The 227061-nt window shown below is 59.6% G+C and carries 218 protein-coding genes, 1 pseudogene and 1 riboswitch (2 of these 220 running past the window's edge); of the genes and pseudogenes, 122 read left to right on the top strand and 97 right to left on the bottom strand.

The window, feature by feature from the left end; all coding sequences use genetic code 11:
* The 11 genes and pseudogenes from JOE39_RS25415 to JOE39_RS25365 form a co-directional block, all read left to right on the top strand.
* Nucleotides 1-734 carry the 3' portion of an ABC transporter permease gene (locus JOE39_RS25415; RefSeq protein ID WP_210078137.1) on the top strand. 376 nt of this gene lie to the left of the window's left edge, so 734 of the gene's 1110 nt are visible here — the last part of the coding sequence; the start codon falls outside the window, past its left edge; the stop codon is at nt 732-734.
* Nucleotides 727-1647, top strand: coding sequence for an ABC transporter permease (locus JOE39_RS25410; RefSeq protein ID WP_003421850.1), 921 nt, complete (start codon nt 727-729; stop codon nt 1645-1647). Before JOE39_RS25415 ends, JOE39_RS25410 begins: the two co-directional genes overlap by 8 nt.
* Before the next feature lie 25 nt (nt 1648-1672).
* A pseudogene (locus tag JOE39_RS25405) lies at nt 1673-2690 on the top strand (formamidase).
* Nucleotides 2691-2694: 4 nt separating this feature from the next.
* On the top strand, nt 2695-3381 hold the full coding sequence (locus JOE39_RS25400; protein ID WP_003421848.1) for an isochorismatase family cysteine hydrolase: 687 nt from the start codon (nt 2695-2697) through the stop codon (nt 3379-3381).
* Nucleotides 3378-4919: an ABC transporter ATP-binding protein gene (locus JOE39_RS25395; protein WP_161948479.1), complete on the top strand. Its 1542-nt coding sequence runs from the start codon at nt 3378-3380 to the stop codon at nt 4917-4919. The genes JOE39_RS25400 and JOE39_RS25395 overlap by 4 nt, the downstream gene beginning before the upstream one ends.
* Complete coding sequence (locus JOE39_RS25390; RefSeq protein ID WP_004402990.1) at nt 4916-5593, top strand: cysteine hydrolase; 678 nt, start codon at nt 4916-4918, stop codon at nt 5591-5593. Before JOE39_RS25395 ends, JOE39_RS25390 begins: the two co-directional genes overlap by 4 nt.
* Entirely contained in the window at nt 5593-5988 is a 396-nt protein-coding gene (hpxZ, locus tag JOE39_RS25385; protein ID WP_004402988.1) for an oxalurate catabolism protein HpxZ, read from the top strand. The genes JOE39_RS25390 and hpxZ overlap by 1 nt, the downstream gene beginning before the upstream one ends.
* Nucleotides 5985-6671, top strand: coding sequence for a GntR family transcriptional regulator (locus JOE39_RS25380; RefSeq protein ID WP_003341908.1), 687 nt, complete (start codon nt 5985-5987; stop codon nt 6669-6671). The genes hpxZ and JOE39_RS25380 overlap by 4 nt, the downstream gene beginning before the upstream one ends.
* 6 nt (nt 6672-6677) lie before the next feature.
* Complete coding sequence (locus JOE39_RS25375) at nt 6678-7166, top strand: NUDIX domain-containing protein (protein ID WP_010424439.1); 489 nt, start codon at nt 6678-6680, stop codon at nt 7164-7166.
* A gap of 476 nt (nt 7167-7642) precedes the next feature.
* Nucleotides 7643-9889 (top strand): EAL domain-containing protein, encoded by a 2247-nt coding sequence (locus JOE39_RS25370; RefSeq protein WP_210078138.1) that lies wholly within the window; start codon nt 7643-7645, stop codon nt 9887-9889.
* A gap of 318 nt (nt 9890-10207) precedes the next feature.
* Entirely contained in the window at nt 10208-11464 is a 1257-nt protein-coding gene (locus JOE39_RS25365; RefSeq protein WP_010424441.1) for a sensor domain-containing diguanylate cyclase, read from the top strand.
* Nucleotides 11465-11550: 86 nt separating this feature from the next.
* On the opposite strand, the gene JOE39_RS25360 is transcribed toward JOE39_RS25365, so the two are convergent.
* Nucleotides 11551-13290: a dipeptidase gene (locus tag JOE39_RS25360; protein WP_004402981.1), complete on the bottom strand. Its 1740-nt coding sequence runs from the start codon at nt 13288-13290 to the stop codon at nt 11551-11553.
* Nucleotides 13291-13422: 132 nt separating this feature from the next.
* On the opposite strand from JOE39_RS25360, the gene JOE39_RS25355 reads away from it, so the two are divergent.
* Nucleotides 13423-14385, top strand: a complete 963-nt coding sequence (locus tag JOE39_RS25355; RefSeq protein WP_210078140.1) for a DUF6508 domain-containing protein — start codon at nt 13423-13425, stop codon at nt 14383-14385.
* A 55-nt stretch (nt 14386-14440) separates the two neighbouring features.
* Here JOE39_RS25355 and JOE39_RS25350 read toward each other — a convergent pair whose 3' ends face one another.
* A complete protein-coding gene (locus JOE39_RS25350; RefSeq protein WP_046266762.1) occupies nt 14441-14878 on the bottom strand; it encodes a GNAT family N-acetyltransferase in 438 nt (145 codons plus the stop codon).
* Between the two features lie 152 nt (nt 14879-15030).
* On the opposite strand from JOE39_RS25350, the gene JOE39_RS25345 reads away from it, so the two are divergent.
* The gene (locus JOE39_RS25345) at nt 15031-15240 is read left to right on the top strand and encodes an HVA1 family protein (protein WP_003320186.1); all 210 of its coding nucleotides are present in this window, start codon (nt 15031-15033) and stop codon (nt 15238-15240) included.
* A gap of 109 nt (nt 15241-15349) precedes the next feature.
* On the opposite strand, the gene sodC is transcribed toward JOE39_RS25345, so the two are convergent.
* The 3 genes from sodC to JOE39_RS25330 form a co-directional block, all read right to left on the bottom strand.
* A complete protein-coding gene (gene sodC / locus JOE39_RS25340) occupies nt 15350-15868 on the bottom strand; it encodes a superoxide dismutase family protein (protein ID WP_010424448.1) in 519 nt (172 codons plus the stop codon).
* A gap of 244 nt (nt 15869-16112) precedes the next feature.
* The gene (locus tag JOE39_RS25335; protein ID WP_046266765.1) at nt 16113-17123 is read right to left on the bottom strand and encodes an NAD(P)-dependent alcohol dehydrogenase; all 1011 of its coding nucleotides are present in this window, start codon (nt 17121-17123) and stop codon (nt 16113-16115) included.
* 63 nt (nt 17124-17186) lie between these two features.
* Nucleotides 17187-17495 carry a winged helix-turn-helix domain-containing protein gene (locus JOE39_RS25330; RefSeq protein ID WP_017277782.1) on the bottom strand — a complete coding sequence of 103 codons (309 nt, stop codon included), beginning with the start codon at nt 17493-17495 and terminating at the stop codon, nt 17187-17189.
* A gap of 146 nt (nt 17496-17641) precedes the next feature.
* Between JOE39_RS25330 and JOE39_RS25325 the strand changes: the two genes are divergently transcribed.
* A complete protein-coding gene (locus tag JOE39_RS25325; RefSeq protein WP_046266766.1) occupies nt 17642-18430 on the top strand; it encodes a transporter substrate-binding domain-containing protein in 789 nt (262 codons plus the stop codon).
* Nucleotides 18431-18547: 117 nt separating this feature from the next.
* Nucleotides 18548-19546, top strand: coding sequence for an ATPase (locus JOE39_RS25320; protein WP_210078142.1), 999 nt, complete (start codon nt 18548-18550; stop codon nt 19544-19546).
* 56 nt (nt 19547-19602) lie between these two features.
* Here JOE39_RS25320 and JOE39_RS25315 read toward each other — a convergent pair whose 3' ends face one another.
* The 10 genes from JOE39_RS25315 to JOE39_RS25270 all read right to left on the bottom strand — a co-directional run bounded on the left by JOE39_RS25315 (nt 19603) and on the right by JOE39_RS25270 (nt 28387).
* A complete protein-coding gene (locus JOE39_RS25315; protein ID WP_003314085.1) occupies nt 19603-20622 on the bottom strand; it encodes a branched-chain amino acid aminotransferase in 1020 nt (339 codons plus the stop codon).
* 149 nt (nt 20623-20771) lie between these two features.
* Nucleotides 20772-21413 carry a CatB-related O-acetyltransferase gene (locus tag JOE39_RS25310; RefSeq protein ID WP_003415305.1) on the bottom strand — a complete coding sequence of 214 codons (642 nt, stop codon included), beginning with the start codon at nt 21411-21413 and terminating at the stop codon, nt 20772-20774.
* 38 nt (nt 21414-21451) lie between these two features.
* Nucleotides 21452-22336 carry a glycosyltransferase family 2 protein gene (locus JOE39_RS25305; RefSeq protein WP_210078144.1) on the bottom strand — a complete coding sequence of 295 codons (885 nt, stop codon included), beginning with the start codon at nt 22334-22336 and terminating at the stop codon, nt 21452-21454.
* A gap of 255 nt (nt 22337-22591) precedes the next feature.
* On the bottom strand, nt 22592-23479 hold the full coding sequence (cyoE, locus tag JOE39_RS25300; protein WP_003314082.1) for a heme o synthase: 888 nt from the start codon (nt 23477-23479) through the stop codon (nt 22592-22594).
* A 10-nt stretch (nt 23480-23489) separates the two neighbouring features.
* Nucleotides 23490-23822: a cytochrome o ubiquinol oxidase subunit IV gene (gene cyoD / locus JOE39_RS25295; protein ID WP_002552345.1), complete on the bottom strand. Its 333-nt coding sequence runs from the start codon at nt 23820-23822 to the stop codon at nt 23490-23492.
* A complete protein-coding gene (locus JOE39_RS25290; protein WP_003421830.1) occupies nt 23822-24454 on the bottom strand; it encodes a cytochrome o ubiquinol oxidase subunit III in 633 nt (210 codons plus the stop codon). Before JOE39_RS25290 ends, cyoD begins: the two co-directional genes overlap by 1 nt.
* Before the next feature lie 3 nt (nt 24455-24457).
* Nucleotides 24458-26470: a cytochrome o ubiquinol oxidase subunit I gene (cyoB, locus tag JOE39_RS25285; RefSeq protein ID WP_210078145.1), complete on the bottom strand. Its 2013-nt coding sequence runs from the start codon at nt 26468-26470 to the stop codon at nt 24458-24460.
* Between the two features lie 3 nt (nt 26471-26473).
* Nucleotides 26474-27415, bottom strand: a complete 942-nt coding sequence (gene cyoA / locus JOE39_RS25280; RefSeq protein WP_025990861.1) for a ubiquinol oxidase subunit II — start codon at nt 27413-27415, stop codon at nt 26474-26476.
* Nucleotides 27416-27425: 10 nt separating this feature from the next.
* Nucleotides 27426-27626 carry a hypothetical protein gene (locus tag JOE39_RS25275; RefSeq protein WP_003314077.1) on the bottom strand — a complete coding sequence of 67 codons (201 nt, stop codon included), beginning with the start codon at nt 27624-27626 and terminating at the stop codon, nt 27426-27428.
* A gap of 251 nt (nt 27627-27877) precedes the next feature.
* Entirely contained in the window at nt 27878-28387 is a 510-nt protein-coding gene (locus tag JOE39_RS25270) for a disulfide bond formation protein B (protein ID WP_003314076.1), read from the bottom strand.
* 608 nt (nt 28388-28995) lie between these two features.
* Here JOE39_RS25270 and JOE39_RS25265 point away from each other — a divergent pair.
* The 3 genes from JOE39_RS25265 (at nt 28996) to JOE39_RS25255 (ending at nt 31292) form a co-directional block, all read left to right on the top strand.
* The gene (locus JOE39_RS25265; RefSeq protein ID WP_003408993.1) at nt 28996-29892 is read left to right on the top strand and encodes a chemotaxis protein; all 897 of its coding nucleotides are present in this window, start codon (nt 28996-28998) and stop codon (nt 29890-29892) included.
* 65 nt (nt 29893-29957) lie between these two features.
* Complete coding sequence (locus JOE39_RS25260; protein WP_074907648.1) at nt 29958-30419, top strand: GNAT family N-acetyltransferase; 462 nt, start codon at nt 29958-29960, stop codon at nt 30417-30419.
* A 117-nt stretch (nt 30420-30536) separates the two neighbouring features.
* Nucleotides 30537-31292: a YkgJ family cysteine cluster protein gene (locus JOE39_RS25255; RefSeq protein WP_074907478.1), complete on the top strand. Its 756-nt coding sequence runs from the start codon at nt 30537-30539 to the stop codon at nt 31290-31292.
* An 18-nt stretch (nt 31293-31310) separates the two neighbouring features.
* Here JOE39_RS25255 and JOE39_RS25250 read toward each other — a convergent pair whose 3' ends face one another.
* From JOE39_RS25250 to JOE39_RS25220, 7 genes are all read right to left on the bottom strand, one after another.
* A complete protein-coding gene (locus tag JOE39_RS25250) occupies nt 31311-31535 on the bottom strand; it encodes a hypothetical protein (RefSeq protein ID WP_003415292.1) in 225 nt (74 codons plus the stop codon).
* Nucleotides 31536-31628: 93 nt separating this feature from the next.
* Entirely contained in the window at nt 31629-32627 is a 999-nt protein-coding gene (locus JOE39_RS25245; RefSeq protein WP_024692442.1) for a fimbrial protein, read from the bottom strand.
* Nucleotide 32628: 1 nt separating this feature from the next.
* Nucleotides 32629-33414 carry a molecular chaperone gene (locus JOE39_RS25240; protein WP_210078147.1) on the bottom strand — a complete coding sequence of 262 codons (786 nt, stop codon included), beginning with the start codon at nt 33412-33414 and terminating at the stop codon, nt 32629-32631.
* The gene (locus JOE39_RS25235) at nt 33411-35873 is read right to left on the bottom strand and encodes a fimbria/pilus outer membrane usher protein (RefSeq protein ID WP_170855861.1); all 2463 of its coding nucleotides are present in this window, start codon (nt 35871-35873) and stop codon (nt 33411-33413) included. Before JOE39_RS25235 ends, JOE39_RS25240 begins: the two co-directional genes overlap by 4 nt.
* A 202-nt stretch (nt 35874-36075) precedes the next feature.
* Nucleotides 36076-36828, bottom strand: a complete 753-nt coding sequence (locus tag JOE39_RS25230; protein ID WP_074907485.1) for a molecular chaperone — start codon at nt 36826-36828, stop codon at nt 36076-36078.
* Between the two features lie 63 nt (nt 36829-36891).
* Nucleotides 36892-37476: a fimbrial protein gene (locus JOE39_RS25225; protein WP_003314067.1), complete on the bottom strand. Its 585-nt coding sequence runs from the start codon at nt 37474-37476 to the stop codon at nt 36892-36894.
* A 330-nt stretch (nt 37477-37806) separates the two neighbouring features.
* The gene (locus JOE39_RS25220; RefSeq protein WP_170855853.1) at nt 37807-38199 is read right to left on the bottom strand and encodes a hypothetical protein; all 393 of its coding nucleotides are present in this window, start codon (nt 38197-38199) and stop codon (nt 37807-37809) included.
* Nucleotides 38200-38479: 280 nt separating this feature from the next.
* Between JOE39_RS25220 and JOE39_RS25215 the strand changes: the two genes are divergently transcribed.
* From JOE39_RS25215 to JOE39_RS25195, 5 genes are all read left to right on the top strand, one after another.
* Complete coding sequence (locus JOE39_RS25215) at nt 38480-39646, top strand: efflux RND transporter periplasmic adaptor subunit (RefSeq protein WP_024662143.1); 1167 nt, start codon at nt 38480-38482, stop codon at nt 39644-39646.
* The gene (locus JOE39_RS25210; protein WP_210078149.1) at nt 39643-42747 is read left to right on the top strand and encodes a multidrug efflux RND transporter permease subunit; all 3105 of its coding nucleotides are present in this window, start codon (nt 39643-39645) and stop codon (nt 42745-42747) included. Before JOE39_RS25215 ends, JOE39_RS25210 begins: the two co-directional genes overlap by 4 nt.
* 10 nt (nt 42748-42757) lie before the next feature.
* Nucleotides 42758-43435 carry a heavy metal response regulator transcription factor gene (locus JOE39_RS25205; protein WP_003314062.1) on the top strand — a complete coding sequence of 226 codons (678 nt, stop codon included), beginning with the start codon at nt 42758-42760 and terminating at the stop codon, nt 43433-43435.
* Nucleotides 43425-44789 (top strand): heavy metal sensor histidine kinase, encoded by a 1365-nt coding sequence (locus JOE39_RS25200; RefSeq protein WP_080289306.1) that lies wholly within the window; start codon nt 43425-43427, stop codon nt 44787-44789. The genes JOE39_RS25205 and JOE39_RS25200 overlap by 11 nt, the downstream gene beginning before the upstream one ends.
* A 205-nt stretch (nt 44790-44994) precedes the next feature.
* Complete coding sequence (locus JOE39_RS25195; RefSeq protein WP_210078151.1) at nt 44995-46524, top strand: sensor domain-containing diguanylate cyclase; 1530 nt, start codon at nt 44995-44997, stop codon at nt 46522-46524.
* Between the two features lie 59 nt (nt 46525-46583).
* On the opposite strand, the gene JOE39_RS25190 is transcribed toward JOE39_RS25195, so the two are convergent.
* The gene (locus JOE39_RS25190) at nt 46584-47066 is read right to left on the bottom strand and encodes a PA2169 family four-helix-bundle protein (RefSeq protein WP_024664469.1); all 483 of its coding nucleotides are present in this window, start codon (nt 47064-47066) and stop codon (nt 46584-46586) included.
* Nucleotides 47067-47284: 218 nt separating this feature from the next.
* Between JOE39_RS25190 and JOE39_RS25185 the strand changes: the two genes are divergently transcribed.
* Nucleotides 47285-47524 (top strand): DUF3820 family protein, encoded by a 240-nt coding sequence (locus tag JOE39_RS25185; protein ID WP_080266311.1) that lies wholly within the window; start codon nt 47285-47287, stop codon nt 47522-47524.
* A 126-nt stretch (nt 47525-47650) separates the two neighbouring features.
* Here JOE39_RS25185 and JOE39_RS25180 read toward each other — a convergent pair whose 3' ends face one another.
* From JOE39_RS25180 to zwf, 3 genes are read right to left on the bottom strand one after another with little or no spacing between them, the layout of a single operon-like run.
* Nucleotides 47651-48325 carry a bifunctional 4-hydroxy-2-oxoglutarate aldolase/2-dehydro-3-deoxy-phosphogluconate aldolase gene (locus JOE39_RS25180; protein ID WP_004402926.1) on the bottom strand — a complete coding sequence of 225 codons (675 nt, stop codon included), beginning with the start codon at nt 48323-48325 and terminating at the stop codon, nt 47651-47653.
* A 36-nt stretch (nt 48326-48361) separates the two neighbouring features.
* A complete protein-coding gene (gene pgl, locus JOE39_RS25175; protein WP_004418955.1) occupies nt 48362-49075 on the bottom strand; it encodes a 6-phosphogluconolactonase in 714 nt (237 codons plus the stop codon).
* Entirely contained in the window at nt 49062-50531 is a 1470-nt protein-coding gene (zwf, locus tag JOE39_RS25170) for a glucose-6-phosphate dehydrogenase (RefSeq protein ID WP_003408964.1), read from the bottom strand. Before zwf ends, pgl begins: the two co-directional genes overlap by 14 nt.
* A 218-nt stretch (nt 50532-50749) precedes the next feature.
* Between zwf and JOE39_RS25165 the strand changes: the two genes are divergently transcribed.
* Nucleotides 50750-51616: a MurR/RpiR family transcriptional regulator gene (locus tag JOE39_RS25165; RefSeq protein ID WP_002552324.1), complete on the top strand. Its 867-nt coding sequence runs from the start codon at nt 50750-50752 to the stop codon at nt 51614-51616.
* A gap of 46 nt (nt 51617-51662) precedes the next feature.
* Here the strand turns inward: JOE39_RS25165 and JOE39_RS25160 are convergent, their stop codons facing one another.
* The 10 genes from JOE39_RS25160 to edd all read right to left on the bottom strand — a co-directional run bounded on the left by JOE39_RS25160 (nt 51663) and on the right by edd (nt 63658).
* A complete protein-coding gene (locus JOE39_RS25160; RefSeq protein ID WP_004402921.1) occupies nt 51663-52538 on the bottom strand; it encodes a D-hexose-6-phosphate mutarotase in 876 nt (291 codons plus the stop codon).
* A 109-nt stretch (nt 52539-52647) separates the two neighbouring features.
* The gene (locus JOE39_RS25155; RefSeq protein ID WP_003314052.1) at nt 52648-54009 is read right to left on the bottom strand and encodes a carbohydrate porin; all 1362 of its coding nucleotides are present in this window, start codon (nt 54007-54009) and stop codon (nt 52648-52650) included.
* A gap of 125 nt (nt 54010-54134) precedes the next feature.
* The gene (locus JOE39_RS25150) at nt 54135-55304 is read right to left on the bottom strand and encodes an ABC transporter ATP-binding protein (protein ID WP_024683276.1); all 1170 of its coding nucleotides are present in this window, start codon (nt 55302-55304) and stop codon (nt 54135-54137) included.
* A gap of 2 nt (nt 55305-55306) precedes the next feature.
* Nucleotides 55307-56152 (bottom strand): carbohydrate ABC transporter permease, encoded by an 846-nt coding sequence (locus JOE39_RS25145; RefSeq protein ID WP_003341827.1) that lies wholly within the window; start codon nt 56150-56152, stop codon nt 55307-55309.
* The gene (locus JOE39_RS25140) at nt 56145-57053 is read right to left on the bottom strand and encodes a sugar ABC transporter permease (RefSeq protein ID WP_003314048.1); all 909 of its coding nucleotides are present in this window, start codon (nt 57051-57053) and stop codon (nt 56145-56147) included. The genes JOE39_RS25145 and JOE39_RS25140 overlap by 8 nt, the downstream gene beginning before the upstream one ends.
* A gap of 104 nt (nt 57054-57157) precedes the next feature.
* Nucleotides 57158-58444, bottom strand: a complete 1287-nt coding sequence (locus JOE39_RS25135) for an ABC transporter substrate-binding protein (protein WP_032658711.1) — start codon at nt 58442-58444, stop codon at nt 57158-57160.
* A 169-nt stretch (nt 58445-58613) separates the two neighbouring features.
* On the bottom strand, nt 58614-60020 hold the full coding sequence (locus JOE39_RS25130; RefSeq protein ID WP_003421804.1) for an ATP-binding protein: 1407 nt from the start codon (nt 60018-60020) through the stop codon (nt 58614-58616).
* A 61-nt stretch (nt 60021-60081) separates the two neighbouring features.
* Nucleotides 60082-60819, bottom strand: coding sequence for a response regulator transcription factor (locus JOE39_RS25125; protein WP_003341820.1), 738 nt, complete (start codon nt 60817-60819; stop codon nt 60082-60084).
* A gap of 50 nt (nt 60820-60869) precedes the next feature.
* Entirely contained in the window at nt 60870-61835 is a 966-nt protein-coding gene (locus tag JOE39_RS25120) for a glucokinase (protein WP_024664474.1), read from the bottom strand.
* Nucleotides 61832-63658: a phosphogluconate dehydratase gene (edd, locus tag JOE39_RS25115; RefSeq protein WP_003314043.1), complete on the bottom strand. Its 1827-nt coding sequence runs from the start codon at nt 63656-63658 to the stop codon at nt 61832-61834. Before edd ends, JOE39_RS25120 begins: the two co-directional genes overlap by 4 nt.
* A gap of 219 nt (nt 63659-63877) precedes the next feature.
* Here edd and gap point away from each other — a divergent pair, with 219 nt between their 5' ends.
* From gap to JOE39_RS25060, 11 genes are all read left to right on the top strand, one after another.
* A complete protein-coding gene (gene gap, locus JOE39_RS25110) occupies nt 63878-64879 on the top strand; it encodes a type I glyceraldehyde-3-phosphate dehydrogenase (RefSeq protein ID WP_003408944.1) in 1002 nt (333 codons plus the stop codon).
* Between the two features lie 101 nt (nt 64880-64980).
* Nucleotides 64981-65439, top strand: a complete 459-nt coding sequence (locus JOE39_RS25105; RefSeq protein ID WP_003314041.1) for a YbaN family protein — start codon at nt 64981-64983, stop codon at nt 65437-65439.
* Between the two features lie 98 nt (nt 65440-65537).
* Nucleotides 65538-65894: a DUF5064 family protein gene (locus JOE39_RS25100; RefSeq protein ID WP_003341799.1), complete on the top strand. Its 357-nt coding sequence runs from the start codon at nt 65538-65540 to the stop codon at nt 65892-65894.
* Between the two features lie 244 nt (nt 65895-66138).
* Nucleotides 66139-67647, top strand: a complete 1509-nt coding sequence (locus tag JOE39_RS25095; protein ID WP_004402903.1) for a sigma-54-dependent transcriptional regulator — start codon at nt 66139-66141, stop codon at nt 67645-67647.
* A gap of 170 nt (nt 67648-67817) precedes the next feature.
* Entirely contained in the window at nt 67818-69548 is a 1731-nt protein-coding gene (locus JOE39_RS25090) for a PAS domain-containing sensor histidine kinase (protein ID WP_032658714.1), read from the top strand.
* Nucleotides 69533-69922 carry a response regulator gene (locus JOE39_RS25085; RefSeq protein WP_003341793.1) on the top strand — a complete coding sequence of 130 codons (390 nt, stop codon included), beginning with the start codon at nt 69533-69535 and terminating at the stop codon, nt 69920-69922. Before JOE39_RS25090 ends, JOE39_RS25085 begins: the two co-directional genes overlap by 16 nt.
* Nucleotides 69923-69931: 9 nt before the next feature.
* Nucleotides 69932-72049 (top strand): EAL domain-containing protein, encoded by a 2118-nt coding sequence (locus tag JOE39_RS25080; RefSeq protein WP_032658717.1) that lies wholly within the window; start codon nt 69932-69934, stop codon nt 72047-72049.
* A gap of 326 nt (nt 72050-72375) precedes the next feature.
* Nucleotides 72376-72759 (top strand): glycine cleavage system protein GcvH, encoded by a 384-nt coding sequence (gcvH, locus tag JOE39_RS25075; RefSeq protein ID WP_003316893.1) that lies wholly within the window; start codon nt 72376-72378, stop codon nt 72757-72759.
* Nucleotides 72760-72769: 10 nt separating this feature from the next.
* Nucleotides 72770-75634 (top strand): aminomethyl-transferring glycine dehydrogenase, encoded by a 2865-nt coding sequence (gene gcvP / locus JOE39_RS25070; protein ID WP_032658719.1) that lies wholly within the window; start codon nt 72770-72772, stop codon nt 75632-75634.
* Nucleotides 75635-75716: 82 nt separating this feature from the next.
* Complete coding sequence (gene gcvT, locus JOE39_RS25065) at nt 75717-76841, top strand: glycine cleavage system aminomethyltransferase GcvT (RefSeq protein ID WP_024662365.1); 1125 nt, start codon at nt 75717-75719, stop codon at nt 76839-76841.
* 410 nt (nt 76842-77251) lie between these two features.
* A complete protein-coding gene (locus tag JOE39_RS25060) occupies nt 77252-77464 on the top strand; it encodes a cold-shock protein (RefSeq protein WP_003316897.1) in 213 nt (70 codons plus the stop codon).
* 139 nt (nt 77465-77603) lie between these two features.
* On the opposite strand, the gene lptG is transcribed toward JOE39_RS25060, so the two are convergent.
* Nucleotides 77604-78665 (bottom strand): LPS export ABC transporter permease LptG, encoded by a 1062-nt coding sequence (gene lptG / locus JOE39_RS25055; protein ID WP_003316898.1) that lies wholly within the window; start codon nt 78663-78665, stop codon nt 77604-77606.
* Nucleotides 78652-79779: an LPS export ABC transporter permease LptF gene (gene lptF / locus JOE39_RS25050; protein ID WP_210078153.1), complete on the bottom strand. Its 1128-nt coding sequence runs from the start codon at nt 79777-79779 to the stop codon at nt 78652-78654. Before lptF ends, lptG begins: the two co-directional genes overlap by 14 nt.
* Before the next feature lie 319 nt (nt 79780-80098).
* Here lptF and JOE39_RS25045 point away from each other — a divergent pair, with 319 nt between their 5' ends.
* Genes JOE39_RS25045 through JOE39_RS25035 form a run of 3 tightly spaced genes read left to right on the top strand, consistent with a single transcriptional unit; the run spans nt 80099 to nt 82517 of the window.
* Nucleotides 80099-81589, top strand: coding sequence for a leucyl aminopeptidase (locus JOE39_RS25045; RefSeq protein ID WP_003316900.1), 1491 nt, complete (start codon nt 80099-80101; stop codon nt 81587-81589).
* 57 nt (nt 81590-81646) lie between these two features.
* Nucleotides 81647-82075, top strand: coding sequence for a DNA polymerase III subunit chi (locus JOE39_RS25040; protein ID WP_002552284.1), 429 nt, complete (start codon nt 81647-81649; stop codon nt 82073-82075).
* Nucleotides 82076-82082: 7 nt separating this feature from the next.
* Complete coding sequence (locus JOE39_RS25035; protein ID WP_032658723.1) at nt 82083-82517, top strand: hypothetical protein; 435 nt, start codon at nt 82083-82085, stop codon at nt 82515-82517.
* Between the two features lie 42 nt (nt 82518-82559).
* Here JOE39_RS25035 and JOE39_RS25030 read toward each other — a convergent pair whose 3' ends face one another.
* Complete coding sequence (locus tag JOE39_RS25030) at nt 82560-83693, bottom strand: RHS repeat-associated core domain-containing protein (protein ID WP_024665709.1); 1134 nt, start codon at nt 83691-83693, stop codon at nt 82560-82562.
* 187 nt (nt 83694-83880) lie between these two features.
* Here JOE39_RS25030 and JOE39_RS25025 point away from each other — a divergent pair, with 187 nt between their 5' ends.
* Both JOE39_RS25025 and rlmF read left to right on the top strand, forming a co-directional pair.
* On the top strand, nt 83881-86727 hold the full coding sequence (locus JOE39_RS25025; RefSeq protein WP_004418998.1) for a valine--tRNA ligase: 2847 nt from the start codon (nt 83881-83883) through the stop codon (nt 86725-86727).
* Between the two features lie 157 nt (nt 86728-86884).
* The gene (rlmF, locus tag JOE39_RS25020; RefSeq protein ID WP_024649685.1) at nt 86885-87871 is read left to right on the top strand and encodes a 23S rRNA (adenine(1618)-N(6))-methyltransferase RlmF; all 987 of its coding nucleotides are present in this window, start codon (nt 86885-86887) and stop codon (nt 87869-87871) included.
* A gap of 188 nt (nt 87872-88059) precedes the next feature.
* On the opposite strand, the gene JOE39_RS25015 is transcribed toward rlmF, so the two are convergent.
* On the bottom strand, nt 88060-88341 hold the full coding sequence (locus JOE39_RS25015) for an HU family DNA-binding protein (RefSeq protein WP_002552279.1): 282 nt from the start codon (nt 88339-88341) through the stop codon (nt 88060-88062).
* A 393-nt stretch (nt 88342-88734) separates the two neighbouring features.
* Here JOE39_RS25015 and yejK point away from each other — a divergent pair, with 393 nt between their 5' ends.
* Together yejK and JOE39_RS25005 are read left to right on the top strand one after the other, a co-directional pair.
* Nucleotides 88735-89736, top strand: coding sequence for a nucleoid-associated protein YejK (yejK, locus tag JOE39_RS25010; RefSeq protein ID WP_024662369.1), 1002 nt, complete (start codon nt 88735-88737; stop codon nt 89734-89736).
* A 5-nt stretch (nt 89737-89741) separates the two neighbouring features.
* A complete protein-coding gene (locus tag JOE39_RS25005) occupies nt 89742-90092 on the top strand; it encodes a glutaredoxin family protein (RefSeq protein ID WP_003316908.1) in 351 nt (116 codons plus the stop codon).
* A gap of 60 nt (nt 90093-90152) precedes the next feature.
* Here JOE39_RS25005 and JOE39_RS25000 read toward each other — a convergent pair whose 3' ends face one another.
* The 4 genes from JOE39_RS25000 to JOE39_RS24985 form a co-directional block, all read right to left on the bottom strand.
* Nucleotides 90153-91085 (bottom strand): glutathione S-transferase family protein, encoded by a 933-nt coding sequence (locus JOE39_RS25000; protein WP_024663946.1) that lies wholly within the window; start codon nt 91083-91085, stop codon nt 90153-90155.
* A gap of 64 nt (nt 91086-91149) precedes the next feature.
* Nucleotides 91150-91491: a GIY-YIG nuclease family protein gene (locus JOE39_RS24995; protein WP_024693829.1), complete on the bottom strand. Its 342-nt coding sequence runs from the start codon at nt 91489-91491 to the stop codon at nt 91150-91152.
* Nucleotides 91484-91975: a nuclear transport factor 2 family protein gene (locus JOE39_RS24990; protein WP_024693830.1), complete on the bottom strand. Its 492-nt coding sequence runs from the start codon at nt 91973-91975 to the stop codon at nt 91484-91486. The genes JOE39_RS24995 and JOE39_RS24990 overlap by 8 nt, the downstream gene beginning before the upstream one ends.
* Before the next feature lie 88 nt (nt 91976-92063).
* The gene (locus JOE39_RS24985) at nt 92064-92507 is read right to left on the bottom strand and encodes a helix-turn-helix domain-containing protein (protein WP_010424553.1); all 444 of its coding nucleotides are present in this window, start codon (nt 92505-92507) and stop codon (nt 92064-92066) included.
* 48 nt (nt 92508-92555) lie between these two features.
* On the opposite strand from JOE39_RS24985, the gene JOE39_RS24980 reads away from it, so the two are divergent.
* Nucleotides 92556-93494 (top strand): aromatic alcohol reductase, encoded by a 939-nt coding sequence (locus JOE39_RS24980; protein WP_024693832.1) that lies wholly within the window; start codon nt 92556-92558, stop codon nt 93492-93494.
* A gap of 42 nt (nt 93495-93536) precedes the next feature.
* On the opposite strand, the gene JOE39_RS24975 is transcribed toward JOE39_RS24980, so the two are convergent.
* The 5 genes from JOE39_RS24975 to JOE39_RS24955 form a co-directional block, all read right to left on the bottom strand.
* Entirely contained in the window at nt 93537-94766 is a 1230-nt protein-coding gene (locus JOE39_RS24975) for a CynX/NimT family MFS transporter (RefSeq protein WP_058445775.1), read from the bottom strand.
* Between the two features lie 167 nt (nt 94767-94933).
* Nucleotides 94934-95698 carry an amino acid ABC transporter ATP-binding protein gene (locus tag JOE39_RS24970; protein ID WP_003408905.1) on the bottom strand — a complete coding sequence of 255 codons (765 nt, stop codon included), beginning with the start codon at nt 95696-95698 and terminating at the stop codon, nt 94934-94936.
* Nucleotides 95699-95708: 10 nt separating this feature from the next.
* On the bottom strand, nt 95709-96806 hold the full coding sequence (locus tag JOE39_RS24965; protein WP_004402865.1) for an amino acid ABC transporter permease: 1098 nt from the start codon (nt 96804-96806) through the stop codon (nt 95709-95711).
* A gap of 10 nt (nt 96807-96816) precedes the next feature.
* Nucleotides 96817-97998 (bottom strand): amino acid ABC transporter permease, encoded by a 1182-nt coding sequence (locus JOE39_RS24960; RefSeq protein ID WP_074996596.1) that lies wholly within the window; start codon nt 97996-97998, stop codon nt 96817-96819.
* Nucleotides 97999-98068: 70 nt separating this feature from the next.
* Nucleotides 98069-99097 (bottom strand): amino acid ABC transporter substrate-binding protein, encoded by a 1029-nt coding sequence (locus JOE39_RS24955; RefSeq protein ID WP_003421775.1) that lies wholly within the window; start codon nt 99095-99097, stop codon nt 98069-98071.
* A gap of 485 nt (nt 99098-99582) precedes the next feature.
* Between JOE39_RS24955 and JOE39_RS24950 the strand changes: the two genes are divergently transcribed.
* Nucleotides 99583-100242 (top strand): alpha/beta hydrolase, encoded by a 660-nt coding sequence (locus tag JOE39_RS24950; RefSeq protein ID WP_010424562.1) that lies wholly within the window; start codon nt 99583-99585, stop codon nt 100240-100242.
* 115 nt (nt 100243-100357) lie between these two features.
* Complete coding sequence (gene rhlB / locus JOE39_RS24945; protein WP_161420632.1) at nt 100358-101815, top strand: ATP-dependent RNA helicase RhlB; 1458 nt, start codon at nt 100358-100360, stop codon at nt 101813-101815.
* Between the two features lie 3 nt (nt 101816-101818).
* Here rhlB and moaE read toward each other — a convergent pair whose 3' ends face one another.
* From moaE to JOE39_RS24920, 5 genes are all read right to left on the bottom strand, one after another.
* On the bottom strand, nt 101819-102268 hold the full coding sequence (gene moaE / locus JOE39_RS24940) for a molybdopterin synthase catalytic subunit MoaE (protein ID WP_003341745.1): 450 nt from the start codon (nt 102266-102268) through the stop codon (nt 101819-101821).
* Nucleotides 102269-102270: 2 nt separating this feature from the next.
* Nucleotides 102271-102516 carry a molybdopterin converting factor subunit 1 gene (gene moaD, locus JOE39_RS24935; protein ID WP_004402852.1) on the bottom strand — a complete coding sequence of 82 codons (246 nt, stop codon included), beginning with the start codon at nt 102514-102516 and terminating at the stop codon, nt 102271-102273.
* Nucleotides 102513-102998, bottom strand: a complete 486-nt coding sequence (gene moaC, locus JOE39_RS24930) for a cyclic pyranopterin monophosphate synthase MoaC (RefSeq protein ID WP_003341741.1) — start codon at nt 102996-102998, stop codon at nt 102513-102515. Before moaC ends, moaD begins: the two co-directional genes overlap by 4 nt.
* A 341-nt stretch (nt 102999-103339) precedes the next feature.
* The gene (locus tag JOE39_RS24925; RefSeq protein WP_003341739.1) at nt 103340-104734 is read right to left on the bottom strand and encodes a PhoH family protein; all 1395 of its coding nucleotides are present in this window, start codon (nt 104732-104734) and stop codon (nt 103340-103342) included.
* A 294-nt stretch (nt 104735-105028) separates the two neighbouring features.
* The gene (locus JOE39_RS24920; protein ID WP_027903001.1) at nt 105029-106207 is read right to left on the bottom strand and encodes a polysaccharide deacetylase family protein; all 1179 of its coding nucleotides are present in this window, start codon (nt 106205-106207) and stop codon (nt 105029-105031) included.
* 202 nt (nt 106208-106409) lie between these two features.
* On the opposite strand from JOE39_RS24920, the gene yaaA reads away from it, so the two are divergent.
* The 16 genes from yaaA (at nt 106410) to JOE39_RS24840 (ending at nt 126511) form a co-directional block, all read left to right on the top strand.
* Nucleotides 106410-107189: a peroxide stress protein YaaA gene (gene yaaA / locus JOE39_RS24915; protein WP_161421187.1), complete on the top strand. Its 780-nt coding sequence runs from the start codon at nt 106410-106412 to the stop codon at nt 107187-107189.
* 815 nt (nt 107190-108004) lie between these two features.
* Nucleotides 108005-109321, top strand: coding sequence for a nucleotide sugar dehydrogenase (locus JOE39_RS24910; RefSeq protein WP_003316933.1), 1317 nt, complete (start codon nt 108005-108007; stop codon nt 109319-109321).
* 97 nt (nt 109322-109418) lie between these two features.
* Complete coding sequence (gene alg8, locus JOE39_RS24905) at nt 109419-110903, top strand: mannuronan synthase (RefSeq protein ID WP_170846032.1); 1485 nt, start codon at nt 109419-109421, stop codon at nt 110901-110903.
* 40 nt (nt 110904-110943) lie between these two features.
* Nucleotides 110944-112116: an alginate biosynthesis protein Alg44 gene (locus tag JOE39_RS24900; protein ID WP_003316934.1), complete on the top strand. Its 1173-nt coding sequence runs from the start codon at nt 110944-110946 to the stop codon at nt 112114-112116.
* A gap of 2 nt (nt 112117-112118) precedes the next feature.
* A complete protein-coding gene (algK, locus tag JOE39_RS24895; RefSeq protein ID WP_004419028.1) occupies nt 112119-113531 on the top strand; it encodes an alginate biosynthesis TPR repeat lipoprotein AlgK in 1413 nt (470 codons plus the stop codon).
* Entirely contained in the window at nt 113528-115012 is a 1485-nt protein-coding gene (locus JOE39_RS24890; protein WP_057445632.1) for an alginate export family protein, read from the top strand. Before algK ends, JOE39_RS24890 begins: the two co-directional genes overlap by 4 nt.
* 26 nt (nt 115013-115038) lie before the next feature.
* The gene (gene algG, locus JOE39_RS24885) at nt 115039-116649 is read left to right on the top strand and encodes a mannuronan 5-epimerase AlgG (protein WP_024649717.1); all 1611 of its coding nucleotides are present in this window, start codon (nt 115039-115041) and stop codon (nt 116647-116649) included.
* Between the two features lie 14 nt (nt 116650-116663).
* Nucleotides 116664-118103, top strand: a complete 1440-nt coding sequence (locus JOE39_RS24880; RefSeq protein WP_003408874.1) for an alginate biosynthesis protein AlgX — start codon at nt 116664-116666, stop codon at nt 118101-118103.
* A gap of 8 nt (nt 118104-118111) precedes the next feature.
* Complete coding sequence (locus tag JOE39_RS24875; RefSeq protein WP_004402835.1) at nt 118112-119248, top strand: mannuronate-specific alginate lyase; 1137 nt, start codon at nt 118112-118114, stop codon at nt 119246-119248.
* Nucleotides 119249-119432: 184 nt separating this feature from the next.
* Nucleotides 119433-120989, top strand: a complete 1557-nt coding sequence (locus tag JOE39_RS24870; RefSeq protein WP_003316941.1) for an MBOAT family protein — start codon at nt 119433-119435, stop codon at nt 120987-120989.
* A gap of 10 nt (nt 120990-120999) precedes the next feature.
* Nucleotides 121000-122175 carry an alginate O-acetyltransferase gene (locus tag JOE39_RS24865; RefSeq protein ID WP_004402830.1) on the top strand — a complete coding sequence of 392 codons (1176 nt, stop codon included), beginning with the start codon at nt 121000-121002 and terminating at the stop codon, nt 122173-122175.
* A gap of 12 nt (nt 122176-122187) precedes the next feature.
* Complete coding sequence (locus tag JOE39_RS24860) at nt 122188-122856, top strand: alginate O-acetyltransferase AlgF (protein WP_003316943.1); 669 nt, start codon at nt 122188-122190, stop codon at nt 122854-122856.
* 118 nt (nt 122857-122974) lie between these two features.
* On the top strand, nt 122975-124426 hold the full coding sequence (locus JOE39_RS24855; protein WP_003415201.1) for a mannose-1-phosphate guanylyltransferase/mannose-6-phosphate isomerase: 1452 nt from the start codon (nt 122975-122977) through the stop codon (nt 124424-124426).
* Between the two features lie 298 nt (nt 124427-124724).
* Nucleotides 124725-125084, top strand: a complete 360-nt coding sequence (locus tag JOE39_RS24850; RefSeq protein WP_004402824.1) for a hypothetical protein — start codon at nt 124725-124727, stop codon at nt 125082-125084.
* Between the two features lie 128 nt (nt 125085-125212).
* The gene (locus JOE39_RS24845) at nt 125213-125677 is read left to right on the top strand and encodes a hypothetical protein (RefSeq protein WP_003415164.1); all 465 of its coding nucleotides are present in this window, start codon (nt 125213-125215) and stop codon (nt 125675-125677) included.
* A gap of 15 nt (nt 125678-125692) precedes the next feature.
* Entirely contained in the window at nt 125693-126511 is an 819-nt protein-coding gene (locus JOE39_RS24840) for an SDR family oxidoreductase (protein WP_004402818.1), read from the top strand.
* A 74-nt stretch (nt 126512-126585) separates the two neighbouring features.
* Here the strand turns inward: JOE39_RS24840 and JOE39_RS24835 are convergent, their stop codons facing one another.
* Genes JOE39_RS24835 through JOE39_RS24820 form a run of 4 tightly spaced genes read right to left on the bottom strand, consistent with a single transcriptional unit; the run spans nt 126586 to nt 131344 of the window.
* Nucleotides 126586-127446 carry an HlyD family secretion protein gene (locus tag JOE39_RS24835; protein ID WP_004402815.1) on the bottom strand — a complete coding sequence of 287 codons (861 nt, stop codon included), beginning with the start codon at nt 127444-127446 and terminating at the stop codon, nt 126586-126588.
* A gap of 25 nt (nt 127447-127471) precedes the next feature.
* Complete coding sequence (locus JOE39_RS24830; protein WP_003316949.1) at nt 127472-127675, bottom strand: DUF1656 domain-containing protein; 204 nt, start codon at nt 127673-127675, stop codon at nt 127472-127474.
* Nucleotides 127662-129851, bottom strand: coding sequence for an FUSC family protein (locus tag JOE39_RS24825; protein WP_004402813.1), 2190 nt, complete (start codon nt 129849-129851; stop codon nt 127662-127664). Before JOE39_RS24825 ends, JOE39_RS24830 begins: the two co-directional genes overlap by 14 nt.
* Nucleotides 129848-131344 carry an efflux transporter outer membrane subunit gene (locus tag JOE39_RS24820; RefSeq protein ID WP_004402812.1) on the bottom strand — a complete coding sequence of 499 codons (1497 nt, stop codon included), beginning with the start codon at nt 131342-131344 and terminating at the stop codon, nt 129848-129850. The genes JOE39_RS24825 and JOE39_RS24820 overlap by 4 nt, the downstream gene beginning before the upstream one ends.
* Before the next feature lie 183 nt (nt 131345-131527).
* Between JOE39_RS24820 and JOE39_RS24815 the strand changes: the two genes are divergently transcribed.
* Together JOE39_RS24815 and JOE39_RS24810 are read left to right on the top strand one after the other, a co-directional pair.
* Nucleotides 131528-132475 (top strand): LysR family transcriptional regulator, encoded by a 948-nt coding sequence (locus JOE39_RS24815; protein ID WP_002552240.1) that lies wholly within the window; start codon nt 131528-131530, stop codon nt 132473-132475.
* An 87-nt stretch (nt 132476-132562) separates the two neighbouring features.
* Nucleotides 132563-133537, top strand: coding sequence for a D-glycerate dehydrogenase (locus JOE39_RS24810; protein WP_003316953.1), 975 nt, complete (start codon nt 132563-132565; stop codon nt 133535-133537).
* Nucleotides 133538-133596: 59 nt separating this feature from the next.
* Here JOE39_RS24810 and JOE39_RS24805 read toward each other — a convergent pair whose 3' ends face one another.
* Complete coding sequence (locus tag JOE39_RS24805) at nt 133597-134499, bottom strand: DMT family transporter (RefSeq protein ID WP_004402805.1); 903 nt, start codon at nt 134497-134499, stop codon at nt 133597-133599.
* 136 nt (nt 134500-134635) lie between these two features.
* Here JOE39_RS24805 and JOE39_RS24800 point away from each other — a divergent pair, with 136 nt between their 5' ends.
* Nucleotides 134636-135511 carry an AraC family transcriptional regulator gene (locus JOE39_RS24800; protein WP_004402803.1) on the top strand — a complete coding sequence of 292 codons (876 nt, stop codon included), beginning with the start codon at nt 134636-134638 and terminating at the stop codon, nt 135509-135511.
* Here JOE39_RS24800 and JOE39_RS24795 read toward each other — a convergent pair.
* Genes JOE39_RS24795 through JOE39_RS24785 form a run of 3 tightly spaced genes read right to left on the bottom strand, consistent with a single transcriptional unit; the run spans nt 135500 to nt 137738 of the window.
* The gene (locus tag JOE39_RS24795) at nt 135500-135832 is read right to left on the bottom strand and encodes a DUF3325 domain-containing protein (RefSeq protein ID WP_004402800.1); all 333 of its coding nucleotides are present in this window, start codon (nt 135830-135832) and stop codon (nt 135500-135502) included. The two genes, JOE39_RS24800 and JOE39_RS24795, sit on opposite strands and share 12 nt — an antisense overlap.
* Complete coding sequence (locus JOE39_RS24790; RefSeq protein WP_210078662.1) at nt 135832-137373, bottom strand: PepSY-associated TM helix domain-containing protein; 1542 nt, start codon at nt 137371-137373, stop codon at nt 135832-135834. The genes JOE39_RS24795 and JOE39_RS24790 overlap by 1 nt, the downstream gene beginning before the upstream one ends.
* 20 nt (nt 137374-137393) lie before the next feature.
* Nucleotides 137394-137738, bottom strand: coding sequence for a DUF3649 domain-containing protein (locus tag JOE39_RS24785; protein WP_210078155.1), 345 nt, complete (start codon nt 137736-137738; stop codon nt 137394-137396).
* Nucleotides 137739-137938: 200 nt separating this feature from the next.
* Here JOE39_RS24785 and JOE39_RS24780 point away from each other — a divergent pair, with 200 nt between their 5' ends.
* The 6 genes from JOE39_RS24780 (at nt 137939) to JOE39_RS24755 (ending at nt 144851) form a co-directional block, all read left to right on the top strand.
* Complete coding sequence (locus tag JOE39_RS24780) at nt 137939-138442, top strand: sigma-70 family RNA polymerase sigma factor (RefSeq protein WP_210078663.1); 504 nt, start codon at nt 137939-137941, stop codon at nt 138440-138442.
* Nucleotides 138439-139416, top strand: coding sequence for a FecR family protein (locus JOE39_RS24775; RefSeq protein ID WP_004402792.1), 978 nt, complete (start codon nt 138439-138441; stop codon nt 139414-139416). Before JOE39_RS24780 ends, JOE39_RS24775 begins: the two co-directional genes overlap by 4 nt.
* Before the next feature lie 609 nt (nt 139417-140025).
* Entirely contained in the window at nt 140026-142374 is a 2349-nt protein-coding gene (gene fecA / locus JOE39_RS24770) for a TonB-dependent Fe(3+) dicitrate receptor FecA (protein WP_032658841.1), read from the top strand.
* Between the two features lie 272 nt (nt 142375-142646).
* Nucleotides 142647-143075, top strand: coding sequence for an HPF/RaiA family ribosome-associated protein (locus tag JOE39_RS24765; RefSeq protein ID WP_002552231.1), 429 nt, complete (start codon nt 142647-142649; stop codon nt 143073-143075).
* An 849-nt stretch (nt 143076-143924) separates the two neighbouring features.
* On the top strand, nt 143925-144257 hold the full coding sequence (locus JOE39_RS24760; RefSeq protein ID WP_137983403.1) for a DUF3509 domain-containing protein: 333 nt from the start codon (nt 143925-143927) through the stop codon (nt 144255-144257).
* A 261-nt stretch (nt 144258-144518) separates the two neighbouring features.
* Complete coding sequence (locus tag JOE39_RS24755; protein ID WP_003316963.1) at nt 144519-144851, top strand: YXWGXW repeat-containing protein; 333 nt, start codon at nt 144519-144521, stop codon at nt 144849-144851.
* Between the two features lie 61 nt (nt 144852-144912).
* Here JOE39_RS24755 and JOE39_RS24750 read toward each other — a convergent pair whose 3' ends face one another.
* Nucleotides 144913-145401 (bottom strand): phosphate-starvation-inducible PsiE family protein, encoded by a 489-nt coding sequence (locus tag JOE39_RS24750; protein ID WP_003316964.1) that lies wholly within the window; start codon nt 145399-145401, stop codon nt 144913-144915.
* 410 nt (nt 145402-145811) lie between these two features.
* On the opposite strand from JOE39_RS24750, the gene JOE39_RS24745 reads away from it, so the two are divergent.
* The 7 genes from JOE39_RS24745 to JOE39_RS24715 all read left to right on the top strand — a co-directional run bounded on the left by JOE39_RS24745 (nt 145812) and on the right by JOE39_RS24715 (nt 156296).
* A complete protein-coding gene (locus JOE39_RS24745) occupies nt 145812-146078 on the top strand; it encodes a YebG family protein (RefSeq protein WP_003341670.1) in 267 nt (88 codons plus the stop codon).
* A gap of 701 nt (nt 146079-146779) precedes the next feature.
* The gene (gene wecB / locus JOE39_RS24740) at nt 146780-148030 is read left to right on the top strand and encodes a UDP-N-acetylglucosamine 2-epimerase (non-hydrolyzing) (RefSeq protein WP_003421747.1); all 1251 of its coding nucleotides are present in this window, start codon (nt 146780-146782) and stop codon (nt 148028-148030) included.
* A gap of 166 nt (nt 148031-148196) precedes the next feature.
* The gene (locus JOE39_RS24735) at nt 148197-150413 is read left to right on the top strand and encodes a cellulose biosynthesis cyclic di-GMP-binding regulatory protein BcsB (RefSeq protein WP_210078157.1); all 2217 of its coding nucleotides are present in this window, start codon (nt 148197-148199) and stop codon (nt 150411-150413) included.
* Nucleotides 150414-150425: 12 nt separating this feature from the next.
* Complete coding sequence (locus JOE39_RS24730) at nt 150426-152546, top strand: glycosyl transferase family protein (protein WP_122219712.1); 2121 nt, start codon at nt 150426-150428, stop codon at nt 152544-152546.
* Nucleotides 152543-154507 carry a tetratricopeptide repeat protein gene (locus tag JOE39_RS24725; protein ID WP_004402780.1) on the top strand — a complete coding sequence of 655 codons (1965 nt, stop codon included), beginning with the start codon at nt 152543-152545 and terminating at the stop codon, nt 154505-154507. Before JOE39_RS24730 ends, JOE39_RS24725 begins: the two co-directional genes overlap by 4 nt.
* A 31-nt stretch (nt 154508-154538) precedes the next feature.
* On the top strand, nt 154539-155411 hold the full coding sequence (locus JOE39_RS24720; RefSeq protein ID WP_210078159.1) for a hypothetical protein: 873 nt from the start codon (nt 154539-154541) through the stop codon (nt 155409-155411).
* Nucleotides 155412-155492: 81 nt separating this feature from the next.
* Entirely contained in the window at nt 155493-156296 is an 804-nt protein-coding gene (locus tag JOE39_RS24715; RefSeq protein WP_122219711.1) for a transglutaminase family protein, read from the top strand.
* A 520-nt stretch (nt 156297-156816) separates the two neighbouring features.
* Here JOE39_RS24715 and JOE39_RS24710 read toward each other — a convergent pair.
* Nucleotides 156817-157728, bottom strand: a complete 912-nt coding sequence (locus JOE39_RS24710; RefSeq protein WP_074907537.1) for an SDR family oxidoreductase — start codon at nt 157726-157728, stop codon at nt 156817-156819.
* Nucleotides 157729-157838: 110 nt separating this feature from the next.
* A complete protein-coding gene (locus tag JOE39_RS24705) occupies nt 157839-158291 on the bottom strand; it encodes a flavodoxin (protein WP_003408755.1) in 453 nt (150 codons plus the stop codon).
* Nucleotides 158292-158498: 207 nt separating this feature from the next.
* On the opposite strand from JOE39_RS24705, the gene JOE39_RS24700 reads away from it, so the two are divergent.
* The 7 genes from JOE39_RS24700 (at nt 158499) to JOE39_RS24670 (ending at nt 162399) form a co-directional block, all read left to right on the top strand.
* Nucleotides 158499-159104 carry a hypothetical protein gene (locus JOE39_RS24700; protein ID WP_003421736.1) on the top strand — a complete coding sequence of 202 codons (606 nt, stop codon included), beginning with the start codon at nt 158499-158501 and terminating at the stop codon, nt 159102-159104.
* 151 nt (nt 159105-159255) lie between these two features.
* The gene (locus tag JOE39_RS24695) at nt 159256-159822 is read left to right on the top strand and encodes an antibiotic biosynthesis monooxygenase (RefSeq protein ID WP_003346204.1); all 567 of its coding nucleotides are present in this window, start codon (nt 159256-159258) and stop codon (nt 159820-159822) included.
* A 233-nt stretch (nt 159823-160055) separates the two neighbouring features.
* Nucleotides 160056-160766, top strand: a complete 711-nt coding sequence (gene folM / locus JOE39_RS24690) for a dihydromonapterin reductase (protein ID WP_004402761.1) — start codon at nt 160056-160058, stop codon at nt 160764-160766.
* 21 nt (nt 160767-160787) lie between these two features.
* Nucleotides 160788-161351 (top strand): GTP cyclohydrolase I FolE, encoded by a 564-nt coding sequence (gene folE / locus JOE39_RS24685; RefSeq protein ID WP_003346200.1) that lies wholly within the window; start codon nt 160788-160790, stop codon nt 161349-161351.
* Entirely contained in the window at nt 161351-161722 is a 372-nt protein-coding gene (gene folX, locus JOE39_RS24680) for a dihydroneopterin triphosphate 2'-epimerase (RefSeq protein WP_003316983.1), read from the top strand. The genes folE and folX overlap by 1 nt, the downstream gene beginning before the upstream one ends.
* 43 nt (nt 161723-161765) lie before the next feature.
* Nucleotides 161766-162065, top strand: coding sequence for a DUF1244 domain-containing protein (locus tag JOE39_RS24675; RefSeq protein ID WP_003346198.1), 300 nt, complete (start codon nt 161766-161768; stop codon nt 162063-162065).
* Nucleotides 162058-162399, top strand: a complete 342-nt coding sequence (locus JOE39_RS24670) for a HopJ type III effector protein (RefSeq protein ID WP_210078161.1) — start codon at nt 162058-162060, stop codon at nt 162397-162399. Before JOE39_RS24675 ends, JOE39_RS24670 begins: the two co-directional genes overlap by 8 nt.
* Before the next feature lie 256 nt (nt 162400-162655).
* Here JOE39_RS24670 and trxB read toward each other — a convergent pair whose 3' ends face one another.
* Nucleotides 162656-163618: a thioredoxin-disulfide reductase gene (gene trxB, locus JOE39_RS24665; protein ID WP_003316986.1), complete on the bottom strand. Its 963-nt coding sequence runs from the start codon at nt 163616-163618 to the stop codon at nt 162656-162658.
* Nucleotides 163619-163993: 375 nt separating this feature from the next.
* Here trxB and cysZ point away from each other — a divergent pair, with 375 nt between their 5' ends.
* The 4 genes from cysZ to JOE39_RS24645 all read left to right on the top strand — a co-directional run bounded on the left by cysZ (nt 163994) and on the right by JOE39_RS24645 (nt 166418).
* A complete protein-coding gene (cysZ, locus tag JOE39_RS24660; protein ID WP_010424709.1) occupies nt 163994-164755 on the top strand; it encodes a sulfate transporter CysZ in 762 nt (253 codons plus the stop codon).
* A 183-nt stretch (nt 164756-164938) separates the two neighbouring features.
* Complete coding sequence (locus JOE39_RS24655) at nt 164939-165283, top strand: hypothetical protein (protein ID WP_122219709.1); 345 nt, start codon at nt 164939-164941, stop codon at nt 165281-165283.
* Nucleotides 165284-165624: 341 nt separating this feature from the next.
* On the top strand, nt 165625-165921 hold the full coding sequence (locus JOE39_RS24650) for a hypothetical protein (protein WP_016567285.1): 297 nt from the start codon (nt 165625-165627) through the stop codon (nt 165919-165921).
* A complete protein-coding gene (locus tag JOE39_RS24645) occupies nt 165918-166418 on the top strand; it encodes a hypothetical protein (RefSeq protein WP_016567284.1) in 501 nt (166 codons plus the stop codon). The genes JOE39_RS24650 and JOE39_RS24645 overlap by 4 nt, the downstream gene beginning before the upstream one ends.
* A 39-nt stretch (nt 166419-166457) precedes the next feature.
* Here JOE39_RS24645 and JOE39_RS24640 read toward each other — a convergent pair whose 3' ends face one another.
* Nucleotides 166458-166880 (bottom strand): flagellar protein FlhE, encoded by a 423-nt coding sequence (locus JOE39_RS24640; protein ID WP_227443038.1) that lies wholly within the window; start codon nt 166878-166880, stop codon nt 166458-166460.
* Between the two features lie 343 nt (nt 166881-167223).
* Here JOE39_RS24640 and JOE39_RS24635 point away from each other — a divergent pair, with 343 nt between their 5' ends.
* On the top strand, nt 167224-168444 hold the full coding sequence (locus JOE39_RS24635) for a glycosyltransferase family 1 protein (RefSeq protein ID WP_004419078.1): 1221 nt from the start codon (nt 167224-167226) through the stop codon (nt 168442-168444).
* Here the strand turns inward: JOE39_RS24635 and JOE39_RS24630 are convergent.
* The 3 genes from JOE39_RS24630 to JOE39_RS24620 all read right to left on the bottom strand — a co-directional run bounded on the left by JOE39_RS24630 (nt 168413) and on the right by JOE39_RS24620 (nt 170779).
* A complete protein-coding gene (locus tag JOE39_RS24630; protein ID WP_016567282.1) occupies nt 168413-169516 on the bottom strand; it encodes an NADH:flavin oxidoreductase in 1104 nt (367 codons plus the stop codon). The genes JOE39_RS24635 and JOE39_RS24630 overlap by 32 nt on opposite strands.
* A 157-nt stretch (nt 169517-169673) precedes the next feature.
* Nucleotides 169674-170162 carry a glutathione peroxidase gene (locus JOE39_RS24625; RefSeq protein ID WP_003316994.1) on the bottom strand — a complete coding sequence of 163 codons (489 nt, stop codon included), beginning with the start codon at nt 170160-170162 and terminating at the stop codon, nt 169674-169676.
* Between the two features lie 131 nt (nt 170163-170293).
* Nucleotides 170294-170779 carry a peptidylprolyl isomerase gene (locus tag JOE39_RS24620; protein WP_003346185.1) on the bottom strand — a complete coding sequence of 162 codons (486 nt, stop codon included), beginning with the start codon at nt 170777-170779 and terminating at the stop codon, nt 170294-170296.
* Nucleotides 170780-170793: 14 nt separating this feature from the next.
* Here JOE39_RS24620 and JOE39_RS24615 point away from each other — a divergent pair, with 14 nt between their 5' ends.
* From JOE39_RS24615 to JOE39_RS24605, 3 genes are all read left to right on the top strand, one after another.
* Complete coding sequence (locus JOE39_RS24615) at nt 170794-171099, top strand: DUF3565 domain-containing protein (RefSeq protein WP_210078163.1); 306 nt, start codon at nt 170794-170796, stop codon at nt 171097-171099.
* Between the two features lie 78 nt (nt 171100-171177).
* A complete protein-coding gene (gene pta / locus JOE39_RS24610; RefSeq protein WP_024683339.1) occupies nt 171178-173268 on the top strand; it encodes a phosphate acetyltransferase in 2091 nt (696 codons plus the stop codon).
* Nucleotides 173269-173331: 63 nt separating this feature from the next.
* A complete protein-coding gene (locus JOE39_RS24605; RefSeq protein ID WP_046719906.1) occupies nt 173332-174237 on the top strand; it encodes an acyltransferase in 906 nt (301 codons plus the stop codon).
* 108 nt (nt 174238-174345) lie between these two features.
* On the opposite strand, the gene JOE39_RS24600 is transcribed toward JOE39_RS24605, so the two are convergent.
* From JOE39_RS24600 to rutR, 6 genes are all read right to left on the bottom strand, one after another.
* Nucleotides 174346-175035 (bottom strand): OmpA family protein, encoded by a 690-nt coding sequence (locus JOE39_RS24600; RefSeq protein WP_003319364.1) that lies wholly within the window; start codon nt 175033-175035, stop codon nt 174346-174348.
* A gap of 113 nt (nt 175036-175148) precedes the next feature.
* Entirely contained in the window at nt 175149-176075 is a 927-nt protein-coding gene (locus tag JOE39_RS24595) for an ABC transporter permease (RefSeq protein ID WP_003316999.1), read from the bottom strand.
* Nucleotides 176075-177184 carry an ABC transporter permease gene (locus JOE39_RS24590; protein WP_024665525.1) on the bottom strand — a complete coding sequence of 370 codons (1110 nt, stop codon included), beginning with the start codon at nt 177182-177184 and terminating at the stop codon, nt 176075-176077. Before JOE39_RS24590 ends, JOE39_RS24595 begins: the two co-directional genes overlap by 1 nt.
* Nucleotides 177177-178688 carry an ABC transporter ATP-binding protein gene (locus tag JOE39_RS24585; protein ID WP_004419090.1) on the bottom strand — a complete coding sequence of 504 codons (1512 nt, stop codon included), beginning with the start codon at nt 178686-178688 and terminating at the stop codon, nt 177177-177179. Before JOE39_RS24585 ends, JOE39_RS24590 begins: the two co-directional genes overlap by 8 nt.
* The gene (locus tag JOE39_RS24580; protein WP_096113256.1) at nt 178685-179776 is read right to left on the bottom strand and encodes a BMP family ABC transporter substrate-binding protein; all 1092 of its coding nucleotides are present in this window, start codon (nt 179774-179776) and stop codon (nt 178685-178687) included. The genes JOE39_RS24585 and JOE39_RS24580 overlap by 4 nt, the downstream gene beginning before the upstream one ends.
* 213 nt (nt 179777-179989) lie before the next feature.
* Complete coding sequence (rutR, locus tag JOE39_RS24575; protein ID WP_024650086.1) at nt 179990-180718, bottom strand: pyrimidine utilization regulatory protein R; 729 nt, start codon at nt 180716-180718, stop codon at nt 179990-179992.
* Nucleotides 180719-181010: 292 nt separating this feature from the next.
* Between rutR and rutA the strand changes: the two genes are divergently transcribed.
* From rutA to JOE39_RS24545, 6 genes are all read left to right on the top strand, one after another.
* Nucleotides 181011-182093, top strand: coding sequence for a pyrimidine utilization protein A (rutA, locus tag JOE39_RS24570; RefSeq protein WP_004419096.1), 1083 nt, complete (start codon nt 181011-181013; stop codon nt 182091-182093).
* Nucleotides 182093-182830, top strand: a complete 738-nt coding sequence (rutB, locus tag JOE39_RS24565; RefSeq protein ID WP_016567277.1) for a pyrimidine utilization protein B — start codon at nt 182093-182095, stop codon at nt 182828-182830. Before rutA ends, rutB begins: the two co-directional genes overlap by 1 nt.
* Nucleotides 182831-182840: 10 nt before the next feature.
* Nucleotides 182841-183224, top strand: a complete 384-nt coding sequence (gene rutC / locus JOE39_RS24560) for a pyrimidine utilization protein C (RefSeq protein ID WP_003317005.1) — start codon at nt 182841-182843, stop codon at nt 183222-183224.
* A 41-nt stretch (nt 183225-183265) separates the two neighbouring features.
* Nucleotides 183266-184045 (top strand): pyrimidine utilization protein D, encoded by a 780-nt coding sequence (rutD, locus tag JOE39_RS24555; RefSeq protein WP_029572518.1) that lies wholly within the window; start codon nt 183266-183268, stop codon nt 184043-184045.
* 13 nt (nt 184046-184058) lie between these two features.
* On the top strand, nt 184059-184595 hold the full coding sequence (gene rutF, locus JOE39_RS24550; RefSeq protein ID WP_003346162.1) for an NADH-dependent FMN reductase RutF: 537 nt from the start codon (nt 184059-184061) through the stop codon (nt 184593-184595).
* 242 nt (nt 184596-184837) lie between these two features.
* Nucleotides 184838-186025, top strand: a complete 1188-nt coding sequence (locus tag JOE39_RS24545) for an HD-GYP domain-containing protein (RefSeq protein ID WP_134943071.1) — start codon at nt 184838-184840, stop codon at nt 186023-186025.
* A 24-nt stretch (nt 186026-186049) separates the two neighbouring features.
* On the opposite strand, the gene JOE39_RS24540 is transcribed toward JOE39_RS24545, so the two are convergent.
* The 5 genes from JOE39_RS24540 to JOE39_RS24520 all read right to left on the bottom strand — a co-directional run bounded on the left by JOE39_RS24540 (nt 186050) and on the right by JOE39_RS24520 (nt 195100).
* Nucleotides 186050-188779, bottom strand: a complete 2730-nt coding sequence (locus JOE39_RS24540; RefSeq protein ID WP_209994983.1) for a LuxR C-terminal-related transcriptional regulator — start codon at nt 188777-188779, stop codon at nt 186050-186052.
* Between the two features lie 209 nt (nt 188780-188988).
* Entirely contained in the window at nt 188989-190353 is a 1365-nt protein-coding gene (locus JOE39_RS24535) for a DUF1329 domain-containing protein (RefSeq protein WP_004402712.1), read from the bottom strand.
* Between the two features lie 28 nt (nt 190354-190381).
* Complete coding sequence (locus JOE39_RS24530) at nt 190382-192319, bottom strand: DUF1302 domain-containing protein (RefSeq protein WP_004406890.1); 1938 nt, start codon at nt 192317-192319, stop codon at nt 190382-190384.
* A gap of 308 nt (nt 192320-192627) precedes the next feature.
* Nucleotides 192628-194310, bottom strand: coding sequence for a fatty acid--CoA ligase (locus JOE39_RS24525; protein ID WP_024661840.1), 1683 nt, complete (start codon nt 194308-194310; stop codon nt 192628-192630).
* Nucleotides 194311-194467: 157 nt separating this feature from the next.
* Nucleotides 194468-195100, bottom strand: a complete 633-nt coding sequence (locus JOE39_RS24520) for a LysE family transporter (RefSeq protein WP_010424771.1) — start codon at nt 195098-195100, stop codon at nt 194468-194470.
* A gap of 234 nt (nt 195101-195334) precedes the next feature.
* Between JOE39_RS24520 and JOE39_RS24515 the strand changes: the two genes are divergently transcribed.
* On the top strand, nt 195335-196333 hold the full coding sequence (locus tag JOE39_RS24515; protein ID WP_003346154.1) for a class I SAM-dependent methyltransferase: 999 nt from the start codon (nt 195335-195337) through the stop codon (nt 196331-196333).
* Nucleotides 196334-196372: 39 nt separating this feature from the next.
* A riboswitch (yybP-ykoY riboswitch) is annotated at nt 196373-196557 on the top strand.
* Nucleotides 196558-196579: 22 nt separating this feature from the next.
* Nucleotides 196580-197164: a TMEM165/GDT1 family protein gene (locus tag JOE39_RS24510; RefSeq protein ID WP_003408669.1), complete on the top strand. Its 585-nt coding sequence runs from the start codon at nt 196580-196582 to the stop codon at nt 197162-197164.
* A 54-nt stretch (nt 197165-197218) separates the two neighbouring features.
* On the opposite strand, the gene JOE39_RS24505 is transcribed toward JOE39_RS24510, so the two are convergent.
* From JOE39_RS24505 to JOE39_RS24490, 4 genes are all read right to left on the bottom strand, one after another.
* Entirely contained in the window at nt 197219-198037 is an 819-nt protein-coding gene (locus JOE39_RS24505; protein WP_003346150.1) for a M48 family metallopeptidase, read from the bottom strand.
* Nucleotides 198038-198220: 183 nt separating this feature from the next.
* The gene (locus tag JOE39_RS24500; protein WP_003365552.1) at nt 198221-198850 is read right to left on the bottom strand and encodes an SOS response-associated peptidase; all 630 of its coding nucleotides are present in this window, start codon (nt 198848-198850) and stop codon (nt 198221-198223) included.
* A gap of 29 nt (nt 198851-198879) precedes the next feature.
* Nucleotides 198880-199140 carry a DUF2007 domain-containing protein gene (locus JOE39_RS24495; RefSeq protein ID WP_003318203.1) on the bottom strand — a complete coding sequence of 87 codons (261 nt, stop codon included), beginning with the start codon at nt 199138-199140 and terminating at the stop codon, nt 198880-198882.
* Nucleotides 199140-199322 carry a CPXCG motif-containing cysteine-rich protein gene (locus JOE39_RS24490; protein ID WP_003318204.1) on the bottom strand — a complete coding sequence of 61 codons (183 nt, stop codon included), beginning with the start codon at nt 199320-199322 and terminating at the stop codon, nt 199140-199142. The genes JOE39_RS24495 and JOE39_RS24490 overlap by 1 nt, the downstream gene beginning before the upstream one ends.
* 106 nt (nt 199323-199428) lie before the next feature.
* Here JOE39_RS24490 and JOE39_RS24485 point away from each other — a divergent pair, with 106 nt between their 5' ends.
* The 3 genes from JOE39_RS24485 to JOE39_RS24480 all read left to right on the top strand — a co-directional run bounded on the left by JOE39_RS24485 (nt 199429) and on the right by JOE39_RS24480 (nt 201097).
* Entirely contained in the window at nt 199429-200592 is a 1164-nt protein-coding gene (locus tag JOE39_RS24485) for a 1-acyl-sn-glycerol-3-phosphate acyltransferase (protein WP_209996823.1), read from the top strand.
* 17 nt (nt 200593-200609) lie between these two features.
* Nucleotides 200610-200732 carry a hypothetical protein gene (locus JOE39_RS26495; protein WP_275086966.1) on the top strand — a complete coding sequence of 41 codons (123 nt, stop codon included), beginning with the start codon at nt 200610-200612 and terminating at the stop codon, nt 200730-200732.
* 158 nt (nt 200733-200890) lie between these two features.
* Entirely contained in the window at nt 200891-201097 is a 207-nt protein-coding gene (locus tag JOE39_RS24480; protein ID WP_003346138.1) for a hypothetical protein, read from the top strand.
* Nucleotides 201098-201163: 66 nt separating this feature from the next.
* Here the strand turns inward: JOE39_RS24480 and JOE39_RS24475 are convergent, their stop codons facing one another.
* Nucleotides 201164-201745 (bottom strand): YajG family lipoprotein, encoded by a 582-nt coding sequence (locus JOE39_RS24475; protein WP_003346137.1) that lies wholly within the window; start codon nt 201743-201745, stop codon nt 201164-201166.
* Nucleotides 201746-201973: 228 nt separating this feature from the next.
* Between JOE39_RS24475 and JOE39_RS24470 the strand changes: the two genes are divergently transcribed.
* On the top strand, nt 201974-202207 hold the full coding sequence (locus JOE39_RS24470) for a hypothetical protein (RefSeq protein WP_003318207.1): 234 nt from the start codon (nt 201974-201976) through the stop codon (nt 202205-202207).
* 721 nt (nt 202208-202928) lie between these two features.
* On the top strand, nt 202929-204437 hold the full coding sequence (mqo, locus tag JOE39_RS24465) for a malate dehydrogenase (quinone) (RefSeq protein WP_003346135.1): 1509 nt from the start codon (nt 202929-202931) through the stop codon (nt 204435-204437).
* An 85-nt stretch (nt 204438-204522) separates the two neighbouring features.
* Here mqo and JOE39_RS24460 read toward each other — a convergent pair whose 3' ends face one another.
* Entirely contained in the window at nt 204523-205419 is an 897-nt protein-coding gene (locus JOE39_RS24460; protein ID WP_183133091.1) for a homocysteine S-methyltransferase family protein, read from the bottom strand.
* A 110-nt stretch (nt 205420-205529) separates the two neighbouring features.
* Here JOE39_RS24460 and JOE39_RS24455 point away from each other — a divergent pair, with 110 nt between their 5' ends.
* Both JOE39_RS24455 and JOE39_RS24450 read left to right on the top strand, forming a co-directional pair.
* Nucleotides 205530-206351: an ABC transporter substrate-binding protein gene (locus JOE39_RS24455; RefSeq protein ID WP_003318210.1), complete on the top strand. Its 822-nt coding sequence runs from the start codon at nt 205530-205532 to the stop codon at nt 206349-206351.
* Nucleotides 206348-207181 (top strand): amino acid ABC transporter permease, encoded by an 834-nt coding sequence (locus JOE39_RS24450; RefSeq protein WP_003318211.1) that lies wholly within the window; start codon nt 206348-206350, stop codon nt 207179-207181. The genes JOE39_RS24455 and JOE39_RS24450 overlap by 4 nt, the downstream gene beginning before the upstream one ends.
* A gap of 299 nt (nt 207182-207480) precedes the next feature.
* On the opposite strand, the gene JOE39_RS24445 is transcribed toward JOE39_RS24450, so the two are convergent.
* From JOE39_RS24445 to JOE39_RS24435, 3 genes are all read right to left on the bottom strand, one after another.
* On the bottom strand, nt 207481-207768 hold the full coding sequence (locus tag JOE39_RS24445) for a PA4642 family protein (protein ID WP_003365576.1): 288 nt from the start codon (nt 207766-207768) through the stop codon (nt 207481-207483).
* Nucleotides 207769-207834: 66 nt separating this feature from the next.
* A complete protein-coding gene (locus JOE39_RS24440) occupies nt 207835-208338 on the bottom strand; it encodes a hypothetical protein (protein WP_003318213.1) in 504 nt (167 codons plus the stop codon).
* A gap of 66 nt (nt 208339-208404) precedes the next feature.
* On the bottom strand, nt 208405-208962 hold the full coding sequence (locus JOE39_RS24435) for a hypoxanthine-guanine phosphoribosyltransferase (protein WP_096113260.1): 558 nt from the start codon (nt 208960-208962) through the stop codon (nt 208405-208407).
* Between the two features lie 207 nt (nt 208963-209169).
* Between JOE39_RS24435 and upp the strand changes: the two genes are divergently transcribed.
* Nucleotides 209170-209808, top strand: coding sequence for a uracil phosphoribosyltransferase (gene upp, locus JOE39_RS24430; protein ID WP_003408662.1), 639 nt, complete (start codon nt 209170-209172; stop codon nt 209806-209808).
* A 4-nt stretch (nt 209809-209812) separates the two neighbouring features.
* Complete coding sequence (locus JOE39_RS24425; RefSeq protein ID WP_011266747.1) at nt 209813-211090, top strand: uracil-xanthine permease family protein; 1278 nt, start codon at nt 209813-209815, stop codon at nt 211088-211090.
* 331 nt (nt 211091-211421) lie between these two features.
* Here JOE39_RS24425 and hemH read toward each other — a convergent pair whose 3' ends face one another.
* On the bottom strand, nt 211422-212444 hold the full coding sequence (gene hemH, locus JOE39_RS24420) for a ferrochelatase (protein ID WP_210078166.1): 1023 nt from the start codon (nt 212442-212444) through the stop codon (nt 211422-211424).
* Between the two features lie 27 nt (nt 212445-212471).
* On the bottom strand, nt 212472-213374 hold the full coding sequence (locus tag JOE39_RS24415) for a TIGR01777 family oxidoreductase (protein WP_096113261.1): 903 nt from the start codon (nt 213372-213374) through the stop codon (nt 212472-212474).
* 289 nt (nt 213375-213663) lie between these two features.
* Between JOE39_RS24415 and JOE39_RS24410 the strand changes: the two genes are divergently transcribed.
* The 12 genes from JOE39_RS24410 (at nt 213664) to JOE39_RS24355 (ending at nt 223618) form a co-directional block, all read left to right on the top strand.
* Entirely contained in the window at nt 213664-214650 is a 987-nt protein-coding gene (locus JOE39_RS24410; RefSeq protein WP_058445668.1) for an FAD-dependent oxidoreductase, read from the top strand.
* Nucleotides 214647-214862, top strand: coding sequence for a TIGR02450 family Trp-rich protein (locus JOE39_RS24405; RefSeq protein ID WP_003318221.1), 216 nt, complete (start codon nt 214647-214649; stop codon nt 214860-214862). Before JOE39_RS24410 ends, JOE39_RS24405 begins: the two co-directional genes overlap by 4 nt.
* 117 nt (nt 214863-214979) lie before the next feature.
* Nucleotides 214980-215942, top strand: a complete 963-nt coding sequence (locus JOE39_RS24400) for a DUF523 and DUF1722 domain-containing protein (protein ID WP_010424802.1) — start codon at nt 214980-214982, stop codon at nt 215940-215942.
* 3 nt (nt 215943-215945) lie between these two features.
* Complete coding sequence (locus JOE39_RS24395) at nt 215946-216848, top strand: MerR family transcriptional regulator (protein WP_003421700.1); 903 nt, start codon at nt 215946-215948, stop codon at nt 216846-216848.
* 9 nt (nt 216849-216857) lie between these two features.
* Complete coding sequence (gene phrB, locus JOE39_RS24390; RefSeq protein ID WP_004402670.1) at nt 216858-218306, top strand: deoxyribodipyrimidine photo-lyase; 1449 nt, start codon at nt 216858-216860, stop codon at nt 218304-218306.
* Complete coding sequence (locus JOE39_RS24385) at nt 218299-218721, top strand: nuclear transport factor 2 family protein (protein WP_210078168.1); 423 nt, start codon at nt 218299-218301, stop codon at nt 218719-218721. Before phrB ends, JOE39_RS24385 begins: the two co-directional genes overlap by 8 nt.
* Nucleotides 218718-219506 (top strand): SDR family NAD(P)-dependent oxidoreductase, encoded by a 789-nt coding sequence (locus tag JOE39_RS24380; RefSeq protein WP_003408650.1) that lies wholly within the window; start codon nt 218718-218720, stop codon nt 219504-219506. Before JOE39_RS24385 ends, JOE39_RS24380 begins: the two co-directional genes overlap by 4 nt.
* Nucleotides 219503-220750: an FAD-dependent oxidoreductase gene (locus JOE39_RS24375; protein WP_210078169.1), complete on the top strand. Its 1248-nt coding sequence runs from the start codon at nt 219503-219505 to the stop codon at nt 220748-220750. Before JOE39_RS24380 ends, JOE39_RS24375 begins: the two co-directional genes overlap by 4 nt.
* On the top strand, nt 220747-221547 hold the full coding sequence (locus JOE39_RS24370; RefSeq protein ID WP_209995010.1) for a DUF1365 domain-containing protein: 801 nt from the start codon (nt 220747-220749) through the stop codon (nt 221545-221547). The genes JOE39_RS24375 and JOE39_RS24370 overlap by 4 nt, the downstream gene beginning before the upstream one ends.
* The gene (locus tag JOE39_RS24365; RefSeq protein ID WP_017277944.1) at nt 221534-222802 is read left to right on the top strand and encodes a cyclopropane-fatty-acyl-phospholipid synthase family protein; all 1269 of its coding nucleotides are present in this window, start codon (nt 221534-221536) and stop codon (nt 222800-222802) included. The genes JOE39_RS24370 and JOE39_RS24365 overlap by 14 nt, the downstream gene beginning before the upstream one ends.
* Nucleotides 222795-223304 carry a DUF2878 domain-containing protein gene (locus JOE39_RS24360; protein ID WP_210078171.1) on the top strand — a complete coding sequence of 170 codons (510 nt, stop codon included), beginning with the start codon at nt 222795-222797 and terminating at the stop codon, nt 223302-223304. Before JOE39_RS24365 ends, JOE39_RS24360 begins: the two co-directional genes overlap by 8 nt.
* Entirely contained in the window at nt 223259-223618 is a 360-nt protein-coding gene (locus JOE39_RS24355; protein ID WP_044311962.1) for a YkgJ family cysteine cluster protein, read from the top strand. The genes JOE39_RS24360 and JOE39_RS24355 overlap by 46 nt, the downstream gene beginning before the upstream one ends.
* 322 nt (nt 223619-223940) lie before the next feature.
* On the opposite strand, the gene JOE39_RS24350 is transcribed toward JOE39_RS24355, so the two are convergent.
* The 5 genes from JOE39_RS24350 to prfA form a co-directional block, all read right to left on the bottom strand.
* Nucleotides 223941-224459 (bottom strand): acyloxyacyl hydrolase, encoded by a 519-nt coding sequence (locus JOE39_RS24350; protein WP_002552154.1) that lies wholly within the window; start codon nt 224457-224459, stop codon nt 223941-223943.
* A gap of 117 nt (nt 224460-224576) precedes the next feature.
* Entirely contained in the window at nt 224577-225392 is an 816-nt protein-coding gene (gene murI / locus JOE39_RS24345; protein WP_003421692.1) for a glutamate racemase, read from the bottom strand.
* Nucleotides 225385-226155 carry a molybdopterin-synthase adenylyltransferase MoeB gene (locus JOE39_RS24340; RefSeq protein WP_183134209.1) on the bottom strand — a complete coding sequence of 257 codons (771 nt, stop codon included), beginning with the start codon at nt 226153-226155 and terminating at the stop codon, nt 225385-225387. The genes murI and JOE39_RS24340 overlap by 8 nt, the downstream gene beginning before the upstream one ends.
* On the bottom strand, nt 226149-226982 hold the full coding sequence (gene prmC / locus JOE39_RS24335; RefSeq protein WP_003415040.1) for a peptide chain release factor N(5)-glutamine methyltransferase: 834 nt from the start codon (nt 226980-226982) through the stop codon (nt 226149-226151). Before prmC ends, JOE39_RS24340 begins: the two co-directional genes overlap by 7 nt.
* A protein-coding gene (gene prfA, locus JOE39_RS24330; protein WP_003408642.1) for a peptide chain release factor 1 crosses the window boundary here: on the bottom strand, nt 226983-227061 show its final stretch. 1004 nt of this gene lie beyond the right edge of the window; 79 of the gene's 1083 nt are visible here — the last part of the coding sequence; the start codon falls outside the window, past its right edge; it ends in the stop codon at nt 226983-226985. It lies immediately after the preceding gene.

The following is a 227061-nucleotide window of genomic DNA, read 5'->3' as shown; positions in this document are numbered from 1 at the left end:
CCGTGGGCGCCCTGTGGATCGGCCTGAGTGGCTGGATGCGCCAGCGGCGCGGGGTCAATGAAACGATCAGCAGCCTGCTGCTTTCGTACATCGCCCTGGCCCTGTTCCGGCAGTTGGTGGAAGGCCCCCTGCGCGACCCGGCAAGCCTGAACAAGCCTTCGACGCCGCCGCTGGACGATGCCTATATGATCGGCACGATCAGCGACAGTTTCGAGGTGCACTGGGGCCTGGTGGCGGGCGTCGTCGCCTGTCTGCTGGCGTATGTGCTGGTGCGCCACAGCGTCAAGGGGTTTGCCCTCGCCGTGGTCGGTGGCAACGTGCGTACTGCGCTGATGATCGGCTTGCCCGTGGACCGGCTGATCATGCTCAGTTGCCTGCTGGGCGGTGCGGCGGCGGGTCTGGCCGGCATGTTCGAGGTCACCGCAGTGCAAGGCAGCGCCAACGCCGCGCTGATCGCAGGCTATGGCACCAGCGGCATCCTCGTGGCCTTCGCCGCTCGCCATCATCCGCTGGCAATTATCGTCTGCGCCATCCTGCTCGGCGGGCTGGAAGCCAGTGGCGGACTGCTGCAGCGACGGCTCGGTCTGCCGGACGCCACCACACTGATTCTTGAAGGTTTGCTGTTCACCAATCTGCTGCTCTGGGAAGCCCTGGGTGGGCGTATCGCCGCCTGGAAGATCAGGCTGACGGCGGCGCCTGCGCCGCTCGACAAGGGAGCACTGCAACATGGCTGATATCGACCTGACTACCTTTCTGCTCGCTCTGCTGGCCGGAGCCATCCGCGTCGGCACACCTTTTCTGTTCGTCAGCCTGGGCGAATGCCTGACCGAAAAGAGCGGCCGGATCAACCTGGGGCTGGAGGGCATTCTGGTGGCTGGCGCCATGTCCGGATATGCCGTCGCATGCCTCAGCGGCTCGGCGTGGCTGGGCGTCGGTGCGGCTGCCGGGGTCGGCGTTCTGCTGGGCCTGCTGCATGGGTTGGCGTGCTCGTTGCCAAGGGTCAACGACATCGCGTTCGGCATCGCGCTGATCCTGCTCGGCACCGGCCTGGCGTTCTTTCTCGGCAAAGCCTTTATCCAGCCACAGGCGCCCATGCTGCCTTCACTGGCGCTGGGCGCCTGGAGCAGCGAAGAACGGGTGCGCTCGGCATTGAACATCAATGTGCTGTTCTTCGTCGGTGCAGCACTGGCGTTCGTTCTGCACTGGGGGCTGCGCACCACGCGCTGGGGGCTGATGCTGCGTCTGGTCGGCGACCATGCCGAAACCGCTCAGGCGCTGGGCTATCGACCGCTCAAGGTACGCATTGTGGCCACTGCGGTCGGCGGCGGGCTGGCCGGTATCGGCGGCGCCTACCTGTCGCTCTACTACCCCGGCAGCTGGAACGAAGGGCTGTCCAGCGGTCAGGGACTGATGGCCGTGGCGCTGGTGATTTTTGCCCGCTGGCGCCCGTTGGCGTGTCTGTGGGCGTCGTTGCTGTTCGGCGCTGCCGGTGCCATCGGCCCGGCCCTGCAAGCGGTCGGTATCAGCAGCGGCTATTACCTGTTTGCCGCAGCACCTTATGCGCTGACGCTGGTGGTGATGTACGCCACCTGTCGCCGTGGTCGCACGTTGAACGGCGCGCCTGGCGAACTCAGCCTGACGCGATGAACTGATCTTTTCGAGGAGGCATTGCATGGCCAGTGGTCTTGGTGGTTTGAACAAGTCGCCCAATGGCGTGGTGATCGGCCTGGCGCAACTGGCGCTGCCCGATCCGCATACGCGCGAGGCGTTGTGGGCGCAGACACAGAAAGTGGTCGGCATGGTTGCCAAGGCGCGACGTAGCAACCCAGGCATGGACCTGATCGTATTTCCCGAATACTCGTTGCACGGCCTGTCGATGAGCACGGCACCAGAGATCATGTGCAGCCTCGACGGCCCGGAAGTGATCGCGCTGCGCGAGGCGTGCAAGGCGCACCGGATATGGGGCTGCTTCTCGATCATGGAAGCCAACCCGCACGGCAACCCGTTCAACAGCGGCCTGATCGTCGATGACCTTGGAGAGATCCGCCTGTACTACCGCAAGCTGCACCCGTGGGTGCCGGTCGAACCGTGGGAGCCGGGCGATCTGGGTATTCCGGTCTGCGACGGACCGCGCGGCAGCAAGCTGGCGCTGATCATCTGCCACGACGGCATGTTCCCGGAAATGGCCCGCGAGTGCGCCTACAAGGGCGCCGACATCATGCTGCGCACTGCGGGTTACACCGCACCGATCCGCCACTCGTGGAAGATCACCAATCAGAGCAACGCCTTTACCAACCTGATGCAGACCGCAAGCGTCTGCATGTGCGGCTCCGATGGCACGTTCGACTCCATGGGCGAAGCGATGTTTGTCGACTTCGACGGCACGATCATGGCTGAAGGGGGTGGCCGGGCCGATGAAATCGTCTGCTGCGAACTGCGCCCCGACCTGGTCCGCGAGGCCCGTGTGCACTGGGGCGTGGAGAACAACATCTATCAATTCGGGCATCGCGGCTATGTGGCGGTCAAGGGCGGCGCACGCGACTGTCCTTACACCTACATGCACGATCTGAGCGCAGGCCAGTACCGTCTGCCGTGGGAAGACGACGTCGTGCATACCGATGGCAGCTCGTGTGGTTTTGCAGCCCCGGAGCGCGACTTCAAACCCCACCCCCAGCAGCTGGAAGGAGTAACGCCATGAGCGAACGTCATATTGCATCGGCGCCCTACCCCTGGCCCTGGAACGGTCAATTGCATGCGCACAACACAGCCTTGATCGTGATCGACATGCAGACCGATTTCTGCGGCGTCGGCGGCTACGTGGACAGCATGGGTTACGACCTGGCACTGACCCGTGCGCCCATCGAGCCGATCAAGGCGCTGCTCGCCGCGATGCGCCCGCTGGGCTTCACCATCATCCATACCCGCGAAGGCCATCGCCCGGACCTCAGTGACTTGCCCGCCAACAAACGCTGGCGCTCGCAGCGCATCGGCGCGGGAATCGGCGACCCAGGTCCGTGCGGCAAGATTCTGGTACGGGGCGAGCCGGGCTGGGAAATCATCGACGAACTGGCACCGCTGCCCGGCGAAATCGTGCTCGACAAGCCCGGCAAAGGCTCCTTCTGCGCCACCGACCTGGAACTGATCCTGCGCACCCGCGGCATCGACAATCTGATCCTGACCGGCATCACCACCGACGTCTGCGTGCACACCACCCTGCGCGAAGCCAATGACCGTGGCTTCGAGTGCCTGCTGCTGGAAGACTGCTGCGGGGCGACCGACCCTGGCAACCATGCGGCGGCCCTGAGCATGGTCAAAATGCAGGGTGGCGTGTTCGGCGCCGTCGGCCATTCCTCAATGCTTCGCGACCTGTTGGGAGCATGAACATGCGCGCCCCGAGCCTTGAGACGATTGGTGCCAGCAAGCATTTCGGTGCGTTTCGCGCACTCGACGAGGTGTCCTTCAAGGTCCGCGCCGGCACTGTTCACGCCCTGCTCGGCGAGAACGGCGCCGGCAAGAGCACACTGGTCAAAGGCATCATCGGCTACAGCCCGCTGCAGTCGGGCAGCATTCTGATCAACAACCGCGAACACGAGATTCGCACGCCGCGCGACTCTCATCAGTTGCAGATCGGCATGGTGTATCAGCACTTTACCGTCGCGCCGGGCCTGAGCGTGGCGGAAAACCTGGTGCTGTCGCGCGGCGATCTGCCGTGGCGTATCGACTGGGCCAGCGAGCACCAGCGCCTGGAAGCGTTCATGGCAAAAATGCCTTTTCGGCTGGACATCCATCGGCCGGTCAGCAGCCTGGCGGCCGGCGAAAAGCAGAAACTGGAAATCCTCAAACAGCTGTATCTGGAGCGTCGACTGGTCATTCTCGACGAACCCACTTCGGTGCTCACGCCGCAGGAAGCCGACGAAGTGCTGGGGCTGATGCAGGCGATGGCACATCGTGGCGAACTGACCGTCCTGATGATCACCCACAAGTTTCGCGAAGTCAGCACCTACGCCGATGACGTCACTGTATTGCGCAAGGGTCGCTGGGTGGGCAGCGCGGCAGTGGCTGACACCACCACGCAACAGATGGCGGCGTGGATGATGGGCGAGGCCCAAGTACGCGGGGTGAGCACCGAGCGCCCGGCGATGGCGCCCCGCCCGCCGCAGTTGCAGGTGGCAGGCCTGGATGTGCCTGGCGACAAAGGCACGCTGGCGGTGAAAAACCTGTCTCTGGCGGTTCACCCGGGTGAGATCGTCGGGGTTGCAGGTATCTCCGGCAACGGTCAGCGCGAACTGACCGAAGCGCTGCTCGGCCAGCGCGCCTTCAGCGCCGGGCAGATAGCGGTCGACGGCCAGCCTTACCACGCGCGGCGTGAACAGATGCAGCGCCTGCGCGTGTTCAGCCTGCCCGAAGAACCCCTGCGCAACGCCTGCATCGGTACATTCAGCGTGGCTGACAACCTGGCCCTGCGCAATTTCGACCAGCCGCCGCTCTGCCGCCAAGGCTGGCGCCTGGATCGTCGCGCAGCAGGTGTCCAGGCACGCAGCCTGATTGAGCAATTTCAGGTATCGCCCAACGACCCGAACCGGCCGATCGGCACCTTGTCCGGAGGCAACGTACAGCGCGCTGTATTGGCCCGTGAACTGACCCACGACGTCGCGGTGCTGATCGTCGCCAACCCGGTATTCGGTCTGGACTTCGCCAGTGTCGCGCTCATTCACCAGCGCCTGATCGACGCTCGCAACAGCGGCACAGCGGTCCTGCTGCTCAGTGAAGACCTTGACGAACTGCTGAGCCTGGCAGACCGTATCGTGGTCATTCACGACGGCGAGCTGGTGTTTGAAACCAGCGCAGCGGACGCCGACCGTACCGAGCTGGGCCGACACATGGCCGGGGCCGAGCATCTCGCGGGGGAACCGGCATGATCAAGGTCAATGCGCGCCCTGACCGCTTCGCCTTCGATACATCCCGTACCGCTGTGGTGATCATCGACATGCAGCGCGATTTCCTCGAACCCGGCGGCTTTGGTGCCGCGCTGGGCAACGATGTCGCACCGTTGCAGGCCATCGTTCCGTCCGTGCAACGCCTGCTGGCGCTGGCCCGCGACGAGGGCATGGCGGTGATCCACACCCGAGAATCGCACCGCCCGGACCTTGCCGATTGCCCGCAAGCCAAACGTGACCATGGCTCGCCGGGCCTGCGCATCGGCGATCCTGGCCCGATGGGACGAATCCTGATTCGCGGCGAACCCGGCAATCAGATTATCGACACCCTGGCGCCGCGCGCTGGCGAGTGGATCATCGACAAACCCGGCAAAGGCATGTTCTTCGCCACCGACCTGCAACAACGGCTGACCGACGCGGGGATCATCCATTTGATCTTTGCCGGCGTCACCACCGAAGTCTGCGTGCAGACCAGCATGCGTGAAGCCAATGACCGGGGTTATCGCTGCCTGCTGATCGAGGACGCAACCGAAAGCTACTTTCCCGCGTTCAAACAGGCCACGCTGGAGATGATCACCGCACAAGGCGGGATTGTCGGCCGGGTTGCCTCATTGACGGACCTGGAGCAGGCGCTGCTGACAAGGAGCACACTTTGATGGACATCAACCTCCCCCACGTGGTCGCTGAAGTGACCCACGCCTTTCACGACTACGAACGCGCCCTGCTGGCCAATGAGCTGAGCATGCTGGATGCGTATTTCTGGAATTCCGAACAGACCGTCCGCTACGGCGTCGCGGAGAACCTGCTGGGCGCGGACACGATCGCTCGCTATCGACGCCAGTGTCAGCCGGTCGGACCGGGACGCACGCTGCTGCGTACCGTGGTGAGCACCTTCGGTGAAGACTTCGCCACGGTCAGTACCGAGTTTCATGATGGCGTCACCCAGCGCCTTGGTCGGCAGATGCAGACCTGGGCGAGACTGGAGGGCGGCTGGAAAGTCGTTGCCGCACATGTCAGCATTGACCTGAGCAGCCTGGAGCCACGCCCTTGAATTCCCCGAACACCACCAACGCGCTGGCTGAAGACGTCTATCGGCGGCTCAAGCAGGAGATTTTCGACTTCTACCTGCTGCCCTACGACCGCTTCACCGAAACCCAACTGGCCGACCGTTATCAGGTCTCGCGAACACCAGTGCGTGACGCGCTCTACCGCCTGCAGCGCGAAGGCTATCTGGATGTCGAGTTCCGGCGTGGCTGGTCAGTCAAGCCTCTGGACTTCAACCAGATCGACCAGCTCTACGACCTGCGCATCGTGCTGGAGTGTGCGGCGGTCGAGCGCATCTGTGCATCGGCCGAAGTGCATCCGGAACTCACTGTTCTGCGCCAACACTGGTTGATCGATCGCGATAGCTGGCAGATAGACATGCAAGTAGTCGCCGACCTCGATGAACAGTTCCATACCCAACTGGTGGCCGCTTCAGGCAACCTGGAAATGGCCCGCATCCACCAGGAAGTGACCGAGCGCATCCGGATCGTGCGCCGTCTGGACTTCTTCAAAAGCGCGCGTATCGAACATACCTACCTCGAACACGCCGCGATCCTCAATGCCCTTCAGGCGCGTAAACGTGACGAAGCATTATTGCTGCTGCGCTCCCATGTAGAGATCAGCAAGCTGGAAGTACGCAAACTGACGATTTCCATGCTCAGTGATGCGCGGCGGCGGTATGAGGCGTGAGGTTTCATGTCAAATTTCCAGGTAGACAAACCATTGCGTGAGCGCAAATCATCGAGGCTGTTAATCGTCAGCCCGTCGATGAGAATACTGCTTTTCAGATTTCAGCACACAAAAGGGGCGTTGGCCGGCAGCAATTATTGGGCAACGCCTGGTGGAGGCGTCGAAGACGGCGAAACTTATGAGGCCGCCGCCATACGTGAATTGCGCGAAGAAACCGGTATCAGGGTCAACTCGGTCGCTGAGCATATTGCCAACAGACGTTTTCCAATGCTGCTCCCTAGTGGTGAGAGCGTACTCGCTGTTGAACGCTATTACGTTGTATATGCAGAGAGCCAGGTACTCTCTCGATCAGAATGGACGCTGCAGGAAACTCAGGTGATGACGGAGCATCGGTGGTGGTCCGCCCATGAACTGAACTCGACGACGGAAATCATCAAACCGGATGATCTAGTCAGAACGCTTGAGAAAGCGGGTGTCTTTAAAGCTGAGCGTTAGGAGCACCGTAACGCTACAAATAGCATGGCTGCGAACGACTCCAACTTCCCCGTACTGGCCATTCATATGAGCAGGCCAACTTCGACTCTCCGTCTGACGCTATCACGCCACAGTAGCGCTAGCACTCCATGCGGATAGATATGATCCCATGCAACCTTTTCAAACCAGCCCTGTCCTAGCCATTAGTACGTAATGGCACTTAACCATCATCTCGTATTCGATGTATTGACACATTACTCCCTACTGCAGATTCGCCGGTGAATGACCGTCTGGCTCGTTATGCAATGGGTCAGTCGTCGCCTCGACCAAACATCGTGAGCAACTTCAAGTCTGTACGTAGTCGCAGCTGAAAACTGCTAAGTCAACCAGGCCATGTCTGCGCGCAGCTGGAAGAGGTCCACAGGAAGGATCCGCCGCTTATGCGCTGCCAAACATGATCCGGGCCACACATGCGCACCACTCAGGAATAGTGATCGATGAACCCACAGGGCTATGAGCACGACCACGTCATACCGACGAATATTGAAGGTGTTGCCAAGGTATTGCAGGCCGCTGCTCACTCCGCCTCGTGCACCGCCGGTTTGCTGATGGTATCCAGCGCAACAGGCTGGGAGCAATTGGTCAGCTCCGGTCAAAGCCTGCCCAAAGCGGATGAGGCATGGTTGAGGATGATCTCGTCGTATGGCGACGTGGTGCTGGTCGGTCAGGACAGCCCGGCGAATACGATGGAAACCAACAGCTCGGGGTCTACGCTGATCTACGTTGCTATCCGTGGCTTCAGGCATGAATTGCTCGGCGCAATGCTGTTGCGCAACAGCGATCAAGCAATGGTGCTGAGCGCTGCGCAACGCTATGCGCTGCAGGCCCAGGCGGCTCATATTCGTACTTACCTGCAACCGGGACGTGATCCCGAAGCCAATAACCCGCTGGTCACCTCGTTCGAACGCCTGCGCTTGCTTGAGTCGGTGGTCATCAACGCCAATGACGCGATTCTTATCACCGAAGCGGAACCCATCGATCTGCCAGGCCCGCGTATCGTCTATTGCAACCCTGCGTTTCTGGCGATCACCGGCTTCACTGAAGAGGAAGTCATAGGTCGCACGCCCCGCATCCTGCAGTGCGAGGAAACCAGTCGGGCAACACTGGACGTCATTCGTGAGGCACTCAGTCACTGGCGGGCGGTTGAGGTCGAACTGCTCAACACCCGCAAGGATGGCAGCAAGTTCTGGGTCGAGTTGAGCATTGTGCCGGTGGCCAACGAAAAAGGCTGGTTCACCCACTGGGTGTCCGTGCAGCGCGATATCACCGAGCGCAAGGAGTCTCAGCAACTGGCTCAGCGAGCCCGTCTGGAGTGGGAGGAAAAGCTTGCGCTACAGAGCCGGCTGGAGGAGCGCGAACGCATTTCCGAAGAGCTGACCTATATCGCTTTTCACGATGAGCTGACCTCACTGTTCAACCGCGCTTACCTGATGAACGAGTTGACCACGGCCTTTGAAATCCGCGACCCCCGATACGAACGGGCAACGGTACTCTTTCTGGACCTGGACGGCTTCAAGGTAGTCAACGACAGCATGGGGCACCTGGCCGGTGACAAGTTGCTCAAGGCGGTCGCGAATCGATTGCAGACCTGCGTTCGCTCTAATGACGTTTTAGCGCGAATCGGCGGCGACGAATTTGCGATCCTGCTGATGGGCAAGGATCAGCCGGAGACTGCCGTAAAGATGGCTGAACGTATCGTCAGTCAATTGCACACGGCAATACAGATCGAAAACCAGGACATTTTCATCTCGTGCAGCATCGGTATCGTCACCGCAGGTGACAGCCATACCAAACCCGAAGAGTTGCTGCGTGACGCCGACGTTGCCATGTACTCCGCAAAAAAACAGGGCAGAGGGCGCTGGAGCATCTTCAACACCTCGATGCGCGAAGCGGCGATCGACACGCTGGTGATTCAGAACGCGCTGCGCCAGGCACTTGAAGACAAGGATTTCCTGGTCTTTTATCAGCCGATCTACAGCGGTAACTGTGAGCACCTGGTCGGGGTCGAGGCGCTGGTCAGGTGGAACCATGCCACCATGGGCATCATTTCTCCCGATGCGTTCATCCCGATTGCCGAAGACCTCGGGATCATTCATGAGCTGGGAGCCTGGGTCATGCATCAGGCCTGTAGCGAAGTGCAGGCCTGGCGCAAGGAGTTCTCTCACCTGGACCTGAGGCTCAACGTCAATGTGTCCGGGAAAGAGCTGAGCCACCCTGGATTCGTCGATCAGGTGACACGGATCATCGCCACCACCGGCCTGCCCGCGGGCCAGCTTCAGATCGAGGTCACCGAATCAGTGTTTCTCTATCAGCCTGACGCGATCGCCGAGGTTCTCCGGCAGATCAGGCAGCTTGGCGTGAGAGTGGCGCTGGATGATTTCGGCACGGGTTACAGCTCGCTCGGCTACATTGACCGTTACCCGATCGATGCCGTGAAGATCGATCGGTCCTTCGTGTCCCGAATGATGACGTATGAGCGCAGCAAAGCCATTGTCAGCAGCATCCTGTCGCTGGGCCGAGCGCTGAATCTGGATATCACGGCGGAAGGCGTGGAGACAGCGGAACAATACAACCTGCTGCGCAAAATGGGCTGCCCTTACTTTCAGGGCTATCTGCTAAACAGGCCGATGCGCTCAGAGGCACTGCTGCACATCATCAAGTCCGCTGCCGAGTGCACGGCCTGATCTACCCCGACGTTGATGGGCCGGAATGACTTCCGGCCATTGCGCAGCCTGAGCGTGAGCATGCTGTCTTGTAATGTGTCTCTACCTGTAAAATCTTGCCAATGACCTGGTAACTGATCCAGGAAGCTCTGCGCAGCGTACTGAATACCGTCGTGATGGGCGTCATGCACCCGTTTATTCATGGCGGTATAGTGCCTGTGCAACCAGTGCTCGGTGCCTGCGGTCCAACTTACTGCATCCATTGTCCAACCGGCATTGCGTCACACATTATCTGATCAGAGCCGCGATCAATTAACGGATCACTCGACAGGAAATCAGATGACCTCATCCAGCCAGCGTCTTGCCTTGCTTGAAGCCGTTGTTGAACAGTCATTCAATGCCGTATTGATCACCGACGCCAATCTGGCCAATGGCGGCCCCTTCATCGTGTACGTCAATCCGGCCTTCTGCTCCATGACCGGCTACACGGCAGAGGCATTGATCGGTGCCTCACCACGGATCCTGCAAGGCCCGGACACCGATCCTCAAGTGATCGAGCGGATGCGCGAATGCCTGAGCGAAAGTCTTTTTTTCGAAGGGTCGACGGTCAATTACCGCGCGGACGGAAGTCCTTACATCGTCGAGTGGAAAATTTCTCCCGTGCGCGACGATGCAGGTACGGTGTGCAACTTTGTCTCTGTGCAGCAGAACATCAGCCCGCGCATCCGCGCCGAGCGTGAGCAACACCTGCTGGCGCAGGCACTGAACGCTGCGCTTGATCCGATTATCATCACCGACTGCAATTCCACCATCGTGTTTGCCAATGAAGCCTTTCAGCAAATCACTGGCTACAGCAGCAGCGAAATCCTCGGCGAAAACCCGCGGATGCTGAGCTCTGGAAAACACGATGAGGCGTTCTATGCGCAATTCAAGGAAGCGCTGAAGAGTGGCGCCCCGCTTCGCACGACCTTCATCAACAAGCGCAAGGACGGCTCGCTGTTCTATGCGGAACACAGCATTTCGCCGCTCTGTAACCTTGAAGGCGCAGTCACCCACTATGTCAGCATCAGCCAGGATGTGACCACACGCCTGGGCCGCGAACAAAAGTTGCTGGAGATTGCTCACAGCGATCCGCTGACCGGGCTGGATAACCGTCGCTCAGCCGAGCATACGCTTGAGCGACAGATCCCGGCGGTGAGTATGTCGGGCAAGCCGTTCAGCCTGATCATCTGCGATATCGATCATTTCAAGGCGGTCAATGACCGGTATGGCCATCCTGCCGGGGACAGCGTAATCACCAGCGTTGCGGCCATCCTCAAACAACGTATCCGCCTGTTGGACGTCGCCGCTCGATGGGGAGGAGAAGAGTTTCTGATCCTGGTGCCCGACAGCTCGTTGAAACAGGCGGCCGAACTCGCGGAGCGCATTCGCAAAAGCGTTGAAAGCCTGGTGATTCCGGAAACCGGATCGGTGACCATTTCTCTGGGCGTTGCAGAACTCGGCGCCGGGGAAACGGCCGCCAGCCTCATTCAGCGTGCAGACAAGGCGCTTTATCAGGCCAAGCGCCTGGGCCGCAACCGGGTGGAATGCGCTTAGACCAAGACTCGGTTTTACTCGTTGCCCGCCTCGTTTGCCTGCGCATTGAACCCGGGCCTGTCATTTCGACAGGCCCGGGCGTCGTGTCAGAGCTTCGGCAGTTGTCCGATACGCCCCATCATCTCAGTGACGATCTGCAGATCCAGCAAGAACTGGCCGGTGGTCTTGAACTCGTTGTCCGTATGACCGGTGTATTTGACTTCGGGTCTCGCCAGGCCGAACTGCACCCCGTTGGGCAATGAATGGACCGACGTAGCGCCAGCCGACGTGCCAAAGGTGTGTTCCATACCGAGATTTTCACTGGCCACAGCGAGCAGCGCCTTGACCCACTCACCCTCTGGGTTGCGGTACATCGGCTCGGCGATGGAATAGTCGAACACTGGCCTGATAGCGGTTTTCGTACTCCAGGCGGCGAGCTTTTCGGCGATTTCGGATTTGAGCTCCTGCGGGGACTTGCCTTTCGGCACACGCAGATTGACCGCTAGTTTGAATGCCTTTTCATCCATTGCGACGTACGTCAAGGATGCTGTGAGAGGCCCCATGAAGTCGTCGGAGAACCCCACGCCCAACTTGCTTCCCAGGTAATCGAGTCCCCAGTTGTCGGCGGCATAGCGAGCAGCATCGGTGATCTGGTTGTGTTTAAGCGCAACCTTGCCCTGCAGACTGTTAATGAAGTCCAGCATCCTCGCGACCGGGTTGACGCCGGACTGGGGTGCCGATGAGTGCGCGGACACGCCGGTCACAGTCAGCTTGACGTCCTTGCCGTCGACCCTGGCATCGACCTCGAAGTCACCGCCATTGCTTTTCACGTACTCGGCACTGACCTGTTGCAAGCTTGCAGCCAGCTCGGCAGGTTTGTCAGTCAGCAGAGTGGCGACCGACTTCGACGGAATCTGATTGGTGGCCATGCCCCCGGTCATTGAAACAATCTCGGCCCCCTCGCCTTCAGCCTCGCGTCGGGCAAAGCTGGCCATGACCGTGCCGTAACCTTTTTCGGCAATCACGACCGGGTAACCGCCATCCAGCGCCAGGTTGTAGGCGGGCGTCGGGTTACGCTCAAAATAGTAAGGGATTGCGTCGCCGGCCGTTTCTTCCGTGGTATCGATCAGCAACTTGAAGTTTCTGGCCAGCGGCAGCTTTTCTTCCTTGATGACTTTCATGGCATAGAGCGCAACCACAATACCGTTCTTGTCGTCCTCGGTGCCGCGTCCATACATGCGATCACCGATCAGCGTCACCTTGAACGGGTCCAGACGAGTGCCGTCAGGCAAGACCCAGTTGTCCGGCGTGACCGGTACAACATCGGCATGCACATGAATGCCAACTACTTCATCACCCGCGCCATCGAGCGAGACTTCATACACACGGTTATCGACGTTGCGAAACTTCAGATTGAAGCCCTCGGCCAGGCGCTTGATCGTGTCGGCGATCTTTATGAACGCCGGGTTTTCATGCTGGGCAACGCCGTCGACACGAACCGTGGGAATAGCCACTAGCTCACGCAGGGTTTCAGTGGCCGCGCTGCCGTACTTCATGCGGGTATACAAACCGAGCAAGCGATGAATGTCGTTTTGTTGCGCTGCGGAAAGTTGCTTGTTGTCGAGAAAGGCACTGATGGCCGAGCCAAAATCGGCAGTTTTAACCACATCAGCACTGGCAAGATTGTTCAGAAACTGCCTGAAATCCTTTACCGATGCATCATTGAATGTCTTGAGGATAACGGCGCTCTGTTGTGCAGTGACAGTGGCGTTTGCCAGACTGGTGAACGACGAGAGACTGGCGAGTATCAAGGTGGAAGCAGCCAGTTTTTTGAGTGACAGGTTCATGGTTGAAGGCATTCCTTGGCAGGCAAAGCGCGAATTTTTCTGATCGTTTGATCAGGAAGCATTTCAACTTACACCAAGAGCAATGATGCGAGAATCCCCTTTTAAATCGAGGCGATGCACTGGAGTGCCCATATGATCAAGCTGCTGATGCGCCTGAAAGCGCGCTTCGACCGAAAGCCCAAGGGGCAGCAGTCTGATCGGTTGCCGCCTGCGCAGCCTGCCGATCAGCAAGAATCCATGTCACGCGTGCAGGAAAATCTGACTTGGCTGCCAGTCTATAGAGAGCCGGAGCCACTGCGTCTGCAGCCACCTGCCTGCCCCCCATTGAGGCAACAGGACGAACCGCTGCGAGCCCGCTACCACGCCTACGTTGCGCAAACGGAACAGGCTGATCCAGCCAGTCAGGACGAGTCATGCCGTGAAACAGGACGGCAGTTGGCCAGAGAGCTGCAGTCAGCGGCAATCGACATCGTTACGTCAAAAGCCGAAAGCTCGCCGGATGTTTATTGGCTGACTCAATCCGCTGCTATTGCTTCGCTGTTTGCCGACGGCGCGCAATCGGACGCGTTTCAACGCTATCAAGAATATGTGCAGCACTACAAAGACCAGCGACTGACGGCCGGGCAAGTATGGGCGTTTGATATTTATGTGGCCGAACATACGCCAAGACAGGTCAGGACATTTCTGCCACATCCCTCAAGCGAAACACGTTTGCCTGATGAACCCTCGCCGGGGGCCGACGATATTGACCAGTTACTCTCCTACCTGCCACTGCTGTACCCAGACGGCGTGGCGATCAAGAGTTATATCATCAAGGAAAACACCTATTGGCCAGACTACTTTCCGGTAGTCGAAGCGTTTTATCGCGCGGTGGCCAAAGACTGCTGGTGTGACATTGATTACCTTAATCATGGCGCGGCGGACATGCTCAATGACGACATCTATATCGCCCAGGCAAACCTCGCTGATATGCAAACGCTGCTGACGTACTGCATCAGAGGCGAGCGTTTTTGCGATGGACACCATGGCGCGATGATTGAAAAAGGCTACGTGCTGAAGATCCTGCGCAGGCTGGCGGTGTTGCGCGAAGATTGAAGTTCGCGGCAAGCAGGCGGTGTGCCGGGCGATGGCAGCGCCCATCGTACTTCTTTCACATGCGCTCCTGTGCACCGAACGACTTCAACAGCGTATGCCGGCTCCAGTAGCCACAGTAGCGTGGAAGGCATGCGATCGGCACATAACCGCAACGCGCGTACCATCTGGCGACATCGTCATCCAGCGTTTCGATCAGAGCGTCAGTACAGCCTCGCTCGATGGCCAACGCTTCAAGCCTGTGCAGGGTCTGCGCCCCGAGCCCTTTTCCGCGCGACCCGGCATCGATCCAGAGGTGACTCACAAACAACCGCTGGAACTCGGTTCGGCCTGTGGCGCCGCCAATCAATAGATCGTTCTCCATGATCATGCAGGCAATAGGATCAGCCATTCCCCCTTTCGCCTCGGACAATGCGCGGCCGTGTTGCAAGACGCCGTCAGCAACAACCCGAGTTTGATCATCAGCAATCTGGGCACCTGTAAGCCACTTCATCATGTCAGCACTTCCTTCTTAACGAACTGCAAATACATGAGCAAGATAAAGGCCAACCACCCGATCAAACACAGTGAATTCTTCCCCCGCCGAACACTCCGAACAGTACCGAGCGAACGCCGCAGATCAGTCGCTCTCCACTCGAGGACATCTCAATGACCACCGCATTCAAAGTTGGCGACGCCGTACACTGGAACTCCGAGGCAGGCCAGGTGCATGGCAAAGTCACCAAAGTACATGTGCAGGACGTGGAGTTCATGGGCAAACATCGGCCCGCTTCAAAGGACGATCCGCAGTACGAAGTGAAAAGCGACAAGACCGGTCATTCGGCGATGCATCATGGGGATGCGCTCAAGCACGCGTGATTGCTCTGCGCCGCGTCGTGGAGAGAACGGTGTAGCGCCCTTCTCACTCACGCGAGAAAGCTGTAACCATTGGCGTGCCTGCATCCGAAACGGATGCAGGCACGCGGCATCAGATCACGCCGCAGGCAGCACGATCACCGCCACCGCCGAGAGGTGCGGGGTGGTCGGAATGGTTGTCGCCGCCGGCGTGAACCATCAGCGCGTGGCCTTTGACTTTCGAGAGTTTCTTCAGGCGTGGGGCAAGCACCGGATAACTCGCAGTGCCGTCAGCAGCCACGTACAGCGCAGGCAGATCGCCTAGATGGCCATCGGCGTAAGGCCCAAGATGCTTGCCGGTCTTGGCCGGGTCAAAGTGACCGCCAGCCGCGAGGGCTGCAACCTTCTTGCCGTCCTTGGTACCCGCTTCGCAACTGCCGTTTTCATGTACATGAAAACCGTGGATGCCTGCAGGCAGCTCTTTCAGATTCGGAGTGAACAGCAAACCGTATTGCGTTTCGCTCACCGTAACGCTGCCGATAGGTTTGGGCGCGCCATCAGCGCTGACCAGATTGATCGGAACGTCCAGCGATGCAGCCTGAACACCGAAAGAGAAAACGCCAAGCAGACCTAGCAAAAGATGAGGTTTCATAATTTCAATGCGTCCCTGATCTGATAATCGAATTGAACGTGGCACCAGGCAGCGCGGAGGCTGCACAGCACGAACGTTTTTCATGCCACAGAGGATGTGACCACAGACCTGCGAACTTGATGCAAGGAAATGAACGGGGGTCGCCGGGGAAAGTAATGCAAAACATCACGACTGGCCTGCCGACACCAAGGTCGGCAGGCCAGCGCTGTTCACCTGTGCTCAGTTAACAGCACAGTGGTGCGGATCAGATATCCAGGCAGATCTTGCCGAAATGCTGATTGGTTTCCTGATAACGGAACGCTTCGACGATGTCGGTCATCGGGAAGGAACGGTCCATGACCGGACGCATGCCGTTGGCATCAATGGCGCGGATCATGTCCTGTTGCTGGGTGCGACTGCCGACCAGCACGCCCTGCATGCGCAGTTGTTTGACCAGCGCCGGGACGAACTCCAGTTGACCGGCAACACCGCTCAGGATGCCGATGACCGAGATGTGGCCAGCGACCCGTGCCGCATTCATGGAGTGCTGCAGGGTCGATGGACCGCCCACATCAATGATGTGATCCACACCACGGCCGCCGGTCAGCTTGCGGGCAGTCTCGCCCCAGTTGCTGTCCTTGCGGTAGTTGATCAGGTGGTCGGCGCCCATGGCTTGCAGACGCTCCAGTTTTTCATCATTCGACGACGTGGCGATAACGGTCGCACCGACCATCTTGGCGAACTGCAACGCGAAAATCGATACACCGCCAGTGCCCTGCACCAGAACGGTATCGCCGGCTTTCAACGCGTCATCGACCATCAGCGCACGCCACGCGGTCAGGCCAGCGGTGGTCAGCGTGGACGCTTCGGCATGGCTGTAGCCCTTTGGCGCAAGGGTGAACGAGGTGGCACGGGCAGTGACCTGCTCGCGGGCATAACCGTCGACGCCATCACCCGGCACCGTGACAAAACCTTCAACCAGTGGCTCGCCGCTGATCCATTCCGGGAAGAACGTGCTGACCACGGAGTCGCCAACCGCGAACTCGCTGACGCCCTCGCCTACTGCGGTGACGACGCCTGCACCATCGGCCATGGGAATGCGTTTTTCCGTCGGTGCCCACATGCCGGTGACGACCGCGAAGTCGTGATAGTTGAGCGAGTTGGCGTGCAGACGCACAGTGATCTCACCGGCTTTAGGTGCAAGCACTTCGCTTTCGCCAACGCTGACCTGATCGTAGCCGCCGCCAGCCTGCACGTAGATGGTTGTATTGCTCATGGTCAATCTCCTATCAATTCAACATTACGCAAAATGACGAAATGTGTAAATAACGCTCAAAGCCTAGAGTTCTTTCTTGAGCCTGTCGGCAAACCGGTCGATGGCCTGCTCATCACGGCGAAAATAGGTCCACTTGCCAATCCTCGTTGCCTGAACCAGCCCGGCACGTTGCAGGATGGCCAGATGCGCAGACGCGGTAGAAGCCGACAGGTTGGCCTTGGCCTGAATGTGCGACACGCACACGCCTATCGCCGGATCACCGTGGTCCTGGGGAGGGAAATGGGCTTGCGGGTTTTTCAGCCACTCCATGATCAACATGCGAGTGTCATTGCCGACCGCTTTGATTTGCTCAAGAATCATGGGGCACAACATTACGCTTTTTTACGAAATGTTCAACCCCTGATTTACCCTCCTCCGGCCAACGGCATGTTTTGATTACAGCTTCACATCGACGTGACAAATGAAGCAATCTGTCGACTCCAATAAAATCGACCGCACCGCTGAGAGCATCCAGACTCATGATGAATCTTAAATACAGCGCCCTGACCGCCCTGCTGCTGGGCATCACAGGCATGGCTCAGGCTCAGGACTACACCTCGCATCTGGACAAGGTGCTGCAAACTGGCCAGTTGGCTGTCTGCACCACTGGCGACTACAAGCCCTATACCCTGCTGCGCGAAGACGGTGAGTACGAAGGCATTGATATCACCATGGCCCGTTCACTGGCCAAGAGCCTGGGGGTGAATGTGCAGTGGGTGCCCACGACGTGGAAAAACCTGATGCCGGACATGGTCGCCGGTAAATGCGACATCGGTATGGGCGGCATCTCGGTGAGTCTGGAACGCCAGAAAAAAGCGTTTTTCAGCAACACGCTGGACGTCGATGGCAAAATCCCGCTGGTGCGCTGCGCCGATCAGGCCCTGTATCAGACTGTCGAGCAGATCAACCAGCCCTCTGTGCGTTTGATCGAACCCGCCGGTGGCACCAATGAAGCCTTCGCTCGCGCTCATCTGCCAAAGGCGTCCCTGGCATTTCACGACAACAAGACCATCTTCCAGGAGCTGCTGGACAAGAAAGCTGACGTGATGATCACCGATGCTTCCGAAGCGCTCTACCAGCAGAAACGCATGCCCGGCCTGTGTGCGGTCAATCCGACCCGGTACATGCAATACGGCGAAAAGGCCTACCTGTTGCCACGCGATGATGTGACCTGGAAAGGCTACGTGGACCAATGGCTGCACCTGAGCAAGGCCACCGGCGAGTATCAGCAAGCGCTGGGAGAATGGCTGGCAGTGCCCGCCGAGTGAGTGTGAAGCGGTCTTGCCGGGTACTGCCTCCGACGTCCTGCTGTGCAATGGTTGCAAGGCGTGTCCGGGTGAAATAGCGTGTTACGGCAACTCTCACTGGAAGGCAGCCAAACGAGCATGAAGCCCAGCAAACCCATCACCCGTGCGTACTGTGTCGAACTGCAGCAGGAGCTGTCGATCGCCGCTGCCCGACGCGAATACTTCTCTCAGGAGCCGCCACGCGCACGCTTCGAGTTTCTCTGCTCGACCGAGGCGTGCAGGACAATGGGGGCGAAGGTTACCGGGGTTCGCTATGACGTGAAGCCACAGGACAACCCGACCTTCGTCGCCGCGCACTTTCGCGCCAACCCGCATTACGACCATCACTCGGGCTGCGAATGGGTGGATGAGCGCGCAGAAGCAGAGGAAGAACCGAACGATCCGGTCGAAGAAACCGATGTACAGACACGCCTGCGCAAGGCCAAACGCAAGCTGGACGACTACATCGATATCTTCGACCCGGTCATCAAAGCGCCGACCAAAGACGCGTCCGGCCCGGAAAAACCCGATGCTGGCGCCCAGCGCCCTGCTGCAACGCTTCCAGTCACAGAACCAGCCAAGCCACCAATTGCTCGCTACAGCGAAACGCGCACCAATAACCTCGAGCGGCTGGTAGACAGCTATCGGCAGGCCAAGGCCGAGCTCTCACTGGAAGACTTCAAGCTTCTGAAGCTGAAAATTCCGGGCCAGGGCGAGGTTTCGTTGCGCTCGTATTTTCGCCATATCAAATACGCGCAATCAGGCGATAACGGCCGGGTGCTGTTCGGAGGCGGTCTGGTCGAGCAGCGGTACGGGTTGGGTTTCAAGTTCAGGTTCTTCGACCGTCTGGACGGCAAACTGGTGACGCTCTACGTATCGCCCGCGCAGATGCAGGCCTATCGCTCCAGCCGCTACATCAGTGAGCTGCTGAGCCATGCGGATGACGTGAAGTTTTTCACGGTGTATGCGCTGGGAACGGTCACACAGAGCCCGTCAGGCAAAAGCTATGGCCTGGAGGTCGACGACTTGCGGCATCTGGCGATCGTGCTGGGGCCGGCGAAGGAGCCGCTTGAGGAAGGGAAAACACCTGAAGCCTGAGCATTGGGTCGAGGATCGTTCCAGCGTTCGACGCTGGAACGATCCGGGTCAGCTCATCAGACCTTGACGATCCAGCCGGCTGGCGCCTCGATGTCACCGGACTGAACGCCGGTCAGCTCCTTGTACAGACGCTGAGTCACAGGACCGACTTCGGTCTGGCTGTAGAACACGTGCAGGTTGTCCTTGTAGGAAATCCCGCCGATCGGAGTAATGACAGCAGCCGTACCGCATGCGCCCGCCTCCTTGAACTCGCCGAGCTGGTCGATGAACACATCCCCCTCTTCGACCGTCAGGCCCAGACGGGATTTCGCCAGTTCGATCAACGACAGGCGGGTGATCCCCGGCAGCACCGATGGCGACTTGGGCGTCAGAAACACATCGTCCTTGGTGATGGCAAAGAAGTTGGCCGAACCCACTTCCTCGATCTTGGAGTGGGTCTGCGGATCGAGATAGATGCAATCTGCAAAGCTGTGCTTCTTGGCTTCGGAACCGGGCATCAGGCTGGCAGCATAGTTACCGCCGACCTTGGCCGCGCCTGTACCGTTGGGCGCAGCGCGGTCGTAGCCGGAGATGACGAAATTGTTCGGCTTCAGGCCACCTTTGAAATAGGCGCCCACCGGAATGCAGAAAATCGAGAAGATGAACTCAGGCGCGGTACGCACACCGATGTTGTCACCCACACCGATGACGAACGGGCGCAGGTACAGCGCGCCGCCGGAACCGTAAGGCGGGATGAAGCGTTCGTTGGCCTTGACCACTTGCTTGCAGGCTTCAATGAACACATCGGTCGGGACATGGGGCATCAACAGGCGGGAGCAGCTGCGCTGCATGCGCTGGGCGTTCTGATCGGGACGGAACAGATTGATCGAGCCATCCTTGCAGCGGTAGGCCTTGAGCCCCTCGAAGCACTGCTGACCATAATGCAGCGCGGTCGACCCTTCGCTGATATGCAGCGTGTTGTCCTCGGTCAGTGAGCCCTGATCCCAGGCACCGTCGCGCCAATGAGAAAGGTAGCGCTTGTCGGTCTTGATGTAATCAAAACCCAGAGTGTCCCAGTTGATGCTTTCTTGACTCATAACGCCCTCTATCATTTTAGCGACTGCCTGGTCGAGTCAGGCCAATGCCTTATTCTGCCAGATCATTCGGGCCATGAGGCTCGAAATAAATGCAAACCGACATGGCATTTCTGAAGCAGGTCCGAACGCACAGGCGCTTTTGCGGCCAGTCAGTTGCCCAATGGCCGTGATGTGGCCTGGCGCTGGCGAACGTATGAGAGGAAGGCGTCCATGTCCGAGCTGCACAAGGTCCGTGCCACGGATTTGACTTCCTCCATGGGCCAGTCCCACCAGGCCGTCTGCAGCAGCAGTTGACGAACATCCTCTTCAAAGCGCCAACGGATGAATTTGCACGGATTACCACCGACAACCGAATAGGGGGCGACATCGCGTACAACCATCGCGCCAGCACCGACGATTGCACCGTGACCGATCGTGACGCCTGACACGATGAGCGCGTTGGCGCAGATCCAGCAGTCACTGCCAATGGTGACATCACCCTTGCTGGGGGAGTAATCCTTGATATCTGCCAATTGCTCGACCATTGCGGGAAATGGATAGGTCGTGATCCAGTCTGTGCGGTGCTCACCACCCAGCAGAATCCTCACCCCTTCAGCAATCGAAGTGTAGGACCCTACGCGCAGCACGGAGTCATCACCAAACTCGACGATATCCGGCGCGCCGTACGTGCCTACACCCACTTCGGCTCGCGGGTATTGCAGTCTGATCTTCTGCGCAAGCCTCTCCAGTTTGTCGAGTTTGCGCAACTGCTTGCGTATTTTTCTGTTTTTTAACAGCTCGATGAATTTCATATCTTCAATCACATGTTTTTTTGACAGCCAGGCCGCGCTTACCGATAGCTCAGGAGCAAACGCTTGCAGCGCCGCAAGGTCGTTCTGTTGATCTGCCTCCACGGGATGGAAAACAACAGACTCCACGCATATCGCTTGTCCGCGACCGCAGCGTATTTCAAGGCCTTGTTGATGGCCTGAGTGCGACCGCTCTGGTATTCGCGATGATCCCGATAAGGCTCGATGCTCTTCAGGTCAGCCTCAAGCAACACCTTGTACTTGCGCGAAAGGTTGTTCGGGTGACGTCGATAGCGCGTGACGATCTCGGGGAGCACATGAATTTCATAGCCCAGATGAGCGATTTTCAGTGTGGCCTGAAAATCCTGCACCCTTATCTGCGGGTCATAGCCGTTCGCATCCTTAATGGCCTTCATGCGGTACAGAGCGACCGGCGCGCCAACGACCACCGCTCCGCGCAATATGTCATCGAACGTCAGCCGCTCGATGTGATCGCGGGACTGACGTTTGATTTCCTTGCCGTCGCCATCCATGTAGCTGACCAGTGCGCCGACACAGCCTACCGCGGGATGATTGTCCAGATACTCGGCGCGAATCCGCACCGATGAGGGAAGCATGATGTCATCCAGATCCGGCGTAGAGAGGTACACGCCTTTGGCGTAACGCAGACCATGGTTGAGGGCAGCACTGACGCCCTGATTGGCCTGGCGATAGAGCTGGAAAGGATAGCGTTGCTGCAGGGACTCCAGCATCGCGATGCTGTTGTCGGTCGAGCCATCATCAACGACGATGACCTCGAAATTCTCGTAGTCCTGAGCAAAAATACTCTGAATCGCGACCTGGAGAAATCGCTCGGCGTTGTAGCAAGGGGCAACGATGGAAACCAAAGCGCTAGGCGTGGGGTTCTGACTTTCTGAAGACATCATGGGTAGCAGCCATAATCATGATCAGCCCTGACGGGCTCGGAAACCGAATATCTGTAACAGGTCGCTTGAAAACGGCACATCATGCGGCAAGCGCTCCTGATTTTCCATGAAAGGTCAAAAACGTCCTGTGAACAGGCATTTATAGCCGCGGAAAAACTGCCGACATGCCCTGTCTTTCATTCAGTGTAGATCGGCACTCAAAAAAAAACCCCGTTCTTCGCAGAACGGGGTTTTCATGTTGCGCATCAAGTGGAATCAGAAAGCGTAAGTCACCAGCAATTCTTTTGTCACCTGAAAGTCGACCGACATCATCACGCTCAAGGCAGTGATGGTGAAGATCGAAAACACGAACAGCTTGCGAGCCCAGACAGTATCGTCAACGGCCTTGTAGCCCTTCCAGGCCATGTACAGCCAGTACATACCCATACCCGCTGCAACAGCCAGGTAGTTGAGGCCCGCATAGCCACCCACGGTCAACATCAGGGTCGCTACGAGGAACGCCAGGATGTAGAGCATGATGTGGCGCTTGGTAACCAGAATGCCGCGCTTGACCGGCAGAACCGGAATCTTCGCAGCACGGTAATCATTGAAGCGGAAGATGGCGATCGCATACGAATGCGGCATCTGCCACAGGCTGAACATCACCAGTAGCGTGAGAGCCGCAAAGTCGAAGCTGTTGCTCACTGCGCAGTAGCCAATCACCGGCGGCATGGCCCCCGAGAGACTGCCCACCAACGTGCCGTGAACGGATCTGCGTTTCAGGTACAGGCTGTAAAGGCCGACGTAGATCACGAACCCGATCACTGCAAACAGTGCGGCCAACGGATTGGCCTCGGTGTACAGCAGGCCAACGCCTGCGATACCGAGCAGGGTTGCGTAGAGCAGCGCCAGTTTCAGAGAAACCAGACCCTGCACCAGAACCCGGTTACGGGTTCTTTCCATTCGCTGATCGATATCGCGATCGATGCAGTTATTGAACACACAACCGGACGCAACGACCAGGGAAGTACCGATGACCGCCGCAAGGAACACGCCGAAATCGATATTTCCCTTGGAAGCCAGAAAAAAGCCACCTGCCACCGAAAGCACGTTACCGAAAATGATCCCCGGCTTGGTGATTTGGATAAAGTGCTTCAGTGACATCTGGTATTCCTCAATGCGCCATCATTTCGCGGTGGACGCTGAAGATGATCCACAGCGACAAGCCGACCAGCAGGACGATAACCATCGTGGTAAAGGCGAAGGCCATCACGTTGTTACGCTGCACGCTTGTGAAGTCCAGATGCAGGAAGTAATGCAGGTGCACCAGAATCTGGATGATCGCGAAGACCAGAACGATCGCGATCGTCATGTCCTTCGGCAGCGAAGGTGACATCACCAGGGCAAACGGAATGGCGGTCAGGATGATCGACAGTACGAAACCGATGATGTACGACTTCACTGAGCCGTGACTATTGTCTTCAGCGGAGTGATGCGAATTTGACATTACAAAGCTCCCATCAGATAGACAACGGTGAACACGCCGATCCAGACAACGTCCAGGAAGTGCCAGAACAGGCTCAGGCAGCTCAGGCGCGTCTTGTTGGTGTTGGTCAGGCCCTTTTTCTGGACCTGGAACATCATGATCGCCATCCAGATCAGGCCGCTGGTCACGTGCACGCCGTGCAGACCTACCAGCGCGAAGAACGCTGACAGGAAGCCGCTGCGGCTAGGACCGAAGCCCTCTTCGATCAGGTGATGGAACTCATAGACTTCCATACCGATAAACGCAGCACCACACAGGAAGGTCAGTGCCAGCCAGCCCAGTACCTGGCTTTTATTGCCCTTGTACAGTGCCAGCATGGCGAAGCCGTAAGTGATACTACTGACCAACAGGAACGCGGTTTCCACAGCCACGAATGGCAGCAGGAAAATGTCCTGGCCCGACGGGCCGCCCGCGACGCTGTTGACCATCACGGCGTACACCGCGAAGAACGAGGCGAACAACACGCAGTCGGTCATCAGGTACAGCCAGAAGCCGTAGACCGTCATGCCACCGCTGTCGTGGTGATCGTCATGCCCATGATCATGGTCGTGACCGTGATCGTGGGCTCCGGAGTTGATTGCAATATTTGACATTGTTTAAACCTGTTCCAGCGAGGACTTGACAGGAGTGTATGCACCGTTGGCCGCCAGGACCTTGTGATGCTCACCTTCAATACGCGCTACATCTTCAGCAGGCACCATGTAGCCCTGGTCGTCACGCATGGCGTGAGCAACGAAGACGGCAATGGTCGCAACCAGGCTTGCGCCTACCAGCCACCAGATGTGCCAGATGAATGCAAAGCCGAAGACCGTCAGCAGCATACCCATGTACAGGCCGGTCGCCGTGTTGTTAGGCATGTGGATCGCCGAGTAGCGGGCAGGAACCTTGTAAGCGGTACCGGCACGTTTCGCATCGGTGAACGGGTCGACGTCGTCAGCTTTTGGCAGCTCGGCAAAGTTGTAGAACGGTGGAGGCGATGAAGTGGACCATTCCAGGGTATGGCCATTCCATGGGTCACCGGTCAGATCGCGGTTGTTGTCGCGGTCACGGATACTCACGAACAGCTGGATCAGCTGCGAAGCGATACCCATGGCGATCAGCACGGCGCCGAACAGCGCGACGTCCAGGTAGATGTTCCACTCTGGCATGTCAGTAGCGTTCAGACGACGGGTCATGCCCAGGAAGCCCAGCGCGTACAGCGGCATGAATGCGACGAAGAAGCCGACGATCCAGAACCAGAACGCTGCCTTGCCCCACTTCTCGTTCAGGGTGAAACCGAACGCTTTAGGGAACCAGAACGCGAAGCCGGCGATGTAACCGAATACCGCACCGCCGATGATGACGTTGTGGAAGTGAGCGATTACGAACAGGCTGTTGTGCAGCACGAAGTCGGCACCCGGGATCGCCAACAGAACGCCGGTCATGCCGCCGATCGAGAAGGTGACCATGAAGCCCAGGGTCCAGAGCACCGGCGCAGTGAAGCGCAGACGGCCCTGATACATGGTGAACAGCCAGTTGAACAGCTTCACCCCCGTCGGGATCGCAATCAGCATCGTCGCCAGACCGAAGAAGGCGTTGACGTTGGCACCCGCACCCATGGTGAAGAAGTGGTGCAGCCAGACCATGAAGCCCAGGATACAGATCGCACCAGAGGCGAAGATCATCGACTTGTGGCCGAACAGACGCTTGCCGGAGAACGTGGAGATGACTTCCGAGAACACGCCGAAGGCCGGCAGGATCAGGATGTACACCTCAGGGTGACCCCACGCCCAGAACAGGTTCACGTACATCATGGGGTTACCGCCCATTTCGTTCGTGAAAATGTGGAAGTCCAGGTAGCGGTCAAGGGTCAGGAACGCCAGGGTAGCGGTCAGGATCGGGAACGAAGCCACGATCAGGATGTTTGCCCAGGTGCAGGTCCAGGTGAAGATCGGCATGTCCATCAGTTTCATGCCAGGGGTACGCATTTTCAGAACGGTCACGAGGAAGTTGACCCCCGTCAGCGTTGTACCTAACCCGGATAACTGTAGCGCCCAGATGTAGTAGTCAACCCCTACGCCAGGACTGTATTGCAACCCGGAAAGAGGTGGATACGCGACCCAGCCGGTCTTGGCGAACTCACCGACACCCAGAGAGATGTTGATCAGCAGCATACCTGCGACCAGCAGCCAGAAGCTCAGGGAGTTCAGGAACGGGAACGCCACGTCGCGAGCGCCGATCTGCAGAGGCAGAACGATGTTCATCAGACCCGTGAAGAACGGCATCGCCATGAAGATGATCATGATCACACCGTGAGCGGTGAAGATCTGGTCATAGTGCTCAGGCGGAAGGAACCCTTCGGAACCGTTCTGGGCCATCGCCAATTGGGTACGCATCATGATCGCGTCGGCAAAACCGCGCAGCAGCATGACCATGGCAACGACGATGTACATCACACCGATTTTCTTGTGGTCGACAGAGGTCAGCCACTCAGACCACAAGTACGTCCACTTGCGGAAATAGGTGATCAACCCGACAACCGCAATGCCGCCGAGCGCGATCATGGCAAGTGTCACCATGACTATGGGCTCGTGGAACGGCACCGCTTCCAGACTTAATTTGCCAAACATCGTTTACTCCTCTGCCCCAGCAGCTGAATTTTTGCCTTTTTCCGCACCAGCCTCACCGGCTACTTCCTTCTCACCAGCAACAACCTTCTTGCCTGGATTCATACCTTCATACTTGTCGATGACGATCTGGAACAGGTTCGGGGTGACCGAGGAAAAGAGTTCGACAGGGTTGCGTTCGCTCGGCTTGATCAACTCGGCGTATTCGGCCGTGCCAAGCTTTTTGGGCGAGCTCTTGACTTCGCTGACCCAGCTGTCGAAATCAGCCTGGCTGGTAGCGATGGCCTTGAACTTCATGCCGGTAAAGCCTGCGCCACTGTAGTTGGCCGAAATACCGTTGAATTCGTGATTCTCGTTGGCAATGAGGTGCAGCTTGGTGTGCATGCCCGCCATCGCGTAGATCTGACCACCCAGACCGGGGATGAAGAACGAGTTCATCACGCTGTCCGAGGTGACCTGGAAGTTGATCGGAGTCTTGGCCGGGAACACGATCTTGTTGACCGTGGCAATGCCGTAGTCCGGGTAGACGAACACCCACTTCCAGTCAACCGAGATCGCCTGGATGGTGATCGGCTTGACGTCCGAATCAAGCGGACGGTAAGGGTCCAGCGAGTGAGTCGAGACGTAAGTGATGTACCCCAGGAAGACCAGCAGCAACATGGGTACGCCCCAGACTGCGATTTCGATCTTGGTGGAGTGAGACCAGTCCGGCGTGTACTTGGCAGCCTTGTTCGATGCGCGATACTTCCAGGCGAAGATCAGGGTCATCAGGATGACCGGGATCACGACAATCAGCATCAGCAGCGTTGCGATTATGATCAGGTTCCGCTGCTCGATACCCACCTGCCCTTTTGGATCGAGCAGAGGTACGCCATCGCATCCACTGAGCAAAAGCATACAGAAAAGGGCCAAGAAGCCAAAAAACCTGGGGTACCTTTTTTTACTCATTTCACGACCTCTAAAAGCAGCTTGCGCGGTGCAGTTGGGTTTCGACCGCCAACACTTCGCCCTGCCAGTGCCGGCTAATTTTTTTGAATTGAACAAGGGCCGCCAGTACGCACAGCGGCGTATCGACAAGTCCGGGTTTAGCTATGGATTCTTGTTTTTTGAGTTGCTGGAACTGCCCAAAACTTCGGGCAGACGCTTTCGACGCGGCCATTATACGCCCTCAGAGGCAAGCGTTGCGCTGCCTGTTCAGAGTGCACAGGGGACGCTCCAAGCCTCAAAATGCTGATCGTTCGGCCAAGCTGAACGACAGCTGACGGGGATTGTAGATACGTAAATTTTTAATGACTATGCCTAATTTTGTAACAGTTATTCTCTATATGCGTAACAATCGCTCTTCAAACGCATCATTACACGCGAAAAAAGCCCCGCATTCACGGGGCATTTTTGCGAAAGCCCCTGTAGTTAGTAAGGGTTGCGGCGGTTGCGGATGATGCACGCCGGTACCAGAACTGCAGTCAGGACAAACGCTGTCAGCGCCCATTGCGCGAGTGACAATCCGAGAACCGGCGGATATGGCGTCGTGCAGAAACCGCTGACCTGAAACCCGGTAGGGAACAGTGTAGCCAATGGCAGGCCATCGACAATCGGCTGCAGCACATCGATGCCGCAGCTGTCGGACGGATGCGCGAGGATCCAGACATGCCGGCCGGCAGCAGCAATGCCGCCAAGGGCGCTGAGGGTGACCAGGGTTTCAAACACCGTAACGCTGCGGCGTCCGGGCATGGCGGCGCCGATGAACGCAAAAATGGCGATAAACAACAGTGCGTAACGCTGCAGGATGCACAGCGGGCACGGCGCTTCGCCCAGGGCGATCTGCATGTACAGGGCGCCGCCGATCAGGGCCAGGCAGATAATGCCCAGCAAAACCAGAAAGCGCTTTTCGCGTCTCAGGTACAACGTGTTGTCGCTCATTCACATACCTTACTGAACTGATGAAAGGGTTGGCCTGCGCCGTGCAGCGTGCGCAGCCTCAACGGGTGGGGACTGCCTGACCGGGCCGAGGCGTGCGCGATGATCATCTGTCTGATTCGGCAACTCAAGCATTGGCCAGCCATACGGACGCATTTGCCGGCCAGGTGGTCTGCATGGCAGCAGATCCACGACCGCCAGGACATTTTTTGCAGGGGCCGGATGCAAGGCCCTTCTATATATAGAAGGGTGCGTCAGTTTGTCGCAGCTCTTCTTCTATATATAGCTGCGGTATTTTGTCGCAGGGCGCCTTTCTGGCAAAGCACTATGGGGTGGGAACCCGCTACACAGGTTGTGGGAATGCAGAGAGCGACAATCTGCCGCCCTCCCCCGGTTTGACTCAACCGAAGCCAGACTGCCACTATCGGCGCATGGGCAGCCAGTTTCTCGGGCACGCCACGGTGCAGTGCAACGACGTCCAATGGCAAGCGAACGGCGCACTCGGCTGTCGGTTAAAAATCCTCAAGCCAGCCCGCCTCGGGTCGATAACCTGTCATAGAAAGTTGTTTGCCGCTACCAGGCGACGAAACACCTACAGCCAGAAGGTTCATATGTCCAAGAACGTCCGAGCAGATTCACTTTCGCTGCTCCTCTTCACGTTGCGCAGCGGCAAGCTGATGGCGATCAACCTGCTCAAGGTCAGCGAGATCATTCCCTGCCCGCCTCTGACCCATCTTCCCGAATCGCATCCACACGTCAAAGGTATCGCGACGTTACGGGGTTCGTCACTGTCGGTTATCGACCTGAGTCGTGCGATCGGCGAGCGACCGCTGGCCGATCCAGACGGTGGCTGCCTGATCGTCACGGATGTCAGCCGCTCGAAGCAGGGCCTGCACGTTCAGGCCGTGAGCAAGATTGTGCATTGCCTGACCACCGATATCCGTCCGCCGCCGTACGGGTCGAGCAGCAAGTCGTTCATCACCGGGGTCACCCAGGTCGATGGCGTGCTGGTGCAGGTACTGGATATCGAGAAAGTTATCCACGGTATCGCCCCTGCGCAGATCGTCGTGCAGTCCACAGAGCTGGCCAAAGAGGATGCGGAACTGCTGAGCAAAGCGCGGATTCTGGTCGTCGATGACAGTCAGGTGGCGCTGCAGCAATCGATCATCACCTTGCGCAATCTCGGTCTCGAATGCCACACGGCGCGCAGTGCCAAAGAGGCCATCGATGTTCTGCTCGATCTGCAGGGTACTGCGCGGCAGATCAACGTGGTGGTGTCCGATATCGAGATGTCAGAGATGGACGGCTACGCCCTGACCCGCACACTTCGGGATACCCCGGACTTCAGTGACCTGTACATCCTGCTGCACACCTCGCTCGACAGCGCGATGAACAGCGAGAAGTCGCAGATCGCCGGGGCCAATGCCGTGCTGACCAAGTTCTCGTCACCTGAGTTGACCAAATGCCTGATCGAGGCCGCACGTACGGTGGTCGCCCAAGGGCTCTGATCCCTGAGCGCACAGCGACACAACGTCCGAACATGACCGATGCATCCGCCGCGCACTACTGGCTGATGCGTCGGGATCTTGCAGTGCCAGTGCCCATCCCGGCCTGGCCGCCTGGCATCCAGCCACATCCCTTTACGCTTGAGCGAGCCGCAGAAGTTCATCGCCTGCTGACCCTGGGTTATGGCAGCGCGGCAGGCTGCGTGGCGGATTATCCGGACTGGCTGGCTGCATTCGAACACGATCCCGAATGCGATCCGTCGTTGTGCTTTCTGGCCATGCGTAACGAAACGGTAGTCGGTGTGATCGTGTGCTGGACCAGCGCATTCATCAGGGACCTGGTGGTGCACCCTGATGTGCGACACAGCGGGATCGGCCACGCCCTGCTCAATCATTTGTTCACCCATCTGCGTACGCGTAATGAAGCATCGGTCGACCTTCACGTCATGGAAAACAACCTGGCGGCGCGGCGGCTTTATGAAAAATCCGCAATGGTCTATCTCAAGCGTTTCGACATCCCTGCAGCCTGAACCCGCGACCCACCCGGCCAACGTCTGGCGCGCAACTTGCTTCCCGAGAGACACCAAGCGAGTGAGTGACCAATTGTTGTCGCTTGCCGCCTACCTGTTGGACGGGTCATCGAGATAATGGACACCAAGTTTTCCTGCGTAGGGTGTGGCGGCTGCTGCACCGACCATCACGTACCGCTGACGCTCGACGAAGCCGCGCAGTGGGCGGCCGATGGCGGCAACGTCATCGTGCTGACCGAGGCATTTCTGAGCAATGGCTACGGGGTTTCCGAGACGCAGCTGACCCATGCCAGCCGTCGCTCGGCCGAGGTCAGCACTGGCAGCACGACAGCCTTTGTGGCGATCACCTTCGCGGCCTACAACGTGGGGCGCTGCCGGAATCTTGACGAGAAGAACCTGTGTCGCATCTACGAGCGCCGGCCACTGGTGTGCCGAATCTATCCGATGGAGATCAACCCGCACATCCCGTTACGCCCGGAGAACAAAGGCTGCCCGCCGGAGTCCTGGGAGCAGGGTCCTGACCTTATCGTCAACGACAGGCTGGTTGATACGCAACTGATAGACCTGATCGAACAGTCGCGTCAGGCCGACCGGGATGAGATAGAGACCAAACAGCTGATTTGCCAGAAGCTCGGCATCCGTACCACCGCCCTCAAGGGCAACGGTTTCGTCGCCTACCTGCCGGACATGGGCGCGTTTGCCGCTGCCATCGAAGAAGTCGCAAATCCAGCGCAGGATGAGCAAGCCCAAGGCTCGAAGTGGGAATTTCACGTCGCCGGCCAGCACGTTCTGGACACCCTGCAACAGGAAGGTGCCGAGGTGACTGACCGGCAGCCGGCTTCTTACCTGTTCATCCCCTTGCAGGCGGCCTGAGCAGGATCACTGAGGCAATCAGCGCTTGCCCATCGACCTGCGGGTGCCAGCTGGCGCGACGCCCGGGGTCTTGTGATGGCCGTGCTTGTTGTTTTTCTGATGCCACGCCGGCTCCTTTTTGGCCTGGGCAAACTCCGAAGGCTTGAACGGAAAGCTGAAAGGCGCAATGACAGCCTTGTTCTCAGTGTCTGCGACGGAGTCGGCTGCGGCGTCTTGAACAGGAGGTTGTTCAGGCGTGGTCATGGTGTCACCAGAAAGTCGAATTGGCCGGGCAAATGCCCGCGGCCGCGCAGCATACATCAATCGCCGCATAACCGCCCGAGCCTCCTGTCGCCGTCATTTGTAGAACAGATCGACCATCACCTCGGCATTGAACGGTCCGGGCCGTGGCATGTTGGTGTTCCACAGCAGTTCGGCATTGAAGTCCGCCCTGGCCGTGTTGGTTTCGCCGAGCAATTCCGCCAGATGGAATGGCTCGTTGTAACGTAGCAGCTGACCGTTGACTGCACTGGTAATGCGTATCCCCAATGAATCATTACCGACGGGGATCAGCAGCTCGCCAGACAGATTGCCTGTCACCGGCCTGAAACGCGCATCGATGCTGAACGGCGAATCACAGCTGCGGCTGGTCAGCAGAGAGAATGTCTGGGTGGCAGTCACTTTGCCAATGGCCACCTGGTGTATCGCAACGTCGCCAAATTCCACGGTTTCCGGGAGCACTTGCAGATCGGCATCGCAGGCCACGAACCTCAGTCCCCGCAGGTTATTGATCACATAACTGAGGCTGCGCCCTGACAGCAGACTCGGGTCTGTCGCGCCGCCCAGCTGAAAAAACCGGTAATCGAGCAAATCACTGGCCACGCCGGAGGACGGTGTAGCGCCGAACTTCTGGATAAATACCGAAAACGCCAGGCTAAAGCGCACTTTCGGGCAGTTTTCGAGCGTGCTCTCACCCTCGCGACACACCGGCACGTAGCTACCGGTACCGACCCGACCACTGCCTTGCAGGTGATCGATGCCCTGCAACGTCATTCCGGCACGAATCCCCTGACCGATCGAACGATTGTCCGGATTCAGGTAGATAAAAACTTCCTCCGCTTCGGACTGCCAGCCCTCTCTGGCGCACTCGACCTGAACAGTCAGAGGTTCGGAACGCCATACCACTTCCCCGTCAGGCATCGACTCCGGGATTGCCACCGTACTGCTCAGATCATCGTGAATTTCGGTTTCGCCCGTCCCTTGAGTGGTACAAACCACTGCGAAGGTGGAAGCCGGCTGCAGTAACAGCAACACGGCAAGGGATCGCAGCCAGCCTCTGGCAGAGAGATGTTTCATATCAGCATTCGTCCTGAATGGAATTGTTTTTCGGCAGTCTGGCGGTATTGGCCGTCTGCCCGGTGAGCTGTGCGCAATGGGTCCGTCGGCCGCCGTAGTCGGTCAGCGCCTGGTATGAAAAACGATGCGTGGCAGAGGGCTCGACACTCGCCGGTACAACCATCGAAATCTGGGCGCCCGGCGCCAACAGCAGATGATCGCCGAGCTGCACACCGTCGATGCGCAGCGCTTGCAGAGCGGCGTGATAGGGCGTCGGGTTACTGACCGTCAGCACCAAGGCGTGCGACGGGTCATGAGTCAGTGTCCACAGCAGCCGCGCGGGGGTGTCGGCCGGATCACCGTCAAGGCCGGGGGGCCGGTAGAACACGTTGATGCGTTGGCGCACGGCGATGTTCAACTGCCCCGCACCGTCCTGGCGTCGGGGTATCTCAAGCACGTAAAGATGCAGCAGCGACTCGTAGTTCTGCGGCATGCCTGTGCCCTGATACAGCACGCGCAAGGCCTGCCTGCCGCCCACTGCCAAGCGTGCAAGTGGTGGTGTGACCACGAATGACAGCGCCTTGCGCAACTCATCCGGGGTGTCGTCGTCATCCGCGGCGTCGCTGAGCCAGGCCTGTACAAGTGCCTCGGACGTGCCGCGATTGCGCACCTCGAGCGTGACTTCGCGATACTGCCCGTCGAAAACCAGCCGCGTTCCACTCAGCGAAACAGCGCCCTGCGCCGCCAGGCCGCTCGTCAACAGCACAGCCGTCAACAGCACCTTGCATGCGCCAGCGAAAGCGCTCATCGGCATATCACCCTGATCCGCTCGTAGGCACGCGACGGATCTCTGGGCGGTAGCGAGAATGTTGCCTGACAGCGCTGATTGGACCAGCGCACCCACAGGCTGCCGGCATCCTGCTCGCTGAGCACCAGCGCCTGGCTGCCGGGATCGACCACTGCCAGCGCCCTGCCCTGCTCATCTTCGACACTGGCGCCCAGCGGCACCTTGCTGCCATCGGTGCGGACCAGTTCGAACTGGACCCGGCGGCCCACATTGGCCTTGAAGCGCACCACCGGTATCGCGCCCCTGCGCGGCACGATCTGGGTGATGGCATTTTCCAGATCGACATCAGCGCCCAGCTGCCGGGTATCCAGGCTGACCCAGTTGGTGCGGTAGGCCTGCGCATAAGGCAGAACCGCATAGCCGTTGCCGGCGGTCTCGACGTTACTGAACGATTTCAAGCGGGCGCCACCGACATCCGGCACCTGAACCAGCGCAAAGGTTTCTCCCAAGGCCTGCCCCAGGTTCACACCACCGGCATGCGCCACCAGCGAACCCGCGGCGGACAGGCTGAATGCATCGTAGTCCTGGCCCTGGCTATAACCGGCCTCGAAACGGCCGAATGCCGTGCTGGTGCTGACCTTGCCGGCACCGAAACTGCCGGAGGTGCTGTCACGTCCAGCCTGTACCGAATAGAACGTGTCGCGGTCGCCCAGCACCTGGCCATTGAGGCCGGCCTGCGCGTTGTACTCGCCGCGGCTGTCGCGCACCGCGTTGAAAGACAATCGCGACGAGCCGGGGCTGGATCCGAGCGGCAGGGTCACGCTCAGAGCAATACGATTGTCGGTGCTGGCGTCACCGCTTCGCCCGAAATCCTCGTTGCGTTCGATGGACAGGCTGTAATTGAGCGAACGCCAGGCGGCGTTATAGGACAGGTAAAGTTGCCGGGTCTTGCCGGGCAGGTTCCAGTAGCGCTGCTCGGACGCCGTCAGGCTCAGCGACGCCGACTGGCCGGGCACTATCTGAGTGATACTGAGTTCCAGCCGATCCCGCGCCAGCCCGGAGGACAACACTCGCCGCTGCGCGCCGCTGTCGCTGACGTGCTGGTTCAGGGTCCGGTATTGCTCGGTCGAATAACGATAACCGGCCACTGCCAGCGTGGTGTCGGTGACGTCCAGCGTATTGGCATAACGCACCCGCAGGCTCTGCCCACTGCGCGCCTGCCGATCCACCTTGCTGACCGAGCGGGTGAGGTCCATCGACACCGCGCCCAGCCCGGTGTTGACCCCGGTGCCTATATTCGCGGCCTGATAATCCTCGGCCAGTTGTGCCCCGGCGAACCCGGTAATCCGTTCGGAAAGACCATAGATCAGAGCTGCGCTGGCAAACGCCGGAGAGGCCTGCCGGTCGTCGTTGTTGTCGACCTGCCCGCCGGCCAGGCTGTAGCGCAACGAGCCTGCGGGAACCATGATCGGCAGCGACGCATAGGCCTGGGTGAAGGTTCGTACGCGCCCGTCGGCTTCGATGACAGACACCGACAAGTCGCCATTGGAGCCACTGGGATAGATATCGGCAATCTCGAAAGGCCCGGGCGACACACTGCCGCTGTAGAGCAGAAAACCGTTCTGGCGAACTTCCACGGTCGCATTGGTTTCGGCAATCCCGCGGATGACCGGGGCATAGGCGCGCTCACTGTCAGATAGCATGCCATCGTCAGAGGCCAGGGCCGCGCCCCTGAAGCGGACACTGTCGAAGACCTGCGAATCGGTAAACGTCTCGCCCAGCGTGAACTGGCTTTTCAGGGTAGTGATGTCGCGCTGCGCGAACGTACGATTACTGCGATAACGCCATGGCCTGTCACTGCCGCCCACCAGAGAGGACTCGTTGCGCAAACGCCAGGCGCCGACGTTCAGGCCGTTTCGCAGCCCTACGTAGTACTGATCCGTTTCCAGGCCCTTGTTACGCCGCCGACTGCCATTGAAGTTGTAATTGATAAAGCCTGCGGTCTCGCCCTGATCCCAAAGCTCCGGCGATACATAACCACGGGCACCGCGCGACATCACCGCTTGCGGCACACTGATCGTCAGTCGCAACGCACCGGGCTGATAGTCGACGCGAGCAAATTCGACACGCGCAGGCAGGTCGAAACAGGCCTGGGCAGATACCTCACCTGACGGCAGACGACTCAAGTCCAGACCAAAGCTTTGTAGCATATCGAGCGACAGGCAGGGCTCGATCAGGCCCGACAGAGGATTTTTCAAAAAGCGGATGTCCCGCCTGCCGCTCAGCTTGCGATTGACGTAGATATCAACCCGGTAAGTACCGGGCAGCACGCTATTGGAGCGCAGAAACTCCTGAAGGTCAGCCGGCTGATCGCTTCCCTGGATAAAAGCCGTATTGAATCTGGCTGCCCCGTCGCTACCCGACGAGGCGGCTGACGCGTTGAGTACAAACATCAACGTCAATCCGAAACCGATACCCAGCGCACAGCGTCGGGGGTGAGGGAGCGCGCACTGGGCAATGGCTCCCTTGTTAACTTCTTTGCGCCATTCCATAGCGGTCTTCACTCTACTTCGGCTGTCGCGCGCGCCGCGCAATCCTTTTACACAGACGCAGGTCTGCCGGGCTGCTTGTCACTGAGGCCCGACGGTTTGAATGGTGAACGCTGACAGTGGATAAGCCAGCTTATCGGGGCGACGCCTTGCCGGCGTTAACCGGTTGTTTATGGGTAAGGGTTGCCTGATAAGGCACTTGTCCGCCGTAGTCATTGAGACTGACGAAACTGAGCAGCAACGGCGCACTTGCCGGGGTGTGCTGTAACGGGATATTCAGACGCTGATGCGGCGCCAGCATCTGACTGTCCAGATGGGCAAGTTCAGTGTCGTGTTGGCGTATGGAAATTCGGAGCATGGAGACATGGTAGGGGCCGGGATTTTCGACCTGTACACCGGTGTCATCGATCCACTGCCAGTTCAGTCTTTCCGGAGCCTGCTGTGGATCACCCTGCAAACCATCAGGCCGGAAGAAGACTTTTATGCGCTGACGTACCGCGATCTGCAGCGTGTTTTCTGCTGCGGTCTGGGGTATTTCCTGAACATTGAGCCACAACACCGACTCACGATCGGTGGGCATGTCGGTACCGGAATGAATGATCCGCAATAGTTGCCTGCCACCCCCGGCCATACGCGTAAGTGCGGGTGTGACAATGAACGGCAAGTTCGGCAGACTTTCGTGAGTGCCGGCCGCCGACACAGGAGATTCAAGCCAGGACTGCAGGAGAATCTCTCCACCGCCACTGTTGTGAACACCCAGACTGACCTCTTTATCAGTGCCCTGGTAAATGACTCGCGTCGTATTCAATACGATGCCCGCCTGAGCAGTGGATGCGCAGAACAACAACGCGGCGAGCATCGTGTAGCGGAAAAAATCGGGAAACATGCTGACGTTCACCTTGACTTCGGTAAAGGACAGAGCGAGCGCTGCCCGCCCTGTCCGACACGATTACTCGTAATCCATCACGAACGGCAGGAAGCCGTCGGCATTACCAGGATTGGTGGGCGTGCCGTTAAGCACATACACCGCGCCAAAATTGATTTCAGCGGTGGCACCGTTGGCGCCATCCTTGATCAGCGTGGTGTCGACGGTTTCGTCACCACTCAGATCCATCAGCACACTGGACGCATTGAGCAGGCCGATACCGACGCCATCTGCCGCACCGGTGGTGCGCAGGAGTTTCGCGTCGTTGTTGTCCAGGCCACTGCCGTTACGGGCAATAAGGCGCATCTTCACCATGTTGTATTGGTCTGCACCTGCACTGCAGTTGACCAGCAACTGGATGGGGGCAGCCGTCTCGAATCGGCTTTCGCTCGATACACCGATATCGGAGAAGGACACGTTGCCCAGGTCGATATTGATTTCGCCAGGGTTGGTCCCCGCACTGACACCCGTGCCCGGCCCCACATCGCAGGAGATATTGGTCAGTGTTCCGTTGAAGACCATTGTGCCGTTGTTCGCCGCACTGGCGGTACCTGCCATGCCAACGCCCATTACGCCCAGAACTGCCAATGTAAGAGAAAGCTTTTTCATGCTAACGACCTTCCTTGTGTTATTTCGTGTGTGCCCGCTATCGGACGGTGAGCACTATAGAGCCAGGTCTATTTCAGTGCTGTCAGCTCGGTAACTTTCACCCCGCAGACAACACAACACGACACGCAGGACAGGTCTGTAGGAATAATTATAAGGTGTGCCGGGCACACTGATAAAAACCCTTTTCCACACAGAAGCGCGCCCTTAATCAGGTACAGACTACCGACGCCTTCACTGTGGCCGAGATTATTTATCGCTCAAACTTAACTGGCACTGGACTGCCACTTGAGAACGTGACAGTCCGGACGAAAAAACACGACAGACCGGTATTTACTGATAGCTCAACGTGACCACCGCAGCGCGCGCCTGCAGGGCTTCTCCGTCGATGACCACGGCGGCAGGCAACACCTGATACTGCGTCAAGAAGGGCATTGCCTGCTCACCACAGACATTACGTTCGGTGCTCACATAAATAGTGACCCCGGGTGCAACTTCCAGCGTTCTCGACTGAACACCGGGCGCCGTCATCTCTGTACTGGAAACCTTGCAACTGCTGTTGACGATACTGCCACGCAACGTTATTGCACCGTCCTTTGCCCATGACACAGCGGGAGCAGTCAGCCACAGCGCCGACAGGATTACGACCCACAAGCGTTTATCAAGGGTCCGTAACTTCCACATCACTTTTCCGTTCATTTTCTGACTGCTCATGGCGTACTCCATTCACTGACTCATACGATAATTTAAGTTGATGAGAGAATGACCTGCCAGAAACCTACTTAGGAAAATGTAGGAAAACTCCTAGGACTTTATAAACATCTGGACAACTATCTCTTCAACATAGGTATCGTCCAATTCCGACTTTTCTTGACTGCACGCCACACCCGCTGGAGGCTTTCTGACAAACCTGACAGCTGAAAGTCATTTTGTTGACCGGGTTTGCAGGCTATAAGGAAGCTGTAAAAAACATTACTTCCGTACCGACACTTGGCGTTTTCTTCATATGCGCAGAAAGACCCTGACCGTCACCGCCGTCGTCCTGGTGATCGCCTGTGCGGCAATTGCCGGCTGGAAACTGACCCGCCCGGCCACACTCCCCAAACATGCCGCTGTCGCTGTGCCCGTCAAAGTGATCACGGTCAGTCTTGAGGACGTGCCGCGTTTCGTCACAGGGATCGGTTCGGTGCTGTCGCTGCAAAGCGTCGTGATCCGCCCTCAGGTGGATGGGGTGCTGACGCGCGTGCTGGTCAAGGAGGGTCAGCAGGTCAAGGCCGGGGACCTGCTGGCAACGCTGGATGACCGCTCTATCCGGGCTGCACTGGAACAGGCGCGTGCCCAGTTGGCGCAGAGCAAGGCTCAGTTGGACGTGGCGCAACTGGACCTCAAGCGCTATCGCCAGCTCACCCAGGAAAATGGCATCTCGCGACAGACATTCGATCAGCAACAGGCATTGGTCAGGCAGCTCGAAGCCACGGCGAAAGGCAACGAAGCGAGCATCAACGCCTCACAAGTGCAGCTGTCTTACACCCAGATTCGCTCGCCGGTGACGGGACGGGTCGGTATTCGCAATGTCGATGAAGGCAACTTCCTGCGCGTCAGCGATGCTGCCGGGCTGTTTTCAGTGACCCAGATCGACCCGATTGCCGTGGAGTTTTCCCTGCCACAGCAGATGTTGCCGACCCTGCAGGGGCTGATTGCCGAGCGCAACGCTGCGACCGTCAAGGCGTATCAGGGCGACGGCGCGGCCAACGGACTGCTTTTGGGTGAAGGTACGCTTTCATTGATCGACAATCAGGTGTCGGCAGGCACCGGTACGATCCGCGCCAAGGCTCAGTTCAAAAACCCCGGAGAGCAACTCTGGCCAGGGCAACTGGTGACCGTGAAGATCCAGACCGGTATCGAACTCAACTCGCTGAAAGTGCCGCCACAAGTGGTGCAGCGCGGTGTTGACCTGCACTTCGTCTATCGGCTCACTGCCGACAACAAGGTGGAAGTCGTACCCGTCAAAGTGCTCTATCAGGACAGCGAACAGACACTGATCAGCGGACCACGTGCTGGCGATGTACTGGTCAGCGACGGCCAGTCGCGGCTACGCCCGGGAGCAACGGTCGAAGTGATCACTGCGCCTGCTGCGGATGTCGCCAGCGCGCAAGCGGAGCCTGCACGATGAACGGCCGGGGCTCGGTGTCGGCGTGGTGCATCGACCACCCGGTGGCCACCTTGTTGTTGACCTTTGCATTGGTCCTGCTGGGGGTCATTGCCTTTCCGCGGCTGCCGATCGCGCCGTTGCCGGAAGCGGAATTCCCGACCATCCAGGTCACAGCGCAGCTGCCCGGCGCCAGCCCCGAGACCATGGCGTCTTCGGTTGCCACGCCACTGGAAGTGCAGTTCAGCGCGATACCGGGCATGACCCAGATGACCTCCAGCAGCGCACTGGGCTCCACCAACCTGACACTGCAATTCACGCTCAACAAAAGCATCGACACTGCGGCGCAGGAAGTCCAGGCCGCCATCAATACCGCAGCCGGACGCTTGCCGGCCGATCTGCCCAACCTGCCGACGTGGCGCAAGGTCAACCCGGCCGACAGCCCGGTGCTGATTCTCAGCGTGAGCTCCAGCCTGATCCCCGGCACCGAGCTGAGCGACGTCACCGAAACCATTCTGGCGCGCCAGCTCAGCCAGATCGAAGGGGTGGGCCAGGTCTTCATCACCGGTCAGCAGCGTCCGGCGATTCGTGTCCAGGCCGCTCCCGAGAAGCTGGCTGCGCTGGGGCTGACTCTGGCGGACATTCGCCAGGCGGTGCAACAGACCAGCCTGAACCTGGCCAAGGGTGCCCTGTACGGCAAGGACAGTATTTCAACCCTGTCTTCCAACGACCAGTTGTTCAAGCCGCAGGACTACGCGCAACTGATCGTTTCCTACAAGAACGGCGCGCCCGTCCAGCTCAAGGATGTGGCTCGGGTGGTCGCGGGCTCGGAAAACGCCTACGTCAAGGCGTGGTCCGGCGATCAGCAAGGCGTCAACATCGCCATCTTCCGCCAGCCGGGCGCCAACATTGTCGACACCGTGGACCGTATCCAGGGTGAACTGCCACGCCTGCAGGAAATGCTCCCGGCCAGCGTCGATGTCTCGGTACTCAACGACCGCACCCGCACCATCCGTGCCTCGCTGCATGAAGTGGAACTGACCCTGATGATCGCGGTGCTGCTGGTGGTCGCAGTCATGGCGCTGTTCCTGCGCCAACTGTCAGCCACCCTGATCGTCAGTGCGGTACTCGGGGTCTCGCTGATTGCCAGCTTTGCGATGATGTACCTGTTCGGCTTCAGCCTGAACAACCTGACACTGGTGGCCATCGTGGTCGCGGTCGGTTTCGTGGTGGATGACGCCATCGTGGTAGTCGAGAACATCCACCGTCATCTCGAAGCCGGCCAGGGTATGCGCGAAGCCGCGATAAAGGGCTCCGGGGAAATCGGCTTTACCGTGGTGTCGATCAGCTTCTCGTTAGTGGCGGCGTTCATTCCACTGTTGTTCATGGGCGGCGTGGTCGGGCGACTGTTCAAGGAATTCGCACTGACCGCAACCGCGACCATTCTTATTTCGGTGGTCGTCTCCCTGACCCTCGCGCCGACCCTGGCCGCGCTGTTCATGCGCGCCCCCACCCATCACCCGCATCAGAAACCGGGATTCGGTGAACGCCTGCTCGCCTCCTACGAGCGTGGCTTGCGCAAGGCCCTGGCCCATCAGCGGCTGATGCTTGGCGTGTTCGGCCTGACCCTGGCGCTGGCAGTGGTCGGTTACATCCTCATACCCAAAGGCTTCTTTCCGGTCCAGGACACCGCTTTTGCACTCGGGACCACCGAGGCCGCTGCCGACATCTCCTACCCAGACATGGTGGAAAAACACCTGGAGCTGGCAAAGATCGTCGGCGCGGACCCTGCCGTGCTGGCGTTCTCGCATTCGGTCGGTGTTTCGGGCAGCAACCAGACCATCGCCAACGGCCGCTTCTGGATCTCGCTCAAACCACGCGCCGAACGCGATGTGTCGGTCAGCGAGTTCATCGACCGCCTGCGCCCCAAACTGGCCAAAGTCCCGGGCATCGTTCTGTATCTGCGCGCCGGGCAGGACATCAACCTCAGTTCCGGGCCGAGCCGCAGTCAGTACCAGTACGTGCTCAAGGGCAACGACGGCGAACTACTCAACACCTGGACACAACGGCTGACTGAAAAGCTGCGCAGCAACCCGGCGTTTCGTGACATGTCCAACGACTTGCAACTGGGCGGCAGCGTCACGCACATCGACATCGACCGCAGTGCTGCCGCGCGCTTCGGCCTGACCACGGCCGATGTCGACCAGGCGCTGTACGACGCGTTCGGCCAGCGGCAGATCAGCGAGTATCAGACGGAGGTCAACCAGTACAAGGTAATCCTTGAACTGGACGCCCAGCAGCGCGGCAAGGCCGAAAGCCTGGCGTACTTCTACCTGCGCTCACCGCTGACCAGCGAAATGGTGCCGCTGTCGGCACTGGCCAAAGTCAGTGCGCCGCGCATGGGGCCGTTATCGATCAGCCATGACGGGATGTTCCCGGCGGCGAACCTGTCATTCAACCTGGCTCCCGGGGTCGCGTTGGGTGATGCTGTGCGCATGCTCGATCAGGCCAAGAACGAAATCGGCATGCCCGCCTCGATCATCGGCAGCTTCCAGGGCGCAGCACAGGCGTTCCAGAGTTCGCTGGCCAACCAGCCCTGGCTGATCCTTGCGGCGCTGGTGGCGGTGTACATCATTCTGGGTGTGCTCTATGAAAGCTTCGTGCACCCGCTGACCATCATCTCTACCCTGCCCTCGGCAGGTATCGGCGCACTTTTGCTGCTGTGGATGATGGGGCAGGACTTCTCGATCATGGCTTTGATCGGCGTGGTGTTGCTGATCGGTATCGTCAAAAAGAACGGTATTCTGCTGGTGGACTTTGCCCTGCAGGCCCAGCGCGAGCAGGGCCTCACCCCCCACGAAGCCATTTATGAGGCCTGCATCACCCGCTTCCGACCGATTATCATGACCACCCTCGCCGCGCTGCTCGGCGCGCTGCCGCTGATGCTCGGTTTCGGCGTCGGTTCCGAGTTGCGTCAGCCGCTGGGCATTGCCGTGGTCGGCGGCCTGCTGGTGAGCCAGATGCTCACGTTGTTCACGACGCCGGTCATTTATCTGCAACTGGAGCGGTTGTTTCATCGACGTCACCCGGCGCCCGACGCACCGGCGCTGGCCCTGCACAAGTGAGAGTCACCCGATGCGCGTGCTGATTATCGAAGACGAAGAGAAAACCGCCGATTACCTGCGTCGGGGCCTGACCGAACAGGGCTATGCCGTGGACGTGGCGCGAGACGGGATCGAAGGCCTGCACCTGGCGCTGGAGAATGACCATGCGATTGTCATTCTCGACGTGATGCTCCCAGGCCTGGATGGTTTTGGTGTGTTGCGTGCGTTGCGTGCGCGCAAACAGACACCCGTGATCATGCTGACCGCGCGCGAGCAGGTCGACGACCGCATTCGCGGCCTGCGCGAAGGCGCGGATGATTACCTGGGCAAACCGTTTTCCTTTCTGGAACTGGTCGCCCGCCTGCAGGCCCTGACCCGGCGCAGCGGTGGCCACGAACCGGTGCAGATCACCATCGCCGACCTGTGGATAGACCTGATCAGCCGCAAGGCGACCCGCGCCGGCCTGCGCCTGGACCTGACCGCCAAGGAGTTTTCGCTGCTCAGCGTGCTGGCCCGGCGTCAGGGCGACATTCTCTCCAAGACGTCCATCGCCGAGATGGTCTGGGACATCAACTTCGACAGCGATACCAATGTGGTCGAAGTCGCGATCAAGCGCTTGCGGGCCAAGCTCGATGGCCCTCACGAGCACAAGCTGCTGCACACCATTCGCGGCATGGGCTATGTGCTGGAGAACCGCAGTGCGGGTTGATTCGATTGCCCTGCGCCTGAGCGGACTGTTCGCGCTGGTGGCGCTGGTGGTCTTTCTGCTGATCGGCTGGGCCTTGTACCTTCAGGTCGACAAGAGCCTCGACCTGCTGCCCCGCGCGGAAGTGGATGCGCGCTACAGCGTGCTGGAATCGGCGGTCAATCGTTTCGGCAACCCGGAGCACTGGGGCAAGATCAAGACCAAGCTCACCTTGCTCAGTGAAGAGGATAAACGCCTGCGCTTCTGGGTGGTGAGTGACAATCCGCTCTACGAGTTCGGCAACCCTGGCGCTGAGATTCGTCGTTTTGCGCAGGGGCCGCTGGGCATGCACGACCTGAAACTGGTGGATCACCCGTTTTCGTTCAAAGTGCTGGTCAGCGAGTTTCCCGCCAAGGAACAGCGTCCGGCACTGCGCTTTCTGACCGCCATCGACACCGAGACGTTCTGGCACACGCAGCACTCGCTGCTGGTCGCCTTGATCAGCCTCGCCACGCTGGGCATTCTGCTGGCGTCGGCGCTGGGCTACTGGGTCGCGCGAATTGGCCTGCGACCGCTGACCAGCCTCTCGCAGGAAGTCCAGAAGCTCGCCCCGCCGCGGCTGTCCGGACGCTTGCAGCTATCGCCGCTGCCACCGGAGCTCGAACAATTCGTCGCCTCGTTCAACTCCACGCTGGAACGCGTCGAGCAAGCCTACTCAAGGCTGGAATCGTTCAATGCCGACGTGGCGCACGAGCTCCGCTCGCCGCTGACCAACCTGATCGGTCAGACCCAGGTAGCGCTAACCCGTGGCCGCTCTGCCGAGCATTATTTCGAGGTGCTGCAGTCGAACCTCGAAGAGCTGGAGCGCCTGCGCTCGATCATCAACGACATGCTGTTTCTGGCGAGCGCCGATCAGGGCACCAAGGTCAAGGCACAGACCTGCACCTCACTGGCTGAAGAAGTCGCTACGACGCTGGATTACCTGGACTTCATTCTGGAAGACGCTCACGTGCAAGTCCGCGTCAACGGTGACGCCAGCGCGCCGATTGAAAAGCCCCACTTGCGCCGCGCGCTGATCAATCTGTTGCATAACGCCGTTCAGCACACTCGCGCTGGCGAAGTCATTGAAGTCAACATCGAATCCCGCGATGCCCATGTCACTGTCAGCGTGACCAATCCGGGCGTACAAATCGCCCAGGAACATTTACCCAGACTGTTCGAGCGCTTTTATCGGGTGGATGCCTCACGCAGTAACAGCGGCGCCAATCACGGCCTGGGGCTGGCCATCGTCAAGGCGATTGCCTTGATGCACGGCGGCACCGTGTTCGTGAACAGCGCCAAGGGCGCCAATACCTTCGGCATCCAGTTGCCCCGGTGACACCGAAAATACTGACTACACTGACCATTTTCACGGCCCTCAGTGTGCGTCTGTTCGCAGCGTTTTAAATACACTTGCTTTATTCACATTCCATTCATATGAGGCTATAAGGAGCGTGTTATACACGCGCCAATAAGTTCCCCAAATAAATGATAATTTTATTAACCGATTATCAAGAATCATTCGTCTGCAGGTAGAACAACCGATGATGGTGTTTGCGTTTTCTCGGCGAGCCCGGCTCAGATGGACCCGTCCGGAGCTGATATTGATTTTTGGCAGCTCGGTTTCAATGCTCGCCATTCTGGCGATCGTGGCGTCTCTACTGGCCCAGGAGCGCGACGACGCAGCACAGACAGCAGCACGCGCAGCGTCCAATATCGTGCGTTTGATCGATGCCGACGTCATGCGTAACGCAGAACTTTACGACTCTTCACTGCAAGGCATGATCAGCGCGTGGCAGCGTCCGGACCTTCAGCAATTGTCACCTGAACTGCGCCAACTTGTTCTGTTCGATCGCGCCACTGCCGCCTCTTACAAGGGCGATCTGGTATTGCTCGATAACCGCGGCGAACTATTGGCTGATTCTTTGTCTGTCATCCCTCGACACGACAACTTCTCTGACCGCGCCTATTTCAAGGACCATGCCGTAGATCGCTCTTTGACGCTACACGTCAGTGCACCCTACAAGAGTCGCTGGGGCTACAAGGACTGGTGCATCAGTTTCAGCCGGCGCCTATCAGGGCCCAACGGCGAGTTCATGGGGATCGTGAGCGCGGCGATGCGTCTGGTGTACTTCAAGCACCTGTTCATGAGCCAGAATCTGGGCAGCGACAGCAGCATCAACCTGATCAATACCTCGGGCATTTTGATCGTTCGCTACCCGGAAATGGAAGGCCAGGAACTGATCGGCAAGGATTACAGCCACAGCCCCAACTTTCAACGGATTCTTCAGGAAGGCGATGGCAGCTTTGCCGCGATGTCGACGCAGTTGAACGCTCGCCGGCTGTATACCTTCTCCAGAGTCGGCAACCTGCCGCTGATCGTCGTGATCGGGCAGTCCGAGGAGGAGGTGTACGCCGTCTGGCGGCGCAACGCCTGGCTGGTCGGCTCGGCCACCAGCGTCTTGTGTCTGGGCATTCTGTGGCTGACCTGGCTGCTGTGTCGCGAACTGAGAAGACGCCACCGTGCCGAAGATGCACTGGCCAGCCTGGCCGCGACAGATGGTCTGACCGGGCTCGATAACCGCCGTCAGCTTGACGAAGCCATGGAAATCGAGTGGGCGCGAGCGCAACGCTCTGGCAAACAGCTGTCATTGCTGATGATCGACGTAGACCATTTCAAGGCATTCAATGAGCGTCATGGCCATCAGGGCGGGGACGAGGCGCTGCGTCTGATTGCGCAGACCATCTCATACTGCATCCGCCGTCCAGGCGACCGGATTGCACGCTATGGCGGCGAAGAGTTCGTGGTGGTACTGCCGGAAACAGACTTGCCGGGCGCCATGTTGATCGCGGAAAAAATCCGCAAGGCCGCAGAGTCACTGCCTCTGTTCAGGAATGCCGAGCATCCCATCACTGTGAGCATCGGGGTCGCTTCGGAGGTCGTTCGCCAAGGCGACAAACTGGAGGCATTTTTTGGGGTGGCCGACAAGGCGCTGTATCAGGCCAAGGACAATGGACGTAACCGGGTCGAGTACCGCAGTTCGGTTACCAGAAAGGTGACCGATCAGGTTTGACGGGCTGCCTTCGGGCATAAAAAAACGCCAGACTGGCTGGCGTTTTTTTTGGTTACCGCTTATGCATTATGTTTCGCTGCGGCGCGCGCCGCGTCACGCAGTGCTTTTACTTTGTCGTGATTGGCCAGAACGCCTTGGTACTGCTTTTCGATGACGGCGATCACAGCTGGATCCACACCTTTCTCACGCGACTTCTCGAGCGCCTTGGTGTAAGCCTTCTTGGCGACATCTTCGCCGCGCTCTGCTTCTTCCAGGACAGCCAGATCATCGTTGCTGGTGAATGCAGTTTTCAGCTTGACCCACGCCTGGTGGATGTCAGCCGATACGCTGGAGGAATCTTCCGGCTTGCCGCCCAGACGCGTTACATGCGTCTGCAGCTCAGTAACTGCCTGGCCAACTTCGATAGCACGGCTTGTGAAGAACGCTTTTACATCTGAACCGATTGCATGCTTTGCGCTGGTTTCAAAGCCTTCCTTGCCGTCAATGCTGGTTTCGACCAAGTCATTCAGGATAGAGATCGTTTCTTTGTTGATATCGGTCATTTGATAATTTCCTAATGGCAGGTTGATACGAAAGTGTTCGATGTATAGGTAATTGCAGACACCGTGCCAGTTTTTGATATGAAAATAATTGTTTAAAATCAACATGTTACGAAATTTTCACAATTTACCGTTCGTGACTTCTGCATGATCGGCCGTTTGGCCTGCATGCAGAATGCACGTATCGTACGGGCTGAGAGAGAAACGCAGGCTTATCGCGAATGAATCCGGAAAAACTCAAGTTGCTCGTGACACAGGAAATGCCGTTCGGCAAATACAAGGGCCGGCTGATCGCTGATTTACCGGGGCATTACCTGAACTGGTTTGCGCGGGAAGGCTTTCCCAAAGGAGAGCTGGGAGGTTTGTTGGCGCTCATGCAGGAAATCGATCACAACGGCCTTGGCGCGCTATTGGACCCGCTGCGTACGCGTCCACGTCAGTCGTTCAAGGACAGAGGGTAAAAGCGAAGAGACGGTCCGGGGAGAAAAAAACGGTGCTCCGGACCAGGGAGCACCGAAAAGCCATACAACCAACAACAACTTCCTTGTCAGAATCAGCCGCAGGGGCTGACTCCGAAATCCTGAAAATCAGTCAAACAGCGCCATTGCCTGCGCAGTCGCTTCCTGGATACGCCCCCAGTCGCCATTCTTGACCCAGGCGTTATCGATCATCCAGGTGCCGCCCACGCACATGACGTTGGGCAGGGCCATGTAGCTCTTGAGGTTCTGCTCGTTGACACCGCCAGTAGGGCAGAAACGCACCTCATTGAACGGCCCGCCCAGGGCTTTGATCGCTGCCACACCACCACTGATCTCAGCCGGAAACAGCTTGAAGCGGCGATAGCCCATGGCGTAACCGATCATGATTTCCGAAGCGCTGCTGACGCCCGGCAACAGCGGCAAAGGGCTGTCGACCGCAGCTTGCAGCAGGTCTTGCGTGCTGCCAGGGGTGACGATGAACTGCGAACCGGCCGCCTCAGCGTCAGCCAGCATCTTGCGGTCCAGGATGGTTCCCGCGCCTACACACAACTCGGGGCGCTGTTCACGCAGGATACGAATGGCGCTCAGGCCGAACGCCGAGCGCAGGGTCACTTCCAGCGCAGTCATACCGCCAGCGGCCAGTGCATCGGCCAGCGGCAGTACGTCCTGGTCACGAGCGATGGTGATCACCGGCAGAATCTTCGCCTTGGCGCAGAGTTCGTCGATCTGGGCAATCTTGTTCGCCATGCTGGTCAGCGGCTGATTATTTTCATTCTGTGTCATGGCGACGGTTCCTTTGTTTGTGGGGCTTATCGGGGCTTATGGGCACCAGTAAATCTCGAGAGACGGGTTGAGAAAGGCACGTACCGGCATTTCGGCGAGGTCATCGCCTGCCAGCGCGGTGCGCAAGGTGTCGAGTTTGGCCTGACCGGACACCGACAAAATCGGCGAACGTGCCGACGCCAGCAGGCGACGGGTCAGGGTCAGGCGCTGGTGCGGCACGCTCGGTGCGAGCATGGGCAGGCAGCGGCGCTCACCTTGCAGGTCAAGGGCTTCGTTCAGATTCGGGCTGTTGGGGAACAGCGACGCGGTATGCCCGTCGTCGCCCATGCCCAGAATCAGTACATCGATGGGTGGCAGCTCGGCCAGTGCCTGATCGGCAGCCTGCGCGGCTTCCTCGACACTGCTCGCCACGCTGTACAGGCCGAGAAACTTCGCCTTCGCCACAGGCCCCTGCAACAAGTGGCGGTGCAACAGGCCGGCATTGCTGTCGGCATGTTCGGTCGGCACGAAGCGCTCGTCCGCCAGACTGATGACGACTTTCGACCACTCCAGCGGCTGTGCCGCCAGACGCTGGAAGAAGGCCACCGGGCTGCGTCCACCGGACACCACCAGCGTCGCCAGACCGTTCTTGCTGATCGCCTGCTTGAGGCGTTCGGCGACAGTTTCAGCCAGTGCATCGGCCAGTTGCTGCGCTGTGTCGAAATCGTGTGCTACCAGCCCTGCTGGCAGCTTGAGGTCACATGTCGCCATACCAGGATCTCCCGTCGCGAGTAATCAGGGCAATGGAGCTCATCGGCCCCCAGGTTCCGGCCGGGTAAGGCTTGGGCGCATCGCCCGCCTTCTTCCAGCCAGCGATCAACTGATCACACCATTGCCAGGCATACTCGATCTCATCTTTGCGGACAAACAGGTTCTGATTGCCACGCATGACTTCCAGCAACAACCGCTCATAAGCGTCGGGGACACGAGCACTGCGGTAGGTGTCGGAAAAATTCAGTTGCAAGGGACCGCTGCGCAGCTGCATGCCCTTGTCCAGGCCCTGATCCTTGGTCATCACCTGCAAGGAAATGCCTTCGTCAGGCTGCAGGCGGATGATCAGGCGGTTGCTGATCTGCAAACGCTGTTCAGGCGCGAAGATGTAGTGCGGCGGCTCTTTGAAATGGATCACGATCTGCGACAGCTTCTGCGGCATGCGTTTGCCGGTGCGCAGATAGAACGGCGTACCCGACCAGCGCCAGTTGCGGATGTCGGCGCGCAACGCGACGAAGGTTTCGGTATCGCTCTGGGTATTGGAGTTTTCTTCCTCCAGATAGCCAGGCACCGCCTTGCCTTCGCTGTAGCCGGAGGTGTACTGGCCGCGCACCACCTGGGTCGCCAGACGCTCCGGGGTAAACGGGGCCAGTGCCTTGAGCACCTTGACCTTCTCGTCACGGATACTGTCGGCAGACAGGTCGCTTGGCGGGTCCATGGCAATCAGGCAGAGCAGCTGCAGCAGGTGGTTCTGAATCATGTCACGCAGCTGGCCGGCCTGATCGAAGTAGCCCCAACGGCCCTCGATGCCGACCTTCTCGGCCACCGTGATCTCTACGTGCGAAATATGGTTCTGGTTCCACTGGGTTTCGAACAGGCTGTTGGCAAAGCGCAGAGCGATGAGGTTCTGTACCGTGTCCTTGCCCAGATAGTGGTCGATGCGATAAACGCGGTTTTCCGGGAAAAACTGCGCGACGGCGTCATTGACCCGGCGCGAAGAGGCCAGGTCGTGCCCTATGGGTTTTTCCAGTACGGCACGCGTGCGCTCGGCGAGGTTGACCGACGCGAGGTTCTCGCAGATAGCGCCGTAGACCGAGGCCGGTGTGGCGAAATAGGCGATCAGGGTTTCGGCATTGCCGACGCGCTCGGCAAGCGCGACGTAGTCCTCTGCCTTGAGGAAGTCGACATGCAGGTAGCTGAGGCGCGCCAGAAAGCGGCCCAGGTTGTCCGGCTCCAGTTCCGTTTCGGGAATGAAGCGGCGCATGGATTTTTCGATGTACGCCAGATGCGACTCTTCGTCGCCCGGTTCACGCGCCAGGGCAAGAATTTTTGTGTCTTCATGCAGCAGTCCAGCGCGATCAAGCTGATAAAGAGCCGGAAACAGCTTGCGTACCGCCAGGTCCCCCAGGGCACCAAACAGGGCAAATGTGCACGGTTCAACCGTAATCAAGGGCATAATGTTGGTTCTTTTATCAAGTTAGGCTACAAATACCTTTTTTAAAGGCGTTACTCAAGGCCATATGTAGTAATAACCACAACATTCTGCCTAAAAGCATATTCCAGTGGTGATCAACACAGGCCCTCAGTACGATAGGCCACCTTTGCTACAGGCTAAAGGGCTAATAAAAGCTCAAGGCAAAACCGTTGGTAAATCAGCCCCGACAAGGACTTTGAATGGACCGCGTAAGAAACCTCCTGGAGCAAATCCAGGGCCGACTCGACGAGCTGAACAAGGCCGAACGTAAAGTGGCCGAGGTCATCCTGCTCAACCCGCAGATGGCAACGCGGCTGAGCATTGCAGCGCTTGCCCAGGCCGCCAAGGTCAGCGAGCCGACGGTCAATCGCTTCTGCCGTTCGTTCAGTGTCAGCGGCTATCCGGAATTGAAGCTGCAACTGGCCCAGAGCCTGGCCAGCGGCGCAGCCTATGTCAGCCGTGCGGTGGAAGCGGATGATAATCCTGAGGCCTATACCCAGAAGATTTTCGGCAGTGCCATCGCGTCACTGGACAGCGCGTGCCAGCAATTGGACCCGGCCTTGATCAGCAAGTCTGTGGACATGCTCATTCAGGCGCGGCAGATCCATTTTTTCGGGCTGGGCGCCTCTGCGCCGGTGGCTCTGGATGCGCAGCATAAATTCTTCCGCTTCAATCTGGCGGTGACGGCGCATGCCGATGTGCTGATGCAGCGGATGATTGCGTCGGTGGCGCATACCGGCGAGTTGTTTGTGATCATTTCGTATACGGGGCGTACCCGTGAGTTGGTGGAGGTGGCGCGTATCGCGCGGGCCAACGGCGCGTCGGTGCTGGGGCTGACGGCAGCCGGTTCGCCGCTGGCTCAGGCCAGTACGGTGAGCCTGAACATTCCTCTGCCGGAAGATACGGATATTTATATGCCGATGACGTCGCGGATCATTCAGTTGACGGTGCTCGATGTGTTGGCAACGGGTATGACGTTGCGCCGCGGCGTCGATTTTCAGCCGCATTTGCGCAAGATCAAGGAAAGTCTGAATGACAGCCGTTATCCGATCGAGGATCAGGGCTGACTGGGTGTCGTTGACTATCGTGCCGACGCTCCGCGTCATCTGCAACTCACCCTGCCAGGCTGGCTTGCAGTTTGAGCTGCACCTGTTCTCCGGGCCGTAGGCTGAAGGTGTCGCCGGAGCCTGAGGCGGCTTCGACGCGGACGAAGCCTGTGGTCTCGCTGCCGCATACGCCGAGGAGTGGTCTGCTGCCGGGGTGCCAGACGACGGTGTTGGTGCTGTCGCCGGTGTCGATGTTGAGCCTGCGCTGCCAGATCGGGTCCTGGAGCTGTACGGCACCGGCGTGTTCGAATACGCGCTGGCAGGCGCCTGCCACGCGCAGTTCGCCTTGTTGCTGACACGCCTGTCGGCTGAGTTCGTCGTAACCCTGTGCGCCGTCGAGCCCCTCCAGTGCGACTTCAGCCACATCGCCGATCCGCCAATACGCGTGCAGCGCATGGCTGAAGTGACACGGTTCGCTGTCCTCGTGACACGTGCTCAGACGCAGTTCCATGCCCTGCCCCAGTTCGGCATGCAGATCGACCTGCCAGTCCCACAGTTGCAAGCGCCAGTGCAGGCTCACGCCTTCTTCGCATTCACTGCTGTCGATCAGCTTCCAGTCCAGCAAACGCCCCCAGCCGTGCGCCGGCCAGCCGCTCTCGCCGGGATGTCGGCCATACCAAGGCCAACAGACCGGCACGCCTCCACGAATGGCGCCCACCTGTGGCCACTGCGCGGCACACCATAGCCAGGGTTTCTGGCCTTGAGGCTGGAAATGCAGCAATTGCGCGCCTTGGCGACTGAATACGGCCTGACATTGCGGGTGGTCGATAACCAGTACATCGCGCAGTTGATGGCGCTCCCACTCAAAAGTAGGTCTGGCACGTCGGGATCGGAAGAAGCGTTGCAATGGATGTTCAGGCAGTTGCGCGTCGTGAGTGGTCATCGCCAATCGCGTCCCTGAAAAATAAAAGGATCAAGCCATAAAAAAACGGGCAGCCAGGCTGCCCGCAAAGCACACACGACCCTTGATCGCGTTACGCGTCAGTCAATACTCAGAACTTAGACTGGATCTTGATGCCCGCTACCAGCGCGTCATCAACCTGATCTACGCCACCAGGATGCTTGATGTACTGCAGGTTGGGACGCACGGTCAGCCAGTCGGTGACGTGGAAGCCGTAGTAGATTTCAGAGTTGTACTCAGTGCTCTGAACAGGCAGGAAGCCAGGGTTGTCGTAGTCGTTAATGCCACTGATCTGGTTGGCCAGACGCACGCGATCCTGCACATCGTCGTTGACGTGGATACGGGCGATACCGATACCGATGTCATCTTTCGGACGCGAGTTGAACGGGCCTTTGTAGGTCAGACCGATCTGCTGGTAGTTATCGACGAAGTTGGTTTCCTTGTCATGCACAGTGGCGTTGGCAAAGATGCTCAGGCCGCGCGAGGCGTCGCCGTCATGAGTGGTCAGTTGTTGCTGAGCCACGACCCACCAGCCATGCTTGCTGCTGTGCGACTTGAACGGTGCGCCAGTCAAAGCCTGCGGCTGACCGTTCACGTCTTCATAGACATCGTTGGCGTTCGGCGTGCTCTTGTAGTAACCGATACGGTACTCACCGGGCAACGAGTTGAAGGATGGAGTCCAGACCAGTTCGACCGGCAGAATCATGCCTTCGGTGCCACTGCCACTCAGCTTGAAGCCGTTGCCTGTTTCCAGGTTGGACGGGTTCTGCTCGTACACACCCACCTGGGCATAGACTTCAGGCGTGATGTTGTACTTGATGCGCAACGCCCACTGGCTGATTGGCCAGTTGTACCAGGTGCTTACGTAGTTACCGACCTGCGAGCCGCAGAACGACAGGTTCTGGAAGTCGCACGGGAAGCTGTTGAAGTCTTCGCCCGGACCGAAACGCCCGGCCTTGACGTCCAGCGCGCCGTCAAAGTACTTCTGCTTGATCCACATCTGCGTCAGGCGCCAGGTCTGACCACGGCCCCAGACTTCCTGGGAGGAGCTGAGTGTACCGGCGCGAGGATCGCCGATACGGTCATTGGAGATGTTGCGACCGCTACGTTCGGTGATTGCCAGCTTGAACTCTGCGTCTTGCCAGCCGAGAACCTTCTGCAAATCGACTTTCATGCCCAGCGCGAACTGGTCGCTGTAACGACCGGTGGTGTCGTCGTTGTAGCCGCCCTTGAGGTTGCTGGCCATCTCGGAAACGTATTCCAGCGAGAAGTCGTAACCCTTGTCCAGCAACTCGGTGCGCTTGCCACCCCAGTCACCCGTCATCCAGGGTGAATCTGCGGCAAATGGCTCGGCGGCGTGAACGCTGCCTGCCAGACCCATCGCACCCAACGCCGACAGCTTGCATACCAACTGGAGCCGGGAAAGCGATTTACCTTTGTTGATCTTCTTCATCCCATCAATCCTCGTTTTATTGTTATTAGCTTTGGTAAACGTGTTGCTTCATTCACTGCCCTGTGTTCGCTGGTCGGCCGCGCGTTTTGGCAGCCAACGGCCAGCCAGCGATACTCGTTGCTGAATCAATTTATCACTTGCGGCTCGACCGGTGACACATTGTTTTCCCGTTCGGCCGCCTGCCGCGCTCCCAGCACCCCGAGACGCTCACCGCTCTGGGCATCGAAAATCAGCACCCTGGCAGGATCGAACTGCAAGGTAAGGCTCTCGCCCACCTGCGGTGCGACATCCGGGGCAAGGCGACAGCAGACCTTGCTATGGTTGAGCGTGACGAACACCAGCGTATCCGGACCGGTCGGCTCGGTCACCTGGACCTCCGCGCGAATGGTCGGCAGCCCGGTCGATTCAGCGCCGGCCAGCATAATCTGTTCAGGGCGAATACCGAGAATGATTTCTCGATCTTCAAGGCCTGCATCGGACACGCCCACCGGCAGTTCGCAACGTGCCAGACCGCTGTCAAGCGCAGCGATCAACTGGCCATCCTTGCGTTGCAGGCGCAGCGGGATGAAATTCATCGGCGGTGAACCGATGAAACTGGCGACGAACAGGTTGGCCGGATCGGTGTAGATCTGCTTGGGCGTACCGAACTGCTGGACGATACCGTCCTTCATAACCGCCACTTTGTCACCCAGCGTCATGGCCTCGATCTGATCGTGGGTCACATAAACGGTGGTGGTTTTGAGGCGCTGATGCATCAGCTTCATTTCGGTACGCATCTCGACGCGCAACTTGGCATCGAGGTTGGACAGCGGCTCATCGAACAGGTAGATCTTCGGTCGACGTGCCAGGGCACGCCCCATCGCGACACGCTGCTGCTGCCCACCGGACATCTGCCCCGGCTTGCGATTGAGCAAGTGCTCGATCTGCAACAGCTTGGCAACGCGCGCCACTTCAGCGTCGATGTCGGCTTGCGGCATCTTGCGGATCTTCAGCCCGAACGCGATGTTTTCACGCACGCTCATGGTCGGATACAAGGCGTAGGACTGAAAGACCATCGCAATGTCACGGTCCTTGGGGCTGGTGCCGCTTACGTCCTGGCCGTCGATCAGAATCTCCCCGCCACTGATGCTTTCCAGACCGGCAATGCAGTTCATCAGGGTGGATTTACCGCAGCCCGATGGACCGACCAGGATCAGGAACTCGCCATCCTTGATCGACAGATCGATGTTCTTGAGTGTGTCCGGCAGGTTGCTGCCGTAGGTCTTGTTGACGTTGCGTAATTCGAGAGTCGCCATGATTACCCCTTGACCGCGCCGGCCGTGAGCCCACGCAGGAAATACTTGCCAGCCAGTACGTAGACCAGCAGTGTCGGCAGGCCGGCAATCATCGCCGCCGCCATGTCAACGTTGTATTCCTTGGCACCTGTGCTGGTGTTAACCAGATTGTTCAGAGCCACAGTGATCGGCTGAGAATCGCCGCTGGAGAACACAACGCCGAACAGGAAATCGTTCCAGATCTGGGTGAACTGCCAGATCAGGCAGACCATCACGATGGGCGTGGACATCGGCAGAATGATGCGCCCGAAGATGGTGAAGAAACCGGCACCGTCCAGTCGTGCAGCCTTGACCAGCGCGTCGGGAATGCTCACGTAGTAGTTACGGAAGAATAGCGTGGTAAATGCCAGCCCGTAGACCACATGAACAAACACCAGCCCGGTGGTCGTGTTGGCCAGGCCCATCTTGCCCAATGTGAAGGATGCCGGCAGCAGAACGGTCTGAAACGGCAGAAAGCAACCGAACAGCAACAGACCGAAGAACAGCTGCGAGCCCTTGAAGCGCCACATCGACAGCACGTAGCCATTGAGCGCGCCGATTGCGGTGGAGATGAGCACCGCAGGAACAGTGATTTTTATCGAGTTCCAGAAATAACCATCGACAAGGTCCCAGGCTTTTATCCAGCCGATTGCGGTCACTACGCTCGGCCAGCTCAACAGGTTGCCGGTGCCGATGTCGTCGGGGGTCTTGAAGCTGGTAAACAGCATCACCACCAGCGGCACAAGATAAATCAGACAGGCCAGCATCAGCACGGCGTAAATCAGAACACGACTGAAGCTGATGCCCGGTTTGCCAACATGACTAGTCATGGCGTTTGGTCCTCAGCTCGGAATACAGATACGGCACCAGAATCGCCAGGATCGCGCCGAGCATCAGAATCGCACTGGCAGAACCCATGCCCATCTGGCCGCGGCTAAAGGTGAACGAATACATGAACATTGCGGGCAGGTCGGATGAGTAACCGGGGCCACCGGCGGTCATCGCGGCTACCAGGTCGAAACTCTTGATCGCAATGTGCGCGAGAATCATCACGGCACTGAAGAACACCGGACGCAGGCTTGGCAGCACGACGCGCCAGTAGATCATCGGTAGACTCGCGCCATCCATCTGGGCCGCGCGAATGATCGACTGATCGACGCCACGCAGACCTGCCAGAAACAACGCCATGACGAAGCCGGAGGACTGCCAGACCGCCGCGATAACCAGGCAGTACACAACGCGGTCCTGGTCAATCAGCCAGTCGAAACGGAAACCTTCCCAGCCCCAGTCGCGCAACATCTTGTCCAGGCCCAGGCCTGGGTTGAGCAACCACTTCCAGGCAGTACCGGTGACGATCATCGACAGCGCCATCGGGTACAGGTAGATAGTACGAATCATGCCCTCGCGACGAATCCGCTGGTCCAGCAGGACGGCCAGCAGGACCCCGATCACCAGGCTGATTGCAATGAACATCCCGCCAAAGACCGCAAGGTTCTTGCTTGCCACCCACCAGCGATCGTTGTCCATGAGGCGCGCATATTGCGCCAGACCGACCCATTTATAGGAAGGCAGGAACGTCGAGTTGGTGAACGACAGTGCGAATGTCCAGAGGATATAGCCATAGAAACCCACCAGCACGATGAACATGCTGGGGGCCAGCACCAGTTTTGGTAGCCAGCGTTGCAGCGCATCCATTGGCGAGGCTTTGCTGTTCGCAGCGACAGAGCTCATCGGGAGTATCCCATGCGGTATATCGAATCCAGGCCGCAGCCGCAGGTGAAATCAACCATAGATTTCAACACTGCGGACGACGGTTAAAGGCGGTTAAGAACGAATTACTTGGCAGACTTGATCGCAGCGCCCAGCTTTTTGGCTGTTTCGGCCGGATCAGCTTTCGGGTCATTGATGTAGTTGGTCACCACATCGAAGAACTGGCCCTGCACTGCCAGCGTAGTTGCCATGTTGTGCGCCATGCTTGGCTGCAGACCACCGGTTTTCGAATCAGCCAGGAAGTCCTTCGCAGCGGTTTGTGCACACGAGTCGAAACCGTATTTGCTCATGTCGGACAGCATGTCTTCACGAACCGGGATCGAACCCTTGTTGATGCTGAAGACCTTCTGGAAGTCCTCGCCCATGGCGACCTTGGCCAGATCCTGCTGTGCGGCAGTCGTGCCCTTGTCTTTCTGCTTGAAGACGGCCAGCGAGTCGATGTTGTAGGTAAACGCCTTTTCGGTGCCCGGGAAGGCTACGCACTGGTAATCCTTGCCAGCGACCTTTTTGGCTGCGGTCCATTCACTCTTGGCCCAGTCACCCATGATCTGCATGCCGGCCTTGCCATTGATGACCTTGCCAGCTTCCTGGTTCCAGTCCTGGCCCTTGCCGTCGGCATCCATGTAGGTCGCGACTTTCTTGAGTTCGGTGAGCGACTTGACCATTTCTGGGCCGGTCAACGCGCCGTTGTCCAGATCGACCAGAGCCTTCTTGTAACCGTCAGCGCCCATGACCGAGAGCACGACAGCTTCAAAGACGGTGCTGTCCTGCCAAGGCTGGCCACCGTGGGCAAGCGGGATGAAGCCGGCTTTTTTCAGCTTGTCGCCTGCCGCGTAAAACTCTTCGAGCGTAGTCGGCGCCTTGTCGATACCGGCTTTCTTGAAGACTTCAGGGTTGATCCACAGCCAGTTGACGCGGTGAATGTTCACCGGAACTGCTACGTAATCACCATCGTATTTCACGGTGTCGGAGACTTTCTTGTCCAGCAGGGAATCCCACTTCTCGGACTTGGCGACCTCTTTCAGCGCATCGCTATCGAGCAGACCGGTAGAGGCCCACTCCTGGATATCCGGGCCTTTGATCTGGGCCACACCGGGAGGATTGCCAGCAACCGCACGGCTCTTGAGCACGGTCATGGCCGTGGAGCCGCCGCCGCCTGCAACGGCGCCGTCCTTCCAGGTAAAGCCGTCCTTTTCAACCTGAGCTTTCAGAACATCGACTGCAGCCTTTTCGCCACCCGACGTCCACCAGTGCACGACTTCTACGGTGCCTTTGGAATCAGCGGCGTTAGCGCTCAGAGGGAACAACGAAGCGAGAGAGATGACAACAGCGAGACGTGACATGGAATTCATCGAATTGACCTTTCTTGTTGTTATGCATGAGCAAGTCTGGTGCTTGCGCTTCGTGGGAGTCTAACCAAGCCTGACGCGGCAACAGTAACGAAGGGACGCGCGATTGTCACAGGATGGTGACAATTGAAATCCCTTCGCAATCTCTAGCCAAAAGCCACTGCCCAGCGCGTCATTCCGCAGTTCTCGGCAAGTACAAGGTTACCCGCAGCCCCCCGTCACGCAGGTTCTGCAGGCTGACTTCGCCGCCATGACTGTGGGCAATGTTGCGAGCGATGCCCAGGCCGAGACCGTAGCCCTGCTGCTGATTGCCTGCCAGACGGAAATGCGGTTCGAAAACGTGTTCGAGACGCTGCTCGGGAACGCCAGGACCTTCGTCATCGACATGCAGTACGAACGCCTGGGCATCGTCCTCGACTTTCAGATGCGCGCGATCACCGTATTTGAGCGCGTTATCGATCAGGTTGCCGATGCAGCGCTTGAGCGCCAGTGGTTTGCCTGAATAGGCAGCCTGAGCCTCACCCTGCTGCGTGACCCGCCCATTGCCGTCAGCACGCAGCCAGGGTTCGACCAGACATTCAAGCAGCGCGTTGAGGTCTACCGGCTCGATGTTTTCATGAATATCAGTGTCCTTGACGCACTGCAGCGCGCCTTTGACCAGCAGCTCCAGTTCATCCAGATCTCGACTGAATTTGCGTTGCAGTTGCTCATCCTCGAGCAGCTCGACCCGCAAGCGCAAACGGGTGATGGGCGTACGTAAATCATGGGAAATGGCACTGAACAACTGCCCCCGCTCGGTCAGGTAGCGACTGATCCGCGTGCGCATGGCATTGAACGCCCGGCTGACCTCGATGACTTCGCTGCCGCCGCCCTCGACCACAGGCTCGACATCCGCCCCCAGCGACATGTCTCGCGCGGCCCGCGCCAGACGCTTGAGCGGGCGGCTCTGCCAGTGCACCAGCAACCCGATGAACAACAGCAGAAATGCGCTGGTCAGGACAATGAACGACACCTGCTGCAGAGGCAGTTCCTGCTCCTCCAGCGAGGTGTAAGGCTCGGGCAGCAGCGAGGCGATGTAGAACCACTCGCCAGGCGCCATTTCGATTTGCGTGACCAGCACCGGCGGGTTCACTGGCTCGAGTGTCAGCGCGTAATGCGCCCACGAACGCGGCAGCTCATCGAGTTTGAGGCCGCTGTTGAAAATCCTCAGTTCCTCGGGCCGCGCGAACCATACGGTGATGTCCGGCCCACTACCCAGACGCTGGCGCAGCACCTCGCCCACCACGTCCAGCACCGCCTGCTTGCGAGGGGTGGGCTGCATGATCTGCATATCCAGCGGGTGATCGTTGAGTGACACCACGAACCGTGTGCCGCCCATACTGCGCAACTGGTCGAGCACCATGGGCCGGTAGGCCAGCGGCAATGAGCGAAAGTAGCTGACACTGGCCGCCATCGAGTACGCCAGGCTGCGCGCACTGGTCACCAGGCCTTCCATCTGCGTGGCACGCAGCTGTGACAGCCAGATCACGCTGGACAGCGCCTGAGCCAGCGAAACCGCCAGCAAGGTCAGCAGCAACATGCGCCCCAGCAACGAGCGCGGCAGCGGCAGGCCGGTTCTCTTCGCGACTGCCCCTGTCGGTTTAATAGCCGTTGCCCGCTTGCGAGTTGACGTTTGCGGCCAGCAGGTAACCACTGCCGCGAATGGTACGGATCAGACGCGGTGACTTGCCGGTGTCACGCAGACGCTGGCGCAGGCGGCTGACCGCCATGTCGACGATTCGCTCCAGCGGCATCAGCTCACGCCCACGCGTGGCGTTGCCAATGGTGTCACGGTCGAGTATCTGCTGCGGGTTGTCGAGAAACAGTTTGAGCAGTGCGAAGTCGGCGCCGGACAGAATCACCTCCTCGCCGTCACTGTGAAACAGCCGGTGGCTGACCATGTCCAGTCGCCACTCATCAAACAGGATCACGTCGCCACCCGGACGCTCCTGACCGAACTGGGCACGCCGCAACAGCGCCTTGATGCGGGCCTGAAGCTCACGCGGGCTGAATGGCTTGCCGAGGTAATCATCGGCCCCCAGCTCCAGACCGATGACCCGGTCGGCCTCGTCCGAACTGGCGGTCAACATGATGATCGGCACATGCGGCTGGCGCGGATGCTGGCGGATCCAGCGACACAGGCTGAAACCGTCTTCATCGGGCAGCATGACGTCAAGGATCAGCAGATCGCTCGGTTCGTCATTGAACGCCCGACGAAAATCCGCGCCATCGCCCACCGTACGCACCTGAAAACCGGCGCGGCTCAGGTAGGTGTCCAGCAACTCGCGAATTTCCTGATCGTCGTCCACCAACAGGATCGATTTACTGACTGGGCTCAAGTTGAAGCGTCCTTGTCTGGCTGTAAATTTTTGTTGTTATGCCATATCACTCAGATCTGCGCACCAAACGCCTGTTGCAGGGCCACGCCTGAACCCATGAGGCCCGGGTATTCGGCCGTGACCAGCCACACCGGCAGGCCGTTGAAATAGTCGCTCATGACGCCCTTCTCGGCCATGGCGCGCTTGAACCCGCTGTTGATGAAGAACTCAGTGAAGCGCGGCACCACGCCACCAACGATATAAACCCCGCCGAGGCTGCCCAGGGCCAGCACATGGTTGCCGACCACTCTGCCGAGAAACACGCAGAACTGTTCAAGCACCGCCGCAGCTACCGGGTCACCCGAGAGCGCAGCCGTGGTGATCGCCGCAGGTGATTTGAGCACCGGTTCGATGTCGTCCAGCGCGCAGCTGACCTGATACAGCAACAGCAAGCCCGCACCGCTGAGCACGACTTCGGCGCTGACATGCTCGTGCTCGGCCATCAGCCGTGTCCACAGCAGCGCCTCACGTGCGGTGCCGATGGGCAGATCGGCATGACCGCCCTCACCCGGCAACGCCATCCAGCGATTGCCTTCGAGTTTGATCAGCGTACCGACGCCCAGCCCGGTCCCCGGCCCCACCACCACGCGCGGCCGATCAGGCTTGCCGACACCGTGGCAGACCGTCAGGTATTCATCGTCCTTGAGCCGGGTCATGCCCAGCGCCATGGCGGTGAAGTCGTTGATCAGCAGCAGCTCATCGATCTGCAGGTCGGCGCAGAACGCCTTGCGGCTCAACTGCCAGTGGCTATTGGTGAACTGGAAAAAATCGCCATCGACCGGCCCGGCCACCGCCAGGCACACATGGCCGATATCACCGCGCTGCAGCTCCAGGTCCTGCAGATAGACTTCAATGGCCTTCTCCGGGCCCGCATAGTCAATGGTCGGGAACACCCGGACAGAATGCAGCGTGTCGTCTTCCCAAATGGCAAAACGTGCATTGGTACCGCCTATATCACCGACCAGGGCCAACTTCACTTAAGCGTCTCCAGACTAGAGGTAAAGGCGCTGGCGCCTTGCTCTGCGGAGCTGAAGGCCATGCGCATGAATCCAAAAAGCTCGCGACCGCAGCCGACACTGTTGTCGATCTGGTTGATGGCCGGTTCTCTGGCGGCCAATTCTGACGCTTCGACCAGAACTTGTAACGTGCCTTTTACACCATCCACGCGAATCACATCGCCATCGCGCACAAGAGCCAATGGGCCACCGTCAAACGCCTCCGGACAGACATGAATCGCCGCCGGGATCTTGCCCGACGCGCCCGACATGCGTCCATCGGTGACCAGCGCGACCTTGAACCCGCGGTCCTGAAGGACACCCAGAAACGGCGTCATCTTATGCAACTCGGGCATGCCGTTGCAGCGCGGCCCCTGGAAACGCATCACGGCGACGAAATCGCACTCCAGCTCGCCCGCCTTGAAGGCATCGGCCAGCTCTTTCTGATCCTGGAACACCTTGGCCGGCGCTTCGACAATCTGATGCTCCGGAGCCACGGCGGACACTTTCATCACGCCACGGCCCAGGTTGCCTTCCATGACCCGCAGACCACCTTCCGGCGAGAACGGACGGGCAACCGGGCGCAGGATATTTTCATCGAGGCTTTCGAGCGGCCCTTCACGCCAGACCAGTTTGCCGTCTTCCAGGAACGGCTCCTTGGTGTAACGGCTGAGGCCGTAACCGGCCACGGTGTTGACGTTTTCGTGCAGCAGACCGGCAGCCAACAGCTCGCGAATCAGGAACGACATGCCGCCTGCCGCCTGGAAGTGGTTGATATCGGCCTTACCGTTGGGGTAGACGTGACTCAGGGTCGGCACCACTTCCGACAGGTCGGCCATGTCCTGCCAGGTCAGTTGAATGCCCGCAGCCTGGGCAATGGCCGGCATGTGCAGCGTGTGGTTGGTCGAGCCGCCTGTCGCATGCAGCGCAACGATGGAATTGACCAGCGAGCGCTCGTCGACGATCTCGCCGATCGGCATGAAGCTGCCACTCTGCATGGTCAGACGCGTCACCTGGCGAGCCGCTTCGACGGTCAGTGCGTCACGCAAGGGTGTGTAGGGATTGACGAATGATGCACCCGGAAGGTGCATACCCATCACTTCCATCACCAACTGGTTGGTGTTGGCGGTGCCGTAGAAAGTGCAGGTTCCCGGACCGTGATACGACTTCATTTCCGAGTCGAGCAACTCTTCACGGGTGGCCTTGCCTTCCGCATACTTCTGCCGTACGTCGGCTTTTTCCTTGTTGGAGATGCCTGAAACCATCGGTCCGCCTGGCACGAAAATGGTCGGCAGATGACCGAACCGCAACGCGCCCATCATCAGGCCGGGCACGATCTTGTCGCAGATGCCCAGCATCATCGCGGCGTCGAACATGTTGTGCGACAGGGCAACCGCGGTAGACATTGCAATCACTTCACGGCTGGCAATGGCCAGCTCCATGCCCGGCTCGCCCTGGGTCACGCCATCGCACATGGCCGGCACACCGCCGGCAAACTGACCGACCGAACCAATGTCACGTAAAGCCTGTTTGATCTGGTTTGGGAAGTGTTCGTAGGGCTGATGCGCCGAGAGCATCTCGTTGTAGGAAGAGACGATGGCCACGTTGGCGGCGTTCATCAGACGCAGGCTTTGCTTGTCTTCCGGGCCGCAGGCAGCGACGCCGTGGGCAAAGTTGGCGCATTGGAGCTTGCCGCGCATCGGGCCATCGCTCGCTGCGCCGCGAATCAATTGAAGGTAGCGCTGACGGGTATCGCGACTGCGGGCGATGAGACGCTCGGTTACTTCAAGGACGCGGGGATGCATGTGATGAACTCCAGGCTAACGTCTAAGGTCACCCGTAAAGACGGCTCCGGTTTTCGAGCAGTGACTGCCAGGGAGCAAAACCCTGATCTCGATCAACTGGGAGTGCCTTTCAGGCTTGTAGTTGTAGATAAAACAAAATATTGCCACTAAAAAGGCTTGTTTTCTATTTCTATGAGAATAATCTTGTAATTCCAACAACAAATTCAGAAGGACGGCTGTATGACTCTTCGTATCGCAATCAACGGTTTTGGCCGAATCGGCCGCAACGTCCTACGCGCACTGTATACCCAAGGCTACCGTCAGGACCTGCAGGTCGTCGCCATCAACGATCTTGGCGACAGCGAAATGAACGCACACCTGCTGCGCTTCGACACCGTACACGGCCCTTTCAGCGGCACGGTCGAGTGTGACAAGGACAGCCTGACCGTCAATGGTGACCGTATTTCGGTCAGTGCCATCCGCAATCCGGCCGAGCTGCCGTGGAAAGCGCAGGACATCGACGTGGTGTTCGAATGCACCGGTCTGTTCACCAGCCGCGACAAGGCTGCTGCGCACCTCACCGCTGGCGCCCGCAAGGTGATTATCTCCGCGCCAGCCAGCGGTGCCGATGCCACCATCGTCTATGGTGTCAACCACGACACGCTGCGCCAATCGCACCAGATCATCTCCAGCGCCTCGTGCACCACCAACTGCCTGGCCCCGGTCGCTCAAGTGCTGCATCGCGAATTGGGTATCGAAAACGGCCTGATGACCACCATTCATGCCTACACCAACGACCAGAACCTGATCGATGTCTATCACACCGATCCGTACCGCGCCCGCTCGGCCACGCAGTCGATGATCCCGAGCAAGACCGGCGCTGCAGAAGCGGTAGGTCTGGTGCTGCCGGAGCTGGCAGGCAAACTGACCGGCATGGCTGTGCGTGTACCGGTCATCAACGTTTCGCTGGTCGACCTGACCGTGACCCTGAAGCGCGAAACCACCGTCGATGAAGTCAACGCGCTGATGAAAGAAGCCAGTCAGCACTCCAAAGTGCTCGGTTACAACACGCTGCCCCTGGTCTCCCACGACTTCAACCACAACCCGCTGTCGTCGATCTTCGACGCCAACCACACCAAGGTCAGCGGCAAGCTGCTCAAGGTACTGTCGTGGTACGACAACGAATGGGCGTTCTCCAATCGCATGCTCGACAACTGCCTGGCACTGCATAACGCGCAGTAACGGCGCAACTGCGCTGGAGCATGTGGCGCGAGAGATGACGCTCGCGACCATGCTCAGCGCATGGCAGATCGATGCACTGCGGTCGGTAAAACTGTGCAGGCATGAAAAAGCGCCCGGTGCTGTTAAGCTGGCCGGGCTCCCCGAACCTGCCTGTAGAGACCATGACGTACAAACCACCCGGTTCAAGACTTTCACGCCTTTTATACGGCATCCTCGCCTATACCGCGTTGGGCATAGGCATCGTTGCGATCTTCGTTCCCGGCCTGCCAACCACCGAGTTCATTCTGCTGGCTGCCTGGGCGGCAACACGCAGTTCGCCGCGGCTGAACGCCTGGCTGGAAAACCACCGGGTGTTCGGGCCGATACTGCACAACTGGCGTAACGGCCGACTGGTCGCGCGCAAGGCCAAGATCAGCGCAACCATCAGCATGCTTGTCTGTGCCGTGGTGATGCTGAGCCTGATCGGTCATGCCTGGTGGCTGTACCTGGCACTCACGGGGATGGCGCTGGGCAATCTATGGATCTGGTCGAGGCCGGAACCGGACAAGATCGACCGTTGAGCGCAGGCATACGGTGCGCGGCACCCTGCGCAAGGCTGAACCGTACGGTCGCGGTCAGTGTCTGACTGAGCACACTCACCCCTTGATGGAGTCACTTCATGTACGAGCCAGGCCATCTGCACCTCACCCACGTGGCGCTCCAACCGTCGGATATCAGCTATGACATCCACTTGCGCTACAACGTGGAGGAAGATCCCAAACAAGGCACGTCCATGCACTTCACCATGCAGGGCGAAATCAATGGCAAGTCGTTTGAAGAGCAATTCCAGCTTCCCCGTGACCTTGCCTTCAACTTCGCCCACGACGCGAGTCGCATCGCGATAAGGCACGGCTTGCCCAACTCGGCCGCACTGCCCATCGCCCAGCACAAGGACTACGACCGAATGTTCGCGGACATTCGCGACAAACTCCACGCCAAGTCAGGCGACCCGGTGAAGCCGGAGCATCTGGAGTAAGCCAGCGCTGTCGAGGCCGGAGAAGATCATCGTGCCCACGCGTGGGTATGCCGTTCTGGACGCTCTGCGTCCTCTCCTGAATGTGCGGGGCGTCGTGAATCCATGACGCGGAGCGTCACGAACGGCATTCCCACGCTGGAGCGTGAGGAACGATAGCCGTGCGCAAGAACACCAGCGGATTTCACCAAACCTGTCGCCACAAGGCATACTTGCCGCCTTCTCATTCGCGAACCGTCAACGCCTCATGCGCATCCATGTCAGCTTCATCGACCGCGTCGGTATCACCCAGGAAGTGCTGGCGATTCTGGGTGGACGCAATCTGAATCTGGATGCGGTGGAGATGGTGCCGCCCAACGTGTACATCGATGCGCCAACGCTCAGCCATCAGATGCTCGAAGAGCTCAAGGACGCGCTGTTTCGGGTCCGAGGCGTGGAAGCGATCACTGTGGTCGATATCCTTCCGGGGCAGCGTCGCCACCTGCAGCTGGACGCGTTGCTCGCCGCCATGACCGACCCGGTACTGGCACTCGACAGCGCTGGGCATGTGCTGCTGGCCAACCCGGCACTCATCGCGCTGATTGGCCGGGAGCCGGCGGGCGAGTCCATCGGTGAGCTGTTCAGCGACCCCAGCCTGCACGTCGCGTTGCTGGAAAACGGCTTTCGCCTGCCGCTGCGCGAGATCACCCTGAACGGTGAAGCGCTGCTGCTGGATGCCACGCCCATCACCGAAGCCGGCGCGCTGATTACCCTGTACCTGCCCAGCCGAATCGGCGAACGCCTGTCGGCATTGCACCATGATCACGCCGAAGGTTTCGACGCCCTGCTCGGCGAATCAGCCGCTATCCGCACCCTAAAGGCGCGAGCGCAACGGGTGGCGGCGCTGGACGCCCCACTGCTGATTCAGGGCGAGACCGGCACTGGCAAAGAGTTGGTCGCCCGGGCCTGTCATGCCAGCAGCGCTCGCCACGGCGAACCCTTCCTGGCTCTGAACTGCGCAGCGCTGCCGGAAAACCTCGCCGAAAGCGAACTGTTCGGCTATGCCCCGGGGGCCTTTACCGGAGCGCAACGCGGCGGCAAACCGGGGCTGATGGAACTGGCCAACCAGGGCAGCGTATTTCTCGATGAAATCGGCGAAATGTCACCCTATCTGCAGGCCAAACTGCTGCGTTTCCTAAACGATGGCAGCTTCCGGCGCGTCGGGGGCGATCGCGAAGTGCGGGTCAATGTGCGTATTCTCAGCGCCACCCACCGCGATCTGGAAAAAATGGTCAGCGAAGGCACCTTCCGTGAGGACCTGTTCTACCGCCTTAACGTCCTCAATCTGGAGGTTCCGCCGTTGCGCGAGCGCGGTCAGGACATTCTGTTGCTGGCCAGATACTTCATGGAGCAGGCCTGCGCACAGATTCAGCGCCCGGTTTGCAGGCTGGCACCCGGCACCTACCCTGCGCTGCTCGGCAACCGCTGGCCAGGCAATGTGCGGCAATTGCAAAACGTGATTTTTCGCGCGGCCGCCATCTGCGAACACACTCAAGTGGATATAGGTGACCTGGATATCGCCGGCACTGCCGTGGCTCGTCAGAACGACAGCTCGATAGACAGCCTCGAAAATGCCGTCGAAGCCTTTGAGCGGAATCTGCTGGAAAAGCTTTATGCGGACTACCCTTCCACTCGCCAACTGGCCAATCGCCTGCACACTTCGCACACCGCCATCGCTCATCGCCTTCGAAAATATGGAATTCCCGACAAGCGTTAGTCGCTTAATGTCGTGTCTCGAAAATATATTCCGAAAAGTTTCATTTAATAACTAATCTGCCGATAACGATCTGGTATCGTCCATAAACCTCTTATCATCCATTTGAATGGATGTCCGTAGTGTTATTACGGCCGTAATGGCAAAAAGGTCAGGTAGTACCGGGAAGTCATATGCCAACCTCGCCAGTGGACCGCCCGCTCGTCGACGCTCAGTCTCGCGCTGAAAAAATCGTCGAAACTCGCCGTCAGAAAATTCTTCTCAAGACCGGCGCACTGCAGGATGCAATTTTCAACAGCGCTTACTTCTCAAGCATCGCAACCGACGAACACGGCGTTATCCAGATATTCAATGTCGGCGCCGAACGTATGCTCGGTTATCACTCCGAGGACGTGGTCGACAAAATCACACCTGCGGACATCTCCGACCCCGCCGAGCTCATCATCCGCGCGGCAGCCCTCAGCCATGAACTCAACACGCCCATCACGCCGGGCTTCGAGGCGCTGGTGTTCAAGGCTTCGCGCGGCATTGAAGACATCTACGAACTGACCTACATCCGCAAGGATGGCAGCCGACTGTCGGCCATGGTCTCGGTCACGTCACTGCGCGACAGCGCCGAAACCATCATCGGTTATCTGCTGATCGGCACCGACAACACTGCACGCAAGCAGGAGGAAGAGGCTCAGGCCTTGCTCGATCAGCGCTTGCGGGACCAACAGTTCTATACCCGCTCGCTGATCGAGTCGAACATCGATGCGCTGATGATGACTGATCCGCAAGGCATCATTTCCGACGTCAACAAGCAGATGATGGCGCTGACCGGACGCACCCGCGACGAGTTGATCGGTGCGCCCTGCAAGAACTTCTTCACCGACCCGGCGAGCGCCGATGCCGCGATCAAGCGCGTGCTCAGCGAGCACAAGGTCAGTGATTACGAACTCACCGTGCGCGCCTATGACGGCACCGAAACCGTGGTGTCCTACAACGCTGCGACCTTTCATGACCGGGACCGCAAGCTCAAGGGTGTCTTCGCCGCAGCCCGCGACGTGACCGAGCGCAAGCGTTTCGAGCGGACGCTGGAAGAAAAGAATATCGAGCTGGAACACGCCAGCCACATGAAGTCCGAGTTTCTTGCCACCATGTCGCACGAGCTGCGCACGCCGCTCAACGCCGTGATCGGTTTCTCCGAGGCACTCAGGGACGGCATGGTCGGCGACATGACCGATGCCCAGCGACGCTATATCGGCGATATCTTCAACAGCGGCCAGCACCTGCTGTCGCTGATCAATGACATTCTTGACCTGTCCAAGGTCGAGGCCGGCATGATGACGCTGGAGCTCGAGTCGGTCGATCTGGACGAACTGCTGAGCAACAGCCTGCTGATCGTGCGCGAGCAAGCCGCCTTGCAACATATTCAGCTGAAGCTGGAAACAGAAGCCGACTTCGGTGTACTTGAGCTCGATCGGCGCAAGACCAAGCAGATCGTCTACAACCTGCTGGCCAACGCCGTGAAATTCAGCGAGCCCGGTGGCTGGGTGACGCTGGCGGTGCGTCTGGTACCGGCGTCCCAGGCAGGTCTTATCGACGGTGACTGGCCGACCTACGGGTTTGCGCTTCCATCCGGTGACTGTGAGCAGTTTCTGGAACTGAGTGTCAGCGATACCGGAATCGGCATCGCCCAGAGCGACATGAACAAGCTGTTCAAGGCGTTCAGCCAGATCGACAGTGGCCTGGCACGCAAATTCGAGGGCACCGGACTGGGTCTGGCGATGGTCAAGCAGCTTACCGAACTGCACGGCGGCTGCGTCGCAGTCGCCAGCGTGAAAGACCTCGGCGCACGCTTCGTGGTCTGGCTGCCCATCCGCTCACCTGAATCAGCGGAGGCACGATGGCCCAAATCCTGATCATTGAAGACAATGCGGCGAACATGCGTCTGGCAGAGCTGTTGCTGACCAGCGCCGGGCACGCTGTGCTGTCGGCCGTCGATGCCGAAAGCGGCCTGAAACTGGCTCGCGAGCGCCAGCCCGACCTGATCCTGATGGATATCCATCTGCCGGAAATGGACGGCCTGACCGCCACATCGCTGTTGAAGAAAGACGCCAGCACCGCTGCGATCCCGGTGATCGCACTGACCGCGATGGCCATGAAGGAAGACAAAGAGAAGATCCGCCTGGCGGGCTGCAACGCTTATGTCATCAAGCCGTTGCGCTACAAGGAGTTATACAGGGTCATCGACACACTGCTGGAAAAAAATCTGCCTCAACAGCCCATTACCTGAGCATTCGATATGACCCAGAGCGCCGCGACCATCCTGATTATCGATGACGATGTCCATGTCCGGGACCTGCTGGAGGTGCTCTTGCAGAACCAGGGTTATCGGACACTGACCGCGGAATCAGGCGAGCTGGCGCTGGCCATGATCAAACGACAGGCACCCGACCTTATCCTGCTGGACATCATGATGCCGGGCATGGACGGCTATGAGGTCGCCAGTCAGCTCAAGGCCGAAAAGAACACCGCCAATATACCGATCATCATGCTCTCGGCTCTCGACGACCAAAGCTCGCGTCTTTCAGGACTGGAAGCGGGTGCCGAGGAATACCTCAACAAGCCTGTGGACAGCGCCGAACTGTGGCTGCGCGTGCGTAATATGCTGCGCCTCAAGGCGTTCGGCGACTACCTGAAGAACCACAGCCTGATCCTCGAAGATCAATTGCAGCAGCGCACCATCGATCTCGAGCGTTTTCGCACGGTGATGGACGCTTCCGAAGACGCGATCTTCCTGATCAACCGCAATACCATGAGCCTCATCGAATTTAACCGCCGGGCCTGCCAGTTGCTGGGCTACACCGCCGAAGAGCTGTCACACAAGACGCCTGCCGAACTGGGCGAAACGTCCATGGAAAAGCTGGAGGTCGTGTACGACCGGATCATTGCCGGCAAAGGCCCCAGCGAGCCCTTGGAAACCCAGATTCGCGACAAGAGCGGCCGCGATGTCGAGGTGGAAATCCATCGTCAGGCTTACCGGACCGGCGAGGACTGGGTCATCGTCGGTATCGTGCGCGACATCACCCGGCGCAAGGAAAGCGACCAACGCCTGCTAACCATGGCCCACTACGACACGCTGACCGGCCTGCCCAATCGGGACCTGTTTTTTACCAGCCTGCAAATGGGCATGACCCAGGCGGCCATCAGTCGCTGGAAGCTGGCGGCATTGACGATCAATCTCGACGATTTCAAGAATATCAACGAAACCTGGGGGCATGTGCTGGGCGATGAGGTGCTGCTGGAAGTCAGCCGCCGACTGTCCAACTGCCTGAATGCCAGCGATACCCTTGGCCGCGTGGACGGCGATCAGTTCGCCATGATTCTGATGCTGCGTGACGGACAGGCGGGTACCCGGGAGACGCTAGAGCGTATCCGCAACGCATTGCGAGTGCCTTTCCACATAGAAGGCCAGAGCCTGGTCATGACCGCCAGCATCGGCATTGCCCTGTACCCGGAGGACGGCGAAGACTCGCGCGAACTGATCAGGCACGCCTACACCGCCATGAACAGCGCGCGAAAGATCGGGCCGGACAACTACCGGTTCTATACGCCACAGATGAACGCCGACGTTTCGGCCCGCCTGGACCTTGAGGCCGCGCTGCGCGAAGCGGTGAGCAACCAGGCCTTCGAAATCGTCTACCAACCCAAGCTGGACCTGAACAATGACCGCATATGCGGGCTTGAGGCGCTGTTGCGCTGGCCACGCCCTGGCCATCCAGGCATTTCGCCTGCGGTATTTGTCCCCGTACTGGAAAGCCTCGGCCTGATCGGTGAAGTCGGCAACTGGGTCGTCGACAGTGTCTGCGCGCAGATCGCGCGCTGGCAACGCTCCGGGCTGGGCTCGTTTCAGGTAGCGGTCAACGTTTCAGGGCAACAGATTTCCAACAGCAGCCTGGTCGCCGACATCCGCCAGGCACTCGAAAAACACAATGTTGCGCCGCACTGGCTTGAGGTCGAGCTGACAGAAAGTTCGTTGATGGAAAACACCGCGCACACCATCGCCACTCTCGGGGCGCTGCGGGCCAGTCGCGTGAGTATTTCCATCGACGATTTCGGCACCGGTTATTCAAGCCTGGCGTACCTGCGCCGCTTCCCTATCGACAAGCTTAAAATCGACATCGCATTTATTCGCGAAGTGACCAGCAACCCACAGGACGCGGCCATCGCCAGAGCCATCATCGAGCTGGCTCACAGCCTCGACCTGCTGGTGATCGCCGAGGGCGTGGAAACCCCGGAGCAACTGGCGTTCCTGCGCGAAAACCATTGCGATCAAATCCAGGGCTATCTGATCAGCAAGCCGCTGCCGCTTGACGAGCTCGAAACGTTTTTACGCTCACCGGCAAGCCGCGTCGGTTAACTGCCGACGCGCTACCGCTGTGTTTAGCGGTGATAGCCAGTGCTGGTCAGATGCAATCACTCCGACCTGAACGTAACGAAAACGCTCCACCGTAACGATTTCACTCCAAAACACCTCACTCCCTACGTATGAAGGCCTTGATCAGTCAGGTATTTTCGAATACCCGAAGACTGTAGCGATTTCGCTACAGCCAGAATCGACAGGCACATCTAGAAAACACACAACCCTTTGATTTAATTATAAAAATAAAACATGGCCGCTAAATTGCTACGTCATAACTCATATTGCTCGCGTGCTGCGCGAGCCCTGTTCTCCGAGGAGTTTGTATGAGCGATTTGCGATTCACCGTTGACCACGAATGGCTGCGTGCCGAAACCGACGGCAGCGTTACGGTCGGCATTACGCCCTACGCGCAGGAATCGCTGGGCGATGTGGTCTTCGTGCAGCTCCCGGAATTACAGGCCTACACTCAACACGCTGAAGTGTCGGTGGTGGAATCGGTGAAAGCTGCCAGCAGCATCAACATGCCGCTGGACGGTGAAGTCGTCGAGGTCAATTCCGCCCTCGACGCCACGCCCGAGCTGGTCAATGAAGATGCCCTCGGTGCGGGCTGGTTCTTTCGCTTCATTCCACAAGACGCCAACGCCATTCACGGCCTGCTGGATCAGGACGCCTACGACCGCCTGATCAAAGCCAACGCCGAAGCCTGAGGAGCACGCCATGACTGACCGTATTGAACTGACCACTGCCAACGAATTCATTGCCCGGCACATTGGCCCGCGTGCGGCCGACGAGCAGGCCATGCTGCAAACGCTGGGTTTCGATTCCATTGATGCGCTGAGCGAAAGTGTCATTCCGGAAAGCATCAAGGGCACCAGCGTTCTGAACCTGCCTGCCGGGCAGAGCGAAGCCGATGCGCTGGCGTCCATCAAGGCGATCGCCAGCAAGAACCAGTTGTTCAAGACCTACATCGGCCAGGGTTACTACAACACCCATACGCCAGCACCGATCCTGCGCAACCTGCTGGAAAACCCGGCCTGGTACACCGCTTACACACCCTATCAGCCAGAGATTTCCCAGGGCCGCCTGGAATCACTGCTCAATTTCCAGACACTGATCAGCGACCTCACCGGCCTGCCGATTGCCAACGCCTCTCTGCTCGACGAAGCCACCGCAGCCGCGGAGGCAATGACCTTTTGCAAACGCTTGAGCAAAAACAAGGCTAGCCAGCAGTTTTTCGCGTCCAGCCATTGCCACCCGCAGACCCTGGATGTGTTGCGTACTCGCGCCGAGCCTTTGGGCATCACCGTGGTCGTGGCCGATGAGCACGAGCTGGGCGATGTCAGCGATTACTTCGGCGCGCTGCTGCAATACCCGGCCAGCAATGGTGATGTGTTCGATTACCGCGAACTGGTCGAACGCTTCCACGCGGCCAACGCCCTGGTCGCCGTGGCTGCCGACCTGCTGGCCCTGACCCTGCTGACCCCGCCAGGCGAGTTCGGCGCTGACGTGGCAATCGGTAGCGCCCAGCGCTTCGGTGTGCCACTGGGCTTCGGTGGCCCGCATGCGGCCTACTTCTCGACCCGCGATGCGTTCAAGCGTGACATGCCGGGCCGTCTGGTCGGCGTGTCGGTGGACCGTCACGGCAAGCAGGCCCTGCGCCTGGCCATGCAGACCCGCGAACAGCATATTCGTCGCGAGAAGGCCACCAGCAACATCTGCACTGCACAGGTGCTGCTGGCCAACATCGCCAGCATGTACGCCGTCTACCATGGTCCGCGCGGCCTGACACAGATCGCCAATCGCGTTCACCAACTGACCGCGATTCTTGCCGAAGGTCTGAGCACGCTGGGCCTGAAGGCCGAGCAGGCATTTTTCTTCGACAGCCTGACCCTGCACACCGGCGGCAGAACCGCTGCACTGCATGCCGCCGCACGTGCCAGGCACATCAACCTGCGCGAAATCGATGACCAGCGTCTGGGTCTGTCCCTGGACGAGACCACCTCGCAGTCGGCAGTCGAAACCCTGTGGGCGATCTTCGCTGGCGAAGGCCAGAGCCTGCCGGACTTCGCCGCGCTGGCAGACAGCGTGCAGTCGCGCCTGCCGGCCGGGCTGCTGCGTCAGACGGCGATCCTCAGCCACCCGGTGTTCAACCGCTATCACTCGGAAACCGAACTGATGCGCTACCTGCGCAAGCTGGCCGACAAGGACCTGGCGCTGGATCGCACCATGATTCCGCTGGGCTCGTGCACCATGAAGCTCAACGCGGCCAGCGAAATGATCCCGGTGACCTGGGCCGAGTTCGGCAACCTGCACCCTTTTGCCCCGGCCGAGCAAAGCGCCGGTTATCAGCAACTGACCGATGAGCTGGAGGCCATGCTCTGTGCGGCCACCGGTTACGACGCGATCTCGCTGCAGCCGAACGCCGGCTCGCAGGGTGAATACGCCGGTCTGCTGGCTATCCGCGCCTATCACCAGAGCCGTGGCGACGAACATCGCGACATCTGCCTGATCCCTTCCTCGGCGCACGGCACCAACCCGGCGACCGCCAATATGGCCGGTATGCGCGTCGTGGTGACTGCCTGCGATGCACGCGGCAACGTCGACATCGAAGACCTGCGCGCCAAGGCCGTTCAGCATCGGGACCAGCTGGCGGCGATCATGATCACCTACCCGTCGACCCACGGCGTGTTCGAAGAAGGCATTCGCGAAATCTGCGGCATCGTTCATGACAACGGTGGCCAGGTCTACATCGATGGCGCAAACATGAACGCCATGGTTGGTCTTTGCGCACCGGGCAAGTTCGGCGGCGACGTGTCGCACCTCAACCTGCATAAGACATTCTGTATCCCCCATGGCGGTGGCGGCCCGGGCGTTGGCCCGATCGGCGTGAAATCCCATCTCGCCCCGTTCATGCCCGGCCATGCCCGCATGGAGCGCAAGGAAGGCGCAGTCTGCGCAGCACCGTTCGGCAGCGCCAGCATTCTGCCCATTACCTGGATGTACATCCGCATGATGGGCGGTGAGGGCCTCAAACGCGCTTCGCAACTGGCGATTCTCAACGCCAACTACATCTCGCGCCGTCTGGAGGAGCATTACCCGGTGCTCTACACCGGCAGCAACGGCCTGGTCGCCCACGAATGCATCCTCGACCTGCGCCCGATCAAGGACAGCAGCGGCATCAGCGTCGACGACGTGGCCAAGCGCCTGATCGACTTCGGCTTCCATGCCCCGACCATGTCGTTCCCAGTCGCCGGGACGCTGATGATCGAGCCGACCGAGAGTGAGTCCAGAGAAGAACTGGACCGCTTCTGCGATGCCATGATCAAGATCCGCGAGGAAATTCGCGCGGTTGAAAACGGCACCCTGGACAAGGATGACAACCCGCTGAAAAACGCGCCGCACACCGCTGCCGAAATCGTCGGCCAGTGGAGCCATCCTTACAGCCGCGAACAGGCGGTGTACCCGGTCGATTCGCTGATCGAGAACAAGTACTGGCCTCCGGTCGGTCGTGTCGACAACGTCTTCGGCGACCGCAATCTGGTCTGCGCCTGCCCGTCCATCGAGAACTATCAGGAAGCGTGACAGCCCCCGCCTGGCATTGCCTGATCGCGCTGCGCGCACAGGTAATGCCCATTGGCACGGCCCGCTCAACAAGGAATCGAACATGTCCACAGAATCACTGCTGACCACTCCCCTGCACGCCCTGCACCGCGAACTCGGCGCGAAGATGGTGCCCTTCGCCGGTTACGACATGCCTGTTCAATACCCGGCTGGCGTAATGAAAGAGCACCTGCACACCCGCGCTCAGGCCGGTCTGTTCGATGTTTCGCACATGGGCCAGATTCGCCTCACCGGTGCAGACGCCGCCAAGGCCCTGGAAGCCCTGGTGCCGGTGGACATCATTGACCTGCCGGTCGGGATGCAGCGTTACGCGATGTTCACCGATGAGAACGGCGGCATTCTCGATGACCTGATGGTTGCCAATCTCGGCAACGACCAGTTGATGCTGGTGGTCAACGCAGCCTGCAAGGATCAGGACCTGGCGCACTTGTGCAAGCACCTGGCCGGGCATTGCAAGATCGAACCGCTGTTTGAAGAACGCGCCCTGCTCGCGCTGCAAGGGCCGGCCGCTGTGACCGTGCTGGCACGCCTCGCCCCGGAAGTCGCCAAAATTACTTTCATGCAGTTCGCCAGCGTCACGCTGCTCGGCGTCAAATGCTACGTCAGTCGCTCGGGCTATACCGGCGAAGACGGCTATGAAATTTCAGTACCTGCCGAACAGGCTGAGGCCCTGGCGCGCCGCCTGCTGGAAGAGCCGGAAGTGGCCCCGATCGGCCTGGGCGCACGTGATTCGCTGCGACTGGAAGCCGGTCTGTGCCTGTACGGCCATGACATGGACACGCAGACCTCGCCGATCGAGGCCAGCCTGTTATGGGCCATTTCCAAAGTGCGTCGTGCCGACGGTGCGCGTGCAGGCGGCTTTCCTGGAGCCGAGCGAATCTTTGCCCAGCAACAGAACGGCGTTAGCAAGAAGCGAGTCGGCCTGCTCCCCCAAGAGCGCACGCCCGTGCGTGAAGGTACAGAGATCGTCGATGAACAAGACACTGTTATCGGTACGGTATGCAGCGGCGGTTTTGGCCCTTCGCTGGCTGGCCCGCTGGCCATGGGTTATCTGCCTAACGATTACACGGCGCTGAACACACCTGTGTGGGCGTTGGTGCGCGGCAAGAGAGTGCCCATGCTCGTCGCAAAAATGCCTTTCGTTGCGCAACGTTACTTCCGCGGTTAAATAGCGGCGTCAAAAAAACAGCAACACTTCGGTGTTGCTGTAGCACTGTTCCCCGCAGTGTTTCGTCAATGTTTCACCCGCATGAACAGCCTGTCATATATGCCAAAAATGCACCTATAAAGTGCAAAATGTTATGACAGACCGAACACCGTGCACGCTGCGCAAACACTGCGTTTATCAGGCCAAAGCCCCGGAAACAGGGTGCCAGGCAAGGGGGTTGTATTTGTAACGGGACTTGGCGTAGAGTTTCCGAACTGTGTTTGCATGGGTCGCTGAATCTGGACCTGGGCAGTAGCTCAAGGTTTGCTACAACCCGTTCTACGTTTCTTACTTCCTGCAACCAGCCCCAGTGCTCTTTCATGTGAAAGAGGCTGTAACCAATTCAAGTCAAGCGTCAAGGAAATAAGAAAATGGCTGAACGTCAGAGCGGTACCGTCAAGTGGTTCAACGACGAAAAAGGTTTTGGTTTTATCACTCCTGAGAGCGGGCCGGATCTGTTCGTACACTTCCGCGCCATTCAGGGTAACGGCTTCAAGAGCCTGAAAGAAGGTCAGAAAGTTACCTTCATTGCGGTGCAAGGCCAGAAAGGCATGCAGGCTGACGAAGTTCAAGCCGAAGGCTGATAACGACGCAACCACGCAAATACAAGAAAGCCTCTGGCAGCGATGCCAGGGGCTTTTTTGCATGCGGGATTTTCACGGCTGAGAAAGCGCCCATGAAAAAGCCGACCAGGGGGTCGGCTTTTTCAGTCCTGCCGGTGCATTACCCGGCACGGCGTAACAGAAGTATCCCGGCCAGCGCACAGGCTGCGGCAGGCAGCAGCACTGCCAGCAACGGCGGGAAGCCGAACAGCAGGCTCGATGGGCCGAGCAGGTCCTGAATGATGCGGAAAGTAAAGCCCACCACTACACCGGTGAACACGCGCTGCCCCAGCGTAACCGAGCGCAGCGGGCCGAAGATGAACGAGATTGCCATCAGCACCAACGCGACGGTCACCGCCGGTTGCAGGACCTTGGTCCAGAACGCCAGCCAGTAGCGGCCATTGCTCAAGCCCTGATCAGCCAGGTAATGCGCGTAGCTCCAGAGGCCGCTGATGGACAGCGACTCCGGCGGCATGATCACCGTGCTCAGCAGCTGCGGGCTCAATGCCACGTCCCAGCGCTCTACCGGCGTATTGACGACCTCGGTGCTGCCGTCATTGAAGTGCGTGGTGGCGACGTCCTTCAATTCCCAGTAATCGGTCTTGAAGTGGGCCTCTTTGGCAAAGCTGGACGTCAGCATGTGGCGCTGGTCGTCGAAACGATAACGCGTCACACCGAGCATCAGGCCATTGGGCTGTACCGTGTTGATGTGGATGAATTCATCGCCCTGGCGGTGCCATAGACCATGGCGGGCGCTCTGCGCATCACCTGAGCCCTGAGCCAGCGATCGCGCAGCCTGAGCCTGGTTCTCGGCATAGGGAGCAACGTACTCGCCGACCAGCACGCCTGCGATCATCAGCACCAGCATGGGCTTCATGACCGCCCAGACGATGCGCCCGATGGACACGCCCGCCGCTCGCATGATGGTCAGCTCGCTGCTGCTGGCCAGCGTGCCCAGACCGATCAGGCAACCGATCAGGGCGGCCATCGGCAAAGTGTCGTAGACGCGACGTGGCGCCGTCAGCATGACGTAGCTGAGGGCATCCGCCAGCGTGTAGGTGTCGCTGATATCGCCCATCTCGTCGATGAATGCGAACAGCGAGACCAGCCCCAGAATGATGCCCAGAACGGCGAGAATCGCCAGCAGGACGCTTTTGCCAATGTATCGATCAAGCTTGACCACGAGTCACCTCCGTGACGCTGCGACGACTCACCATCTTCAGACGCAGAGGCTCCCAATAGAACAACAGCAGGCCGATGGACAGGTAGATGGCATGCACCCACCACATCCCCAGGCTGAGTGGCAACTTGCCTTTCTCCAGCGAACTGCGCACCGAAATCAGAATGGCCAGGTACGACATATACAGCAGGATCGCCGGCAGCAGTTTCAAGTAACGGCCCTGACGCGGATTGACCCGTGACAGCGGAATGGCCATCAAGGTCACGATGAACACCGACAGCGGCAGCGAAATACGCCACTGCAACTCGGCCACTGAACGCGCGGCCGGGTTGCCGATCAGTTCGCTGGTCGGAATGGCTTCACGGTCGGTGATTTCCTCACTGATTTCCGGCTTGGGCAGCATCGCCCCATAGGTGTCGTACTTGATCACGCGATAATCGGCCGCCCCCGGATTGCCGTCATAGCGATAGCCGTTCTCGAGGATCAGGAAGCGACTGCCATTGGGGCGGACCTCCTGGTGGCCCTTCTCCGCGACCAGCACGGTGATGCCGTTGTCCTTGCTCTTGTCACTGGACATGCGCTTTTCCGAGATGAACACACCGGCCAGTTGCGAGCGGTCTTCCGACAGCTCCTTGGTATAGGTGATACGCGTACCGTCACGCAGCGCCTGAAAACGGCCCGGCACCAGCGTGTCGAACTCGGTCATGGCGTCCTGCTGATTGATCAACAGCGAAAACTGCGTAGCGCCCTGCGGAGCCAGGCTGAAGCTCAACCAGGCAACCAGCAGCCCGACCAGCGTGGCCGGCCCCATGGTGATGGCCAGCAGACGCTGCTGACTCATGCCGGTTGCGGCCAGCACGGTCATCTCGCTTTCCAGGTACAGGCGCCCGTACGCCATGAGGATGCCGAGGAACAGGCCCAGCGGCAGAATCACCTGCAGAAAGCCTGGCAGACGGAAGCCCATGATCAGAAACAGCACGCCAGGATCGAGCGCACCGGACGCAGCCTGCGCCAGGTACTTGATAAAGCGCCCGCTCATGATGAAGACCAGCAGTACGGCGCTGACCGCACTCAAGGTAAGCAGCACTTCTCGGGACAGATAACGGAAGACAATCAAACCAGACACTCCAGAGTTGTCAGGCTCAGGCAGCCAAACAGGGAAAATTTGTGAGCCACGGCAACCAGAGCTTCACGCCGAAAAAAGGCGTGGGCCTCAAAAAATATGCGGCATTATCCTGTGAATGTGTGTTTCTGTCACTGCGCACCGGGGATAGTTCGCACATAGACGCCAGACAGGCAGCTCTGCGGGGTTGTCAGCAGTCGTGCAGCGGGGTCAAACTGCAAGGCTTAGCGCAGGCATCGCCCCTGAAAACACTCAGGCCATGCCGCGTACGACATTCATATTGCGACTCTCATCGTCTATTCGGGGACCCCACATGGAATTGGTTGTTAAAAGCGTAAGCCCAGAAACCTTGAAAACCGCAACGCTGGTGGTCACCGTCGGTGAAAGCCGTGTATTGGCCGGTGCTGCCAGGACTGTGGACATCCTCAGCGGCGGAGCCGTTTCGCTGATCCTCAAGCGCGGCGATCTGGCCGGCAAGGTCGGCCAGAGCTTGCTGTTGCACAACCTGCCCAACATCAAGGCCGAGCGCGTCCTGCTGGTCGGCACTGGCAAGGAAGACGAGCTGTCGGACCGTCAGTTGAAAAAAATCGTCGGCGCAGCGCTCACCTGCCTCAAGGGCCTGGGCGGCACCGACGCAGCGATTGCGCTCGATGACCTGTCGGTGAAAAACCGCGACACCTATGGCATGGCTCGCCTGCTGGTCGAAGCCCTGGCCGACGGCGAATACGTCTTCGACCGCTTCAAGACCCAGAAAGCCGACGTTCGCGCCCTGAAGAAAATCACCCTGCTGACCGACAAGATCAAGGCGGCTGACGTCGAACGCGCTTCGACTCACGCTCAGGCAATCGCCACCGGCATGGCGCTGACCCGCGACCTCGGCAATCTGCCGCCGAACATCTGCCACCCGACCTACCTGGGCGAAGAAGCCAAGGCGCTGGGCAAGGCCCACAAGAACCTGAAAGTGGAAGTCCACGACGAGAAGAAACTGGCCGACCTGGGCATGGGTTCTTTCCTCGCGGTAGCGCAGGGCAGCGCCCAGCCGCCGCGCCTCATCGTCATGAACTACCAGGGTGGCAAAAAAGGCGACCAGCCTTTCGTGCTGGTCGGTAAAGGCATCACCTTCGACACCGGCGGCATCAGCATCAAGCCTGCCTCTGGCATGGACGAGATGAAGTTCGACATGTGCGGCGCAGCCAGTGTGTTCGGCACCCTGCGTGCGGTGCTCGAATTGAAGCTGCCGATCAATCTGGTGTGCATTCTGGCCTGTGCCGAAAACATGCCGAGCGGCACCGCGACACGTCCAGGCGACATCGTCACGACCATGAGCGGCCAGACCGTCGAAATCCTCAACACCGACGCCGAAGGCCGTCTGGTGCTGTGCGATGCACTGACCTACGCCGAGCGTTTCAAGCCGCAGGCGGTCATCGATATCGCAACCCTGACCGGCGCCTGCGTCGTTGCACTGGGCGGCCATACCTCCGGCCTGCTGGGCAATAACGACGCGCTGATCAATCAGTTGCTCGACGCGGGCAAACAGGCCGATGACCGTGCCTGGCAGCTGCCGTTGTTCGATGAGTATCAGGAGCAGCTCGACAGCCCGTTCGCCGACATCGCCAACATCGGTGGCCCGAAAGGCGGCACCATCACCGCGGCCTGCTTCCTGTCGCGCTTCACCAAGGCCTACCACTGGGCTCACCTGGACATCGCCGGCACTGCATGGCTGAGCGGCGGCAAGGAAAAAGGCGCCACCGGACGTCCTGTTCCGCTGCTGACCCAATACCTGCTCGACCGCGCCGGCGTATAAAAAGAGACCCTGGCGTATCGGCAGCACAGTCGATACGCCTCCGGTTCTGGAACCCACATGACTCAAGTCGACTTCTACATTTTGCCCAGCGCCGATCCTGCGGCCCGCCTGGACTTTGCCTGCAAGCTGACGGAAAAGGCCTGGCGCCTGGGTCACAAGGTCTATCTGCATTGCAGCGATGCTGCGCAGCGTGAGGACCTCGATGCCCGGCTCTGGCGTTTCAGAGGCGAAGTATTTCTACCCCATGGCGACGCCGAGAGCGATCACGATGCTGCCGTGGTACTGGGCCTGGGCGACGACTCGGGCGAACACAGCGACCTGCTGGTCAACCTCGACCTGAGCATTCCGGCCTTCTTCAAACGCTTCGCCCGCGTGGCCGAAGTCGTTGTCGAAGACCCGGCGATACGTCTTGCCGCACGCGAGAGTTTCCGCTCCTACCGCGAACAGGGCTATCCTCCGCAAGATCACCGACTGCAGCGCCTTTGAGGACACGATGGATACTTCAAAAAAAGCTGAATCCGCGCATTTGCTGAACGACCTCGAGTCGATCCGCCAATTGCTCGGCGATGACCCCGCACATTCTCCCCAGTCGAACGACGCCGCTCGTCCCGAAGGGCAGATTCCCCTGTTGTTCGATGTCGTCGGCGCTCGCCCCGACGCGGCGTATCAACAAGACTTCGACGAAGACGACATCCCGACGCTGACACCTGATGCCCATACAGCGCCCGCCCCGCAGGTGCAGCAGGCAGCCCAGCCGCAAGCGCTGCCCAACCCTGATGCGCTGCTGCATCTGGACAGCGAATTGCGCGCAGCCGCGCAATTGATCATGCAGGACGTGATCGACGACTTCGCCCCGCATATCGAAAACGAAATCAAGCGTCGGCTGGAGGCAAGGCTGGAGCGGTTGTTGGCGCAGCAGCAGAAGTGAGGGGTGGTCAGGAATCCGGAACACACGCGCGTAGAAATTCTGTCAGGGAGAGTTCAATGCGGTGCGGATCTCGGCTACCAATCGCATCATATCTGCCTTACGACCAATGCTGGTGAACTTGGCCCCCGTCAACCTCGTGCGTTTACCCACATCCCTATTAATTTCTCGCAACATGTCGGGAGAACGTGCGTGCTCCTGACGTTTAATAGCTAATTGCTCTCCAAATTCGTAATGGCTCGCATTTGATATACCCGTGAATTCTTCAAAGAATGATTGCTCCGCACGCTTGGCCGCCTGGATTTGATTACTCATTATTTGGTCGACGTTGTTCACTGCTTCTTCGAACCCTGTTTTGAAGTGGTCATTCATGAACGCGCTGACCGAATGGCTTGGCTCGTTTTTCACAACATCGTTAAGGCGTGACAATGCGCTTGGATTATTTCCGCCTGCCCAACGCTTTTTCAGATGCCAAGCGGCCTGCATGGCGATTGCGCTGTTCAATCTGGTGGACGCTTTGCCCAGTTCGTTTACGTCTGTGAAAGACAGGCGTTCAAGTATCTTTCCAATCATTTCGTCCGGCAGATTCTCAATGGTAACCGAGCTACGTGGCTTGAAGTGCATCCTCATGCGTGCAAGAAAGGGAGATGAAATATGCCCACCAGGATCACTTCGGTTAACCGGGTCCCCCTGACAATACGCATACGCATTCAAGCCTCCCCGCCCGCATGGGCTCAGGCTGTCCGGGCTATTGAACCGCATCAGTACCGGGTTGAAAGCACGATAGCCCTTACCCAACAGATAATGTCCGGTCACAGGGTCCGCGCGCTCACCGTTGAAACCGGAAAAGGGGCCGCCCTGCGCGCGATGACCATAGGGACTGTAAGCCAACGACTGGCGCTCTTGCCCGCTCACAGCCTCCAGAACACTGCCTTGCATGTCGGTGCCCAGCAGGTCCGCCCTGACACTGGAGCCTTCAGTTTTATATTCCGCCAGCAAACGGTCTTCACCGTGAAACACACGACGGCGCGTTGCGCCCTGTATCTCGACCGTCAAACGGTTCTTTTGATAGAACCGCGACACCGCTTCCTGTGCCTCGGGATCGACAACCGCAATCCGGTCCAGCGCGTCATAGCGATATCGGCACAGCACGCGTCTGGTTTCAGGCGTATCGTCCATGGCAGCGTCCGCCCTGCAAGTAAAGTCTGAATACCGATCATGCCGTCTGGCCGACACGCCGCCTACTGACAGAACTACCAGCTTGCAGCTTGCAGCTTGAAGCTCAAAGCTACTCCTGTGGCTTGTCGCTGGTCGTCAGGTCTATACTTACCGGTTTCCGAATCAATGCCACAGGTTCCCGCCGCGCATGGACAAGACTTACCAGCCGCACGCCATCGAAACTTCCTGGTACCAGACCTGGGAGTCCGAGAACTACTTCGCTCCGCAAGGCGTGGGTGACTCGTACACCATCATGATCCCGCCGCCGAACGTCACCGGCAGCCTGCACATGGGCCACGGTTTCAATAACGCGATCATGGATGCACTGATCCGTTTCCGTCGCATGCAGGGCCGCAATACGCTGTGGCAACCGGGCACCGACCACGCGGGTATCGCCACGCAGATGCTGGTCGAGCGTCGTCTCGAAGCGCAAGGCGTAAGCCGTCATGAACTGGGCCGCGAGAAGTTTCTGGACAAGATCTGGGAATGGAAAGCCGAGTCCGGCGGCAACATCAGCCGTCAGATCCGCCGCCTGGGCTCGTCCGTCGACTGGAGCCGCGAGCGCTTCACCATGGACGACGGCCTGTCCGAAGCGGTTAAGGAAGCTTTCGTGCGCCTGCATGAAGACGGCCTGATCTACCGTGGCAAGCGTCTGGTCAACTGGGACACCAAGCTGCACACCGCTATTTCTGATCTCGAAGTGGAGAACCACGACGAGAAGGGTCATTTGTGGAACCTGCGTTATCCACTGGCTGACGGCGCAAAGACCGCTGAAGGTCTGGATTACCTGATCGTAGCCACCACCCGCCCGGAAACCATGCTCGGTGATGCCGCCGTTGCGGTGAACCCGCAGGACGAGCGCTACAAGGCGCTGATCGGTAAGTTCGTCGAATTGCCTCTGGTAGGCCGCCTTATCCCGATCATCGCGGATGATTACTGTGATCCCGAGTTCGGCACCGGCTGCGTGAAAATCACCCCGGCCCACGATTTCAACGACTATGAAGTCGGCAAACGCCACAACCTGCCACTGCTGAACATTTTCGACAAGAATGCCAACGTATTGCCCGCCGCTCAGGTGTTCAACCTAGATGGCACGCTGAACGAAAGCGTCGACGGCAGCCTGCCCGCCGCCTACGCCGGGCTGGACCGCTTCGAGGCGCGCAAGCAGATAGTTGCCGCGTTCGACGCCGCCGGGTTGCTGGTCAGCGTTGATGATCACGCACTGAAGGTGCCGAAAGGCGACCGTTCCGGCACCATCATCGAACCGTGGCTGACCGATCAGTGGTACGTCTCCACCAAGCCGCTGGCCGAGCCTGCAATTGCCGCTGTCGAAGACGGCCGCATCGCGTTCGTGCCCAAGCAATACGAAAACATGTACTTCTCATGGATGCGCGACATCCAGGACTGGTGCATCAGCCGTCAGCTTTGGTGGGGCCACCGCATTCCGGCGTGGTACGACGAGTCCGGCAAGGTCTACGTCGGCCGCGACGAAGCCGAAGTCCGTGCCAAGAACAACCTTGGGCCGGAAGTCGCGCTGCAGCAGGACAACGACGTGCTGGACACCTGGTTCAGCTCGGGCCTGTGGACCTTCTCCACGCTCGGCTGGCCGGAAAAAACCAAGGCACTGGAAACCTTCCACTCCACCGACGTGCTGGTCACCGGCTTCGATATCATTTTCTTCTGGGTCGCCCGGATGATCATGCTCACCATGCACCTGGTGAAGAATGAGGACGGCACGCCGCAAGTCCCGTTCAAGACTGTCTATGTGCATGGTCTGGTGCGCGATGGCCAGGGCCAGAAGATGTCCAAGTCCAAGGGCAACGTGCTTGACCCGCTGGACATCGTCGACGGTATCGACCTCGAAACGCTGGTAGAGAAACGCACCAGTGGCCTGATGCAGCCGCAACTGGCGAAAAAGATCGAGAAGCAGACCCGCCAGGAGTTCGCCGACGGCATCGCCAGCTACGGCACCGATGCCCTGCGCTTTACCTTCTGCTCGCTGGCATCCACCGGTCGCGACATCAAGTTCGACATGGGCCGCGTCGAAGGCTACCGCAACTTCTGCAACAAGATCTGGAACGCAGCGCGCTACGTGCTGGACAAGGGCGAAGACTGCGGTCAGAACGGCGAAGCGGTCGAACTGTCGCTGGCTGATCGCTGGATCATCTCGCAGTTGCAACGCACCGAAGCCGAAGTGACCCGCCAGCTGGACCAGTTTCGCTTCGACCTCGCCGCCCAGGCGTTGTACGAGTTCATCTGGAACCAGTATTGCGACTGGTATCTGGAGCTGTCCAAACCCGTACTCTGGGACGAAACAGCGCCGGTCGAGCGTCAGCGCGGCACACGCCGCACGCTGGTTCGCGTTCTGGAAGTCGCGTTGCGTCTTGCGCACCCGTTCATGCCGTTCATCACCGAAGAAATCTGGCAGCGCCTCGCGCCGCTGGCCGGTGCGCAAGGCAAAACCATCATGCTGCAACCCTGGCCGGTGGCCAATGAAGCACGCATCGATCAGGCCGCCGAAGACGATATCGAATGGCTCAAGGGCCTGATGCTCGCCGTGCGTAACATCCGTGGCGAGATGAACATCGGTCCGGGCAAGCCGCTGCAACTGTTCCTCAAGAACGTCAGCGCCGAAGACCAGCGTCGTTTGAGCGAAAACGATTACCTGCTCAAGAAGCTCGCCAAGCTCGAATCCATGACCGTACTCACCGAAGGCGCAGAAGCACCGCTGTCCGCCACCGCGCTGGTCGGTGACATGGAAGTGCTGGTGCCGATGGCCGGGTTGATCGACAAAGGGGCCGAGCTGGCGCGCCTGGACAAGGAAATCCAGCGCCTGCAAGGCGAAGTGCAACGCGTCGGCGGCAAGCTGTCCAACGCCGCCTTCGTCGACAAGGCACCGCCTGAAGTCATCGCCAAGGAACGCGCCAAGCTGACCGAAGCCGAACAGGCGCTGGGCAAGCTGGCCGAGCAACACGCACGCATCGCCAGCCTGTAAGGTGGCCAGAAAAGCCAGCCCGATCATGGGCTGGCTTTTTGTTATCTGAACTTCTGTACTGACTTATTCGCGAGCAACGCGTACTACGCCAAAGGCGACGCTGCGCTTGCTCGCGAATAAGCCAGGCAACTCAACCTCACGGCTGACAATCGAATCCATGACCGATACCCGCAAACCACCGCGCAAGAAGCCTCAGCGGCCAGCCAAACCTGCTGCACCGCGTGAAAAGGCCACCTTGCACCCGCGCAATCGGCATCAGGGCCAGTACGACTTTGCGAAGCTGATCAAATCCAGCCCCGAGCTGGCAGCGTTCGTGATCCTCAATCCTTACGGCAAGGAAAGCATCGACTTCGCCAATCCGCAGGCGGTACGGGTGTTCAACCGCGCGCTGCTCAAAGCGTTCTATGGCATCGCTCATTGGGACATTCCGGCCGATTACCTGTGCCCGCCGATTCCGGGGCGTGCGGACTATCTGCACTTCCTTGCCGACCTGCTGGCCGAAGATAACGAAGGCGTGATACCACGCGGCGCCTCCATCAAGGCGCTGGACATCGGCACTGGCGCCAATTGCATCTACCCGTTGCTGGGGCATAGCGACTATGGCTGGCAGTTCGTGGGGTCGGACATCGACAGCACCGCCATCGCAGCAGCCACTACGATTGTGAAGGCTAACGGCCTCAGCAAGGCCATCAGCGTGCGCCAGCAGGGCAATCGCAAGCAGATCCTGCTCGGGCTGCTCGACAGCAGCGAACGCTTCCACGCCAGCCTCTGCAACCCGCCCTTCCATGCCTCGCTGGAAGAAGCGCAGCGTGGCAGCCAGCGCAAGTGGCGCGCGCTGGGCAAGGCTGATCCCAAGCGCAAGCTGCCGGTGCTCAATTTCGGCGGCCAGTCACAAGAGTTGTGGTGCGACGGCGGCGAGATCGGCTTCGTGACCCAACTGATCCAGGAAAGCGCCTTGCTGCCGAGCCAGGTGGCATGGTTCAGCACACTGGTGTCCAAGGCCTCCAACCTGCCGCCGATCCAGAGCGCCCTGAAAAAAGCCGGCGTGCTTGAAGTGAAGGTGGTGGAAATGGGCCAGGGCCAGAAGCAAAGCCGTTTTGTGGCCTGGACGTTTCTCGACAAGGCTCAACGCGCACAGTTTTGACTGGCATGCTGCGGACGCTCGGCGTCCGGTCCAGAGTATGCAGTGCGGCTCAGCGATGTGCCGCACAGCGTCACGAACGGCGGTCCCACGCGGAGCGTGAGAAACGATAGACGTCCGCAGAACCAAGCGCCCACAAAAAAGCCGTGCCCGGTTAACCGGTGCACGGCTTTTTCACAGCAAGCGGTTGCTTACTTGTTGATCGAGTCGGTCAGCACTTTGGCTGGAACGAACTTGATAACTTTCTTGGCAGCGATTTCGATGGCAGCGCCAGTCGAAGGGTTGCGGCCAGTGCGAGCCGGACGCTCTGCAACTTTCAGTTTGCCGATACCTGGCAAAGTGATTTCCACGCCGTTTTCCAATTGGTCGGCAACAATTTGGCCCAATTGCTCAAGAGCATTACGCGCGGTGGTTTTTGGCGCGTCGATAGCTTCAGCGATATCGGCGATCAATTGGTCTTTAGTAAGAGCCATGGTGGTGTTCCTTCCCTATCAAATTCATTTGGATTGCAGAGCGCAACGTCGGCCCGTGGCCAGGCAATGAACCTGGCCACCCGCTAGCAGCCACGATTAATCGCGAAAGTGTAGATACTGAAACCGGGTAATGGTTCGACCTACGTGTGCGCTAACTGCACGCTTGACGCGCTAAGTGCGCAAGACCGGGCAAAACTAGCACAGAGCCGGGCAAATATCCGCCTCTACCTATCCTTTTGGTCAGGTTTTAATGCTAATTGCACAAAAAACACCCAGCAAACACTCGCTGCTGGCGAAAACCAGCCCGTCCGGGGCCATCAGGCGCATGCGTGCGTTACACTGGGCATCTTGCAACGAGCTGCACGCTCTTCACCTTTTTCAGCCGAGAAGCCCATGCCGATCCGTCACTGCATCGTCCACCTGATCGAGAAGAAACCCGACGGTACGCCCGCTGTTCTCCATGCACGCGACTCCGAACTCGCTGAGTCCCAGGCCATCGAGAACATGCTGGCCGACCTCAACGAAAGCTACAACGCCAAACAGGGCAAGGCATGGGGCCTGTTCCATCCCGAGTCCGGTGCGCACCCTTTCAGCGGCTGGCTCAAAGAATATATCGACGGTGGCAGCGACTTCACGGCGTTCTCGAGGGTGGCTGTCGAGCATCTGCAAAAGCTCATGGAAGAATCCAATCTTTCAGTGGGTGGCCACGTGCTGTTCGCCCATTATCAGCAAGGCATGACCGACTACCTGGCCATCGCCCTGCTGCACCACAGCGAAGGCGTGGCAGTGAATGCCGAGCTGGACGTGACCCCGTCCCGACACCTGGACCTTGGCCAGTTGCACCTCGCTGCCCGGATCAATATTTCCGAATGGCAGAACAACAAGCAGTCCAAGCAATACATCTCGTTCATCAAGGGCAAGAACGGCAAGAAGGTTTCCGAGTACTTCCGCGACTTCATCGGTTGCCAGGAAGGCGTGGATGGGCCCGGTGAAACCCGTACCCTGCTCAAGGCATTCAGTGATTTCGTGGAAAGCGAAGACCTGCCGGAAGAATCGGCCCGCGAGAAGACCAAGACCCTGGTCGACTACGCCAGCAGTCAAAGCAAGATGGGCGAACCGATGGGCCTGGAGGAGCTGTCCGAACTCATCGACGAAGATCGTCCGCGCGCCTTCTATGATCACATTCGCAACAAGGATTACGGCCTGTCTCCGGAAATACCGGCGGATAAGCGCACCCTCAACCAGTTCCGCCGCTTCACCGGCCGCGCAGAGGGCCTGTCGATCAGTTTTGAAGCGCACCTGCTGGGCGACAAGATCGAATACGACGAAACCGCCGGCACCCTGATCATCAAAGGGCTGCCGACGCAGCTGACCGACCAGTTGAAGCGACGGTAACCGACATGCTGCTGCGCACCCTGAAGAAGTTTGCCCTGATCATGCTGGTGGTGGTGATTTATCAAAACTGGGGCAGGATCGAGAACTTCATCAACCCGCCCCCGGCAGACGTCGCACAGAGCTACAGCCAGGCAAAAGTGGTGATGTACGCCACCGACTGGTGCGGCTACTGCAAGCAGACCCGGCGTTTTCTGGACAGCAAGGGGATTGCGTATCAGGAGTTCGACATCGAGAAGTCGGAAGAAGGCCGCAAGGCGTATGAAGCGCTGGGCGGCAGAGGCATCCCGCTGATCGACGTCAACGGCACACTGATCCGGGGGTTTGACCCGGATCAGATACTGGCGGCATTGAAGTAGCCGCCAGACTATCGTGCCAATGCTCTGCGTTGTCCGTGCGACGTAGAGCATCGTTGAACCTCAGCGCTTCTCGATCCGATAACCCATTCTCGGGAAATGTACGTGCACGACGCCTGCACGCTCGTCCTCGCGGCGCAGGATCAGCTCTTCGCGGCCGCTAAATACCAGCTCGCCCTCAACTGCTTCGACGCCATAGTCGACTGCAGAAACCGCGACCTTGTCACCTGCCTTGAAGCCGTTTGGATCGACGATAGCTTCAGCGGGCAATGGCGCAGGCGTAGCGTTTCTGGCGATTTCGATGGCCTCTGCCGAGCTCAGGTCGCTGAACGTGCCATGACCAAAACCCAGAACGCGATCGAGCCAGGCCCTGACACTCGGATAATCATCGACAAAGGGTGCGGTGACCGGCGTCTGCTTGAGAAACCACAATGTGTGGGCGACCGAGAAATCGGCAATCGACGGTACGCCGAACAGGAAGTCACCGCCGTGCGAAAGTTGCAGCTCCAGGCGCGACATCAGCGTAGGCCATTGGTGTTTGACCTGTTCCACGGGCGGGCGCGACGCAGTGCCGCCGTTGAACAGCGTCGAACGGTCAGCCACAAACGCCTTGGCGGCGTCTGGCGGCACCTTGGCAAAGCGCACAGCCATTGATTCTGGCTGAAACACCAGGCTCACGGCGTGCATGAACAACACCGAATCGGCCCAGGCGGCCAGGCCGGCAACCGTAAATTCTTGCCCCTTTGGGTAAAACGCTGGCGACGCTTTTTCCTGCTCCAGACGCCGAGCCATGAGCGCCGTGTCACAGTAGATATCCGCACCGGCCTGCAATACCGGAGTCCTGCGGTAGCCGCCCGTCAATGCAGTCAGGTCAGGCTTGGGCATGATCGAAGGGATAGTCACCGAACGCCATGCAAGGCCTTTGAAACCCAGCATCAGACGGGCTTTTTCGGCGAACAGCGACGTGGGGTAGTGGTGAAGGATCAACTCGGACATGTTCAGCCTCTGTGCACGTGGGAAAAATACAGCTTAACCCGCACCACCCTGCCCGCACACAGCCTCAAACTGATGGGACGGCATCACGCTCATGGATCGATGACGTTGCGTAGCTGGCAGCCAACGCCTCTTTGGCGCTTTTTCTGAGCTTCTTGATCAGCCGCTCGTGACGCAACGCCTCGCCCTTACTGGGCCATTGTTCAACGTAGACCAGCGCCATCGCCGGACTCGAAGAGAAAAAGCGCGCGCCCTTGCCACTCTGGTGCGCAGCGAATCGCCGCTGCGGATCATCACTGATGCCACAGTACAGCGAGCCGTTGGCAGCGCGCACCAGATAGACAAACCAGGGTTTGCCGGCCACCTGTTCGGCAGTCAACGCACTCGAAGTGCTGGCGACCTCAGGCACGGCGGCTCTCTGAAAAGGTTTTCAGCCCCTTGAGCGCCTGAGCCCTCACGGCATTGCGCACCAAAGGCGTCCAGCCAAGCAACAGGCCCTTCAAACCCAGGGCCTGACGCGACCAGCGCCACATATCGAAATGATCACGATGCTCGCAGATCTTGCCATCACGAAACACAAAGCGAGCCTGAATATCGTTCACCACCGTGCGCTCGGTCTGACTGAACAGATACGTCGCCACCCAGTGTGCACTGCCAGTCTGGTCATCGGCCCGCACCTGATCGAAGACCACCGAGAAATTCTTTGCCCGGGAAGTCAGCATGCGCCACATATCGCCGACCTGAGCGCCGCGCAATTCACCAAAGGCAGGGTCGCTGAACAGTACGTCATCGGTGTAGCAGGCACTCATCGCCTCGGCATCGAGCTGCGCGAATGCCTCATAAAAGCGCGTGATCAGTGCGCTGTTGGCCTGACTTTGTTCTTCGTAGTTCATGCGTGCACATCCCTTGGCGAATTATCCGTGCACGATAAGCGGCGCTGCGGAAAATGGCGAGGGGTTGATGGCGCATCAGCCATCACTTTTACCTGTCCAGATAACGATTTCGCGCCGCACTGAACGCCTCCGAATTTTCAATCACCCAAGTCCATAGCGGAATCATTTGTACCAGCAGCCCCATGCCCAGGTCGGTCAACGAATATTCCACCCTGAGCGGCTTCTCATGGTAGTCGTGGCGGGTGATCAGCCCGTCCTGTTCAAGCTGGCGCAAGGTATGAGTGAGCATGCGCTGGGTGACACCGTGCAGCTTTCGGCGCAATTCGGCATGGCGCAAAGGGCTGCTGACGCCAAGAGCATGTACCACGCCCAGTGACCATCGGTTACCGGCGTGGCCGAGAATGTCGCGCTTGAGACCATCCTCATCATCGCTGAGCGCAGCACAGGCCGCTTCGGAGCGTTTGACCACTTCCTGCGCGTCCAGCCCGCCCGGTATCACCGATGTGCCTACTTTTTGTATGTCGACAGGCATGCCAGCATCTCTCCCGCCTGAATTGAAAGGCTGTCCAAAGGGGTCACCATGCAAGCCGATAACGCAAACGTCAAACAACGCATTCTGGTAATAGGTGCAGGAGAGCTTGGGCTCGCTGTGTTGCGAGGGCTGGTCGAGAAAGCCGGGGCACATGGCTTGAGCATTGCCGTGCTGCTACGCCAGAGCAGCTTGAGTACTCAGGCGCCTGCCAAGCGTGTGGAAATCGAAGAAGTCCGCGCGCTGGGCATTGCCATCGAAACAGCCGATCTGGCCGATGCCACCGTGGACGAACTTGCCGCTGTCATGGCGCGCTACGACACGGTAATCAGTTGTGTGGGGTTTGCCGCTGGCCGGGGCACTCAACGCAAACTGACGGATGCGGCGCTCAAGGCCGGCATAAAACGCTACCTGCCCTGGCAGTTCGGCGTTGACTACGACCTTATCGGCCGGGGCAGCCCTCAGGATCTGTTCGATGAGCAACTCGATGTGCGGGAAAAGCTGCGCGCCCAGCAGCGCACCGAATGGGTGATCGTTTCGACCGGCATGTTTACAAGCTTCCTGTTCGAGCCAGCGTTCGGTGTCGTCGATCTGCAAGGCGGGCGGATCAATGCGCTGGGCAGCCTCGATACTGCCGTCACAGTCACCACCGCACAGGACATTGGCAGGCTGACTGCTGCCATCGTGATGCACGAGCCGCGCATCGTGAATCAGGTGGTGTACACCGCTGGCGACACATTGACCTACGCCGGGCTGGCCGATGTTGTGGAGCGTGTGACGGGGCGCGACATCGAGCGGCACGTATGGAGCGTTGCGCAGTTGCAGGCCGAACTGACGGAAATGCCGGATGACAATCTGCGCAAATACCGGGCAGTCTTTGCCATGGGCCGAGGCGTGGCATGGGACGTCGCCAGTACCTACAACGCGAAATCAGGGCTGAGCGTCACCCGCGCCGAACAATGGGCACTGGCCAATCTGACTCAGACCTGAAGCAGCTCAAGCCTGGTCCGAATGACCAACAATCATCGAAAATCAAACCTTCTCGCTACTGACCTGCACCTGCAGCGCCCGACCGGCGCCCATGCCCGCGATGATGGCGCCCAGCCCGAGCACCGCGAAGATCCAGCCGATCGCGCTCCAGCTGCCGGTCATGTCATGCACCACGCCCACGGCAAACGGGCCGGTCGAGGCGATGGTATAGCCGACGCCTTGCGCCATGCTCGACAGGTTGGCGGCGACATGGGAGTCGCGCGAGCGCAGGACGATCAAGGCCAGCGCCAGACTGAACGTGCCGCCCTGCCCGACCCCCAGCAGAATCGCCCAGCCCCACAGCCCGCCAAGCGGCGCGTACAGGCAGCCAAACAGACCGGTCAGGGTCAGCGACATGACCAGCATGATCGCCAGGCGCTGATCCTTGCCGCGTGTGGCCAGATAAGGTACCGCCAGCGCGCTGATGACCTGCGCGATGATCGAGCCGGACAACAGCAGACCGGCCTGGGTCGGCGTCAGGCCGCGACCGATGAGGATCGACGGCAACCAGCCGAAGACGATGTACGACAGCGACGACTGCAGGCCCATGTACAGCGTGACCTGCCAGGCCAGCGGGTCACGCAACAGACCGCGGACCCGGTAGACATCGCGATGCGTGCCATGCACTTCACGCGCCTGCGGAAACCATAATGCGGCGGCAATCAGTGCCGGAACCAGCCAGAAACCCAGGCCAATCTGCCAACTGCCACCGACGTACTGACTCAGCGGCACCGTCGAACCGGCTGCAATCGCCGCGCCCAGGCACAAGGCCATGGTATAGACACCGGTCATGGCTCCGGCCTTGTGCGGGAAATCACGTTTGACGATACCCGGCAGCAACACGCCGATGATCCCGATGCTGGCACCCGCCAGCAGGCTGCCGGCAAACAGCCCGACCTGACCGAACAGGCTGCGCACTGCCAGGCCTGCGGCCAGTGTCAGAAGCACCACCATAACCACCCGTTCACTGCCAAACCGGCGGGCAAGGATCGGTGCCAGCGGCGCAAACAGGCCCAGACACAGGACCGGCAAGGTGGTCAGCAGTCCGGCTTCGGCAGCGGACATGCCCAGGCTGTCGGACACCGTGTCAAGCAGTGGCGCGATGCTGGACAGCGCCGGGCGCAGGTTGAGGGCGACCAGCACCAGGCCCAGCAGCAACAGCCAGGGGCGCTTCAAAGCGGAATGAGGTTGATCGGTATTCGGTTGGGGGCTGGGTTGAGCCTTGGCAGTCATCAGTTTCTCGGTCATCAGGTGTGTCGACCCTTTTCAGGGGGGCGGTATCCTGTTGGAGAATCATCGCGAATACAAGGTTCAGCTCAATTGCATACAACCCGCACCGCGACGGCCGGCACAAAAAAACCGGGCACATGGCCCGGTTTCCTTGTTCAGCAGAAGCCCACTCAGTGAATGATCTGACTGAGGAACAGCTTGGTACGGTCGCTCTGCGGGTTATCGAAGAAATCGTTCGGCGCAGCCTGTTCGACGATTTCGCCCTTGTCCATGAAGATCACCCGGTTTGCCACGGTACGGGCAAAGCCCATTTCGTGGGTCACGCACAACATGGTCATGCCTTCTTCAGCCAGGCCCACCATGGTGTCGAGCACTTCCTTGACCATTTCCGGATCAAGGGCCGACGTCGGTTCATCGAACAGCATGATTTTCGGCTTCATGCACAAGGCACGGGCGATCGCCACACGCTGCTGCTGACCACCGGAAAGCTGACCCGGAAACTTGTGGGCCTGCTCCGGAATCCGCACACGCTCCAGATAGTGCATGGCGATTTCTTCGGCTTTCTTCTTCGGCATCTTGCGCACCCACATCGGTGCCAAGGTGCAGTTCTGCAGGATGGTCAGGTGCGGGAACAGGTTGAAGTGCTGAAACACCATGCCGACTTCACGGCGGATGGTCTCGATTTGCTTGAGGTCCGAGGTCAGTTCGGTGCCATCGACAATGATGCGACCCTGCTGGTGCTCTTCCAGACGGTTGAGGCAGCGAATGGTGGTCGACTTGCCCGAGCCCGACGGGCCGCACAGCACGATACGTTCACCCTGGCGCACATTCAGGTTGATGTCCTTGAGTACATGGAACTGGCCGTACCACTTGTGTACGCCCTCCATGCGGATCATGCCTTCAGCGCCCAGAGGCTTATTGATAACTTCACTCATCACAAAACTCCTAACGCTTGTGGCCTGTGTCCAGCTTACGTTCCAAATGCATGGAATAGCGGGACATACCGAAACAGAAGATCCAGAACACCAGGGCCGCGAAGACGTAGCCTTCAGTGGCCATACCCAGCCATGCCGGGTCGGCGGTAGCCTGCTTGACGCTGTTGAGCAGGTCGAACAGGCCGATAATGATCACCAGGCTGGTGTCTTTGAACAAGGCAATGAACGTGTTGACGATGCCGGGAATGACCATCTTCAACGCCTGCGGCAGGATCACCAGACCCATGCTGCGCCAGTAACCCAGGCCCATGGCCGAGGCTGCTTCGTACTGGCCCTTGGGAATAGCCTGCATGCCGCCACGGACTACTTCAGCAATGTAAGCGGACTGGAACAGGATGACGCCGATCAGCGCACGCAGCAGCTTGTCGAAGTTCATGCCCTCTGGCATGAACAGCGGCAGCATCACCGACGACATGAACAGTACGGTGATCAGCGGCACGCCGCGCCAGAACTCGATGAACGTCACGCATACCACACGCACGGCCGGCATGTTGGAACGACGACCGAGCGCCAGCAGGATACCCAGCGGCAACGCACCGACGATACCCACGGTGGCGATCACCAGAGTCAGCATCAGACCGCCCCACTGGCTGGTCGGTACGTTGGTCAGACCGAACGCGCCGCCATGCAGCAGGTAGAACGCGACAACCGGGTAAATCACCAGGAAGGCAATGCCGTAGACAGCCTTGCGCGGAAACTTCGAAATGAACAGCGGCGCAGCACCGACGATCGCCAGAATGGCGGTCAGGTCGACCCTCCAGCGCAGTTCATTGGGGAAGTAGCCGTACATGAACTGACCGAAGCGCTGCTCGATGAACACCCAGCAGGCGCCCGCTTTGGTGCAGTCTGCCTTGGTCGTGCCGATCCAGTTGGCGTCCAGCAGGGACCAACTGATGATCGGCGGCACGACCAGATAGATCAGGTACAGCGAGAACAGGGTCAGCAGGGTGTTGATCCAGCTGGAGAACAGGTTCTGCCGCATCCACGCTACCGGGCCGAACACTTTGCCCGGTGGTGGCATATCAGGTTTGAAAGTATGAGTTGTCATGCGCTTTTCCTCACCGCTCGATCAGCGCAATGCGCTTGTTGTACCAGTTCATCAGCAGGGAAATGCTGATACTGATCGCCAGGTACACGCTCATGGTGATGGCAATGACTTCAATGGCCTGCCCGGTCTGGTTGAGCACCGTACCGGCAAACAGGGAAACCATTTCCGGGTAGCCGATGGCGGCTGCCAGCGAAGAGTTCTTCGCCAGGTTCAGGAACTGACTGGTCAGCGGCGGAATGATCACGCGCAGCGCCTGCGGGATGATCACCTTGCGCAGCGTCGGCCCAGGGCGCAGGCCCAATGAGCGAGCAGCTTCGGTCTGGCCATGGCTGACCGACTTGATGCCGGAGCGCACGATTTCGGCGATGAACGCCGCCGTATAGATAGTCAGTGCCAGGGTCAGGGAGATCAGTTCAGGGATCAGCACCCAGCCGCCCGAGAAGTTGAAGCCCTTCAGTTGTGGCAGTTCCCAATGCACCGGGCTGCCGAAGATCAGCACGCTCAGGCCAGGGATGACCAGCAGCAACGCCAGGCCGACCCAGAACTTGTGAAACGGCTGGCCGGTGGCTTCGAAGCGCTTGTTGGCCCAGCGCACCATCATGACGATGACGATCACGGCAACAACCAGACTGACCAGGAATGCCCAGGCGCCTTCGGCAGGCAATGCTCTGGGCATGTTGAGCCCGCGGCTGCTGACGAAGAACATGTCCAGATAGCCATGCGCCTGACGCGGACCAGGCAGCGTGAGGAATACGGCGGTGTACCAGAAAAGGATCTGCAGCAATGGCGGAATGTTGCGGAAGACTTCGACATACACGGTGGCCAGCTTGCTGATCATCCAGTTCGGAGACAGGCGAGCGACACCAATGACAAAGCCCAGCAAGGTCGCCAGGACAATACCGATAACCGACACCAGCAAAGTATTCAGCAGACCGATAACGAACACACGGGCATAGCTGTCCGCTTCGCTGTAGTCGATCAGGTGCTGAGCGATACCGAAACCGGCACTGTTCTCAAGAAAACCGAAACCCGAGGTGATACCACGGTGTTGCAGGTTGGTCTGGGTGTTATCGAAGATAAACCAGCCCAACGCGATCACCGCCACGACAGTGATGATCTGAAATAACCACGCGCGCACTTTCGGATCGCTCAGAGAGAGCTTTTGCTTGGGTGCGACGATTTGCTTTTCCATGAAATGCCCCAGGAAAAATCCAACAGAACAACGCCCGACAGGCTGGGAAGCCTGCCGGGCGCCGGGTCAATCAGCGAATAGGTGGAGCGTATTGAATGCCACCGGCATTCCAAAGAGCGTTCTGGCCACGCTTGATTTTCAGCGGGGTGCCTTCGCCCAGGTTGCGTTCGAACACTTCGCCGTAGTTGCCGACCTGCTTGACGATCTGCACGACCCAGTCTTTCGGCAGCTTGAGGTCCTGACCATAAGTACCGTCAGCACCCAGCATACGGGCTACGTCAGGGTTCTTGGTCGACTTGGCTTCAGCTTCAACGTTCTTGGAAGTGATTTTGGCTTCTTCGGCGTTGAGCATGGCGAACAGGGTCCAGCGAACGATCGAGAACCACTCTTCGTCGCCTTTACGCACGACAGGGCCCAGAGGCTCCTTGGAGATCACTTCAGGCAGAACGATGTAATCGTCCGGCTTGGCCAGCTTGCTGCGCTGTGCGTAGAGTTGCGACTGGTCGGAAGTCAGTACGTCGCAACGGCCGCCTTCCAGCGACTTGGCGCTTTCGTCGGAGGTGTCGAAGGTGATCGGGGTGTATTTCAGGCCGTTCGAGCGGAAGTAGTCGGAGACGTTCAGCTCGGTAGTGGTACCGGCCTGGATGCAGATGGTTGCACCGTCCAGTTCCTTGGCGCTGTTGACGCCCAGCTTGTTGTTTACCAGGAAGCCGATACCGTCGTAGTAAGTCACGCCGGTGAACACCAGGCCCATGCCCGCATCACGGGAGCTGGTCCAGGTGGTGTTACGCGAAAGGATGTCGATCTCGCCCGATTGCAGTGCAGTGAAGCGCTCCTTGGCGTTCAACTGGCTGAACTTGACCTTGGTGGCGTCGCCGAATACTGCGGCGGCTACTGCGCGGCAGACGTCAGCGTCGATACCGGTGATCTTGCCGGTGGAGTCGGGAACGGAAAACCCTGGCAGGCCATCGCTGACGCCGCACTGGATAAAACCTTTCTTCTTGATAGCGTCAAGGGTGGTACCGGCATTTGCAGCCCCGATCACACCAAATGCGGCCAAGGCAGTGACGACAGCCAGGGTGGATTTCAACATCTTCATTCAAAAACCTCCAGTTTGCTCTTTGTTGTGTAGGTGTCTCAGTCGCGTCGCACCTTTGTGAGGCGCTAATGACCCGTGCTGGCTTATTTTTGGGTCATGCGACGCTGGGCCTGAATGATGAATTGCCTGCAGGATCATCCCGTCATGCGTGTTCATCATTCAGAATCGGCCCCGTGGACTGAAACTCCATGATTTTCCCGGACCTGAGCGGTCCAGGTTGAATCGTGCCGCGAATCCTGACGCATGGACTCCCGAGCTGCTTTTCGATCGCTATAAGTAATAGCCTTATAGTGTTACCGAACGAGGTGAGCGACTCGGCTCCAGTCCTGCTGTAGCAAAGCCCGTACCAGCATGCTGGCTAAGTCGAATTAGCGACAGGTCAAGACAAAAACTTGTAACCTTGCGACATCTTCTTTCATTTTTAATCTAACCGCGCACCTTATTAATGCGCTCAAAAAGAGCCCACGCACACAAATGGAGCAGACATGAGCGATTCTCTGATCATCGAACCTTCCAGTCCCGCCGACGCCTGCGTTATCTGGCTGCATGGGCTGGGCGCTGACCGCTATGATTTTCTGCCGGTCGCCGAAGCACTGCAGGAGTCGTTGCGCAGCACCCGCTTCGTACTGCCTCAGGCGCCGACACGCGCTGTGACCGTCAATGGCGGCTATGCAATGCCCAGCTGGTATGACATCAAGTCCATGAGTTCAGAGGCCCGGGCCATTGACCATGATCAGATGGAGGCCTCGGCGCAGAAGGTGCTGGACCTGATCGAGCAGCAGCGCGACAGCGGCATCGACCCGGCGCGAATCTTCCTGGCCGGCTTCTCCCAAGGTGGCGCGGTGGTCTTGCACGCCGGCTACCGACGCTGGCAGGGCCCGTTGGGCGGCGTACTCGCGCTGTCCACTTATGCCCCCACATTCAGCAGCGAAATGACTCTATCGGCGAGTCAGCAACGCATCCCGGCCTACTGCCTGCATGGCAAGCATGACGCGGTCGTGCCTTATCCGATGGGCCGCGCCGTCTACGACCATCTCACCGCCCAGGGTGTAACCGTTGAATGGCAGGAATACCCAATGGAGCATCAAGTGTTACCGGAGGAAATTCGCGATATCGGCGTCTGGCTGGCTGAAAGGCTTCGCTGAAGCGCTCTTGACCCCTTGCGACGGACCGCTTTTGTAGCTCGCCATGGATGGCACTACGCCGAGCACGGTTCTTGCTTTACACTGCTCGGCGTACATTCCTTAACCAATTGATGAGATGACCGTGCTCAAAGCACTTAAAAAGATGTTCGGTAAGAGCGAGGCTGAGCAGCCTGCGCCTACTCCGATAACCTCTATTCCCGCCTCTCCCGCTGCCACAGGCGACACACCGGATCATGCTGTCCAGACTCAGGCTCTGGACACGACCAGCGAGCCCTCCAAAGCCAGAGCGCCGCGCACCGATAAGCCGAGGGCCGAGCGCCCGCGTCGCGAGCGTGTGACAAAACCGTCAGCGCCGGCCTGGAAGCTCGAAGATTTCGTCGTCGAACCCCAGGAGGGCAAGACCCGCTTCCACGATTTCAACCTCGCGCCTGAACTGATGCACGCGATTCAGGACCTGGGTTTCCCATACTGCACACCGATCCAGGCGGGCGTACTGGGCTTCACCCTCAAGGGCAAGGATGCGATCGGACGCGCCCAGACCGGCACCGGCAAGACCGCTGCGTTTCTGATCTCGATCATCGAGCAACTGACCCAGACGCCGCCGCCTGCTGAACGCTACATGGGTGAGCCGCGCGCGCTGATCATCGCTCCGACCCGCGAGCTGGTGGTACAGATCGCCAAGGACGCCGCCGACCTGACCAAGTACACCAACCTGAACGTCATGACGTTCGTCGGTGGCATGGACTTCGACAAGCAGCTCAAACAACTCGAAGCACGGCACTGCGACATCCTGGTCGCCACGCCAGGCCGCCTGCTGGACTTCAACCAGCGCGGCGAAGTGCATCTGGACATGGTCGAAGTGATGGTCCTCGACGAAGCCGACCGCATGCTGGACATGGGCTTCATCCCGCAGGTACGTCAGATCATCCGTCAGACGCCGCACAAGGGTGAGCGCCAGACCCTGCTGTTCTCTGCGACCTTCACCGAAGACGTGATGAACCTCGCCAAGCAGTGGACGACGGACCCGTCGATCGTCGAGATCGAATCGTTGAACGTTGCCAGTGACAACGTCGAACAGCATATCTATGCCGTCGCCGGTGCCGACAAGTACAAGCTGCTCTACAACCTGGTGACCGACAATGGTTGGGAACGGGTGATGGTCTTCGCCAACCGCAAGGACGAAGTCCGACGCATCGAAGAGCGTCTGGTGCGCGATGGCGTGAACGCGGCGCAGCTCTCAGGCGATGTGCCTCAGCACAAGCGCATCAAGACCCTTGAAGGCTTCCGCGAAGGCAAGATCCGCGTGCTGGTCGCCACCGATGTGGCCGGTCGCGGTATTCACATCGACGGCATCAGCCACGTGATCAACTTCACCCTGCCCGAAGTGCCGGACGATTACGTGCACCGCATCGGCCGTACCGGCCGCGCCGGCGCCGATGGCGTATCGATCAGTTTTGCCGGTGAGGATGACTCTTACCAGTTGCCCGCCATCGAGGAAAAACTGGGCCGCAAGATCAGCTGCGAGACGCCGCCGACTCATCTGCTCAGGGCCGTGGTGCGCAGCAATGCCTGATGCTTACTTCCAGCGATCAGCCGCTTGGTGATCGCTGTGACGACCTTCGACCCAGTGCGTACCTTCTGACGTGTTTTCACGCTTCCAGAACGGCGCGCGGGTCTTGAGGTAATCCATGACGAAGTCACAGGCTTCGAACGCTGCCTGACGGTGCGCGCTGGCAACGCCGACGAACACGATCGGCTCGCCAGGCTCCAGCGCCCCTACCCGATGCAGCACATCAACGCGCAGCAACGGCCAGCGCTGTTCGGCCTCGGCAATGATTTTTGCCAGTGCCTTCTCGGTCATCCCCGGATAATGCTCCAGAAACATGCCGGACACTTCACGCCCCTCATTGAAATCCCGAACATAGCCGACAAAACTGACCACCGCGCCGATGCCCAGGTTGGCAGCATGCAACGCGTTGACTTCAGTGCCTGGGTCGAAGGCTGCCGCCTGGACGCGAACGCTCATTATCAACCTCCGGTCACGGGCGGAAAAAACGCGACTTCATCACCATCGGACAAAGGCTCGCTCGGCTTGCACAGCTCTTGGTTGCGAGCGCACATCAGGTTCTGCTCGGCAAGCACCTGCCAGGCCTCACCGCGCTGCAGCAGCATCTGGCGCAACGCGTCCAGCGTGGCGAACTCGCCTTCGACAGACTCGTTGTCGAGGCCCAGGAGTTCACGGTAACGAGCGAAATACTGAACCTGAACCTTCATGAGGAAACCTGTGCCTGATCGGCAATGAAGTGGCCGCTCTTGCCGCCCAATTTTTCCAGCAGCCGAACCGACTCGATGACCATGCCGCGGTCTACCGCCTTGCACATATCGTAAATGGTCAGCGCAGCAACGCTGGCGGCCGTCAGGGCTTCCATTTCCACACCGGTCTGCCCGGCCAGCTTGCAGCTCGCGGTGATGCGCACGGCATCATCGCCCTCGGCGGCGAGGTGAACCTTGATGCTGGTGAGCATCAACGGATGGCAAAGCGGGATCAGATCGCTGGTTTTCTTCGCCGCCTGAATACCGGCGATACGCGCGACGGCAAACACGTCACCCTTGGGGTGACCACCGCTGACGATCATTTGCAGCGTCGTCGGCAGCATGCGCACGAAGGCTTCGGCCACCGCCTCACGGGACGTCACGGCTTTATCCGTGACATCAACCATATTGGCGCGACCCTGGGAATCGAGATGAGTGAGCACAACGTTACTCCTTGGCAGAAGCAAGAAGTGTGGCAGTTGCAAGCTGCAAGCTACAAGCTGAAAGTGCCCGGCGTTTTACACAGGTTTTAAAGCGTACGAAAATCCTGGCTTCTGCCCGGAGGGCGTAGGAGCGAACTTGTTCGCGAAGAGGGCTGTACATGCACAAATGATTTATCGCCCACAATATAGCCTTCGCGAACAAGTTCGCTCCTACGCCTTTCGGCCAGAAGCGAACTTGTGTGTGACGATAAGCTTGGCGCATGGGCGCGACAATCAAAAGCTGCAAGCGAGGGCTCTCGTACACCGAAGTCCCCCACTTGAAGCTTACAGCTGCTTTTCAGCTAAAGATGACTCTCCGCGTATTCGGCCAGTATCGAGCGCGGCACGCCTTGCAGGGTGATGTGCACGCCGTTCGGGAAGTCCTTGAAGCGCTCCGTCAGGTAGGTCAGCCCGGAACTGGTGGCTGACAGGTAAGGGGTGTCGATCTGCGCCAGGTTGCCCAGGCAGACCACTTTGGAACCGGCGCCGGCACGGGTGATGATGGTTTTCATCTGGTGCGGGGTCAGGTTCTGGCATTCATCGATCAGGATCAGGCTTTGCTGGAAGCTGCGACCTCGAATGTAGTTGAGGGATTTGAACTGCAACGGCACCTTGCTGAGGATGTAATCGACACTGCCATGGGTGTTTTCGTCATCCATGTGCAACGCTTCGAGGTTATCGGTGATCGCGCCGAGCCACGGCTCCATCTTCTCCGCCTCGGTACCGGGCAGGAAACCGATTTCCTGATCCAGACCCTGAACGCTGCGGGTAGCGATGATGCGCCGATAGCGCTTGGTGACCATGGTCTGCTCGATGGCAGCGGCCAGGGCCAGAATGGTTTTACCCGAGCCTGCGGCACCCGACAGGTTGACCAGATGAATATCCGGGTCGAGCAACGCAAACAGCGCCAGCCCCTGATAGATATCGCGCGGCTTCAGCCCCCAGGCCTCCTGATGCAGCAAAGGCTCCTGATGCATGTCCAGAATCAGCAGTTCGTCGTTCTTGACGCCCTTGATCCAGCCGACGAAACCCTGCTCATCGACAATGAACTCGTTGATATGAACCGCCGGCAGCATTTCAGTGAGCTGCACGCGGTGCCAGGTACGGCCGCGCTCCTGACGGGTGTCGACCTTGCTGACGCGGTCCCAGAACGAACCGGTCATGTCATGGTAGCCACGCGACAGCAGTGAAACGTCGTCGACCAGCTGGTCGGTGCTGTAATCCTCGGCAGCAATGCCGCAGGCGCGCGCCTTGAGGCGCATGTTGATGTCTTTGGTCACCAGCACGACGCTCAAGTCCTTGTTGCGCGCATGCAGGTCAATCAATTGGTTGATGATGATGTTGTCGTTCAGGTGCTCGGGCAGCAGGCTGTTGGGTTCCTCGCGCTTGCTCATCAAAATCGACAGGTAGCCCTTGAAGACGCCTGTTCCACGGTCGATGGGCACGCCCTTCTCGACTTCCTCCGGCGAAGCTTCGCCCAGGGTCTTGTCGATCAGGCGGATGGCCTGGCGGCATTCGGCAGCAACCGAATGTTTACCGGCCTTGAGTTTGTCCAGTTCCTCCAGAACCGTCATGGGGATGGCGACGTGGTGTTCTTCGAAGTTCAGCAGTGCGTTTGGATCATGAATCAATACGTTGGTATCGAGCACGTAAAGGATTGGCTGGTTGGTGGAAGGGGTGCGTCCGTGGTCATCCATACTCGCTCACCTTTGTAGAAGCCGGGCGACGCAGAACCACGACAGTACTGCGCCACGAAAAGGCCGCCGGATTCTCCCCTTCAGGCAGGGCAGAAATGTCGCTCAAGGTGGGTCTTGGAAGACGCCACCTGTGTTGCAGGTTTCGGCGGTCTGTATTCGTAATACAGCAAAAGGGATGACAGAAAAAAGCTCTTTGACAGTTTTTTGAAGTTTATTTCACAGCCTGACGAATAGGGCTTGGCGGACGTACCCGTCACGTTTAAAGTCGGAAGTCCGCCCACGCCGAATCTGCCTTCATTCCCCTTCCGGCGCAGCCTCGTCACTGCTCTGCAGCCCTTGTTCCTCGGGCGCTTCAGAGATATTTCGGCAATCGTCCCAGATCAACTCGCTTTGCGCGGTATTGGCCAGCAGCAATGGCAGCGCCGACTGTGCCTTGTTGGCCACGTCGTGAAATACCACCGTTCCTTTGCGCCAGAGCAGCATGAGGGTCAGTACACGGTCGCCCACCTGCTCCGCCGAAAGCCGCCCGGTGTCGTCTTCAGCGTCGATATTCCACAACGACACGCGCAAATGCTCGGCGCGGAAGAAGTCGCCGCTGTCGGCACGTCGATGGCCATAAGGTGGGCGAAACAGCGGCACGAAGTTGTCCGGCAACACCTGCTGAACCAGTGCCGCGCTGCGTCGTACCGAGTCCTGCCAGTCCAGCCACTGGCTGTGCGAGCGGTACTCCCAGCCCTGAATGCCCACACACTGCTGGCGATACAGCGCCTGCACACCTGCAACCGACGTGCTGTCGAGACGCTCCTGAAGACTCTTGCCCAGCACGAAGAAGGTGGCAGTCATTTTTTGCTGGCGCATGAAGTCGGCCAGCCAGTCGGTGCCACCGTCGGCAGGGCTCGGGCCACTTTCGAAGTTGAGCATGAACGTGCGATCCGGCATCTCGTCGCCGCTCATCTCATCGGAGTTGTAGCGCTCGATCTCGCTGCTGGTCTGCGGAAACAGGGCCGCCATGAACAGCAGCTCGTTCAGATAACGCTGGTGGAATGCGGCGCCGGGTCTGGCCCAGTTGGCATAGAACGAATCGTTCGATACCTGATATTCCTCGGCGCGCTGTCGCAACTGGTCCATGTCCTCGACCAGCACACAGAAATTGGCGTCCTGCTCGCAGCTCTTTTGCGCGTTCTGGTAGTTCTCCAGCAAGCGCAGCCACAGCCGATGACGAACCACATTCAACGACGGCACATTGACGAAGCGCAGGCCGAGGCGCTGCTTGAGGCCCTCTTCGTCGAGCTTTTCGCTCAGGTACAGCTCGTGGGCAAAGGCGAGGATCTCCGCACGCGACGCGACGTCGAACAACCCCGGCGTCTCGAGACGCTCAGGCCAGACGCTGCGGTCAATGGTGGCAATGACCGGCGCTGCCGCCTGCGCCTGAAGCCAGAACAGACCTGCACACACTGCTAAAACGATACGCAAACCCGATGCCCTCTCGATCAACCATTAACGTCATGACCAGCGCGCCACTATAGCTGATATGCGCCAGGCTTCTTATGTTGGCGCGCATACAAAGCCGCAGGCGCTACGACCATTACCAGCGAAGCGACCTCTATCGCCACCATAGCTGGAGTCGCAGGCTATCAGCCCCTAGAATCCCCGGACGATAAAAGGAGACGACTTCATGCTGATGGTGATTTCCCCGGCAAAAACCCTCGATTTCGAGACACCGCCTACGACCGGCCGCTTCACTCAGCCGCAGTACCTGGAGCATTCCCAGGAGCTGATCGACCAGTTGCGTGAACTGACGCCGGCGCAGATCAGCGAACTGATGCACCTGTCCGACAAGTTGGCCGGATTGAACGCGGCACGTTTTGGCAGTTGGAACCCGGAGTTCACCCTCGACAACGCCAAGCAGGCACTGCTGGCCTTCAAGGGTGATGTTTACACGGGCCTGGAAGCGGAAACGCTGAGCGAAGCGCAGCTTGACTACGCACAGGGCCACTTGCGCATGCTGTCAGGTCTTTACGGCCTGCTGCGCCCACTGGACCTGATGCAACCCTACCGCCTGGAAATGGGCACCCGGCTGGCCAACGCTCGCGGCAAGGACCTCTACGCCTTCTGGGGCACGCGGATCAGCGAATGGCTCAATGAAGCGTTGGCAGATCAGGGCGACGACCTGCTGCTCAACCTTGCCTCGACCGAATACTTCTCTGCCGTCAAACGTTCGTCGCTCAAGGCGCGGATCATCGACACCGAGTTCAAGGACTTCAAGAACGGCCAGTACAAGATCATCAGCTTCTATGCAAAAAAGGCCCGCGGCATGATGAGCCGCTTCGTTATAGAAGAGCGCATCAACGATCCCCAGGCATTACAAGCGTTCGATGTACAGAGCTACCGTTACAACCGCGAACAGTCGACCCCCGACAAGTTAGTGTTTTTGCGCAACGTCGCCGAAGACTAGCTGCTGTAACCGTCGTGTAACGGCGCGCTGTTACACGACCTGTCCTACGATCCAACAACGAATGACAACTTCATGACGCCAGCCAAACGTCAACTTTCAGACGGTTGACTCACGTGCGTTTTTTTCTAAAAAAAAAATCCACTTTTTTAAGTAGTGGCGTTTCAGCTTTTTGCAGTAGTGGCACTTTAATTACAACCCCGCCAAACCCCTTATAATTCGAGGCTTTTAAGAAAAAAGCCATCACCTCGATATTGTCCCCGTGACAAACCGGATACATCAAAATCTGCAAATCAGGACGAGTGGCCAGGAACTAAATGGGAATTGGTGCGCTCCTACATCCCGTAACAATTCTGGGCTGGCCTGTAAGAGATCACTTACAGGTCGCCTTGAAGAACGGGAAGTTACCGACAAGGAAGCCAGGCCCACATGACCCTGGCGTCAGGTACCAGAAATAAACTCACATCACTAGTTGATGTTGTAGACAGGCGAAGCGCCAGCCCGGTGCGACGCGCAGGATTCGAACAGGACGGCCCTGGCTAGCGCCAGCGGCAGGCTTACCGAGGTCCGCCGTCAATCGTCGAACAAGGAGTGGTTTACTGCATCCAAGGAGAGCAGGGCCCTGACCTAAAGGACAGGTTACTTGCCGCTTGCACATAGTGTCATTTGAGTTCGCCTTACTTGTTTTGGGCACTCACTCATTAAATATGCCTGCGTTAGTTCTACGGCGTTGTTAGCCGTAAGGGATAGCGCGTGACATCTGCTGGCCAAAATTAATATCCAGCCAATCTATGGCGTGAAAAATCGAGGAGAATACGATGCGTATCAGCATATTTGGTTTGGGTTATGTCGGTGCAGTCTGTGCCGGTTGCCTGTCTGCCCGCGGTCACGAAGTAGTGGGTGTGGATATTTCCAGCACCAAGATCGACCTGATCAACAACGGCAAATCACCTATCGTTGAACCGGGTCTGGAAGAGCTGTTGCAGAAAGGTATCAGTACCGGAAAACTGCGCGGCACTACCGACTTCGCCGAAGCCATTCGCGCCACCGATCTGTCGATGATCTGCGTCGGTACGCCGAGCAAGAAGAACGGCGATCTGGAACTGGATTACATTGAATCGGTGTGCCGCGAAATTGGTTATGTCCTGCGTGACAAAGCCACCCGCCACACTATCGTGGTTCGCAGTACCGTCCTGCCGGGCACTGTTGCCAACGTCGTTATCCCGATTCTGGAAGACTGCTCCGGCAAGAAAGCCGGTGTTGACTTCGGTGTCGCCGTCAACCCTGAGTTCCTGCGCGAAAGTACTGCGATCAAGGACTACGACCTGCCGCCAATGACCGTCATCGGCGAGTTCGACACAGCGTCGGGCGACGTTCTGCAATCGCTGTACGAAGAGCTCGATGCACCGATCATCCGCAAGGACATCGCCGTCGCCGAGATGATCAAGTACACCTGCAACGTGTGGCACGCCACCAAGGTTACTTTTGCCAACGAAATCGGCAACATTGCCAAGGCCGTCGGCGTCGATGGCCGTGAAGTGATGGACGTGGTCTGCCAGGACAAGGCGCTGAACCTGTCCCAGTACTACATGCGCCCTGGCTTCGCATTCGGCGGCTCCTGCCTGCCGAAAGACGTTCGCGCCCTGACTTACCGCGCCAGCAGCCTGGACGTTGAAGCGCCCCTGCTCAACTCGCTGATGCGCAGTAACACCTCGCAAGTGCAGAACGCTTTCGACATGGTTGCCAGCTACGACACCCGCAAGGTTGCACTGCTGGGTCTGAGCTTCAAGGCCGGCACTGACGATCTGCGTGAAAGCCCGCTGGTAGAGCTGGCCGAAATGCTGATCGGCAAGGGTTTCGACCTGAGCATCTTCGACAGCAACGTTGAATATGCACGCGTTCACGGTGCCAACAAGGACTACATCGAATCCAAGATTCCGCACGTTTCCTCGCTGCTGAACTCGGACTTCGACCAGGTCATCAATGACTCCGACGTCATCATCCTCGGCAACCGCGACGAGCGTTTCCGCGCCCTCGCCAACAAGACCCCTGAAGGCAAGCGCGTCATCGATCTGGTGGGCTTCATGGCCAACGCCACCAGCGAAGACGGTCGTGCCGAAGGTATCTGCTGGTAAATCAGCCGCAAGCCACAAGCGCCAGGCTCCAGGCCACAGGCTCAAGCAATGTGCTTGCAGCCTGGGGCTTGAGGCTCGCAACTGACTTAGGGATACGATTATGCAGAGGCTCAAGCACGGCCTGTTACAGGCCGCAGGTTGGCTGTTCTATTTAAGTTTACTCATGGGCCTTGCCGCGGCATTGCCTACCAGTATCTTCGACTCGCAGTCGAAGAACTTTATATTCCTGATTGGCGCCGTTGGTATCTGGCGCTACTCAATGGGGATCACGCACTTCGTACGCGGGATGATTTTCCTGTACATCGTTTACCCGCACTTGCGCCGCAAGGTTCGCAAGCTGGGCAGTGCAGCAGACCCGTCCCATGTGTTTCTGATGGTCACCAGCTTCCGTATCGACGCGCTGACCACCGCACAGGTCTACAACTCGGTTATCCGCGAAGCCATCGACTGCGGCCTGCCGACGACGATCGTCTGCTCGCTGGTGGAAATGTCCGATGAGCTTCTGGTCAAGAGCATGTGGGCCAAGTTCAATCCGCCAGAGCGCGTCAAGCTGGACTTCGTACGCATTCCGGGCACCGGCAAGCGCGATGGTCTGGCCTATGGCTTCCGTGCCATCTCGCGTCACTTGCCCGACAGCCGCGCCGTGGTTGCGGTGATCGACGGCGACACGGTGCTCAACGAAGGTGTGGTCGCCAAGACCGTGCCGTGGTTCCAGCTGTTCGACAACGTCGGCGGCCTGACCACCAACGAGTTCTGTGAAGTGCGTGGCGGCTACATCATGAGCGAGTGGCACAAGCTGCGTTTCGCTCAGCGTCACATCAACATGTGCTCGATGGCCCTGTCCAAACGCGTGTTGACCATGACCGGTCGCATGTCGGTGTTCCGCGCAACCGTGGTAACCGACCCCGAGTTCATTGCCGACGTGGAAAGCGACTCGCTCAATCACTGGCGTCTGGGCACCTTCCGCTTCCTGACCGGCGACGACAAGTCCAGCTGGTTCAGCCTGATGCGCCTGGGTTACGACACGTTCTACGTGCCGGACGCAGCGATCAATACCGTGGAACACCCGCCCGAGAAGAGCTTCCTGAAAGCCAGCCGCAAGCTGATGTATCGCTGGTACGGCAACAACCTGCGTCAGAACTCGCGTGCACTGGGTCTGGGCGTACGTCGCCTGGGGATCTTCACCAGCATCGTGCTGTTCGACCAGCGTGTGTCGATGTGGACCTCCATTCTCGGTCTGACCGTCGCACTGATCGCCAGCTTCAAGTATGGCGGCGCGTTCCTGTTGATGTATCTGCTGTGGATCGGCATGACCCGTCTGATCCTCACCCTGCTGCTGTCCCTGTCGGGACACAGGATCGGGCCTGCCTACCCGATCATTCTCTATTACAACCAGATCGTCGGCGCGCTGATGAAGATCTATGTCTTCTTCCGCCTGGACCGCCAGTCCTGGACTCGCCAGGACACCAAACTAAGCCGCGACATGGCCAGCTTTCAGGGCTGGTTCAACACGTGGTCGTCCCGAACCATGACCTTCTCGGCTGGCACCATCTTCGTCGCTGTGCTGTTGACGATGGTTTGACCGGGCCAACGGATTAATTGCTTAAGTAGGAAAAATAGCCATGAATACAGCCGTGAATGCGAACGTCGTACATGAATCCGAAGCCCAGCGCCAACACGCCCGGATCAAGATCCCTGCCAAGCTGCGCCTGCTGAATGATCAGCCTAACGCGCCACTGGTACGTGTCGAAGACCTGTCGGCCGGCGGCCTGAGCTTCGTTGCTCCGTCCGGGCAGAAATTCAGCGAAGGTCAGATCGTCAAGGGACGCCTGCAATTCATCATCGACAACCTTGGCCTGGCCATGGACGTCGACCTGCAAGTGCGCTCGATCGACAACGCCAGCAACCGCATCGGTTGCCAGTTCCAGAACCTGGAACCGCAGGACATTGCGACCCTGCGCCACCTGATCACCTCGCACCTGTCCGGCGAAGTCGTGACCCTGGGCGAAGTGCTGGCCACGCTGCAGCGCGACAACTTCACCAAGGCACGCAAGGTCAAGGGCAAGGACAGCGGCATGAGCGCCATGGGTCGCCTGCGCGCTGTGACCTTCAGCCTGGGCGTGTTCATTGTCGGTCTGGCCGCCTTCGGTTTTATCTTCAAGACGATCTACGGCCTGTACTTCGTCAGCCATGCATCGGCTGGTCTGGTCACCATTCCAAGCATGGATGTGACCATGCCACGTGAGGGTACCGTGCAAAGCCTGGTCGCCCAGAACGGCGAAGCCGCCAAAGGCGCACCACTGGCGTCCTTCAACACCAGCATGCTGGAAATGCTCAAGGGCAGCCTGACCGGTGAAGACCTGCAGCCAGCCAAGATCGAAGAGCTGTACGGCAAGCAGATGAGCGGCACCATGACCAGCCCGTGCGATTGCGTCGTGGCTCGCCAGCTGGTTGCCGACGGTCAGTTCGCGTCCAAAGGTCAGGTGATCTTCCAACTGGTGCCACGCAACGCGCCGGCTACCGTTGAAGCACGCTTCACTTATCGCCAGTTCAACGACGTCAAGCCAGGCACACGTGTCAGCTTCCAGATCGCTGGCGAAGACAAACTGCGTACCGGTCAGATCGTCAGCAGCACCAACCTGAGCGACGCCGACCTGTCCACCGACATCCGCGTGCAGATCAAGCCTGACGAAAGCCTGAGCAGCTCGCTTGCCGGTCGCCCTGTCGAAGTGGTCAGCGATCGCGGCCCGTCCGTGAACTGGCTGATCGATAAAGCCATGGCTGCGGGTCTGTAACCATGAACAGCCCACTACGACGCCTGTCGACCCCCACGCTATTGAGCCTCGCCGTCGCGCTCGGCCTGAGCGGCTGTGCCGGCCTGCCTGATCAACGCCTTGCCAATGAAGCCCTGAAAAACGGCGACACGGCATTGGCGGAGCAGAACTATCGGCAGCTGGCGGACCTGGGCTATAGCGACGCACAAGTCGGCCTGGCTGATATTCAGGTCGCGACTCGCGACCCGGCTCAGCTCAAGCAGGCCGAAGCGACCTACCGCGCTGCCGCGCAGACCTCCCCCCGGGCGCAGTCGCGTCTGGGCCGTCTGCTGGCTGCCAAGCCCGACGCTACCGAAGCCGAACACCGCGAAGCCGAAGGCCTGCTGAAAAAGGCCTTCGCCAATGGCGAATCCGGCACGCTGATCCCGCTGGCGATGCTTTATCTGCAATACCCGCACACCTTCCCTGAAGTGAATGCGCAGCAGAAGATCAGTGAGTGGCGCGCCGCCGGTTATCCGGAAGCAGGTCTGGCTCAAGTGCTGCTGTATCGCACCCAAGGCACTTATGCTCAACACCTCGATGAAGTCGAGAGCATCTGCAAACAGGCGCTGTCGGCCACCGATATCTGCTACGTCGAACTGGCCACTGTCTACCAGACACGCGGCCAGGCCGAGCAACGCACGGCCTTGATCGAAAAGCTCAAGAGCGAATACGCTGCTGGCCGCGTCAATGCACAACGAGTGGACAGCGTCGCGCGCGTACTGGGTGACTCCACCATCGGTACGCCGGACGAAAAGACCGCTCAGCAATTGCTGGAAAGCGTTGCGCCGGGCTACCCGGTCTCGTGGGTCACGCTGGCCAAACTGCTTTACGACTTCCCCGAACTGGGCGACGTCAACAAGATGATGGAATACCTGAACAACGGCCGCGCGGCGGACCAGCCTCGCGCCGAACTGCTGCTTGGCCGCCTGTACTACGAAGGCAAATGGGTCACGCCCGATGCCGTCAAGGCCGAGGAGCACCTGAAGAAAGCCACCGCAACGGAAATCTCTGCCCATTACTACCTGGGTCAGATCTACCGCCGCGGCTACCTGGGCCAGGTCTACTCGCAAAAAGCCGTAGACGAGCTGCTGACTGCAGCCCGTGGTGGCCAGAACAGCGCCGACTTCGCCCTTGCGCAACTGTTCTCGCAGGGCAAGGGCACTATGCCCGACCCGGTCAACGCCTGGGTGTTCGCGCAACTGGCGCTGGCCAGTCAGACCCCGCAAGCGACCGAGCTTGCCGAGGCCCTCAACACACAACTGCCGCCTGAAAAGCTCGCCACCGCCAAAGACCTGTTGGCACGCGAGCAAAAAGTCCGGGGCGCTAACGCCACTCAGAACGCGATGGCATTGCAGGCCCTGCAAGAAGAAAAAGACGGTGAGGAAGCATTATGAAGTTGAATCCCCTGATGGCCGCCGGCATGGGCCTTGGCTTCACCCTGTTGTGGGCCTGCCCGACGCTGGCAGCGCTGACCGAACAACCGCAAAATTTCGGTATCGAAATCAAAGCCACGGCGCAGGCCGAGGATGATCGCGATCTGGGCACCCGTTCGGGCGGCGACGTCAACGGTGTGGGCCTGGACCTGCGTCCCTGGGTCTATGGCGAACGCGGCGACTGGAGCGGTTACGCGATGGGCCAGGTGGTCACCGCCACCGACATCATTCAGACCGACCCGCTGGAGCAGAGCAACAGCGACGGCAGCGGCACGCAGACCTCGCGCGGCACCGCCAGCGAGCGCGAAACCGACAAGACCTACGCGGCACTGCGTGAATTCTGGATCGGCTACAGCGGTTTCACGCCCTACCCTGGCGAGATCCTGAAAATCGGTCGTCAGCGTCTGCGCAACGACGACGGTCAATGGCATGACACCAACATCGAGGCCATCAACTGGTCATTCGATACCACACTGTTGCGCGCTGAACTGGGTGCTGCCCAGCGTTTCAGCGAGTACCGCACCGACCTGACCGAACTGGCACCTGACGACGAAGATCGCAAGCACCTGTTCGGCTCGGTCAGCTATCAGTGGACACCGGGCAACTGGGCCGGCATCCGCGCTCACCACAGTGCTGACGACGGTAAGCTCAAGTCCCAGGGCCAGGTGCTGGATGATCTGGACAAGACTTCCAATGGCGATCTGACTTGGGTCGGCCTGCAGGCTGACAGCGATGCCTACAACTATCGCAGCAACACCAATCAGCTCAACTACTGGGGCAGCCTGACCTGGCTGAACGGAACGCGCGACGAAATCGGCGTGACCTCCGCCCCCAACGACCAGTTCATCGCCGGCGAAAAGAACAGCCGTGACATGAACGGCTGGGCCACCGACCTGGGCCTGCGTCTGCGTCTGGACCCGCAATGGCAAGTCGGCGCCGCCTACTCGCGCGCCAGCAAAGACTACGTCCAGAACGGTCTGGAAAGTAACCGCTCCAACTGGACCGGCACGCGTTCGCGCATCCATCGCTTCGGTGAAGCCTTCCAGGGCGAAATGGCCAACGTGGAAACCGGCTCGCTGTTCGCCTCCTGGCAGATGAACGAGGAATACGACGCGTCGCTGATCTACCACAAGTTCCGTCGCGTGGACGGCAACACCGGTATCGGTGGCTCGGGCATCAATGCGGTGAACGACAATCAGGACGGTACCTTCAGCTCGCTGCCACTGGAAGACGGCAGCAAGGACCTGGGTCAGGAAATGGACCTGGTCGTGACCAAGTACTTCAAGCAAGGCCTGCTGCCCGCCTCGTTGAGCCAGTCGTTCGATGAACCTTCGGCACTGGTGCGCCTGCGCGCAGGTGTCTTCAAGCCAGGCGACGCGTATCAGAGCAACGTGGACAGCTACATGCACCGCGCTGTTGTCGACGTCATCTGGCGCTTCTGATGCGAACCGCCAAAGGAGTGCCAGAGATGAACAGTCATACAAGCAACGGGCGTAGCCGGCACTGGCCGCACGCCCTGCTCGAAAGCGCACTGCTGACCAGCGCCCTGCTGATGGCCAGCGGTGTGGCGCTGGCCAACGCGCCTGTCGTACCCGACGCACAGAAGGCGCTGGTCAAGGAATTGCATCAGGCCAAGACCTACACCATCACCAGCCCGCCGACCGCGCCGCTGGAAATGGCCAAGCCGGTGTTGCCCGACCTCAAGGGCTACACCGCCGAAGCCGCCTTGAAAAAGATCGTGCGCAACAAGCCGGGCAAGGTCACTGTTTCGCGGATGATGGAAGAAACCGGCCTGAAGGAATTCATCGGCGGTGACAACAAGATGGCCGAATGGGTGAACCGTCAGCGCGGTATCCCGCAAGCGATCATGATTTCCGACGGCTACGTGAACCTGCAGGACCTGGCCAAGAAGGTGCCCAAGCAGTTCCTCAACGAGGTCTCGCCAGGTGTCTACGTGGCGCGCTTGCCGATCCTGATCAAGGAAACCGGGACCTTCGAGATCGACAGCAAGACCAAGGAATTGCGTCTGTCTCAGGAAAAGGGCTCGTTCATCGTCAGTGAAGGCAAGATGCTGATCACTCACACTCAGGTCAATGGCTGGAGTGAAACCCGCAACAGCCTGGCGACCTATCGCAAGCCTGACGAGTTTCGCCCTTTCCTGCTGACTTGGGGTGGCTCGGAAACCTGGATCGCCAATACCAAAATGGCGAGCCTGGGTTACGACCAGAGCAAGTCCTACGGCATCAGTATTTCCCAGTACACGCCCAACACCGCGAAGGTGCTCAAGCGTCCCGAACCGACGGGCTGGATCATCGATTCAGAGTTCTCGGACATGTGGTACGGCTTCTACTGCTATGAAACCCGCGACTTCGTGGTCAAGGGCAACACCTACCGCGACAACATCATTTACGGCATTGACCCGCACGACCGCTCGCACGGTCTGATCATCGCCGAAAACGACGTTTACGGGACCAAAAAGAAGCACGGGATCATCATTTCCCGGGAAGTGGACAACAGCTTCATCTTCCGCAACAAGAGCCACAACAACAAATTGTCCGGCGTGGTTCTGGACCGTAACAGCGTCGGCAACATCGTCGCCTACAACGAGATTTACCAGAACCACACCGACGGCATCACCCTGTACGAAAGCGGCAACAACCTGCTGTGGGGCAATCGCGTGATCGCCAACCGCCGCCACGGTATCCGCGTACGTAACAGTGTGAACATCAAGCTGTACGAGAACGTCGCCATGGGCAACGGCCTGATGGGCGTCTACGGCCACATCAAGGACCTGAGCGACACCGACCGCGACATCGAGCTCGATCCGTTCGACGCTCAGGTCTCGCTGATCATGGTCGGCGGCGAACTGTCCAGCAATGGCTCCGGCCCGCTGTCCATCGACTCGCCACTGAGTGTCGAGCTGTATCGCGTCTCGATGCTGATGCCTACCAAAGAAGTCGGTATCAGCCTCAACGGCGTCCTCGGTGAGCGCCAGGACGAAATCCTCGACCTGCTGGTACGCCAGAAGAAAGCCGTATTGATCGACCCCGTCGAAAGCCAGACCGAGCTGCGGGAATGAGGAAGGGTATTGTTATGCACGCACATCTGATCAAGCTGTTGAGCCTGTCCAGCCTCACCGCCGCCTTGATGGCCGCCGCGGGTGTCGCTCGGGCAGACGACTCGCAAGCACCGACGTTCAAGGCCGAGCCCTGCTGCTCGCTGTGCCCGGCCGCGCATGACGCGAAAAACTACACCACGCGCTATCAGCAGAACTTCACCACGCTGGTCCAGGCCCAGGGCGACTGGCTGTTCCGGACTCAGGAAGACCTGCGCACCGAGTTCGACACCACGCCTGCCGGCTATCGCCGCATGAAAGAACTGCACGATGCGTTCAAGAGCAAAGGCGTCGAGCTGGTCGTGGTGTATCAGCCGACCCGTGGTCTGGTGGATCGCAACAAGCTGTTCCCCGCCGAACGTGACAAGTTCGACTACGACAAGGCGCTGAAAAACTATCAGGCCATGCTCGGCCGCTTTAGCAAGATGGGCTATTGGGTCCCTGACTTGTCGCCGTTGACCAACGAGCAGCAGGCGCACGACTTCTACTTCCGCGGTGACCAGCACTGGACGCCGTATGGGGCGCAGCGTACGGCGAAAATCGTTGCCGAAACCGTGAAGAAAGTTCCGGGCTACAGCGATATCCCCAAGCGTGAGTTCGAAAGCCATATTTCCGGACGCATGGGCAAGACGGGCACTTTGCACAATATGGCGGGTCAATTGTGCGGCACCAGCTACGCGATCCAGTACATGGACCAGTTCACCACCGAGCCCAAGGGTGAGGCGGGCGACGGCGACCTGTTCGGCGATTCCGGTAACCCGGAAATCACCCTGGTCGGTACCAGCCACAGCGGCAAGAACTACAACTTCGCTGGCTTCCTGCAGGAGTACATGGGTGCCGACGTGTTGAACGTAGCGTTCCCTGGTGGTGGCCTGGAAGGTTCGATGCTGCAGTACCTGGGCAGTGAAGACTTCCAGAAGCGTCCGCCGAAGATTCTCATCTGGGAATTCTCGCCGCTGTATCGCCTGGATCAGGAGACCATCTATCGCCAGATGATGTCGCTGCTGGACAACGGCTGTGAAGGCAAGCCTGCCGTCATGAGCGCCAGCACCACCCTCAAGCCGGGCACCAACGAAGTGTTGGTCAACGGCAAGAATGGCATCAAGGACATCCGCAACGGCAGCAATCAGATCGACATCAAGTTTGACGACACCTCGGTGAAAGTCCTTCAGGCCAGACTCTGGTACATGAACGGTCGCCACGAGGATCTGAAAATCGAGAAACCGGAAACGTCAGACACCGATGGACGCTTCGCCTTCGAATTGCGCGAGGATGAGGATTGGGCCAACCAGCAACTGCTGGCACTGGAAATCCAGGGACCGGAAGCAGGCACGGCACCACAAAAAGTCGAAGCCAAAGTATGCAAACGCAACGTGTTCCCGAGCGCTGCGACACACACCGCTCAAGCCGGACTATGAGGTGACTTATGCAGACTCCTAAACTGATACGCCCTACCCTGCTGTCGATGGCAATCCTGTCATCGATGGCCTGGGCCACGGGTGCGTCCGCCGCACTGGTTCCACCCAAGGGCTATGACGCCCCGATCGAAAAAATGAAGACTGGCGATCACAACTTCAGCTGTGAAGCCATTCCAAAGCCCTACACCGACAAGCTGGTGTTCCGCAGCAAGTACGAGGGTTCGGACAAGGCGCGCGCAACGCTCAACGCGGTATCCGAAGAAGCGTTCCGCGATGCGACCAAGGACATCACCACCCTTGAGCGTGGCGTCAGCAAAGTCGTGATGCAGTACATGCGCGACGGTCGTCCGGAACAACTCGATTGCGCGCTGAACATGATGACCACCTGGGCCAAGGCCGATGCGCTGGAGTCGCGCGAGTTCAACCACACCGGCAAATCCATGCGCAAATGGGCACTGGGCAGCATGTCCTCCGCCTACCTGCGCCTGAAGTTCTCCGAGTCGCATCCGCTGGCCAACCGTCAGCAGGACGCAAAGATCATCGAGACCTGGTTCAGCAAGCTGGCCGATCAGGTGGTCAGCGACTGGAGCAATCTGCCGCTGGAAAAAATCAACAACCACTCGTACTGGGCTGCCTGGTCAGTGATGGCAACCGCTGTCGCCACCAATCGTCAGGACCTGTTCGACTGGGCCGTGAAGGAATACAAGGTCGCTGCCAATCAAGTGGACAAGGACGGTTTCCTGCCCAACGAGATGAAGCGTCGTCAGCGGGCACTGTCGTATCACAACTACGCATTGCCACCGCTCGCGATGATTGCCAGCTTCGCCCAGGCCAACGGCGTGGACCTGCGTCCGGAAAATAATGGTGCCCTGAAGCGTCTGGGTGACCGGGTTCTGGCCGGCGTCAAAGACCCTTCGATATTCGCTGACCACAACGGCGAGAAACAGGACATGACGGACCTGAAGAAAGATCCGAAATTCGCCTGGCTCGAACCGTACTGCTCGCTCTACACCTGCAGCCCGGATGTGCTGGAAGAGAAACACGAAAAGCAGCCGTTCAAGACGTTCCGCCTGGGCGGTGACCTGACCAAGGTCTTCGACCCGTCGCACGAAAAAGGCGACAAGGGCGACAACGTCAGCGAGTGATACGCCTTTGGTTGTAGGAGCGGACTTGTCCGCGAAGACCTATGTCCAGGCGATGCATCCATAAAACCGGATCTCGCCTGGCCAGCTTCGCGAACAAGCTGTGAAGTGATTTGCCCCTCCCTTTTTGCGGGGGGGTTTGGGGGGGCTGTGAGCCCTTGAATGTTGGACAAACGGAGAGATAAGGATGGTTTTCTCATCCAACGTGTTCCTGTTCCTGTTCATGCCGATCTTCCTCGGCTTGTACTATCTGAGCGGGCAACGCTATCGCAATCTGCTGCTGCTGATTGCCAGCTATGTCTTCTACGCCTGGTGGCGAGTGGACTTCCTGGCGCTGTTCGTCGGCGTGACCGTCTGGAACTACTGGATCGGTCTCAAGGTAGGCGCAGCAGGTGTGCGGACCAAGCCGGCACAGAAGTGGCTGCTGCTTGGCGTGATCGTGGACCTGTGTATTCTGGGCTACTTCAAATACGCCAACTTCGGCGTGGACAGCATCAACGCAGCCATGACCTCGATGGGTCTGGAACCGTTCATCCTGACTCACGTGCTGTTGCCGATCGGTATCTCGTTCTATGTCTTCGAGTCCATCAGCTACATCATCGACGTTTACCGCGGCGACACCCCGGCCACGCGCAACCTGATCGACTTCGCTGCATTCGTCGCGATCTTCCCGCACTTGATCGCCGGCCCCGTGCTGCGTTTCCGCGATCTGGCCGACCAGTTCAATAACCGTACCCACACGCTGGACAAGTTCTCTGAAGGTGCCACGCGCTTCATGCAGGGCTTCATCAAGAAAGTGTTCATCGCCGACACCCTGGCCGTGGTCGCCGACCACTGCTTCGCTCTGCAGAACCCGACCACCGGCGATGCCTGGCTGGGTGCGCTGGCCTACACCGCGCAGCTGTACTTCGACTTCTCCGGTTACAGCGACATGGCCATCGGTCTGGGTCTGATGATGGGTTTCCGCTTCATGGAAAACTTCAAACAGCCCTATATCAGCCAGTCGATCACCGAGTTCTGGCGTCGCTGGCACATCAGCCTGTCCACCTGGCTGCGTGACTACCTGTACATCACGTTGGGCGGCAACCGAGGCGGCAAAGTCGCAACCTACCGCAACCTGTTCCTGACCATGCTGCTTGGCGGTCTGTGGCACGGAGCCAACGTCACCTACATCATCTGGGGTGCCTGGCACGGCATGTGGCTGGCGATCGAAAAAGCGGTCGGTATCAATACCAAACCCTACAGTTTCAACCCGATCCGCTGGGCACTGACCTTCCTGCTGGTGATCATCGGCTGGGTCATCTTTCGCGCTGAGAACCTGCACGTTGCCGGTCGTATGTACGGCGCCATGTTCAGCTTCGGCGAATGGCAATTGTCCGAGCTCAACCGCGCCAGCCTGACCGGTCTGCAAGTCGCAACGCTGGTGGTGGCTTATCTGACACTGGCGTTCTTCGGTCTGCGCGACTTCTACCAGAACCGCGAAAAAGACACCGGCAAGAGCACCAAGGCTGACGGTCCTGCAACCGCACAACCGGGCACCATCAAGGCCGTTCCTGGCGATGCACCCGGCAGCCTGCACATGCCTGGCTACACCGTGGGCAGCGAAGCTCAGGTGCAACCGGCCTATTGGGAAGCCGACTGGCCACGTTACGCCATGCGCGCACTGATCCTGCTGCTGTTCGTGGCTTCGATTCTCAAACTTTCGGCGCAAAGCTTCTCGCCGTTCCTTTACTTCCAGTTCTGAGGAGACTGACATGACCCGTTCATTACGAATCCTCTACATCGCTATCTTTCTGGGCATTCTGCTGGCCCTCGGGATCTGGTCGCTGCGCAGTTTCAGCACCTTCTCGACGTCGGCCGAGACCACTGTGCTCAATGGCAAATGGACCAAGGCGGCGGAAACTCATTATGACGATGAGTTCCCCATCAAGCGTCTGGGCACCAACCTCTGGGCGGCGCTGGACTTCAAACTGTTCAACGAAGGTCGTCCGGGCGTCGTGCTCGGCAAGGACCAGTGGTTGTATACCGACGAAGAGTTCGATGCGGTTGCCAACGGCGAGCAGAACGAAGCCGACAACCTGGCGATCATTCAGGGTGTGCGTGACGCACTGGAAAAACAGGGCACCAAACTGGTCCTGGCGATCGTTCCGGCGAAGACCCGTCTGTACCCGGAGCACATCGGTGACAGCAAGCCTGCCAGCCTGCACACCGACCTGTATCAGCAGTTCCACGCTCAGGTCGCCAAGGCCGGGATCTTTGCCCCGGACCTGCTGGCGCCGCTGCAAGCTGCCAAGCAACAGGGCCAGGTTTTCCTGCGCACCGATACTCACTGGACGCCAATGGGTGCCGAAGTCGCCGCGCAGCAACTGAGCGCCGCGATTGCCCAGAAAACGCCACTGGAAGGCGAACCTGAGCCGTTCGTCACACAAGCCAAGGGAACCGAAGCCTACAAAGGTGACCTGACTACATTCCTGCCGCTCGACCCGCTGTTCAGCAACATGCTGCCCAAGCCGGACGAGTTGCAGAAACGCAGCACTGATCCGGTAGCAGGCGAAGCGGCAGGCGGTGACGCGCTGTTCGCAGACAGCGACATCCCGGTGGGTCTGGTGGGCACCAGCTACAGCGCCAACCCTAACTGGAACTTCGTCGGCGCCTTGAAAGAAGCGCTGCGCAGCGATGTCGTCAACTACGCCGAAGACGGCCATGGCCCGATCCTGCCGATGCTCAAGTACCTGCAGACCGATGCCTTCAAGAACACCCCGCCGCAAGTGGTGATCTGGGAATTCCCGGAGCGCTACCTGCCGGCACACAACGACCTTGGCGAGTTCGATCCGAAGTGGATCGCCGAGCTGAAGAAATCGCGTGATACCCAAGAAAACGTGGCGCTCAACGCCAAACAATCCGAGTCGCCCAACCGGGCGCAAAACTGAGAGGACTGACTCATGACTTTTAACACTACTGCCAACCGTTCGGCCGCAAAACGCCTGTTCAAAACCTGCGCAATGGCCGCAGGTCTGGGCCTGATGTCCCTGCAAGCTTTCGCCGGTGACTCCGCCCTGTACGGCCCGACCGCACCGAAAGGCTCGACCTTCGTGCGTGTCTACAACGCCAGCAACGCCGAAATCAGCGCCACCGTTGGCAACACCAACCTTAACGAAGTGGCGCCACTGGGCAGCACTGCGTTCAGCTTCATGCCGCAGGGCGACTACACCGCCAAGTTGGGCAGCCAGAGCCTGCCGGTGAAACTGGCGGGTGATCACTACTACACCATCGTCAACAACGCCAGCGGCAAGCCACAGCTGGTCGAAGAGCCACCGTTCAAGAACAAGCAGAAATCCCTGGTTCGTGTGCAAAACCTGAGCGACAAGTCCCTGACCCTGAAAACCGCTGATGGCAAGACCGACGTGGTCAAGGCTGTAGCGGCAAAAGGCACCGGCGAGCGTGAAATCAACCCGGTCAAGGTCAGCCTGGCGCTGTACGACGGCGACAAGAAAGTCACCGATGTGAAACCTGTGGCACTGGAGCGTGGCGAAGCCGCTGTGCTCTACATCACCGGCAGCGGCAGCAGCCTCTCGCCAGTGTGGGTCAAGCCACCGGTCGCTACCCGCTAAACGGATTATGCCGGTCGGTTCAGGGCGTCAGCACTGAACCGGCCAGCGCGGAACAAGAACAAGACAGAAACGACAGACACCTCGTACGGCCCTAATTGAATGCTTTTGGAGAAACAAAATGATTCCAGTTATCTTGTCAGGCGGTAGTGGTTCACGACTCTGGCCGCTTTCGCGTAAACAATTCCCTAAACAGTTCCTGGCGTTGACCGGCGAGCACACCCTGTTCCAGCAAACCCTGGAGCGTCTGGTGTTCGAAGGCATGCAGGAGCCTATCGTGGTCTGCAACAAGGACCACCGTTTCATCGTCAATGAGCAACTCGCGGCACTGAACCTGGAAACCCAGGCGATCCTCATGGAACCGTTCGGCCGCAACACGGCACCCGCCGTTGCACTGACCGCCATGAAGCTGGTCAACGAAGGCAATGACGGCCTGATGCTGGTGCTGCCAGCCGACCACGTCATCGAAGACCAGAAAGCCCTGCAACGCGCACTGGCTCTGGCAACCGTCGCCGCAGAACGCGGCGAAATGGTGCTGTTCGGTGTACCGGCCAACAAGCCGGAAACCGGCTACGGCTACATCAAGTCCACCGCCGATGCCCTGCTGCCGGAAGGCGTCAGCCGCGTGTCGCAGTTCGTCGAAAAGCCTGACGAAAAACGCGCCAAGGAATTCGTCGAAGCCGGTGGTTACTACTGGAACAGCGGTATGTTCCTGTTCCGCGCCAGCCGCTTCCTGGAAGAACTGAAAAAGCACGATCCGGACATCTACGACACCTGCCTGCTGACCCTCGAGCGCAGCGTGCAGGACGGCGACGCCCTTGAAATCGACTCCTCGACCTTCGCCTGCTGCCCGGACAATTCCATCGACTACGCGGTAATGGAAAAAACCCAGCGTGCCTGCGTTGTACCGCTGTCGGCCGGCTGGAGCGATGTCGGCTGCTGGTCGTCGCTGTGGGAAGTCAACGCCAAGGACGCCAACGGCAACGTCACCAAGGGCGACGTCGTTATCCAGGACAGCCGCAACTGCATGATCCACGGCAACGGCAAACTGGTGTCGGTGATCGGTCTGGACAACATCGTGGTCGTTGAAACCAAGGACGCGATGATGATTGCCCACAAGGACAAGGTCCAGGGCGTCAAGCAGATGGTCGCCACCCTGAACGAACAGGGCCGCACCGAGACCCAGAACCACCTCGAAGTGTACCGTCCGTGGGGCTCCTACGATTCGGTGGACATGGGCGGTCGTTTCCAGGTCAAGCGTATATCCGTCAAGCCGGGTGCCTGCCTGTCGCTGCAGATGCACCACCACCGCGCCGAACACTGGATCGTGGTATCCGGTACTGCGCAGGTCACCTGTGACGAGAATGTGTTCCTGCTCACTGAAAACCAGTCCACCTACATCCCGATCGCCTCGGTCCATCGCCTGCGCAATCCAGGCAAGATCCCGTTGGAAATCATCGAAGTGCAATCGGGCAGCTACCTGGGCGAAGACGACATCGAGCGTTTCGAAGACATCTACGGTCGTTCGAACGCGCTTGAAGCGGGTGTGAAAACACAGACTATCGCTCGCTAACAGACGCTTTTGGCTGCAAGTGAAACAGCCCCCGGTAATTCTTTGCGCAGTGTCATGCGCACATTATTGCCGGGGGCTTTTTTATGGCTCCGCTCTATCCATTCATGCTTATCCATTCATGGAAGGCATGCTGCTCTCTGCGTTGCAATCCTCAAGTAACCGCCTTCTGAAAATGCACCGCCAAGGGTCACTGTCATATCTGTCAGTAGATACCTTTGCCCGGCATCTTTAGGATGTTTGAACGTAATCGGCTTTCTCTTTACGCCCAATCTACGCCTTCAAACAGGAGTTATCAGATATGGCTACGCCATCTGCACCAACCCTCCCGATCCCGGTTGTAAAAGGAGCGTCAGCAAAAAACGAAATCTCGTTGAGTAAAGGCATCGTTCTGGAGTTGCCCGCATTCAAAGACCCACGCTGCACGTTCGTCATACTCAACCTGGTCAACGCAGACAATAGCAACCGTCCGCTGTTAACAGGCTCATCGCCCATAACCTCAGGTGATCCGACCATCATAACGCTTGAGAATACAGGCACGGACCCATCCATGATCTTTCAACCGACACAAAAAGCCAGGATTACCGGCTCGGTGCAGGTGACGGGCATGGACACGTGGCCCGATACCCCGGAATCTGCCATTTACAGCCTGGTTCAGTAATATCAGTCTGGCGTCACAAAAGACTTCAGTGACCATCGAAGTTTATTTGACCTGTCTCAGGCCAGTCATTGGTCAATCCCTCTTCGGTTTCTGTAGGATGTCCAGCATTGCCCTCGCTGGAGACCCGCATGTTGATCGGCATCCTGTTAATCCTCACCTGGCTGATCCTTCTGCTCCGTTATCCGGCGAAGGCCTTGCCTGTCTCGCTGGCTGCGGCGGTCGCGCTCGGGGCGGTGGCGGCCATCGTCATCTGGCAGGACAGTCGGGAAACGCGCCAGCTTGAGCATCTGGATATCCGCCTGAGTTACAACCCGCAAGGCTGCCCGGCAGATCGTCCGTTGCAGGTCAGCATCACCAACACCAATCAGGTGACCCTGCAGGAACTGCGTTGGCGAATCGCGGCGTATGCGCCCGGTGATTCAGTGAATCTGACCGACAACACCTATGCGTCCGCACGCTATCGCGGCCCCGGTGAACTTCAGGCCAAAGGCACGTGGCAGGATTGCGTGCCGGTGCCGGCACTGCGCAACGGTTACCGCCCGCAAACCCTGGAATTTCGCGCAGAACATCTACAAGGCAGTTTCTCGGACTGACCACAAGGATTCCACATGCCCATCGCTTTGATTACAGGCTGTTCCAGCGGAATCGGCCGTGCTCTGGCCGACGCGTTCAAGGCCACTGGCTACGAGGTCTGGGCCACTGCGCGCAAGGCCGACGATGTCGCGGCACTCAGTGCAGCGGGTTTCATCGCCGTACAACTGGACGTCAACGACAGCCTGGCGCTGGAGCAACTGGCCGCCGGTCTGGAGCACAGCGGCCTGGATGTGTTGATCAACAACGCTGGCTATGGCGCGATGGGTCCCCTGCTCGACGGCGGTGTGCAGGCCTTGCAGCGCCAGTTCGAAACCAATGTGTTTTCCGTCATCGGGGTGACCCGGGCGCTGTTTCCGGCACTGCGCCGCAACAAGGGGCTGGTGGTGAACATCGGCAGCGTATCCGGTGTGCTGGTCACGCCGTTTGCGGGGGCTTACTGTGCGTCGAAGGCGGCGGTGCATGCGCTCAGTGATGCGCTGCGTCTGGAGCTGGCGCCGTTCGGCGTCCAGGTGATGGAGGTTCAGCCCGGCGCGATTGCGTCGAGCTTCGCGAAGAATGCCAGCCACGAAGCCGAGCAACTGATCAGCGAACAATCGCCCTGGTGGCCGATTCGCGAAGGCATTCGTGCACGCGCCAGGGCCTCTCTGGACAGCCCTACCCCCGTCACCGAATTCGCTCGCGACTTGCTCAAGGCCGTGCAACACACTCGTCCGCCACGCCTGCTGCGCCTGGGCAACGGCTCACGCCTACTGCCGCTGATGGCGTGGTTGCTGCCCAAAAGGCTACTGGATATGGCCCTGAGAAAACGCTTTGGGCTGAACGCTGATCTGTAGCCGAGCCTTGTCACTATCGTGCCAATGCTCCGCGTTGGCATGCCGTTCTGGACGCTCTGCGTCGTCCGCGTTGATCAGCCGTCTACCGGCCTGACAATCACCGTGCAGGTCATCCCCGCCGCCAGCAATACATCCTGCGGTACCTGATCCAGATGAATACGCACCGGCACGCGCTGGGCCAGACGCACCCAGTTGAAGGTCGGGTTCACGTCGGCGATCAATTCGCGGCTTTGCGGGTTGTCCCGGTCGTAGATGCCGCGTGCGATGCTTTCGACATGCCCCTTGAGCACCTCGCCGCTCATCAGTTGCAGGTCCGCAGGATCACCCACTTTCAGGTGCGGCAACTTGGTTTCCTCGAAGAAGCCGTAGACCCAGAACGAGTTCATGTCGACCACGGCCATCTTTGCCTCACCGACGCGCGCATAGTCGCCGCGATGAACATTGAGGTTGGTGACGTAACCGTCCACCGCCGCCAGTACCCGCGTGCGTGACAGGTTGAGCTCGGCCGCCTCCAGTTGCGCCTGGGCCAACTGGTAATCGGCCAGGGCCGAGGTGGCTACGTTACTCGCGTCGTCACGATTTTCCGCCGAGATAACCAGTTCATCCATGTCGGCACGCCGCCTGGCATTCAGTTTGCGCATCTCCCAGGTCGCCTTGCGTGAAGCCAGCAATGCCTGCGCCTGCTTCACGGCGATCCGGTAATGCTCCGGGTCGATCTGCATCAGCAGATCGCCGCGCTTTACCCACTGGTTGTCACGCACCGGTACCTCGACCACGGTGCCGGACACATCGGCCGCCACGTTGATGATATCGGCACGTACCCGGCCATCGCGGGTCCATGGGCTATCCATGTAGTCGACCCACAGCGTGCGACCGATCCAGAGCGCGATTGCCAGCACCAGCAACGTGGCAAACAGACTGAAGAACTTTTTCATCCAGAGATTTTTCCCGACTCAGGCGTCAACGATAAAGGGGCAGCGCCAACGCGCCGAAGATGCAGATAAACAGGCTCAGACGCAGCAAGGCCGGGTGCCAGAAATATCGATACAGGTCAAAACCGGCCAGCAGTCGATCCAGCGCCCATGCCAGAACCACGGCCAGCAGAAAGATCAGCGTGAGGGTCGGCATGTACAGGCCGTGGAAGGCTATTTCACGCGGCGGCATGGACGACTCCTGAAACGGTTCGCGCAACGCCGTAAGCGGCCAGCGGCGATTGCGGGTCCAGCAGCGACGAGCGGATAAAGTGCAGGTAGCTTTTTACCCGGCGCAGCACCGACGTATCGAAATGCGAGGCGAAGGGTTCATCGGCCTCCTGCACCCGCTTGATGGCCTGATCGACTGCAGACAGGCAGCGCTGCAGATTGACCGCATCAGGCTGGATGAACAGCCGCACCAAGGCGCGCCCCATGACTCGCAGCGCGATGCGCCAGGGCTGGTACTCGGCGTAGGCAGGGTGAATCGGCAGAAGCGCCTGTTCATGGCGCAGCTCGATAATGGCGTGGCCGATTTCCAGCACCACGAACATCCAGCGCAACAACTCGCGCTGAACCAGCGGTTTGCCGATCGCCAGGCCATATGCCTGATGCATCAGGTCGCGGGGCTGGCTTTCGAAGCTTGAGCCCAGACGCTTGAGTGGTGCGCTGATCGCAAACACCACCTGATTGCGCAAGGCCTGCTCCAGGCGTTGCCACATCCAGCGGCTGTTGGGCGGCAGGATGATTGCCCCGGCAGCGGCGCAGATCAGCATGCCCACGACCATCGCGATGTAATCGTTGATGAAGGTGTAAGGGCTGTAAACCGTGAGGTTGTCCGGCACCGAGCCCAGGCTGAAAAAGATCAGCAGCCCCAGGCCGTACCCCGTCCACTGCGGACGTGAGCCCAGATACGCGCCGAGCACAAACACCGGGGCCAACAGCAGGCACAGCAACGGAAAACCGTCGATGTGCGGGAACAGGAAAAACGTTTCGATAAAACCTGACAGCGCACCGAGCAATGTACCGCCGGCCATCTGTAGCGACATGCGCCTGGGATTATGGGTAGTCGACGACAGCGCAACGGTGGCCGCCGAGGCCAGGACCATGCTCGCGCCGCTGGGCCACGCCGTCAGCACCCAATACACACTCATCAGGCCGACCACACAGGTCGCCCGGGCACCGGCTGCCAGCGCGGTCATCCAGTGGGTACGCGGTACGAACGAGCCCTTCCACTGTTCACGCTCATGGCTGTGGTCGGCCAGCGATGCATGGGTTCGTGCGTAGTCGAGCAACTCGCTGAGCAGGCGGTACAGCAGCTCGAACGAGGTGTGAAAGTCCAATCGTTCGGCGTCGCTGGGCAGGGTGCGCTCCAGCTCGGTGCGCAGGCTTCTGACCCGCGCGGGAAAGTACGCCCTGCACGACTCCAGGCGCGTGGCCAGCAGCGCCGCGTCATCGTTGGTCAAGGCGCGGTCGGCGAACCCGTCGAGCAGCTCTGCAAGGTGTTCAAGGCCGGGATCGATATGCTTCAACACCTGATCGGCCTGTTCGAGGCGCAGACGCTCGAGCAATTGGTGCAGGGCATTGAAGCGCGTGGTGACCGCCATGAATTCGCTGTTCAAACGGTTGAGTCGACCGTTGCGGCGACGCATGTGCGGGTCTTCGAACACCGTGACGCTGCGCAGCCCTTCAAGGCCGATGGCCTCGGCCACAAAGCGTACATTGCCGGTTTCAAATTCAGCGCGTGAAATATCGCCGCGCAGGCCGTTGACCACGAAGCGCGCGAACCCGCCGAAGCGCAGATACAGCGCGTTGCGCATCGCAGCGCTGGAACTCTGCGGCAGCACCGCTGCGCTGATGGCCGTGGAACACAGGATGCCCAGGCTAATTTCCACTACCCGCCACACCGCCGACATGAACGAACCTTCCGGATGCGCCAGCGCAGGCAGCCCGACCATGGCTGCCGTATACCCGGCCAGCACAAAGCCATACGCGCGAAAGTTGCGATAGCGCGCCGCGCCGGCCGAACACAGGCCGACCCAGAGCGCGAGACTGCCGAGAAACGGCAGCGGACTCTGCGCAAACAGGGCCATCAACAGCACCATCATCGCCGACCCGGCTAGCGTCCCCAGCAGGCGATAAAAACTCTTGGCGAACACCTGCCCGCTCTGTGGCTGCATGACGATGAACACGGTGATCATCGCCGTGTGCGGCTGCGGCAGTTCCAGGCGCAGCGCCAGCCAGTAGGTGAGAAATGCGGCGAGCAGCACCTTGAAGATGTAAACCCAGGTCACCCCGTCACTGCGCGCCCAGCTGTGCAATTCGCGACGCCACGGCAGGTCGGTGATGCGCTGTAGCGAGGCGATCATTGCCCGCCCTCAGACTCGGCGACGGTGTGTGCGAAATGACCATTGCCATTGTTATTCCCGTCAGCGTAACCGCCCAGCGCCACCACCAGTCCGGCGTAGGCTTCCAGCCGCGCGGCCTCGACCTGTTGCTGAACCTGCTGCTGGCGAAACAACTGCGTGCGCGCATTGAGCACGTTCAGGTAATCGGTCAGGCCGCGCTGCCAGGCGATCAGGGCAATGTCATAGGTCTTTTGCGCCGACGCCACCGACTCGGCGGCGAGTGCCTGCTGCTTGTCCATCGAGGCGCGCCGAATCAACTGGTCGGAGACATTTTTCAACGCCATGATCAGCGTCTGGTTGTAATGCGCCACGGCCTGATCATAAGCAGCAGACGCCCGCCCCAGCTCCGCACGCAAGCGTCCAGCGTCGAAAATCGGCAGGCTGATGGCCGGCCCGACCTTGTAACCCAGCTTGCTGCCGGTCAGGAACTCGAGCATGCCACCGCCCGTGGCCATGTAGCTCAGGCTGCCGACCAGATCGACATTGGGATAAAAGCCCGCATGTGCAACGTCGATACCACGTGCCTGCGCCGCCACCTGCCAGCGCGCAGCCACCACGTCAGGTCGCTGACCGAGCAGTTCGGCGGGCAATGCCGAGGGCAATGTCAGCGCGGTGTGCAACGACAGCGCAGGCCGCTGCAACGCCGCGCCCTGCCCCGGTCCCTTGCCTGCCAGCGCGGCCAGTTGGTTGCGACTCAACGCGATGGCCTCTTGCAGCGCGTCGATCTGCCGATGCGCCTCAGGCAGCGGCGTTTCGGCCTGACTGACGTCGAAGTGCGTGCCGATCCCGCCCTTGAGGCGACGCTGCGCCAGGTCGAGTATCTGTTGCTGCTGGGCCAGGGCCGCCTCGGCGATATCCAGTCGGGCGTAGTCGAGGGACAGTCGGATGTAGGCGCGGACCACGTTTTCCTGCAATTCGAGCTGCGCCTGGCGCTGCTCGGCAGCACTCACGTGCGCCAGATCAACGGCCTGCTCGCTGGCGTTGCGTTCACGTCCCCACAGGTCCAGTGCGTAGCTCAGGCCCAGCGACGCATTGTTGTCCCAGGTGCGAGTATCGGCCAGCGCTCCGGGGCCATAAAACTGATCCTCTGGCCAGTCGTGACGCATCAGGCTGGCGTTGCCTTGCACTTGCACAGACTCGGCGGACTCGGCCACCTGTGCCATCGCCTTTGCCTGGCGCACACGAGCAGCGGCAAGTGCCAGACTCGGGCTGCCCAGCGTCGCCATGTCGACCCAGCGGTCCAGTTGCGCGTCGCCGTAGGCACGCCACCATTGCGCTGCGGGCCAATGGGCGTCGAGGGAAGCGCTCTGAATCGCCTGATCGGTGGCCAGGCTGTCAGCGTGCAGAACACTGCCCTGCGGTGTGATTCCATGTGTTCCGATACAGCCGCTGAGGACCAGCGTAAAAGCCAGAAGACCTACGGGCCAGAGCCCTCTGATGATGCGACGCGGCACAGCTGCAAGTTCCCGAACGAAGGTGAAACACCTTGAATGGCGGCGATTCTAGGCGGCACTCGACGCGGCGATAAGCGGGGAGATTTGTGAATCTTTGTTACTGAAACGGCGATAATCCTTTGGTCTGGATACATGCATCCGTTACTTCATGTCACAATTTGCCATCTACTCAGAGAAGTACCCATGGACACCCTGCAAAACATGCGTGCCTTCAGCTGCGTGGCGCAAGCGGGCAGCTTCACTGCCGCCGCCGCCGTGCTGGATACCACCACCGCCAACGTCTCGCGTGCGGTCTCCAACCTTGAAGCACATTTACAAACGCGCCTGCTCAATCGCACCACCCGACGCATTGCCCTCACCGAAGCAGGCAAGCGTTATCTGTTGCGCTGCGAACAGATTCTCGCCTCGGTAGAAGAAGCCGAGGCCGAAGCCAGCGACGCTCATGCCCGCCCGGCCGGGCAGCTCAAGGTGCATTCGATGCCCGGCGTCGGCCAGCATTATGTGATTGATGCGATTGCCCGTTACCGGCGCAACCACCCGGACGTCGCGTTCGACCTGACCATGACCCACCGCGTGCCGGACTTGCTGGAAGAAGGCTATGACGTGTCGATAGTGCTCGCCAGCGAACTGGCCGACTCGGGCTTTGTGTCCCAGCGCCTGGGCATTACTTACAGCATCGTGTGCGCGTCGCCCGAGTACGTGAAAACGTTCGGCATGGCCCACAAGCCTGCCGACCTGCTGAATCATGCATGTCTGCGTCTGGTGAGCCCGGTGTTCCCGCTGGACAAATGGCTGTTCGATGGTCCTGAAGGCCAGGAGATGGTCACCATCAACAGCTCGCCGCTGCTGGTCAACTCTGCGGATGCGATGAAGACCGCGATTTCCAGCGGCATGGGGATTGGCATCTTGCCGATCTACTCGGCGATCGAGGGGCTGCGCAACGGCACACTGGTGCGCGTGCTGTCCGATTACCGCTCGCAAGAGCTGAACCTGTACGCCATCTACCCGTCACGCCAGTATCTGGATGCGAAGATCAGAACCTGGGTTGAATACCTGCGCGGTTCCCTGCCGGAAATTCTCGCTGCCGATGAAGCGGATCTGCATGTGCAGGCCCTCAAGTCATCGTTCTGACATCGTACAACTGCAAAAAGCGGCTGCCAAAGAGCGGGGAGGAATGTTAGCGTGCTACTCATTCAACCGCTCAAGAGTGACTGCCCAATGAAAAAAACCGTACTCGCCTTCAGCCGTGTTTCTCCTGAAATGGCCGAGCGCCTGGCGCAAGACTTCAACGTGATCGTGCCCAACCCCAAGCAGGGTGATATCAACGCGCAGTTTGCAGAAGCCTTGCCTGAATCCCACGGGCTGATCGGCGCAGGCCGCAAGCTGGGTCGCGAACAGCTGCAGAACGCCACCAAACTGGAGGTGGTGTCCAGCATCTCGGTGGGCTACGACAACTACGACGTTGAGTACCTGAGCGAGCGCGGCATTCTGCTGACCAATACGCCGGATGTACTGACCGAAAGCACCGCTGATCTGGGCTTCTCGCTGATCATGAGCAGTGCGCGCCGAGTGGCTGAACTGGACGCCTATACCAAGGCCGGACAGTGGACGCGCAGCATCGAACCGCCGCACTTCGGCACCGATGTGCATGGCAAGACGCTGGGTATTGTTGGCATGGGCAACATCGGCGCAGCCATTGCCCGCCGTGGTCGTCTGGGTTTCAACATGCCGATTCTGTACAGCGGCAACAGCCGCAAGACCGAACTCGAACAGGAGCTGGGCGCACAATTTCGCAGCCTGGATCAGTTACTGGCCGAAGCGGATTTCGTCTGTCTGGTCGTACCGCTGAGCGAAAAGACCCAACACTTGATCGGCCGCCGCGAATTGAGCCTGATGAAGCCCGGCGCCATCCTGGTCAACATCGCCCGCGGCCCGATCGTCGATGAACCTGCGCTGATCGAAGCGCTGCAGAACGGCACGATTCGCGGCGCCGGTCTGGACGTCTACGAAAAAGAGCCGCTGAGCGAATCGCCGCTGTTCCAGTTGAAGAACGCGGTAACCCTGCCGCACATCGGCTCAGCCACCACCGAAACCCGCCAGGCCATGGCTGATCGCGCCTACGGCAACCTGCGCAGCGCGCTGCTCGGTCAACGACCGCAGGATCTGGTCAACCCACAGGTGTGGAAAGGCTGAGGCCCCGCCTCTCTCGCAGTGCAGGGCCGCTGTGCAGGATAGACACGATCAACACCGACTCAGGCCAGTTTGCCGCCGACCACGACGGCAACGGGCCTGATCTTCCTGAACACCAGCACGTTGCCGACCATCACCAGTACCAGCCCCAGCAAGGCAGCCAGGGTCCACTGATAGCCCTCCACCCAGGCGGAGATATTCAGCGCCACGACCGGAAACAGCACCGTGCAATAAGCGGCGCGCTCCGGGCCCATGCGCCCGACCAGGGTCAGATAGGCAGTGAACGCAATCACCGAGCCGGGGATAACCAGAAACAGCAGTGAGCCTACATAGCGCGTGTTCCATTCGAAGCTGAACGGCGTGCCGCTCAGCAGGCAATACATGCCGAGTATCGTCGCCCCGTAGAACATGCCCCAGGCATTGGTGGTCAGTGGACGCAGACCGGCTTTCTGCTGCAGGCTCGACAGCATGTTGCCCGCCGAGAAGCACAGCGTGCCCAGCAAGGCCAGTCCCAGGCCGATGAGGGTTTGCCGGCTCGCGCCATGCCCGGACATTTCAGGCCAGAACATACACGCCAGACCGATCAAACCCATGGCGCCACCGGCCAGCACATTGCTGGCGATTTTCTGGCGAAAGAACACCCGTGCGTTCAGCGCATTCCACAGCGTCGAGGTCGAGAACACCACCGCGATCAGGCCGCTGGGTATCCACTGGCTGGCCGTGTAGAAGCACATGAAGTTGACGCAGAACAGGCACACGCCCTGCGCCAGGCAAATCACCTGGCCGCGACGATTGACCGGCTGCAGACGCTTGCTCAGCAACAGGAATGCAAACAGCACCAATGCTGCCAGGGCAAAGCGATAGACGATTGAGACTGGAATCGCGACATCGCCGAGTTGGAGTTTCAGGGCGATCCAGGTGGTGCCCCAGATCAGCACGGTCAGCAGATAAAGCGAGAGGTTCATGGTGCAGGCTCCTTGATGAGCCATCAGTCTGCTGCGTGCCGGCCTGCCAGCGCTTGCACAATCTTGCGCATTTGCTTCAAGCGCTACTGGCAGCGACGTCGCCAGCGAGTAGGATACAAATCCTAGAGGAATCGTCATGCCCGCCATTGAATCCATCCAGGTCTTTCAGGCCCTGAACAGTTCACCCAATGCCAATCTGGAGCAGAGCGCGCCGCTGGGCGACGGACTAGTGGCGGCGTTGTGGAACAATCGGCATGACTCGCAGGAGTATCACGCACCGACCCATCATACGTTGTCGTGCTATATCGAGGACGGTACCGGGACCTTTCGCCGCGGCAGACCGGACCAGAAAGGCGCGCCGGGCAAGTTGTGCATCTTGCCTGCCGGCCATGAGTCCGCCTGGGTGGTGAACGGCGAGATCCGTCTGGCGCATCTGTATTTCAGCCCGGAACAGTTTGCGTTGGGCTGCGTGACCCTGCTGGATCGCGAGCCACGCGAGATGCAACTGCGGGAAAACACCTTTCTGGAAGACCCCGCACAAGCCGCACGCTTCCGGCAGCTGATTCGCCTGAACTGGGCAGAACCCGGCGAGCGCCTGCTGACCAGCAGCCTGGCGCACGAGATGGTCAGCCATGCGCTGCTCAATCAGGCAGGGCTGCGCGAAGGGCTGCGCCTGAAAGGCGGTCTGGCGCCGCACCTGCGCCGGCATCTGGTGGACTTCATCGAAATGCATCTCGCCGACCCGTTGAGCCTTGGTCAACTGGCCGGCCTGTGTGCGCTGTCGGAATATCACTTCGCACGCATGTTTCGCGAAAGCTTCGGTTTGCCGCCGCACCAGTATCTGTTGGCGCGGCGTATCGAGCAGGCGCGCCAGTTACTGCGCAGCACCGGCAAGCCGCTGGGCGAAATCGCGCTGGCTTGCGGGTTCGCCAGCGCCAGCCATTTCAGCAACCGTTTCCGTCAGGCCACGGGGGCGACACCGGGTGAATACAGAACGGCCTTAGGCCAATAGCTGACTCACCGCTGCCAACGGGCTGAGCAGCGCGCCACACCCCGCCAGCGCCAGCACCCAACGCGGCCGGAACGACAGCAAAGCAACCAGTAACACCGCGCTGCCCATGAGTGCAGCGAACCAGTGCACCGTCCCCATCATCCAGCCATGGTCATCAACCGCCGCCCACGACGACAGCAACAGCGCGCTCCAGCCGGCCAGCGTAAGCGCGCGACGCCTCTGTTCAGTCAACGGGCCCTTGAGCAGTTCGCCGTAATGCCGGGCCATGGACAGGCACAGGCACGTAAACCCCACATAGCAGAGCAAGGCCGCCAGCAGCATCAGGGCGCCTCCTGCGCAGCAACCGGCAACGAGACGCGGGCGGTTTTATCAATAGGTACAGCCTTGAACTTCAGCGCCGCCCAGCCCAGAAACAGCCCGGTGACCAGCGCCGTCAGGTCAAAGGCCGCCAGTACCCAGTTTCCTGACATTAACGAATCCAGCAGATAGCGACCGCAGATCAGCAGATCGAGCAACGGCAGCCCGGCGAACAGCAGCGCGCCCAGCCCCAGTTGCTCTCGCCATGCATTACGCCCCTTGCGCAGCGCAGCGTGCATGAATGACAAGGCCCAGAACGTGAAGAACACGCTGACCTCCCAATTGGTACGCCCGGCGAATCCGCCAGGCAGCAAGCGATTGGTCCAGAAGAAGCTGGCCACCGCGAGCATCAACCCGGACATGCTGGCAATGTTCAGCACTTCAACCACCCGCAACTCCAGTGGCAGCACACCGGTCTTTGCGTGTTTGAGCTGACGTTTGCCCAGCCACATCACCAACCCGGTGCCGATCATTGCAGTCCCGGCGACACCGAACATGAAGTACAGCCAGCGCAGCAACGGCGCGGCGAAATGGCCCACGTGCAGGCCATACATCCCGCTGGAAATCAGCAACGCCAGCGGCCGCTCAGGCACTTCGTTCGACAGCTCGCCGCTGACACCGCTGAACGTCAGCGCCCCGCCCCGGTCCGGCACGATGCTGCCCTTGTCATCACGCGTCAGCAGAACCGAGGCGCTGCTGTCGCCCGGATTGTTGACGATGACCCGACCGACCTGGCCGCTGTCCCATTTCGCGTTCGCAGCGTTGACCAACGGCGCAAGCGCTACCAGCGGCGTAGCGATGCCTTCGCGCTTGACCGTTTCCGGAAACGGATAGGCTTCGCTGTAGAAGGCCTGGACTGTGTCGTACTGGCTGAGGATGCTCGCGGGCATCACCATCGACATGAAGATCACCAGACTGCTGTAGGTGATCATCAGGTGGAACGGCAGCACCAGCACGCCCAGCGCGTTATGCCCGTCCAGCCAGGAACGCTGGCCCTTGCGCAGACGGAAGGTGAAGAACTCCTTGAAAACCTTCTTGTGAATGATGATGCCGGTAATCAGTGCGACCAGCATCACCATCGCGGCGCTGGTTGCCAGCCAGCGGCCCCAGGGATAAGGCATCTGCAGTTGATAGTGAAACCGGTAGAAGAAATCACCACCGCGTGTGTCACGCGCCTGCACCTCGCTGCCGGTCTGCGGATCGAGCAGCTTGCGCACGAAGTTATTGCGCTGGCCCTGCTTGCCCTCGGGCAGCCAGCCGACCACCAGGCCTGGCGTGCGCTGATCGGGCAGACTGATGAACCAGCGCGTGGCCCCGGCTGCATGGCTTTGCAGGTAATGCTGAGCCTGTTGCACGCTGGCGCCTGCATCGAGCGCGCGCACCGGAATCTCCGGCTGCATCCAGTGGGTAATCTCGTCCTTGAAATAGGAAAGCGTGCCGGTCAGAAAAATCGCGAACAGCAGCCAGCCAAACAGCAAGCCGACCCAGGTGTGCAGCCAGGCCATCGACTGGCGAAAACCCTCCTTCACAGCAACCACCGACCGCAGGTGTAGGCCGCCCCCAGCAAGGCACAGGGCGTCAGCACCCCGATCCACGCCTGCAGCGCCGTACGGCAGGCAAAACAAAAGAGCACCGCGCCCAGATAGGCGAGAAACGAGAACATCATCCCCGTCACCACCGCTTCGGCGCGGGTAATCGGCAGCCATTGAGCGATGCAGGTGCTGACCAACGAGGCCAGCAGGTAACCGGCAAATACCGCAGCCAGTGCCCGCGAGGCAATGGCAAGGCGATAGGCCGCCGTCACGCCCCTGGCTCTGGCTTTTGCCGTGCGTTTTTGCGGCAGAGGGCGGCTTGCGCTGGTGACATCCATCAGAGGGTCTGCATTGATTCAGGAAACCTGGGAAGCCGTTCATGGGCGACCGGGAAGCGGTCGCAACAAAAGCCGGCGGTATGCGCCATTGATCCTGAACGGGACAAATGAACCGCAATATTAATGATAAATATTCTCATACGCAAAAGAGTCTGCCAGAATCCACGCCACCAATGAGTCCCCGTGGATTGTTCCCCGTGATACCCGTCGCCCACTCCGTTCTCAATCACACTGTCGAAGGCCTGTACAGGGCACACAACGCCTGGCTGACGACCTGGTTGCGACGCAGACTCGGCTGCCCGCACAGCGCGGCAGACCTGGCGCAGGACACGTTCATCAAGGTGCTGGGCGCACGCGATACAGCGCAAATCGTCGAGCCGCGTGCCTTTCTGACGACGATTGCCAAACGCGTACTGTGCAATCACTACCGGCGTCAGGACCTGGAGCACGCCTACCATCAGGCACTGGCCGAACTGCCGGAGCGCGTGGCGCCTTCGGAAGAAGAGCGGGCGATCATTCTCGAAACCCTGGTCGAACTCGATCAACTGCTGGACGGCCTGCCGCCCCTGGTCAAGCGGGCGTTTCTGCTGTCGCAGGTCGACGGTTTGAGCCATGGCCGGATCGCTGCCGAACTGGATATTTCCATCGCGACGGTCAAGCGCCATCTGCACAAGGCTGCCCTGCGCTGCTATTTCGCCCTATGAATCCGAACAACGAGTCCCTGAACAAATCCGACATCTCGCCTGCCGTGGCACAGCAGGCCGTTGGCTGGCTGCTGGAAATGCAGGAAGGCACGCTGGATGCCCGTCGTCAGCACGCCTGGCAGCTGTGGCTCAATGGCAACGCCGAGCACCAACGGGCATGGGCACACATGCAGCGGGTCAACCAGCGCTTGAGTGGACTGTCCTCGCCGCTGGCACATGCGGCACTCAATGCGCCGAAGTCCGCCAGCCGTCGGCATGCGTTGAAACTGCTGTTGCTGCTCGGCGCAGGCTCGGCAGCGGGCTGGGGCCTGCGCGAGCAGATTGCCCTGCAACCTTTGCTGGCCGACTACGACAGTGGCGTGGGCGAACAGCGCAAGGTGGCGTTGAGCGATGGCAGTCAGGTGCAGTTGAATACGGCCAGCGCGGTGGATGTGCGTTTCGATGCACAACAGCGCCTGATCGAACTGCTGCAGGGCGAAATCCTCATGACGGCCTCGGCAGACACGCGTCCGCTGAACCTGTTAAGTGCCGAAGGCACGGTCAGAGCCTCGACCGGCGCCAGTCGTTTCAACCTGCGCCAACTGAATGGGCGCACGCAGTTGGCCGTGTTTGCCGGCGCCCTCGAAATATCCCCTGCCGGAAAGAGCGGCCCCGGTTTGATGCTGCAGGCCAGCCAACAGGTGACGTTCAGCCGTGATGCCTGGGACAAGGTTCGTCCACTGGACGCAGGCAGTGGTGCCTGGGTGGACGGGATGCTGGTGGCGTCGCGCATGAGGCTGGCCGATTTTCTCGCAGAGTTGAGCCGCTACCGCCGCGGTCGTCTGAATTGCGATGCGAGGGTTGCAGGGTTGCTGATTTCCGGCAGCTACCCGCTGGCCGACAGCGAGCGCATCCTCGACATGCTCGAACTCGCCCTCCCGGTGCGCGTGCAGCGCTTCACGCGATATTGGGTGAACGTGCAGGCGCGGGTTTGATCGTGATTGCTCGTTCCAGCGCATGGTGACGTATCTTCTTGGAAAGCCCGAAATACAGGGCTGACACTACGCTGACTATCGTTCCTCACGCTCTGGTGTGAATGCAGTTCGTGACGCTCTGCGTCACACAGCGGTTCTGCGATGTCAGGTGGATTGAGGTTCGGCTCAAGTCACCTTTTCGCCCCTCGGCGAGTTACTTTGATGGGGCCAAAGTAACCAAACCCCCTGGCTCCGTTTCCGGCCCGACTTCGTCGGGTTCCTTCGCCCTGTCACTGATCCGGGGGTCGCCGCAACGCGCCATCCATGGCGCGGTGCGGCTAGCCTGGCGTCCTGCCAGGCTACCCCCGGATCAGCGCCAGGACTCAGCCGTCACTTACGTCGCACTCTGCGTCGTCTGTGCCATCGGGGTAGAAAAGCGCTTTGTGTGCAGTGATCGCTGTAGCACGACGCAGAGCGTCACGAACTGCATGCCGACGCTGAGCATCGGCACGATGACAGGTGGATTTGCGCTGGCCGGCTAAAATTTTTCAAAAAGCGTGAGCTGTTTTTCGATCCTCGCGTGACAGACAGGGAAAGCCTCTCTCAACCTTCCGGTCAAAGGACTCCCGCATGTCAGCCCGCCCTACTCAACTTTCACCGCTGGTGCGCACATTGCGCCATGTCATTTTCGGCGCGAGCCTTTCGGTCGGCAGCCTGTCGATGGTGCAGGCCGCCGAGGTCGCACCCAAGGTGTATCACATTGCGCCGAGCGAGCTTGAAGCGGCGCTGAACCAGTTCGGTCGTGAGTCCGGCGTGCTGATTTCCTATGGTTCGCAGATGACCAGCGGCCTGAAAAGCCGTGGCCTGGAAGGTCAGTACACACCCGAGCAGGGCCTGAATGCCTTGCTCGAAGGCACCGGCCTGCAGGCCATGGCCGATGGCAATAACGGCTTCACCCTGCAATCGGCAAATACGGCTGGCGCGCCGATCGAGCTGGGGGTTTCCACGGTGGTCGGTGACTGGCTGGGCGCTGCGCAGCAAACCAACGTTTTCGAACATCCCGGCGCACGTGACGTGATTCGTCGTGAGGAATTCGAGCGGGTCGGTGCGACGTCGGCGCGTGAAGTGCTCAATCGTATTCCGGGCGTCAATGCGCCGGACAACAATGGCACTGGCAGCCATGACATGGCGCTGAATTTCGGTATTCGCGGCCTCAATCCACGCCTGGCGTCGCGTTCTACCGTGTTGATGGACGGTATCCCGGTGCCATTCGCGCCCTACGGCCAGCCGCAACTGTCGTTTGCGCCGATCAGCATGGGCAACATGGACGCAGTCGACGTGGTGCGTGGCGGTGGCGCAGTCCGTTACGGTCCGCAGAACGTGGGCGGCATCGTCAACTTCGTGACCCGCGCGATCCCCGATGCACCTACTCTCAAGGGCGGCATACAAACCGAGACCAGCCCGTCTTCCAGCCACGACGGTTTCAAGACCACCGGTAACCTGCTGGCAGGTGGCACCGCGGACAACGGCCTGGGCGGCGCGATTCTGTATTCCGGCGTACGCGGCGGAGACTGGCGCGAGCACAGCGACACCGAAATCGACGACCTGATTCTCAAGGGCAAATACCAGATCGACGACGCCAACAGCCTTAACGCCATGGCGCAATACTACGATGGCGAAGCGCAGATGCCCGGTGGCCTCAGCGTCGCGGACTACGATGCCGATCCGTACCAGTCGACACGCTTGAAGGACAAGTTCTGGGGCCGTCGCACCATGTTCAACTTCGGCTATCGCTACGAACAGGACGCGCGCGTCTTCACCGCCAACACGTTCTTCACCAAGACCCTGCGCAGCGGCTATCTGGATCAGGGCAGCTTCGTTTCCCTGTCGCCCCGCGAATACTGGGTGCGTGGCCTGGAAACACGCTTCTCGCAAGGCTTTGCGCTGGGCGAAACCTGGCATGAAGTCGGCGTTGGCTACCGTTACGTCAACGAGGCCGGTCATGAGTTGCGCTATCGCGAGCCGGTCACCGGCGACCTGCCGACCACCGCCAGCCGCAATGACCGCGACACACGCGGCGCAACCGAGGCGCATGCGTTCTACATCGACGACCGCATCGATATCGGCAAGTGGACCATCACGCCGGGCATTCGCTACGAGATGATCGACACCGCACAGAACAACAACCTGACCAACGCCCGATACCAGGGTGACTACAGCACCGCACTGCCCGCGTTGAATGTGCTTTACCACCTGACCGACACCTGGAACCTGTACGCCAACACCGAAGGCTCGTTCGGCAGTGTGCAGTACAGCCAGATGCCTAACCGCGTCACCGGCGATGAAGTCAAACCGGAAAAAGCCCGCACCTGGGAACTGGGCACACGCTACGACAATGGCAACCTGCGGGCCGAGATCGGCGCTTTCCTGATCAATTTCGATAACCAGTACGACAGCAACCAGACCAACGACACGGTGATCGCACGCGGCGAGACGCGCCATCAGGGCATCGAGACCAGCGTCAACTATGCGCTGGAGGGCCTGAGCCCGGCGCTGGCCGGCTACGATGTCTACGCGACCTACGCCTTCGTCGACGCCACGATCCGCGAAGACGGCCCGAACAAGGGCAACCGCGTGCCGTTCTCGTCAAAGCACAAGGGCACCATGGGTGTCAGCTACACCGAAGGGCCGTGGAAGCTCAATTTCGACAGCTCCTTCCAGAGCGACCAGTTTGCCGACAACGCCAATACTTCCGCTGAAAGCGCCGACGGCAGCACCGGCAAGATCCCTGGGTACATGCTGTTCAGCACCCGCGCCAACTACGACTTCGGCCCGCAACTGTCTGACCTCAACGTAGCGGTCGGGATGAAGAACATCTTCAACCGCCAGTACTACACCCGCTCGTTCGACGACAACAACCGCGGCAAATACGTCGGCGAACCGCGCACGGTGTACGTACAGACGTCGGTCGCGTTCTAGTTTCGGACGCCAGAGCGCAAGAGAAGTGTTCGCCCGGACACTTCTCGTTCCTCACGCTTCGCATGGGAATGCCGTTCTGGACGCTCTGCGTCCGCTCCTGATTCGCAGCCTCGCGGCAAGCATCCCTTTTTTGCTGCGAAATATTTCTTACACATTGGGGTTGAATTGTCAGGCCATTGCCGCCAACACTGTGAATGAGCGCAAACGAAAACGATTCCGACAGGAATCATGCAGTCCAGCCTCGCACGAGCAAGCCCTAATAAGGATTAACTATGCAAATCCAGGTCAATAGCGATAATCACATCGAAAGCAGTATCCGACTGGAGGAGTGGGTTCGTACCACCGTTGAAAGCACGCTCGAACACTACGATGAAAACCTGACCCGCGTGGAAGTCCACATCCGCGACGAAAACGGCGACAAGCCTGGCCCGCACGACATCAAGTGCCAGATGGAAGCTCGCCCTAAAGGACACCAACCCATTTCTGTCTCCCACAAGGCCGATACGGTAGATCAGGCTGTGGATGGCGCTGCTGTAAAACTCGATCACGCCCTTGAGCATCTGTTTGGCAAACTGCGCGGCAAACGAGGCGCCGCACCGATCATTGCCGAACAGGATGAAGATCCGGTCAGCCCGGACGCGCTGCTCGAAGAAGAATTTCTGGAAAAAGAGCAGGAGAAAGAAGCCGCTCGTCTGACCTGATGCTTCACTGACACGTTTTGCAAGAAAAGGGCGAACCGGCGACGGTTCGCCCTTTTTGTTTGCCACGGGCCGGCAAGCGCACCACAAACGGTCGCTGCACAGTTTTGGCCACCTTGACCCTTCCCTCGCCTCGCAGCCATTTTGATCGCTGGGTGCCGTCCATCGAATTTAACAGCCGGCGCCGAGCAGCCCGAGCGCTGCACCTGACAGCCATCGGCGCGCAAAAATCATCCCGCGTCGCCTCGATGAGGGTGCGGGTCTGCCGTTCATACCGACAGGTGTTCAACACCCATCCAGCCGCTCCGCAGCACAACGCTCAACGTCAGAAACTGGACAGTGGGCGATTACGGTTTCGACCCCGTCTTTACGAATCTCTGACGTCAAGATTCGGTTGTCGGAGTGTCAGACAATCACTCGAAAAAGTCATGAGCAAAACGCTTTCGCGAGAGGAGCAGGCCATGTACGGGAGCTGTTTTTCGCCCGCTTTGGAGAGCACTTTTTTCAACCGAACTGAACGGCTCGTCCTGCAGCAAAGCCAACCACGAAGCGGCTGCGCAGTGCTCCCGCTCGGCGCCTTCTAGCGCATCGCCCCTGCAATATGGCCCGAACCATGCAAAGCCCTGTAGTACGCGCCACGAGGCAGGCCATCAGGACGGCCACTTTCTGGCGCGAACTGAACGTCGTGAATGCGTCAAAGCTTCTCGAAAAGAAACCCTGTCATCAACGCGGAAGACGACAGCAACCCCGTCAGCACCCAGCGCAGGAGTAACGCAACCGCTGATCAGTCGTCGAGAACCAAAAGGACTACTACCCGGTCAACTTATGCAGACCATTGAGCAGGTGAATGATATGGACAATCCTTTTCAGATGATCACGGACACGTTTCACCCCGACTATCGGGTGAATCTGAGCATTCAAGGGCTGGACGGCAGCATCATGCTGACCTTGTCCAACGAACGCGGAGTCGTTGCCAAGCGTTTGATCAGCGCTGCCCAACGCAATGACCCACAACGCCTGCGCAAACTGATAGAAAGCGTGCAATTCGGCATCGCTATCGAACGTGGCGACAGCGCGATCAAGATCCTTGCAGCGCTGACCGACGGCGCGACCCTGAAAAAGGCACCTGTCCCGGCCAATGGTCTGTGGCCGCAGAGTCAGGCAACGGCCAGTGCCGGGGTCTGATGCACCGGCCCTTCCCCTCTATGCAGTGCCGTTGTCGGCGCTGCATAGAGCAAAAACAGATTGATGCCGTTCAATACCCTCCAGCCTGCCTGATCGGGCTTTGCCCCCAGTAAAACCGGCCTTTCGCTACCATCCCCCCTCCCTCCTCTTCAGCAAAAGTACAGATACATCCTGCTACAACAATCCTTGCGCAGAAACATTCGAGCGACTGGGCACTGAGTTCAGCGCCACTGCACCTGCGGGTGATTCCGAGGAGGCAACATGTATTTACGTTATGGGGTATTGATCGCATCACTTGCGATAGCGTCAGGCTGTGTCGAAGAGCGTGTGGTCCATGAACGATCGCATGCCCATCATGAATACGTCGAAGAAGTGATCGCGCCGCAACCGCCACCGGAACGCGTCGTCGAGGTGGAACCGGCCCCTCGTCCCGGCTATATATGGGCACGCGGTTACTGGCACTGGAACGGCCAGCGATTCGTGCCGGTACATGGCCACTGGGAAACCGAACGACCCGGCTATCACTATGTGCATCCGCACTGGGAAAGCGCTGGTGACGGCTGGCACTGGCGTGCCGGGGTCTGGCTGAACTGATTGCCTTCTTCTATAAGCAGCGTGCTGGCGGCATCGTGCACAGATGCCGCCGCTGCCTCGATCAGATTTCGCCCTTTTCTTCCGTCACCGCGCCTTTGACGGTGCTGGACGAATCGGGAATCTTCGCCGACGGGTATTTGTACGACGCATAGCGCACCACCAGAATCGCAAACGCCAGCAACAGAATGCCGCCACACAGGTAGATAATGCCGATGTCCGGTGGGTTGTGATGGGACACGTCGGAAATCAGCAGGCGGGTCAGTGCAGTGATCGCGACATAGATCAGGAAGCGCACGGGCATGTGGTTGGTCTTGAAATAAATCCCGGTCATCGCCCCCAGCTCGAGGTAGATGAACAGCAGCAGGATGTCATCGACCGTGACGTTGCCTTTCTCGACCATCCCCAGAAATGCAACCACCGACGCCCAGGCAGTGATCGCGCCGATTGCGAACAGCGCCAGAAAGTGGAAGCTCTCCACACACAGGTTGCCCAGTGACTCGGCCTGCGCATGCACGCGGTGTCTTATCTTTACTGCCCATTTGTTTCCCATGACGCGTTACCTCTGAACCTTCGTTTATGCCGACCGGATGATGCCGGGTACTCGTGACACCCTTGTGGCCTGCTTTTGAAAGCAGGAACAGGGCCATAGGCTATGGTTGAGAGCGCGGCGGGTTGTCGCAAGGCACATTTGCAGCGTAAAAAGATGCGTAAACGCCACTATTCAGGCAGGGCTTGATTGGCACATGGCTTTTACTGTATAAAAACACAGTAATCGAGAAATCGCTTTCGCTGTTGCGTCGCAGGCCGGCCTCACTAAAGGCCTTCACGCAGTGCCCCGCTACACCTGACCGGCGCGCTGGTCATGCACGATCAATGCTTTGCATACCCGCTGGTCAGAGCACAAAGCGCTGAACGCCCGGGTCTAGCCCTTTCAACACTGGATAAGACGACGAGGCCAAAATGGCTGTTGAAACCCTTTACCGCAGTACCCGCGATCTGGAGACTACTTTCGTGGACCGTAAACTCGCCGATGCGCACGACCAAATGCTCGAGCTGGCCGAGCTTCTCACCGACGTCCTGATCAAGAACGTGCCGGGGATCTCGGAGAAGCATGCAGAGGATGCGAGCATTTACATGGCGAAGAATCGCGCCGTGTTCGCAGCGGCGTTCAAGAACAACGCGACCGCGCTCAGCGAGCTGTCGGAACCGGCCGAGGCGAAAGGCTGATTTCGCTGTGAGCTGCGACTCCCCTCATGCGAGGGGGTCGCCAATCATTCTCATTTAATGACTGGGCAATCGCCCGTATTGCTGCTACAACTCAATACTGTATATGCCGTACAACTTGAACAGCATCTAAGCGAACTCCTAACCTCCCGCCCGCTCGTCAGCGTGTCAAACTCGACACCTAATCAAAGTTGCCAACCGTCATTATATTAGCGTCATTTTTGTGAACCCCTTCTCTCTTCCTGTCATTAAACAGGCGTCAGGATTCTGCTGTAGTGACGCCCACCTCAGCGCCACTACTTTTGTTGGAACTTTTTGCCATCACTCATAACTACGCGTGGCAAACAGGCATTCAAAACAGCTGGAAAAACGTTCCAATCCTCCTCAAAAGCCCCGAATTCATTGACCAAAAGGCCCTTCCTAAAAAATTTAACCCTGTACTGACCGTGGTGAAATTCTAAAGTTCATACTCATTGTTACTTTGAAAAATACTTAATAAAAAATTTTGCTTTATTATCCTGTTCTGTTAATAATCCCGACAACTCCGGGTAACAAGGCATATTGCTACATTCACACTGAAGTGAACATCGAGCCACAAACTCCGATCTTTCCGCCCGAGAAACTCATCAACTCGCTAGCTGACCCAGCTGTTCTCAGCCTGGTTCTTGCTGCTGTGCGACGCGCTAAGTGCGCGGGAGGAAATAATGGCTGGTCTGCACCCCAGAATGAAGGTCCTTTCCATTTTCGGTACTCGTCCGGAGGCCATCAAAATGGCTCCCCTGGTCAGAGCACTGGCTGCAGAGCCAGGTATCGACTCAAGAATCTGCATTACCGGGCAGCATCAAAGCATGCTGCAACAGGTGCTGGACATGTTCGAGCTCAAAGCCGACTACAGCCTCGATGTGATGCGCCCCGATCAGACACTGAACTCGCTGACCGCTGCGCTTTACGCGGCGATCGACCCGATTCTGGACGAGCTGAAGCCGGACAAAGTGCTGGTTCACGGCGACACCACATCAGCCATGGTGGCGGCCATGTCGGCCTTTCATCGCCGCATCCCCATCGGCCACGTCGAAGCGGGTCTGCGCACCGGTGACATCCGTCAGCCATGGCCTGAAGAGATGAACCGACGTTGCATCGATCTGATTTCCGATCACCTGTTCGCTCCCACCGCCGAGTCGCGCCGCAACGTGCTGGGCGAGCGTTTGCAGGGCATTTCGTTCGTGACCGGCAATACCGTGATCGACGCCCTGCACCTGACCGCGCAACGAATCGACAGCAACCGTCAGCTGCGCCATGCCCTTGATCGTCAGTTTTCGTTCCTGGTGCCCGAGCGCAGGGTGTTGGTGGTGACCGGTCATCGTCGCGAGAATTTCGGCGACGGCTTCCTGAATATCTGCAAGGCGCTGGGCGAGCTTGCCAGACGCGACGACATACAGATCGTCTACCCGGTGCACCTGAACCCCAACGTGCTGGGGCCGGTGACCGAACACCTGGGTGAGCTGCCCAACGTGCACCTGATCAAACCGCTGGACTACCTGTCGTTCGTGCGCCTGATGCAACGCGCTCACGTCATCCTCACCGACTCCGGTGGCGTGCAGGAAGAAGCGCCGTCGCTGGGCAAACCGGTATTGGTCATGCGCGATGTCACCGAGCGCCCGGAAGCGGTCGCGGCAGGCACCGTGCGCCTGGTGGGCACCGAAACGGACGCCATCATTCGTGGCGTGAACGCCCTGTTTGACGATGATGCCCTGTGGCACAACGCCTCCCGCTCGGCCAACCCTTATGGCGACGGCAAAGCCAGTTCACGGATCGTCGATGCGCTGATGGGCCGTCCGGTGGATGAGTTTGTCGCCGAACTGCCGCGTCAGCGCCAGGACTCGATGGACAGGCACATGGATACACGAATCAAGCCGCAGCACGAACATGCAGAGTTGCGCTCGATGGCCAGCTAGCACAACGGTCGCGCAGATAGCGCAGACACACCCTAAAAAATCCGCAGGAAGCAGTCCGCAAACAATACGGGCACCCGGTTCAGACCGAGTGCCCGAAAAACGTTGTAGCAGACCGGCAGCCTGTATCAAGACCCAATGGCCTTGAGCCTTTACCGAGATCTGCACGATGAAATCTTCCGTTGCCGTAAACATGGGCGCGTTTGGCGTACTTGCCTGCGGGATGAGCCTGCTGGCTCTGATGCCTGCATTCGCCCTGGCTGCCGAAAGCCCGCTGACCCAGGCGATCAACCGAATCACTGCCGACAATCGCCAGGAGCGCGTGGTCGAGCTGAGGGAGCTGGGTATCGATCGCCCGATCATCCTCAATGCCACCGATGCACGCCGCGAGCTGTACCTGCCGGTGCCAGCCAATGTGCCGTTGACCGAGGCCACGCTGAATTTCGATGCCAGCTATCTGAACGGCGAGGCAGGCCGCAATACGCTGCTGCTGTCGCTGGACGGTTATCCGGTACGTGCGCTGGGCCTCAATGAAGAACAGGGCAACGCCAGTGCGACGCTGGGCGTCGACAAGGCAGCGCGCGAAAACGGCTCGGTGCGGCTGGGGATTGCCTGGTCGTCGGTGATCTCGAAAGTGCTCTGCGAAGACGAACGCGCGATCGGCAACGTGTTGCGCATCGATCCGCACACGCGCCTGACGTACAGCTATGACGCCAGCCAGTTGCAGGACGTCGGCGCGGTATGGAACGCACTGCCCGGCAAACCCGGCCTGCTGGTCGCACCCGGCACATTGTCGAACGCCAGCTACGATGCCGCCTGGCGTCTGGGCGTAGCGCTGGAACGCATCGGCAAGCAGGCACGCGTTCTGCCGTTCCCTGCGGTGCAGGACAGCGTGGACCTGAGCGGCCTGACTATTCCGGCTGAACTCAAACAGATTCCGGCGTTTGCAGGGCTCGAAGGCAAGGGCCAGTACACCCTGCGCGACCCGGCGGAAATCGGTGCATTGCTGATGCTCGGCCAGACACCTGCGTTGCAGGCCGACCTGGCGATCAGCGATCCGCACTTGCTCAAGGCAATCGACGACGCCATGGACGCTCTCCAGGCGCAGGTGCAGGGTCTGGATGCTTCGGCGGCCAGCGCACTGGGCCAATGGCGCGAACGCCACATCAAGAAGCCGCTCGCCAACAGCACCGGGGATGACGTGAGTCTGGCCCTGCTGGGCAATCGCGCACTGCTGATGATCAAGCCGGAGTCGGCCGACAAAGCTATCGGCCTGTTCAGTTCGGCGTGGAACAAACTGGCGCGCAATCGCCAGCTGACCATCGGCGAAGAGGCCGCCATGCCTCTGAGCGAAGACGGTCGCGTCGCACTGACCCGACTGGGCGGCAAGCCCGGCACGGTGGATGTGCTGGCAAAAACCGACTGGAGCGCCTCGTTCCCGCTGGGCAGCGTTGCCTATGACGGTCGTGTACCGGTGACTGCGATGATCGATATCGCTGCCGCCCCCGGCGCATCGGGTACCCCGCCGGTTGCCACGCTGTTCCTCAACGATTACCTGATCGGCGCGATGCAACTGACGGCCGATGGCAAAAAAGAGCGCATCGAAGCGCGCATTCCGCAGTACGCACTGGCGGCGCAGAACGTCCTGCGCGTGTCCTTCCAGCGTCAGCCGGTCAGCAACCAGTGCCTGGAGACGCCGCAGGCGTTCCCGATCTCGGTATTGCCAACCAGCCACATCGTGCTGGACAAGGTCACGCCTGACGAAAACTTCTCGGGCATGGCGGCACGCTTCGCCACCGACACGCAGATCATGGTGCCCAAGGGCTACCTTGAGCACCCGGCCAGCAGCCTGCCGCAAGTCATCCGTATCGCCAGCGCCTCCGGCGTCTCGCCATTGCGCGCACAGCTCAGCGTCAGCGATGACGCCAGCGTAGCCGTGACACCGGCCAAGTCTTTCCTGGCCTTCGAACTGCCCATCAAGGACGGCGCCGAGTCGGTCAAGGCCAGCAACGACGGACACCTGCTGATCAACCACAAAGAGCAGACGCTGCTCGACCTCAAGTCGCTCAACCACCTGGCTTCGCTGCAAGTGATCGAAGCTGGCGGCCAGCACGGCATGATCTATCGCACGCTGGGCGGTCAGACCCCGGTTTTCGAACGTCCGGTACTGCTGGAACGTGGCAACGCCGCAGTGCTGGCTGACAGCGGCCCGATCGCTACCTTCGACGCCAAGGACCCGACCGGCAGCCAGATGATCGAGGAGGAGGAAAGCACAGGCATCGACGCCTGGCGCAAACCTTCGCTGCTGTGGCTGATCCCGGGCGGCATCGTACTTTTTCTCATTCTGTTGCTGGCTGGCCGTAGCGCCCGTCGCAATCGCTCGTAACAGGCCGCCACAATGACGTCGCTCTATTGGCCTTACTGGCTGGCCCATTACTACAGCGTGCTGGAAGTCGCGACGATCGTTGTCGGGCTGATCATCCTGGTATCGAGTATCGATGACCTGTTCATCGATATCTGGTACTGGTCGCGGCGGCTGTACCGCAAGTTCACCGCCGAACGTCGCTACCGGCCACTGGCTGCAGAGCAGTTGATTGCCCGCGACGAGCAGCCGTTGGCAATCATGGTCCCGGCCTGGCTGGAATACGACGTCATCGCGCCGATGATCGAAAACATGGTGTCGACGCTCGACTATCAGAACTACGTGGTGTTCGTCGGCACTTACATCAACGACCAGCGCACCATCGATGAAGTGGAGCGTATGCGTCGCCGCTACAAGCAGTTGCACCGCGTGGAGGTGCCGCACGCCGGCCCGACCTGCAAGGCCGACTGCCTGAACTGGGTGATCCAGGCGATTTTTCTGTACGAGAAGACTCATTCCGTACAGTTCGCCGGGACCATCCTGCACGACAGCGAAGACGTGCTGCACCCGCTTGAACTGCGCCTGTTCAATTACCTGCTGCCGCGCAAGGACATGATCCAGTTGCCGGTCGTGTCGCTGGAACGCAACTGGTACGAATGGGTGGCCGGCACCTACATGGACGAGTTCGCCGAATGGCACGGCAAGGACCTGGTGGTACGCGAAAGCATGACTGACACCGTGCCTTCGGCTGGCGTCGGCACTTGTTTCTCGCGACGTGCGCTGATGGTGCTGGCGGATGAAAACCAGAACCAGCCGTTCAATACCGAAAGCCTGACCGAGGACTACGACGTCGGCGCGCGATTGGCGAAATACGGCATGCAGGCGATCTTCGTACGTTTCCCGGTGCAATTTCGGGTGCTGCGCAAATCGTGGTTCCGCAAGCCTTATGAATCGACGCTGGAAATGCCGCTGTGCGTGCGCGAGTTCTTCCCGGACACCTTCCGCACCGCCTTTCGCCAGAAAGCGCGCTGGACGCTGGGTATCGGCTTGCAAGGCTGGGAGCAAATGGGCTGGACCGGCTCGCTGGCCAATCGATACCTGCTGTTTCGGGACCGCAAGGGTGTGGTCACGTCATTCGTCAGCATCCTTGCTTATGCAATCCTTATTCAGTTGCTCGCGCTGATTGTGCTGCGCTCCAGCGGAGTCTGGAACACCAGCTTTCCGACACCCTTTGAAACCACCGGGCTGATTCAGTATCTGCTGGTGGCCAACGGCATCGCATTGCTGTGGCGGATCCTGCATCGCTGCTACTTCACCACTGTGCTTTACGGCTGGCAGCACGGTTTGCTGTCGATACCGCGCATGGTGGTCGGCAACTTCGTCAACTTCATGGCTGCGGCGCGGGCCTGGCGGATGTTTCTGGTGGGCAAGGTGCTCAACCGCAAGCTGGTCTGGGACAAGACCATGCACGACTTTCCGTCTTCCGATCTGATTGCCGTCGCACCCCGCCGCCTGGGCAGCGTGCTGCTGTCCTGGCAAGCCATCAACGACGAAAAACTGCAGACCGCACTGGCTGAACAGCAAACCCGTCAGGTGCCACTGGGCAGGATTTTGCTTAGCCACGGCTGGCTCGACGATGAAACCCTTGCTGAGGCCATCGCTTTTCAGAACGACCTGCCGCGGGTGTTCGACATCGCCAGCAAGCGTGCCGACAGCCGTGTGCTGGCCGATGAGTTCTGCCTGCGCTGGCGTGTCGTGCCGTTGCAGATGAATGCGCTGGGGCGCCAGGAAATTGCAGTGGCCAGTCCGCTGCCGCCTGATGGCCTGCAGCAGATTACCCAACAGCTGGGTGCCGAGCCGGTGCAGTTGATTGCCCGTGAAAGCGACATCGTCGCGCAGTTGCGTCAGCTTCAGGTGGTCGAGGGTCAGCCGCTTCCAGCCAGAGCACCACTGCTGGGCGATCTGCTCATCGAGCAAGGCCTGCTGGACCGCGACGTGTTCCAGAAAGCCATGCTCGGCTACCGCCCGCATGTGCATGGCCGGATCGGCGATTACCTGGTCGACATCGGCGTGCTGCCCAGAGAAACCATCGAACAGGCTGTGGCACGTCAGCACAACCATTACCGATCTGACGATCAAACGGAGCAGCCACTATGAAGCGCCCCTTCATCCTGTCGCTGCTGGTGAGCGGCCTGGGTCTTGTTGCACCGCTCAGCCAGGCGGAGACACTGCCCCTGCCGTTGACCGGACCCGCCTATGCCATCGCCAACGAAGCCTACATGGCCTACAACCGCAAGGACTACGACCTGGCCATTGCCAAAGCCAACGAAGCGTTGCGTCAGCGCGGTGACGCTCAGCAGTTGCGTGACCTCATTACCTTGGCCGAACGCGACAAGTACCGCCGCGATCACCCGCAACGCGCTTACAAGACAAGGCCCAAGCCTGGCTACCTGGAAGGCAATCAGGCGCTACGCGCCTATGCCAGGCACGACTACGACGGCTCGGCGAGTCATGCGCGCAAGGCCATTGCCCAGGCACCGAAGAACCTTGATTACCGCATGATGCTGATCGAGGCGCTGCAACGTCAGCAGCGTCTGGATGAAGCACAAGCAGCCATCAACGACGCCGAGCAGGCACTGGGGCCGCAACAGGTCCTGACGCGTCGTCGGCAGGCGATTCAGGAGCAGGTAGCGGTCGACAAGGCAGCCACCGGCTATAAGGCACTGGCACGCGGCGATAACGACACCGCAGTCAGCGAGGCGCGGGAGGCTGTGCGCAGTTTTCCGAAACAGATGGCCTACCGGAAATTACTGGTCAGCGCCCTGATTGCCCAAGGGCAGTATGCCGAAGCGCGCTCTGCGGCCACCGAAGCGCTGGCGCTGAATGGCAACGACGCCACCCTGCTCGTCCAGCGCGGACAAATGCGTCAACGCCTGGGCGATCAGGACGGTGCACGTCAGGACTTCGCCCAGGCCATGGCGGTCGGCAACCTGCCCCTGCGTGAACAGGCCTCGTTGTATGCCGCCATGGGCCAGCCGAGTGAGGCGCTGCAACGTCTGCAGCAAGCTCGCGATGCAGGCCAACTGCAGCCCGGCGATGAAGTGCAGATTGCCTATTTCCTCAGCCAGGCGGGCGATGATCAAGGTGCGCTGGATACGTTCAAGCGTGTTGACCGTCAGTCCGGTCTCAAGCCCCGCGAAGTGCAGGATGCCGCCTACAGCGCGATGCGCACGTCGAACGATGCGCAGGCCATCGCCTACTTCAAACGCGTGCTCGATTATCAGCAGACCGGCGATCTGCAGATGCCCGCGCAACAGGTGTTCGATACGCGACGCGCCGTCTCTGATCTGTCCCGTGAATGGGGCCTGACCAACACCACGACTTATCGGGGTGCCAGCACCAGCAGCGGCCTGAGCGGCGCACCCGGCGGCAGCAATGACAGCGTGCAGAACAGCACCGAAGTGTTCTGGCGCCCCTTCGGTTACCGTAACGCGCGCTTCGTCGAGCTATACGGACGCGTCACCGACACGCTGTGGAGCAAGGAAGGCGACTCCGACACAGGCGCGGATGCCTTGCAGGGCGCGCTCGGTATCCGGGTCAAGCCGTTCAGCGCAGTCAACGTGATCGGCGCCTTCGAACGCACCTTTCCGCTGGGCAACTCAAACGCCGACGGCGACTGGCTGGTGCGCCTGGGCTACGGCTCGAGCATCGGCACCGACCTGCGCGTCGATGTACCGAGCTGGTGGACTTCGCAGCTGTACGCTGAAGGCGGGCGCTATCTGCAGGACAAGCGCAACTACTTCAACAGTGAGTGGCAGGTCGGGCGCAGCTTCCGTCTGGACAGCATCAGCCCGCGGCTGGTGGTGTTTCCCCACGTGGTCGCCGCAGTGGACTACGATTCGAAGATGCGCAGCGAGGTCGACAGTCTGGGCCGTAGCAGCACATCATCAGGCAATGCTGGCGGGCTTGGTGTCGGCACGGGCGTGCGTTACTGGTTCCGCGAGGACAAATACAAGGCACCACAGTCGTACGTCGATGTCTCTGTGCAATACCGCGAGAAAATATTTGGCGATGACCGCGCAGAAGGCGTTTTCGCACGCATGACGTTCTCGTGGTGATCCACGCCCGTCATCCATCAGGGAGTAATGTTTGAAGGCTCTGGCCGCACTGCTGCGACAGGCAACATTGATCAAGACCTCGCTGGCCGCCCTGCTGGTGGGGGCAATCGCCCTCGGCACCAGCGAGCTGTATGTGCTGATCCAGCCCAAGGGCCCGGGCGTGGTCGGCATCGTCTGGCAACCGGATAACGCAACGGTTGGCATAAGCGGCAACTGGGACAGGCTCGGCGCACGGCAATTGCTCGTGCAGTGGACGGCGGTCGATGATCAGTCGTTCATACCGGGCACCTCGATGGCCAGTGTGCCGGTGTTGCCGGACTGGACACGCATCGGCAAGGAGCCCTGGGCGCAGGAGGTGATCCTCGGGCTGGCCGGGTACTTCAGCGAAACCCGCTCACGGGACAATATCGAGCAACTGGCGGTGCTTTCGGCACAACTGGCCAAGGTGAAAACGCCGCTCAATGTCACCGGCTGGTACTTCCCCGCCGAAGTCGATCCTAGCTGGAGTCGTGCCAAGGAATTACCCGCTCTGCTGGCGAAACTGCCCAGACCGTTGTGGATCAGCGTCTACGACGGCGCCAATATCGGGCCCGCCGCCACGGCGGACTGGCTGAAAACCTGGCTGCCGGACGATATCGGCGTGTTCTTTCAGGATGGTGTGGGTGTTTATGCCCGCACCGCCCCGGTTGCCCGAACCTATGCCGATGCCTTGCGCAACAGGCTGGGCAAGAATCGCGTAAGGATCATCGTCGAAGCCTTTCGTCCGCAAGTAGGCGGCGGCTTCCGCCCGGCAACGGCGGCCGAACTGAAACCGCAGATCGCCGCCTTCGATGGCTATCCGCTGTATCTGTTCGACGGTCCGCACTATGTGACACCCGACCTGATAGAAGCCCTGAACAAGTAGCAACAAGTGGCGCTGGACGAAATTCGTGCACAGGGCTACAAAGAGTCTTCGCACTGGATTTCGAGCCGCACGGAGTGGTCCATGACGCCACGTCAGCATTGCCTGGCCTGCCTGCAACAGACACCGCCCTCGGTGTTTGAAGCTGCGTTATGGGTGTCGACCGAACATGACGCGAACTTCGCGTGGCATGAGGTGATGAGCGAAATGGATCGGTTGCAGCGCCAGATAAACGCAGCGCTGCCCGTTCTGCCTGCGCCTGAACTCGCCCAGCCGCTGTTGCGCCAACTCAACGCCCTGGGTTTTCAGCAGGATGACTGGAACCCTCCCAAACCCGATTCGGCCCTTGTGCACAAGATCGTGGAGCAGCGTCGAGGCCAGCCACTGGGGCTGGCAATGATCGCGCTGGAGATCGCGCGGCGCCTGGACATCGCCATGGAAGGCGTTAACTTCCCGGGCCACTTCCTGCTGCGCGTGCCGGGTGCCGATCACCTGCTCGACCCCTGCAGCGGGCGCAGGCTCTATCCAGCCGACTGCCGCGAGCTGTTGATCAGGCAGTTCGGCCCGACCATGCAACTGCGCGCCGAGCATATGACACGCGCCAACCCGACCAGCATGATGCAACGGTTGTCGCGCAACCTGCGGCACCTGCACCAGATCAACGATAATGTGCTCGCGGCGCTCAAGGATGCCGACCGCATCGTCGAACTGGGCCAGGCCACCAGCAGCGATCACCTGGCCCGCGCCAGTCTGTACCAGTATCTCGAATGCCCGCAGGCCGAACGCTTCGATCTGGAACGCGCGCTGCTGCTCAGTGAAGACCCACTGCAAAGACTCCAGCTGGCCGAGCGCCTGAGCCGCCTACCGGCAAATCACCGCGTTCATTGAGCGCGCTACTCATTCGCTGCGAATTGTTACCTGCCGGGTAATGCTGCATATCCTGCGCGGGGATTTTTCAGACGCGTGATGGCGGTTAACCTGCGCGCGTTAAATCGACGTGGATTTGCAAGCTCCCTTGATCCTGCGTTTTGTTTGGCCGCCGTGCAGGTCTCTGTGCAGCGGCCTTTTTTATTGCCTGCAGGTTTAACGCCTTCAGCCTTCATGCGTGCTGCGTGCCTCGGCCTGCTTGACCTTGACCCGTTCAGGAGGCGCCGCAATGCTTACCTGAGGAAGCTCGCCCCCTATTAATCTGGCCATGTGTCACTCCAGATATGAATGTGTTCGGACTTCATATCGGAGTGGAAAATGCTTAATGAATAGGTCTGCAAAAATCCATACTCGTCCTACAGAGACAAAAGACAGTTCTTACATAAATCGGCGAAACGCCCTTATACAACCAAGCAACCCGCTTAAACAGGTGCGCAAGTTCAACGAACACTCGTGTCTTGCATCAACGGCCATAGGCTGTTTATTTAACGTATTTCTGCAGATTGGCCATCATCTCCTTCAACGCCTCGCCAGTGTCGGCAGGGTGCACTGCGTTGGCGAAATCACCAATCGCCTGCCACTGCGCCGCAACGTCTTGCGGGCTGAAACCCGTCTGCGGGTCGAAACAGGCTCCCTGACTGCGCTGCCAACGGACCTTGCCGATCCAGCCACCACCCACTTCGAACAACTCGCCACTGCTTTGGCATTGTTCACTGCCCAGGTACACCACCAACGGGCTGACCAGTTCGGGTTTGAGCAGCTCGAAAACATTGGCGGGGATCAGCCCCTCGGTCATGCGTGTGCCGCCCGTTGGCGCTATGGCGTTGACGAAGATGCGGTGCTTGCGACCTTCCAGCGCGAGGGTGCGGGTCAGCCCGTAAAGCCCCAACTTGGCCGTCGCGTAATTGGCTTGCCCGAAGTTGCCGTAGATACCGGATGTCGATGACGTGAAGATCACCCGTCCGCCATTCTGCTCGCGCAGATAAGGCCAGGCGGCATGGGTGACTTTGTAGGCGCCCTCGACATGGACGCGATAGACCAGGTCCCAGTCGGCGTCCTCCATGTTGGCGAAGGTCTTGTCACGCAGGATGCCAGCGTTGTTGACCAGCACATCGATGCGCCCGAATGCATCCAGCGCATGCTGCACAATGCGGCCGCCCTCGGTCACCGAATCATGGTTGGCTATCGCAGTGCCGCCTGCCGCGCGAATCTCGGCCACCACGCGATCGGCGGCAGACGCGCTGGCCCCTTCGCCATGCGCCGAACCACCCAGGTCGTTGACCACCACTCGCGCACCGTGTTTCGCAAACAGCAGCGCATGAGCCCGACCCAGCCCACCCCCTGCGCCGGTCACAATCACGACTTTATCGTCAAAACGCACTGACTCGCTCATCGCTGGCTCCATGCCTCAAGAATACGTGCGATGAGTGTCGTCCACGCCCTGCACAGCCACAATCAACACCCGCAGTGCTGAATCATTCCCCATAAAGGAGCGCGATATTTTCAGCCCAGGTGCTTGATGAACGCTTCCAGCCACGGCTCGGCGTCGGTTTCCGGGGTGACGCTTTCGCTTCCGTCCAGACGCAACATGTCCTGTACTTCGCTAACGCCCAACTCAGCGAACAGTTCGCGCATCTGCTCGCCGCCTGCGCAGAAGGTGTCGCCGTAACTGGCATCGCCCAGTGCGATCACCCCACCAGGCAATCCACGCAGTTCGCCTGGCAGTCCGTCGCGCAGCGCTGCATAAAGAGGCATGAGGTTGTCGGGCAACTCGCCCATCCCGGTAGTCGATGTCACGGCAAGCAGCGCCTGAGGCTCGAAGGCCAGCAGCTCCGGCAACATGAGGCGCGGATTGACGAGGGTCTCATGGCCGGCGGCACGCAACAGTGCGGCGGCGTGTCTGGCAACTTCCTCGGCCGATCCGTAGACCGTTCCACACACGATGGCGACTTTCATGGTTATTCCTGCAGCAGCTTAAAAAAGTGAAACATTATGCCTTAGAATGCCGTCTGAATTTTCTACGGACCATTCTGCCTTCGGATCTGCCCGAAGAAGCACAGCAGCGTTGAAACATTTGAATGAAAAAATATGACGGATGGCCAGAACACTTTGCGGAATCAATGGTCTTTGTTCTCAATAACCGGTTAGACCGAGCCTCCGCCCATGCAACCTGATTCACTTCTCACCCAGGCTGAGCTGGATTTTATCCAGAGCATGCAGCGCAATCCCCAGTTGAACGTACGTGACAGTACGCGCAGTCTGCTGGTCAATGGCGGCATCCAGATCCAGGATCTGCTGACAAAGCTGGCCGCTCATGAGCAGGTCACCATCCATGCGCAGTTCGAGAATCAGCAGATGAATTTCCCTCTGCACCTGGTCGAGGACGAATTCCACGCGCTGCATCTGGAGCTCGGCGCGCCGAGTATTTTCGAGGAAGGTCCGAGGATCCGCCCATGGCGGCTTGTGCTGGAAGAGCCGATCCCTCTGGAAACCGAAAAGGGCGCACTCACGGCGCTCTGGGTTCATGAGCTATCGTTCAAGGGTGCGCTGCTCGAGTACCGCAAGGAAGGCAAGCTGCCGAGAAATTTTTCCGCCTGGTTCAACCCGCCAGGGCAAGCGCCCATTCCGATGCGCGGCAAGCTGGAGCGAATGATCGGGCAGAACGTCGGCGCCTATCATTTCAGCAAGCACGGCAAAGACGATGCCGAACGCCTGCGCCAGTACATCCTGCAAGAGCATCGTCGCAAACATCCATCCTTGCACAAGTAATCCGCCTGCCCGGCAACGCTCTACCGGTCTCTCAGCGTTTCAGGAATAATCCTTGCTTGCTGTTCACGTGAAGCTGTCGCGATCCACCATCCCGGATCGCGGCACGTGACCTCCCTACCCGGGAATTTCACGCCTCTACCGGAGATATACAATGTCTACCTCACCCGTCACCTTGATGGTTGCCCGCCGCGTGGCGCAGGGTCGCTACCATGAAATGATGGCCTGGCTGCACGAAGGCGAACAGTTGGCCACGGACTTTCCGGGGTATCTGGGTTCAGGGGTACTGGCTCCCCCGCCCGGCGATGACGAATTTCAGATCATTTTCCGCTTTACCGATGAGCACACCATGCACGCCTGGGAGCATTCCGCCTCTCGACGCTCCTGGCTGGTGCGCGGCAGCGGTCTTTTCGCACAACCCTCGGAGCATCGGGTCAGCGGCATCGACGGCTGGTTCGGCGCAATCGACCAGCGTCCGCCACGCTGGAAACAGGCTGTCGCAATCTGGCTGGCGTTTTTCCCCGTGTCGCTGATCTTCAATTTTCTACTCGGCCCCCTGCTCAACCATCTGGACCTGTTGCCGCGCATCATGATCAGCACAGCGGTGCTCACCCCACTAATGGTCTACCTGTTCATCCCGCTGTCCACGCGCCTGCTGGCACCCTGGCTGCAGAGCACGCCTGCACCGGCACGCCCGACACAATCACCTTCACCTCGCTAAACGCATAAAGACCTGTACACCTTTACACCTCGGTACAGGTCTTGGTCGCTTCCCAGCCCCGCCCGTTTCCTCAACCTCCCTGTGCTCAGCGCCTGCGAGCACTGCGTCGGCGAGTTTCATGACGTCTAGGGTTGTACAAAAAAATTCTCTGGTATAACTTTGCCTGTAAACCGGAAGAAACAATCGACCGTACAATCCCCGTCCACTACGGATAACCGATACGCGAGCTGTCGATGGCAATGTCTTCTGCACCGATCCTGATCACCGGCGCCAGCCAGCGCGTGGGCCTGCATTGCGCCTTGCGTCTGCTGGAACACGGGCAGCGGGTGATCATCAGTTATCGCACCGAGCACGAAAGTGTGACGGAACTGCGCCAGGCGGGAGCAGTGGCCATCCACGGGGATTTTTCCTGTGAGGCCGGGATCATGGCGTTTGTCGAGCTGTTGAAAACCCAGACCTCGAGCCTGCGGGCCATCGTCCACAACGCTTCCGAGTGGCTGGCAGAAACACCGGGCGATGAAGCCGAAAACTTCACCCGCATGTTCAGCGTGCACATGCTCGCGCCCTACCTGATCAATCTGCATTGCGAGTCGTTGCTGACCGCCAGTGAGATCGCTGACATCGTGCATATCAGCGATGACGTGACTCGCAAGGGCAGCAGCAAGCACATCGCCTACTGCGCAACCAAGGCCGGCCTGGAAAGCCTGACGCTGTCCTTCGCTGCCAGATTCGCCCCGCTTGTCAAAGTCAACGGCATAGCACCGGCGCTGTTGATGTTTCAACCCAAGGACGATGCGGCCTACCGCGCCAACGCCCTGGCCAAGTCGGCCCTGGGCATAGAGCCTGGTGCAGAGGTGATTTACCAGAGCCTGCGCTATCTTCTGGACAGCACCTATGTCACCGGCACAACACTGACCGTAAACGGCGGACGGCACGTCAAGTAAGCCGCCCCGAGGATCATTCTGATGAGTTCGTCCCTGCCACAGCACTATCGAGACATTCTGCTCGGCCTTGGTGAAGATCCAGACCGCGAAGGTCTGCTGGACACCCCGAAACGCGCTTCCAAAGCCATGCAGTACCTGTGTCACGGCTACACCCAGAGTGTCGAAGAAATCGTCAATGGCGCTTTGTTCGCCTCCGACAACGATGAAATGGTCATCGTCCAGAACATCGAGCTGTACTCGCTTTGCGAGCATCACCTGCTGCCGTTCATAGGCAAGGCGCATGTGGCGTACATTCCGACCGGCAAGGTGCTGGGCCTGTCGAAGATCGCACGCATCGTCGACATGTTTGCCCGACGTCTGCAGATTCAGGAAAATCTGACCAAGCAGATTGCCGATGCGATTCAGAAAGTCACCGGAGCCGCCGGTGTGGCCGTGGTCATTGAGGCGCAGCACATGTGCATGATGATGCGCGGCGTCGAAAAGCAGAACTCGACCATGAACACGTCAGTGATGCTGGGCGCCTTCCGTGACTCGAGCACCACGCGCATGGAGTTTCTGCAATTGATCGGACGGAGCAGACAATAATGGCAAGACTCGAACCTGGCACCGCGCGCATCCGGGTCAAGGACCTGCGTTTGCGCACGTTCATCGGCATCAACGAGGACGAAATCCTCAACAAACAGGACGTGCTGATCAACCTGACGATTCTCTATGCCGCTCAGGAAGCCGTTCGGGATAACGACATCGAGCATGCCCTCAACTATCGCACCATCACCAAGGCCATCATCCAGCATGTCGAGGGCAATCGCTTTGCCCTGCTGGAACGACTGACCCAGGAAGTGCTGGATCTGGTGATGAGTCACGAGGCGGTGACCTACGCTGAAGTGGAAGTCGACAAGCCGCATGCCCTGCGCTTTGCCGAATCGGTGTCGATCACGCTCGCCGGTCAACGCTGAAACTCTTATCATGACGTCAACCGTCTACTGAAAAGAGCCCGTCATGACCGAGCAAGAACGTCTCGAACTCGAAGCTGCAGCCTTCCGCCGACTGGTCGCGCATCTGGACAGCCGCAAGGATGTCCAGAACATCGACCTGATGAACCTGTCCGGCTTCTGCCGTAACTGCCTGTCCAAGTGGTACAAGGCCGCCGCTGACGAAAAGCAGATCGACCTCAGCCTCGATGATGCGCGTGAAGTGGTTTATGGCATGCCGTACAGCGAGTGGAAAGCCCGCTACCAGAAAGAAGCGAACGCTGAACAACAGGCGGCGTTCGTCAAGGAAACCAAACAACATGACTGATCTGAACTCCCTGCGCGCCAGCCTGCGCAGCGGCAAGCATGCGTTTGCCGACACCTTGGCCTTCATCGCCGAAGGCTACGACTACCAGCCTCAGGCATTCAGAAACGGCGACGTCGACAATGCTGCCGGGCAAAACGAAGGGTCGTGCAAGACCCTGGGCCTGGCATTACTGGAAGGCCTGACTGACGAAGAGGCACTGCTGGCGTTCGGCGAGCATTACCGCTCGGTACAAGCCACGCCTGAAGGCAGCGACCACGGCAATATCCGTGCGCTGATCGCGAAGGGTATGGCAGGTGTCAAGTTTGAAGGCGAGCCGCTCAAGCGCAAGGCTTGATCGGCTGGGTTGAAATCACATCGTTCTAGTGCCCATACCTGGGCACTCCACGCTATACACACGTCCTGGTAAGCCCGGAAAACGGGGTTAAACACAGCATGAGGCAGAGTACAGCCCACTGTGGGAGTGAGCTTGCTCACGAAGGCATCGGTTCAAACACCCTGTTTTTGGGGGATGTACTGACCTCTTCGCGAGCAATGCGGATCGCTCCCATAAGATTTGTGTATAGCGCTGAGCGCTTGGGCACGAGAGCAAATCAGAACGATACGTCAGCCAGGCCGTCCAGGTAGCGCTCGACGTCCAGTGCCGCCATGCAGCCTGCACCAGCCGAAGTAATGGCCTGGCGATACACGTGGTCAGCCACGTCACCGGCAGCGAATACGCCTTCGACGCTGGTCGCCGTAGCGTTGCCTTCGCGGCCACCCTGCACAACCATATAACCGTCTTTCAAGGCCAGCTGGCCGTCGAACAACGAAGTGTTCGGCGTGTGACCGATCGCGATGAACACACCGTCGACTTTCAGCTCGCTGCTGCTGCCGTCGTTGTTCTTCAGACGCGCACCGGTCACGCCCATGTTGTCACCCAGGACTTCGTCCAGCGTGGCATTGAGCTTGAGCTCGATCTTGCCTTCGGCGACACGTGCGTGCAGCTTGTCGATCAGGATCTTCTCGGCGCGGAAGGTTTCACGACGGTGAACCAGGGTCACCTTGCTGGCGATGTTGGCCAGATACAGCGCCTCTTCAACCGCCGTGTTACCACCACCGACCACCGCGACTTCACGGTTGCGATAAAAGAAACCGTCGCATGTGGCGCAGGCAGAAACACCCTTGCCCATGAACGCTTCTTCCGAAGGCAGACCCAGGTAGCGGGCGCTGGCGCCGGTGGCAATGATCAGAGCGTCGCAGGTGTAGGTTGCGCTATCGCCCTGCAGACTGAACGGCTTGCCGGCCAGATCAACGGAATTGATGTGGTCAAAGACAATTTCAGTCTCAAAACGCTCGGCATGCTCACGCATGCGTTCCATCAGCGCAGGACCGGTCAGGCCGTGCGGGTCGCCTGGCCAGTTATCAACTTCTGTAGTCGTGGTCAATTGGCCGCCAGCCTGCATGCCGGTGATCAGCAGGGGCTTGAGGTTGGCGCGAGCGGCGTAAACCGCAGCGCTGTAACCGGCAGGGCCGGAACCGAGAATGATCACTCGGGAATGACGTACGTCTGACATGACACACTCCTATCGACCGACCGTTTACGCCGCGGTCGGGACGGCTGGATAAAAAGGACCACCGAAACGCTTGGGGAAGCGTCATTTGGTTCGGCAGGTCCTGAAAATTCTGACCTTAAGGACAGGTCTTAGATTGCCGAACAGCCTATCGGGGCCGCAGAGGTTAAGGAAATATCGTTTCACAATCCACCCTATAGGTCACTTCTATAGCGCAGGCGCCTGGCAGCGGCGCATGAGTGGCGAGCCAATCGGATAGTCTTCCTTCGCCAAGGATACGCCACAAGTCTGGCATGCTCAAAAACCGTCAGCGCTCCGCTCTTTCATGGCCATCACAAAGCCGGTAAGGTCACGCCTTTCAAGCACTCGGAGACTCCCATGCCCGCTCCCGCCCTTACTGGCCCGCAATACCTGAGAGAGGGCCTGAAACTGGTCCTCAGCCCTGGTTTGCGCTTGTTCGTTCTACTTCCATTGAGCATCAATGTGGTGTTGTTTTGCGGCCTGATCTATCTGGCGGTGCACCAGTTCGAGCTGTGGGTCGACACCTTCATGCCGACCCTGCCTCACTGGCTGAGTTTTCTCAGTTACATCCTCTGGCCACTGTTCGTGGCGCTGGTGCTGCTGATGGTGTTTTTCACCTTCACCATGGTCGCCAACATCATCGCCGCACCGTTCAACGGGTTTCTGTCCGAAAAGGTCGAAGCCGTGATTCGCGGTGTAGACGAATCGCCCGATTTCAGCTGGGCCGAACTGGTCGCCATGGTGCCCCGCACCCTGGCCCGCGAAGCACGCAAGCTGGGCTATATGTTGCCGCGCATGCTCGGCCTGTTCATCCTGTCGTTCATCCCGGTCGCCAACATCATCGCCGCCCCGCTATGGCTATTGTTCGGGGTGTGGATGATGGCGATCCAGTACATCGACTACCCCGCCGATAACCACAAACTGGGCTGGAACGAAATGCTCGGCTGGCTGAAGAGCAAACGCTGGCAGAGCCTGAGCTTTGGCGGCATCGTCTACGTTGCCTTGCTGATCCCGGTGGTCAATCTGCTGATGATGCCTGCTGCAGTGGCCGCTGCAACGCTGTTCTGGGTGCGTGAACGTGGCGCGGATGCGTTGCCGGTGACCCACGCACGCGGCTGAATGCCAACTTGCCGGACCGCGCAAAGCGGTTCGGCACACCCGAAGAAAAAATCACACGCATATAAATATGTACCGCAACTCACTCTGCCGGCTGAGGCTAAATAGGGCCTCAATCAATCCGTTCATGTGAAGCCAGCTTCCATGAAACCCGGCGACACATGAACTTAACAAGGAAGTTAAATCATGAATACTCAAGTAAACCCTGCTGCACTGGCCGCTGACAACGCAACCGTTCAGGAAAAGATCCGCGCCTTTCTGGTCAGCGAGCTGGCCGAATGGTCGATCAACCCGGACGAAGTTTACATCAACGGTGTGAACGACCCCGAAGAGCGCATCGTCATCGGCTCCACTTCGCTGACTGCCGAAGCCACTAACCGTGTTTTCGAAAAAGACATCCCTGCCTATTCCACCCGCACCGCCGGCTTGTTCACCGTGGCGTATTCGTACGCCGATGAACATCGTCTGGCGGCACCGGATCTGGCCAAAGTGGGCGAAGTGATCGGCCAACTGGTTCGTGATCTGGGCTGAGTGCCCTGCTTGACCGGCTGAGTGACGACGACGCCTGAGAGCGTGCAGAACAGATAACGAGTTATCTGTTCGGCACTTCAGCATTAAAATGGAAATTTCTTACAGCGATATATCAGCATTCTTACAAGCAGCTTATAGAACTCCATTCCGTGTAACGGCAACGACTTGCCACAACCAGACACTGCTTGCCGAGATATGAAAAAACATTACACGTAGGAACATTGTGTAGGACAAATCTTCCCGACCTCTAATACAAGACTGCAACGGCGTAGGAACAACCAATACATTAAATATGGCATTATCTTTGCTCTCCTGATTAAAAAAAAACAGGAGTAATCGCTATGGAAATAAAAACAGAATCTGCCGCAGAACAACTCTCCTCCTACCGACCGGCATCCCTCGAAAGACTACCGGAAAACCGTTCAGGTCAGTTTGCAAGCCTGTTGAACGCTGCCATCACACAGACGGAGAAAAAACCTCCAGTCGCATTACCCGCAACACTCGGCAGCTCGGCAATGTCCCGCTCAAATCGCTTCATGGATAGCATGACTATCGAACAACGCAGATCCATTGTGGAGGATAAAGACTTCGTGCCTATGCCAGCGGCAATGGAACGTGCGCGAGGGACTTTCAAATGACCCATACCGACAATATTTCGCCATTCCTGAACGTCACACCGTTAGGTGTACGGTACAAAACAACACCACGCCCCCCGGCATCAACACCTGAAAGCTTCGCTAACGTACTTCAAGAAGCCGTCCGCGAAAAAGAAACACCTCATTGCGCAAGGACAATCCTGCGAGGAGGAGAACTCAGGCACAAGCTGATGGAACAGGCTCAAAGCAGCCCGGTCGAAGCGAGCTTCCTGGCCAGACACTATGCGTACAATTCATTGACTGGCGAGGGAGTCGATCTATCTGATTACCCCGTGATTCGTTACTGCGCCACGGGCAAGATAGTCACACCCGAGTCGAGCGCTTACTTTCAGAAAATCGGGGGGTGTATGCAAAAAGAGCGAACAGCCCTTTATGAAGAAGAATATTTGAAAGGTACGCCTGCGGCCAGGATACTTGAAAAGATACTAAACTTTAACGACGCTCTTCCTCTCGCATTTCGTGACATGGCAAATTGGTAGCCTGAGCGTCCTCCCTGTCGGGGGGAGGCGCTTGTGAGATTACCAATCGACAGTTATTCGCCCTTGCTGTCCAGCGACTGGCACCCTTCCCGCATCTCCAACCTTCATCGTGTAATAGAACTTGCGACTTGCCGACTGATTACCGAAAAACGTTGTGGACCCCGTTCGCTGACGTGATACGTTCAGGCATACGCTGACACCTTGGCACAAGTAGACCTCAAGCCCCTGAGGCCAGCCCACCACGTTCCAGTTCCAACTGACACTTTTGATCGTCGCTGTCACAGGCGCATGCCTGCTTACTGGCAGCTCAGCGGTGTGAACATAGCCTTTTGAATGAATAACCGGCAGAGCAACCGACGATTGATAGTTCCCAGCCAGTGCAAGGTTCGAAAAGGCTAACAGTGCCAAAGCAATTCCTGAAGCCGAACGAGCCCATTTCAATTTATTGTCGTTAAATTTCATTTTACTTCCCTAGTATATTGATAAGCAGGAACAACTAAAAATCCAGCCATTCCAAACCAACGTTAACGAACCACACAGTTCGATAACCCGACATTACTAGGCAAACAGATAATATCAACACGTATCAGAACGGACTACGCGCTTTTAGGAAACGATGTGAACACCTGTAGGAAGCCAATTAACTTTATCGTAATTTTTATTAAAATCATTGTACAGCCTATGCGTTTACCTATTAACTATTCCGCGCAGTCTCACGCCAACTTGCTCACCTTACCGACGCCCCATCACCAATCCATCACATAACCGCCACATAACCGAAATGTAATCAGTCGACACTGCTCTCATGAGCCAAATTCTTAACGTCACCCTGATCACTGAAACCTTTACTCCCGAGATCAACGGCGTCGCCAATACCCTGGGGCGGCTGTGTGAAGGGTTGCGGTTGCGCGGGCATCGGGTCGAGCTGGTCCGGCCACGTCAGAACGACGAGATCGGCGCGGGCACTGCAGAGGACCTGCTGCTCTGCCGGGGCTGGCCGATACCGGGTTACCCGGGGTTGCAGTGGGGTCAGTCTTCGATGCACAAGCTGCTGCGGCGCTGGCAACGGCGTCGGCCGGATGTGCTGTACATCGCCACGGAAGGTCCGCTGGGGCTCTCGGCACTGCGCGCAGCGCGGCGGCTGGGGATTGCGGTGATCAGTGGCTTCCATACCAACTTCCCGCAGTACACGCAGCAGTACGGCATGGGTTTCATCACCCGCTTGCTGACGCACTACCTGCGCTGGTTCCACAATCGGTCACGCATGACGCTGGTACCCAGCATCAGTCAGAAGGTCGAGCTGGAGCGACGTGGCTTTGAGAGGATCGAGCTGTTGTCGCGTGGCGTCGACAGTCAATTGTTCAGCCCGTCCAGACGCTCGCAGCTTCTGCGCGAGAGCTGGGGTCTGCAAGCCGATGATGTTGCGGTCCTGCATGTTGGCCGGCTTGCCCCAGAAAAAAACCTGAGCCTGCTCAAAGCCTGCTTCGAGGCGCTCAAAGACAGTTACCCGCAACGTAATCTGAAACTGGTGGTGGTTGGCGACGGGCCTCAACGCCCGCAGCTGGAACAGCAAATCCCGGATGCGATTTTCTGCGGCACCCAGCGCGGCGAGGTGCTGGCGACGCACTATGCCTCGGCCGATATGTTTCTGTTCCCCAGCCTCACCGAAACCTTCGGCAACGTAGTTCTCGAAGCACTCGCCTCAGGCCTGGGCGTGGTCGCCTACGATGAAGCCGCAGCCGGGCAGCATATCCGCCACGGCCACAACGGTGCGTTGGCCATGCCGGGGGACGAGGCGGCGTTCATCGACTCGGCGCGCTGGTTGCTGGAGGACAGTGAGACACTGCGCCGAGTGCGCCTCAATGCCCGGCAACATGCCAGTCGCCAGGGCTGGACAGCAGTCATCGATCAGTTCGAGCGTCAATTGCGCGAGGCCTGCCCGAGCCAGAACGCGGCAAGCGTCAAAGAGATCAGGCCGGTAGCCAGCAAGAAGATCAGGCCAGTGTCGCCAGTGCGTCTCGACTGAAAGGCAGGATGTCCTGCTCGCGGCCTTCGCGCACTTTCAGTGCCCAATCCGGATCGACAAGCAGCGCACGCCCCACCGCCACCAGATCGAACTCGTCGTTGCCCAGCCGCTTCAGCAGATTTTCCAGGCTGGCCGGTTGAGCGACCTTATCGGTGTCGACCATAAATTGCAGGAACTCACCGTCCAGTCCGACGCTGCCGACTGTGATGGTCGGTTTGCCAGTCAGCTTGCGCGTCCAGCCCGCCAGGTTCAGGTCAGAGCCTTCGAACTCAGGCTCCCAGAAACGCCGGGTAGAGCAATGAAAGATATCCACACCAGCATCAGCCAGAGGCTGCAGAAACTCGCCCAGCGCCTCGGGCGTTTGCACCAGGCGCGCGGTGTAATCCTGCTGTTTCCATTGTGAGAAACGGAAAATGATCGGGTAATCCGGGCCCACAGCGGCGCGCACGGCCTTGATCAGTTCGAGCGCAAAACGTGAGCGGTTGGCGAGGCTGCCGCCGTACTCGTCGCTGCGTTGATTGCTGCCCTCCCAGAAGAACTGATCGATCAGGTAACCGTGAGCGCCATGAATTTCGACACCGTCCATGCCCATCGCCTTGGCATCGACGGCAGCCTGGGCAAAGGCAGCCACTATCTCGTCGATGTCCTGCTTGCTCATGCCATGCACCAGCACCTGAGCGTCCTTGACCTTTTCCATCGGCCCATAGGCAGGCACGCTGCCGTCCGGCTCGGTGCCAGGACGGCGAACAGCGCCGACGTGCCAGAGTTGCGGGACGATCCTGCCGCCCTCCGCATGCACTGCCTCGACCACCTTGCGCCAGCCGGCCAGTGGCGCTTCACCGAAAAACTGCGGGACGTTCGGATAACCGTTGGAGGCCTTGTGATTGACCGTCGTACCTTCGGTGATAATCAGCCCGACACCTGCAGCAGCGCGCCGCCGGTAGTATTCGACGACCTTCGAGTTGGGCACGTGCCCTGGCGAGAACGAGCGGGTCATGGGAGCCATGACCACACGCGATGACAGCTCCAGGCTGCCCAGACGGAAAGGCGTGAACAAGGCTTCTGCCGACATGCGCAACTCCTGTGAAATGGTCGATTGCCATCAGGCGCGCAGAATATCGCCGGGCGTCAGCGGTGGCCCAGTACTATTGATCTGGCTGATCTGAGTTCAGAAGCGACGAGCGCGCAAGAAAGCCGGGCGAACGCAAAATGCTACCCCGGCCACATGATCAGCTTTGCGCCAGGGCCTTTTCAATGGCCTGGATCACGGCAGGATCATCCGGAGTGGTACGCGGAGAAAAACGTGCGCTTACACCACCGTTCTTGCCGACCAGAAACTTTTCGAAGTTCCAGGTGATATCCCCGGGAAACTCGGCACCCTCGCCCGCGAGCAAACGGTAAAGCGAGTGACGGTTAGGGCCGTTGACGTCGAGTTTTTCACCCAGCGTAAACGTCACGCCGTAGTTGAGTTGGCAAAACTCGGCGATCTCTTGCTCGGTACCCGGTTCCTGCCCGGCAAACTGGTTGCACGGCAGCCCCAGTATCTCAAGGCCCTTGTCCTTGTACTGCTGATAGAGGTTTTCAAGTGCTGCGTACTGCGGTGTGAGCCCGCATTTGGACGCGACGTTGACCACCAGAACCACTTTGTTCCTGAAATTCGCCAGCGGCAGTTCCTGGCCACCCAGCGCTTTCAATTTGATGTCGTGAAAAGCACTCATGAGAACCCCTTTTGAAACAAGTCGCCCCAGGCTATAACCCGAAAAAAGGCACCGTGACCGCACGCGTAACGAAAGTCGTCATCGCAGAACAGCCAGGGCGCCTTTTCAGTGCCTGAGCTTAGCAGCACAAATCAGTGTTGATGACCGCCTTCACCGTGAACATGGCCGTGAGCCATTTCTTCTTCACTGGCATCACGGATGGCCACAACCTTCACGTCGAAGTTCAGGCGCTGACCCGCGAGCGGATGGTTGCCGTCAACGGTAACATCGTCGCCTTCCAGATCACGGATGGTGACGATCTGCATGCCGCCATCCGGACCGGAAGCGTGAAACTGCATGCCGACTTCGAGCTTGTCGACGCCTTCGAACATGCTGCTGCTCAGGGTGCTGACCAGTTCGGCCGAGTACTCACCGTAGGCGTCTTCGGGCTCGACGGCAACGTTCAGCTGGTCGCCTACTTCCTTGCCTTCCAGTGCCTTTTCCAGGCCCGGGATGATGTTGCCTGCACCGTGCAGGTAAACCAGCGGCGCAGCACCGGTAGAACTGTCGATGACCTCACCAGCGTCGTTGGTCAGGGTATAGTCAATGGAGACAGCCTTATTGGCGGCGATCGGCATGGGGACAAGACCTTTTGCTTAAGATTGAAGAACGGGCAAGTTTAACCAAGCAATCGCCCGAAAGCGAACGCAACTCTGACGGACGGCCCGCTTTGAAAGGTTCAATCGTTATCGATTTGAGACAGGACGAGCACTGTCACTGGTTTGCGCTGCTATCGTGCGGCCATACCCAGCACCTGCGTCATGACCCTCCGTGGCAGTCACGCCCCTGGGTGCTGGACCCGCTGCAACGCAGTCAGATGAGAGGTCAGGCCTTTTGTTGCGGCTGGTGTGCGAATGCCGCAGATAACGATAGTCTTGCCGCAGAGAAATCGCGTTAGACGGTTTCCGGACTTTTTCGGTCGGCGGCGGTTCCCTATGTGCTGCGACCCCTTGCACTGCTCAATCGAGAAGCCAGTATGCAGACTTTTTTTATCGCCCCCACTGACTTTGGCGTGGGGTTGACCTCCATCAGCCTGGGACTGGTGCGCACGCTGGAGCGCGCCGGCTTGAAAGTAGGCTTTTTCAAACCGATCGCCCAGCCACACCCCGGCGATCTGGGCCCCGAGCGTTCGACCGAGCTGATGGCTCGCACCCACGGCCTCAAGCCGCCCAAGCCTTTGGGGCTGGCGCATGTCGAGCGCATGCTCGGTGATGGTCAACTGGATGAACTGCTCGAAGAGATCATCAATCTTTATCAGCAGGCAGCTGTCGGCAAGGACGTGCTGGTCGTCGAAGGCATGGTCCCGACCCGTAGCGCGAGCTATGCCGCGCGGGTCAATCTGCATTTGGCCAAGAGCCTGGATGCCGAAGTCATTCTGGTCTCTGCCCCGGAAAACGAAGTGCTCGCCGATCTGTCGGGCAGGGTCGAATTGCAGGCCCAGCTGTTTGGCGGCCCCAAGGACCCCAAGGTGCTGGGGGTGATACTCAACAAGGTGCGCACCGAAGAGAGCATGGAAGTCTTCGCCTCGCGCCTCAAAGAACACTCGCCGTTGCTGCGCAGTGGCGACTTTCGCCTGCTGGGCTGTATCCCGTATCGCGCCGAACTCAACGCGCCGCGTACCCGCGATGTGGCCGAGCTGCTCGGTGCGCAGGTGCTGAACGCAGGCGACTACGATCAGCGCCGCATGACCAGAATCATCATTTGTGCGCGGACGGTGCTCAACACGGTTCCACTGCTCAAGCCGGGTGTGCTGGTGGTGACGCCGGGCGACCGCGACGACATCATCCTGGCGGTGAGCCTCGCGGCAATAAACGGCGTACCGCTCGCCGGCCTCCTGCTGACCAGCGATACCGTGCCCGACCCACGCATCCTGGAGCTGTGCCGCGGCGCACTGCAGGCGGGGCTGCCGGTGCTGTCGGTCAGCAGCGGCTCGTATGACACGGCAAATCGCCTGAATCAGTTGAACAAGGAAATCCCCATCGATGACCGCGAGCGCGCGGAAAACATCACCGATTTCGTTGCCAGTCATCTGGACGCCAACTGGCTGCACCAGCGCTGCGGCACCCCCCGCGAGCTGCGCCTGTCGCCCGCGGTGTTTCGCTATCAGTTGATCCAGCGCGCGCAAGCGGCCAACAAGCGCATCGTGCTGCCTGAAGGTAACGAGCCGCTGACCATTCAGGCTGCCGCGATCTGCCAGGCACGCGGTATCGCGCGTTGCGTGTTGCTGGCCAGGCCCGAGGACGTGCACGCCGTTGCGCAGGCGCACGGCATCGAGCTGCCGCAGGGGCTGGAAATTCTTGACCCGGACCTGATTCGCGAACGCTACGTTGCGCCGATGGTGGAACTGCGCAAAAGCAAAAGCCTGAACGCGCCCATGGCCGAGCAACAGCTCGAAGACCCGGTGGTGATCGGTACGGTGATGCTGGCGCTGGACGAGGTCGACGGGCTGGTGTCCGGCGTCATTCATTCCACCGCCAACACCATCCGGCCGGCCCTGCAGCTGATCAAGACCGCGCCAGGCTGCACGCTGGTGTCTTCAGTATTCTTCATGCTCTTTCCCGAGCAGGTGCTGATGTACGGCGACTGCATCATGAACCCGCATCCGAGTGCCAGCGAGCTGTCCGAGATTGCCTTGCAGAGCGCCGACTCGGCCACTGCCTTCGGTATCTCGCCGCGTGTGGCGATGATCAGCTACTCCAGCGGCAATTCGGCCAGCGGCGAAGAAGTCGAGAAAGTCCGCGAAGCGACGCAGCTGGCACGCGAAACCCGCCGCGATCTATTGATCGACGGGCCGCTGCAGTATGATGCGGCCGCCAACGAACAGGTCGCCCGGCAGCTGGCTCCGGACAGCGCGGTCGCAGGACGCGCCAACGTGTTCGTGTTCCCGGACCTGAACACCGGCAATACCACATACAAAGCGGTGCAACGCAGTGCCGACTGTGTGAGCCTCGGCCCGATGCTACAAGGCCTGCGCAAACCGGTGAACGATCTGCCGCGCGGCGCGCAGGTCGACGACATTGTCTACACCATCGCGCTGACAGCCATACAGGCCGACACGCTGTCCTGATGCCTGACCCGAGTGCCGCAGAGCAATCTGCGGCTTCCGATAACTTGCGGAGCCGTCTTCTTCATGGATTTTCTGCCTGCCCCGTTACGCGGCGTCATTGCCTCGCTGTTGCTGGCGCTGAACACCATCGTCTGTTGCACAGTGCTGTTCGCGGTCACGATCCTCAAGATCTGTCTGCCCTTCTCTGCGGCACAGCGTTTCACCGACTGGTTGATGAGCCACATCCATGAAACCTGGATCGGCAACAACAATGCCTGGATCAAACTGCTGTGCCACACCCGCTGGCACCTGAGCGGTCTGGAAGGGCTGGATTACAATCACTCGTACCTGGTCACCAGCAATCACCAGAGCTGGGTCGACATCATGGTCTTGCAGTACGTGCTCAACCGACGTATTCGCCCACTGAAGTTTTTCCTCAAGCAGGAGTTGATCTGGGTTCCGGTGATCGGTCTCGCTTGGTGGGCGCTGGGCTTCCCGTTCATGAAGCGCTACTCCAAGGCATACCTTGCCAAACACCCGGAAAAGAAAGGCAAGGACCTGGAAACCACGCGCCGCACCTGCGCGAAGTTTCGCCATAACCCGGTGGGGATTTTCAACTTCGCCGAAGGCACGCGCTTCACCGCCGGCAAACACGCGCAACAGAACTCGCCGTTCCGCCACCTGCTCAAACCCAAGGCTGGCGGCATTGCCTTCGTGCTCGATGCGATGGGCGAACAGCTGGAATCGATCATCAACGTGACCATCCACTACCCTGGCGGACAACCCGGCTACTGGGACCTGCTGTGCGGGAATGTGAAGGAAGTGGTTGCGTACTTCGAAGAGATCAAAATCCCGCAGCAGTTTCTCGGCAAGAATTACGACCAGGACGGCGAATACCGTCTGGAATTCCAGCAGTGGATCAATACGCTATGGGAAGAGAAAGACCGGCTGCTGGACAGCCTGCATGAGCAGTATCCCGCGCGGCATTGATATTGACTCGTGGGAGCGAGCTTGCTCGCGAAGAGACCATCGCCTTCGCGAGCAAGCTCGCTCCCACTTTGCCCGCATTCAACCCGTATGCGAGCGGAGCGGCATCGATCAGTACTGCTGACCCGGAATCGGCTTGAGGTTGACCTCTACGCGGCGGTTCTGGGCGCGGCCGTTGACGTCGGCGTTGCTGGCAATCGGTTGATCAGGGCCTGCACCGCGCACTGACAGGTGCGCTTGATCGACACCTTGCGAGGTCAGGTAAGTCGCGACGCTCTGGGCGCGCTGTTGCGACAGGTCCATGTTGTGCTGGCGGCTGCCGGTGCTGTCGGTGTAACCGACGATTTCAATGTTGTTCTGATTGAACTGCTTGAGCGAGCTCGCCAGATTGTTAAGCGGCGAATAGAAGCTGCTGGCAATGGCCGAAGAGTCCGTCGCGAACGTGATGTTACCCGGCATGATCAGTTTGATCTGGTCACCCTGACGCTGCACCTCGACACCGGTGTTGGCCATGCTCTCGCGCAACGCAGCTTCCTGCTTGTCTGCATAGTAGCCGTAGCCCGCCGATGCGGCACCCGCCACTGCAGCGCCGATCAGGGCGCCCTTGCCGCGATGATTGTGATCGATGGCCGCACCGGCTACCGCACCGGCCAATGCGCCAAGTCCGCCGTACTTGGCCGTTTTGCTCATACCACCGGAGCTTTGCGCCTGGCCTTGATTGTCATAGGGATTGGATGTTGCACAGCCGGAAAGCATGGCTACGGCGGTGGCGACAATGATCAAACGACGCGAGGTAAACATTCAGGAGCTCCTGGTTTTGACGAACGCTAATAACCGGATTAGAGCATACACGCTATCAAAAATTCCTTAACCCGTGCTGAACCGCCCGTATTGCGGGCTTCTGCGCGCACCGCTCAGCGGCGCTCCTCACGAATGTAAGGTTCGCCCAGCGCACCGGGCTGGCTGCTCGATTGACGCTTGCCGCTCGCCACCCAGACCATGACCAACAGGGTTACCGCGTAGGGTGTCATCAAGACGAAATACTGGGGCAGGCGCACGCCGGTTGCCGCCAATTGCGGAATCAGCGCCTCGATACCGCCGAACAGCAAAGCGCCGGCCAACGCGCGCCAGGGCGACCAGCGCGCAAAGATCACCAGCGAAACTGCAATCCAGCCGCGCCCGCCGGTCATGTCGGCGATCCACATCTTGGTGCTGAGCACGGCGATGAAACCGCCGGCCAGCCCCATCAACGCGGAACCGGCGACAATCGCCGCCAGGCGATAACCGAGCACGGAAATACCTGCGGCATCGGCGGCCTGCGGGTTCTCGCCCACCGCGCGTAGGCGCAGCCCGGTGCGCGTGCGATCGAGCAGCCAGACCACCGCGATGAAAATAACCACGGTCAGGTACACCAGCGGATTCTGCACAAATACCCGGCCTACCACGGGCAGCTCGGACAACGGCCACAGCTCGACCGCCTGCAAGCCGCTGACCGGGCGGTTGGTCCAGCCCAGCAGCGTGCCCAGCAGCCCGGTCAAGCCCTGACAAAAGAACACCAGCGCCAGCCCGGCGATCACCTGATTGATCCGCAGCACCAGCACCATCAGCGCAAACAGCAACGACACCAGACCTGCCGCCGCCATCGACGCCAGCAGCGAAAGGCCAGGCGAGCCGAGGCTCAACTGCATACCAATGCCCGCCAGTGCGCCGACCAGCATCAGCCCTTCGACGCCCAGCGCCAGTACACCGCTGCGCTCGATGAGGATCAGGCCCAGCGCTGCCAGGGCGAACGGCACGGCAAAATCCGGTGCGCTGCCCAGCCAGTGGGAAATAAGCTCCATCAACGTTCTCCTGCCTGAATGCGCCGCAGGCGATGGCGGATGAAAAAGTCCGATGACGCGACGCAGATCACCAGAATCGCCTGGATCAGTTGCACCATCGAAAACGGAATCTGATAGAACACCTGCAGGTTGCGTCCGGCCACGAACAGCATGGCGATCAGCAGCGCGACCACGGTTGCGGCCACTGGATTGTTGCGGGCCAGAAAGGCGATCAGAATCCCGGAAAACCCGTAGCCTTGATAGAACGACTGAGTAAGGCGCCCTTCCTGCCCCGAGGTCACGACAAAACCTGCGAGCCCCGCCAGCGCGCCCGACAGCAGCACGGTGCCGATGATCATCTTGCGCACCGGCACGCCCACCGCGCCGGCGACTTTCGGATTGGCGTCGACGAAGCGCAGGTACAACCCGGCCCGCGAAACACCGACGAACCACAGGGTCAGACCGGTGACCAGCAGCGCCAGAGGGATCGCCGCGTTATACCCGGCAAACAGATCGGGCAGCCGCTCGAAGCTCTGAAACGCGGGGGAATAGGGAAAGTTGTCTCGCGGGTCTTTCCAACTGCCGTACACCAGGTGCAGGAGGAAATTGGCAGCGATGTAATTGAGCATCAGCGTCGAGATGATCTCGTTGACCTGCCACTTGAGCTTCAGCAGCACCGGCCCCAGGCTCCACAACAATCCGCAGATAACGGCTGCCGCCATCATCAGCGGCAGACGCAACGCCTCCGGGCCCACCTGAAACAGCGAGATCGCCGTGGCGCCAATCGCCCCCCAGATCATCTGACCTTCCAGACCCAGGTTCCAGAAACGTGCCCGAAACGCCATGCACCCGGCGAGCCCGACCATGATCATCGGCGATGCCTGAAACAACACTGCCTTGAAGTTTTGTGCATCGAACACTGTCTGCACGACGAACTCGTTGAGCAGCTCGTCGGCAGGCACGCCGGCAAGAATCAGAATCACAGTGCAGATCGTCAGTCCGATCAGCAACGCCAGGGCAATGATCAGCGCCTGCAACAGCCAGCCGGTCTGCTGACGAAGCTCCAGGGTGTAGCGCCGCGCCAGCAAAGGTTGCCGTGCGGATTTCATTGGTTGCGCTGATTCAGTCATGGCTCACCATCGCTTTGCCGATGGCTTGCCGGTCGGCAGGGTGCGCGAACTCGGCGACAATGCGCCCGCCGTTCATCACGCCGACACGGTCAGCCAGGGCCAATACTTCGTCCAGATCCTCGCTGATCACCAGTACCGCAGCCCCCGCGTCCCGCGCCGCCCGCAAACGGGCATGCACCGCCTGGGTGGCACGCACATCCAGGCCCCGACTCGGGCTGTGCACCAGCACCAATTGCGGGTCGCGGCTGAATTCGCGGGCGATCACCAGCTTCTGGGCATTGCCTCCCGACAACAGCGCAGCTTTCTGATCGAGAGAGCGCACGCCCTGTACGTCGAAGTCCGCCACGGCGCGCTGCGCATCCTGTTTCAGACGCTTGTAGCCGAGACGCCAGAAAGAGCCGTATTGCCCGCTGTGAATATTGCCGATGGCAAAGTTCTCGGCCACCGACAGCGACCCGGCCAGCGCCGCGCCGTAGCGGTCGGCCGGGATCGAGGCAATGCGCAACTGCCGACGCTGGTCGGCCGACGCGCCGCGCAAATCGCCAAACCCGGCCATGTGGATTTCACCCTCAGTGGCTTGCGGCAGCCCCATCAGGGCGTTGGCCAGCTCGGCCTGACCGTTGCCGCCCACGCCTGCGATGCCGAAAATCTGCCCGGCGTGCAGGCTCAGGTTGACGCCGTTGAGCGTACTGCTGCCGACGCTGCGCAAGTCCTTGACCTGCAAACGCACCTCGCCGGGTGTCGCCGGTTGATGCTCGGCAACCGGCACCGATTCACCTACCGTGAGCTGCACCAGTTGCTCGACACTCACCTTCTGCGGGTCCAGGGTCTGCACGGTGCGCCCGCCACGCATCACGGTTACCCGGTCGGCATAGCGTTTGACGTCAGCCATCTTGTGCGTGACCAGAACCACCGCCGCGCCTTGCCGGGCGAATGCCTGAACAGTCAGCAGCAGACGCTCGGCCTCCTGATCGGTCAGCACTGCCGTGGGCTCGTCGAGGATCAGAATCCGCGCACCGGCCAGCAACACCTTGAGAATCTCGACGCGCTGCTGCTCGGCGACTGACAGACTGTCGACGGTGCGCGCCGGGTCAATCGCAAACCCCAGCGCCTCGGCCTTGCCGACGATCTCCTGTTCCAGCGCACGCAGCCGCTTGCGATAGCTGCCTTCGCCGGGTTGCTCGGGCAGTGCCAGGAGAATGTTCTGCGCCACTGTGAACGGCTTCACCAGCTTGAAGTGCTGGTGGACCATGCCGATCCGATAACGGCTGGCGTCCCTGGGCCCCTGAAGCTGAACCGGGTTATCGTCCAGCAGCAGGGTGCCGGTTTCCGGTGCGTACAGCCCGGCGGCGATATTCATCAGCGAGGACTTGCCTGCACCGTTCTCGCCCAGCAGGGCATGCACTTCACCCCAACAGGCGGTGAAGTCGGCATCGATCAGCGCCTTGAAGCCATCGAACGACTTGCTGATGCCGGTGAGTTGCAGCGCATTGACCTGGCTCATTGCTGAGTCTTCACGCCTTCGACGAACCAGTCCATTTTCCACAGGTCCGGGTCAGACAATTGCTGACCGGCCGCGACCCGCTCCTTGCCGTCACGATCGGCCAGCGGGCCGCTGTAGATGATTTTTCTGCCGGCCAGCAGCTCGGCGCGCTCGGCCTCGATCTTCTTGCGGTCCGCATCGGAAATGATCGTGTCCGCAGTCAGCTTGATATCGGTGCCGCCCTGCTGCATCGAGAGCAGCGCGCCGTTGGCGGGCGGCGTCCAGTTGCCGGCAATGATTTTCTTCAGCTCCGGCCCCAGGAAGCGATCCCAGACCCACAGCGACGAGCAGACCGTCGCCTTGGGGGCGAACTCGCTCAGGTCGCGATGGTGGCCGGTGCCGTGAATGCCGCGCTCCTGTGCGACGATCTGCGGTGTCGGGCTGTCGACGTGCTGACCGACCACATCGGCACCGTTGTCGATCAGCGCCATGGTTGCTGCGCGTTCCTTGACCGGGTCGTTCCATGCACCGGTATAGACCACGTTGACGGTGGCCTTCGGATTGATCTGCCGGGCGCCCAGTTCATAGGCGTTGATGGTCCAGTTGACCTGGCCAAACGGGTTGGCGGCGACGAAGCCCAGCTTGCCGGTCTTCGAGGCCGCGCCTGCGGCCATGCCGCACAGGTACTGGCTTTCGTAGGTACGCCCGTAAAACGATTCGAGGTTGGGTGCATTGGTGGTGCCGGAGCCGTTGAGGAACGCGACTTTCGGGTATTTCTTGGCCAGCGCAAGAAAGGTGTCGGAGTAGCCAAATGCAGTGCCGACGATGATGTTGGCACCGCGGGCGATGAGTCGGTCGACCACCGGCGTAATGGCCGCGGCGTTCTCGGGCACGCTCTCGACGTACTGGATCTTGGTATCCAGATCCTTTTCCAGCTTCACGCGCGCTTCGTCGAAGGCCTGAGTCCAGCCGCCATCATTGCGCGGGCTGATATACACCATGGCGATTTTCGGCTTCCCTTCGAGGGTCAATCCTTCAGCCTGAGCAAGGCTGACCGCTCCCAACGCTACGGCCGCACACAATGTCCCGGGCAACAGTTTCTTGTACATAGACGTTTTCCTGAGGGTAATGGCCGATGAGGACCGCACAGGCAGGCATTAGCAGCATCCATGCCATTACAGGAAAAGCGCTATGGAACAACGACCTGACGCCATCGAGACGAATAAAACAGATCAAATGGTCTGAATCGGAGCACTTGGTTTGTGCAGGACGCCCGCGCACTGCGCGAGCGGGGTGCGCGGGTCAGGTCCGCCGAAGCCCGGTCACGCCTTGCGCGGCAAGATCCCGTCCAGAACCATGCTGCGCAGGCTCGCCAGCACCTCTTCGAAAAACCCCGGATCATCCAGGGTCTTGCCAGTCACGGCCTCGACCTGAGTGCGGAAGTCGGCGTAATGCTGAGTGGTTGCCCACAGGGTGAAAATCAGATGGTGCGGGTTGACGGGGGCCAACTGGCCGCTGTCGATCCAGTGCTGAATCACCGCCACCTTGGCCTGCACCGTGTCACGCAACGGGTGCTGCAACTCGCCCTGAATCAGCGGTGCGCCCTGCATCACTTCCATGCAGAACAGCCGCGATTCAGCCGGGTGATCGCGGGACATTTCCAGCTTGGCCTTGATATAGGCGCTGATCGCCTGCACCGGGTCCTTGTCGGCGGTGAAGTGCAACAGCGGGCTCAGCCATACCTCGAGCAACTGACGCAGCACATTCAGGTACAGGTCGTCCTTGCTGCTGAAGTAATACAGCAGGTTGGTCTTGGAGACGTCCGCCAGGCTCGCGACCTGATCCAGGCTGCTGCCGTGCACGCCGTAGCGAGAGAATATCTCCAGCGCCGCATCGAGAATCAGCGTGCGCTTGCCTTCCATCAGGCGCATGCGCCGCTTCAGGGACGTCGCACTGGGTTCGCGGGTCGTCTTGACCACGGTCTCTGGCTTGGCCTTGCGTACGCGTTTCTTCGCCGGGTCAGCCAGGGGAGGTTTCTTGTTCACGCACATCCATCCAGTGATGCCGAAATGAGCGGGCATCTTAACGGGCGCAGCTGTTTTGTCGATACGGGTCGCCTGCGCCGTCCGCCCTGCCCCATCTGCGTGCGCCCTGCACAAACCAAGTGCTCTGATTCGGACCAAATGGTCTGAAACAAACATTAAAAATCCACAACCCCTTGAATAAAAAAGATAAATATTTCTGGCCCGCTTAATGCAAAAGATGATCGAGAGACGATTGAAGACGATTCAAGTGCCGCCAGTCGCGCTTTGGCACGCATCGACCCACGCAGAGAGGCCTCATATGGACATTGGTATCTTCATCCCCATCGGCAATAACGGCTGGCTGATTTCCAGCAATGCTCCGCAGTACATGCCGACCTTCGAGCTGAACAAACAGATCGTGCAGAAGGCCGAGGGCTACGGCTTCGATTTTGCGCTGTCGATGATCAAACTGCGTGGCTTTGGCGGCAAGACGCAGTTCTGGGAACACAACCTGGAGTCGTTCACGCTGATGGCCGGCCTGGCCGCGGTCACCAGCCGGATCCAGCTGTTCGCCACAGTCGCCACCCTGACCATCCCGCCCGCCATTGCCGCGCGCATGGCCTCGACCATCGATTCGATCTCCAATGGCCGCTTCGGGATCAACCTCGTCACCGGCTGGCAGAAGCCGGAATACGAGCAAATGGGGCTGTGGCCGGGCGACGAGTTCTTCCACACCCGCTATGAATACCTGGCCGAATACGCTCAGGTTCTGCGCGACCTGTGGGCCACCGGCAGCAGCGACTTCAAGGGCGAACATTTCAGCATGCAGGACTGCCGCGTCAGCCCTCGCCCACAGGGCGACATGAAGCTGATCTGCGCCGGTCAAAGTGAAGCGGGCATGGCGTTCTCGGCACAATATGCCGACTACAACTTCTGCTTCGGCAAAGGCGTCAACACCCCCACAGCGTTCGCGCCTACTGCACAGAAACTGCTCGAAGCCAACGAAAAGACCGGCCGCAACGTCACTTCCTGCGTGCTGTTCATGATCATCGCCGACGACACCGACGAAGCTGCACGGGCTCGCTGGGAGCACATCAAGGACGGTGCCGATGAAGAAGCCATCGCCTGGCTGAGCGAAAAAGGCTCGGCAGACAAAAGCGCCGGCTCCAACCTGCGGCAGATGGCCGACCCGACCTCAGCAGTTAACATCAACATGGGCACGCTGGTGGGGTCGTGGGCCACAGTGGCGAGAATGCTCGACGAGGTTGCCAGTGTGCCGGGGACTCAGGGCGTGATGCTGACGTTCGATGATTTCGTCAAAGGCGTCGAAGATTTCGGCGAGAAGATCCAGCCACTGATGACCAGCCGCAAGCACATTGCGCAGCTCAAGGAGGTGGTCTGATGGCAACCCCGACAACCGTCGCAGGCGTTGACCTGCCGGACCTGCAGCCCGCACGCGAGCTACCCGCCCGCCCCGAACCGCTGCGCATGAAACCCGGCGAAACCGCGCTGGTGGTGGTCGACATGCAGAACGCCTACGCGTCGCTCGGCGGGTATCTGGACCTCGCCGGGTTCGATGTGAGCAGCACCGGGCCGGTCATCGCCAATATCAACAAGGCCTGTGCCGCCGCACGTGCGGCGGGCATTCCGGTGATCTTTTTCCAGAATGGCTGGGACCCGGCCTACGTCGAGGCCGGTGGCCCCGGCTCACCGAACTGGCACAAGTCCAACGCCCTGAAAACCATGCGCAAGCGCCCGGAACTCGAAGGGCAACTGCTGGCCAAGGGTGGATGGGACTACCAGCTTGTCGACGAACTGACGCCGCAGCCTGGCGACATCGTGGTGCCGAAAATCCGCTACAGCGGCTTCTTCAATTCCAGCTTCGACAGCGTGCTGCGCAGCCGCGGCATTCGCAACCTGGTGTTCACCGGCATCGCTACCAATGTCTGTGTCGAGTCGACCCTGCGCGACGGTTTTCACCTGGAATATTTCGGCGTGGTGCTGGCCGACGCGACCCATCAGGCAGGCCCCGAATTCGCTCAGCAAGCAGCGCTGTTCAACATCGAAACCTTCTTTGGCTGGGTATCCAGCGTCGATGACTTCTGCACCACTTTCAGCCCTGTCGGGCAACTTTCGTGAGGACACCAGCATGACCAAGAAAGCAATCATCCCTGCCGGCACCAGCAAGCCCATCGCGCCGTTCGTACCGGGCTCCATGGCCGACGGCGTGCTCTATGTCTCGGGCACACTGCCGTTCGACAAGGACAACAACGTGGTACACGTCGGCGACGCCACCGCACAGACCCGTCACGTGCTGGAAGCCATCAAAAGCGTGGTCGAGACCGCAGGCGGAACGATGGACGATGTCACGTTCAACATGATCATGATCCGGGACTGGGCCGACTACGCCAAGGTCAACGAAGTGTATGCCGAGTATTTCGCGGGCGAGAAGCCAGCCCGTTACTGCATCCAGTGCGGCCTGGTCAAACCCGAGGCGCTGATCGAAATCGCCAGCATCGCCCACATCGGCTGAATCGCGACCGTGGGCAGTTGACGCCCACCCGGAGAAAACCCATGTTCCATGAGTTTCATGCCTGCCAGCATGCCGATGCACCGACCCTGGTGCTCAGTTCCGGGCTGGGCGGGTCTGGCCGCTACTGGGCAGATGACCTGGCACTGCTGACCCGCGACTACCGCGTGCTCGTCTACGACCATGCCGGAACCGGACGCAGTCCTGCGGTGCTGCCAGGGGATTATTCGATCCGGCACATGGCTGTGGAATTGCTGGCCCTGCTTGATTCACTCGATATCCAGCGCTGCCATTTCATGGGCCATGCGCTGGGCGGCCTGGTGGGTCTGGAACTGGCCCTGCTGCGCCCGGAACTGCTGCAAAGTCTGATACTGATCAATGCCTGGAGCAGTCCGAACCCGCACAGCGCGCGCTGCTTTTCAGTGCGCAAAAAACTGCTGTTGAACAGCGGACCGGAGGCCTACGTGCAGGCTCAGGCGCTGTTCCTCTACCCGTCAGACTGGATCGCCGCCAACGGCCCGCGGCTGGACGACGACGAAGCCCACGCTCTGGCGCACTTTCCCGACACCGACAACCTGCTGCGGCGCATCCATGCGCTGGAAACCTTCGACGTGGAGGCCGATCTCACGCGCATCCACACCCAGACCCTGCTGATTGCCAACCGCGACGACATGCTGGTGCCCTGGCAGCAATCCCGGCACCTGGCCAATGCGCTGCCGAATGCAACGCTGGTGGTGCTGGACTATGGCGGCCATGCCTCGAACATTACCGATCCACAGCCCTTCCAACGCGCCCTGCTCGCTTTTCTCAGCACACAATCCTGAAAGGACTCATCCCATGCCTACCTCCTCTGCAGCTCCCGCCATTCTGCCCATCGCTGCTGTCAGCCAGCTGGCGTTTCGCGATGCGATGTCCGGCCTGGCCGCCGCCGTTAACGTCATCACCACCGACGGCCCTGGCGGACGCGCCGGCTTTACCGCGACCGCCGTGTGCAGCGTGACGGATCAACCGCCGACGCTGCTGGTGTGTATCAACCGCAGTGCATCGGTGTATGACGCCTTCATCGAAAACGGCAGGTTGTGCGTCAATACGCTGGGCAACGGTCAGCAGGATTTGTCCAACCTGTTCGGCGGCAAGAGCTCCCAGCAGGAGCGCTTTGCCTGCGGCCAGTGGGAGGCCGGAGTGACCGGCGCGCCGATCCTCGACAGCGCAAAGCTGGCGCTCGACTGCAAGGTGAGCCAGTCGGTCAGCGTCGGCACGCATGACATTCTGTTCTGCGAGGTGGTGGATATCAGGCATCAGAGCGGTGCAGATGCATTGGTCTACTTCGGCCGTCGCTATCATCACCTGCCGAGCGAAACGCCAGTGGCCTGAAGGCTTTGCCGGTTGACTGGCGGATGTCGAGAATGAACTCGCCAGAATGCACCAAATAGACATGATTTTTTGCGACAGCCCCGTATACTGGCATTGTGAGATTAGAACAATCCTTGCAGTCAACGGGGTGACGTCATGTCGATCAATAGCGCCTGCATTCTGCTGATACCCGCCAGCAGCCCTTCGTATGCTCGTTGCGCTTACCCGCTGCCTGGCATGCCTACGCACGCAGGTGGCTGAGCATGCTGAAAAAAATACCTGTTGCTGAGCTTGCCCTGGGCATGCACATCCACAAAATCTGCCGCCGCTGGACCAATGATCCGTTCTGGATAGGCCTGGTCGAAGTCATGCTCGATGACGCTGAAGTGCTCGAGCGTATTCAGCAATCGGGCACTAAAGAAGTCTGGATCGAAACCGGTAAAAGCCGTGTAGTGACACCCCAGACCTCGCCCGCATCGCCATCGGCCAGCGAGGATACAACTCCGGCCAGTCTCGAAACGGAAGTTCTACGCGCCAGGCTGATCTGCGGACGGGCCAGAGACGCGGTCATGTCCATGTTTACCGAAGCGCGCATGGGCCGGGCCATGGATGTCGGCAATGTGCAGTTGCTGGTGGAGGAAATCTCCAATTCGATCCTGCGCCATCCGCACGCGCTGATCAGCCTGTCCCGCCTGAAGACCTCCGACGAGTACACCTACATGCACTCGGTGGCGGTCTGCGCGTTGATGGTTGCGCTGGCCAAACGCATGGGCATGCCTGACGATCAGGTCCGTGAGGCCGGTGTGGCCGGGCTGATGCACGATGTCGGCAAAATGATGATTGCCTCGGCGGTGCTCAACAAACCGGGCCGCCTGACCCGCGACGAATTCGAGATCATTAAGGCCCACCCCGAGCTGGGCGTGAAGATACTCATGGACACGCAGCCCGTGGCCGCGTCGGTGATCGATGTCTGCCTGCATCACCATGAGAAAGTCGACGGCTCGGGCTATCCGCACGGCTTGAAAGGCGACCAGATCAGTATCTTTGCGCGCATGGGCGCGGTGTGCGACGTGTATGACGCCGTTACCTCCGACCGCCCTTACAAAAAGGGCTGGGGCGTTGCCCATTCGATTCGCGAGATGGCGTCATGGAAGGGGCATTTTGACGATATGGTTTTTCAAAGCTTCGTCAAGACCGTGGGTATTTACCCGATCGGCACACTGGTACGCCTGGAAAGCGGGCGCCTCGGCGTGGTGGTCGAACAAGGTGAGGCGTCGCTGCTGAAACCGAAAGTGAAGGTTTTCATGTCGGCGCGCACCGGCAAGACGTTCGCCGCACAAGTCATCGACCTGGGCTGCCCTTCCGACCCGGACGGAATCCTCAGAATCGAAAAAACCACCGACTGGGGGCTGGAAGAAGTCGATACGCTGTGGGCGGGCAGTCCGGCCTGAGTGGCCCGGTAAACACCATCGTCGTCAAGCCAGCAAGCCCAGCGTCTTGGCCCTCGCCACCGCTTGAGTGCGACGCTCGACCCCCAGCTTGCTGTTGATGTGGCTGGCGTGGGTCTTGACGGTGTGCAGGGAGATGAACAACTGCTCGCTGATCTCCTGATTGGAACAGCCTTGTGCAATCAGTTGCAGCACACCCAGTTCGCGCACGCTGAGGCAATCGCCGCCATGTGCCGGCTCGGGCGACGGCGTGCAACAGGCCGGGAGCTTTTCCAGCAATGCAGCTTGAACCCGACAGGGTGGCAGGTGCAGAAGTTGCTCATGCAGCCACCGGGGGTGCTCGCCAATCAGCGCCTTGAACGGTATCAGTGCGCCGCCGGACGCTGCGGGCAGGCTGCGCAGCAACAATGCCCGCGCCTCGTCGCATCGCGCCTGGCTCAGCAGCAGGCCGATCTGCTGGGTCATGGCGATCAGTCCAAGCAGTTTCGCCCCCACCTCCTGAGCGTGCCGTTCGAGCGCCTGCAAGCGCTGCTCGCAGGCAACGCCGTCACCCTGCAGTCGCTCGAGTACAGCACGCTGCAACTCGATGTGCTGCGGCAGCTGTGGATGGCACTCAGGGGCCGCAGCGCCGAGGCCGCCGTTGTAGGTCTGCGTCAGGCGCAGCAGCCACGCTTCGGCAAGGTCCATGCGCCCCTGCAACAGCCACAGCTCGCATTTGACCAGGGTAATCATCGCCAGATAATAGATCGGCGGCACGTCCCAGATGTGCATCAGCCGTTCGGCTTCGGCGAGTTCAGCGAAGGCTTCGGCAAAGCGGCCGGCGCAGCCTTCCATGGTAGCGATCACGCAGTGGCCGATCAGTACGCTGATGTCGCGACAGGCGCGCGCCTCGGCCAGGCCGGCCAGCAATAACACCCGCCCCTCGTCAACCTGCAGACGCAGGGTCAGCAAGTAGCCCTCATACAGCGTCAGACGCGCGCGGACCGCGTACAGCCGAATGGTGGACAAGCCTTTGAGGCGTTGCTGCCCCTGCCGTACTTCCTCGAGCGCGCGGAGAATTTCGCCCCGGGCCTGCAGGACTCGGGCGCGGTCGTAATGCGCCAGCGCCTCGAACAACGGATTGGCGACCCGCTGAGCCAGTTCCAGCGCATCACGATTCAACACGCGGGCGCGCCACAGATCACCGTTGGCGACCGCGAGGTTGGCCAGTGTCGACAGGCATACCAGCCGCTGCCCATAGCGTCTTTCCGGCAGGCTCAGCAGGGCTTCGGTGCAATAGCGCTGAGTCTTATCACTGTCTCCGCGGCCGCGGGCGATGATGCCGCTGAGTGCCAGCCATTGGGCGAGCATGGATTTCTGAGCGGTTGCCGAGGGCGCCGGCAGAAACCGGCTCAGCTGATTGGCCAGCTCTTCGGCGGCATCCAGCTGGCAGGCCAGCCCCAGCGCCCAGGCGTAGAGCACGATCAAGCGGGGTGTGCTGGTCAGCAGGTCATCCGGCAAATCCATCTTCCAGCGCAGCAGCATGCCGACGTTCTGTTCGGCCAGCAGCTGTTCTTCCGAGAGGTTCTGCACCAGATTGGCTGCCACATCCAGATGCCCGGCGCGCAAGGCCTGCTCGACCGCTTCGTCCAGTTGGCCCTGAGCGCTGAACCAGCGGCAGGCATTGAGGTGCAGGCGGGTCGGCGGTGCGCCGGCCGCCTGACGAGCGCGCAACAGATCGGAAAACAGATGGTGATAGCGAAACCAGTGGCCCTGCTCGTCCAGAGGCACCAGAAAAACCTGATGCGCCTGCAGATAACCCAGCATCCCGGCGCTGTCGTGACCATCCCGCGCGGCGTCGCACAGCTCGGCGCAAAAGCGTTCCAGGCAGGCGGTGTCGTAGAGAAACGCCTGAACGTCGGCAGGCAGGCAGTCGATCACTTCTTCCAGCAGGTACTCGCGAATCAGCACCTCACTGCCGCGCAGCGCCTGGGACAAGGCGCTTTCATCACCGGCCTCGGACGCCGCCAGCAACCAGAAGCGCAGCCCGGCGACCCAGCCTTCGCTGCGCTGAATCAGGCTTTGCAACGCCTCGCTGTCGAGCGAGCCGCTGTGCCGCCCCAGCACTGCCATGGATTCGGCGTGCGTGAGGCGCAGGTCCTGTTCGTTGATTTCCAGCAGCTGCCGCGTCAGACGCAAGCGCGCCAGATGCCAGTCCGGGCGCTGTCGGCTGGTCACCATGACCACCAGCCCGGCCGGCAGATGATTGAGAAGGAACTGCAGGCAGCGATCGAGTACCGGCCCCTGGGCCAGATGATAGTCATCGAGCACCAGCAACAACGGTTTGCTCAACATCAGGTGCATGGCCAGTTCGTCGAGCAGACTGTCGAGCCACTCCTCGAAGGCGAACGGCTGGTGGCGCTGGCGCATCTTCAGCAGGCCCATCGCCTGCGCGCCCAGTTGCGGGAAGAATTGTTGAAGGCTGGCCAGCAACCGCTCTAGAAAACGGCCCGGGTCGCTGTCCCGCGCGCTAAGACCCAGCCATACGTTTTGCCAGTTGTCCGGCAACCCCTGACAGAACTCGACAGCCAGCGAACTCTTGCCGAACCCGGCCGGGGCGCAGATCAGCAGCAGTCGGCCGCCAAGCCCTGCATCGAGACGCTGACACAGGCGCGCACGGGGAACATAACCCTCAGGCAGAGGTGGACGGAAAAATCGCCCTTCCAACGCAGGAATCGCGCCGTCTGCAAACCCTTGAATTCGGGACAGATCAGTCATGGCCGGCTCGTGTAGGAATCGTTGTTTCGGCATCGCGGTGTTCGGAGACTAGCGGGTAAATCGCTACTTTTGAAAGGCCATCACCGAAAAGACTGTAACAAAATTCCTACGACTTATAAGGCCACTTTCCACAACTGAAAAAGCCCCGTTCAAGGGGCTTTTCAGGAGCACGAGGCAGACGCTGAGCTACAGCGTGTATCGATCAGACATCAACGAACCCCTTCCTGACGCAGCGCGTTGGGGGTGAAGTCGCTGGTGCCTGCCGTGAAGCCGAACTCGTAGGCTTTCTTCTCTTCGTTCTTCATGCCCAGCGCCACGTAGCGACCCGATTGCAGGTCATACAGCGTTTCTACCGCGTACCACGGCACTTGCTTGTCGTAGTAGTTTTCCGAGTGCGCCTCGGCCACGCGCCACAGCTGACCACGCCCGTCATAGTGGTCGATGACCGCGGCCTGCCAGGTGTCTTCATCAATGAAGAAGTCACGCTTGGCATAGATATGACGCTGCCCTTCCTTGAGGGTGGCGGTCACGTGCCAGACGCGGCGCAGCTCGTAGCGGGTCAGGTCCTGGTTGATATGGCCGGCCTTGATGATGTCGGCGTACTTGAGCGTCGGATCGTCCAGCTTGTGGCTGTTGGAGGCGATGTACATTTCCTGCTTGCCGATCAGTTTCCAGTCATAGCGATCCGGCGCACCGTTGTACATGTCGAGGTTGTCAGACGTGCGCAGCCCGTCGGACGCAGTACCCGGCCCGTCATAGGACACCTGCGGCGCACGACGGACGCGGCGTTGACCGGCGTTGTAAAGCCATGCCGAGCGCGGCTCCTTCACTTGATCGAGGGTTTCATGCACCAGCAGCACGCCACCGGCCAGACGCGCCGGGGCGGTGACTTCCTGCTTGAAGTAGAACAGCACGTTGCCTGGATTTTTCGGGTCGAAATCCCTCATCTTGTCGCGAAACACGAACTGATCGGAGAAATACACCAGGCTGTAGGAGCCGTTGGGCTGTGGCGTGGCCTGGGTGACCAGACGCTTGACGCTGCCGCCCCGGTAGCGGGTGATGTGGTTCCAGATGACCTCGACACCGCTTGCCGGGATCGGGAACGGGATGGCCGTATCGAAGTTTTCCAGACCACTGCCGCCACCGACCAGCTTGGTGGTGGTGGCATTCTTTTTGATCGCGGCGAACACATCATCCGGCACGGTAGCACCGCGATGGGTCGGGTAGACCGGAATCCGGTAGCTGTCCGGGTAACGCTTGAACATCGCGTATTGGCCCGGCGCCAGCTTGTCCTTGTACTGCTCGACATTGGCCGCGGTGATGATGAACAGCGGTTTTTCACTGGCGTACGGGTTGGCAAGGAAACCCTTGCTGTCCACCGCCCCGGCGTTTTTCGGCATCGGGCTCCAGGCCGGAATGGTGTTGGCCGCATTACCGGCCTTTTCCGCGCCCATCGGCGTCAGCGAGGTGCCCAGCTTCGCCGCTTCGGACTCGGACACCGCAGCCATCACACCGGTCGCCAGCAGCGACATCCCCAGAACCCCGGCCTGCAACAGATTTTTTGTTATTTTCATGTTCGTCGTCATCCTGAAAACCATGTTCTTAGAAGTTCATGCCGAAGCTCAGCGCCACGAAGTCCCGGTCATCGACCGTGGTGTACTTGCCATCAAAGAAGTTGGTGTAGGAAAGGTTCGCGGTATAGGTGTTCTGGTACTCGGCATCGAGCCCCAGGCTGACGGCCTTGCGCCCCTCTTCGAAGTTGCCGCCTGGGCCGGGTGAATAGCCTTTGACGTCATGCGACCAGGCCACGCTCGGCTTGAGATTGACCCCGGCGAACACGCTGTTGTAATCCCAGATGGCACGGGCGCGGTAGCCCCAGGAGTTGGCGGTGGTAAAGCCGTCGTCTTCGCAATAGCGGGTCAGGTTGTTCTGCTCGGCACCGGTCAGCGTGCCGGCGTTCAACGTTGCGCACTGACCGCCAGGCAGCGGCCCCGGGCCGTACACCGGATCGCGTCCGTAACGGATTTTGGAGGTGCTTTCGAGCCCGCCCACATGAGTCCAGCCCACTTCACCGACCACCGTCAGACGCTCGGCGCCCATGACCTGATCGAAGAACTGGGTAAATGTGGTCTGCATCTGGGTGATTTCTTTGCGGCGATAACCGGCTTGATCCGTATTCGGCTGCCCGCTGAGTAGCGACACGTTGGGGTTGAGCGGCGAAATGCCCGAATAGAGGATGTCGGTGGTATTGACCTGAATCGGCGCGTTGGGGCGATAACTGATCTCGCCGCTCCACGCCGTGCCGGTGGGCAGCGTGGTCGAGAAGCTCAGGCCGTACAGACGAATGTCTTCGGGGTATTCGACGTAGTAACTGGAGTTGCCTGCCACCACCACCGGCAACAGGCTGGGGGCCAGCGCGGCGGCAGTGCTGGCAGGAATGCCATTGCGAACCAGCGAACCGACCAGCCCTTGCGGACTGAACGAAGCAGCAGAGCCGCCGCGCCCGCTGAAAATCGGTGCACGGCTGTGGTAATTCATCATGTACGCGCCGAACTCGGTGTCCAGCGGTTCGAAGTTGTAACGCAAGGCGAAACCGAACTGGCCGCTGTCACGGGCATCGCGGTCAGGGCCTCGGCGCACCACCGCGCCCTCATCCGGGTTACCGAACACCACGCCCTGCTGCGACAGCGAATTGAACACCGCACCGCGCGCCCCGGCTGGCAGACCGGCCGCCGTCAGCGAGCTGTTCAGGCCGCTGCGGCTGCGCAATACCGCGAGGTTGTTGTTGCAGCCATCGGCAATCACATCGGGTTGCGAGAAGAAGGTGCCACAGTTGTCGACGACCGTCTGGTCCCATTCCAGCTGGTAGAAACCTTCAGCAGACAGGTTGTCGGTCAGGCTCTGCGACAGGTAGAACATGTTGACCGGAATCAGGCCTTCCTTGATTTCCGAACCGGGTCGCCGGAAGGCCGAGACATCGACCGGGTTGACGCTGTTGATGCCGCCCTGAATGAAAGTACTTTCCCCCCAACTGATGACCTGCTTGCCAAAGCGCACCGCGCCCGGCTGATCGGCAATCGAATAGTTGTGATAGACGAAGGCGTCGAGCAACTGGAACCCGGACGACTTGGCGCCCTCCTTGCGGCCCGAGTCGCTGATGTCCTTGAACTCGCGGTTTTCATCCTTGAGTTCGAAGTCGTACCAGTATTTGCCGCGCAGGAAAACACCGGTATCGCCGTACTTAAGTTCCAGATCATGAATGCCCTTGAATATCTTCGAAAACGTCTCCCCACGCTTGAAGTTCAAGTGACCGTCATCGGACGTTTGCGACAAACCACGCCCGCCGTTGTTGGCGCCGATCAGGTTCTTGTTGGGATTGGCCGTCGACCAGCTCGCGCCCACCGACAGCGACGAGTCGAAACTGCCTTCGATCTCGCCGACGTTGAAGGTCACGGCAAAAGCCGGGCCGGCGAGCGAAGAGGCAAGGCTGACAGCCAGAGGCAGCCTGGCCCGACGCCAGAAGGGGGATGTGCTTGTCATCGACGCTACTCCTTGTGTTTTATTGTTATGGCGGTGGGGAAATCCAGAAACGAATCAGTCATCGAATCAACACACGCGCCAGGTCCGTTCTTGCCATTCCCGGTGCAGACTATAGCCAGCACGCTCTGACGCTAGATCCCTCTAAAGTGTGATTTGCACGACCAACGCCTCTGGACCGCCCGTTTCCGGGAAGCCGCCAAAAAACATGTGCGGGGAGGATGGCGTAATTTGCAAATTTGGCAAGTCACAGAGCAGGACCTGCAGCGCAGACACGTGCCGTCACCGACCGATACGGCACGTCCGAGGTGTCAGAGGGTCGAGAGAAAGGCACTGTTGCTGCTTTGCCACTCCACGATGTCCCGGCGCATGCGTTTCTTGTCCAGCTTGCCGACGCTGGTCTTGGGAATTTCGGTAACAAGCGCGATCTGGCTGGGAATGGCCCACTTATTGATGTGACCTTGCTCGACAAACGGCTTGAGGTGTTCCTTCAAACCCTTGGCGTCGAGCTGGTGGCCATCGCGAATCACCAGCAAGGCAAACGGACGTTCGCCCCATTGCGGATCGGCGATGCCGACCACTGCCACTTCGCGCACTGCCGGGTGGCGACTGCACAAGTCTTCGAGTTCCAGCGAGGAAACCCATTCGCCACCGGTCTTGATCACGTCCTTGATGCGGTCGCGAATGTCGATGAAACCCATGCCGTCCAGCGTTGCCACATCGCCGGTGTGCAGCCAGCCCCCCGCCCACAACTCGGCGCCTTTTTCGGGCTCGCGAAAGTAGCTTCCGGTCAGCCAGGGCGCACGTAAGACCAGCTCGCCTTGGGTTTCTCCGTCGGCCGGGAGAGAGTTGCCCTGTTGATCGATGATGGCGGCCTCCACCAGCATCCCCGGCACGCCGGCCTTGATCCGGTAGGTGATGCGCTCGTCTTCACTGCCGGCTTTCAACTCTTCGTTGATGTGCGCTACGGAAATGAGCGGTCCGGTTTCGGACATGCCGTAAGCGGCAGTGAGCTGGATGCCACGGGATTTGGCGGCCTGATACAGACTGCGAGTCAGGGAGCTGCCGCCAATGATGATCTTCCAGCCGCCGAAATCGACGTCCTGAGCAGACTTGGCGTTCAGGAGCATTTGCAGGATGGTCGGCACGCAATGGGAGAAGGTGACTTTCTCCCTGCGCCACAGCTCTACCAGCAACTCGGGATCGTAGCGGCCGGGGTACACCTGTTTCAGACCGAGCATGGTTGCCGCATAGGGAATGCCCCAGGCATGCACGTGAAACATCGGTGTGATCGGCATGTAGACGTCATCGGTGCCCAGCAGCCGGGTGCTGTCGATACAGCCCATGATGGTCGCCACGCCCATGGTGTGCAGCACCAGTTGGCGGTGGGTGAAATACACGCCCTTGGGGTTGCCGGTAGTGCCGGTGGTGTAAAACGTGGTGGCGACCGAGTTTTCGTCGAAATCCTCGAACACGTACTCGGGGCTGGCCGCAGCCAGCAGGGTATCGTACTCGCCCACCAGGTTGGGCAGGTCGGCGCTCTTGTCTGGCAAGTCGGTCAGCAACAGGGTCTTTTCGACCGTGTTCAGGTGTCCGGACATGGCCTGATACAGCGCCGTGAACTCGCTGTTCACCAGCACCAGACGGTCATCGGCGTGGTTGATGGTGTAGGCGACCTGCTCGGGAGAAAGCCGCACATTGACGGTGTGGATGACCGCGCCAATCATCGGGATGGCAAACATGCACTCCAGGTAGCGGTGGCTGTCCCAGTCCATCACCGCCACCGTGTCGCCGGCCTTCACGCCTGCCGCCGTCAGCACGTTGGCCAGGCGGCAGATGCGTTCGTTGAGGGTCGCGTAGGTATAGCGGACCGAATCACGGTAGATGATTTCGCGCGTCTTTTCATAGCGACCGCCCGACAACAGCAGGCGCTTGATCAACAGAGGGCACTGATACGCGCCATCGGCGGGCGCAAGAACGCGAGTCTGTAACATATGAAGCCCTTTTCAAAGTCCATAGGCGTGCTGAAAATATGCACTCTAGGGCCTCGGGCTGCCAGTGAAATCAGTAAAAGGGATGATTTGCCGAGACGCCCCGCGCTGTCTGCAAGGGGCGTCCGGACTGCTGCATATGCAGGCCTGAATTCAGCGTTCAGTGGACCTCGGTCAGCGCCAGCTTGATGCCCAGCGCGATCAGCACGCCGCCCATGGCCCGGTCGAACCAGTGCCCCATGCGCGCGAATCCTGCGCGCACCCGGGCCTGGCTGAACAGTCGCGCCACCAGACAGAACCACGCCGCCGTCGCCACTGCGAGGTACACGCCGTAACCGCCCTGCACCAGCAATGGGGTGTGCGGATTGATCACCACGGTGAACAACGAGAGGAAGAACAGCGTCGCCTTGGGATTCAGGCCATTGGTGACAAAACCGCTGATGTAGGCACCGCGCGCCGTGCGCTCGCAGGGAGTAGCCTTGATGGCGGCATCGTCCGTCGCGGCGGCTGGCTTGGCGCGCAACGCCTTGATGCCGATGTACAGCAGATAAGCAGCGGCTGCCCATTTCAGCGCGTTGAACAGCACGATGGACTGGGAAACGATAATTCCGATCCCCAGCAGCGAATAGCCCACATGCAGAAAGATCGCCGAGCCAACGCCCAACGCCGCCCATGTCCCTGCCTTGCGCCCATGAGCGACGCTTTCACGCACCACCACCGCAAAATCCGGACCGGGACTGGCAACCGCCAGCAGGTGAATCAGCGCAACGGTAAGAAACTCTGCCAAGTACATGTGTGACCTCCTGGAGGATTGACGTCTGACCCGGCAGATTACGCTGTCTGATGTCCTCGCAACAGATGCCGGCATTGATACGCTGCAGAGCTTGCTCTAACTATGGTGCGACGCTGGAGCATGCGGAACGATCGCAACTATCGTGCGGCGCTCCGCGTCGCATGCCGTTCTGGACGCTCCGCGTCCTCTTGGCCCATATCCTGTTAGACTGCGCGCTTTTTCAGGAGCCATTCCATGGACCCGCGCAGTGAAGTGTTACTCCGTCAGGCTGAGCTGTTTCAGGGCTCGCTGTTGTTGGTCGGGCTGCCCGCCGATGACCTGCTCGGAAAACTGCCGGATGCCCGTGGATGGTGCTGGCACGCCGGTGATCAGGCGGCTCTGGACGCACGTTTTGAAGGGCGCGTGGATTTCGGTGTCGAAGCGCCACAGACTGACTTCGAAGCCGCTGTGCTGTTCCTGCCCAAGGCGCGTGACCTGACCGACTACCTGCTCAATGCACTGGCCTCGCGACTGGCTGGACGCGAGCTGTTTCTGGTCGGCGAGAAACGTGGCGGCATCGAAGCGGCTGCCAAGCAACTGAGCCCTTTCGGCCGCGCGCGCAAGCTGGACAGCGCTCGCCACTGCCAGCTGTGGCAGGTCACCGTCGAGCACGCACCGCAAGCCGTCAGCCTGGAAAGCCTCGCCAGGCCCTACCAGATCGAATTGCAGGACGGACCGCTCACCGTCGTCAGCCTGCCCGGCGTTTTCAGCCATGGCCGCCTCGACCGTGGCTCAGCCCTGTTGCTGGAAAACATCGACAAGCTGCCCAGCGGCAACCTGCTCGACTTCGGTTGCGGCGCCGGAGTACTGGGGGCGGCGATCAAGCGTCGTTACCCGCACAACGAAGTCATCATGCTCGATGTCGATGCCTTCGCCACCGCCAGTTCACGCCTGACCCTGGCCGCCAATGGCCTGCAAGCCCAAGTGCTGACCGGTGACGGCATCGACGCAGCACCGATGGGTTTGAACACCATTCTGAGCAATCCGCCGTTCCATGTCGGCGTTCATACCGATTACATGGCAACGGAAAACTTGCTGAGAAAAGCACGCCAACATCTCAAATCAGGCGGCGAACTGCGCCTGGTGGCGAATAACTTCCTGCGTTATCAGCCGCTGATCGAAGAGCACGTCGGCCAGTGCGAAGTCAGGGCGCAGGGCAACGGTTTCAAAATCTACAGCGCCAAACGCCCCTGAAATAAGCACTTGCCGAAACGTTTTCGCGGAGGCAGAATCCGCTCCGTCCTAGGGGAGTAGTCTCCCACGAGCGCCATGCTCGTCCGGCACGTATCAACATACTTGGTCCTCAGACCATGGTACGTGCGACCCGGAATCCGCTCAGACGGATCGGTGGTTTGACAAGACCTATGACACGAACACCTTACCCGGGGCGGGGAGGTTGTACGTGTCATAGCCGTGTTGACCCGCCCCTTAGGAAACCTGATGCTGGAATCATTCTTAGTCCCTACCGCAGTGGTCGCGCTCGCCGAAATCGGTGACAAGACGCAGTTGCTCGCGCTCGTTCTCGCCGCGCGCTTTCGCAAGCCATGGCCGATCATTGCCGGCATCGTTGCCGCAACCCTCGCCAACCATGCGGCAGCCGGCGCTGTAGGTGCCTGGTTCAGCAGTTATCTGTCAGACGCAGTGCTGCACTGGATCCTCGCCGCCAGCTTTACCGCCACGGCGCTGTGGACACTGGTTCCGGACAAAATGGACGACGACGAAGCCAGCACGGCACGCAAGTTCGGCCCGTTCATGACCACGCTGATCACGTTCTTCATCGCTGAAATCGGTGACAAGACGCAGATCGCCACGGTGATGCTGGCGGCGCAGTATTCCTATCTGTGGCTGGTCATTCTGGGCACCACGGTGGGCATGCTGCTGGCCAATGTGCCGGTGGTGCTGGCGGGCAATTTCGCCGCCGAGAAGCTGCCGCTGACCCTGATCCGCCGACTGGCTGCCTGCGCGTTCTTCGTGCTGGCGCTGGTAGCGGTTTACAAGGCAATGCAAGTCAGCGGCTGGGTGTGATGCTGGCCCGTAGCGTTGCGAAAACCCTCGCAACGCTACGGGCGACTCATCCACTCAGGATTTAGCGGCTTTCTGATACAGCGGCATGACTTTCGGTATCGCAGCCTGCAACGAAGCGATGCGACTCTCTGATGCCGGGTGAGTGCTCATGAACTCAGGCTGCGAACCACCGGAGTTCTGGGTCATCTTCTGCCACAGGGTGATCGCCGCATTCGGGTTGTAACCGGCGCGTGCGGCCAGTTCCAGACCGAGCAGATCGGCTTCGTTCTCGTTACTGCGGCTGTTGGGCAGCGTCAGGCTGTAGTTGACCACGGTATCTGCCAACGCCAGGCTGTCCTGTCCCAATCCCAGCAAGGCACCTGCGCCCTGCTTGGCCATTGAAACACCGTATGCCTTAGACATCGCTTCACGTCCGTGCTCGCGCAGGGCATGGGCGATCTCGTGGCCCATGACCGCCGCGATTTCATCGTCGGTCAGTTTGAGGGTATCGATCAGGCCACTGTAGACAATGATCTTGCCACCAGGACCACAGTTGGCGTTCAGCTCGTCGCTCTTGATCAGGTTGACTTCCCACTGCCACTGCGCCGAATCCGGCCGTAATTTGGGCGCCTGGGCAATCAGTCGATCGGCGATTGCATGAACCCGCTTGGCATTGGCGCTGGTGGTGTCCAGCACCCCTTTGCTGGTCGCTTCGCCAACGGTCTGCTGGTAGGACTGGGCGTACATTTTGTTGACTTCATCCGTGGAGAGCATGCTGAACATGTACTGTTTGCGCTCCACACCGACCGAGTCGCCACTCGTGGTATTGACTGCCTGACACCCGCCGAGCAGCAACGCAGCGCTCAAGGCACAGAAGGCAAATGAAGGACGCATGGTGTATCTCCTTGTGTATGAAACGGTCAGTCCCGGGGCAGACCTCTGCGCCAGATACCGGCAAACTGGCATCTTGGTCTTTGACAGGGGTGGATGGTTCCCGCAGGTGTGTCCAGTTTGTATCAGATGTACTTCAACGCGGATATCGGATTTGTCCGATTCGGTGTTTTTTGCCTTGCCCTACTAACTTAGCGGCGTGAGGCACTCGGGGGCATTCAGCTTCGGATCATTAACCAGATTGGCCAAAGGCCGTTCGCGCAGCGCCGTCTGCGGGGCAGCCAGCAACGCTTGCAGGGTCGGCAGCGGCGTGTCGGCGGCCAGCCAGTCTTTCTGACCCTTGGCATCCAGAATCAACGGCCGACGCTGGGTCGCAGCCGCCTGGGTGACCACCGCGACGCTCAGGTAGGTATGCCCCTGCACCGGATAGGCTTCCCAGATCGCGGCGAAAAACAGCGCGGCGCCCTCCCCCGGCGTCAGCCAGAAAGGACGCTTGCGCACCGTGCCACGCCATTCGTAAAAGCCGTTGGCGGGGAGCAGACAGCGGCGATGGGTGAAGGCATCGCGAAACATCGGCTGCTCGGCCACGGTTTCGGCGCGGGCGTGGGCAGGCGTTTTCGACAGGTCGGTGAGCCAAGCCGGGGTCAGGCCCCAGCGCGCGCGCACCAGTTCGATACCGTCCGCGTTTTCGGCGGCACGCATGATCAACACCCAGTCGGCTGGCGAAATATTCCATTGCGCCTGCTGATCGGCAGGAAAACCGGGCAAGGCGGCAAAGGCAGGGGTCCAGCGAAACAGGGCGTAGCGTCCACACATGGGGGCTAATCAGACTCGTTTGAAGGTGCTCAGCACACCAGTACATCGGGGAAGTCGTCCGGCTCATCGCCAGACAGGGGCGAAGCGCTATTGTACGCAGTGATCAACGCTCGTGCGCGCGCGACCTGCGCATCTTCGACCTTGAGTGCCAGAAGCCCCAGCCCCGGTAGCTCGCCCATCGCCCCGAGCAGATCGCGACCGGCCAGATGCGCGTTGATGCCTTCGCTGGCAAGCATTGCCAGCAGCAACTCGGCCTCCATCAGGTTCTCGGGCTCGTAGATCTTCTGCATCACTCGTTCTCGCTGCGAACGTCCAGATTCCAGTCTTCGCCGTCGGTCTGCAGGTCGAAAACGATCGGGCGGCAACAGACCGGACAGTCTTCAATGTACTGTTGATCGCCGCCGGAAAGGTCCAGTACGGCTTCGACAGGTTCGCCGCAATAAGGGCAGTCGTAACTCTGTAATTCCTGCATCACGGTCTCCGGGATCAGTTATGCGTATAATTGACCCATTCTTCAGAAGGCAGTTTTAACAAATCCGTCTTCTTTTTACCCTATTCGATTCAAACAAGAGAGCATGATGGGCGAATTTGATGCCATCCGACCTTACAACGATGCAGAAGTCCCCGCCGTCTTGGCACGTCTGCTGAGCGACAAAGCCTTTCTCGCCATTCTGACCCGATTCCGCTTTCCACGCCTGGCAGGCGCATTCGGCTGGCTGCTGCAGCCAACCCTGGCGCGCAAGCTGCGCCGCGAGTTTGCCGGTATCGACTCGGTGGCCACACTGCAGGACAAAGTCGAATATTACGTCGACCACACCATCGAACGCGCCACCGACGGGGTCACCTACACCGGCGTCGAACAGCTGAAGTCCGGTAGCGCCTACCTGTTTCTGGCCAACCATCGCGATATCGTCATGGACCCGGCGTTCGTCAACTACGCCGTGTACCACGCAGGCCTGCCCACACCACGCATCGCGATTGGCGACAACCTGCTGCAAAAGCCATTCGTCAGCGACCTGATGCGTCTGAACAAGAGCTTCATCGTGCACCGCTCGATCACCGGGCGGCGCGAAAAAATGGCGGCTTATCAATTGTTGTCGGCGTACATAAATCACTCGATCACCCAAGACTGCCAGTCGATCTGGATCGCTCAGGCCGAAGGCCGCGCCAAGGACGGTGACGACCGTACCGAGTCGGCGATCCTCAAGATGTTCCACATGAGCCGCAAGGATGAGCCGTTTGGCGACGTGATCCGTTCGCTGAACCTGATCCCGGTGTCGATCAGCTATGAGTATGATCCGTGCGACAGCGCCAAGGCCCGCGAGCTGTACATTCGTGCGACAACCGGCGCCTACACCAAGACGCCGGGCGAAGACGACGTGAGCATTGCCCTGGGGATCACCGGCTATAAAGGCCGTGTGCATGTGAACTTCGCACCGCCGATCACCGAGCATTTCGAGGACACCAAGCAACTGGCCATCGAGATGGATCGGCAGATTCTCGGCGGCTATCGGCTGTTCCCGGTGCATTACCTGGCGTACGCGCAGTGGAACGACGCCGATCCGGCGCTTGAAGTGCCGAAGGCTGAAGCGCTGTTCCCGGCCGATGAACTCGAGCGCGCCAGGGAAGAGTGGGAAACCCGCCTGGCAGGCACGCCGATCGAGCACCGCCCTTACATGATTCAGCAATACGCGACTCCAGTGCGCAACCAGTACCGCGTCAAGGCAGGGCTGGCGCTTTAAGACCTGGAACGCCTATCGTGCCCATGCTACGCGTGGGTACGCACTTCTGGACGTTCTGGGTCCAGTCTGGAGCGCGTCAACGCGCCGTGACGCAGAGCGTCACCCAAGGCATTTCCACGCTGGAGCGTGAGAAACGATAGGTATGCGGGCGAGCACGTATCATGCCCAGGCTCCGCGTGGTCATGCGCCCTCGAAACATCCTGCATGACAATTCTGTGCCGCTGTCACCCCAGCGTCATACTTCGCCTGCATTGTGTGGCTCCTCGAGAAACGGACTTCCCTCTCTTTGGAGCTTGTCATGCTGCATGCAAAAAATCAGGATCGCCTTTATCTCATTGCTCCAAGCGATGAGCAGCAAGAGTTGATCGATGGCCTGGCCTTCAATGTTCAGGACCGACACTGGCTGGTCTACTGTGCACTGGGCGGGCATGTTCATCATGATCTGCCGGATCTGGATCAGGACACGGGCTTGAGTTTCCTCGACTTTTACCAACAGGCAGCCTGATACCAAACCCGGAACAGCAAAAAGCCCGGCCCCTTCAACAGGGGCCGGGCTTTTTTTATCGCATGCTTACTGCGACAGGGTCGAACCGATGGTCGGGTCCTGGAAGACGCGGGTCAGTGCGTCGCTCAACACGTCGCTCACCAGCTTGGTGTTGGTTTCCTGATTCGGCGCCATACCGAAACGCTGGTCCAGCGATGCGGCGTAACGACCACTGTAGGTGCGGCCGTTATTGCGCACGTCAGCGCGGAACGTCGAGCTGATGGTGGCTTCAGTCACGTACAGACCTTCCTTCGGCGACTGGTACTTCAGGTCTGCCAGGGTCACGGTCAACTGCGGAGCGCTGCCGCCCTGGGTCGGTGTAAAGCCCAGCAGGCGTACGGCGGCTTCAGCCTGAGCCTGAAGCTTGGGAACGATGTCGGCACCGGTGACGCTGATTGCGCTGGTTTCCGGGTACATGCCACCGCGCGTGCCCAGCGTCGGCCCAGGACGGCCGTCGACGACACGCACCACCACAGGCTGACCACGGCCTACCGCCGCCAGCTGCGCGTTGAGCTTGGGCGTGGGGCTGAGTTGTTGCGGACTGTGGGCACAGCCCACCAGGGTCAAACTGCTTACAGCAAGCAAACCGAACAAAATGCGACGCAGCATGCTCATTTCTCCATGGGCCAGACACTGAATGTGCCGCAGTATAGCGGCCTGTAACAGCCGCTAACCAGAGGCCACTGACCGTTAAGCCTCGGACATTCGCCACGCATCGGGGTTCACGCCGCAACGCAGGGCAAGATTCATCCGGCACGGTGTAATCAGGGCGTCACATCCACACGGCAGACTCGCCTCCATCGCACAGACGCTCATTCACGTCACAGGAGCTGCGCCATGAATCTGTTCCGGTCTCTGTTCACTGCACGCCCCCAGCATCGCCACTACGCGCGTATCGATCAGGCGGGCGTCTGCCGTGCGTTCAAGCACTGCGCGCAACGTCCGACCGGTGTGGAATGGGTCGAAGTGACCGAGCAACGGCTCAGCTGGCTGAATCAGCCACTGCCCGCCAGCGCACGCATGACGCAGCGTAGCGAACGCTCAACGCGCGGCCAGTTGCTCACCGCCTGACCGGAGAGCGAATAAAAGTCATTTAAAGCGATCAATTCCTGCCATTTCATCGCTATAATCTCCCCCCGATTATAAGGACGTCTCCTGATCGGGCCTCGCAGCACTGCTAATCGCCGTATTAGCGCCTTCGTAATGCCCACAGAGAGCCGCCCACACAGGTCATTTGCGCACGAGTGTGCTCGATGAAAGGTGAAGAATGCTCGAATCGTATCGAACCTTTCTCGCCGGCCAGCGCCTCACTCTTTATGCGCCTGACCTGCCAGCGCTGTCATCGCAGCCATTTCGAGGTTTGGTTCGCGTTCCCAAAAGGACGTGAAAAACGGGTTTCACTACTTCACAAGAGTGTGGCGAGCAAATGAATAGGTACGCGTTTGTAAATGCACCATCAGCGTCTGAACCGGCTCTCTTGAACAGGACTGACCGCGACTGCGCCTCCATGACCGGAGCCTGACGCCATCGACAGGCGCCCGTTGCAAAAGGGGCTCCCTGACGATGGTCGAATGGCCTCGCAGGCTTGGAAATGCGTTCATGAAGCATTGATGAACCATGACCGGGCCTGACCGGGACCTGCGCTTTGGATGCGAAAAATTGCGAAGAATCGGTGAGGCGATCCTGGCCAGGCAAACGAGGGTAGACGCTTGATTCAGCCCACGAACACCTGGCAAACAGCCTCAGGATCGTATGCCGTCAATTTGGTGCTGCAGATTTTGGAGACGCGTTAATGGCGCATAACGAAGCAGTCGATGTAGTACTGGTCGGAGCGGGCATCATGAGTGCCACTCTGGCGGTATTGCTAAAAGAGCTCGACCCCGGCATCACGCTGGAAGTCGTTGAGCTGATGGATTCCGGTGCTGCGGAGAGTTCCAACCCGTGGAACAACGCAGGTACCGGCCACGCCGGTCTGTGCGAGCTGAACTACACGCCGCCTGCGGCTGATGGCTCCATCGACATCAAGAAAGCGGTGCACATCAACACCCAGTTCGAAGTCTCGAAACAGTTCTGGGCCTACCTGGCACGCAAGGGCACCTTTGGTTCAGCCCGATCATTCATCAACCCGGTTCCACACCTGAGCTTCGTGCAGGGCGAAAAAGGCGTCTCGTTCCTCAAGACCCGTTTTGAAGCCATGAGCAAGCATCACGCCTTCTCTTCGATGGAATACACCGAGGACAAGGCAACGCTGGCCGAGTGGATGCCATTGATGATGCCTGGCCGGCCTGCGGACGAAAAAATTGCCGCAACGCGCATGATGAACGGCACCGACGTCAACTTTGGCGCGCTGACCAATCAACTGCTCGGCCACCTGACCAGCGCTCCAGGCACGCAGATCAAGTACCGCAGCCGGGTGACCAACCTGACCCGCAACGGTGCTGGCTGGACCGTCAGCGTCAAGGACGTGAATGGCGGCGGCACGCGTGAGATAGATGCCAAGTTCGTGTTCCTCGGTGCCGGTGGCGCAGCGTTGCCGCTGTTGCAGTTGTCGGGCATTGAAGAAAGTAAGGGCTTTGGCGGCTTCCCGGTCAGCGGCCAGTGGCTGCGTTGCGACAACCCGGAAGTGGTCAAACACCACCAGGCCAAGGTCTACAGCCAGGCAGCCGTGGGCTCGCCGCCAATGTCCGTCCCGCATCTGGATACCCGCGTGGTCGATGGCAAGAAGTCCCTGCTGTTCGGACCTTATGCCGGTTTCACCACCAAGTTCCTGAAACACGGCTCGTACCTCGACCTGCCGCTGTCGGTCCGCGTAGCCAACATCAAACCGATGCTGGCGGTGGCGCGCGACAACATGGACCTGACCAAGTACCTGGTCAGCGAAGTGATGCAATCGATGGAGCAACGCCTGGAATCGCTGCGCCGCTTCTATCCGGAAGCGAAAGCCGAAGACTGGCGCCTCGAAATCGCCGGCCAGCGCGTGCAGATCATCAAGAAGGACGCGAAAAAAGGCGGCGTGCTGCAATTCGGCACCGAACTGGTGTCTGCACAGGATGGCTCGCTGGCCGCACTGCTCGGCGCTTCGCCCGGCGCTTCGGTGACTGTGTCGATCATGCTTGAACTGCTCGAGCGCTGCTTCCCGGAGAAAACCCGCACGGAATGGGCGACCAAGCTCGAAGAGATTTTCCCGGCCCGGGAGAAGATCCTCGAAACCGATGCGCCGCTCTATGAGCGCATCAGCGCGCAGAACGACGAGGCGCTGGAACTGGTCGAGAAAAGCAGCCAGGAACACAGCTTCGCCTGACCAAACTGCTGGTGTGCTGTAACAAAAAGCCCCGTGAGCCTTTAATAGCCACGGGGCTTTTTATTGCGTTTATTTCAGGCGCCGGTCAGAGGCTTCTGGACAGTACGGCAATGTGCTCCGGGCCAATCCCGCAGCAGCCGCCAATGTGCGTGGCGCCGCGCTTGACCCAGTCTGCCGCCCACTGCTGATAGCCCTGCGGGTCAAGGTCTTCGCGCAGCTCGTCCAGGCCGTCGTTGGCGGTGGCGTCCTTGGGTTGCGGCGGGAAGGCGTTGGCGTACGCGCCGATGGCAATGTCGACGTTCAGCGACGTGAACACCTCACGGGCCACATCGATTGCGCCACCGATCACCTCTGGCTGACTGCAGTTAAACAGCAGCGTGGCGACGCCCATTGCTGCGGCAGCCCTGGCTGCATCGGCGACCGGCTCGCCTGAGCGCAGACGCGGGACCTCGTCAGTGTCTTCATCCTGCAGGGTGAACGACAGCCAGAACGGTTTACCGTCATTGGGCAGCCCGGCGCGGATGGTCTGCGCTTCGAGAATGCAGCTCTGGGTTTCGGCCAGCCACAGGTCGACATACGGCGACAGCCCGGCAACCAGTGGTTTCAGAACGTCGGCAGCCAGTTGCGGCTGATACAGGTCAGGGCGATAGGAACCGAACAGCGGCGGAATGGAGCCGGCCACCCGGGCGCGTCCGCCAGACGCATCGGCCGACTCGCGCGCCAGTTGCCCGGCCAGTGCTGCCAATGCCTGACCTTCGCGGGCAAAACGCTCTTCGCCAATATGAAACGGCACGACGGCGTAGCTGTTACTGGTAATGACCTGAGCACCACTTTCGATATAAGCGGCGTGTACCGCACTCACCGCTTCCGGTGCTTCACTTAATGCCAGCGCCGACCATTCAGGCTGGCGAAACGGGGCTCCGCGACGCTGCAGTTCACGGCCCATGCCGCCATCGAGAATTACAGTTGTGCCTTGCTTCATATGTGATCTGCTTATATGTATATGAAAAAAACTCATTATGAGTCAGTCTTGTATAACGTATTTAATACGGCCCTTTCATCAAACTACAAACACTTTTTCAGGGGATATCTGTGAACTATCGCGCTCTGCTGGGCATCGGCCTGGTTACTCTGGCAGCCTCCACGCAAGTTCTGGCCGGCGCCACGCTGGATCGCGTGCAGAAAAACAAAGAGCTGGTCAACGTCCTCATGGAAAGTTACCCGCCCTTCTCTTTCCTGAATGACAAGAATGAACTGGACGGCTTCGATGTCGACGTCGCCAAGGCCGTGGCGCAAAAGCTGGGCGTCAAACTGCGCCTCGAGACGCCCTCCTGGGACGTGATCGCCGCGGGCCACTGGAGTGGCCGTTATGACATCTGCGTCTGCTCGATGACGCCGAGCAAGGCGCGTTCCGAAGTGTTCAATTTCCCGGTCGAGTATTACGCCTCGCCTGCGGTGATCGTGGTCAACGCCACGGATGATCGTATCCATTCGGCCAAGGACCTGAGCGGCAAAAAGGTCGGCCTGACCAGCGCCTCCAGCTACGAAAGCTACCTGAACAAGAATCTGGTTATCGATGGCGCCGAAGACAAGCCACTGCAGTACCCGTTCGAAGACGTGCAGATCGCTCCGTACGACAACGACAATGTGGCCTTTCAAGACCTCGGGCTGGGTGCCGGCAAGCGGCTGGACGCGATCCTCACCAATCTGGTGACCGCAAAACCGCGCCTGGATCAGGACAAGCGCTTCAAACTGGCAGGCGAGCCGCTGTATGAAGAACCCAACTCCGTAGCCATCGAAAAAGACGATCCGGAATGGGACGCCAAGGTTCGCCAAGTCTTTGCCGAACTCAAGAGCGACGGCACCCTGAGCAAGCTGTCGCAAAAGTGGATCGGTGCTGACATCAGCAAATGACTTCCTTTCAGCCCCAGCGCCCACCCGAGCAGGCCGAACAGAGCCTGCTCAAGCGAGTTTTCGGCTTCCGCACACGGCTTTACCTGACCTGGCTGGTCATGTTCGTCCTGTTCGCCGGCTTCTTCCTGAGCTTCGACCTGAAGCTGTCGATCATCCTCGACAAGCTGCCGAACCTGATCGGGCTGCATCTGGCCCCCAACGGCTTTCTGCAGGGCGCGGCGCTGACATTATTCGTGTCGGTGTGCTCGATCGTGGTTTCGGTCGCACTCGGCTTTGTCACGGCACTCGCGCGGCTTTCCAGCAGCGCGGTGGCGTTCGGCATCGCCAGCTTTTACGCCTCGTTCTTTCGCGGCACGCCATTGTTGATTCAGATCCTGCTGATCTATCTCGGTCTGCCACAACTCGGCATCGTGCCCGGAGCCATCACGGCGGGAGTGATCGCGCTGTCGCTCAACTACGGGGCGTACCTGAGCGAGATTTTCCGTGCAGGCATCATCGGCGTCTCTGCAGGACAACGTGAAGCCGCACTGGCCCTGGCATTGCGCCCGGCGCAGATCTTCTGGCGCGTCACCCTGCCCCAGGCCATGCGCACGATCATTCCGCCGACCACCAACCAGTTCATCTCCATGCTCAAGGATTCTTCACTGATTTCAGTGATGGGCGTCTGGGAAGTGATGTTTCTGGCCCAGTCTTACGGCCGCTCCAGCTATCGATACATTGAAATGCTGACCACCGCAGCGGTGCTGTACTGGATCATGTCGATCGGGCTGGAGTTGTTGCAGTCACGACTGGAGCGGCATTACGGCAAGGCGTATCAGGCGCGCAAATAACTGCAGCGTTCGTCCTCACGCTTTGCGCTCAGTGTTATACGCAAGTCTGTTTTTGATTCTGGCCGAAGGCCGTGGGAGCGAACTTGTTCGCGAAGGGGGTCGTATAATCGCCGAAAATGCATCGACTAAAACACCGTCTTCGCGAACAAGTTCGCTCCCACGCCCTCTGGGCAGAAGCTCGGAAGCCCGTTATTCCGGGCGCTCTAGGACGTGTGTATAACGACTGAGAGCTCCGCGTGGGAATGCAGTTCCGGACGCTCTGCGTCCAGCTCTGGCAATGCGGAGCCTTGGCACGACAGTCAACCGCGGGCTTTCTCGATCAGTTCGATGTACTCATCAGCATTGCGCTGATCCTTGATCAGGGCGATGAAGTCGTTGCCATGCTCGTCCTTGCCATCAAAGTCATGGCCCGCTTCCTTGAAGAACACCAGAAAGCGTTCGAAATCGTTGATGCGCAGCCCACGGTAGGCCTTGATCAGCTTGTGCAGCGACGGCGAGGTAGCATCATACGGCTCGAAGTCGAGGAACAGTTTGATCTGCTCATCGCCGATCTCATCGCCAATCAACTGCTTCTTATCTTTACGCATTACAGGCTCCAGCAGGTCGCAGACACTTTCACGGGCGGGCAGTTTACCCTCCGGCGAGCGCCGCGCTCAACGCGCACGTGCAGAGGTGGTGTGCAGATCAGCCCAGATGTGCCCGTTGGCATAACTGAGGAACTGGCAATAGACCTTCTCGTTGCGCAGCAAGTCCACCAGCACGCGGTACTGGGACAGCGGGTAATAAAGCGTCAACGTGCTCGACGGCTCATCATAGGTCGGCTTTTTAAGGCTTTTGCTATCACCGCCGTCGAAGTGCACGAGCACCTGGGAGATGGACGCACCCTTGTTCAGCGACTTGCCCTTTAGGCGCAGCGACAAGGGCGAGGTGACCGGAATCGGCTGCTGACTCGACTGCCGCTGGTTACCGGCAACGATGGTGTATTCGGTGACCCGCATCAACTGTTGCTGTTCAGGCACACCTTCGCGCAGGCTCAGATCGTCAGGCGGCAGGTATTGATCGTGCATGGGGCTGGCCGATACCGGCGCAGCAGGTGCGGCAACTGCCAGACCAGACAACAGCACCAACGCCACAGCGCCGGGAATCAGTAGCTTCATTGACGGTTTCCATATAATTGCGAATCGACGACCGCCCCTGTTCGCAGAAGCGGTCGTCAGAATGCCTTACATCCCTTTGACCGCATAGATACCGGCAGCATTACGCCAGTAGCCTTTGTAGTCCATACCGAAACCGAAGATGTAACGGTCGATGCACGGCAGACCGACGTAGTCGGCTTTCAGGTCCGGGCGAGCCTTGCGGTCGTGGTCCTTGTCGATCAGCACGGCAGTGTGCACAGCGCGGGCACCGGCGTGTTTGCAGAAGTCGATGATGGCGCCCAGGGTGTGACCTTCATCGAGGATGTCGTCGATGATCAGCACGTCACGGTCCATGAACGAGACTTCCGGCTTGGCTTTCCAGAACAGATCGCCGCCGGTGGTTTCGTTGCGATAGCGCGTTGCGTGCAGGTAGGACGCTTCCAGCGGGAAGTTCAGATGGGTGAGCAGCTTGCCGGAGAAAATCAGGCCGCCATTCATGACACAGAACACAACCGGATTGCGCTCGGCCAGTTCGACATTGATCTGCGCGCCGACGCGGGCAATGGCCGCATCCACTTCGGCCTCGGTGTACAGGCAGTCAGCTTCGCGCATGACTTGACGGATATGCTCGAGATCAGCGGACATGACGCTCTCCAGGTAAGGCAGTTTGAGAAAAGCGGGCAAAGGTACGCATCCGTTCAAGCCAGAGCAAGCGATTCTGGACTAACGTTGCGAGTGTCTTGCAAAAGCCGCGAACGTCGAAGCTTCGTAACGATACTGCATGTGCTTTAAGACAGTAACAGCCGAATAGATTAATCTAGACCGATTTTTGCCCCGCTGGAGCCTTTCCCCATGCCCATTCGTGAGATCCGTCACCCACTGATCCGCCACAAGCTCGGCCTTATGCGCCGCGCCGACATCAGCACCAAGAACTTCCGTGAGCTGGCTCAGGAAGTCGGCGCGCTGCTGACCTATGAAGCCACGGCCGACCTGACCCTGGAAAGTTACGACATTCAAGGCTGGGCCGGTACGGTGTCAGTCGAGAAGATCGCGGGCAAGAAAATCACCGTCGTGCCGATTCTGCGCGCCGGTATCGGCATGCTGGACGGCGTGCTCAGCCTGATCCCGGGCGCCAAGGTCAGCGCGGTCGGCGTGGCCCGCAACGAAGAAACCCTGCAGGCGCACACCTACCTGGAAAAACTGGTTCCGGAAATCGACGAGCGTCTGGCGATGATCATCGACCCGATGCTGGCCACCGGCAGCTCGATGGTCGCCACCATCGATCTGCTGAAGAAGGCTGGCTGCAAGGAAATCCGCGCCATGGTTCTGGTCGCTGCGCCCGAAGGCATCGCTGCCGTAGAGAAAGCGCACCCGGACGTGATGATCTACACCGCTTCCGTCGACGAGCGTCTGAACGAACACGGCTACATCATTCCGGGCCTGGGCGATGCCGGTGACAAGATTTTCGGCACCAAGCAGAAGGACGCGTAACCCGATGACGCAGCAGGAGTTCAACGATCCACTGTGGCGCACGATTTTATCCGGCGCGCAAATGCTCTTCGTGGCCTTTGGCGCGCTGGTCCTGATGCCGCTGATCACCGGGCTCGATCCGAACGTGGCACTGTTCACCGCAGGTCTGGGCACGCTGCTGTTCCAGATCGTCACCGGGCGCCAGGTGCCGGTCTTTCTGGCCTCGAGCTTTGCCTTCATCACCCCGATCATCCTCGCCAAGGGCCAGTTCGGTCTGGCCGCGACCATGGGCGGCGTCATGGCGGCAGGCTTCGTGTATACCTTTCTCGGTCTGGCCGTGAAGATCAAGGGCACCGGTTTCATCGACCGCCTGCTGCCTCCCGTGGTGATCGGGCCGGTCATCATCTCGATCGGTCTGGCCATGGCTCCGATTGCAGCCAACATGGCGATGGGCAAGTCCGGCGATGGCGTGCAGTTGATTCCTTATCAGACCGCCATGCTGATTTCGATGCCGGCCTTGCTGACCACGCTGATCGTGGCGGTGTTCGGCAAAGGCATTTTCCGTCTGGTGCCGATCATCTCCGGCGTGCTGGTGGGCTTCGCGCTGTCGTTCTACTTTGGTGTGGTCGATACCAAAAAAATCGCTGACGCCGCCTGGCTGGCCTTGCCGCACTTCACCGCTCCGGAATTCAACTGGCAGGCGATTCTGTTCATTGTCCCGGTCGCTCTGGCCCCGGCCATCGAGCACATCGGCGGGGTGATTGCAGTCGGCAGCGTGACCGGACGCGATTACCTGAAAAAGCCGGGCCTGCATCGCACGCTGTTCGGCGACGGCATCGCCACCACTGCTGCCGGTCTGTTCGGCGGCCCACCCAATACCACCTACGCCGAAGTGACGGGCGCGGTGATGCTGACCAAGAACTACAACCCGCAGATCATGATCTGGGCATCGTTCTTTGCCATCACGCTAGCGTTCATTGGCAAGTTCGGGGCGCTGCTGCAGAGCATTCCGGTGCCGGTAATGGGCGGCATTCTGTGCCTGCTGTTCGGTTCGATTGCAGCGGTGGGCATGAACACCCTGATCCGCCACAAGATCGACCTGGCCGAAGCGCGCAACCTGGTGATTGTCTCGGTCACCCTGGTATTCGGGATTGGCGGCGTATTGATCGGCACCGGCAATGGCCCGAACGATTTCGGCCTGAAAGGCATTGCCCTGTGCGCCGTGACTGCCATCGCCCTGAACCTGATCCTGCCGGGCAATGACAGCTGGAAGAACAAGCAACTGGATGATCAGTTGCCGTAAGACTTGAGCGTGGGGAACGGAGACGTCTGCAGGACCAATATCGTGCCCATGCTCCGTGCTCATCGTTATACGCAGCCCTGAAAAGCCTGGAAAATGGCGGCGTTCAGGCCTCTGCCCGCACGGCGTAGGAGCGGACCGGGCGACGCTTCGCTTGTTCGCGAAGACGATGTTTTAGGCGCTGCATTTTTGGCGACTATACCGGCCATTTCGCGAACAAGTTCGCTCCTACGGCCTTCGGCCAGAATCAAAAGCGAACTTATATATAACGATGAGTGCTCCGCGTGGGCATGCACTTCCGGACGCTCTGCGTCCGCCTTTGGTTTTCTGCTTGTCACAACATCAACGGCGCACGCTCGCACAGCCTGTTCAGCTCTTTCGCCCAGTTGGGATCGTCGTTCAGGCAAGGGATGAGGATCAGTTCCTCTCCGCCCGCCTCCTTGAACTGCTCGGCACCGCGGTCGCCGATTTCTTCCAGCGTCTCGATGCAATCAGCCACGAATGCCGGGCACATGACCAGCAGCTTCCTGACGCCTTTCGCCGCCAGTTCGTCCAGGTGCGCTTCGGTGTAGGGTTCGATCCACTTGGCGCGCCCCAGACGTGACTGGAACGACACCGACCATTTGCCGTCAGGAATGCCCATACGCTTGGCGAATGCCGCCGCCGACTGTATGCACTGCGCGCGATAGCAGGTCGCGAGCACTTCGGCGGGTGCGGTCATGCAGCAGTCGTCCTTCAGGCAATGCTTGCCGGTCGGGTCGAGCTTGTGCAAGTGCCGCTCAGGCAGACCGTGAAAGCTCAGCAGCAAATGGTCATAAGATTGCTCCAGATGCGGCCGCACGCTTTCCACCAGCGCACTCAGGTATTCGGGCTGATCGTAGAACGGCTGCAGAACCGAGAACTGCATCCTCAACGATTTGGCGCGCACCACGCGTTTGGCTTCTTCGATGACCGTGGTCACCGTGCTGTCGGCAAACTGCGGGTACAGCGGCGCCAGGGTGACGTTCTTGAAGCCCTGCTCTGCCAGCCGCGTCAGCACCGTTTCAATGGACGGCTCGCCATAACGCATGGCCAGCTCGACCGGTCCGTGCGACCACTCCTTTTTCATCGCTTGCTGCAGGCGCTTGCTCAGCACCACCAGGGGCGAACCTTCATCCCACCAGATGGACGCATAGGCGTGTGCGGACTGCTCGGGCCGCTTGATCAGAATCAGCGAGACCAGCAGCCTGCGCACGGGCCATGGCAGGTCGATCACATAAGGATCCATCAGGAACTGGTTCAGATAGCTGCGCACGTCTGCCACTTGAGTAGAAGCAGGCGAACCCAGATTGACCAGCAACAAAGCGTGATCGGTCATGCAACATCCTATTCATTTCAACAGCGTTCAGTGGCGACCCAGCAAATCCTGCAGGGCAATGTCGAGTTCGGTGTACTTGAATGTAAAACCAGCTTCCTGCAAACGCTCCGGCCGCGCACGCTGACCACCGAGCAGCAATACCGACAGCTCACCCAGCAATACCTTCAGGGCCAGCGCAGGCATGGGCATGAATGCCGGTCTGTGCAGAATGCCGGCCAGGGACTTGGCAAACTGACGATTGCGCACCGGTGAAGGCGCACACACATTATAAGGACCCTTTGCTTCATTCAGATTCAACAGAAAATCAATTGCGGCGATTTGATCCTGGATGTGAACCCACGGCATCCACTGCCTGCCATTGCCGATCGGCCCGCCCATGCCGAATTTGAAAGGGGGTAACAGACGCTGCAGAAAACCGGCACGATCGGACAGCACCAGCCCCGTGCGTATCAGCACCACCCGCACACCCAGCGCCTCGGCGCTTTGCGCGGTTTCTTCCCAGGCGTTGCACAGCTGACTGGCAAAGTCTTCCTTGGCAGGCAGCGAGGTTTCGTCGATTTCGCGCTCGCCACTGTCGCCGTACCAGCCGACTGCGGAACCGGAAATCATCAGCGCAGGCTTTTGCTCGCGAGTGCCTAGCCATTTCAGCAGTTGCTCGGTCAGGCCGACGCGACTTTCCCACAGCAACAGACGGCGCTTGCGGGTCCAGGGACGATCCGCAATGGGCGCGCCTGCCAGATTGATGATTGCATCCACCGGCTGCGCACCCAGCTCATCAAGGCTGGCAATGCCACGTACCGAGGGGCCGCACAGCTCGGCGACGTCGGCGGGTTTTCGGCTCCATACCGTCAACTCATGGCCTTGAGCAGACCAGGAACGGCAGAGCGCTCGTCCTATCAAACCAGTACCACCGGTCAGCAATATGTGCATGGCAGATAACCTCGCGTGGCGTAGGTGACAATTGGGTAGTCTTATTTTTACCAATAACGCTGTCCGTGACGTTGGTCCGGAAAACGAAACTGTTAGCTGAACCATAGGCCACAGCAGAATGAAACGCAGCCTCCGAGGCCTTTGCCCGAGTCGCTGAACGGTTCGACCTTGCCGGTGGCAATGTGACTCAATCGCTAAATGCCAAAACCACTGCAAGTTATACCAAACAAGAAGATTGTACAGGTTTTAACTACGGCGTAGTCTGTACAGACAAGGTAACGAGGCCCCTATGACTGTCCCTATCGCAATCATCGGTACCGGTATCGCCGGACTCTCAGCAGCCCAGGCGCTGACATCCGCCGGGCATCAGGTGCACCTTTTCGACAAGAGCCGCGGCAGCGGCGGTCGTATGTCCAGCAAGCGCAGCGACGCAGGTTCGCTGGACATGGGCGCACAGTATTTCACCGCCCGTGACCGGCGCTTTGCCACCGCAGTCAAGCAGTGGCAAACCCAGGGCCATGTCGCCGAGTGGACCCCCTCGCTCTACAACTTTCATGACGGCAGGCTCAGCCCTTCACCGGACGAGCAAGTGCGCTGGGTCGGCACACCGGGCATGAGCGCCATTACGCGGGCAATGCGCGGCGATCTGCCGGTGTCGTTCTCTTGCCGCATCACTGACGTATTTCGCGGCGAACAACACTGGAACCTGCTGGATGCCGAAGGCGAAAGCCACGGCCCTTTCAGCCATGTGATCATCGCCACCCCGGCCCCTCAGGCCACTGCCCTGCTGGCTGCCGCGCCGAAACTGGCAAGCGTCGTGGCTGGTGTGAAGATGGACCCGACCTGGGCCGTGGCGCTAGCCTTCGAAACCCCGTTGCAGACGCCCATGCAGGGTTGTTTCGTGCGGGACAGCCCGCTGGACTGGCTGGCCCGCAACCGCAGCAAGCCTCAGCGCGACGCCACACTCGATACCTGGGTACTGCACGCCACCAGCCAGTGGAGCCAGCAGAATATCGACGCCTCCAGAGAACAGGTCACCGAACAGTTGCACGGCGCCTTCGCGGAATTGATCGACTGCACCATGCCGGCGCCGGTATTCAGCCTCGCGCATCGCTGGCTGTATGCACGACCTGCCGGCTCTCACGAATGGGGCGCCCTGTCGGACGCCGATCTGGGCATTTACGTGTGCGGCGACTGGTGCCTGTCCGGGCGCGTGGAAGGTGCCTGGCTGAGTGGCCAGGAAGCCGCGCGCCGACTGCTGGAGCATGTGCAATGAATCAGATCAACCCGCGCAAGCTGCTGCTGTCGAAATGGACAGCCGCCACCCCGCTCAATCGGGAAAAACACTTTCTGGTGACCGAACTGTTCAAGGACGAAGAAGGCACCGTTCTGGAAGTCGAGCTGCAGGCCGTGCTGACCCAGCGCAGCGAGCGACTGCCGTGGCAAGTGCTGCAACAGGCGGATACCTGGCGAATGGGCTGGAAGTAGCTGGAATCAGCCCTCACCGCCCTCTACAAAGAATTTGACTTGTACAGTTACACCCCTATGATGAAGACAAGTTGTACAGCACGAACTATCTGTACAAGTCTTCTGTAGAGGTGACTGATGGCGGCGTCCGTAATCGAAAAACCCAAACTCGGCATCAGTGCCTGCCTGATGGGTGCCGAGGTTCGCTTCAATGGCGGACACAAGGAATCTCATCTGTGTACACAGGCGCTGAGCAAGTATTTCGATTTCGTCCAGGCGTGTCCTGAAGTTGCTATCGGCATGGGCATCCCCCGCGAGCCGATCAGGCTGGTAGGCGACGCAGAAAACCCAAAGGCGCTCGGCACGGTCAATCGTGACCTGGACGTCACCGAGGCACTGGCGGATTACGGCATACAGATGGCCGCTGAGCTGGGTGATATCTGCGGCTACATCTTCATGCAGAAATCCCCGTCCTGCGGCCTGGAGCGCGTCAAGGTCTACCGCGAAAACGGTGCCCCGGTCGATGGCGGTGGTCGCGGAATCTATGCGCAGGCCTTCTGCGAACGTCATCCTGATCTGCCGGTCGAGGAAGACGGGCGGCTCAACGATGCCGTGCTGCGCGAAAACTTCGTCACCCGCGTGTTTGCCTACGCCGCCTGGAAACAGTTGCTGAAAGGAGGCGTCACCCGGCGCGCTCTGACCGAATTCCACTCGCGCTACAAATACCAACTGATGGCCAATGACCCGGTGCAATACAAGGCGCTGGGCAAGATGCTCGGCAGCATGGGCCGCACCGACCCGAATGAAATCGCACCCCTATATTTCAGCCAACTGATGGCTGCCTTGAAAAAGTGCGCCACGCGCAGTACTCACACCAACGTTCTGCAGCACCTGTGTGGTTATTTGAAACAAACCATTACCAGTGAGGACAAGCAGGAAATCCAGCAGGTCATCGCCCAGTATCATCAGGGCATCGTGCCGCTGATTGTGCCGCTGACGCTGCTCAAGCATCATTTTCGCCAACATCCGGACCCGTATGTGGCACTGCAGGTGTACATGCAGCCCCACCCGGAAAACCTCAGCCTGCGCAATGCGATTTGACTCATGAATGATACAGACACAGAGGTGCCGGGCGACTGGCTGCCGATCCGCGAGGTCGCACGGCAGACAGGCGTCAACGCCGTCACCCTGCGTGCCTGGGAGCGTCGTTACGGACTGATCGTCCCGCACCGCACCGCCAAAGGTCATCGGCTGTATTCGGACGAGCATGTGCAGCGCGTCATGAAGATTCTGACCTGGCTCAACCGTGGCGTGTCCGTCAGTCAGGTCAAGGGCTTGATCGATGACAATCGCCAGGACGCCCTGCCGCCGACCAACGACTGGGACGCCTTGCGTCAGACCTTGCTGGTCGCGATCGGCGAGCTGGCCGAACGCCGGGTCGATGATGTGTTCAATCAGGCGATGTCGCTGTACCCGCCGCGCACGCTGTGTGAACAGTTGCTGCTGCCGCTGCTGGCCGAACTGGAACAACGCTGGCAAGGCAAGTTCGGCGCACAACTGGAGCGCACGTTTTTCTACTCCTGGCTGCGCAGCAAGTTCGGCGCGCGCATCTATCACAATAACCGTCAGCTCAATGGCAGCCCGTTGCTGCTGGTCAATCAGTCCGATCTGCCGCTGGAGCCGCATCTGTGGCTCGCGGCCTGGCTGGTGAGCAGCGCTGACTGTCCGGTCGAAGTGTTCGACTGGCCGTTGCCGGTCGGCGAGCTGGCGCTGGCAGCCGAATACCTCAAGCCACGCGGCATATTGCTGTATTCCAGCAAGTCGCTGAACGTGACCCATTTGCCCAGATTGCTGGCCAATATCACCTGCCCTGTCGTGCTGGGCGGACCAACGGTGCAGATCCATAATGCCGAGTTGCTCGTACAGGCCAAGGAGATATCTGGACTGACCCTTGCCCACGACGTACTCAGCGCTCAGATCGAGCTGGGCAAGCTCGGACTTATCTAAGGACTTCTCATGCAACTGATCTGGCTGCGCAGTGACCTGCGCGCTCAAGACAACACTGCCCTGACCGCCGCCATGGAGCGCGGTCCGACGCTGGCGGTCTACCTGCTCAGTCCTGCGCAGTGGCGCAGCCATGACGATGCCGACTGTAAGGTCGACTTCTGGCTGCGCAATCTGGTCGAGCTCGAGAAGGCGCTGGGCGCGTTGAATGTTCCCTTGCTGATCCGCGAGGCGGACAGCTGGGACCAGGCGCCTGAAGTGCTGGCAAAGCTGTGCGCACAGTTCAAGGTCGAGGGCCTGCACCTCAATCAGGAATACGGCATCAACGAAACTCGCCGCGACCAGGCGGTGCAAAAGGCGATGGAAAAAGCCGGCGTGCACTTCAACAGCTACCTTGATCAGCTGTTATTCAAGCCCGGCAGCATCCTGACCAAGACCGGCAACTATTTTCAGGTATTCACCCAGTTCAAGAAGGTCTGCTATACCCGACTGCACGAGGCCATGCCGCACCCGGTGCGCACCCCGAAAGCGCAACCGGCGCAGTCGATTAAAAGCGATGCGGTTCCCGATCAGGTGAAGGGCTTTGCCACGCCCTCGAAAACCTTGCGTGACCTGTGGCCGGCCGGAGAGGCGGAAGCCAGACGGCGCATGGACGCCTTCGCCGACGAGCAGATCAGCTACTACAAGACCGAACGCGACTTTCCGGCCAAGCCCGGCACCAGCCAGCTGTCGGCCTATCTGGCGGCTGGGGTGATTTCGCCACGCCAGTGTCTGCACGCGGCCTTGGCCAGTAATCAGGGCGAGTTCGAGACTGGCGACGTGGGCACCGTGACCTGGATCAACGAGCTATTATGGCGAGAGTTCTATAAACACACGCTGGTCGGCTACCCGCGCGTCTCGCGTCATCGCGCCTTTCGCCCGGAAACCGAAGCGTTGAAATGGCGCGATGCCCCTGAAGAACTGCGCGCCTGGCAAGAGGCACGGACCGGGCTGCCGATCATTGACGCAGCGATGCGCCAGTTGCTGGAAACCGGATGGATGCACAATCGGCTAAGGATGGTCGTTGCGATGTTTCTCACCAAAAACCTGCTGATCGACTGGCGTGAGGGCGAGCGCTTTTTCATGCGCCACCTAATCGACGGCGACCTGGCGTCGAACAATGGCGGCTGGCAGTGGAGTTCATCCACCGGCACCGACTCGGCGCCCTACTTCCGTATTTTCAATCCGCTGTCGCAGTCGGAACGCTTCGACCCCGAAGGCGTGTTCATCAAGCGCTGGCTGCCGGAACTGGCGGATATGAATAAAAAGCAGATTCACGACCCGTCATTAATCGGTGACCTGTTTGGCGCTGCCGACTACCCGAAACCCATCGTCGACCTGAGCAAGAGCCGCGCCCGCGCCCTGGCAGCGTTCAAGGCGCTCCCGGCTCGACAGCCGGCCGCAGGAGTCGAACATGGCTGATTTCCTGCATCGCTTCGCCGAAGGTTTTGCCGCGCTGAACAAGGACAACCTTGACCAGGTTGCCGAGCTGTACAGCGAAGACGTGTCGTTCAGCGACCCGATGCAGGATATCCATGGCCTTGCCGCCATGCGCCGCTATTTCGGCGAGCTGTACGCCAACGTCGAGGACCTGCGTTTCGACTTCCACGCTTTCGACGAAGTGCGCCCCGGCGAGGGCTATCTGGTCTGGACCATGAGTTATTCGCATCCGCGTCTGGCCGCCGGCCGGACAATTCAGGTAGAAGGCTGTTCGCACCTCAAGTGGCGCGACAAGGTTTATCGACACCGGGACTACTTCGATGCCGGTGCATTGCTCTACGAACATCTGCCCATCATGGGTCGAGTCATCCATTGGTTGAAGAAGAGGTTGGGATGAGCACTCCTGTTGCACGACGCATCTGGTTGACCGGCGCAAGCAGCGGCATTGGCCTGGCGCTGGCCAAAGAACTGCTCAACGCCGGTCATCGGCTCGCGCTGACCGCCCGCACGCTTGAGCCATTGCAGAACCTTGCGAAGGTTTATCCCACGCAGGTGCTGCTGGTGACCGGTGACATCACCGACCCCGAGCAAGTCAAGGCGATTGCCGACGACATCGCCCAGCAATGGGGAGCCCTGGACACCGCCATCTTCAACGCCGGCACCTGCGAGTACATCGATGCCCGGCAGTTTGAAGCGGCCATGGTCGAACGCGTGGTGCGTACCAACCTGCTGGCCAGCAGTTACTGCATCGAGCACGCGTTGCCGCTGCTGCGCAAAGGTCATCAGCCGCACCTGGTCGGCGTGGCCAGTGCGGTGACCTACCTGGCCCTGCCCCGCGCCGAAGCCTACGGCGCGTCGAAAGCCGGCCTGCGTTATCTGCTCGAAGCGCTGCGTCTGGACCTGGCCAGCGAAAACATCGACGTGACAGTGGTCAGCCCTGGGTTCGTCGACACACCGCTGACGCAGAAAAACGATTTCCCCATGCCGATGCGCTGGCCTGTCGAAAAGGCAGCCAAGCACATCGCCAGCAAACTCGGGCGCAACAAACGCCCACTGGATATCGCCTTTCCAGCGCTGTTCATCTTCAGCATGAGCTTACTGGCCCTGCTTCCGGCACGCGCCCGACTCGCCCTCGGCAAACGCATGGCGCGCAGCGAATCGTCGAATAAGGACGCGCAATGAAGATCGCAGTCATTGGCAGCGGGATCGCTGGCCTGACCAGTGCCTACCTGCTCAACCGCGCGCATGAGGTGACCGTGTTCGAGTCTTCGGACTGGATCGGCGGGCACACTCACACGGTGGACGTGCAGGTCGAGGGCCGCGCCTACGCCATTGACACCGGTTTCATTGTCTTCAACGACTGGACCTACCCCAATTTCATTCGCCTGCTAGGCCAGCTGGGTGTCGGCTTCCAGCCTGCGGAAATGAGCTTTTCGGTGCATGATCCGCGCACTGGCGTGGAATATAACGGCAATAACCTCAACAGCCTGTTCGCCCAGCGCAGCAATCTGCTGTCGCCGCGGTTCTGGGGCATGCTGCGCGATATCCTGCGTTTCAATCGCCAATCGGTCGATGATCTGGAAAACCAGCGCATAGCGGCAGATACCACGCTGGGCGAGTACCTGAAGACCGGCGGTTATGGCCAGCGCTTCATCGATCATTACATCGTGCCCATGGGCGCGGCGATCTGGTCGATGTCGCTGGCCGACATGCTCGGCTTCCCGTTGCAGTTCTTCGTGCGCTTTTTCAAGAATCACGGTCTGCTCTCGGTCACCCACCGCCCGCAATGGTGCGTGATTCAGGGCGGCTCCCGCAGTTATGTGGAACCGCTGACAGCCTCGTTCCGCGAGCGCATTCGTCTGTCATGCCCGGTCACACGTGTCGAGCGTGACGGCGAAGGTGTGACGCTGCATAGCGCCATGGGCAGCGAACGTTTCGACAAGGTGGTGTTTGCCTGCCACAGCGATCAGGCCCTGGCCTTGCTGGCGCAGCCATCGAGTGCCGAGCAGTCGATTCTCGGCGCGCTTCGCTATGCCGAAAACGAGGTGGTGCTGCACACCGACACGCGACTGCTGCCCAAGCGCAAACTGGCTTGGGCGAGCTGGAACTATCGCCTGGGCGGCGGCGAACAGCAGTCGGCCGCCGTTACCTATGACATGAACATTCTGCAAGGGATCGAGAGCGACACGACGTTCTGCGTCAGCCTCAACCAGACTGCGGCCATCGACCCGGCCAAAATCCTCGGCCGCTACCGCTACGCCCATCCGCAATACAGCCTCGATGCGATCGCTGCACAGGCGCGCTGGGAGGAAATCAATGGTGTGGATAACACCTGGTACTGCGGCGCCTACTGGGCCAATGGCTTTCACGAAGACGGCGTGGTCAGCGGCCTGCGTGTCGCCCAGGCCTTTGGTGAAACGCTGTGAACAGCGCGCTCTACAGTGGCTGGATCAGCCACCGGCGGTTTGCACCGCGCGCCCATCAGTTCACCTATCGGATAGGCCTGCTCTATCTGGATCTGGATGAACAGGACAGCGTGCTGGGGCTTTCCCCACTGGCAGGTCGGGGGCGTTTTGCGCCGTTCTCGTTTCGTGAGCGAGACTATCTGCCAGAGCTGACCGGGCAAGGGCTGACGCTCATCGAGGCGGTCCGCGAGCGGGTCGGCAAAGCATTGGGGCGCATTCCATCGGGTCGCGTCTGCCTGCTGACCCAGGCACGCAGCTGGGGCCTGTCGTTCAACCCGGTGAGTTTTTTCTACTGCCATGAGGCCGACGGCACACTGGCCGGCATTCTGTGTGAAGTCACCAATACCCCGTGGGGCGAGCGCTACAGCTACGTGCTGCCCGCCACGGGTGAAGGCCATCAGCATTTTGCCGTGGCCAAGGCCTTTCATGTTTCACCGTTCCTGCCACGTGATCTCGAATACCGCATGAGCTTCAGCCAGCCCGCCGAACGGATCGGTGTGCACATGGCTGACTGGCAAGGCGAGTTGAAGATGTTTGACGCCACGCTCAATCTGACCCGCCAGAATCTGAACCGCAAGACGCTGCATCGCTATCTGATCGCTTATCCATGGATGACCGCGAAAACCTGTCTGGCCATTTATTGGCAGGCCATGCGCCTGTTGGTCAAACGCATACCGATCTTTTCCCATCAGGCCGCTGACGGCGAGTACCGTGCTGCCGCCGTGCAATCCAAGGACTCACTCCATGAAAAGCAGTAGCAGTAGTTTTTCTGCCAATCTGGGCACCAATGGTTTGACTGCCAACCTCCTGCGCCGAGGTGTGCTGCGGCAACTCGCAGGACTGCGCAACGGCCAGTTGGTGATTGTCGAACGGGGTGAGCGCCATGTGTTCGGCAAGAACGGCGCGCTGATTCAGGCTGAAATCCATATTCTCGATTCGGCAGCCTGGGGCATGGTCGCCAGCAACGGTTCCATCGGTGCGGGCGAGGCCTTCATTCATGGCTACTGGACGACTCCAGACCTGACGGCGGTGGTCCGGGTGTTTGTCAGCAATCTGGATGTGCTGGATGCGATGGAGGGCGGAATGGCGCGCCTGACCCGCCCGCTGATTCACGCACTGCACTGGCTCAACCGCAACACACGCGAAGGCTCGCAGAAAAACATCGCGGCCCACTACGACCTGGGCAACACGTTGTTCGAGCAGTTTCTCGACCCGACGATGATGTACTCAGCTGCGCAGTTCCTCAGCGAAGACGACACGCTGGAGCAGGCGCAATTGAACAAGCTCGAGCGCATCTGTCAGAAACTCGCCCTGAAACCTACCGATCACCTGCTGGAAATCGGCACCGGCTGGGGCAGCATGGCTATTTACGCTGCGCAGCACTACGGCTGCCAGGTGACCACCACAACCCTGTCCAAGGAACAGTTCGCCTACACCGAGCGACGGTTGATCGAACTGGGCCTGCAGGATCGGGTGACGCTGATGCTGACCGACTACCGTGACCTGACCGGTGAGTACGACAAGCTGGTGTCCATCGAGATGATTGAAGCGGTCGGCCATCGCTTTCTGCCCACGTACTTCAAGCAATGCGCGAACCTGCTGAAAAGCAACGGCATGATGCTGCTGCAGGCGATCACCATCCGCGAGCAGCGTTACGCACAGGCCAAAAGCAATGTGGACTTCATCCAGCGTTACATTTTTCCCGGTGGCGCGCTGCCCTCGGTGGCGAAGATGCTCGACATCGTCGGCAGCGATACCGACATGAACCTGCTGCACATGGAAGATTTCGGCTTGCACTACGCGCGCACCCTGCGCCTGTGGCACGACAACTTCAAAGACGCCCACGGCAAACTCGCTGAACTGGGCTACGACGAGCATTTCCTGCGTCTGTGGGAGTTTTACCTGTGTTACTGCGAAGGCGGCTTCCTGGAGCGGACCATTGGCACCGCGCAGCTGCTGCTCGCCAAACCCGAAGCGCTGCGCGAACCCTTGCTTGGCCGCTTCAATGCTTAAATCTATCGCCAATGCGCTGTTGTTTCAGATCGGCTGGTTCGCCTGCGTATTGGGCGGCAACAGTTTCTGGCTGCTGATCGCTGTCGGCGTCCTGGCAGTGCATTTTCTGTGGATCAGCTCATGGGCAGCCGAAGGCCGGCTGATTTTGACCGTGACCTTGATCGGTATCGTGCTGGACAGTGCCTTGATGACACTCGGCGTTTTTGATTTCGGCACGGGCGGCTATCTCTTGCCGCTGTGGCTGGCGCTGTTGTGGGCGGTGCTGGGCACCACGCTCAATCATTGCCTGGCCTGGACAGCGAAGTCCCTATGGCGCGCAGTCGTGCTGGGCGCTATTGGCGGTCCGATGTCGTACTATGCCGGCTCGCAATTGGCACAGGTCCACCTTCCCCTCGGAGTGTGGCCAGGCATGCTGGTGCTGGGCCTGGTCTGGGCGGGTGTATTTCCCCTGCTGCAATGGCTGGCAGCCCGCGCCGCCAGACACTCGGGAGAACCGCTCTGAACGCTACACTCATTCCGCTCGCAGAGATCCACGGCGAAGAACCGGCAGTCACTTGTTCGACCTGCGCAGCCTGCTGTTGTCAGCTGGAAGTGATGCTGATCACCGACACGGGCGTGCCTGAGCGTTACATCGATACTGATGAGTGGGGTGGCGAGGTAATGCTGCGTCTGGATGACGGCTGGTGCGCTGCACTGGATCGCAACACGATGATGTGCACGATCTACGAGAAACGCCCGTTGATCTGTCGTGAATTCGAAGCGGGTGCGGAAGATTGCCTGAACGAACGCAAAGGGATTGAGACGGCTTATCTTTGATTCATCACTATCGTCCCCACGCTCTGTGCTAAGCGTTATACACAAATCTGTTCTTGATTCTGGCCGTAGGCCGTAGGCCGTAGGCCGTAGGCCGTAGGAGCGGACCGGGCGACGCTTCGCTTGTTCGCGAAGGCGTCAGTTCAGACGAAGTATTTTCGGTGAATATACCGGCCCTTTCGCGAACAAGTTCGCTCCTACGCCCTGCGGGCAGAAGCCTGAAAGCGCCGTCACACGGGCTCTTCTGCGGGGGGGGATGGTCCGGAGCGGAGCGTCACGAAATGCATGCCAACGCGGGGCGCTGGCATGAGAGGCAGCTGTTTTATCAGAACGGCATCTTGTAGTGCAGTGCGTAGCTTTCTATACCATCGTTCGGCTCTTTGATGCCGGCGTTGGAGTAGTGGGTCGCACGGATACCGACTTCATGCCCGCCCGCGAAGCGCAGACCAAAACCGATACGGTCTTCGAAGTTGAAGGCAGAACCGAACTTGCGGTCTTCAACCTGGGTGTTGGAGAACACCGAGACGCCGATACCGGCTTCTACGTATGGCTTGACGTTGCCGTTGCCGAATTCGTAGACCAGAACCGGGGAGAACGACAGGCTGTGGTTATCCTTGTAGTCCTTGCCATCCCAGTAGGTGTAAGCGCCATCCCAGTAGCCGGTCAGACGACCGATGTCGCTTTGCAGCCAGGTTTTATCCCAATCAAACTGCACGCCCAGACGATAAGTCATGGTGGACTCGCCGGTCTGACCGACCGAAAACTCAACACCATCAGCCTGCGCGATTGAAGCTTGCCCTGCCAAAGCGGCCGCAATCACGGCCAGGCAAAAGAGTCTCTTCATGAGAAACGTCCTAAATATATTAAATTGTACGAAAAGTGTTGGAATTCATCAGCCGCTTTTATAGAAGCCGCGGGGGCAACGTTAGTTCACCCTAAAAGCGCCTTTTTCACGTTTTTTTTACAAACGGAAGCTTCTCACATTGCCGACGCTTTGCGACAAAAAAGGTAGGATTTTTCTGAAATTGTCCGGTATGTCACTAGACCAATACACAGTGTCTCGGGAGACACCACTGGCAAGCAGGCCGGACCGCGCCAAAAGACGCTGCAGCTGCCGCGCCACCGCGGCTCCGGTATCGATCAGGGTGACCGATTCGGAGAGCATTTCGCGCAGCAATGGCTTGAGAAACGGATAGTGCGTGCAGCCCAGAATGATCGTGTCACAGCGCGCTGCCAGTAGCGGCTCGACATAATGCTGCAGCAATTGACGGATTTGCGGGCTTAACAGGTCGCCGGTTTCGATCAGTTCGACCAGCCCGGGACACGGCTGGGTCACGACCCGCACATCGTTGGCAAAACGGTCCAGCAAGGCCGCAAAGCGGGCGCTTTGTAGCGTTCCGGTGGTCGCCAGCACACCGACAACGCCGCTGCGGGTCGCCTCGGCAGCCGGTTTGACCGCTGGCTCCATGCCGACAATCGGCCAATCCGGGTAGCGTTGACGTAGGTGCGACACACCTGCTGCCGTGGCCGTGTTGCAGGCGACGACCAGCGCCTTGGCACCCTGCTCGCGGAAAAACCCGGCAATCGTCAGGCACCGCTCTATGATGAATTCGGGAGTCTTTTCGCCGTAGGGAATGTGCCCGCAGTCCGCCAGATACAGCAGCGACTCACTGGGCAACAACTGACGGACTTCATTGAGCACTGACAGACCACCGACCCCGGAATCGAAGATTCCGACCGGTGCATCGCTGCCATGGCTCATATGCACGTCACGCATGCTCGCCCTGCACGCTGGCCGAACCACAGACGCTACACGCCGGGTCACGCTTGACCTTCAGTTCACGGAAACGCGTGCTCAAGGCGTCGATCAATAACAGCCGACCGACCATGGGCTCGCCAAAGCCGGCCAGCAGCTTTAACGCCTCCAGCGCTTGCAGGCTGCCGACCAGACCGACCAGCGGCCCGATGACACCGGCCTCACTGCAGCTCAGTTCGGCTTCGCTGCCATGCCCGTACAGACAATGGTAACAAGGGCTGTCCGCACGACGCGGATCGAACACCGACAACTGCCCTTCGAGCCGGATGGCCGCCCCGCTGACCAACGGCTTGCCGGCAGCGACACAGGCGGCATTGACCGCTTCGCGAGTGGCGAAATTATCCGAGCAATCCAGCACCAGATCGACAGCCTGCACCGCCGCGCCCAGTGAGTCGGTATCCAGCGCCGTACGATGAGCGACAAGGGTGATCTCGGGATTGATCGCGGTGAGCCGGGCGATGGCCGAGTCTACCTTGGCCTGTCCGATGCTCTGAGTGTCGTGGATGATCTGGCGTTGCAGGTTGGTCAGGTCGACGTGATCGAAATCCGCCAGATGCAGTTCGCCGACCCCTGCGGCGGCCAGATACAGAGCCACCGGCGAGCCAAGCCCGCCGACGCCCACGATCAGCGCACGACTTTGCTTGAGTCGCAGCTGGCCGTCGATATCAACGTGTTGCAGCAGAATCTGGCGACTGTAGCGCAGCAGCTCCTGGTCACTCAGCACGGCTTGCATCCGAACGTGATGCGCTCATGCTCGCCCAGATCACGGCGGGTCTGAATGCGCTCGAAGCCCTGGCGAATTAGCAGCTCACGCACCGCTGGCCCCTGATCGTAGCCGTGTTCCAGCAGCAGCCAGCCATCCGCGTTGAGGTGTGCAGGCGCCTGTTCGATGATCGTGCGCAAGTCATCCAGCCCGTCGGAACCGGCCACCAGCGCACTGCTCGGCTCAAAACGCACGTCGCCAGCCGACAGATGCGGATCGGCGTCAGAGATGTACGGCGGGTTGCTGATGATCAGGTCGAACTGTCGACCTTGCAGGCCACCGAACCAGTGGCTTTCGAAGACTTCGGCGTTGTTCAGTTGCAAACGCTGCCGGTTGCGTTCGGCCAGCGCGACGGCCTCTGGCACACGGTCAACCGCAGTGACCTTCCATTGCTGGCGTTCGTTGGCCAACGCCAGCGCAATCGCGCCGGTGCCGGTGCCGAGGTCCAGCACCTGAGCCGGCGCGAAGGCAGGCACCAGTTCCAGTGCCGCCTCGACCAGCATTTCGGTCTCGGGGCGCGGGATCAACGTGTGCGGAGCGACTTCCAGGTCAAGTTTCCAGAAGCCCTGCTGGCCGAGGATGTAAGCGACCGGCTCGCCTTTGCGGCGGCGCTCCATGTAGCCGGCGAATGCCACTGCGGCTTCGGTGCTGACGATGCGCTCGGGCCAGGTGTGCAGGAAACTGCGCGGTTTGCCCAGCGCTGCCGCCAGCAGCAACTCGGCATCGAGCCGTGCGGTCGGTGAATCGGGAAGCTCGGCGCTTCTGAGTACACTTGCGATGATGGTCATTTACTCACCCAGTGCCGCAAGTTGATCAGCCTGATATTCAGCGAGTAGCGGCTCTATCACTGCATCGACTCCGCCCGCC

The organism is Pseudomonas sp. PvP100, assembly GCF_017833055.1.
Lineage (GTDB): Bacteria > Pseudomonadota > Gammaproteobacteria > Pseudomonadales > Pseudomonadaceae > Aquipseudomonas > Aquipseudomonas syringae.
Note: the sequence above shows the minus strand (reverse complement) of the source record. Positions and strands in the feature narration are given on the sequence as shown.

What these genes read in the sequence shown, in the direction of transcription:
- rutD (WP_029572518.1), top strand. Translation starts at nt 183,266, where the DNA reads ATGTTCCATGAGTTTCATGCCTGCCAGCATGCCGATGCACCGACCCTG.
- JOE39_RS24490 (WP_003318204.1), bottom strand. Translation starts at nt 199,322, where the DNA reads ATGCAGGAATTACAGAGTTACGACTGCCCTTATTGCGGCGAACCTGTC.
- JOE39_RS25145 (WP_003341827.1), bottom strand. Translation starts at nt 56,152, where the DNA reads ATGACTAGTCATGTTGGCAAACCGGGCATCAGCTTCAGTCGTGTTCTG.
- JOE39_RS25025 (WP_004418998.1), top strand. Translation starts at nt 83,881, where the DNA reads ATGGACAAGACTTACCAGCCGCACGCCATCGAAACTTCCTGGTACCAG.
- JOE39_RS24735 (WP_210078157.1), top strand. Translation starts at nt 148,197, where the DNA reads ATGAAATCTTCCGTTGCCGTAAACATGGGCGCGTTTGGCGTACTTGCC.
- JOE39_RS24715 (WP_122219711.1), top strand. Translation starts at nt 155,493, where the DNA reads ATGACGCCACGTCAGCATTGCCTGGCCTGCCTGCAACAGACACCGCCC.
- JOE39_RS24695 (WP_003346204.1), top strand. Translation starts at nt 159,256, where the DNA reads ATGTCTACCTCACCCGTCACCTTGATGGTTGCCCGCCGCGTGGCGCAG.
- JOE39_RS24355 (WP_044311962.1), top strand. Translation starts at nt 223,259, where the DNA reads ATGGCTGGCAGCCCGCGCCGCCAGACACTCGGGAGAACCGCTCTGAAC.
- JOE39_RS24545 (WP_134943071.1), top strand. Translation starts at nt 184,838, where the DNA reads ATGCTGAAAAAAATACCTGTTGCTGAGCTTGCCCTGGGCATGCACATC.
- JOE39_RS25375 (WP_010424439.1), top strand. Translation starts at nt 6,678, where the DNA reads ATGTCAAATTTCCAGGTAGACAAACCATTGCGTGAGCGCAAATCATCG.
- rutF (WP_003346162.1), top strand. Translation starts at nt 184,059, where the DNA reads ATGCCTACCTCCTCTGCAGCTCCCGCCATTCTGCCCATCGCTGCTGTC.
- JOE39_RS24880 (WP_003408874.1), top strand. Translation starts at nt 116,664, where the DNA reads ATGCACGCACATCTGATCAAGCTGTTGAGCCTGTCCAGCCTCACCGCC.
- JOE39_RS25040 (WP_002552284.1), top strand. Translation starts at nt 81,647, where the DNA reads ATGACTCAAGTCGACTTCTACATTTTGCCCAGCGCCGATCCTGCGGCC.
- prmC (WP_003415040.1), bottom strand. Translation starts at nt 226,982, where the DNA reads ATGACCATCATCGCAAGTGTACTCAGAAGCGCCGAGCTTCCCGATTCA.
- JOE39_RS25255 (WP_074907478.1), top strand. Translation starts at nt 30,537, where the DNA reads ATGGACACCAAGTTTTCCTGCGTAGGGTGTGGCGGCTGCTGCACCGAC.
- JOE39_RS24870 (WP_003316941.1), top strand. Translation starts at nt 119,433, where the DNA reads ATGGTTTTCTCATCCAACGTGTTCCTGTTCCTGTTCATGCCGATCTTC.
- JOE39_RS24700 (WP_003421736.1), top strand. Translation starts at nt 158,499, where the DNA reads ATGCAACCTGATTCACTTCTCACCCAGGCTGAGCTGGATTTTATCCAG.
- JOE39_RS24785 (WP_210078155.1), bottom strand. Translation starts at nt 137,738, where the DNA reads ATGGATGTCACCAGCGCAAGCCGCCCTCTGCCGCAAAAACGCACGGCA.
- JOE39_RS24535 (WP_004402712.1), bottom strand. Translation starts at nt 190,353, where the DNA reads ATGAAAATAACAAAAAATCTGTTGCAGGCCGGGGTTCTGGGGATGTCG.
- JOE39_RS24980 (WP_024693832.1), top strand. Translation starts at nt 92,556, where the DNA reads ATGCAAGCCGATAACGCAAACGTCAAACAACGCATTCTGGTAATAGGT.
- upp (WP_003408662.1), top strand. Translation starts at nt 209,170, where the DNA reads ATGCCCATTCGTGAGATCCGTCACCCACTGATCCGCCACAAGCTCGGC.
- JOE39_RS24705 (WP_003408755.1), bottom strand. Translation starts at nt 158,291, where the DNA reads ATGAAAGTCGCCATCGTGTGTGGAACGGTCTACGGATCGGCCGAGGAA.
- JOE39_RS25230 (WP_074907485.1), bottom strand. Translation starts at nt 36,828, where the DNA reads ATGTTTCCCGATTTTTTCCGCTACACGATGCTCGCCGCGTTGTTGTTC.
- cysZ (WP_010424709.1), top strand. Translation starts at nt 163,994, where the DNA reads ATGCCCGCTCCCGCCCTTACTGGCCCGCAATACCTGAGAGAGGGCCTG.
- JOE39_RS24675 (WP_003346198.1), top strand. Translation starts at nt 161,766, where the DNA reads ATGACCGAGCAAGAACGTCTCGAACTCGAAGCTGCAGCCTTCCGCCGA.
- JOE39_RS25205 (WP_003314062.1), top strand. Translation starts at nt 42,758, where the DNA reads ATGCGCGTGCTGATTATCGAAGACGAAGAGAAAACCGCCGATTACCTG.
- JOE39_RS24640 (WP_227443038.1), bottom strand. Translation starts at nt 166,880, where the DNA reads ATGAAATTTAACGACAATAAATTGAAATGGGCTCGTTCGGCTTCAGGA.
- pta (WP_024683339.1), top strand. Translation starts at nt 171,178, where the DNA reads ATGCAGACTTTTTTTATCGCCCCCACTGACTTTGGCGTGGGGTTGACC.
- JOE39_RS24815 (WP_002552240.1), top strand. Translation starts at nt 131,528, where the DNA reads ATGGACACCCTGCAAAACATGCGTGCCTTCAGCTGCGTGGCGCAAGCG.
- JOE39_RS24400 (WP_010424802.1), top strand. Translation starts at nt 214,980, where the DNA reads ATGGCGGCGTCCGTAATCGAAAAACCCAAACTCGGCATCAGTGCCTGC.
- JOE39_RS25240 (WP_210078147.1), bottom strand. Translation starts at nt 33,414, where the DNA reads ATGAGCGCTTTCGCTGGCGCATGCAAGGTGCTGTTGACGGCTGTGCTG.
- moaE (WP_003341745.1), bottom strand. Translation starts at nt 102,268, where the DNA reads ATGAGCGTTCGCGTCCAGGCGGCAGCCTTCGACCCAGGCACTGAAGTC.
- JOE39_RS25270 (WP_003314076.1), bottom strand. Translation starts at nt 28,387, where the DNA reads ATGAGCGACAACACGTTGTACCTGAGACGCGAAAAGCGCTTTCTGGTT.
- JOE39_RS24850 (WP_004402824.1), top strand. Translation starts at nt 124,725, where the DNA reads ATGGCTACGCCATCTGCACCAACCCTCCCGATCCCGGTTGTAAAAGGA.
- JOE39_RS25395 (WP_161948479.1), top strand. Translation starts at nt 3,378, where the DNA reads ATGAACATGCGCGCCCCGAGCCTTGAGACGATTGGTGCCAGCAAGCAT.
- JOE39_RS24655 (WP_122219709.1), top strand. Translation starts at nt 164,939, where the DNA reads ATGAATACTCAAGTAAACCCTGCTGCACTGGCCGCTGACAACGCAACC.
- JOE39_RS24505 (WP_003346150.1), bottom strand. Translation starts at nt 198,037, where the DNA reads ATGCGTCCTTCATTTGCCTTCTGTGCCTTGAGCGCTGCGTTGCTGCTC.
- JOE39_RS24725 (WP_004402780.1), top strand. Translation starts at nt 152,543, where the DNA reads ATGAAGCGCCCCTTCATCCTGTCGCTGCTGGTGAGCGGCCTGGGTCTT.
- JOE39_RS24425 (WP_011266747.1), top strand. Translation starts at nt 209,813, where the DNA reads ATGACGCAGCAGGAGTTCAACGATCCACTGTGGCGCACGATTTTATCC.
- JOE39_RS24605 (WP_046719906.1), top strand. Translation starts at nt 173,332, where the DNA reads ATGGATTTTCTGCCTGCCCCGTTACGCGGCGTCATTGCCTCGCTGTTG.
- JOE39_RS24635 (WP_004419078.1), top strand. Translation starts at nt 167,224, where the DNA reads ATGAGCCAAATTCTTAACGTCACCCTGATCACTGAAACCTTTACTCCC.
- JOE39_RS25265 (WP_003408993.1), top strand. Translation starts at nt 28,996, where the DNA reads ATGTCCAAGAACGTCCGAGCAGATTCACTTTCGCTGCTCCTCTTCACG.
- JOE39_RS25155 (WP_003314052.1), bottom strand. Translation starts at nt 54,009, where the DNA reads ATGAAGAAGATCAACAAAGGTAAATCGCTTTCCCGGCTCCAGTTGGTA.
- JOE39_RS25275 (WP_003314077.1), bottom strand. Translation starts at nt 27,626, where the DNA reads ATGGCCGCGTCGAAAGCGTCTGCCCGAAGTTTTGGGCAGTTCCAGCAA.
- JOE39_RS24580 (WP_096113256.1), bottom strand. Translation starts at nt 179,776, where the DNA reads ATGTACAAGAAACTGTTGCCCGGGACATTGTGTGCGGCCGTAGCGTTG.
- JOE39_RS24445 (WP_003365576.1), bottom strand. Translation starts at nt 207,768, where the DNA reads ATGCGTAAAGATAAGAAGCAGTTGATTGGCGATGAGATCGGCGATGAG.
- JOE39_RS25100 (WP_003341799.1), top strand. Translation starts at nt 65,538, where the DNA reads ATGTACGAGCCAGGCCATCTGCACCTCACCCACGTGGCGCTCCAACCG.
- JOE39_RS25250 (WP_003415292.1), bottom strand. Translation starts at nt 31,535, where the DNA reads ATGACCACGCCTGAACAACCTCCTGTTCAAGACGCCGCAGCCGACTCC.
- JOE39_RS25315 (WP_003314085.1), bottom strand. Translation starts at nt 20,622, where the DNA reads ATGAGTCAAGAAAGCATCAACTGGGACACTCTGGGTTTTGATTACATC.
- JOE39_RS24990 (WP_024693830.1), bottom strand. Translation starts at nt 91,975, where the DNA reads ATGAACTACGAAGAACAAAGTCAGGCCAACAGCGCACTGATCACGCGC.
- murI (WP_003421692.1), bottom strand. Translation starts at nt 225,392, where the DNA reads ATGCGTGACGTGCATATGAGCCATGGCAGCGATGCACCGGTCGGAATC.
- cyoB (WP_210078145.1), bottom strand. Translation starts at nt 26,470, where the DNA reads ATGTTTGGCAAATTAAGTCTGGAAGCGGTGCCGTTCCACGAGCCCATA.
- JOE39_RS25035 (WP_032658723.1), top strand. Translation starts at nt 82,083, where the DNA reads ATGGATACTTCAAAAAAAGCTGAATCCGCGCATTTGCTGAACGACCTC.
- JOE39_RS25195 (WP_210078151.1), top strand. Translation starts at nt 44,995, where the DNA reads ATGATGGTGTTTGCGTTTTCTCGGCGAGCCCGGCTCAGATGGACCCGT.
- JOE39_RS25060 (WP_003316897.1), top strand. Translation starts at nt 77,252, where the DNA reads ATGGCTGAACGTCAGAGCGGTACCGTCAAGTGGTTCAACGACGAAAAA.
- JOE39_RS25105 (WP_003314041.1), top strand. Translation starts at nt 64,981, where the DNA reads ATGAAAAAGCGCCCGGTGCTGTTAAGCTGGCCGGGCTCCCCGAACCTG.
- JOE39_RS24625 (WP_003316994.1), bottom strand. Translation starts at nt 170,162, where the DNA reads ATGAGTGCTTTTCACGACATCAAATTGAAAGCGCTGGGTGGCCAGGAA.
- rhlB (WP_161420632.1), top strand. Translation starts at nt 100,358, where the DNA reads ATGACCGTGCTCAAAGCACTTAAAAAGATGTTCGGTAAGAGCGAGGCT.
- rutR (WP_024650086.1), bottom strand. Translation starts at nt 180,718, where the DNA reads ATGTGCGTGAACAAGAAACCTCCCCTGGCTGACCCGGCGAAGAAACGC.
- JOE39_RS24350 (WP_002552154.1), bottom strand. Translation starts at nt 224,459, where the DNA reads ATGAAGAGACTCTTTTGCCTGGCCGTGATTGCGGCCGCTTTGGCAGGG.
- phrB (WP_004402670.1), top strand. Translation starts at nt 216,858, where the DNA reads ATGCAACTGATCTGGCTGCGCAGTGACCTGCGCGCTCAAGACAACACT.
- JOE39_RS25290 (WP_003421830.1), bottom strand. Translation starts at nt 24,454, where the DNA reads ATGTCAAATATTGCAATCAACTCCGGAGCCCACGATCACGGTCACGAC.
- yaaA (WP_161421187.1), top strand. Translation starts at nt 106,410, where the DNA reads ATGCTGATGGTGATTTCCCCGGCAAAAACCCTCGATTTCGAGACACCG.
- JOE39_RS24380 (WP_003408650.1), top strand. Translation starts at nt 218,718, where the DNA reads ATGAGCACTCCTGTTGCACGACGCATCTGGTTGACCGGCGCAAGCAGC.
- JOE39_RS24360 (WP_210078171.1), top strand. Translation starts at nt 222,795, where the DNA reads ATGCTTAAATCTATCGCCAATGCGCTGTTGTTTCAGATCGGCTGGTTC.
- JOE39_RS25135 (WP_032658711.1), bottom strand. Translation starts at nt 58,444, where the DNA reads ATGAATTCCATGTCACGTCTCGCTGTTGTCATCTCTCTCGCTTCGTTG.
- fecA (WP_032658841.1), top strand. Translation starts at nt 140,026, where the DNA reads ATGTCAGCCCGCCCTACTCAACTTTCACCGCTGGTGCGCACATTGCGC.
- JOE39_RS24890 (WP_057445632.1), top strand. Translation starts at nt 113,528, where the DNA reads ATGAAGTTGAATCCCCTGATGGCCGCCGGCATGGGCCTTGGCTTCACC.
- JOE39_RS25335 (WP_046266765.1), bottom strand. Translation starts at nt 17,123, where the DNA reads ATGAGCAATACAACCATCTACGTGCAGGCTGGCGGCGGCTACGATCAG.
- mqo (WP_003346135.1), top strand. Translation starts at nt 202,929, where the DNA reads ATGGCGCATAACGAAGCAGTCGATGTAGTACTGGTCGGAGCGGGCATC.
- JOE39_RS24805 (WP_004402805.1), bottom strand. Translation starts at nt 134,499, where the DNA reads ATGAACCTCTCGCTTTATCTGCTGACCGTGCTGATCTGGGGCACCACC.
- folX (WP_003316983.1), top strand. Translation starts at nt 161,351, where the DNA reads ATGGCAAGACTCGAACCTGGCACCGCGCGCATCCGGGTCAAGGACCTG.
- JOE39_RS25015 (WP_002552279.1), bottom strand. Translation starts at nt 88,341, where the DNA reads ATGGCTCTTACTAAAGACCAATTGATCGCCGATATCGCTGAAGCTATC.
- JOE39_RS24710 (WP_074907537.1), bottom strand. Translation starts at nt 157,728, where the DNA reads ATGAGCGAGTCAGTGCGTTTTGACGATAAAGTCGTGATTGTGACCGGC.
- JOE39_RS24910 (WP_003316933.1), top strand. Translation starts at nt 108,005, where the DNA reads ATGCGTATCAGCATATTTGGTTTGGGTTATGTCGGTGCAGTCTGTGCC.
- JOE39_RS24530 (WP_004406890.1), bottom strand. Translation starts at nt 192,319, where the DNA reads ATGACAAGCACATCCCCCTTCTGGCGTCGGGCCAGGCTGCCTCTGGCT.
- JOE39_RS24775 (WP_004402792.1), top strand. Translation starts at nt 138,439, where the DNA reads ATGAATCCGAACAACGAGTCCCTGAACAAATCCGACATCTCGCCTGCC.
- JOE39_RS24795 (WP_004402800.1), bottom strand. Translation starts at nt 135,832, where the DNA reads ATGCTGCTGGCGGCCTTGCTCTGCTATGTGGGGTTTACGTGCCTGTGC.
- JOE39_RS25370 (WP_210078138.1), top strand. Translation starts at nt 7,643, where the DNA reads ATGAACCCACAGGGCTATGAGCACGACCACGTCATACCGACGAATATT.
- JOE39_RS24810 (WP_003316953.1), top strand. Translation starts at nt 132,563, where the DNA reads ATGAAAAAAACCGTACTCGCCTTCAGCCGTGTTTCTCCTGAAATGGCC.
- rutA (WP_004419096.1), top strand. Translation starts at nt 181,011, where the DNA reads ATGGACATTGGTATCTTCATCCCCATCGGCAATAACGGCTGGCTGATT.
- cyoD (WP_002552345.1), bottom strand. Translation starts at nt 23,822, where the DNA reads ATGTCAAATTCGCATCACTCCGCTGAAGACAATAGTCACGGCTCAGTG.
- JOE39_RS24540 (WP_209994983.1), bottom strand. Translation starts at nt 188,779, where the DNA reads ATGACTGATCTGTCCCGAATTCAAGGGTTTGCAGACGGCGCGATTCCT.
- JOE39_RS24855 (WP_003415201.1), top strand. Translation starts at nt 122,975, where the DNA reads ATGATTCCAGTTATCTTGTCAGGCGGTAGTGGTTCACGACTCTGGCCG.
- JOE39_RS25210 (WP_210078149.1), top strand. Translation starts at nt 39,643, where the DNA reads ATGAACGGCCGGGGCTCGGTGTCGGCGTGGTGCATCGACCACCCGGTG.
- JOE39_RS25185 (WP_080266311.1), top strand. Translation starts at nt 47,285, where the DNA reads ATGAATCCGGAAAAACTCAAGTTGCTCGTGACACAGGAAATGCCGTTC.
- JOE39_RS25400 (WP_003421848.1), top strand. Translation starts at nt 2,695, where the DNA reads ATGAGCGAACGTCATATTGCATCGGCGCCCTACCCCTGGCCCTGGAAC.
- JOE39_RS25150 (WP_024683276.1), bottom strand. Translation starts at nt 55,304, where the DNA reads ATGGCGACTCTCGAATTACGCAACGTCAACAAGACCTACGGCAGCAAC.
- JOE39_RS24410 (WP_058445668.1), top strand. Translation starts at nt 213,664, where the DNA reads ATGACTGTCCCTATCGCAATCATCGGTACCGGTATCGCCGGACTCTCA.
- JOE39_RS24630 (WP_016567282.1), bottom strand. Translation starts at nt 169,516, where the DNA reads ATGTCGGCAGAAGCCTTGTTCACGCCTTTCCGTCTGGGCAGCCTGGAG.
- yejK (WP_024662369.1), top strand. Translation starts at nt 88,735, where the DNA reads ATGCCGATCCGTCACTGCATCGTCCACCTGATCGAGAAGAAACCCGAC.
- JOE39_RS24620 (WP_003346185.1), bottom strand. Translation starts at nt 170,779, where the DNA reads ATGCCGATCGCCGCCAATAAGGCTGTCTCCATTGACTATACCCTGACC.
- hpxZ (WP_004402988.1), top strand. Translation starts at nt 5,593, where the DNA reads ATGGACATCAACCTCCCCCACGTGGTCGCTGAAGTGACCCACGCCTTT.
- JOE39_RS25000 (WP_024663946.1), bottom strand. Translation starts at nt 91,085, where the DNA reads ATGTCCGAGTTGATCCTTCACCACTACCCCACGTCGCTGTTCGCCGAA.
- gcvT (WP_024662365.1), top strand. Translation starts at nt 75,717, where the DNA reads ATGTCCACAGAATCACTGCTGACCACTCCCCTGCACGCCCTGCACCGC.
- JOE39_RS25225 (WP_003314067.1), bottom strand. Translation starts at nt 37,476, where the DNA reads ATGAAAAAGCTTTCTCTTACATTGGCAGTTCTGGGCGTAATGGGCGTT.
- JOE39_RS24975 (WP_058445775.1), bottom strand. Translation starts at nt 94,766, where the DNA reads ATGACTGCCAAGGCTCAACCCAGCCCCCAACCGAATACCGATCAACCT.
- JOE39_RS24860 (WP_003316943.1), top strand. Translation starts at nt 122,188, where the DNA reads ATGACTTTTAACACTACTGCCAACCGTTCGGCCGCAAAACGCCTGTTC.
- algG (WP_024649717.1), top strand. Translation starts at nt 115,039, where the DNA reads ATGAACAGTCATACAAGCAACGGGCGTAGCCGGCACTGGCCGCACGCC.
- JOE39_RS24650 (WP_016567285.1), top strand. Translation starts at nt 165,625, where the DNA reads ATGGAAATAAAAACAGAATCTGCCGCAGAACAACTCTCCTCCTACCGA.
- JOE39_RS25005 (WP_003316908.1), top strand. Translation starts at nt 89,742, where the DNA reads ATGCTGCTGCGCACCCTGAAGAAGTTTGCCCTGATCATGCTGGTGGTG.
- JOE39_RS25320 (WP_210078142.1), top strand. Translation starts at nt 18,548, where the DNA reads ATGAAGCCCAGCAAACCCATCACCCGTGCGTACTGTGTCGAACTGCAG.
- JOE39_RS25390 (WP_004402990.1), top strand. Translation starts at nt 4,916, where the DNA reads ATGATCAAGGTCAATGCGCGCCCTGACCGCTTCGCCTTCGATACATCC.
- JOE39_RS24800 (WP_004402803.1), top strand. Translation starts at nt 134,636, where the DNA reads ATGCCCGCCATTGAATCCATCCAGGTCTTTCAGGCCCTGAACAGTTCA.
- sodC (WP_010424448.1), bottom strand. Translation starts at nt 15,868, where the DNA reads ATGAAACCTCATCTTTTGCTAGGTCTGCTTGGCGTTTTCTCTTTCGGT.
- JOE39_RS24450 (WP_003318211.1), top strand. Translation starts at nt 206,348, where the DNA reads ATGACTTCCTTTCAGCCCCAGCGCCCACCCGAGCAGGCCGAACAGAGC.
- JOE39_RS25030 (WP_024665709.1), bottom strand. Translation starts at nt 83,693, where the DNA reads ATGGACGATACGCCTGAAACCAGACGCGTGCTGTGCCGATATCGCTAT.
- JOE39_RS24480 (WP_003346138.1), top strand. Translation starts at nt 200,891, where the DNA reads ATGCTGCATGCAAAAAATCAGGATCGCCTTTATCTCATTGCTCCAAGC.
- JOE39_RS24865 (WP_004402830.1), top strand. Translation starts at nt 121,000, where the DNA reads ATGACCCGTTCATTACGAATCCTCTACATCGCTATCTTTCTGGGCATT.
- JOE39_RS24600 (WP_003319364.1), bottom strand. Translation starts at nt 175,035, where the DNA reads ATGTTTACCTCGCGTCGTTTGATCATTGTCGCCACCGCCGTAGCCATG.
- JOE39_RS24395 (WP_003421700.1), top strand. Translation starts at nt 215,946, where the DNA reads ATGAATGATACAGACACAGAGGTGCCGGGCGACTGGCTGCCGATCCGC.
- JOE39_RS24950 (WP_010424562.1), top strand. Translation starts at nt 99,583, where the DNA reads ATGAGCGATTCTCTGATCATCGAACCTTCCAGTCCCGCCGACGCCTGC.
- JOE39_RS25325 (WP_046266766.1), top strand. Translation starts at nt 17,642, where the DNA reads ATGATGAATCTTAAATACAGCGCCCTGACCGCCCTGCTGCTGGGCATC.
- JOE39_RS24845 (WP_003415164.1), top strand. Translation starts at nt 125,213, where the DNA reads ATGTTGATCGGCATCCTGTTAATCCTCACCTGGCTGATCCTTCTGCTC.
- JOE39_RS24590 (WP_024665525.1), bottom strand. Translation starts at nt 177,184, where the DNA reads ATGACTGAATCAGCGCAACCAATGAAATCCGCACGGCAACCTTTGCTG.
- JOE39_RS25160 (WP_004402921.1), bottom strand. Translation starts at nt 52,538, where the DNA reads ATGACCACTCACGACGCGCAACTGCCTGAACATCCATTGCAACGCTTC.
- JOE39_RS25310 (WP_003415305.1), bottom strand. Translation starts at nt 21,413, where the DNA reads ATGAAATTCATCGAGCTGTTAAAAAACAGAAAAATACGCAAGCAGTTG.
- JOE39_RS24755 (WP_003316963.1), top strand. Translation starts at nt 144,519, where the DNA reads ATGTATTTACGTTATGGGGTATTGATCGCATCACTTGCGATAGCGTCA.
- JOE39_RS24470 (WP_003318207.1), top strand. Translation starts at nt 201,974, where the DNA reads ATGAATCTGTTCCGGTCTCTGTTCACTGCACGCCCCCAGCATCGCCAC.
- gcvH (WP_003316893.1), top strand. Translation starts at nt 72,376, where the DNA reads ATGAGCGATTTGCGATTCACCGTTGACCACGAATGGCTGCGTGCCGAA.
- rutC (WP_003317005.1), top strand. Translation starts at nt 182,841, where the DNA reads ATGACCAAGAAAGCAATCATCCCTGCCGGCACCAGCAAGCCCATCGCG.
- wecB (WP_003421747.1), top strand. Translation starts at nt 146,780, where the DNA reads ATGGCTGGTCTGCACCCCAGAATGAAGGTCCTTTCCATTTTCGGTACT.
- gap (WP_003408944.1), top strand. Translation starts at nt 63,878, where the DNA reads ATGACTCTTCGTATCGCAATCAACGGTTTTGGCCGAATCGGCCGCAAC.
- JOE39_RS24670 (WP_210078161.1), top strand. Translation starts at nt 162,058, where the DNA reads ATGACTGATCTGAACTCCCTGCGCGCCAGCCTGCGCAGCGGCAAGCAT.
- JOE39_RS24825 (WP_004402813.1), bottom strand. Translation starts at nt 129,851, where the DNA reads ATGATCGCCTCGCTACAGCGCATCACCGACCTGCCGTGGCGTCGCGAA.
- JOE39_RS24385 (WP_210078168.1), top strand. Translation starts at nt 218,299, where the DNA reads ATGGCTGATTTCCTGCATCGCTTCGCCGAAGGTTTTGCCGCGCTGAAC.
- JOE39_RS24960 (WP_074996596.1), bottom strand. Translation starts at nt 97,998, where the DNA reads ATGGAAAAGCAAATCGTCGCACCCAAGCAAAAGCTCTCTCTGAGCGAT.
- JOE39_RS24520 (WP_010424771.1), bottom strand. Translation starts at nt 195,100, where the DNA reads ATGTACTTGGCAGAGTTTCTTACCGTTGCGCTGATTCACCTGCTGGCG.
- JOE39_RS25410 (WP_003421850.1), top strand. Translation starts at nt 727, where the DNA reads ATGGCTGATATCGACCTGACTACCTTTCTGCTCGCTCTGCTGGCCGGA.
- edd (WP_003314043.1), bottom strand. Translation starts at nt 63,658, where the DNA reads ATGCATCCCCGCGTCCTTGAAGTAACCGAGCGTCTCATCGCCCGCAGT.
- JOE39_RS24585 (WP_004419090.1), bottom strand. Translation starts at nt 178,688, where the DNA reads ATGAGCCAGGTCAATGCGCTGCAACTCACCGGCATCAGCAAGTCGTTC.
- JOE39_RS25045 (WP_003316900.1), top strand. Translation starts at nt 80,099, where the DNA reads ATGGAATTGGTTGTTAAAAGCGTAAGCCCAGAAACCTTGAAAACCGCA.
- JOE39_RS25305 (WP_210078144.1), bottom strand. Translation starts at nt 22,336, where the DNA reads ATGATGTCTTCAGAAAGTCAGAACCCCACGCCTAGCGCTTTGGTTTCC.
- JOE39_RS24645 (WP_016567284.1), top strand. Translation starts at nt 165,918, where the DNA reads ATGACCCATACCGACAATATTTCGCCATTCCTGAACGTCACACCGTTA.
- JOE39_RS24510 (WP_003408669.1), top strand. Translation starts at nt 196,580, where the DNA reads ATGCTGGAATCATTCTTAGTCCCTACCGCAGTGGTCGCGCTCGCCGAA.
- JOE39_RS25130 (WP_003421804.1), bottom strand. Translation starts at nt 60,020, where the DNA reads ATGTTGCTGCTGACCTTGCTGGCGGTTTCGCTGGCTCAGGCGCTGTCC.
- JOE39_RS24985 (WP_010424553.1), bottom strand. Translation starts at nt 92,507, where the DNA reads ATGCCTGTCGACATACAAAAAGTAGGCACATCGGTGATACCGGGCGGG.
- JOE39_RS24440 (WP_003318213.1), bottom strand. Translation starts at nt 208,338, where the DNA reads ATGAAGCTACTGATTCCCGGCGCTGTGGCGTTGGTGCTGTTGTCTGGT.
- JOE39_RS25350 (WP_046266762.1), bottom strand. Translation starts at nt 14,878, where the DNA reads ATGATGAAGTGGCTTACAGGTGCCCAGATTGCTGATGATCAAACTCGG.
- rutB (WP_016567277.1), top strand. Translation starts at nt 182,093, where the DNA reads ATGGCAACCCCGACAACCGTCGCAGGCGTTGACCTGCCGGACCTGCAG.
- JOE39_RS25260 (WP_074907648.1), top strand. Translation starts at nt 29,958, where the DNA reads ATGCGTCGGGATCTTGCAGTGCCAGTGCCCATCCCGGCCTGGCCGCCT.
- JOE39_RS25080 (WP_032658717.1), top strand. Translation starts at nt 69,932, where the DNA reads ATGACCCAGAGCGCCGCGACCATCCTGATTATCGATGACGATGTCCAT.
- JOE39_RS24500 (WP_003365552.1), bottom strand. Translation starts at nt 198,850, where the DNA reads ATGTGTGGACGCTACGCCCTGTTTCGCTGGACCCCTGCCTTTGCCGCC.
- JOE39_RS24460 (WP_183133091.1), bottom strand. Translation starts at nt 205,419, where the DNA reads ATGAAGCAAGGCACAACTGTAATTCTCGATGGCGGCATGGGCCGTGAA.
- JOE39_RS24875 (WP_004402835.1), top strand. Translation starts at nt 118,112, where the DNA reads ATGCAGACTCCTAAACTGATACGCCCTACCCTGCTGTCGATGGCAATC.
- JOE39_RS24970 (WP_003408905.1), bottom strand. Translation starts at nt 95,698, where the DNA reads ATGAGTGAAGTTATCAATAAGCCTCTGGGCGCTGAAGGCATGATCCGC.
- JOE39_RS24415 (WP_096113261.1), bottom strand. Translation starts at nt 213,374, where the DNA reads ATGCACATATTGCTGACCGGTGGTACTGGTTTGATAGGACGAGCGCTC.
- JOE39_RS24475 (WP_003346137.1), bottom strand. Translation starts at nt 201,745, where the DNA reads ATGCTGCGTCGCATTTTGTTCGGTTTGCTTGCTGTAAGCAGTTTGACC.
- moaD (WP_004402852.1), bottom strand. Translation starts at nt 102,516, where the DNA reads ATGAAGGTTCAGGTTCAGTATTTCGCTCGTTACCGTGAACTCCTGGGC.
- JOE39_RS25085 (WP_003341793.1), top strand. Translation starts at nt 69,533, where the DNA reads ATGGCCCAAATCCTGATCATTGAAGACAATGCGGCGAACATGCGTCTG.
- zwf (WP_003408964.1), bottom strand. Translation starts at nt 50,531, where the DNA reads ATGCCCTTGATTACGGTTGAACCGTGCACATTTGCCCTGTTTGGTGCC.
- JOE39_RS24405 (WP_003318221.1), top strand. Translation starts at nt 214,647, where the DNA reads ATGAATCAGATCAACCCGCGCAAGCTGCTGCTGTCGAAATGGACAGCC.
- JOE39_RS25365 (WP_010424441.1), top strand. Translation starts at nt 10,208, where the DNA reads ATGACCTCATCCAGCCAGCGTCTTGCCTTGCTTGAAGCCGTTGTTGAA.
- JOE39_RS24765 (WP_002552231.1), top strand. Translation starts at nt 142,647, where the DNA reads ATGCAAATCCAGGTCAATAGCGATAATCACATCGAAAGCAGTATCCGA.
- cyoE (WP_003314082.1), bottom strand. Translation starts at nt 23,479, where the DNA reads ATGTCACTGAAGCACTTTATCCAAATCACCAAGCCGGGGATCATTTTC.
- rlmF (WP_024649685.1), top strand. Translation starts at nt 86,885, where the DNA reads ATGACCGATACCCGCAAACCACCGCGCAAGAAGCCTCAGCGGCCAGCC.
- JOE39_RS24375 (WP_210078169.1), top strand. Translation starts at nt 219,503, where the DNA reads ATGAAGATCGCAGTCATTGGCAGCGGGATCGCTGGCCTGACCAGTGCC.
- JOE39_RS25180 (WP_004402926.1), bottom strand. Translation starts at nt 48,325, where the DNA reads ATGACACAGAATGAAAATAATCAGCCGCTGACCAGCATGGCGAACAAG.
- JOE39_RS25095 (WP_004402903.1), top strand. Translation starts at nt 66,139, where the DNA reads ATGCGCATCCATGTCAGCTTCATCGACCGCGTCGGTATCACCCAGGAA.
- JOE39_RS24730 (WP_122219712.1), top strand. Translation starts at nt 150,426, where the DNA reads ATGACGTCGCTCTATTGGCCTTACTGGCTGGCCCATTACTACAGCGTG.
- JOE39_RS24525 (WP_024661840.1), bottom strand. Translation starts at nt 194,310, where the DNA reads ATGTTACAGACTCGCGTTCTTGCGCCCGCCGATGGCGCGTATCAGTGC.
- folM (WP_004402761.1), top strand. Translation starts at nt 160,056, where the DNA reads ATGGCAATGTCTTCTGCACCGATCCTGATCACCGGCGCCAGCCAGCGC.
- JOE39_RS24365 (WP_017277944.1), top strand. Translation starts at nt 221,534, where the DNA reads ATGAAAAGCAGTAGCAGTAGTTTTTCTGCCAATCTGGGCACCAATGGT.
- JOE39_RS24760 (WP_137983403.1), top strand. Translation starts at nt 143,925, where the DNA reads ATGGACAATCCTTTTCAGATGATCACGGACACGTTTCACCCCGACTAT.
- JOE39_RS24900 (WP_003316934.1), top strand. Translation starts at nt 110,944, where the DNA reads ATGAATACAGCCGTGAATGCGAACGTCGTACATGAATCCGAAGCCCAG.
- folE (WP_003346200.1), top strand. Translation starts at nt 160,788, where the DNA reads ATGAGTTCGTCCCTGCCACAGCACTATCGAGACATTCTGCTCGGCCTT.
- JOE39_RS24485 (WP_209996823.1), top strand. Translation starts at nt 199,429, where the DNA reads ATGGGCGAATTTGATGCCATCCGACCTTACAACGATGCAGAAGTCCCC.
- JOE39_RS25330 (WP_017277782.1), bottom strand. Translation starts at nt 17,495, where the DNA reads ATGTTGTGCCCCATGATTCTTGAGCAAATCAAAGCGGTCGGCAATGAC.
- pgl (WP_004418955.1), bottom strand. Translation starts at nt 49,075, where the DNA reads ATGGCGACATGTGACCTCAAGCTGCCAGCAGGGCTGGTAGCACACGAT.
- JOE39_RS24955 (WP_003421775.1), bottom strand. Translation starts at nt 99,097, where the DNA reads ATGAAGATGTTGAAATCCACCCTGGCTGTCGTCACTGCCTTGGCCGCA.
- JOE39_RS24840 (WP_004402818.1), top strand. Translation starts at nt 125,693, where the DNA reads ATGCCCATCGCTTTGATTACAGGCTGTTCCAGCGGAATCGGCCGTGCT.
- JOE39_RS24835 (WP_004402815.1), bottom strand. Translation starts at nt 127,446, where the DNA reads ATGAAAAAGTTCTTCAGTCTGTTTGCCACGTTGCTGGTGCTGGCAATC.
- JOE39_RS24965 (WP_004402865.1), bottom strand. Translation starts at nt 96,806, where the DNA reads ATGACAACTCATACTTTCAAACCTGATATGCCACCACCGGGCAAAGTG.
- JOE39_RS24495 (WP_003318203.1), bottom strand. Translation starts at nt 199,140, where the DNA reads ATGCAGAAGATCTACGAGCCCGAGAACCTGATGGAGGCCGAGTTGCTG.
- gcvP (WP_032658719.1), top strand. Translation starts at nt 72,770, where the DNA reads ATGACTGACCGTATTGAACTGACCACTGCCAACGAATTCATTGCCCGG.
- algK (WP_004419028.1), top strand. Translation starts at nt 112,119, where the DNA reads ATGAACAGCCCACTACGACGCCTGTCGACCCCCACGCTATTGAGCCTC.
- JOE39_RS25215 (WP_024662143.1), top strand. Translation starts at nt 38,480, where the DNA reads ATGCGCAGAAAGACCCTGACCGTCACCGCCGTCGTCCTGGTGATCGCC.
- JOE39_RS24790 (WP_210078662.1), bottom strand. Translation starts at nt 137,373, where the DNA reads ATGGCCTGGCTGCACACCTGGGTCGGCTTGCTGTTTGGCTGGCTGCTG.
- JOE39_RS25140 (WP_003314048.1), bottom strand. Translation starts at nt 57,053, where the DNA reads ATGAGCTCTGTCGCTGCGAACAGCAAAGCCTCGCCAATGGATGCGCTG.
- hemH (WP_210078166.1), bottom strand. Translation starts at nt 212,444, where the DNA reads ATGACCGATCACGCTTTGTTGCTGGTCAATCTGGGTTCGCCTGCTTCT.
- JOE39_RS24750 (WP_003316964.1), bottom strand. Translation starts at nt 145,401, where the DNA reads ATGGGAAACAAATGGGCAGTAAAGATAAGACACCGCGTGCATGCGCAG.
- trxB (WP_003316986.1), bottom strand. Translation starts at nt 163,618, where the DNA reads ATGTCAGACGTACGTCATTCCCGAGTGATCATTCTCGGTTCCGGCCCT.
- JOE39_RS24745 (WP_003341670.1), top strand. Translation starts at nt 145,812, where the DNA reads ATGGCTGTTGAAACCCTTTACCGCAGTACCCGCGATCTGGAGACTACT.
- JOE39_RS24925 (WP_003341739.1), bottom strand. Translation starts at nt 104,734, where the DNA reads ATGGATGACCACGGACGCACCCCTTCCACCAACCAGCCAATCCTTTAC.
- cyoA (WP_025990861.1), bottom strand. Translation starts at nt 27,415, where the DNA reads ATGAGTAAAAAAAGGTACCCCAGGTTTTTTGGCTTCTTGGCCCTTTTC.
- JOE39_RS25220 (WP_170855853.1), bottom strand. Translation starts at nt 38,199, where the DNA reads ATGGAGTACGCCATGAGCAGTCAGAAAATGAACGGAAAAGTGATGTGG.
- JOE39_RS25165 (WP_002552324.1), top strand. Translation starts at nt 50,750, where the DNA reads ATGGACCGCGTAAGAAACCTCCTGGAGCAAATCCAGGGCCGACTCGAC.
- JOE39_RS24515 (WP_003346154.1), top strand. Translation starts at nt 195,335, where the DNA reads ATGGACCCGCGCAGTGAAGTGTTACTCCGTCAGGCTGAGCTGTTTCAG.
- JOE39_RS25190 (WP_024664469.1), bottom strand. Translation starts at nt 47,066, where the DNA reads ATGACCGATATCAACAAAGAAACGATCTCTATCCTGAATGACTTGGTC.
- JOE39_RS25345 (WP_003320186.1), top strand. Translation starts at nt 15,031, where the DNA reads ATGACCACCGCATTCAAAGTTGGCGACGCCGTACACTGGAACTCCGAG.
- JOE39_RS24595 (WP_003316999.1), bottom strand. Translation starts at nt 176,075, where the DNA reads ATGGAGCTTATTTCCCACTGGCTGGGCAGCGCACCGGATTTTGCCGTG.
- JOE39_RS25360 (WP_004402981.1), bottom strand. Translation starts at nt 13,290, where the DNA reads ATGAACCTGTCACTCAAAAAACTGGCTGCTTCCACCTTGATACTCGCC.
- JOE39_RS25245 (WP_024692442.1), bottom strand. Translation starts at nt 32,627, where the DNA reads ATGAAACATCTCTCTGCCAGAGGCTGGCTGCGATCCCTTGCCGTGTTG.
- JOE39_RS24830 (WP_003316949.1), bottom strand. Translation starts at nt 127,675, where the DNA reads ATGCCGCCGCGTGAAATAGCCTTCCACGGCCTGTACATGCCGACCCTC.
- JOE39_RS25355 (WP_210078140.1), top strand. Translation starts at nt 13,423, where the DNA reads ATGATCAAGCTGCTGATGCGCCTGAAAGCGCGCTTCGACCGAAAGCCC.
- JOE39_RS25090 (WP_032658714.1), top strand. Translation starts at nt 67,818, where the DNA reads ATGCCAACCTCGCCAGTGGACCGCCCGCTCGTCGACGCTCAGTCTCGC.
- JOE39_RS24435 (WP_096113260.1), bottom strand. Translation starts at nt 208,962, where the DNA reads ATGTCCGCTGATCTCGAGCATATCCGTCAAGTCATGCGCGAAGCTGAC.